Genomic DNA, 230686 nt, shown 5'->3' with positions numbered 1-230686 from the left:
CAAGGATACCGGAGCCACAAAACTGGCCGCTTTACTGATAACGATCAATAATAAACCCAATAACACAAGTTTTCTTCTGGGCCAAATTATAGTTTTAAATGCGGTTAGTATACTTACTTTTTTTTCTGCCATTGGGGTAATTAGTTTTGTTTTTAATGTCCGGTCAAGACCTACCGGTAATGAATCGCAAGTTACTTCAATTCTAAAGTTTAACCGAATCTAGAATAGATTTTGATATTGATGTAAGGAATCGATAAAGGTTTTTATATTTGAGTAACCAGACTACCGCTCAATGTTTAAAAAAACGATCTTCTTTTTTCTTCTAATTGGTTTGTGTGCCAATGCTCAAGAACAATATTATGAGCTGCGTGATTTTGTAACCGATAGTGCCTACATTTTTACGCCAGAACAAGAAATGGATTTAAATCAGCGTTTGGTAGATTTTGAAACCGCTACTACCAATCAATTGGTCATTGTAACTATAGAGCAACTAGGTTATGAAACCATTGAGACTTATGCCAATGGGCTGTTCAACCAAAACGGAATTGGTCAAGAAGGAAAGGATAACGGACTACTGATTCTATTTTCAGAATTGGACCGAGAAGTAAGAATAGAGGTAGGTTATGGGTTAGAGCCTTATATTACCGATGCCGTTGCATCAAGAATCATCAGAAATACCATGATTCCTAATTTTAAGGAAGAGGCATATTTTAATGGTATTGATCATGCGACGAATCAGCTTATTGAATTTCTTAATGACCCCAAAGCATTAGAAGAATTTAAACAAGAAATAGCTGATGAACATGATAAGGATAAACTTTACATGAACATCTTCCTTGGTGTTTTTCTTTCCATATTCATGGGTGTAGGTGGTTTTTTCTTCTTTAGGAGTTATCAAAACGTAATAGAGGTGTTTAGAGGAATGTTCATTGGTAAGTTAGGTGTACTGCCCGGTATTTTTATGTTATTAGGAGGCTCTATATCAACTTTGTTTGGTATGGTGTTCATGGTAATTCCTTTATTCATTGCGTATAGTATTTATACGTCTGACCAAGATATGGTCATGCAAATTTTTGATGAACCAAAGCTTTTATTATGGCTGTTGTTACCCTTTTTTGGTATAGCGGCTATCATTGCATTTATAAAACTAAAAATAACGGGCAAGGACAAACTAAGTATTTCATGGTTAAAAAATGACAAGACTTATTATAGAAAAACATTCTCCTCATCAGGAAGCCATTCATTTGGTTCGGGCAGTCGTTCTTCTGGTGGTAGTTCTAGTTCATTTTCTGGCGGGGGCGGCAGTTCTGGCGGTGGTGGTGCAAGTGGCAGCTGGTAAAAATAAAGTACATTTATAAGCCTTAATGATCTAAAAGTATAGTGGTTATGAATAAAATAGTTTATGTGTTGGTCTTCATCCTATTTTTATCTTGTAATACGGAGAAAGCCGGTAACCCCAAAGTGGATAAGTGGGAAGCACAAGCGGCAAATGTTGAGATTATAAGGGATGGTTATGGTGTGCCGCATATTTATGGTAAGACAGATGCAGATGCCGTTTTTGGATTGTTGTATGCACAGTGCGAGGATGATTTTAACCGTGTAGAGCAAAACTACATATGGGCAACGGGTAGATTGGCAGAAGTAGATGGCGAAGAAGCCTTGTACAGCGATTTGCGCGCAAAACTGTTTATGACCGAAGAAGAGGCTAAAGCGAATTATGAAAAGAGTCCTACTTGGTTAAAAGAATTATGTGATGCTTTTGCAGACGGAATAAATTACTACCTCTATACGCACCCAGAAGTAAAACCGAAATTGCTGACGCATTTTGAACCATGGATGCCCATGTATTTTAGTGAAGGCTCTATTGGTGGGGATATTGAGCGCATTTCTACTAGGAAGATCGCCGCTTTTTATGAGAGTGATATGGAGCTGCCCAAGATGGAAATGTTGCAATTAGATAAAGAGAAGGAAGTGGAGGAGCCTCAAGGTTCTAACGGAATTGCAATTTCTGGTAAGCTGACACGGTCCGGTAATCCTTTATTATTGATCAATCCGCATACCTCGTTTTATTTTAGGGGAGAAGTTCATGTAGTTTCTGAAGAGGGATTAAATGCCTATGGTGCGGTAACTTGGGGCCAGTTTTTCGTTTACCAAGGATTTAACGAAAAAACCGGATGGATGCATACATCAACCTATACTGATGTTATGGATGAATTCAAGGAAACGATTATAAAAAACGATGACGAATTGATGTATCAATACGGAGAAGAATTACGTCCTGTAGCATCGTCTGAAATAATATTAAAGTATCTGGATGGAGAAGTATTGAAAGAGAAAAAATTTCCTGCATACAGAACGCACCACGGACCCATAACCCATGTTGCCGATGGGCAATGGACGGCATCTGCCATGATGTGGGAACCTGTAAAAGCTTTGGAACAATCATTTATTCGTACAAAACAAAGTGGATACAAAGGTTTTAGGACTATGATGGATATCCGAACCAACTCAAGCAACAATACGGTTTATGCAGATGCGGAAGGCAACATTGCATACTTTCATGGAAATTTTGTTCCAAAAAGAGAAGTTCAGTTCAACTATTCTCAACCTGTAGATGGTAATGACCCTAAGACAGATTGGCAAGGATTGCATACGGTAGATGAAAATATTCTAATAAAGAATCCTGAAAATGGTTGGATCCAGAATTGTAATTCCACTCCGTATACTGCAGCGTTGGAATTTAGTCCTAGCAAAGAAGATTACCCCTATTATATGTCCAGGGATCAAGAGAATTTTAGGGGAGTACATGCTATTGACTTATTGAAAGATCGTAAAGGATATACCATAGATAGTTTAATTCAATTGGCACATGATCCATTTTTACCAGCCTTTAAGGCGCTCATTCCTGGATTGGTAAAGGCTTATAATTCGCATGACGATAAAAATCCAAAATTAAGGGAACCAATAAAAATTTTAGAAGATTGGGATTACACTACTGGAGAAGATCAAGTAGCTATGACCTTGGCCCACTTTTATGGAACGGCAATGGGCAGTAGGGCAGCGCATCCGGAAGGGTTGAGTGACATGGAACGTATGATTTATTTTGGTACACATACAGAAGAAGCATTAAAGATATTTGAAGAGGTGATTGATGAACTATCGGTAGATTTTGGTACGTGGAAAATGCCGTGGGGAGCGGTAAATAGATATCAGCGAACTACAGGAGATATCGTACAACATTTTGATGATGCACAACCAAGCATTCCTATAGGCTTTGCATCCGGTAGGTGGGGGGCATTGGCCGCTTATGGCGCTCGGTATACAACGGATGGTGCTAAAAAATTATATGGTACAAGGGGCAACAGTTTTGCCGCAGTTGTTGAATTTGGGGATACGGTAAAGGCTAAAAGTATTCTGGCAGGCGGACAAAGTGGTAATCCCGGTTCGCCACATTTTAACGATCAGATTGATAGTTACAGGAATGTAAATTGGAAAGAAGTACTTTATTATCGTAATGATGTTCTAAAAAACGCAAAACGCACGTATGTTCCTGGTAAGTAAAAGAACTAAGTAAAAATTAGGACTACATTGATTCTTTGGTAACGATCAAAGTAGCCTTGGAACCTGCGGATAATAACCATTTGTTAGAGTAGATCAGCTCTCCTTTATCATTGTACACATCTACCTGTGCGGTGTTAGGTGCAGAGGAACCGTGGTTCAAAGCTTCAAAGTCCAAACGGTTAAAGCCATCTTGTAGGTCTACATTAATTCCTTTAAAAGCTCCGGTCAGTAATAGATTTTGTTCAATGACCATATCGTTCATATAAATCTTAACACGGTCACCGTCTACATATTCATGATCTCTACAAACAATACCAATATATTTTCCGTTACTTTTAATATCTCCTAAATACTGGTCTGCAAAAAATTGTCCAGATCCATTTAGGCGCTCTCCAGGACCAACCCTTGGATCAATCTTCATGCCCGTGCCTGCCTGTACCAATTCTTCATCGGGCAACATTTTTACCGGATTTCTGGAATTCATATCAATATTGGGCTGTTCCTTGATCAGAGAAGGCATATTTAAAGCATTGCCCGTACTTGTCTTGCCTTGCGGCTCAATAGGTTTTGCCGCCTCAATTTTTAAGGGTTTTGGAGTAGGAAATTCGGACTGTGCGGAAACCTTGGTTAATGCACAACAAACCATAACTATTAAAAGAAAAAAAGAATTTCTCATTTATTACTCAATATGATGAAATAAAGATAACAAATACCCTGCCATGGGCACTTAAGGCTTCGTTAAAAATTAATTCATTGTCATATAATTCGTTGAAATGTAGCTGTTAGCAGTGTTAGTCGCTGTCTTTTTCTTGTTTTTGCTCCGAAAGCCCGAGTAATAATATGAGTGAGACTAAATATGCGTATAATTTTTTCAATACATTATTTTAAGTTTTCCCTTAAGAATGAAATGAAATTTCCGCTCATTATTTTCTCAATGTCTTGAGGTGCATACCCTCTGTTTTCTAATAAATGAACACATTTTTGCAAATCTGCAATAGTATCTACATCGGCAGGACCTTGTTCTTTTCCAAATCCGCCATCTAGGTCAGAACCAATGCCTACATGATTGGCATTACCGGCAAGTTGACAAATGTGATCGATATTATCGAGCATTTGCTGTAGACTTACCCCTGCAGATTGCGGTCTAGAAACCCCTCTTTCCCAATTTGGAGCCATCATCCAAGCATCAAGTACAACACCAGTAATACCTTTACGTGATATAATTTCCTTGATCTGTTCATCTGTAAATTGCCTATGGTGGTTAACCAAGGCCCTGCAATTGTTGTGGCTGGCCCAAAGAGGACCGTCATAGTTCACCATAGTTTCCCAAAAACTGATATCGCATAGATGGGTTACGTCTAAAATTATTCCTAAACGTTGAATTTCCTTTAATAGCGCTCTTCCTTTGGTACCGATACCACCAGATGAGTTGGTACCATGGGCATATGTGCCAGGACCATAATGTGCGGGGCCAATGGCGCGTAACCCTTGATCATATGAACGTTTTAAGTATGAGATGTCGATAATAGAATCTGCACCTTCTAAACTTAATATATAGCCAATAGGTTTCTTTTCATTATCGGTTTTCCAAAGTTCCAGGTGCGCATCAAGTTGAATTTTGTTGGTGATTTGAACCATTTCTTTAGCATCTTCCATGCTTCTGTACCATGCCAGTTGCCCTTGTGTCTGTGCCCAGGCCTGTTGGGGTGATTTCCACCCCGGTAGTGTATTGTCCTTATGGACATAACGGGCAATTTGCGTTGCCATACAGAGCCCTATATTACCTTTTCGCATAGCATCTAACGATACTGTATTGTTACCTCTATCCGGTTTATCGGTCATACCTTGCTCACCTTTTCTAATATCTTCAACAGACCAAGTAAGGTCGCGGTTCCACTCCATGGCATTCATGGATAGGTCTAAATGGGCATCGAATATAAACATGTTTAAATAGTAGATTTTTGGGTTCTTGCAGTTACCGGCCAATGATCGATAACCTCATTATCTTTAACAACGGTAAGGGTATCGTATTTAGCTACGGTAGGACAAATATGTTTAGGAACTGCGTAGTGCACATCACCTATCTCAGGTATGGTAAGGTCGTCATATTCAACTACCAAATGCTCTTCTGACTGACTAATTTGCTTACTGTGTTCAAGGTCTAAAAATTCTATTCGGGGAAAAGGCATTTCTGGTGCTATGGATTTATGACCTAGATCAAAACAAAGAATACCAGTAGTGGGTTTGCTGAGTATACGTGTTATTAAAACTGCCGCAGGTAAAAAATTCATCTCTGGAAAAAGATTTCCATAGCCGGAGTCCCAAAGTAATGTGGTACCTGGGCTGGCCTCCACATCTTTCCGCTTGCAGTGAAATGGAAATGTTGGTGAACCACCAGCCACTATTTTTGGACTTGGTATCCGTAGTTGCTCAATAGCGGCTTTTAATTTTAATACTGGTTCAAAAGCGGTATTGCAATCTGCTTGGCGTATAGTGGGATTCGTATTTCGTAAATGACCATCGTACACATGTAAACCTTCGGCAATTAAATGCTCATGTTCATTTAATGCTCTATATAGGGCCAATGCTTTTTGGTCAGGAGCTATACCTGTTCGGTTCATACCGTTATTGATATCTATCCACAGCGGAATTTTAATATTATTCGCTTTAGCTAGATCACCTAGCAGATTTACAGTTTTGGCGTTGTCTACTAGGGTAGAGAATTTGGTGTTGCCATATTTTTTTATGAGTTCAACAAAGCGTTTAGTATTTGGGCCAATAGGTTGCATGGCCAATAGGACATCATTAGCGTTGCAATCTCCAAGCAATTCCGCTTCGGGAATCGTAGCACATTTAAATTTGTGGATTCCAGATAACATTTGCATACCAATGATGTTGGCATTTTTGTAGGTTTTTACATGGGGCCTTAATCTATTTACATCACCTACCATAGAAATCATGGTATTGATATTATGCTGTATTCTATCTGGATAGACAAGCAGTGAGGGCGAAATAACCTCTTCAGGATAGTGTAAGGAATACCAGTGGTCGTCTTTCATGAGATTTAATGATGTAATTCAAAATGAGCCTCAATTTCAACAGGTATTCCGCCAGGTAGTATCATACCAACTGCACTACGAACACCAACACCGTTATCGGGACCAAAAATAGCTGCCATAAGTTCGCTGAAACCATTAATGACCAAAGGTTGCTGCCCAAAATCTGGAGTGGAATTTACCATTCCCAAGGTCTTTACAATATGTTTAATTTTATCGATATCGCCAAAATGGGTCTGTATAGTGGATAGCATGGTCAAGGCCACTTGCCTTGCGGCTAATTTTGCCTCTTCCATGGTCATATCATCGCCTGCTCTGCCAATAATCAAAGAACCGTCATTCTGCATGGGTCCTTGTCCGGATATATAAAGAAAATGGTCCACGACAAGAACCGGTTTGTACAATCCTGCAGGTGGCGGTGCGGGTGGAAGTACCAACCCTAATTCCTTAATTCTTTCAGAAGGTTTCTTTTGCATATTAATTTTTTTAAATGAACATATTTATTACCAGAACACCGATCAACCCCATAACCCCTACTGTTGTTTCCATAACGGTCCAACTTTTAAGGGTATCGTTTACGGATAAGTTGAAGTATTCTTTAAAGAGCCAAAAGCCGCTATCGTTTACGTGGGATAACATTAAACTTCCGGAACCAATGGCTAGCACCATTAATTCTGGACTAACTCCGGTGCCTTGTACCAATGGCAGTACAATACCCGCTGCCGTTAAACCGGCTACGGTTGCGGAACCTACGCACACACGGATGACCGTAGCGATCAGCCAAGCTAAAATTAAAGGAGATATTGAAGATTGTTCCAATATACCACCAATATACTCGCTTACTCCACTATCAATCAATACCTGTTTTAAAGCTCCGGATCCCGCAATGATTAGAAGTACCATGGTAATTCCGGTAATGGCACTACTTACCGAACCCATAACTTCCGCCATACTTTTGCCTCGGCCCAATCCCAAAGTATAAATAGCCACCAATACCGAAATCAACATGGCTATGGCAGGATTACCCATAAACACTAAAATTTTTGTTAGAAAGAAATCTGTAGGCATAAAGAGCTGGGCAAGAGCGGCAATTGCTATAAGAATTACGGGTAAAAGTGCACTGATGATACTATTGGCCATACTGGGCATTTCATCTTCCTTTAAAATTTCAGGATTTATAAATTCCTTTAAAGGGGTAGCATTTATATTCTTTAAAGTTCTTGAAAATAAGGGGCCTGCCACGATAATTGCTGGAATGGCCACTAAAATACCGTATATTAATGTCTTGCCAATATCGGCATTGAACATAGATGCCAATGCAGTAGGGGCTGGGTGTGGCGGCAGATATCCATGGGTTACCGAGAGGGAGGCCAACATTGGAAGTCCAACATATAATAAGGGCAGCCCGGTAGCTGCGGCAATGGTAAATACCAAGGGCACTAAAATTACGAACCCAACGGAATAGAACATGGGAATACCTACTATAAAACCTGTTAGGACAACGGCCCATTGAATATTATTTTTACCGAATTTTTCTACCAGTTTTGTAGTTATACGTTGGGCGGCGCCACTATCTGCCACCAATTTGCCCAACATGGCTCCCAAACCTAAAATAATGACGAGAAAACCTAATATATTGCCTATACCTTTCTGAATGGAGTCCACAACGCTTAAGGGGTCCATGCCTTCTGCGATACCAACGAACAAGGATACGATGATAAAGGTGATAAAAGCATTTAATTTAAAACGGGCAATAAGTACAAAGAGTAGAAGTATTCCTAAAATTACAATGAATAATGGCATGTTAAAGTTGAGTTGATTGGTTGATACTTTAAATATACCATAAAATAAAAGCGCATCATATTTTATATAAATATGATGCGCTTTCTTAATGTGAGAATAACTTAATCCGTAGTTTCAGGGGAGATAACTTTATATACAATTCCTGCTAGAATAGCACCGATAATTGGGGCCAACCAGAACAACCATAGTTGCCCTAGTGCCCAATCGTTTACAAAAAGTGCTTGACTGGTACTACGGGCAGGGTTTACAGAAGTATTAGTGACCGGTATGCTAATTAGGTGTATAAGTGTAAGGCAAAGTCCAATGGCCAAGCCGGCAAATCCTCTTGGGGCCTTTGTATATGTAGAACCTAAAATCACAAAAAGAAAAATAAAGGTCATAACTACTTCAATGAAGAATGCAGAAGTCATACTGTATCCTCCCGGGGAATGCTCTCCATAACCGTTGGCGGCAAAATTGCCCAATACAAAATCTGATTTACCCGATGCAATAAGAAAAAGTATGGCAGCACCCGCAATAGCCCCCATACATTGGGCAATGATATAAGGAAATAGATCTTTACCGTCAAAACGTCCCCCTACCCAGAGACCAATGGATACTGCCGGATTTAAATGACATCCGGAAATATGGCCTATGCCGTACGCCATGGTAACCACGGTGAGTCCAAAGGCCAAGGATACCCCAACAAAGCCAATACCCATTTCTGGAAATCCTGCTGCAAGGACGGCACTACCGCAACCACCTAAGACCAACCATAGCGTCCCGATAAATTCTGCAATAAATTTTTTCATTTTAATAAGGTTTAATTGATTCTATATATTTAGAAACCAAAACCTTAAGTAAGTCACATAATTGTTGAAGTTTTAGGGCGTATTTTTAAACTACTTTTTCATGATCAATGAGATGTTAAACCATTTTTTTCAATCCAAATAGGGGATGTAAAATTTTTATTTTTAAGATTATAAAATGATAGATTAACCAGCAAATTAGGAATGTACCTATTATAAGAACAAATAACTTGGTAAGCAGCCCCCAGTTTAAATCCTTTACATAATAGGCCAATGCAATTATGACTGTTTGGTGCAGGATGTAAAATGGGTACACTCCTCTATTGGCATAACTTAGGTATTTGCTTGGTTTGTTCTTATAGGTTGCTGCATAGCCCAATAGTACAAGAATCCATGACCAAAAATTAAAGACTTTTAAAAATGCTTCGGTAAAATGTACCACGTAACCATCTTCCAATTGCCAGATTAAGAGTAGACCTATAAATCCTAAAATACCAAATCTCAGTGCTTTTTGTCTGATTTTTGATAGAGCTATCCAGAAAACCTCTTCATTGGCAACAAGGACAAAGCCAAAGAAAAACAAGGTCATGGAAGAAGTGAAGTTAAACCAATCATTAAGGAGGTCATGGGTAATATCAAAAAAAGGTTCCATAAATGCTTCTAGCAAATACAATGGTATTATAAAAATGTAAAGTCCCAGTGGTTTTTGAAGTATTCCCTTGGTCCAACTGATCAGTTTATTTTTTCTATGTTTTAAAAAAATGAAAACGGGGGATAGAAGAATGGAAAATATTAATAGGTAAGGCAAAAACCATAAATGGTGCCAGCTAATGTTACCTTCTGGGTAAACACCCTTATATGCAATAGTACCAAGATATTCCAGGTAGGATCCGTGAAATTGATTTTCCGCCAAACGTTCAAAATAGATTTGAGGGGGTACAATGGCCAACATACCAAAGAGCAGGGGCACACCTAATCGTAGAAAACGTTCTTTGTTAAATTCCAACAGGGTGCGTTTAGAAAAAGCGTAGTAGGTTCCCATGCCAGAAATAAGGAATAGAATGGGCAATCTCCATTGGTTTAAAAAAAGCATAGGCCAGGTTAGCCATTCATAAATGATATTGTTTTTTAAATGCCACCCCCAAGGAACAAAGAACATTCCCACGTGATAGAATATTAATAGCGAAAAGACAAATACACGCAACCAATCCAAATCGTATCTTCTAAACCTTTTATCCATGACCGTTAAGTTTTGGTCAAATTTGAAGATTCTAGATGTCTTTGTGGTTTTAATGGACCGCCAATCTCTCCACAATTACAATTTTGGATAAATTGTTTTTTGAAATTTTGAAGGGGAAGACCCTATTTCTTTCTTAAAAGCATTGTAAAAGGCAGATTTGGATTTAAAACCAACAGATGCTCCTATAGCTTCAATGGTGAGATGGTTATATTGCGCATCTATCAGTCTATGTTTTGCAAGGGCTATTCGTTTAGAATTGATGTAGGAATTAAAGTTTGAGCCAAACCCTAGATTAATTGCCTTTGAAATTTGGTTGGGGTGCATCTGTAAGCGTCCGGCCAGATCATTTAAACTTGCATTTATGGATAGCACATACTCTTCTGTATCAACAAATGTTTCTATTTCCTTAAATGAAATTTGTTTGGTAGGTTTTCCTAAAGTTTCATATTTGTCCGCTACCCAAGATTTATCAAAAAAGCGTGATTCCGAAACTATAATATAGGTGGTTGCAAATGCCACTACGGTTTCAAAAATTGCAATATATTGATCACCCTTATCATCATCATATATATAAAATACGCAAAAGACAAGTAAGAAAAAGAAACACAGTATAAGCGCGGAGTTTCTTGTAAATATATATTTGGCATAGTTGCCGGTAGACGCATTTTGAGTAATTCTAGCATGTTCTTCCCTAACCAAGATCATTGATAGGATGGTATAGGTTAAAAGACTTATCAGAATAAGCCAATCAAAAATATCCTTGAAAAAATGATAGCTGTAATTAAAGTTTTCTGTTACGTTAGCAGTGGGAAAATCATTAAAATATGCGCCTAGATAAGCATTAAGTTTGACTGATAGTGGTGCAAGGTAAAAAGGAATTTGAGACATAAAATAGCCCACTGGAAGCACAAAATGCCACCAACCTTGTTTTAGGGATATGTGCCTCCGCTTTAAGAAACCATAAATGGAAAAATAAATCATGGGTCCTAATAAAAGGACCAAAGGTTCCGTAGAATCGTTTAAAAAAAGTACATGCTTCATTAGCCCGGTGTAACAGACATATACATCTAAAAATATTATGGCACCGAACAAAATTGCTAGGGCCAAATATTTTAAGGGCGGGTTTCCCTTACTTTTTAACAACATTATAAGACTTATAAAGATGTTTTGTACCACCCCCAACAACATAATGCCCGATGTTAGATTATGCCTAACAGGAATTTGGTCTATAAGTTCGTTTATTGTAACCATTACATTACTTTTCTCTATAGTCCTCTAGTTTTTGGGGACCTTCAAGTAAAATACGTACAACACGTAAAGTACCATCATCGGTTGTGTTGATCTGCCATTTGATCAATGAGATCTTTCCGTTTTCTATCTCAATTCCTGTTATACTCCTAGGGTGCACACAACTACCATCGTTAAAAAGGGGGATGTCACCAGGTTCTGGAAAACGGGGCCTGTGGGTATGCCCTATGACCGTAACCAAAAGGTTGTGCTTTAAAATCCATTTTTTTATACGCCGTTCTACTTTTATAAGTTCCGTGTAGTTCTTTGCGGGAGAGGTAGGATCGGCAATGCCCCATACCTGTAAAGGTTTCCAAAGGACCCTGACTAAAAATCGGCCCCATCTCCAGAAAGTATAGTTCCACCAATCTGCTTGGTGGCCATGGGTAAGAAAAATTTCTTGTTGGGTATCCTTATGCCTTAATATAATGGCCTCATGGTATTTTATGCCCTCAAAGAGCGATTTGTCCTTATCGTCAATAGGCTCAAAATAACTTGAAAGGTGTTTTTTAACATAAGCTTCATCCTTGTAGACCATATCATGATTGCCCCAGATCATGTGCAATCTATGTTCTAGATGAAACTGTTTTAATAATTTAAATACATTTTTATGTGCTTCAAAAATAGATTCAAAGTGAATATTTTCCCATAGTTCATCACCATCACCAAGCTCGCAATATTGAAATCCTTCTGAATAATAGAATTTTAGGGCGTGATAGTAAATGTTTCTATTATTGGCAAAATCATCGGCAAAACTATTGTCGCCTCTATGACAGTCACTAAACAGAATGAATTTGGAAGTATCGTCAAAGGAAAGGACTTTGGCATTTTTAAGGGCTTTATTAAGTCTGGTTTCCGATGACATAGTCTATTTTTCGTTAAATATCCGAAAATCCCGCCAACCATATGGGAGTAGTTCCCAAAAAACTTGTGGTGTTTTGTAACTTTACAGCATAAATGTAGACTAAGAATTACATGAACCATCCGTACAATAGTGTTATGCCTTTAAAGCATCTGGTCAGTTTTGACAAACTTCTGCGGAAGTATGAGGAACAATTGACCGGAGATGACCCTTTTTTGGCTGCAACGGCCAAACGCATTTTGGATGCCCAAAGCCAATATCCGGAACTGCGTGACGGATTTACGGATTTTGCTCTATTGGAAAAATACAAGGAGGTTATTGATAGAATTTTACAGGATACCTTTACCGAGGCATTGAGTACCAACGAAATTAAGGTTGCCACGCTGCCGTACAGGGATGTTATCATTAAGTCAACAAAACGCTTTCAAAAGATAATCAGTGAAGCTGGTAGGGAATATCAGCCAGAAATGAGAAGCCTTGGCGAAGATATGGACTATATCATGAGCTGTGTTGTAATCTTGAATTTCCACTATGGATTTGAATTTGATTTCAGCAGACCTTATTTTTATGATATACCAGATGCGCAGGGGGTTATGCGCCACTACAGAATTTTATACAATGCAGATTTTATAGAGATTATTGCTACTGAAAAAGCAAAAGACATTACCCAGGACGATGTAGATGAATTGTTGGAAAACCCATATGACGTAGCATTGTGGATGGAGAAGATTCCGCCAGAAAGTTTTATTAGCAAGGGTTTTGTTATAGCAAACTTGTTTGACGTTACGGCAGAGCAGGCCATATCCGATATAAAATCAAAATTGATTTCCAAGAATAATTTACGTCCCGTAAATTTTATGGAGGAATTGCAGGAGACCTTCAAATCCTTCTTTAAACTGCCCAATATAAAGGTGGGTTTTGCCTCATATGATGCCAAGAGCGATAGGTTTGAGGAGATTATAGGCATGAGCTTCAATAGTTTTCTTTTACATGGTCAAGATCATTTAAGCTGCAAGACCGCTTTGTGCATGGAGTCGTATGACAAGTTGATCAATGACAATGCTTATTTCATCATAACCGATATTGACCGTTTTGTGGAGACAAATGAGGGTGTGGAGCCTTATGCTGCATTAAAGGAGCAGCAAATAAAGAGTGCAATTTTTGCTCCCATTGCCTTTGAAGGAAAATTATTGGGCGTTCTAGAAGTAGTTTCTGAACGAAAAGGAGTGCTGAATGGTGTAAATGCGCAAAAGCTGGACGATGTAATGCCCTTTATCGTTTCTGCTGTGGTACGCGCCAAAAATGAGGAAAATAATAGGATAGATGCAATTATACAGAATGAGTGTACCTCTGTGCATTCCTCTGTATATTGGAAATTTCAGGAAGAGGCCAAAAGGTTTATGGGAGATGAGTTGGAAGGAAGACCAACTGCGTTCAGGGAAATTATCTTTAAGGATGTGTATCCATTATTTGGTCAAATTGATATTAAGGATTCTTCCAAGGCCAGAAACCTTGCCATTCAGCGAGATTTAATGATACAGCTTTCCGAAATAGCCAATGTTCTTACTTTGGCTATGGAAAAGTGGCACCTGCCCATTTATGAAGAATTGATATTCAGGGTGAACAATCACCTTGAAAGTATAAAGGAAATGTTGTACACCAATAGTGAGCAGGCCATATTTGATTTTGTACACGATGAAATTACACCGGTTTTTGAGCATTTAAAAAAATCCGATAGTACCATTGAAAAACATATTCTTGCCTATGAGGCAAAGATTGATATGGGTACGGGTTCATATTACGATCATAGAAAAAACTATGATGAAAGTGTAACCCTGATCAATAAAAAATTATCTGCCGTTATTGATAAGAAGCAAGAAAGTGCACAAAACATGTACCCACATTATTATGAGCGCTTTAAGACGGATGGAGTAGAACATAATATGTACATTGGTGAATCTATATCAGAAGATTTGGAATATAACCAGCTATATCTTAATAATCTTCGACTTTGGCAATTACAGGTAATGTGTGAAATGGAAAATGTGCACTATGCCCTAAAACCTGAGTTGCCCGTTCCGTTAGACGCCACCTCATTAATACTGGTGTACAATACCTCATTATCCATTCGATTTAGAATGGATGAAAAACAATTTGATGTTGATGGAACCTATAACGCCCGTTATGAGGTAATAAAGAAAAGGATAGACAAATCATATATTAAGGGAACCGAGGAAAGATTGACCAAGAAAGGCATGCTTTCAATCGTGTATTCACAGAAAAAAGATGAACTGGAGTATTTAAGATATATTAAGTTCTTAAAATCTAAAGGTTATTTTACCAACAAAATAGAGATTGTTGAGTTAGAGGGGTTGCAGGGCGTATCGGGTCTTAAGGCCATACGTGCGGAAATCCTATACAAAACGGAGAAAGCTCCGGATAAAACCTATACTTACAACGATTTGATCAATACCTTAAAGGAATAGTACTTGGCTCAATAATTCTAGTTTTCTGTCCGGGCCATAGAACTTGAACGAGATTGCAAATGCAATAACGGAGAGGATCATGCCTATCATAAATATAGTGTAGGTCCAACGCAACAAGGTGTATTTTCTATTGAGCACTATTCCTAAAAAATAAAGGTCTTTGGTCAAGGAAGAATATATGTAATCCTTATCCTTTAGCATTTCTTGTATGGCCCACTCGTATTCACCTAATTTCATTTTATGAAAATTACCAAAAAACAATAAATTCACATTTTTGTTGGCCACATCTTCTTTGGTAAAAGAACCACTGGTTACATTGGGTCTAGTTGCCAAAACCGCTAATATCATTGATACTATAGCAAAGAGAACAAAGATTACGGTTGGGTAAATGAGATAATCGTTGGACGGGTTGTCCAATTTTGGAATTAAATTGGATAATGCCAACGATATAATGATGGCATTCACAGAAAGAAGAATATTGGCCTTGGTATCCGCAATATCACTTAGGGTAATATGATTTTTAAGCGTAACCCTATATAAGGTCTGTATGCCCCGATCTGGACTTTCGCCCTTAAATTTGGCTTTGAGCCGTTCTTTTTTTGCAATTTTTTTCTCGGATTTTTTATCCTTGATCAGCTTTCTTAAATTCTTGTCTTTTTTTTCTGACCAATGTTCCTTGGCATAGTCCGTGTAATATTGGTGGTCTGTTCTAAATACTTGAATGTTGCCTTGCAACCATTCCTTTTGGCTAAAATTTTTAACACCCAGTAATTTTAGCTCCTCACGTAGTAATTCAGATGTTTCAATATAACTACTTTGGGCAAAATGTGAGGAATCCGCATCCCTAATGATTTCCTCCATTAAATTAGATGGCTTTGCATTCCATTTTGTGGCCAGTATACACGTTTTTATCTGTTCTATTTTATTGGGTTCATAACCTTCCTTTGTTAGGAAAGTCTCGGCTATGGCACAGCTGTTCTCCTCATGATCTTTTATCCCTTTGGTGTATCCTGTATCATGCAGCCAGGCAACAAGTAGTAATAATTCCCTTTCTTGATCGGATAGAGAACATGCGTCCAATAATTCTTTAGTACTTTTAACGACACGTTGAGTGTGCCTGAGGTTATGATATAGAAAATTCTTATCCAACTTGCTAGAAAGTAGATCGGTCACAAAATCTTGTGCCTTGGCTAAGATATTCGACATAGGAAATTTTGGTTAGAAATACCCAAATTACAAAAATTTAAAGAGGGTTACATTACTATGAGAAAATATTATGCTTACCTATTAATAGTATCCGTAATTGTCAGTTGCGCCACCATTGATACTAAATATGTAGATGAAAAATATGCGTTGGACGTTCAAGAGAACAAAGAAGTGGTCCATACGTTTTATCTTATAGGTGATGCGGGCCTGTCCCCAATGGGAGACATGAACGCTGCCTTGAAAATATTCAAGAAAAGACTGGACAAAGCGGATAAGAACAGTACTGCTATTTTTTTGGGAGACAATATATATCCTGCTGGTTTGCCAGACCCCAAGGATTCTACAGCCGCATATTTTAATGCCAAAAATGATCTTGATGCCCAGTTGAAGACCCTTGATAATTTTAAGGGTAGACCATTGTTCATACCAGGAAATCATGATTGGTACACAGAAGGTTTAATAGGTCTGGAGCGGGAAGAAAACTATATCAAGGATGCATTGAAAAAGAAAGAAAAAGACCCGTTTTTACCAGAAAATGGATGTCCCTTGGATGTTATAGAGGTATCGGATGATGTTGCTATTATTACGATAGATACGGAATGGTACTTGACGAATTGGGACAAGCGACCGGATATGAACGATAAATGCGATATAAAAAGCAGGGAGAAATTTTTTCTGGAATTGGAAGACGCTATAAAGGATTATAGGGATAGAACTACGATTATTGCCATGCATCACCCTACTACAAGCTATGGTCCCCATGGTGGTCAATTTTCATTACGTAAACAATTTTATCCCAAAGAACTTCCTGTGCCGGTACCCGTATTGGGAACATTTATTAATGTACTTAGAAATACTTCCGGTGCATCTGTTGAGGATCTGAACAACAAGCGATACAATGAATTGATGAAAAGGGTAACTACTTTGGCCCAATTTTCCGATCGTGTAATATTCGCTTCCGGTCACGAACATACTTTACAATACATTGTTGAAAACAATACACCGCAAATTGTAAGCGGATCTGGGGCCAAGGAAGGTACCACTAGATTATTGAACGGGTCGCAGTTCAATACCGGAAAAATGGGCTATGCCACACTAGAAGTATACAAAGACGGTTCTTCAAGGGTTAGGTTCTATGGTGTTGGGGCTAATGGCAATGAAGAGTTTTTGTTTACCAATACCGTATTGCCACCTACTCAAGAAGAGTATACGGGTGAGTATACGGATTCATTTCCTAAAACCATAAAAGCGTCGGTATATACGCAAGAGGATATTGATAAGAGTAAATTTTTTAGGACTATTTGGGGAGAACGTTACCGCAAGTATTATGGCACCAAAATTACAGCACCAACCGTTAATTTGGATACATTAATGGGAGGTCTTATACCCGTAAAGAAAGGGGGCGGTCATCAATCCAAATCATTGCGGTTACAACGAAAGGATGGTAGGGAATATGTAATGAGGGCATTGAAAAAAAGTGCTGAACTTTACCTGCAGTCCATGGCATTTCAAGACCAGTATGTATTGGAAGACTTAAAGGAAACCTATACTCAAGAGCTATTACAGGATTTTTACACAGGGTCGCATCCTTATGGGCCTTTTACCATTGCGGCACTTTCTGATGCTGTGGGACTTTACCATACCAATCCCGTATTGTATTATGTTCCCAAACAACCTGCTCTAAAGGAATACAACGATACTTTTGGTGACGAACTTTATATGATAGAGGAACATGCCGGTGATGGCCATGGAAATTTGGCAAGTTTTGGATATTCCAATGAGCTTAAGAGTACAGATAGTATGTTGGAAGATTTACGGGATGATGAAAAATATGAGGTGGACAAAGATTTATACCTACGGGCAAGATTGTTTGATATGGCTTTGGGAGACTGGGATAGACATGTAGACCAATGGAGGTGGGCAGAATTTAAGGACAAGGAGAGAGATAAAATAATCTATAGACCTGTACCCAGAGACCGTGATCAGGTGTTTTCCAAAATGGGCGATGGTGCCTTAATGAACATTGCTACCCGTATTATACCGGGGTTACGTTTAATGGAAGGTTTTACGGAAGAGATAAGAAGTGTCAAAGGCTTTAATTCATCTCCAAAAACTTATGTATTGGACTTGGCTTTATTGGGCGAAACGGAAAAAGACCAATGGTTGGCGCAAGCGGATTATTTGCAAAAAAATTTAACTCCGGAAGTAATAGATAACGCGTTTACCGCTTTTCCGGAAGAGGTTAGGGATGAAACCATAGATGAAATAAAGAAAGTTTTGTTGGCACGGCTGAGTCATATACGGGAAACGGCCCAAGAATATTATGGTGTCCTTAATAAGTATGCAGTGGTTGCAGGTACTGATAAAGACGATTGGTTTGAAATTCATAGGCTAAACGAAAGGCAAACGGAAATAAAGGTGTATAGGAATATAGATGATAAAAAGGAAAAACTTTTTTATCATAAAATATTTACAAAAACGGATACCAAAGAAATTTGGGTATATGGTTTAGATGACGATGATATTTTTGAGATTGAGAATCCTTCAAATTTTGAGGGAATAAAAGTTAGGGTCATTGGTGGTCAAAATAATGATATATATAAAGTTGGCAATGGTAGAAATGTGGCACTCTATGATTTTAAGAGCAAGAAAAATACATTTGAAGAAACGTCCGGGGCAAAAGTAAAGCGCTCAGATGATTATGAGTTAAATACTTACCAGCCTTTAAATGTTAGAAATAGCTTTAACCAAATTATACCTACCATAGGTTTTAATCCGGATGATGGGGTGCGTATCGGATTTTTAAATACATATACTTATAATGGTTTTAGACAAAATCCATTTACTCAACAACATACGTTTGCAGCATCTTATTATTTTGCTACAAGTGGTTTTGATTTTAAATATCAGGGAGAATTTGCACATATTTTAGAGAATTGGAACGCTGAATTACATGCAAGATTTACCAGTCCTAATTTTGCCGTCAACTTTTTTGGTTTCGGTAACAACACCGTAAACCTTGATGATGATTTGGAATTGGATTACAATAGGGTCAAATTAAGACAAATAGAATTTTCCCCATCCTTGGTGTGGCGCGGGCAATTGGGGGCAAAAGTTAAATTTGGGGTTTCCTATCAAAATATTAGTGTAGAAGAAACGGCGGATAGGTTTATAAATACGTTCTATCAACAAAATGGAGAAGAAACAAACAGTGATTTTTTAGGGGTTCATGCAGGTTATTCCTATGAAAATAAGGACAATGAAGCTTTTCCTACCATGGGCATGTCTACCAGTTTAAATGTTGGGTTTAAGGACAATATTTCCAATGGTGGTGGAGATTTTGGGTATATTATTCCTTCATTAGGCTTCGATTATAGGCTGGTGCCAAATGGAAGATTGGTGTTGGCCACCAAATGGAAGGCACATTTTAATGTAGGTAACGGTTATGAATTTTATCAAGCGGCAAGTATTGGGGGTACGGACGGACTTCGTGGTTTTAGAAACCAGCGGTTCACCGGGAAAACCAGCTTTTACCAAAATACGGATATACGCTTTAGCCTAAAAAAGAAACGTACTTCTCTTTTGCCAATGGCCATGGGTATTTTTGGTGGTTTTGATTATGGTAGGGTGTGGTATCCGGAAATAAGTTCCAAGCGTTGGCATACTTCTTATGGAGGTGGTTTTTTCTTGAATGCCTCAGACGTTATTTCTATTAATACGGCATTGTTTGCAAGTGATGATGGGGCAAGGTTTAGTTTTGGTCTGGGATTTGGATTTTAAGGTTTAAGGAAGTGTGTAGGTGTACAGATTGCCACCCGTACCATGGCTTCTTTCATCAGCAAGTAAAATGGTTTTATTATCTATAAAACAAATGGATTCTAATTGGGTTCTTGCACCTAAATCTATTTCTTCCATTTTTCCATTGGAAAAATCATCCCAGGTAAAATTTGTAAAAACAAATAGTTTACCATAGCTGAGAGCTACAATTTTCTCCCCGTTTGGAGAGATATCTATTGCGGTAATCTGGCATAATTTCCAATCTTTACAAGGGGTAAAAGTCCCAATTAGCGATGCTTCATAAGTTCCTTTGCTATCTGGTACGGTATAAATGAATGCCTCACCTGTAAATGGGTTAGATCTATTTTTCGTTACAATAAATAATTTGTTGTTCTTGTGGAATATAGCTTCTGCATCATAAAATAGGGCGTTTCTATTTGGGGGGAATTTTTTTTGTTCGGGATAGTAAAATGCAATTTGTTCGGCATCTATTTTTTCTCCTGGTTCTTGGGAGGGGTTGGGAACTTTATAGATAACTAGATTTTTTCTTGTATTGGCGTTATTCCCAATGTCGGCAATATAAAGATTGCCGTCTTTGTCCTTGGTCAGGTCTTCCCAATCCGTATTGTCCCCATTTTTAACCTTCAGGCTTTTTAGAATTTTACCTTTTTGGTCCACTTGATAGATTTCATCTTTATTGCCGTTATCCTCAATGGCCCAAATTGTAGAATCATTATAGGTGACCATTCCAGAAATTTCTTCTAGGCTAGAGGGTAGGTCCGTAACCACTTTCAGTTGACCATAATTGGTACATGAAATTAGTACAGATGCCGCTATGATTAAAACAGGAAGAAATTTATTCATCGGTCTCTTTTATGGGCAAGAATATTTCGGCCTTCCATCGCAACGCATCTCCGCCCATATTAGGGTTGTTGAAAAAATATTCTATTGGGGTTTGTTCTACGGAAATATTTTCTGCTTTGGCATAATCCAACAAAGAATACCAAGCCCTGTCAGAGGTCATATAGTTACCGTTATATGTAGCTTTCAATGATTTTTTGCCTATGAATTCCTTAAAAACAACATCCTTTATCGTAGGTAAGGAATCTGTTCGGATAATTGGATAACAAAAATTGAACGAAATACTGTCCGTTTGCATATTCCATTCAGTGGTTTCTATGAATGGAATACCGTTCATTTGTATTTCATTATTGATAATGACCGAGTTTAAAAACGGATAACTTTTCATCATGGCAAATGCCTTATTACTTTGTATGGTGGTGTGTTCAACACAAGCGCAATAGGTAGACGGCAATTCTTCTATACCTTCAAATGTAATTTTGATTTCCTTTAAATGTTGGTTTAGGCTCTCCATAAATTCGGTTACCGTTTTACGTGATCTTTTTTCAAAATCGGTATCGGTGAACGGAACATAAAGTTTATTGAAAAAACTATGGTCCACATCTTTAATATCAACCTTTAATTTGGAGGTTGAATCCGTTATTGGTGTAATTTCCCAGTTATAGATACTGGTAGAATCTCCAAAAGTTATTTTTTGCTCAAGATGGTTTAGGTCGTTTAGTTGCTGAATGGTAGCGTTTGGCAAAGTGTTGTTCCATGCCTTCAATGATTGGTTAATGGTTCCTGGAAATGATTTTGCCAATACCCTTACTTGGTAATCTTGTGGTTTTATAAAAAAGTACCAAAGTAAGCCAATGACAATAATGGTAGTTGCAATGGTAATTCCTTTTTTCATGTTTAGTTCTGGGCTATTGAATATGTGTTTTTCATTTTAATTTTTGAGTTCAATAATGCACCGATCTTTCTTCCTTGTCCTACGCCAACCTCTACGGCGGCACGGTAGTGAATACCTCCATACATTCTACTAATGGCCGCTTCATCTGCAGCTTCATTAAAGGAATTGAATGAACGGACCGGAAGTCCATAAGGTATTTCAGTATCGTCCTCAAAAGAAAAATCCTCTCCAAAAATACTGGTCAGGGCAGTAGCGGCCGCACCAGAAACCACACTATGCCCGCTGGTGTATTCAGGAAACGGAGGGGTCTGTAAAATGGGTTTCCAGTTTTCATCAATGTGCTGGTTGATCAAGGTTTCCGGTCTTATCAGATTACTTCTGTATTTTTCATCCCAACAACTTATGAATCCATCTGCAATGGCCAAGGAGGTTTTGGTATAGGCATATACCGTATCATTAAAATTAGATTCTGTAGTTCTACAGGCAATTTTGGTTATTCCTATCCAATGTGCACCGGGTGTAATTTTTTTGGTAGCGAACATTAAATGCCCCCTGGTAACGGAGACATAAGGGTTACAGTCCCAAAATTTGGCTATGGCCACTTCTTCGGACTCATCACCATTTTTGGTGATTTCATTACTTATATCATATACTTCCTTTAGCTCTTTATAAAAATGGGAGTCTTTATCCAATGAAAATTCCGGTGGCGGAATGGGTTTGAACTGGGCTGCGGAATCCAATACAAAAGGACGTATTTTGTTCCAATGGGGTTCAATACCATCCATATAGGCCGGTGGGGTAGGTTGCCACCTTGCCGCTTCGTCTGTATTAACGGTAAATTTTGGCATGGTACGGGTTTGGCTATATTGATCTTTTCCCATCCAGTCCTTGATATGCTCGGCGACCTTTAGTCCATAGGCTTTGGAAACCTCAAATTCTGTCACATTTTGATTTTTCCATTGGGTAAACAAACTATCCTGAAGAACATCAAATTTATCCTCTGAAAATATTAATTGCCTACTTATGTTCATGTGGGCGATCAATGCTGCCAGTTGAGGATTTATGCCTTGTACAGTGTCTATTTCAGGTATTGGTTTTAAATCTGTTACCTGTCCTGCCAATGAATTGTATTCAGGGTTTACCTGGGCAATAATTTCATATGCTGCAATATTTGGGTAGGCAAAAATTCTACTTGCGACCGGGGGAGAAAAAATATCATGGATCATGATATCCACCACTAAATCTATAGAATTGTGTAGTTCTTCTGGGGTAATTTGTATTGGCTCTTCCTTCTTTTTACAATTTAAAAAGAGAAAACCAAAACATAGTAAAGCAAGATACTTTTTCATGTTCTATTGTTTAAGTATTTGATATACCTGTGCCGCTTCATTGTTGAATGTTAGCAGTAGGTACGTATGTCCTTTAAATGTGATAGTTTGCATGTTCCTAATTGATTTTCCCGTAAGATCAAGGCCCAGACCACTTGTTAGCGATACCGCTGGGCCTTGGGCAATCATTGCACCGGGAAACGAGTCAAAACGCCCATGGTAGGGTTTAACCCCAAAATAATTTCCGGCGGCCAAAACTTCGGTCTTGGTATCACCATCAAAATCATATTCCAAAAAGTCCATGATCGGAGCTGTTTGTAATTCAAAATTAAAAGGAATAAACGAGAATTTACCGTTATCATTTCTTAAAAATCCTGAGTTTAATGTATGAACTTCCAAAATCTCGGTATTTTTAATGGCTTCTTTGCCCAGAACTTCTTCTATTGATTTTCCGGCAAATGAAATATAATTGGTGAATTTTTTACGTAAGAATACCAATTGGCTGGACAATTCCTTAAGTCCGTCAATGGGATAATTTTTGCCACTTTTATATGTGCTGATGACTGTTTCTGTAGACCCGTTTAGGTCCAAATCTCCATAATACATACGCATTGGGTGCTCTTGCGTAGCCGAAAATTTGGTGTTTGTGCCCCAATTCCCTAAAAGAAAATCTAAATCTCCGTCTGCATCGATATCAAAACTTGTAATTGCTTGCCATAATCCGTTTATTTTGTCATTGTCCAATACATTGACCTCGGTATAAATGCCATTATTGTTCTGAAAAAATTTAGGGGACATCCATTCACCTATAACAATGATGTCTTCCCAGCCGTCATTATTGAAATCGGCAATAAGGGCATCTGTAACAAGTCCTAAATTCTTAAAGACGTTTTGGTTGGAAATTGAAAATGACCCATTAGTGTTCTCCAATAAATAACTGTTGGGTTTGTTTCCATAATCTGCGGTAATGGACTGGTTTCCTACCCACACATCTATATCATTATCATGGTCAAAATCTAATTTTAACAGAACTGCCGTGTTTTCATAAAGTTGGGGTAATTCTGCTTCCACCATAGTTTGTCCGCTATTGGTGTAGTAAGAATTTGTCAATGGTTTCATTTGTCCAAAGAAATCCGCTCCACCGGTACCTATCATGAGGTCATTGTTGCCATCCGCATTGAAATCGGCAATCAAGGAAGAAATATCTTCCTTGATACTATCATTTTTAACTTTTGGAAACTGCTTTTGTTGAAATAACGTATCTCCTTGAATGTATATTTGTGATGCAACGTATTTAGCCCCGCCAAAAAATATATCATCCTTTCCATCACCATTCAGATCTCCAATGCTAACGGCAGGGCCTCTATCAGAAATCTGATATGGAATCAGTTTCTGGCGTAAATAGTCACTATATGAGTCTTCTATATGTACAAAATCAATCCCTAGATTATTGGTTGTTTTTTTAAAGAGCAAGGATGCACCGTTTTTAGCCTTAACCGGAACAGTTTTGGTATTTTCTGGATGAATATATAATGTTTGGTTGACAGGAATATTCTTGAGTGTCTGATATTTTTTGTTTGGCCATACAATTTTAATGGAATCTATTTTTTCTGCGGTATTGAAACCAAAATGTACCACGGGTTCTGATGATGCTTGAAACCCCCTTACAGTATAAAGCTCTTTAAATTGCTGTACACCATTGGTATATGCATATATTTTTGTCCCTATGCCAAAATTGTTACCTTTTTGATAGGACAACTTAATTTTGAGCCAATTACGCTGTGCATTGGTAGTGTTTTCCAAAATTAATGAAGGATGGTTGAGATTGTTCGTCACAAGGTCAAGGTCCCCGTCGTTATCCAAGTCCCCATAGGCCGTGGCACCGGAAATAATGGAATCTTTTTCTAACCAATTTTGTGATTCATCAATAAATTTAAGGTTTGCTGCTCCTTTGAACACCATATTGCCCACATAGCCAGAAGGCATTAGTGTCAATGCCTTTTGATCAACAAGGTTGGTATTATTGATTTTTTGTTTAATGTTTTCGTTGGAAATGTAATTGATGTAGTCCAGATTATTGGGCCTTTTTGGGATACCGTTACTAATGTACAGATCTTGCTCACCATCTTGGTCATAATCTCCAAACAACGCGCTCCAGCTCCAATCCGTTGCTGCAACACCGCTCAACAATGCGGTTTCCAAGAATGTACCATTTGGTTGGTTGATGAACAGCATGTTTCTTGTGTATTGGTTATAGTACCCAAATTTGCCGGTCTTAAGTTTATGGATTTGAATATCATCATCCCCATCTGATGATTTTAGGACTTTCTCATCTCCCGCTAACATATCTAATGAAATAAGATCAGTAAGCCCGTCATGGTTAATGTCCGCTACATCACTTCCCATAGAAAACCTAGTGGTATGTCCAAAATACTCCCTTAAGCTTTCCTTAAAAGTGCCATCGCCATTATTAAGGTAATAATAATCATCTTCATGAAAATCATTTCCTATATAAAGGTCCGGGTAGCCATCTTGATTAAAATCAGAAACCGCAATACCCAATCCATATCCATTGATGCCACCGTAAATACCTGCCTCTTCACTAACATCCGTAAACTTGCCATTGTCATTGCGCAATAGCTTATCACCGGTTTCGTATGTACGCTTTGTTCGTAAGGAAGCTGTGCCATAAGAATCTTGTGAATGCACGGCATGGTTCAATAGGTAGATGTCCAAATCGCCATCAAGGTCATAATCTAAAAAAGCGGCCGAAGAGCTATAGGATTCAAAGTCCAACCCATATTGGGCAGCGCTCTCCATAAATGTGTTGTTGCCTTGGTTGATATATAGTTCATTGTAACCATTAAATCCGTTAAGGCCAACCACGGCACATACATAAATATCCAACAAACCGTCTCCGTTGATATCTCCCATTACGGCACCTGTATTCCATGAACTGTTGCCTTCAACTCCGGCACTTTTGGAGATATCCTCAAATTCTAAATTACCTTTATTAAGGTACAGCTTGTTCTTGACCTGATTGCCGGAAAAAAAAATATCGGGCAGGCTGTCGTTGTTGATGTCCCCAATGGCCACACCGCCGCCATTGTAATAATAAAGATAATCCAGTATGCTCAGGTCTTTTGAATCTGTAAGCGTGTTTTCAAACGTAATACCAGAATCTTTAGGTGTACGTTTGGTAAAGACTTCGCCACCTTTGTTGGTGCAGCTTGCAATGACCAAGAGCAAGAAAAGTATTGATAATCTATTTTTCATTTAAGCTGTACAGTTTGGGCAGTTCATTGTTAATGGCCGCTATTATGAATTCATTGCCCTTATTGTCCTTAACTATTTTCAATTGTTTGACCTCGTCTCTAATAAAAAATCCACTGTCCAAGTAATTTTGCCATGTAAAGTTAAGTGCTCCATCCCCTAAAAGGACATTGCCATAATTGGCATCTAATCTAGAGTATTGAGGTTTAAATTCAAAGTTGTTGCCCGACATGACCAAGTCTAGATTACCATCCTTATCCACATCCAGGCATTGAATTCCACAAATACAGGAAAACTGTACTTGGGAAGGTAAAATTTGTATTGTGAAATTACCGTTACCATTATTGATTGCTATAATGGATTCTGAGATACGTGCTTCTTTTATAATAGTATTATCGAGTATATCCTTATCAAAAAGCTGATGAATGGTTTTGTTCGCATATTCAGAAGCTTTGATGTTTTTCTTTTTTAGGGCTAGAATCTGTGAGGTCAATTCCTTTTTTTGATGTAACGGGTAATCTCCATTATCATAGTGTTGTGTAGTAATCTGTTCAATGGTACCGTCATTGTCAAAATCATTGACCCACATTCTCATAGGTTGCCCGGTGGTAGGTTTATAATGTAGATTGCTGCCCATGTTCCCTAAGATCAAATCTTGGTCACCATCATTGTCAAGGTCGTATCCTTCAACAGCGCCCCACCATCCACTTAAACTATCTAAAGAACTTTTAAAGTTGCTTAATCTTCTGCCGGAATTTTTATAAATTTTTGGACTGCCCCAATCAGAGACCGTGACCAAATCTTTTTTGCCGTCACCGTCCATATCCAGCCATTTGGCATCGGTGATCATGCCGGCATCCTTTAGGTCATATGCCCTGCGTTCCGAGACATCCGTGAAAGTGCCATCGCCATTATTCAATAATAATAAATGGTCCGGATCTATACCATAGGTACCTACTACACTTCTTGAACCAACAAAAATGTCCATGTCCCCGTCATCGTCAAAATCCGAAGGGGCAATGACAGCAACATTTTTATTGGTAGAGGGTAATTTTTCCGTGCTTAAGGTAAAGTTACCTTTACCATCATTAAGATATAGGCGTATGCCATATGTGGCCTGCATTCTCAGTTCATTGCCACCAGACCCTACAAGTAAATCTAAATCACCATCTGCATCTGCATCAAGAAAAGCGGCAGAAGTGTCCTCGTAAGAAGCCTCATCTTTAAAATGGTTTAAAATGGGCTTGGATAGCTTTCCGTTACCTTTATGCAAGTACAATGCGCCAGATTGGTTTTTGCCACCACCAATAAATATATCTTCATTGCCATCATTGTCCACATCGCCAATGGCCATTCCAGGTCCTTCTTCAGATAATGATCTTGATATTAATCCTTCATTGTCAAAATCTACATAATTGTTTTCTTCATGCTGTAAAAGCGTACTATTTTGTATTTCGCTCAACAAGGTTGCCTTGGGTTTTTTTGCGACTTTAAATATTTCCTTTGCATTGTCTTGAACGAATGTAAGGTTCTGGTTGGCTTTTACGTTCACCAATTTTTCTGTAGCATCGTTTGGCCAAATAATTCTAATAGAGTCTAATGTTGAGGTAGTGCCCAAACCTATGGTCATAGCGTATTCTACAGAAGATTGAAATCCTCTTGAGGGCATTAATGTTTGGTCAATTATATTATCTGGGTAATATAAACGTGCAATAGTTCCTATACCAAATTTATTGCCATCCGCACCTTTAAAATTCAATTTAATATAATTGTTGTCGGTTTTAGATTCTGCATTGTTTCTATATACAAAGGTTTCCATATTAACATTATTGACGATCAGATCTAAATCACCGTCATTGTCCAGGTCTCCATAGGCGGTCCCATTGGAACGACTTGGAATTTCAAAACCCCATTCCTTGTTGTATTTACTGAAGGTTAAATCGCCATTGTTACGGTAGGCATAATTAGGAAGTGGTGTAACCGGCATTTTCTGGATAATGGAATCAATGGATTCTTTCTTTCCGGTCAATGCCATTTTTTGAATGATTTCATTGGCAAAGAAATCTACAAAATCCAAATCTGTCAAGTCATGGTTAATACCATTGGTAATATATATATCCTTTAACCCGTCATTATCCATGTCGAACAATAAACCGGCCCAACTCCAATCAGTTGCTTCAATACCGCTGTAATAGGCAATTTCAGAAAAAGAGCCGTTCCCGTTATTTAGTTGCAAGGTATTTTGAATATACTGCTGATGGAAATCTTTACTTTGTTTGAGCTTAAAGACATTATATCCTTCAAACTCCATTACAGATTTTACACGTTGGTCCGGTTCCGGAAGCATATCTGTAATAAAAATATCTGTCAGCCCATCGTTATTTATATCTGCCATATCAATACCCATTGCCGACAGGCTTAAATGGTTTGTCCATTCCTGAATTTCCTCACTGAATGTTCCATCTTGGTTGTTGATATATAGATAGTCCCGTTCATAAAAATCATTGGAAATGTAAATGTCCGGGTATAGATCATTGTTAATGTCGGTAACCATTACTCCCAGTCCAAAACCAATAAGACTGCCATAAATACCCGCTTGTTCACTAACATCAACAAATTTTCCGTTGTCGTTTCTCAGAAGCATATCGCCAACACCCCTAAAAATTTTAGGAACGCCTTCCCAATCCTGAGCCCTTACATCTCGTTGTTCGGCATAACCTAAACTACTTACGGGAATATTACTGTTGTTCAGGATATAGGCATCAAGATCACCATCCTTGTCATAATCAAAAAAAGAGGCATGGGTGGAAAAGCCCGTTTCTGCCAAATTATATTCATGCGCTTTTTCTGTAAATGTACCGTCCCCGTTATTTATGTAGAGGTCGTTATCATGGTTGTTACCTTCCATATTGCCCGCATTACTTACATATATATCTAGTAAGCCGTCATTATTAATGTCTGCCATTACTACCCCGGTAGACCATGGTTTGCTACCTTGAATTCCTGCTTTTTCCGATATATCCTCAAATTTTAACCCGCCTTTGTTCAAATACAATTTGTTGGGTTCCATGTTTCCGGTAAGAAAAACATCTGATAATCCGTCATTATTAATATCACCTATTGCAACTCCTCCGCCATTGTAAAAGTTCCTGTACTTGAATATGTTGAATTCTTTGGAGTTTTCCACTTTGTTTACAAATTCAATACCTGATTCTTTTGGGTCTAAAAGGGTAAATAAAGTAGATTCTGGAGCATTGGTATCGATAGCATCTTTTTGTTCTTTTGGGTCGCAAGAAATACATAAAAGTGTGAGCAAACTTAAGCAGAGGAGTTTAAGCGACTGCGGACCCATTTTAACGAATGTTTGAAATATCAATTTGTATTGGGGTATGGACAAGGAAAATGTCATATTGTTAAATGAACTTTATAAGTAAATAATCAGCGTTGCAAGATGCCTTTTTTTTGCAGATGGTCAACTCTAATTTCATCTCGTTAAATATGATGTTGTAAAACTATTAAAATCGGTTTCAAACTCCATATTCATTATACGGAAAATTAAATTGCAAGATAGCCAAATACCTACTATTTGTTGCGTTTTATTGAAAAAACTGTATGTTAATATTTGTCGAAATCGTTATAGATTAGGCGTTTAATTGTGATAAAAATGTTTTTCATGGTCCTATTTTAGAAGTAATGAAAATAATCCAATATATTTAGCATTGACTTAATAACAAACAACATACCAAATGATAGGGATTTTATCTTTTTTAGGCTTTACTTTATTGGTGGCCATAGTATCATATTTTGCGACAAGAAGTACAGATGAACAATCCTCTGACGGCTATTTTTTAGGAGGCAGAAGTTTAACGGCTGGGGTAATTGCAGGATCATTGTTGCTGACCAATCTTTCTACGGAACAAATTGTTGGACTTAACGGTAGTGCCTATACGGACGGATTGTCCGTAATGGCATGGGAAACCTTGGCTGCCATTGCCATCGTAGTTGCCGCTATATTCTTATTGCCCAGATATTTAAAGGGCGGTTTGACCACAGTGCCTCAATTTTTGGCCAAACGGTTTGATGTTGCTACAAAAACATTGACCTCTGGTCTTTTCCTTACCGGTTATGTAGTGGTTTTGCTTCCGGTAATTTTATATTCAGGGTCAGTGGCCATTAGCGGTATGTTCAATGTACCGCAATTGTTGAACGTAACGGATAGTACGGCCTTGGTAATATGTATATGGGGAATAGGTATCATCGGTTCCGTTTATGCGGTGTTTGGGGGTTTAAAGGCGGTTGCCGTTTCTGACTCCATTAACGCCATAGGGCTATTGGTGGGGGGGCTTTTAATACCCATTTTTGGATTGATGGCTATTGGTGACGGTAGTGTGTTTGGTGGTTTGGATACGCTAATGAGCACAAACCCAGAACGATTTGATTCTACCGGTAATACAGGTCAAGAAGTACCTTTTAGCACCATATTTACCGGAATGATGTTAGTGCAATTGTTTTATTGGGGTACCAACCAACAAATTATACAAAGAGCCTTAGGCGCCAAAAACCTTGCAGAAGGGCAAAAGGGCTTATTATTGGCATCGTTCTTAAAGATATTGGGGCCATTAATTTTGGTTTTGCCGGGAATGATCGCCTATCATTATTTTGACGGTAATTTAGATTCAAGTGACCTGGCCTATCCAGAACTTGTAAGGGCCGTATTGCCCAAACCTTTGGTTGGTTTTTTTGCCGCGGTACTTTTTGGTGCAATATTGAGTTCATTTAATAGTGTGTTAAATAGTTCCGTAACCCTTTTTGGTATCGATATCTATAAACAACATATCAATAAGAATGCTTCTGAAACTACTGTAGTTAAATATGGTAAGATATTTGGAATATGTTTGGCGCTCGCATCAATGTTCATAGCTCCGTTAATTGCCAATGCAGGTAGTTTGTTCAATTATTTGCAAGAAATAAACGGAATCTACAGTATCCCAATTTTCACTATAATAGTTGTAGGCTATTTAACAAAGAGAGTTCCTGCTTTGGCTGCAAAAATTGGAATACTTTCTGGTTCCGCATTATATATCATTAGCCAATTTTGGCTTAAAAATAAATTTGTTGATGATGCCTTGGCGCAGGCCAATGCAAATGGAATTACGGATGCCGGTGCACTAAAGCTAATTGAGGCTGAAGCATATCCCCATTATTTGCATATAATGGCAATTCTGTTTATCACCAACATAGTAATCATGCTGATTATTGGAGCATTAAAGCCTAGGAAGGAACCTTTTGTGTTAGAGTATACCAATCAGGTATCCATTACACCCTACAAATATGTAAATCAAGTTGGTATTGCAATCTGCTGTATTGTAGTGGGTATCTATATATACTTTGCCAAATAATATCTATTTATATTCATTGTAAAATTAATTTGTATTAATCACCTTAGGTAACTTTTAAAAGTTGCTTAAGGTGTTTTTTTTATGCATGGATAGCATGGTATTTGTATTGAATGGATATCATATTGGCATTGCAGGTTTATTTTTTGTTTAAATGGTTTGTAGATGTACCTTGTAGGGCAGAATGTAATTAAATACATGTATTGTGAAACTTAAGTACTATTAGATATCAGGAATTTCTGAATAGATTTGGCTGTAAGGAATGACAAATCCTTTCTATAATTGAAGATTGGTAAATGGATTTAGAATAACAGCTGACATGTAATAAAAGTGGTTTTATCCTTAAACCCAATGACATAAGTACAAAAAAAAGACCTCCAAAAATGGAGGTCCTTTTTACTTACACTTAACTTAACTTATTAATAACCTGGGTTCTGTACCAAGTTTGGATTTGCCAATAATTGTGCAGGTGGAATAGGGAAAACGTTGTAATCATCGTTATCAACTGTTCCAGGTGCTTTGAACAACCAATCTCTACCAAACTGACCAAAACGAATTAAATCATTTCGTCTCCAAGCCTCTTGATACAATTCTCTTCCTCTTTCATCTAAGATATCCTGTGCGGTAACTGTACCTAGCAACTCCTCCGTATTACGAATTGTTCTTAGGTCGTTGATCATAGATGTTGGGTCACCACCACTTCTAAATATAGCTTCAGCTTTCATTAAATGGGCATCTGCATATCTAAATACAATTTGATGACTTATAGAAGCTTCGCCATTCCTAGCGGCATACTTTTGGATTCTTATACCTGTAGTTTCATCATTGTTAATGAAATTAACGGCACCTGTACCATCTTTAAATTCTCTTTTGAAAGTTAAGGGGGCACCTTGCCTGTCTTTTAAAGGAGTACCATCCAAAGCATATTGTTGGTTGATTAGGAAACCATATCCAACATTGGAACCATTTACATATCCATCCAATTCTGATGCATAAGGTTGGTTGTCAAAAGGAACACCAATTGTTGGTACACCACCTCTACGCTCTTCCTGTCCGTTTGCAGGTTCTTGGTTAGCATCCAGTTCGTTGAATTCGGCATCACCTTCAAAAAGATCATAGAATTCAGCAAGGGTACTAAACCCGTTCCAACCACCACCTTGAATACTAGTGTTGTTATAGTGAAGTCCCATTACCACTTTGTTAATGGTATTGGCTTCTAAAGCCCAAATAGTTTCAGTATCTGCATCTGGTAAGAATAAATCAAAATAACCTTCTTGCAATGCATAACCATCTGCGGCAATGGCATCAACCAAAGAAATAACTTCGGCCATATCTGCACCATTTGGTTCACCACCAACATAGATATGCTTATTTAAAAGAACCTTAGCTTTTAAATATCTAGCCGCTGCCTTACTGGCTCTTAAGTTAGCATCACCACTAGCTGCTTGTGTTGCAGGAGCATTGGCAATGGCAGTCTCAATATCCGCTAGGATAAAATCTACTGCAGCTTGCCCTGTCAATACTTCAGGAACTGAAGTGGAAGGTAATGAAGTATCCCTAAAAGGTACTTGTCCATAATTGTCCAAAATAACCCACATACTATATGCCCTTATAAAGCTTGCATCCCCTATGTTTGTTGCGGAAGGGTTACTTCTTGAGTCTAAAACCTGAGAAGCTTGCAATTGATTACCGTTCCACAACTGAAATACATTTGTGATAAATGCATGTTGTCCGTTCCAGTCATGGGTATGCAAAACTCTCCATAAACCATTATCACCCCAGTCACCACCACGGGTAGGAATTAAATGTTCATCTGAAGTTACTTCCTGTAAGGCGAAGTAATTGTCCTGCCCTGCATATTGTCCGGCAAGAGAACCGTATAAATTGGTTACGGTAGATGAAGGGTCGGCCAAGCCTTGAAACCCATCAGATATAATTGAATCTGTTTCTTCTATTTCTAGGTCGGTACAAGAGGAGACCCCTACCAACGATAGAATAGAAAGTGTTAAGATTTTAAAATGATTATTTTTCATGATATACAATTTTTTTTAATTAAAATGATGCGTTAATACCAAAAGTGATTGTTCTAGGTCTTGGGTATGATCCATAATCCAATCCTCTTGATGGTACACCTGAACCTAAATCACCGGTATTTGCGGTTACTTCAGGATCTAAACCACTATAGTCAGTAATTAAGAATAGGTTTTGACCAGTAATTGACAGTCGTAATGAGTTTAAGGCACCTTCTCCGGATAAAGGAACATTGTAGCCAATACTAGCATTTTGGAAACGTACGAAATCTCCTTTTTCCAAGAATCTTGTAGATGCATCTGCAGAAGCTCCAGGGTCTTCTCCACTAGTCAATACATTTTGTGTAACGTTTCTAGAGTTAGAAAGTGCACCGGCTGTAAAGTAAGCGTTTTCTGTATTATTGTATACAGAGAATCCAAACTGTCCTTGGAAGAATACGGACGCATCAAAATCCTTCACTTTTAAATTTAAGCTTAGACCCGTAGTAACATCAGGTAAGGCATCCTCTCCAACAAAAGTCTTGTCTTGGAACGGGTCACCCGTCCCATTTCCATCAACATCTTGATAAGTTGGTGAACCATTACTGTCAAAACCAGTAAATATTGGTAGGTAGTAAGAATATAAGGATTGGCCAGAAGCAAATCGTTGTGCGAAGGCACCGGTTAAACCAGGACCATTAACTTCACCCGTATCTATTAAACCGGCAAAATTCTGTACTTCGTTGTTGTTGTATGCAATATTGAAATCAGCGGAGAATGTAGCATCCTCAGATTGAATAAAATCATACGCCAATGCAAGTTCAATACCTTGGTTGATAATGCTGGCATCCACATTTTGGAATTGGAACGGGTCAACTGCAGGAGCTGCAGGAGGTGTTTGTAACAATACATCTGTCGTTTCTGTTCTATAGACATCAAGACTACCGCTAAAGCGATCGTTGTTAAAACCAAAATCGATACCTGCATTTAAGTTGAAAGAAGATTCCCATTTAAGGTCAGGTCTATCGGTAGCAACAATTTCAGTACCGTTGTTGTTAATTTCAAGGTTTTGCTGTATAACTAAATCGGAAAAACGCTGTCTTGCCACAAAGTTACCATAACCTAAACCATCTTGGTTACCAGTAATACCCGCACTTAAACGTAATTTAAGGGTAGATACATTTTCTCCTACGAAATCTTCTTCGTTCATTTTCCATGCAAATGCACCTGAAGGGAAGTATCCGTATTGGTTTTCAGGTCCAAATCTTGAAGAACCATCCGCTCTCATTGTACCTGTAAATAAATATTTGTTATTTAGGGTATAGTTAACCCTGGCAAAGAATGACTGTAACTCGTCAGTATTGTCAAAAGCATTTGTAAATACTGAAGTTACGGCACTGTTTAGGCTTCTGCCCAATGCTTCCTGAGGAGCAACAGTTGGAAGAAGTCTGTTCACCAATACACCACCTGTATTGGGTGCATAGTAAGCTTGTTGATATGAGCCTGTTACTGCATTCTGTAAATCTGATACAGCACTTCTTAGGTCAGCACCCATTTGGTTTAGGTCGCCAGTAGTATATCCTCTACCACCTCCATTAAAACCAAACGTTCTGAAATCTTGGTATCCAAAACCTACTAAGGCCTCAAGGTTAGAATTTTCAAACTCCTTGTTATAGTTGACCGTAGCTTCTATCGTTTTGTTATTTCTTTCCAAAACGCCATAGTTTCCACGACCTACACCAGATACACCGTTAATATTGTTGATATCCCTAGAGATTACGGAAGTATTAGATGCTTCTGCAATATCAAGGCCTGCATTTAATTTTGCGGAAATTTCTGAGGTAAAGTTATACTGAACAGAACCATTCAATAAATATCTGTTTGTATTTGTAATGTTCTGGGTTTCGTCCAAAGCATTTTGTGGGTTAACGTTAAGTCCGCCTGCATTAAAACTAGAACTGGCTGGCCATGTTGGGTTGGCGGCATAAGCACCACCTAATACATCACCGGCTGCACCTGCCTGTGCACTAATGGGTGCTTGGGAATCGTTTATTCTAGCGATGGATGTCTGAAGTCCAAGTACCAATTTATCATCCAAAAATCTATGGTTCAAATTAATTCTACCTGTAATTCTTTCAAGATCGGAATTTTCAACGATACCAAATTGCTTTCCATAGCCAAAAGTAGCTCTAACATTTCCGTTTCCATAATTTTTGGAATAGGATAAGTTTTGGTTTTGAGAAGCAGTAGAACGTAATACTACTTGTTGCCAATCTGTATTGGATCCAAAATTTACGGCGCTGGCATCTCCACCAACAGAAGTAACCCCGGAAAGAAACTCAGAGGCATCCAATAAATCAAAAGTATTTGCTGCTGTAGCTATACTTAAAGAACTAGAAAAGTCAAAAACGCCTTGGCTGCTACCTTTACCACTTTTTGTTGTAATGATAACAACACCGTTTGCACCACGAGAACCGTAGATAGCGGTTGCGGAAGCATCTTTTAATATACTAATGCTTTCAATATCGTTAGGGTTGATAAAGTTCAACGGGTTTTTAACGGCACTTTGACCAAAACCGGTTTCACCTTGTGGAGAAGTGTCTCCACCACCTAATGGAACACCGTCAACAACAAACAATGGGTTGTTATTGGCACGAACCGAGTTAGAACCTCTAATGTTGATTTGGATACCTGCTCCTGGTTCACCACTGGTTTCCTGAATATTGACACCTGCAGTTTTACCTTGGATCAATTGTTCTGGAGAAGCAATGTTACCTCCGTTAAAGTCCTCTGCAGTAACCGCGGTTACCGAGCCTGTTGCATCTTTAACCGTCGTTGTACCATAACCAATGATAACAACTTCTTCAAGAGCTTCGGCATCTTCTTCAAGAGAAAAGTTTATAGTGCTTCTACCATTTACGGCAACTTCCTGTGTTTTGTATCCGATATAACTAACAATAAGTACTGCTCCATCTTCAACAGTTAAGGTATAGTTACCATCAAAATCGGTCTGTGTACCGTTCGTAGTGCCTTTTTCAAGAACACTAGCTCCGGGTAAAGGTCCACTGGCGTCCGATACGGTACCAGATACTTCTTGAGCTTGCGTTAAACTAAAGCACAAAAATGTACTTAGTACCAACAAGCTTTTAACTAATGTAATCTTCATAAATTGTTAATTTAAGTTGAGTTAATATAATTTCAAGTGTTAAAAATATGTAAAATGTAGACTTCGGTATATATGTAGGCTAAGATAAAATACTACGAAAACGGTTTCGTGTTGATAACTTTAAATAATTATGAGGTTAATGGTTCAAACCCCTTTAATTTATACAATTGATAATTTAGATAAATGGTAATTGAGAATATAGGATAATAATTTATGATATAAAAATACTTATTTTATTTAAAATGGCAATTTTTGACCAAAAATGTCCTTTTAATTTTTAGAAAGACTTTAAGTTCTTATCTTAAAAATTATTTAATTTAAACTACCTGTTTTGAAGCCAAAAATTACACTTAAGGATATTGCCAAAGAACTTGATGTTTCTATTTCTACCGTGTCCAAGGCATTGAAAAATAGTCCTGAAATTAGTAAGGATACCAAGGATAAGATCAAGGCATTCGCCAAATTTTATAATTACCGGCCCAATAATATTGCCCTTAGCCTAAAAAATAAAAGAACCAAGAATATAGGTGTCGTCATACCGGATATTGTTCACCATTTTTTTACAACGGTATTTAGGGGTATTGAAAAATATGCCAATCAAAAAGGATATAATGTTATAGTATGTATATCCGACGAATCGTTTGATAAGGAGGTAATCAATATGGAAATGCTTGCCAACGGCAGTATAGATGGGTTTATTCTCTCGTTAAGTGCGGAGACCCAGCTTAAAAATGATTTCACTCATTTGCGGGAGCTTATAGATCAAGGTATACCTGTGGTGCTTTTTGATCGGGTAACATCAGAGATCGATTGTGATAAAGTTATATTGAACGACAAGGAAATTGCGTTTGAGGCAACACAACACTTTATTAATAGTGGTGCTAGCAAAATAGCCCTGGTAACCACCGAGAACTATTTTAATGTAAGTGAATATAGAAGGGACGGATATTTATCGGCTTTGTCCAAGAACAATATTGAGGTTGACGATAATTTGATACTGACCCTACCTTACAATATGGAGAACGACAGCTTGATCAGGGATTTTTTCAAAACGCGTAAAATAGATGCTGTTTTGTGCGTAAACGAAATTTTTGCCGTGCAATGTATGAATATTATCAAGGAGCTGGGATTTGAGGTTCCGGATGATATTTCAATAATAGGTTTCACAAACGGCATGCTGTCCAGATATTCCCATCCTAGCCTGAGCACCGTGGCCCAACATGGGGACATCATGGGAGAAAGGGCGGCCCAAATGCTGATAAGTAGAATGGAATCTACGGAAGAAGAGGGGCCGTTTAAGACCGAAATCATAAATGCTACATTAATTAAACGCGGATCCACCATCAATTGATACTTTTGCAGTTATGAAAAAAGTAGGATTTATTTTTGATTTGGACGGAGTTATCGTAGACACCGCCAAGTATCATTATTTGGCTTGGAAGAAATTGGCCAATGAACTGGGATTTGAATTTACGGTTGAGCAAAATGAACTTTTTAAGGGAGTAAGTAGAAAAAGATGTTTGGAAATATTGCTGGATATTGGTCAAATCAAAGCAACCCAAGAACAGTTTGATACTTGGATGGTTGAAAAGAACCTAGATTATCTAGCTTATATTGAAAACATGGACTCCAGTGAAATTCTACCGGATGTACCGCGTGTATTAGATTATTTAAAGGAAAAGAACATTCCAATTGCATTGGGCTCTGCAAGTAAAAATGCCAGGCCTATATTAAAGAAGGTAGGCCTTTTGTCGTATTTTGACAGTATTGTGGACGGGAACCAGGTAACGAAGGCCAAGCCTGATCCAGAAGTATTTTTAATTGCGGCGCGTAATTTACGGGTTGATCCAAAAGGCTGTGTAGTTTTTGAGGATGCGGTTGCGGGTATTGAAGCGGCAAATCGTGCCAATATGACCAGTATAGGTATAGGAGAGGAAAATGTGCTCAGCGAAGCACACTATAATTTTAAGGATTTCACGGAGATGGGTACGGATTTCATTGCATCTCTGGTGCAAAAAAATCTTGCAAAGTAGATAGGGATATCTGCATAAAGTTCACTTAATTTTACGGACTAATCAATTTAAATGTATGAATCAGAATTATATAAAGGCAGATAAATGGTGCATTGTTGAAGAGGGTTTTGATAAGGAAAATGTCAAATCTTCAGAAAGCATTTTCAGTATAGGAAATGGGGCAATGGGTCAAAGGGCCAATTTTGAGGAAAGCTATTCCGGTGCTACATTCCAAGGTAGTTATATCGCCGGGGTGTATTATCCTGATAAAACACGTGTAGGCTGGTGGAAAAACGGATATCCGGAATATTTTGCAAAAGTGCTCAATGCACCAAATTGGATAGGAATCAGGGTCTACATTAATGAACAGGAGCTAGATCTCTCTACCTGTAAAAAGATTTCGGCTTTTAGAAGGGAGCTGAACATGAAAGAGGGTTGTTATACCAGAAGCTTTGAAGCTGTTACTTCAAATAATATTGAGATTGAAGTAACTGTAACGCGCTTTTTAAGTTTGGATATAGACGAAGTAGGTGCAATTTCATATTCAATAAAGGTTCTAAAGGCCAATGCGGAAGTTGTTTTTGAACCTTATTTGGATAGTGGTATAACCAATGAGGATAGTAACTGGGACGATAAATTTTGGAATACCACCAACACTTCCATTATAGGTGACCGGGCCTTTATAGAGGCGCATACCATGAAAACTAATTTTCAGACCTGTACATTTATGCAGGCTACTTTGCAATATGACGGTAAGCAGATCACCGGAGAGGTCGCTAAGCGCAACGAAACCTATGCCTCCTTGGAGTTTAAGCAAAAGGTACTTGCGGGCACAACCATTACATTAACAAAATTTGGCGGGTATACCGTCTCCAGAAATCATAAGGCAAACGAGCTTGTGACCGCTGCCAATACAGTTCTTGATAAAGCCATCTCTTTAGGATTTGAAGGTTTGTTGGAGCTACAGAAAAAAGCATGGGCATCTATTTGGGAAATGAGCGATATCGTCATAGAAGGAGATGTAAAGGCGCAGCAGGGTATTCGTTTCAATATTTTTCAACTTAACCAAACCTATTTAGGAACAGATTCTAGATTGAATATTGGTCCAAAAGGGTTTACGGGAGAAAAATATGGAGGTAGTACTTACTGGGATACAGAAGCATATTGCATTCCGTTTTACATGGCTACAAAAGATGATAAGGTAGCCAAAAAACTGTTGAAATATAGATATAACCATTTGGAGAAGGCAATAGAGAATGCTACAAAATTAGGGTTTAGCAATGGTGCGGCTCTTTATCCTATGGTGACCATGAATGGTGAAGAATGCCATAATGAGTGGGAAATAACCTTTGAGGAAATCCATAGAAATGGGGCAATAGCCTTTGCTATATACAATTATTACAGGTATACCGGTGATTATAGCTACATTCCGGAAATGGGTCTGGAGGTCTTGATAGGTATAGCCAGGTTCTGGCATCAGCGGGTCAATTTTTCCGAGGATAAAAATAAGTATGTCATGCTGGGTGTTACCGGCCCTAATGAATACGAGAATAATGTGAACAACAATTGGTATACAAATTACTTGGCCAAATGGTGTATTGATTATACGTTGGAACAATTGGATAAAGTAAAGAATGGATATCCGGATGATTACCATCGTATTATTGGAAAGACCAAACTCACGGATAGGGAATGCGAGTCTTGGAAAAAGGTAGCTGACAACATGTACTTTCCATACGATAAAAAATATGGAGTATTCTTACAGCAGGATGGTTTTTTGGACAAACACCTGGTAAAAGTGAACGATTTGCCCAAAACCGATAGGCCCATAAACCAGAAATGGAGCTGGGACAGAATTTTAAGGTCGCCCTATATTAAACAGGCAGATGTCCTACAGGGATTTTATTTTTTTGAAGAAGATTTCTCCTTGGAACAATTACAAAAGCATTTTGATTTTTATGAGCCGTTTACCGTACATGAATCTTCCTTGTCTCCTTGCGTGCATAGTATACAAGCTGCAAAGTTGGGTAGAATGGAACAGGCTTATAATTTTTACTTGAGAACTTCTAGGTTAGATTTGGACGATTATAATAAGGAAGTCGAGGAAGGGTTACATATAACATCAATGGCAGGTACCTGGATGAGCATTGTTGAAGGTTTTGGCGGTATGCGGGTAATCAATGATAAATTATCCTTTCAGCCACAAATACCGGAACAATGGAATGCATATTCCTTTAAGGTGAACTTTAGAAACAGGATTATTAAGGTTCATGTTAGTGCCAAGGCCGTAACCTTTCAATTGTCAGGTTCTAAGGAAGTTTCAATAAGGGTCAATGGTGAAAAGGTGGTGCTTTATCCAGATGAGATTATTACTGTTTAAAAAAGGTAGGTCTATACTTTATAATTAGAAAGGACAAGAAATATGATATTGTGTCAATGAATAGGAAGATCGTTATTTACCATGTTTTTACAAGACTTTTTGGAAACACTGAAACCGCTAATAAGCCTTGGGGTACCATTGAGGAAAATGGCGTTGGTAAATTTGCGGATTTTACCAAAAAGGCATTGAAAGAGATTAAAAATTTGGGTGTAACACATATTTGGTATACTGGGGTTCCACATCACGCAGTAATTAATGATTATACCGAATATGGTATTTCTAATGATGATCCCAATGTGGTAAAGGGGAGAGCTGGTTCACCATATGCAGTAAAGGATTATTATAATGTTAACCCAGATTTGGCAATTGACCCATCCAATAGGTTAAAAGAGTTCAAGTCTTTGATTGAGCGTACCCATAATGCGGGCATGAAGGTGATTATTGATATTGTGCCCAATCATGTTGCAAGAAGGTATGAAGGTATAACGAACCCAAATGGTGTAACCGATTTTGGTTTTGGTGACGATACATCTGTTCAATACCAGAAGGATAACAATTTCTATTATATACCGGGTTCAACCTTTCAACATCCCGTATGGAGGGATGGGTATAGACCTTTGGGCGGCGATACCCTAAACATATCTAATGCCACTTTGGTTGAGGTACCCGCAAAATGGACAGGGAACGGATCAAGAAGTCCACAACCGGACATGAACGATTGGTATGAAACTGTACGTATAAATTACGGGGTAAGTCCAGATGGAGCTTTGGATTTTGATATGTTGCCCAATGATTATGGGGAAAAGGATTATAAAGAGCATTTTAATTACTGGAAAAAGAAAACCGTACCCAGTTCATGGAGGAAATTTAGGGATATAGCACTCTACTGGTTAAAAATGGGTGTAGATGGTTTTAGGTATGATATGGCAGAAATGGTACCTGTTGAATTTTGGAGTTTTATGAATTCATCCATTAAAATGAAAAATCCAGATGCATTTTTAATGGCAGAAGTCTATAATCCGGATTTGTACAGGACATACATCCATAAGGGTAATATGGATTATTTGTATGACAAGGTGGACTTTTACGATGGCTTAAAGCATATTATGAAAGGTTACGGGTGGTCCGATCACCTGCCGGTGGTTCAAAACGGCCTTCAGGATATAGAACACCATATGCTTCATTTTTTGGAAAATCACGATGAACAACGAATAGCAAGTCCGGAATTCGTAGGCAATGCCGAAATTGGGAAACCTGCAATGGTCGTATCTGCAACAATAGGGACATCGCCAACAATGATCTATTTTGGACAGGAAGTTGGGGAACCTGCGGCCGAACATGCTGGTTTTGGTAGTCCGTCACGAACATCTATTTTTGATTATATTGGTGTTCCTCACCATCAAAGGTGGGTAAACAATAAAAAATTTGACGGTGGACAGCTCAATAAAAATGAAGCGGATTTGCGCGATTTTTATAAGAGGTTGTTAAACTTCACCATACAGAGTGATGCCTTAATGGGGTATTACCGTGAAATTCATTTTTATAATAAGGAACTTACTGAAAATTATAACCATAGAGTTCTTTCCTATGTGCGCTGGTCTTCCAATCAAAAACTTATTGTGGTCGTTAATTTTGATGTTAACGAACATTTTTCCTTTGATTTAAAACTTCCCGTAGATGTTGTAAACCAGTGGCAGTTGACGGGAGAATCCTATGATTTGATAGATACATTATATGGAAGTAAGCATCAATTGGAGATTAGAAGCGGCGAGGGTCATATAGCTGTCAATTTAAATCCGTTGGAATCCTTTATTTTTGAATTAAAATAAGACGTTATGTTAAATAAGATTTTAATCTTTTTGTTGATTTGCACATCATTAATATCCTGTAATATGAAAGAACCGCTGGTCATAGGGCATAGAGGAGCCATGGGGCATGAAACTGAAAACACACTGCCATCCATACAAAAAGCATTGGATCTTGGGGTAGATATGATAGAAATAGACGTCTTTAAGATAAAAAGTGGAGAAATTGTAGTATTTCATGATGATACGGTAGATAGATTGACCAATGGCCCTGGCAATATTGAGGAATATAACATTATACAGCTTCATCAATTGATCGTGGATGGTGGACATAAGATTCCTACGCTGCAAGATGTATTAAAACTTATAGATAACAAAGTTGCGTTGAACATAGAATTAAAAGGGGCCGGCACTGCGGATAAGGTTAACTTCATTACTAATTTTTATATTGAACAACGAAACTGGTCACCGGATAATTTTTTGATTTCAAGTTTTAATTGGGATGAATTAAGGGAAATGAGAAAACACAATCCAACAATAGACATTGCTGTTCTTACAGAGGATAATCCAGAGGATGCCATAGAGGTTGCAAAAGAATTGAATGCAGTGGCCATAAATCCCTTTTTTGAAAAACTAGATCAAGAAATGGCCAATAAAATTCATGATGCGGGACTAAAGATCTATACCTGGACCGTAAACGAACCTGAAGATATTTCTGCTATGAAAAAAATTGGTGTTGATGGTATTATCACCAATTTTCCTGAAAGGGTTCGCTAATGTACGATGTACTGATCGTAGGGGGAGGCGCGGCCGGTTTTTACACGGCCATTCATATTGCAGAGGCCTTGCCAGCAGCGAAAATAGCAATTTTGGAACGAGGCAAGGAAGTGTTGACCAAAGTGCGGATATCCGGTGGGGGTAGATGCAATGTAACCCATGCGGAGTTTAACCCTAGCGAGCTAAGTAAGAATTATCCCAGAGGGGAAAAAGAATTGTTAGGTCCGTTTCATCAATATGCCAGTGGTGATACCGTAGGTTTTTTTGAATCACGAGGGGTGGCCTTAAAGATTGAGGAAGATGGTAGAATGTTTCCGCAGTCAGATAGTTCCCAAACCATAATAAATTGTTTTCTTTCCGAAGCTGAACGCCTGGGGATTGAAGTCAAGACACTATGCTCGGTTACTGGGCTGGTACAAGAAGAAAGTGATGAAGGTGCATATTGGAAAGTATTGGTAACTAGCGGAAATTTGAAAGCCAAGCAGCTGGTATTGGCTACGGGTAGCAACCCTAAAATTTGGAAGCTGATCAAAGATTTAGGGCATACCATAATACCACCGGTGCCGTCCCTGTTTACTTTCAATATAAAGGATGAACGGATTGCCAATATACCAGGTGTTTCTACCTATGCTGAGGTAGAGGTTTTGCCCAAAAGAAAACAGGGGAAAATTGTAGCCAAGGATAAATTGAATACGTTACTTTCTACGGATGGTCCTTTGCTGATTACCCATTGGGGGATGAGTGGCCCCGCTATTTTAAAATTGTCCGCATGGGGAGCCAGGGTTCTTGAGCAATATGGATATCAATTCAAGATACAGGTAAATTGGGTTCCGGAATATCATCAAAATGGACTTTTGGAATTGTTTATGCAAGTAAAACAAGTAGAGAAGAAAACTGTTGTAAGGACCAAAGTATTGGAAATACCCAAACGGTTATGGGTGAATTTAGTGAGAGCTGCGCATATTGCAGATGAGATTACTTGGCCAGAAGTTTCTAAACAACAATTGATGGCCCTTGCCGAGCAATTGACAAAAGGGGTATACCAGGTTAATGGTAAAAGTACCTTCAAGGAAGAATTTGTGACCGCAGGTGGTTTGGATTTAAAAGAGGTCAATTTTAAAAATTTTCAAAGTAAGCTATTACCTAATTTATTTTTTGCTGGAGAAATCATTAATGTGGATGCCATTACGGGTGGATTTAATTTTCAAAATGCTTGGACCGGGGGTTATCTGGCCGCAAAAGGGGTAGTGAACAATATGGGACATAAAAAATAGGAATGAATACTTATTTAGCTTTTTTAAGGGGCATTAATGTAAGTGGCACAAAGAAAGTGGCTATGCAATCATTAAGGGAGTTATGTTCAGGTTTGGAATTCCAGGATGTAAGGACATATATTCAAAGCGGTAATATGGTCTTTAAATGTCAAGAAACCAATATTAATTTTTTAAATATTCAGTTAGCAAAGGCCATTGCGGACAAATTTGGTTTTGATGTGCCTGTTTTAGTAAAAACGGTAAACGAAGTAACGGAAATACTACAGCAAAATCCATATGTAGATGAAAAGGAGATTTTGGGGAATAAGGTATATTTTGTTTTGCCATTTCAAAAACCCGCTATTGAGAGGGTAAATGAGCTCAAATTAGAATCATTTCAAAATGAAACATTTCAAGTAGAGGAAAACTGTATCTATCTTAAGTGTAACCAAGGTTATGGAAAGGCTAAATTGAACAACAATTTAATTGAAAAACGGTTGAACATTACGGCGACCACAAGAAATTATAAGACTATGCATAAATTATTGGCAATGGCCAAAGAACAATAGGTAGTGGGTGCAGTCAATCTAATTTAATATCCAAATACTATAGTTTAAATAGGTGGCAAAACAAACCCATAGCACATAAGGCACCAACAATATAGCGGCAAGTTTACTTACCAATTTAAACCATTTAATAGTCAATAGTAATACTATTAAAAGTGTTATGATGATCAAAAGACCTAAAAATGGTTGTCTTAGACCAAAGAAGATAATGCTCCATAAGGCATTCAATAATAATTGAAAGCCAAAATGATAGAGGCCGGTTTTCACCCATTTGTGGTAAAATCCTTTGGCCCAAACCCAACCAGCTGAAATACCCATAAATATATAAAGAACGGTCCATACAGGGGCAAATACCCAGTTTGGAGGGTTCAATGCGGGTTTGTTCAATGTAGTGTACCACGTATTTACAGAACTTTGGGTGGCTACACTAGCAAGAAAGCCAATGGTTAAGCATACTAATATGCCAATGGTTACATAGGTAAGTTTGCTTTTCAATCTGTAGGTGTTTAGCTCTAAAATAAGGATTTATTTTAATTGACGGTCCTAAAAACTATCTTTGCGCAAAGAGAATATTCAATGATTGAAACAGATTTTATTCCCGATACGTTTAATTTAGATAAAGATCATGGTATTGTTCAGTATACTTCACCTAGCAATATTGCCTTGATCAAATATTGGGGCAAGCTGGAAAATCAAATTCCGGCAAATCCATCAATCAGTTTTACGCTCAATGCTTGCTCTACCACAACAAAAATTGAATATGTAAAGTTAGGGAAAAGGGCTTCGGATTTTTCTTTCGATCTTTATTTTGAAGGGTTGCCCAAAGAGGAATTTAAGCCGAAGATAACTACCTTTTTTAAGCGGATAATTACCTATATGCCCTTTTTGTTGGAGTATAGGCTTTCAATACATACCAGCAACACTTTTCCGCATAGTAGCGGTATTGCGTCCTCTGCAAGTGGAATGTCTGCCTTGGCCTTGTGCGTCATGGAGATGGAACGAAGTTTTACTAAAAATATGACAGATGATTATTTTGACAGAAAAGCATCTTTTTTATCCAGATTGGGTTCTGGTAGTGCATGTAGAAGCATAAACGGACCTTTGGTGCAATGGGGTAAAAGTAATTTTATAGAAAGTAGTTCCGATCTTTATGGAATTCCTTTTCCCTATGACGTACACCCCATTTTTAATAATTTTCACGATACCATATTATTGGTTGATAAAGGTGAAAAACAGGTTAGCAGTACAGTGGGTCATGATTTAATGCACGGTCATCCTTTTGCTGCAAATAGATTTAAGCAGGCAGATGATAATTTAGGAAAAATTATAGGAGTGTTGGAAAGTGGTAATATAAAGGAATTTATAAACATTGTAGAAAGTGAGGCGCTTACCCTACATGCCATGATGATGACCAGTAACCCGTATTTTATATTAATGAAACCCAATACACTTTCTATTATTAATGCAATTTGGGAATTTAGGGAAACCTCCAAGACACATGTTTGTTTTACATTGGATGCAGGAGCTAATGTGCATGTATTATACCCTGAAAATGAAAAAGATAAGGTGTTTTCTTTCATTAAGGAGAAATTAGTTCCTTTTTGTCAAAACGGACAGTATATTTGCGACCAAATAGGTCAAGGAGCAAAAAAAAAGTAATATACGTTTAAGGTTGTACAGACGTTATGTATAATATATCATATATATTTTGTTTAACCTTTTTAAGTAAAAGGTTAAACTTTAACTGAATCTTTGATCATATTTGGTTAGTTTTTTAGATATTTGCCAAGACTTTACATATGAAAGGACCATTATTTTATTCAAAAATTCTTCTTTTTGGGGAGTATGGAATCATTAAAGACTCCAAAGGATTATCTATACCTTATAATTTTTATAATGGCGCTTTAAAATCTGATTCCGTTCTATCACCAGAAGCAGAGAAATCAAATAAAAGTTTAGCTGCCTTTGCAGATTATTTGGAAGAACTATCAGAAAATGATGATGATTTTGTGACATTTGATTTGCAACTGCTTAAAAACGACATTTCATCCGGAATGTATTTTGATAGTTCTATACCACAAGGGTATGGGGTAGGTAGTAGCGGTGCTTTGGTGGCCGCAATCTATGATAAATATGCCAAGGATAAGATTACGGTGCTGGAAAATCTTACCAGGGAAAAGCTTTTAAAACTAAAATCTATTTTTGGGGCTATGGAGTCGTTTTTCCATGGAAAATCATCTGGACTAGACCCATTGAATAGTTATTTAAGTTTACCTATACTTATAAATTCCAAGGATAATATAGAATCTACCAGTATACCTTCCCAAAACAGTGAAGGTAAGGGTGCCGTATTCTTACTGGATAGCGGTACTGTTGGTGAAACTGCACCTATGGTACAGATATTCATGGAGCAAATGAAGAATGATGGTTTCCGTAATATGCTCAAAAATCAATTTATTAAGCATACAGATGCCTGTGTAGAGGATTTTGTGAGTGGCAACATTAAGTCATTGTTCGGTAATTTAAAACAATTGTCCCATGTTGTTTTGGATAACTTTAAACCTATGATTCCAGTAAAATTTCATGAACTGTGGAAAAAAGGGATAGAGACCAATGAATATTATCTAAAATTATGCGGATCTGGAGGCGGAGGATATATTTTAGGCTTTACGGAAGATTTTGAAAAAGCACAAACTGCACTTAAGGACTACAAACTAGAGGTCGTTTATAATTTTTAGGACGTACCAAAATGCTCAATAGAAAAAACAAACTCTTACTTTTAAAGGTACTGAGTCTTTTTTCGGTAGTAAGGGGCTATAATATTTTGGTGATTGCCTTGGCGCAATATCTAGCCTCTATTTATATTTTGGCGCCAGATTTACCTTTAAGACAAGTGGTTTTTGATGTAAATTTATTGGTTATAGTCATGGCATCTGCCATGGTCATTGCGGCAGGTTATATCATTAATAATTTTTATGACGCAGAAAAAGACCTCATCAACAAACCAAGAAAAAGTATGTTGGATCGTTTGGTGAGCCAACGCTTTAAATTGACTACTTATTTCGTATTGAACTTTTTGGCGGTTATTGCGGCAAGTTATGTTTCGTTCAGGGCCGTATTCTTTTTTTCATCCTATATTTTTGGAATCTGGTTATACTCCCATAAACTTAAGAGAGTTCCCCTATTGGGAAATTTTATTTCCGCTACGTTGGCCATAACACCGTTCTTCGTGGTATTTGTATATTATAAAAATTTTGAGAATGTAATTTTTGTCCATGCCATATTTCTTTTTTTACTGATTTTGGCACGTGAAATGGTAAAAGATCTAGAAAATATTTCTGGAGATGTTGCGCAAAATTATAGTACTATACCCATAATTTATGGGGCTAACATTTCTAAAACGCTCATTACATGTTTAATTTTATTTACCCTATTGCCATCATTATTATTGATATTTAAGTTTGATATTGGTTATATGAACTTTTACTTTATCGGGTGTATAGGATTACTTCTTTTGTTCATTTTTTTGTTGTTGAAATCAAAGAACAAGAAAGATTATGTATGGTTGCATAATATTCTAAAACTTATCATTGTAGCGGGGGTCTTTAGTATATTGTTAATAGATATTGACTTGGTACTCAATAGAATTTTGTAGTTCCTAGGATTATGTTGAAGATAAAAATTTGAACGGCAGTGCAATTTGCTACCTTTGCATAAAATTGGTACAGTTATGAGTAGGGATGATTCAAGTAGGGGAAAAAAGGCTTCAGGTAGACAGGGTGGTAATTTCAAGAAAAAAAGCTACGCCCGTGGCAATGCGCCAATTAAAAAGAATGTTACACCAAACAAGCCCTCCGATCCAAATTCTATACGTCTAAATAAATATGTGGCCAACTCTGGTGTTTGTTCACGTAGAGACGCGGACATATACATTGCTGCAGGTAATGTAACGGTCAATGGTAAGCCAATTACCGAAATGGGCTATAAAGTAAAACTGACAGATGAGGTAAAGTTTGATGGTCAATTACTGAACCCTGTAAAAAAGGAATATGTGCTGCTTAACAAACCAAAGGACTTTGTTACTACAATTAGGGATGAAAAGGGCAAAAGGCATGTTTCTGGATTAATTTCAAGTGCTTCGAAATCAAAATTGTTACCGGTAGATAAATTGGAAAAGGAAGATACCGGCTTATTACTGTTTACCAATGATGGTAGTATGACCAAAATTTTGAAAAGTCCAATAAACGGAATGCGCAAAATTTATCATGTAGTGCTGGATGTTGAACTACGTATGGCAGATTTAAAGAAGATACAGGAAGGTGTTGTAGTCGATGAAAAACCCGTACGCGTGCAGGACATTAGTTATATCGCAGATGCGCCCAAGAGAGAGGTAGGTATTGAAATCTATAGTTCTAGGAATAAAATTGTAAAGCGTCTATTTGAGACCTTGGGTTACAATATTCAAAGATTGGATCGGGTCGTTTATGGCGGGTTGACCAAAAAGGATTTACCTAGAGGGCATTGGAGGTATTTGACCCAACAAGAAATCATTAATCTAAAAATGATAAAATAACCCTATATTTTCTTAATTAATCTGTAGGGAACCCTTCGCCAAATCTATAAGTAGCAATTATTCCGTGGGAATTGCCCAGAGGAGAATTGTTCGTGGCAATATTGTAACTGTAAATGGCCCTTATATTTTTAAACAGATAAATTCCTGCCAATAAATTTATTGAGGAGTTTGTCCTATACCCTGTGCCAAGTTCAAATTTATTTTTAAAACTTACGGCTACATTCATATCCACTTGAAATGGAGATCCTTTTTCATATTTTAAAAGTAAGTTGGGCTTGACCATCAGTTCCTCAAATTTATTGGAGAAAAACCGGTATCCCAAATATCCATAATAAGGGACGTTGATTTCAACATTATCATCAGAAACCAATAAATCACCAATTACATTGGGTGTGGACAAGCCAACATAAACGTCCGCTAGATTTAAAAGAAAACCAAGGCCCACCGTAGGTATGGTCGCATTAATGTTCATAGCAAAATTAGGATCGTTCATTATGCCCAATTCCAATAGATTGTCCTGGTATTGTTGTACACCAGGAGAGATGGAAAAAGATAGTGAGTTAGGCGTATATATTTGCCAATAGGGCCTATTTTTTTTCGTATCAAAGAAAATCTTATAGGAATAGGTTGCAAAAGCACTCGTTGACGTGGTTACCCCGATCTCATCCCTTATGAGTCCGGCACCAAGTCCTATCTTGCCTCTGTTGAACGGACTATGAAAACTAAGTGCAAAACTTGTGGGACTTCCTTCTATTTGATTAAAAAAACCTGTATTGCTTATCCCTATTTCCGCGCTTGGGGCCAATCCGGCAAAAGCAGAATTTACCAGATACGGATTATAATTGTATTCAGGAAAACTAGGTGACTGCTGCGCTAAAATGCTATGTATGGCAAATATGAAAAGTAGTGCCGCAAAAGCGATGTTTTTATATAAATGTTTCATGTGACTATCGCTTTAATACAAGGAAACCTTGAGTTTTGTTTAAAATAGTTTCACCCTCTATTTGTATATTGAAGAAGTAAGTACCAGATGGAAGTATATCCGCTCCCATTTTGGTTTTCATATTGGCGGTTCCCGAGAAAATGTGGGATGCATTATCATAATTTTCAATTTGAAAAACCATATCGCCCCAACGGTTATAAATGGTGACAATATTTTGCGGATAATATTCTATATGTTCAATATGCCAATAGTCATTTATACCATCTCCATTTGGTGAGAATCCGTATTTTGTATCATCTTCCGGTACTAAAGTGGTAAAGGTAAATTGATTACAATCCATTGCGTCTCCAACAGTATTATAGGCCGTTATGGTTACATGGATTTCAGTGCCAAAAGGGAATTCTTCAGGGTGGGTATAGCTTGTTTCCGTACCCATATCCAAATTGTCCACCAAGTCATTATTTTGTGGTGAAGTACCAATAGATATACGATAACCATCTGTTTTTTCTACTTCGTTCCATGTTATAACACTTTCCAACGGAACATCGCGTTCCCCATTTGCAGGGGATACTATTGTGGCACAATCCGGAGCTATCCTGCCGGTTTCAAAGCTATCATACGAGCAATTTTGAGCATCTCCCGATGTATTGTATGGAATTATACTTACATAGATCATTGTTTCCGATGGAAGATTTTCTGCGAACGTGTAGCTCGTCAAAGATGCAACATCTTCGTTTTCAACAATATCCGTACCGTTGGGTGTTGTACCTACGGATATTCTATAACCATCGGCATCAAGCACATTGTTCCATTCTATATCTGTAGTAACGGGGATATTTATTCCATTTTGCAATGGTGCAATTAGATCGGTACATACAGGTAAAGGGCGTATGGTAAAACTTTCGGGAGAGCATCCCGCTGCAATTCCAAGTTCATTGTAGGGAACTATGGTAACCGTTACAGTTTCTCCCTCATTAAAATTCTGAGGAAATGTGTACGACGTATCTGTAATGTCCAAATTGTCAACATTGTTGATCGTGCTAGAATCTGCCGTTACTGTTAGCCTATAACCGTTTGCATAGGGGTCCGCATTCCAGGATATTTCATTTACCTGTGCCAACACTTGGCCATTTTCCGGAGAATTAAGATTGGTACAGTTAGGAATTGGTTTTATCGTGAAGCTTTCTGCTGGGCAGTTTATAGCTTCACCGGCATCGTTGTAGGGAGTAATGGAAACGGTAACCGTTTCCTCTTGCTCAAATTCGTTAGGGAACGTATAGGTGTTGCCAGAAGTTATGTCAAGATCTATAACATTGTTTACTGTACTACTGCTCGCCGTTACTGAAAGTCTATACCCCACAGCTGTATCAATGGGCATCCATTCCAAGGTTGGGTCAACAGGTAGGTCAATTGCACCATTTACAGGTGATATTAAGTTGGTACATACCGGTACGGACTCTATGGTAAAACGTTCCGTAGCACAGCCAATGGCGTTTCCTGATTCATTATAAGGAACAATTTGTACGGATACCGTTTCACCTTGGTCAAAACTGGAATTAAAAGTATACGAGGTATCCGTAGTTTTAAGTTGGGTTATATTATTTGCAGTACTGGCACCTGCGGTTACTGATACAAAATATCCGATCGCATCGCTCACTGCATTCCATGAAATTGAAGTATTCAAATCTACATTTGTAGCTTCATTTAGCGGTGCGCTTAAGGTTGTACAACTAGGTACAGGTTTAATGGTAAAAGATTCTGAATTACACCCTATGGCATCACCTGAAGTATTATAAGGTATTACGGTTACCGTTACGTTTTCCCCTTGTTCAAAATCATTGAGGAAATTATAGGAATTACCTGTGGTAACATTGGTATCCGTTAAATTATTTGCCGTACTGTTACTGGCCGTTACTGTTAATTTGTAACCTTCGGCACCTATAACGGGTGCCCATTCTATATTGGTGTCCGTGTTAACATCTACCGCATTGGAAAGAGGTTCTGTTAACGTTGTACAATTTGGTCTAGGTGGTGGAACAATGGTAAAGCTTTCTGGGGTACAAGGGCCTACCGCATCACCAAAACTATTGTAAGGAACAATGGTCACGGTAACCGTTTCCCCTTGTTCAAAGTTATTGGGAAAGTTATAGGTAGTTCCTGAAGATATGTCTAGCCCCATAACATTGTTTGCTGTAGTAATACTAGCGTTTACCGTTAACTTATAACCAACTGCACCGGCAGTAGCATTCCATTCAATACCTGTATCTACGGGTACATTGACCGCTAAATTTGCAGGGCTTGATAGGCTTGTGCACTGGGGAGGACCGTTGGTGGTAAAACGTTCTTCGCTACATGTTGGATTGCCGTTGTCGTTATAAGGAGTTATAGTAACAAAAATTGTAGTATTCTCTGGCAAGTCTGTTGCTAGGTCATAGGTAATGACGTTACCTACGTCTCCGGAAAAAATATCCGAACCACCCGATGAAGTTCCTACGGTCAGTAAATACCCTGTAGCCGAGGTCTGTTCTACCCAGGTTAGATTGGTGCTTGGATCAACACCGATAGCATTGTTACTTGGTGAGGTCAACATGGTACATGGAGGGGGAATACTGGAATCTCCCGTAGTAAAAGTCTCTTCCGTACAGTTAGCGGCATCACCTTCCAAATTATACGGTGTAATCGTTACATAATGTAATCTTCCTTCCTGCAGGTCTACAGGAATATCATAGGTAGTAACATTGCCTACATCTATATTGTTCACAACTTCATTTCCTCCGGCAGTGGTACCAACTTTGACCAAATATCCTGTAGCATTATTTATGGCGTTCCAAGTCAAATGAGTGTCTTTAGCAACATCAACGGCACCATTAAGGGGCAGTGTTAGATTGGTACAGGTAGGAGGTACGGGAATTATTTCTGTGTGGAATACTTCTTCTGTACAAGTGGCGTTGCCCTCATCATTATATGGGGTAATAGTAACATAAATATCACTGTCCTCCGGTAGATCTGTGGTAAATTCGTAATGTATGGTATTGCCCACATCCAATCCGTTCAAGATATCAGTAGCTCCGGACGATGTACCCACATTTAATAGGTAGCCATCTGCATTGGAAATAGGGTTCCAACTTAAATCTGTGCCTACGGAAATGTCATTGGCTCCGTTTAAGGGAGCTGTCATGGAAGTACATTCAGGTATAGTTGCGGGATCATTGGATATGGTAAAGCTTTCTTCTGTACACGGACCAACGGCTTCCCCTTCATCGTTAAAAGGAATTAAAGTTACAAATATGATATCCCCTGTATTGAAATTGGTTGCAAATTCATAGGATGTTTCGTTGATAATAGTTTCATTGTCCACGATATCATTACCTCCTGCAGAGGTGCCTACGGTTAATCGATATCCTTGGGCAAACAAAGTGGGTTCCCAGGTAATGTTCGTATTTACCGGTACATCTGTATCGCCATTTAATGGGGACGCCAGTAATGTACACTCGGGTATAGGGCAATCGCGAACATCCAAATCAAATGTCCAACCAAAGTTGGTCATGATGGACAATCTTTCTTCTTGGGCATCACAATAGGGTAATCCTTGCGCACCTAACGTAATTCCATTGGTAAGGGTTTGATCAGACCAAGCAATTAAAGTGTTGTCGTAATTTTCCCTGGTTAGCGCCGTATTGTCCAACATATCGGTCATGTTGTTGACTCCACTAATATCCCAATCTCCCAGATATTGGTTAAAAGTAGTTGCATTATAAAAAGCGGAGCGCATACTTACATCACCTAAATTCCATAAATCCATAGCTTGATTATAAGCGGTAGCGTCCCTAAACATATAATCCATGTTACTCACACCGGAAACACGCCAATTATTGAGATTTTGGTTAAAAGAGCTAGCTCCATTGAACATATTTTGCATGGTAGTGACCCCACGAACGTTCCAACCCGCTATATTTTCATTAAAACTTGTTGCGTTTTGGAACATGCTGCTCATTGTATTTACAGATGCCACGTTCCAACTGTTCAAGGACCTGTTGAACGCATATGCCTCCCTAAACATATTTGCCATGGTGGTTACATAAGTTACGTTCCAGGAATCAATATCTTGGTCGAAAGTATTTGCCCCATAAAACATAGAGGCCATATTTTTGGCTTTTTCGGTATTCCAATTATTTAAGGGTTGGTTGAACACTGCAGCATTTTGGAACATTGATTCAAAATTGGTAACCACAAAAACATTCCAATTGTTCATAGGTTGATTATATGCCTCGGCATCTTCAAACATGGACTCCATTAATGTTACGGAACTTACGTTCCAGTTGTCAAGAGGTTGGTTAAAAATAATAGCATCTTCAAACATAGCGCTCATATTGGCCACTGCACTTACATCCCAATTGTTTAAGGGCTGGTTAAAACTTTGGGTGCCCCTGAACATGCCACTCATATTCACTACTGAATTTACATCCCAATTATTTAGTGCTTGGTTGTATGAGGTGGCGTAATTGAACATATAGGACATGCTGATAACATTGGTTACGTTCCAGCTTTCAATATTTTGATTAAAGGAAGTTGCAGAGCTGAACATTGAGGACATATTGGTAACATTGTCTACGGTCCAATCGTTAAGCGGTTGGTCAAATACACTGGCACCATAAAACATAGATGACATATTGGTTACTTTAGAAACATCCCATGAGTTTAAAGGTTGGTTAAATGCTTTAGCACTATAGAACATACCACTGGTAAGGGTAACATTGCCTACGTCCCAATTATCAATATTTTGATTAAATAGTTCTGCATCATAGAACATTTCATGCATATTGGTTACCGATGAAACATCCCAATTATCCAAAGGTTGGTTAAAGACATCTGCTCTTTGGAACATTTGGCGCATAGAGGTTACGGAGGATACATTCCAATTGTTCAATGGTTGGTTATAATTGTCCGTATTGGAGAACATGTTATACATACTGGTAACGTTTGATACATCCCAACCATTAATATTTTGATTGAATTCATTTGCGGTATCAAACATATTGTCCATTCTGGTAACATTACTTACATTCCAGGTATCCATGGGCTGGTTGTAAATGTATGCTTGGTAAAACATAGCGCTCATGTCCGTAACATTGCTTACATCCCAATTATTGATGTTGGTATTGAACAAAGTTGCTCTTCTGAACATACTTCGCATGTCTGTTACCATAGACAAGTTAGGGGTATCCGTAGCATTATACTCCATATTCTCACAGAAGTAAAATGTTTGTCGCATACTTTCCCATACCTGCGATCCCCATTGGTCCATTGAAATTAATTTAAGGTTGTCCCTGTTGGAGGAGGCATGGTAAAATGATGGAAAATCTCCTATAATAGATATGGTATATATATCTGGGGCCAAATAGGTATGGGTAATATCACTACTTACATTATTGTTATATTGTCCATCTCCCCAATCTATATTAAAATCATAATCCAAGCTGCTTAACAATTGTAATCTATATTGATTAGTGGCCGTAGACTGGGTATCTAAATTTCTGGTATCGATCGTGAATTTAAACGCATTGGGATTATTGACCCAACTTTCAACAACGGTAAAACTAATCTCCTGGCATCCTGTGGCAGGGCCTTCGCTGTTATACGGAACTACGGTTACAAATACCGTATCCCCAGCCAAAAACTCATTGGTGAAACTTACGCCCACTACATTTCCAATATCATAATTGTTTGCAGGGTTGCCGTTAATACTTACATAACTTCTTGTACCACCTCTTTCAACTTCTATGGTAACCCTATAACCATTTGCATTTGGGGCAGGGTCCCAACGTATATCACTATTAGCAGGAGTAGCGGTATCACTGGCATGTGGCATGGTAATATCCGTACAAAGTACGTAAGAGCAGTTTACGGCATCTCCTAAAATGTTCCATCCATCATCATCGATCAAACTCTGCCGTTGTGGTAAGGCATCACAATATTGTAGATTGGTTGCGCCTAAGGTTAATCCTGAACGTACCGTTTGGTTGGACCAAGCGGTAAGGATGGCATCATAATTTTCTTGGGAGATACCACTGTTAGATAGCATATTACCCAAATTGGTAACGGAACTTATATCCCAAACCCCAAGGTTTTGATTAAACGCGGAAGCATTGTTAAATGCGCTTCCCATGTTGGTTACCTTACTTACGTCCCAGTTGTTGAGAGGGTGGTTATATATAGAATTACCGGAAAAAATAAATGAAATATTGGTAAGGCTGCTCGTTGTCCAATCATTTAAGGGTTGGTCAAAACCATCATTTTGTTGAAACATGTATTGCATGTTGCTTACATTGCTAACGTCCCAATTGTTCAAGGGTTGGTTAAAGGCGTCTGCATTGCGGAACATTTGTGACATGTTGGTCACTGATGAAACGTTCCAGTTATTGATATTTTGGTTGAACGTAGTGCTATTGTAGAACATAGAGCTCATATCCGTTACGTTGCTAACGTCCCAATTGTTCAAAGGCTGGTTAAATGACGTAGAGGTAGGGGATGAAGTTCCTGCAAACATAGATTGCATGGTCGTTACTGCAGATACGTCCCAATCATTCAACGGTTGGTCAAAAAGTCTTGCATTACGGAACATTTGGGCCATGTTGGTAACATTGCTTACATCCCAATTGCTCAAAGGTTGATTAAAATTTGGGGTATCGGCAAACATTTGCTGCATAGAGGTTACCTTGGCAACATCCCAGTCGTTCATAGGATAACTAATGGCAGATTCGTGAAACATACGGGTCATATCTGTAACATTGCCTACCTGCCATGAGCTAAGGTCCTGGTTAAAGTCGTTGGTCCTGAAGAACATTAAGTTCATATCTGTAACTTGGCTTACGTCCCAATTGCCCAAAGGTTGATTGAATTTTCTACAGGCAACGAACATACCGGCCATGTCCGTAACTTGACTAACGTTCCAGTTACTGATGTTTTGGTTAAAGTTCACACAGGAATAGAACATATCTTTCATGGTGGAAACTGCAGATGTATTCCAATTGTCCAATGGTTCGTTGAACGATGAACAGTTTTTAAATGTTTCAGACATATCGGTAACCAAGTTCGTCGTCCAGTTGTCCAATGGCCTATTAAATACGGAGCAACTTGCAAACATTCCTGATATATCCGTTACGTTGTTCACATCCCAAGAATTAACAATTCCGTTAAATGAATAACATTCCCTAAACATATTTTTTAAACTGCTTACTTGGGATAGGTCGGGAGCGGCTATAGCATCAAAATTTAGGTTTTCACATCCAAAAAAGGCGTTTTCCATACTTTGCCATTGAATATTTCCCCAATCTAAAATTTCTATGATTTTATTTCTATCTCCGGTATCATTAAAATATATAGCGGGAAAACTACCGCTGATTTTTATGGTATAGGTTCCAGAGGTGGCATACGTGTGTAATATATTGCCGGTTACATTGGCATCTGAAGTACCATCTCCCCAATCTACATTATAATTATATGTGGTATATGCAGGGTTGGTAGGAATGCTGACTTCATTGTTCCCCGAAGAGCCCGAACTACTATTAGTGGTAGTCCAAATGGTCGTAAATTCTTGGGAGGATAGGTTTATGCTTATGAATAAAAGTAAGAGGGATATAACTTTCGTTAAGTTAGGCATGTTGTTGGTTTTGTACGATGTATTATCATCAAATATGATAATGAACGCTAAGTGTTAAAATTATTTGTTGTGTAAGGGCAAATAATAAGTGTGAACCTTAACAATACTGTTGAACTTGGTCAAAATCAAAATATTATATGAGGTTCGTTATTGCTTAAGGGATAGAATTTTACGCAATAGAATCAGTATGGGTTTTGAACATGGTATATTTTAGGGTCAGCTAAAATAATTTTAATGTCTAATACCCAAGATTTAAATACACCTACATTTAATTTTAGACATCTACCAAGGTTAATGGTAGATACCTTTAAGGCATGGATGGCTAAAGAACCATTTCAAATAAGTGCCGTAATCGCTTATTACGCTATACTTTCATTACCGGGTCTTTTAATATTGATTTTGGAACTGGTAGGAGGTATATGGGGAAAAGAAATTGTGCGAGGAGAATTATTCGCCGAGATTTCATCTGCTATGGGGCCGGAAACCGCACAATCTATCCAAGAAATGATTGCAGATAGAGGTAGCGAAAATACCTCCGTAATTGCCACGATTTTAGGGGTTGGGGTTCTCATTTATGGTGCGACCGGAGTATTTTATCAATTACAAAATGCGTTGAACGATATTTGGAATGCAAAACCAAAATATACCAATGAAGTACTTTCTACACTTTTCATGCGGTTGAAAGGATTTGGTTTCATACTTATATTTGGTTTTTTATTGCTTATAAGTTTTGTACTTACTTCATTTTTATCCGCTTTTTCAGCTCATTTGTCCAGATTGTTGCCAGAAGGCATGTTAGCTTTGGGTTTTGTTTTGGATATTCTATTGTCACTCACATTTATCTACTTGTTGTTTGGCGCAATGTTCAAGTATTTGCCCAGTACCCATGTACGTTGGAAGGCGGTTAAAGTAGGGGCCGCATTGACCACTTTTTCATTTTTAATTGGAAAATATGCTTTGGCTTTCTATTTTGGAAAGGCAGAGCCTGGGTCAACCTATGGAGCCGCCGGAAGCATAATTTTGGTCATGCTCTGGGTTTCGTACTCTAGCTTGATCGTTACATTTGGTGCACAATTCACCAAAATATATTCGGACAAATATGTGAAAAGGGACTAGACCTTTTTCATCTTTTCCGCAATTTCTTTTAGGCACAAGTTACCTAAACTTCCTTCATGGGTATGATGTATATCCCTTTTTGGTGAAAATGTACCTTCCTGAATTTCCATACCCATTTTTTTATAGGCATCCCTAAACGGCATACCATTTTGCACATGCTCGTTAAGGGTGTCCACACTAAATAGATAGTCATATTTAGGGTCTTCCAAAATAGCAGTGTTAACTTGTATTTCCTTAAGGCTGAAAGTAAGTATTTCAATACAGGCTTTCATATCTTGAATGGCAGGTACAATAATTTCCTTTACCAATTGTAGGTCCCTATGATAACCGCTGGGAAGATTGTTGATGACTAATGTCAATTGATTGGGAATGGATTGGAGTTTGTTGCATTTACCCCTTATCAATTCAAATACATCCGGATTTTTTTTGTGCGGCATTATACTTGAGCCTGTGGTCAACTCGTCCGGAAAAGAAATAAAATTAAAGTTCTGACTCATGTAAAGACATATGTCCATAGCCATTTTAGAGAGGGTTGCGGCAATATTTGCCAAACCAAAGGCTGCAGCTTTTTCTGCTTTTCCACGGCTCATTTGAGCTGCTACAACATTATATTTCATTGTTTCAAAGCCCATTTCCTTAGTGGTGAAACTACGGTCTATATCAAAAGAGCTGCCATATCCTGCGGCACTTCCCAACGGGTTTTGGTCCGCTACTTTAAAAGCGGCCTCTATAAAATATAGGTCGTCTATTAAACTTTCAGCATAGGCAGAGAACCAAAGCCCAAAAGAGGATGGCATGGCTATTTGTAGGTGGGTATAACCAGGCAATAGTACCTCCTTGTGTTCTTCCGCCTTTACTATCAAAAGGTTGAACAAGGACTTTGTCATTGACTTAATTTCTTTCAGTTCATCTTTTAAATAAAGATGCATGGCCACTAAAACCTGATCGTTTCTTGATCGTGCGGTATGTATTTTTTTACCGGTATCCCCTAGGCTCAAAGTAAGCATGTATTCAATTTTTGAATGCATGTCCTCAAAGGATTTTTCTATGGAAAACGTACCTTTTTCAATTCTGGCAGCAATTAAATCTAGCTCATCTACCAATTCCTTGGTTTCTTTAGTGGTCAACAAACCAATTTTGCCTAGCATTTTAGCATGGGCTTTTGAGGCTATGACATCATATTTTGCCAAGTGAAGGTCTAACTCCCTATCATTGCCCACTGTAAAATGGTCTATTTTTTTATCCGTGCTAAATCCTTTATCCCAAAGTTTCATAATTCAATTTCAATTAGTAGTTCAAATATCATATTTAAATATGCTATCCGTACAGTATGGTATGTTAATTCTAAGAGAACTGCCTATTGCAAAAATCCTTTTAATAATTTAATATACAAATCTATGCCTTCCTCAATTTCATGAACATAAATAAATTCATTGGCAGAATGGGAACGTGTACTATCACCTGGTCCTAATTTTAAGGATTGACAACTTAATGCCGCCTGATCGGACAGGGTGGGAGAGCCGTAAGTGGACCTTCCCAACGCAATACCGGATTGTACCAAAGGATGGTCCTTGTCTATTTTAGAAGAGTTTAAACGTAAAGACCGTTCCTTGATAGAACAAGGGGCCTCTTTCTTCAAAATATCTGCTATTTCCTTATTGGAATATGCATCGTTAACCCGTACGTCTATGACTAAATCTACATGTGCAGGCACCACGTTGTGCTGGGTACCGGCATTAATTTGGGTAACGGTCAATTTTACATCTCCAAGTGCCTCTGACGTTTTTTTGAATTTATAATTCTTGAACCAATTGAGTGCATCAATTGTATTATAGATTGCATTGTCCGTATTAGGATGTGCGGCATGTGATGGGGTACCTTTTACCACAGCATCAAAAACTACCAAACCTTTTTCCGCTATGGCTAACTGCATAAGGGTAGGTTCTCCAACAATGGCCACGTCAATTGGTGGAAGTTTGGGCAATAGCCCCCTAAGACTATTTTCCCCGGCATTTTCCTCTTCTGCGGAAGCCACCATTAAAATGTTATGGTTGAGGTTTTCGGCCTCGTAAAAATTAATGAATGTAGCCAAAAGTGATACCAATGGTCCGCCGGCATCATTACTTCCAAGTCCAAATAACTTACCATCCTCTATATGAGGGTCAAACGGATTTTTGGTATAGGCCGTATTTGGTTTTACCGTATCATGGTGAGAGTTTAGGAGCAGTGTTGGTTTACTATCATCCCAATATTTATTTTTGGCAATAACGTTGTTTATATCTCTCTCGGTTGGGATATTATAACTGGCCAACCAAGCCTGTATGGCAGCTGCGGTCTTATCCTCTTCTTTGGAGAAAGATTCTATTGCAATTAAATTTTTAAGTAATTCAAGTGCGCTTTTCGTAAGTTGTTCTTGATTCATTTTAAAGCGTTATGGTAGTGAACAGTTCTGCGTTTTTTTGGAGCATGCCCACATCTCCCAAGCATACCTTTGCAACATTGTGTTCTAATGCATGAAAGCAGTTATGTAGCTTGGGCAACATGCCATCGGCAATGATACCTTTGTCCAAAAGTTCCTTATAGGTTGTTGTGTTTATATGTTCTATGACCGAATTTTCGTCCTCTATATGCATTAAAACCCCTTTTTTCTCAAAACAATAATATAGTATAACTTCATAATAAGATGCCATTGCAATGGAAATTTCAGCGGCTATGGTATCTGCGTTGGTATTTAGTAACTGACCTTTTCCATCATGGGAAATAGCACAGAAAACAGGTGTGATTCCTGTACCCAATAAATTAGCGATCATTTTGGAATTTATCCCGTCAATATCGCCAACAAAACCATAATCTATCTCTTTGACAGGTCTTTTATGAGCTTGAATGCTATTGCCGTCCGCGCCGCTCATACCTAAGGCATTAATACCTTTGGACTGAAGTTGGGCTACAATTTTTTTATTGGCTAAACCAGCATACACCATGGTAATGACATCTACGGTTTCTTTGTCCGTAATACGTCTGCCATCTACCATATTAGATGGTATGCCCAATCTAGTGGCCAATTTGGTGGCTAATTTTCCACCTCCATGAATCAATACTTTTGGTCCTTTTAATTTAGAAAAGGAATTCAAAAATTGGTCTAGGGCATGGTCATCCTCAATAACGTTACCACCAATTTTAACTATGGAAACTACTTCTTTCATGTTATGTGTTTATTTTACCTCCATCAATGGTCATTGCAGAACCTGTAATCCAAGACGCATCTTCAGAAACCAGGAACAACGCTAGGTTGGCAACATCACTAGCTTTTCCAAGCCTATTTAAAAGTGTACTCTTGCCGGCATTTTCCACGGCCTTGGAAGGATCGTTGAACGCTTTGGCGGAATCATGTAGCAATGGGGTGTCTACAGGTCCTGGACACATGGCATTTACCCTTATGGTTGGGGCGTACTCTACCGCCATTTGGCGCATTAAGGCAAGAGAACCTGCCTTTGAGGCACAATATGCCGGATGTTGCGGAAAACTTTTATAGGCGGCTATAGAGGCATTGATAAGTATTGAACTTACCGGTTGCTTTTGCAATTCTGGAATAGCATATTTTGAAAGGAGAAATATAGAGGAAAGGTTGGTATGTAACGTGGTATTCCATACGTGTTCCTCTAAATCTGTGACACTACCTATACCTAAAATTCCGGCATTCAAGGAAAGGATATCCAATCTTCCAAATCGTTCCACGGCCAACCGCACAAGTTGTTCGTTATAGGCACCAATGCTTACATCACCACTTAAAAACAGGGCCCGATTTCCTAGTTCCTTTGCCAACTTTTTACCACGTTCAATATTCCTGCCGGATAATACAACGCTGGCGCCATTGGCAACAAAGGATCTTGCAATGGCTTTGCCCATGCCGCTGGTTGCCCCTGTTACTATCGCTACCTTATGTTCAAGTTTATGGCCCACGTTAGTCTTTTAAATTCTCCAGTATTTTTTTTAGTACCAACTGCGCCGCATAGGTCCTATTGTTTGCCTGCTCAATGACCAAAGATTGGTCACTGTCCAAAACTTCATCTGCTACCACTACATTTCTACGTACGGGTAGGCAATGCATAAATTTTGCCTTGCCTAATTTCTTAAGCGTCATTTGCCAGTTTGGGTCTTGCGATTTTATTTGACCATAATCGTTATAGCTGCTCCAGTTTTTTACATAAACAAAATCGGCGTTTTCTAAAGCTTTTTCTTGGTCGTGCTCAATAGTACAATCTTTTGTGATGTTTGGGTCTAGTTCATATCCTTTTGGGTGGGTGATTACAAATTCCGCATGTTGTTTCTGCATCATTTGCACAAAGGAATTGGCTACGGCGTGCGGTAAGGATCTAGGGTGGGGAGCCCAAGATAAGACCACTTTAGGATTGTTTTTAAAATTATGTTCTTCCATGGTAATGGCATCGGTAAGGGCCTGTAACGGATGCCCAACGGAACTTTCCATGTTAACGATGGGAACATTGGCATATTTTTTAAATCCGTTCAATACTTCTTCCGCTTCATCTAGTTTCTTATCTACCAAACCGGCAAATGCACGTATGGCAATGATATCACAATATTGGGAAATTACTTGCGCCGCCTCTTTTATATGTTCAGATGTGCCTTGGTCCATAATAGTGCCATCGGCATATTCCAACGCCCACCCTTCGCTTCCAAAATTCATTACAATCACGTCCATACCCAAATTCATTGCGGCCTTTTGTGTGCTTAATCGTGTACGTAGAGAATTGTTGAAAAATAGGAGTCCGATCGTCTTATCGCTACCAAGTTTCTTAAATTTTTTAGGGTCTTTTTTTAATGATATGGCTTCTTTTACCCAATTGGACAAAACATCTATATCATTTATGGAAAGGTAATTCTTCATGCTTTTATTTTTGTAAATACACTTTTGTTTTCAATAGCATCTATTATGAAATTATCCGTAAGGCCATTGGTGATCCAAGTTTCTATGCCTGCGTTTCTGGCAATTGTTGCGGCATCTATCTTAGACTGCATACCCCCGGTACCGTGTGTGGATTTAGAGTCGCCAATTTCTTGGCTCAACTCATCAAGATCGGATACACTCGTAATGGTTTTGGGAGTATTGCTGGCCAACGAGACCTTAGTGTAAATACCATCCGTATTGGTCGCGATTATTAAAATATCTGCTGCAAGAAGGGCAGCGGTTAGACCGGCCAATTTATCATTGTCCCCAAACTTGATTTCATCTGTGGCAACGGTATCGTTCTCGTTGATTATGGGGATAAAGTTATTGGCGACCAAAACGTTAATAGTGTTCTTAATATTTATTTTTGAACCTTCTTTTTCAAAGTCAGAATAGGATAAAAGGCATTGGGAGGTAAATAAGCCCAATTCACGGAAATTTTCCTGGAAAATCCTCATAAGATGTGGTTGTCCTATGGATGCAAGAGCTTGCTTGACATTAATTTCCTCGCCATTATGTTCTAGTTTTACAAATTGCTTTGCTGCGGCTATAGCTCCGGAACTCACAATGATGAATTCATATTGGTCCTTTAATGCCGCAATTTGCCTTCCTATATCCTCAATTTTACCACGAGAAATATGGTCAGTATCCTTGGTTAGGGTATTGGAACCAATTTTTAATAAAATTCTCTTTTTCAACATGCTTCTTTGCTTTTAGTCTTAACTATTAGCCCTTTTTTAGGTTTCGATTGCGCATAACCCGATACTATTATTATTTATTTTACGAACAACGAACAACGAACAACGAACAACGAACAACGAACAACGAACAACGAACAACGAACAACGAACAACGAACAACGAACAACGAATCACTTATCTAACCTGTCCGTTTCCTTTTACATACCATTTATTAGTCACCAAATGCTGCAAGCCTATAGGGCCGCGTTGGTGTAACTTATCCGTACTGATAGCAAGCTCACCACCTAGTCCAAATTGCCCACCGTCCGTAAATCTGGTAGATGCATTGTGGTATACTGCGGCACTATCCACAGATTGCATAAAAACCGATGCTTCTTCTTCATTTACGGTTATTATGGCAGCCGAATGGCCACCTCCATACGTATTGATGTGTTGTATGGCCTCATCTACATCAGGTACTTGTCCTATTACAATTTTGTAATCTAAAAATTCCTCATGCCAAATTGATTCATTGTCCATTTTGGTCGTTCCTTCCAAGCCTGCCAATTTTGCGTCGGTAATGATATCCACGTTATATTTTCTTAGGGTCTGTACCAAATGATTTAAGAATTCCATTTTTCGAGGTAAATCTCTGGAAATAATCACTTTATCCACGGCGTTGCAAGCGGAAATTTTAGTGGTCTTGGCATTTACAATGACATCGAGTGCCATTTGCAGGTCTGCCTCATGTGAGACATAGACAAAATTATTGCCCCGTCCGCTCACAATAACTGGACATTGTGCATGTGTCTTAACAAAAGCAATGAGTTTTTCACCACCCCTTGGTACGATCAAATCTAGTTTTTGGGAAGGGTTTTCCAAAAACCGCTGTGTTTCTTCCCTAGAATAATTTAAATATGTTACCCATTCCTTGGAACAGTCACAGGCCTCTAAGGCCTTATGCCAAAGGTTGACCAGTACCAAATTGGAATTCAACGATTCCTTACCTCCTTTTAATAGTATTTTATTTCCTGATTTGAACGCAATTCCTGCAGCCTCAATAGTAACATCTGGCCGAGATTCGTAAATAATCATTATGGTTCCAAAAGGAGCCGTTCTATTGCTTATCTCCAATCCGTTATCATGGGTAAACTGAAAACGCTCTACATGTAGCGGATCATCCTGTGCGGCCAATTGCTTTAGGGAAAGTATCATTTCCCCCACCTTTTTTTTATTGACCTTTAAACGGTCTGTCATTGCAATGTCCCCAGATTCAAAAGAAGTTAAATCTTTGTCGTTGGCGGATAATAAAATGGATTCTTCTTGCCTTACCAATTCTGCCATGCGCAACAATACCGCATTTCGTTTTTCAAGGCTTAGGATCTTACTCATGATAATGCGGTTTTGAGGGCCACAAAGAATGCATCTAGATGTTGCTCCGTGATATTCAGGGCCGGTAATATTCTTAAAACGGTTTTGTCCTTGGCACCACCAGTAAAGAGATGATGTTCATGTATCAATTTCTTGCGTAATTCCGCTACTTGAAAATCGAACTCCAAACCAAGCATTAAACCTCTTCCTTTTACTCGTTTTACATGTGGTATTTCTGTTGCCTTTTGCCTAAAATAATGTCCAAGCTTTTCTGCATTGGCAATTATATTTTCCTTTTCAATGACTTCCAATACGGCCAAGGTTGCGGTACATGCCAAATGGTTACCTCCAAACGTTGTACCTAACATACCGTATTTAGCTTTAATGCTCTCATGAATTAAAATTCCGCCAACGGGGAAACCGTTGCCCATACCTTTTGCAATGCTGATAATATCCGGCTTAATGTTATGATGTTGAAAACCAAAGAATTTACCGCTTCTGCCAAATCCACATTGTACTTCATCTGCAATTAACATGACATTGTTCTCTTTGCACAAAACGGCCACGTTTTGGTAAAATTCCGTAGTAGGTTCGTCCAGACCGCCAACACCTTGTATAGATTCAATTATAACTGCACAGATATTTTTTTTGACAATTTCATTCTCAAAACTTTTAATATCGTTGAGTGTTAAAAAAGTAACTTTTTGTTGTTGGTTAATAGGAGCGTTGATTGAGGGGTTATCCGTTGCGGCCACCGCGGCCGAGGTACGTCCATGAAAACCATTGTTAAAAGCAATGACCTTGGATTTACCGGTAACAAATGATGCCATTTTTAGGGCATTCTCATTTGCCTCTGCCCCAGAATTGCACATAAATAAGTTATAATCCTCGCAATTGGATACCGCACCCAATTTTTCCGCTAACTCTTCTTGTAATGGATTTTGAACGGCGTTACTGTAAAATCCTATTTTATCCAACTGATCTTTTAGCCGTTTTACATAGTGTGGGTGCGTGTGGCCAATGGAGATTACGGCATGACCGCCATAAAAATCCAAATATTCCTGTCCTTTTTCATCCGTCACTACAATACCTTGAGCAGAGACCGGGGTTACATTATATAAAGGGTAAACGTCAAATAATTTCATATGTTATCACTTTTCGCTAATAGCGCATATTTAATTTTAAGCAGGCATGTTTGTTACGCTCAGCTATTCTTAAACTCGGTAATTTTGTCAAAAGATGCCACTATTCCCCTTATTAGGGATGAGCTTAGTCCTTGGTGCTCCATTTCGTTCAGGCCTTTTATGGTACATCCCATGGGCGTGGTAACCCTATCGATTTCCTCTTCCGGATGATTGCCTGATTCAATAAGAAGGCTTGCAGCTCCGTTACAGGTGTGCATAGCTAATTCCTGTGCTTCATGGGCATCAAACCCTAATTGTATGGCCCCTTGGGTAGTGGCACGTATCAAGCGCATCCAAAAAGCGATCCCACTTGCACAGATAACGGTTGCCGCCTGCATTTGATTTTCAGGAATTTCCATGGAATGTCCCATTCTATTGAAAATTGCCTTTGCAAGCTCTACCCTTTTCTTACCTTTTTCATTACTACAGATGCAGGTCATGGATTTGCCGACCGAAATAGCCGTGTTGGGCATACTCCTAATAATATAATGGTCCTTTCCTATGACGGCCTCGATTTTTGCAATTCCAAAACCGGTAATGGTAGAAATCAACACATGGTTGTCCGTCAATAGATCCTTTACGCTTTCCAAAATTTCAGCAAAATGTACGGGTTGTACGGCAAATATTAAGATATCAGATCGTTGTACGGCCAGTTTATTGTCATCCGTTACGGTAACCTTATCGTATTTTTCAAAATCGGCAATGGACTTTATATCCCGTTTGGTCAAATACATACTGGTGGCGCCATTGCTGTTCAAAATACCCGTGGCTATTGAAAGTCCTAAGTTTCCAGCTCCTATAATTGCTATTTTCATGTTAGTGTCGTTGTTTTATCAAGGGCAGATTAATCGGTACAAAACGGTTACAATATGATGTATTTGGCTTTGTACAAAATGCCCAATGCTTAATTATGTTAAAATACGCCCGCTTTTAAATTAAGGCCCAAGTTCTCTTCCAATCCAAAAATTAAGTTCAAGTTCTGTATCGCTTGCCCAGATGCACCTTTTAATAAGTTATCTATGGCAGAAGTAATCAATAGCACATCATCATGTTTATGTAAATGGATGTGACACTGATTCGTATTAACTACTTGTTTTAAATTGATGGGCTCATCTGATATTTGGGTGAACACCGCATTCTTATAAAATTCCTGATAGATTTTTTTAGCATCCTCTAAACTGCCCTCATATTTGGTATAAGAAGTTGCCAAAATACCACGGGTAAAATTCCCTCTATTGGGCATAAAATACAAATTGCCAGTATCTTTTTGAAATGAATGTAAGCTCTCGTTGATTTCCCCTAAATGCTGATGTGTAAAAGGCTTGTACCAGCTTACATTATTGTTTCTCCATGAAAAGTGCGAAGTGGCAGACGGACTAACACCCGCACCGGTACTACCGGTTACAGCATTTATATGTACTTCGTTGTCCAATAACTTAGCTTTTGCCAATGGAAGCAATGCCAATTGGATAGCAGTTGCAAAACAACCTGGATTAGCAATATATTTTGCATTTTCAATTTCGGATTTGAATAATTCCGGTAAACCATAAACAAACTCCTTACCATTGAAATTGGCATCGGCGTGTAATCTAAAATCATTGCTCAAATCTATGATAACGGTATCTTTTGAAAAATGATGCTCGTTTAAAAATGCGGTAGAATTACCATGGCCTAAACATAGAAAAACAACGTTTACATTTAGATTTACATTACCCGTAAACGCTATATCAGTAACTCCCAATAGATCTGGATGAGCCGTTGTCACCTTTTTGCCAGCTCTAGTAGTACTGAATACAAAATCGATTTCCGTTGCCGGATGATTTAATAAGATGCGAATAAGCTCACCTCCCGTATAACCAGAACCACCAATAATACCTGCTTTAATCATAATTTTATTTTCTGAATAAGTATTAAGTAAAAAGTATCAAGTAATAAGTATTAAGTACGAAGTACTTTATCCAATATTTTAAATTTTCACTTAATACTTTGTACTCATTACTTAATACTATTTTTTCCTAACTCCTAACTCCTAACTCCTAACTCCTAACTCCTAACTCCTAACTCCTAACTCCTAACTCCTAACTCCTAACTCCTAACTCCTAGCTATTTATTCCCATTTACATGGTTGTAGATTTTACCGGAATTTGAAAGAATCTTAATAAATCCTTTAGCGTCATCTGCTGTCCATCCTTTATTGACCTCGCCATATTTGCCAAAAGCATCGGTCATTAAATCATGTTTAGATGAAATACCGTGTAACCTAAATTGAAATGGATATAAGCCTACAAAAACATCTCCAGAAACCGTTTTTTGGGTGTCTGTCAAGAAGGTTTCTATGTTGCGCATTACAGCATCTAGGTAATTACCTTCATGCAATAACATACCATAAAAATTCCCTTGTTGTTCCTTTTGATATTGTTGCCATTTTGTAAGCGTATGTTTCTCTAATAAGTGGTGTGCTTTTATGATAATTAAGGAAGCAGGAGCCTCAAAACCAACCCTACCTTTAGTGCCTATAATAGTATCACCAACGTGAATATCCCTGCCAATGGCATATTTAGATGCCAAAGCCTCTAGTTTTTCAATATTTGCAACGGGGTTGTCTTTTGCGCCATCTAGAGCAACCAATTCACCATTTTCAAAAGTAAGTTTCACCTCTGTAGGGTTCTTTTCCTGTAATTGGCTTGGGTAGGCACTATCTGGTAAAGGTTTTTCTGAAGTTAATGTCTCTTCACCACCAACAGAAGTACCCCAAAGTCCTCTATTGATAGAGTATTTTGCTTTTTCCCAAGGATAATCTACACCGTTTTCTTTTAGGTATGCTATCTCTTCTTCCCTAGCTAGTTTATTATCTCTGATTGGAGTGATGATTTCAATTTCTGGGGCAATGATCTGGAAAATCATATCAAAACGTACTTGGTCATTACCGGCGCCTGTACTACCGTGGGCAATATAACCTGCGCCTATTTTTTTAGCGTAGTTAACAATTTCTATGGCCTGTACAATTCGTTCTGCACTTACAGATAGGGGGTAGGTATTGTTTTTAAGTACATTCCCAAAAATAAGATACTTCACCACTTTATCATAAAAGGTCTGTACGGCATCGATGGAGGTGTAAGAAGAAGCGCCCAGTTCAATAGCTTTCTTCTCAATTTCCTTTATTTCCTCTACAGAAAAACCTCCTGTGTTCACGCTTACTGCATGAACTTCAAATCCTTTGTCTTTTGATAAATGCTTGGCGCAATAAGAAGTATCCAATCCGCCGCTGTATGCTAGTACTAATTTTTTCATTGTATGATGTTCAATTCCGGCAAGCCGGATAATTATTTATTTTGGTTCTATAGGTTTAGCGTTGAAAGGTTAGAAGAAAGAAACTAGACTTTAATCATTAAATCTGTAATGGTAAAAGTCATTTTAAGCTCCATAACTTCTATTCTCTTATTTCTTTTTCAAGAACAGACTTTCCTTTATACTCTTTAACCTGGTAAATGCCTTTCCGTTCATTTGCTTTCCTTCTTCCGGTTTTTTCTTATGTGCAGGATCGTAAAGCATACCGGTGCATAGGCACATTTTTTGTTCCGTACGTGTAAGAATATCAAAATTCTTGCATGTTTGACAGCCTTTCCAGAATTCTGGATCATCAGTAAGTTCAGAAAAGGTTACCGGTTTATAGCCAAGCTCATAGTTGATTTTCATAACGGCCAAACCTGTGGTAATGCCAAAGATTTTGGCATCTGGGAATTTCTTTCTGCTAAGTTCAAATACCTTGGCCTTTATTTTTTTGGCAAGTCCTTGACCACGATAGTCCGGGTGTACTATAAGGCCGGAATTTGCTACAAATTTTTCGTGTCCCCAGACTTCTATATAGCAGAAACCTGCAAATTTTTCTCCGTCCAAGGCTAATATAGCATTGCCGTTGGAAAGTTTTTTTTGAATATATTCCGGGGTACGTTTAGCAATTCCGGTACCACGGATCTTTGCAGATTCTGCAATGGTATCGCAAATGTCTTGTGCGTATTTAAAATGTGATTCGTTAGCAACAATTAAGTTCATTGCCAATTGGATTTAAAGTGTAAAAAAAAGTTTTGATGTTCTGTGCGGAAATGGACTCACCTAATTCCATAAATATATCTTACCCTTACGGGCGACGACGGCGAGATGTGAACGGACGCGCAAGAGCAACTGGGCTCATGGTACTGTATAAAAAGTAGATTTCTTCGTTCATTACGGGGTAAATGTACAAATTATATTTAATTGACATCAACGATGGTTATTTTTTTACAAAAACTTTACTTTTTGTTACGTTGTGCAACAATTTCATAGCTTAAAAAGCCAAATACTGAAATATATTCAATGGCCAACAACCATAAATTTTCCTTGTAATCTAATTGGGAATAGGCAAAATAGCTCAGGACTATGGCCGCAGACCAAACCAAGGCGTATCTAAAGGAAGTAAACAGTGCTAGCAGCACCAAAAAGATTATGTACCACGGGTGTACCGTAGTGGACATAAAATAATAAAGGGTCAATACCCACATCATTGATGCTAGTACTGCATTTAAATTGCGTTTTTTCTGTATAAAAGTAAATAGGAGTACTATCGTAATTGTAGCCCAAGGTGTTATTTTTCCATATTCTTTTATGAATTCCCATGGTTTGGCATCAAAATGCATGGCAGTATATTTTACTATATTATATAAGCTGGCATTGAACTCAAAATTGGAGAACCAAAGCCTAAGGGTACTCATATAATGGTCTATAAATAACGGGGTATAAAAAGGTAAAAACAGGAGCAGACATGTAAGTCCCGTTATGGCATAGAATAATAAACTTTTCTTCCAGCCCAAATAGGTGAAAAATAGGGGGAGAAACAATAATGGCACCAGTTTTATTGAGATGGAACATGCCATGACTACGGCTGCCAAATGCCACTTTTTCATTGATAATAAGTACATGGCAGTTATAAAGAAGAATAGCATGACTCCTTCAAAATGAAGATTACCCGTTAATTCAATAATAACCAGTGGATTAAGGAAATACCAAAAAATCAACTGAGGTGATCTATTCAGGTTTTTCAGCAACTTTCTTCCAAAATAAAGGATGCCAATATCAGCCATGATTATGTTACCGCGCATTATAACAAGTGAGCCTAAAATGCTGTTTCCGCCAATTAAAGAGGAAAGTGCAAATATAAACTGGTTCAAAGGTGGATAATTACTATAGTGCTTTGCGCTAAGGCTGCCCATACCATTAAAAAGTTGCTGTGCATTGGGGATGCTATTATTGGGTGCCAAAATCAGTTCTTGGGGTACGTGTAAATACGGATTAATAGCGTTGGCCACTAAATGCCCATCCCAAATAAAGCGATAAAAATCTTGTGATAGATTGGGTTCTGCAATGGTAAATAATAGCCTAAAGAAAATACCAATTGCCAAAAGAAATTTAAAATTCCATTTTTCAAACTGTATTAATTTGTAACACAGAAAAAACAGGGCTACAAATAAAGTCAACAATTTTATAAAATCCGTACGGGGAAGATAATAGGCAAAAGTGATATAAAACACTGAACCCATCACTGCCAAAAGTATTGAAACCTTATGTAGCTTCAAAAATGTACTTAGGGAATTGGGCATTATTGGTCAGGTTTTGTATTAAGGCAATATAAGGTTTTAACATATATTTTGTTTAGGGCTGTAGCATTTTACCTAAAAGTTCCTTCATCATTTTGGCGGCTAGGTAAGCGGTCATATCTTGAAAATCCCTATCTGGATTGTATTCCACAATATCTGCCCCTACAATTTTTGTATTAATACTATGAATTAAATCTATGACTTGCCTAGACGTAAGTCCTCCTGGTTCATGGTGTGAAACCCCTGGGGCAAAGGCAGGGTCAAATCCGTCCATATCCAAGGAAATATATACCGGGTTTTCAAATTTGGATATTGAATTGATGTCCAAATTGCGCATCTCGTGCAATTCTACATTAAATTTTTTTGCCTGTTCTGCCTGATGTGGGTTTAAGGTTCGGATACCTACCTGTACTAGTTTTACCGCATAACCGTTTTCCATAATCCGGGCAAACGGACATGCATGGGAGTAAGGGTCTCCGTCATATGCATGGTACAGATCGGCATGTGCATCAATATGTAGTATGTCCAATTTAGGATAAAAACCGTGAAACGCTTTTATAATTGGAAAGGTGACCGAGTGGTCGCCACCTAGAGTAAGTATTTTGGGCAGGTTTTTTGAAAGGTTATTTTTTGTGATGGATTCTATGTCAAAATAGTCGGTTATTGCATAGTCTCCAGCATCAATAATTGTTTGGTGTTCTATGGATGTGCCCAATTCTGAATATAGATTCATGGAGTCACTGTATAAAGCCTTTCTTATTTGTTTTGGGGCTTTTGCAGGACCTTTTTGAAAAGAGGATTTTGAGTCCCAATTTATACCTTGAATAATAATATTTTGCATAAGTTAAAAGGGCATTTACAATTCAATATTTATAATGCTAAAAACGTTGTTCACAAAGAAATATGTTCAACTAAACTTTTCTATTTATTGGCCCTTCTTCTTTAAAAGTTCAATTTTTTCCTGAACATTTTTACGCAAGGTAGTGTCAATAGTTGTGCTAAAACTTTCAGTACCTACAATAATAGGATTGGTGTCATTAGGATTTCTAGTTCTTAGTGCCGTCATTTTGTCAAGAAGATCGTTGGAAAAAGGGTGGTTTGAAATTTGTGCATCTACGTTTTGCGTAACCGCTTGAGAGGCAAAATAGTTCAATGAATTTAAATATGTTTTATTTTCTTCCAACGTATCCGGTAGACCTGTTCCGCCCCAAATTGCCACCACATGGGGTTCGCCATGGTCAGTTGTTGGGATAATCATGGAAATGGCGCCCTGTGTATGCCCAGGGGTCAATAAAATTTGGATCGACGTATTGCCCAAGGTCACTAGTTGTTTATCCATTAATTCCATGTAATTTTTTGGCACAGATAAATCACTGGATTTATTCCCAAAAGGATCTACGAGTACTCTGGCATTGGGGTCGTGCAATCCCTCCCAAGCAACTTTACTCATCATTACCTTGGCATTATAGTTTTTTTCCAGATAACGAGCACCTCCATAATGGTCTGCATGTTCATGGGTGACAATAAGTTTTTTTATGGAATTGGGGTCCAAACCAAGTTCTTTAATACTGGGAACGATGACGGTTTCTGCATCATTTGAGGTCCACATTGCATCTATAAGGATAATGCCTTCCGAAGTGGTGACCACAAAAGATCCAACCCCTTTATATCCTACATAATAAATATTATCAAATAATTGGGTTGGCGTTACCACAGTGGTATCGAATAAGGGGGAATTGCGCATACCTTCAGGTATTTCGTCTTTGTTGCCCTTAAGTTTACTTGAAGTATTAGGGGGATTATCTGCTTGCTGTTTTTTTGAATTACAACCAAATATGAATACAATACTTAATAGGAATATAATTTGTTTCATTTTATGTGATTTATTTTTACAATAAGATTCATGCAACCACTATAATTAGAGGTCCGTTTTAAAATAATCAATTTTAAAAAAGTTGTAAAACGATACCGTTAATCAAGCAAGAAATAGATTGGTATAAAGTTAAAAAAAGGGTTGGGTGGCAAGGTTACTCACCTAATTCCGTTATTTTTTTTTCATATAACTTTTTACTTTCAACTACGGCTACATTAAGTTCTTGCATAATACCGTCTACCCTACCTTCAATACTTTTCATTTGGTCGTTGATATTATCAAAAGAATTCAGTGCCGCTGCAACTTCCAAAGCCTTGACCACTTCTACGGCGTCTCCATGAAGTAATTTTAATTTATCTATTGCTTTGGAGGTATTGGCCAAAGTGCCATTATATTTGTCACGGGCCTTTTCTATAGCGCCTAATAGAGTTTTTTTACTGGTCTCGTCACTAAGGCTGTTTGTTTGCTTTTCCATGGCAGCAAAAAGATTGGATGCCTTTTCCTTTAAATCTTCATATTCCTTGTTTAGGTTTTGAACACGACGATCTACTTTTTCCCAATCCCCATAAACCTTGGCGAATTCCTTGTCCTCGTTTTTAGTTTCTTCCAAAGCACTTTTTAAAGCGTTCAAAGATGCCAAGCCCTTATTTACATTTTTATTAGCGGTCTCTTTTTTGTTTTCAAATGCATTGACCTGTGATTTAAATTTATCTTTTAAGCGTATAAGGTCTTCTGGACTTTTATCTTTCCAGCAGGAGGTAAGTAATAGAGTAGTCAATACTACGAATAGCGTTTTTTTGTACATGAAATTAAGCTTTAGTTAATGGTGCGCTAAAGATACATATTCTTAAAATCTAATTTTCATCAAGAGCTATGGTATAGGAATCTATGCAACGGAATAAAATGTTTATTGGCGCAATAGTATTTCTTAGGCATAGCTAACATTGAAGGACTTGAATTTTGATAAAAGAACAATGTCATGGTTGGCGTGAGTGAATGCACGGATCAATATATAAGTAGTTTGAAACAAAAAAACCTTCTACCTATACGGTAGAAGGTTTGCCTAGTTGTTTTTAAGGGCTATACGCCTACATTATCCTTGGACCATGCAAACTTTTGAAAAGGGGCATCTACCGGTGTGTTGGCAATATGGTTGGTGTAATTGCTGATCACTTTTTGAGATACACCCAAAATAATGTCCAATACGTGTTGTTCACCATAACCTGCGGCGTAGAACGCCTCTAAATCCTCAGAGGTTACATGGCCTCTATTTCTTACAACGGTCAAGGTCATTTTACGTAAAGCCTCAAGCTTGGTATTTTCCAATGGTGTTTCATTGCGTAGGGCATTGGTTATGCTATCATCAACCTTCATCATTTTTGCAATTCCAGTATGCGCGGGCACGCAATAATGACAGGCGTGCTCTACATTGATCGTTTGCCAAACTACGGTCAACTCATCATTGTTGAACGATGAGTTTGAAAATAGTTCATGTAATGATTTGTATGCCTGTAACAATTGGGGTGATCCGGCAAGAACACCATGTAGCCCGGGAAGCATTCCAAAGCTTTTTACGGATTCCTCTAATTGCGTTTTACTTCCTTCAGGAGCAGATGCAATGTTATGTACTTTTAATGTTGTCATAATATAAAATTTAAATAAATTAATAACTAAACAGTCGTTTAGTTTTAGGTTAAAAAAAAGGGTTAAATGTTATTGAATGTCATTTCAATATAATCTTCAATTTCTTTGTTGGAATTTACTTTTGTTGCCGCCGCCAAGCCATGTTTGGCAAGTAATAAATAATTGGCCTGTTGCTCTATAATATCAAGGTCCTTTTCAGTGTTTATTTTAAGTTTTTCTATAAAAAGTTGTTTAAGATTCTTCATAAAACTTTCCATTTCCTCTTTCACCAATTGATCATCACTATGGGCAAATTCATAGTATGTATTAGTGACTAGGCAACCTTTTTGATTTCCGTTCATATTTCCTATTGCAACGGAGTCGTAAAAAAATGCCTTGATATCCTCAACGCCATTTTTGGCCTTTTTAAATTTTTCAAAAATGGCATGAACACGTTTTTTGTAAGATTTTAAGCATTCCAAAAAAACACCATGCTTATTGCCAAAACTGGAATAAATTGAAAATTTATTAATGCCCATTTCACGCTCCAACATATGCATAGAAGTACTTTCATATCCGTTACGCCAGAACAATTGCATTGCCCTGTCAATAACCTCACTTTCTATATATTGTTTTTTACGCGCCATATGCTATAAATCCATTACAAAACTAACCATTCGTTTAGTTATATAAAAACCTTTTAACAAATGTTTGTATAAAGCATGTTTAAATTTTGGTGTCAATCCGTTTTCATGACCGGTGTAAAGGGTTGTTTTAATTTAGATTCAATGAAGGTTGAAATCTGATTATGTGGGCCTTTAGGGTAGAATCCAAAAACACATATGGCCTCGTTACCTGTATAAGCGCGCTTGTCCTCATCCCTTCCAAAACTGAAGATTACCATATTATCGCCTTGGCGCCAACCTTCATCTCCCGCAGCAGTTGGACCTGTGTCTTTTACTCCAACATAAAAAACCTGGGTATCCTTAGGGTCACTATCGGCCAAATAGAAGTACGGGGAAGGAAATTTGTTGCCGAACTCAGGATTTAAATAACCTAAACCGCCTTCTACAAATGTTCTATGTACGCCATCCTTCAATACATAATAATCTTTTTCTATCGGTGCTTCTTGTTCGCCACCCACAGGACCTTCATATAAAAATGCGTAGTTGTCTTTCGCCTTTATTATTTTAATAATGGCATGTGTGGGGTAAAAGTGATATTCCAGATCATACGTTTCGTTTGAAGTTCGCATGATTAAATGATCGCCCTCTAGGACGTGATTAAATGCTATTGGATTTCCTTTTGCATCCGTCCAATAAGATATAGCATTGCTTTTGCGCTGTGGATGGTTGAAATTACCTTCTCCAAAGTTTGGCCAGCCCCGGTATTCATGTTTACCTCCATTGGATGATGAGGTATTATAGCCTTTATCCGCATCGTTCCCGATCCAATCATTGCCAGCTTGATCAAAGGCGCTGCTAAAGCCAGTTTTACCATCTGTTTCCCCATTTTCAAAATACCAGGTACCACCAGCGGCGGCAATTTTCCAACACATATTATCAAAATGTTTTACCTTGGTTACCCTTACGTTTTTAGGAAATGGGTGATATCCTATACCTGCTGTGGGTTCACTGTTATTATGTTGATAAAAGTGTGCAGATGCTTGCCATGCTTGGTACATTTGGTCAACGAACGCATTGGCATTGCCGTTAAATTGGATTACGCAACTATTGCCTACCTCAAAATTGCCCATGGTAGGTGCGTTATAAGTAGATAGGTAATAGCCAAGACCTTGCTTGTGAGTTATGGTCGGAAATTTATTCCATTCTTCAACAGAATTTTTTTCTATAAAAAATGATTTGTCTTCACGTACCCCATAAAGGTCTTTAATGACCATTTGCTGTTTGTCCATTGTTCCCCAAGTGACCGTTAGGTCCAGTTCCGGTATTACAGATTGGTACCATGCACCGTGATATGCTACTTTTTGTGAGGGGTAGATGTTGTTTATGTAATCTTTGACCCAATACATAAAATCATGCTCGGAAACCGAAGATGTCCGGGAAAAGGCTTTAACCAACTCATCTATGAAATTTTTAGAATCTCCATCAAACTGTAGTATGGTCAAAGGCCTAACTTTAAAACTGCCCATGGTGGCCTCTTTATATTGGGTAATATAATAGCCCATTTCAGGGTAGTATTCAATACCTGGCAGATCCGTCCAATTTTCCTCTTTTTGTCTACCTATAAAAAGTGACTCGTTTTCTGTTAACCCTTCAACTTCCCTAAGTTCAGATTGTGTAGAGGTTACTTTTCCCCAACTAATGGTAAGCTTATGTTCTGGCAAATTAACCTGAAACCAATCGTTATGATGGTCAAAAGTGGCATTTTTATAGTTTTCCGGAATATATTTTTTTAACCAGTAGGCAAATGCCGTGTTGTTTTCTGGTAAGGCATTCTGCTGGTGTTGTGAAAAAGATATATGACCATTCAAAAAAATGAGCACTACAATAGTGAGTATACAGGTTTTCATAATAGCATCGGTATATTTCGTTTATTTTCGATAATTGAAGATAATATTTAAATAACGAAAATAATCGAAAATATAAAAAAATCGGTTTTGCACTATAATTGCACATAATAGGCTAATTGATAGGTGATTGAATTGTTATTGGAGGTAATAGATTAAACTTTCAATCCCTATTGATCGGTCAAGAATTTTAATTCATTACCAAGAAACCCTTCTTCAGAATTTGGTCCCTTATCTTTTATGACCATAATATTTCCAGTTTGTTCGTCGTAAGACTTCCAAGTGGGTAGACCGTCGTTATTTGGGTTTCCGGTTTTTGCAAAGTTCACCCAGTAAGAAGAAAGTGCGTCTTCTATCATCTTGTCATTTGGTTGCCAATTCCGTTTCCATGTATGCAAGGTGTGCAATGTATAGGGAACGTCACTTGTATGAAAAGCTCCATAATTGGGAAAACCCTGTTTATCCGGTGGTACGTGACCAAACTGGTATAGGTAGGTGGGTTGTGTATTATATGTTGCCAAGAGATGTGATGGCACGCCCGCAAAGTGCAGCATACCCAATTTGCTTTTTACTTTTTTGACATCCTCTTTTGTTTCGGCAGGAAAAATAGTTAGAAAATCCGATGCTTTAGCGCCGTATTCTTCTTGGGCCTCGTTATAATAAGCCTCAACGGTCATTTCATTATCTCCTGAAAAATTTCCGTCCCCGGTTACCCAGCCGCTAATTATAGGTATTTGATGCTGTCTGCCATTTTTAAAATGGTCCTTTATATCCTTTGGAACTACGTAGCCTTCTGTTGTAATGCCAAACCGCCCTACATTGGTGTCATTACTGATAAGATGCACATCTTTCGCAGGTAAATTTCGTAATTCGTTGATAGTGGTTGCCTTGACCTTTTCCATAAAGCGTATTCCGGTAGCTTCGGCATCGGCTAGGGATTGTGTCCTTGTGCTTCCCAATAGACCTCCGCTTTGTAATATGGCTTTATGGAACAACTCATCGGAAAGGGGAGAGGCAATTAGGGTATTCACGCTAAACGCCCCTGCCGACTGTCCGGCGATGGTTACATTGTTAGGATCGCCACCAAATGCGGCAATATTATTCTTTACCCATTTTAAGGCGGCTATTTGGTCCATTAGTCCATAATTTCCCGATGCATTTTTCCCGGATTCAGCAGTCAACTCTGGGTGAGCCATAAAACCAAGTATACCTACGCGATAGTTAAAACTTACGAATACAACGCCTTTCTTGGCCAATTCCTCACCATCATAAATAGCACAATTGGCAGAACCACTTGAGAGTCCGCCACCATAAATCCATACAAAAACCGGTTGTTTTTCTGTTTTGGTCTTTGCAGTCGTCCATACGTTCAAGTATAGGCAATCCTCATTTAAAGGTTCGGGTAAGGCAATAAACTCTTCTGTCCAACAATAGAAAGGTTCCGGGGTATTTTGAATGGGGCTTGGCCCAAATTCGGTACATTGTAGAGTTCCATTCCATGATAAAACCGGTTGCGGAGCTTTCCATCTTAAATTACCTACTGGAGGTGAGGCAAAGGGAATACCTTTAAATATACGCACCGTTTTATCCGTGTTATAACTCCCTTCTATTTTACCCTTGTCCGTATCAACAATGGTTTCACTGGGGAAATTACAGCCAAAGGTTAGGCAACAAAGTAGCAGATGCAAATATTTCATGGATTTGTTTTATAGGTCATTTACTTTTGGTTGTTAGTCTTGATTTTTATGGAGGACATCTCAAGGTACTAAATATCTCTTTGTTATTTTCTTTTTGATAGGTACTGATGAAGCTGGTATAAACAATTTACTATATCTTTAAATTACCTCCGTAATCATATCTTATGAGCATTTAACTAACTAAATATAAACTGATCAAACATGAAACAAATACTAACCCAAGTAACTCAAGGCGTGTTCTTAACGGCATTACTAATGGTATCCTCCTGTAAGGAAGAAGAAAAGCCCATTATTGACCAAACAGCGGAATTGAACCAATGGTTTGATGACAAATATGAAGAACGGTTGCAAATGAGTCCGTTGGCACTTACCGCCCAAGGAAGAAAGGACCAATATGATAAAATCGATGACCTTAGCAAAGCGGCAGAGGAAAACGAATTGGCGTGGATGGCGGCAAGTACAAAGGAGCTGCATGAAAAGTTTGATTATGATATTTTAAGCGATGCGGACCGCACATCCTATGATCTATGGACGTACCAATATGAAATCATGAAAGAAGGTGAGACCTATAGCCATATGGATTATGTGTTTGACCAAATGCGTGGCATGCATACACGGTTGCCCAGTTACTTGATCAACTTTCATAAAGTGGACAGTATTGCGGATATGAATGCCTATATCTCCAGAATCAAGGAAACAGGTAGGGCAATGGATCAACTGGTAGTGCGTGCAAAGGAGCAGGCTGCAGCGGGTATATTGCCGCCAAGGTTTGCCTTTGAAACCGTAATTGTCCAAACAAAGGCATTAAAGGACGGTACACCTGTTTTTAATGATATGAAAAGTAAGATAAACGCGCTTTTGACCGGGGATAAGATTACGGAAGAAGAGGCGACGGAACTAATCGGGAAATCGGAAAAAGCGATCAATGACTATTTTAAGCCGGCATATGCCGATCTGTTGAGTTGGTTGGAGAGCGAAGTGGATAATGCAGAAGAAAAGCCCACTGGGGTTAGTAGGCATGAAAATGGCAAAGATTTTTATAACTATCGTTTAAAGGTATTTACGACCACCGGTATGACCGCGGATGAGGTTCATGAAATAGGCTTAAAGGAGGTAGCTAGAATAAAGAGTGAAATGTTGGCGATAAAGGAGAACGTAGGATTTGAGGGCGATTTAAACGCATTTTTTAAGTTCGTAAATTCTGATGAGCAGTTTTTCTTTCCAAATACGGATGAAGGAAGACAAGGATACTTGGATGAATCCACAAAATATTTGGACGATTTGACCAAGAAGCTACCGGACTATTTTGGCATTTTGCCCAAAGCGGAATTACAGGTAAAACGAGTGGAAGCATTTCGTGAGCAGGACGGTGCGCCACAACATTACTCTGCAGGTACCCCGGATGGTTCCAGAAAAGGGACCTACTATGTGCATTTATCGGATATGAACGCTATGCCAAAATCAACAATGGAAGGCGTAGCCTATCATGAAGGTAATCCTGGGCACCACATGCAAATCTCCATTGCACAGGAATTGGAATCCGTACCTAAGTTTAGAACGCAGGCCGGTTTTAGTGTGTACAGTGAAGGCTGGGGCTTATATTCAGAAGCATTGGCCAAGGAAATGGGCGGATATCAAAATCCATACTATGATTTTGGACGTTTGGTGAACGAAATTTGGCGGGCCATTAGATTAGTGGTCGATACGGGCTTACATGCCAAGGGATGGACGGAAGCTGACGGTATAAAGTACTTTACTGAAAATTCATCTATTGCCCAGGGCGCCATGAAAGCGGAAGTACAGCGGTATATGGTGATGCCAGGGCAGGCAACATCTTATAAAATAGGGATGCTCAAGATTCAAGAATTACGTAAAATGGCAGAAACTGAATTGGGCGATAGCTTTGATATCAAAGGATTTCATGATACCATACTTGGTGGCGGAGCCTTACCATTAGAATTATTAGAACGTAGGGTAAGAACATGGATAGCCACACAAAAGTAAATGCTTTACTATATTGTAAAATGCTGTAAGGGTGAATACCTTCTGGCATTTCTATATCAGTAAGGACAATAGTTGTACGGCATCGTGAAAGGGAATACATCTAAAAAAGTAAAAAGACCATGGCCCACCAAGGCGGCTATGGAACAGGTTTATGCCATGCAACTTTGGGGAGAAAACGGAACAGCATTTTATTCCGGAGAAGGGTCTCACTTACCAAATATCGTAACCCCTTATATAGAGGTAGTCTCCTCGTTCCTAGGTTCTTTTGAACGCCCTTTACGAGTGTGCGATCTTGGTTGTGGTGATTTTAATATAGGTAGTACCTTAGTAGCCTACACAGTACATTATATAGCTATTGATATAGTTGAAAGCCTTATAGTTCACAATCAAAAAACATTTCTCCAGGAAAATTTGGAATTTCATTGTTTGGATATTGCCGTAGACCCCTTGCCCAAAGCGGATTGTGCAGTGGTACGGCAAGTTTTACAACATCTTAGCAATCAGGAAATACAACAGATCGTGGAAAAATTGGCCCAATATAGATATGTGCTGCTTACCGAACATTTACCTGATCAAGAATTTGAACCCAACAAGGATATCATATCGGGGCAGGGCATACGTTTAAAAAACCATAGCGGGGTAGATTTGTTGGCCCCACCGTTCAATTTCAAGGTAAAAAAGGAGACTCAATTATTGAGTCTGCCGGTTGCCAAGGGGAAAATCGTAACCAAATTATACCAAGTTTTTTAAGGATTGGTTGGTTTTTGGAGTTAAAGTAAATGCTTAAGCTTTACCTTTTTTATGTTTAGGTAATCTTGGTTGTGTACGTTAGTTTTGGTGATGAGCGGAACTCTTTTTGTAATAATGATTCCGGCATTTTCCAATACTTCAATCTTTTCCGGGTTGTTGGATAACAGTTCTATAGATTTTACTTTTAAATGTTCAAGAACCTTGGCCGCAATGGTAAAATCCCTCAAATCCGTATCAAACCCCAAGGAATGGTTGGCTTGTATGGTATCTTGTCCCTCATCCTGTAATGCATAGGCGTTAATTTTGTTGAAAAGTCCTATACCTCTACCTTCCTGTCTTAAGTACAGCACAATACCGCTACCTTTTTCGGCAATGGCCCGTAAGCTTTCCTCAAGCTGTTCTCCGCAATCGCACTTTTTTGAAGCGAACACATCTCCGGTAAGACACTCTGAATGCAACCTTGTCAACACATTTTCCTTAGCCTCTAGTTCCCCTTTGTAAAGTACACAATGCTCAAAATCAACACCCTCTTCCTTAAAGGAAATGATGTTAAATTTTCCATATGCCGTTGGTAATTGTGCGGTATTCGAATATTGAATGTTCATGATAAAATCTACTAATTTCAAATAAAATGGAACAAAACGGTTCTTTTCCATCTACTTTGTCGTACAGAACAAAACTAATTACATTTCAACTGATAAATATTAAAGTAGTATAAGAAATTTCAAATTTCATGGAAAACATCGTTGAACAACCAAAACGGAGACCTATCTTATTTTTTGCACCAAAAAACTTAAGCATTAATAGTAATTTTCATTTTTTTGGAAGCGATGCCTTTTCCGCCCGCCATTACACTTTTAATACTGTGCTGTTGTAATTTTAAGTGCACAATGATCAAACTGGGAGAAGGTTTTGACATATATTTTCCTTGTTGAATATGAAACGCTTCCTTTGTTATACCTAGCTTGTCATACAAATAACATGCTAAGGGTCCTGCTGCCATACCAGTTCCCGATTCTTCCAGTATGCCATAACTAGGGGCAAACATTCTGGCCGTGGCATCATACTGGGTGCTGGGAGCAAATACATAATAGCCAATTAGATTTAGCGCGTTACTGAGTTCGGTAATCAATTGAAATTGTGGGATTAGTTTTGCAAGTACATTTTCATCCTTTACGGGTATCATTAAAAAAGAATTGCCCGTATGTACTACAACAATAGGGGCATTGGGTAATAAGTCCGTTTGTTGAATTCCCAATGACTTCAAAATGACATGGGTTTGGTCATTTACTTGGGTATAGGTCGGCGCCAGTTGTTCCATAAAAGCTAAATCTCCTTTAAGTTCTATGGATCTCTTACCATCTATGGTTTCCTTGGAAGATATATTTTTTTTCAGTTTACCTAGTTGTTTAAGGTAGGAGAAGGTTGCTACGGTAGCATGGCCACAATGGGCAATTTGTCTGGTAGGCGTAAAAAAATCCAATTTAAAATCTTCGGTCTTTGATGTTGAAACAAAAGCGGTCTCTGACAACCCCACCTGTTTTGAAATTTGAAGCTTGTCCTGAACCGATAAGTCATCTGCATCTAATACCACTCCGGCAGGGTTGCCACCCTGGCCATTTTCTGCAAATGCGTTCAAAATCTGTACGGTAACTGTTTTTTTAGACTTGTCCATAGGATACAATTTTTATGTTATATAATAGGGACGTAGAGGAGAGGAAAAAGACGGAGTTAAAAATCATTTTTTTTAAAATCCAATATTTTACCGGTTTTGTCAGATGTTACATTAGGGCAATCCAAAATCGTTTCCTTTAAAATTTTCTTGGCTGTTTGCACTCTGGATTTTGTACCGGAATAGGAGATTTTTAAATGGGCGGCCAATTCTATTTGGGAGTAATTTTGAAAAGTAGTCAGCACAATGGCTTCTTTATGCTTTTGGGATAGGGCATTGATTTTTTGGTTGATACAGTGACTGAGTCTTGAATAGTCAAAATTGTTGGACTCTAAAACGGGCAATTCAATTTCGGCTACTGAAATGTCCTGCTTTTTCTGAATACCTCTAAAATGATCAATGATACTATTTCTGGTAATTTGATAAATCCATGAAGTAAGTCTGGAAAGTTGCTTTAATTGATGGATGTTGGTCATTACTTTAATAAAAACCTCCTGGTGTATATCCTTTGCGGATTGCTCATCTTTAACTTTGTTTAAAATAAACATAAAGAGTTCTTCGCTAAGGTCTTTCCAAATAATCGTTATTTCCTTTTCCATACCTTAAATCTACAAACTTTTGTACACCACTGTCAGTTATGAACAGTGAGTTTATCAATATAGTCCTAAATTAAGCATGTTCGTTTTCCTGACAAGATGCCAAATCATAGTTTTTCTGGAAACAGGAAATTAATTATGCATTAAATAACATGATAATAATTGGCTTGGCAGATAGTAACGTTCAGCTTTTTACAGGTGTTTATTTATTTGTCAGTAACTACCACAGAGTTTGCAATATAGTCGTGTACGGCCTTTTTCTTTTTATTTCCGGTTACCGTTAAAAGAGATACCCAGCCTAAGCTGAATTTGAAAATAAACCGCGCAAGGGCGGAGGGAAAGCCAATATAATTTTCCCTTTCAGTATCTTTTCTTACCGCAATATTACTAAAGGAGTGGCCAATTGTACCGCCAAATTGACTCGTAAAAAGAGGGTCGTATAAAATAAACAATAGTACGGCTATGACAATACGAACATAATTGGGGACATTGTCAAATAAATTCAATAGTTCTGAGGCTGCGTACATTGCAGCTATTAAAAGCAATGCATCAATAATTGCTGCTTTTATACGATCTGGCAATATTGCGTAATCGGTTTTTGTAAGGGCTTGCATAGTGTTATTTTTAGTATGATTGGCGCAATGGCCTTGGTAAAATTCAGTACTTTTTTAAACTGATTTAGAATAAGTTAACTAAAGCTTTGCTTACCGCGTTCCTAGTTTGATTTTTGTTGAAATGGCATTGAAATGGCATGTGGTTTGTGTATTACTGACGCTTTAATAGGTGTTAGGTTGTTACCTGAATCATTTAAGGTGTTTTTGTTTTGTTCTTGACCTTTTCCCCCTTAATAGGAGAGTATTCTTTTTTAAGTTCCCCGTTCACAAGAATATTGGTAAAATAGCTTTTTGCTCCTGTGGCTTTGTTCATATCCTCTATATTTTGCAAATGAAAATGCAAATGGGCCTCTGATGAATTACCTGAATTTCCGCAAAGTCCTAATAAATCTCCTTGTTTTACGTGCTGACCTTGCTTTACTACAATAGAATTTTGTTTAAAGTGGGCAAAAAATAGAAATTCATTCAGGTCTGTTTTTAAGATGACCGTATTGCCAGGAACATAGATAGGATTCATCTCTCCGGGAATATTGTCCTTTATACCGTCCACGACCAGAACAACTTCCGCATTGCAGGGGGCAATAAGTTCTTTGCCAAAGGCGTAATAGTCTTCGTTTGTTTTCCCGTCGGTTTTATAGGATTTTCCAGTATGGTCCGTAATGACGATATCAAATGCATTTTTTTGGGCCTCGTTAATTACATGATAGTTTAATTCCTTGGTGTCTCCTCCCCAAAAAATGGTCCATTCGTCATTAAAGGGTAGTATAAAATTTGTAGTGTTCCTTACAAGCTTAGGCAGATTGGGGTCTTTGAATGGCTTAACGAACAACCCGTTTATTTTTCCTGTTTTATCAAGCGAAATGTTTACGGCCAAAAGTGCCCGCTCAAAATTTGTTCTGTACGAAGCGTAAGTGCCATTTTCATAAGTAATGAATGTTCTGTTCACCATTTTACCAGCTTGGCTCTTAAGACCTTTTAGAAAATCAGTGGTTTGTTCCAAGGGTAGGGCTGTCTTCATATCCGGGGCAAAAAGCTCAAATATGTCCTTGTACTGCTCTGCATTATATAATTCCTGAAATACGTTGGCTACTTTTTTTATGGTTTCTTTTTCTTCTTGACCAAAGAATAATAATGGCATTAGAAGTAGCATTGGTATTATTGATTTCATCATGTGTTAGGTTGTTTAAAATATAAAATACTGCGTTGTGTATACAGGCTGTACGTATAAGGTTTTTTTAGACTCATTAGGAAAATATATTCATCAATATGCCCTTAACAAGTTATGTACTTTGCCTAGCCATTATTTTTTCACTGCCAAATCCTCCCTAGTGACTAGTTTGCCTCCAATTATTACATGTTCAATAGCGTTGTAAGCTTCAATATCCAACAATGGATTTTTGGTTAAAATGAGCATATTGGCCTTTTTACCTGTTTTTATGGAACCTATATTAGCATCTAAATGAAATGCTTTGGCATTATTGATCGTAGCTGAAGATAAAATTTTATCCAATGGTACACCGGCCTCTTTCATCAATTGCAGTTCCCAATACCCATTATGGCCCGGTTGGTTGCCATATGTTGGAGCAGAGGGGGTATCCGTACCAAATAACAGTAATGCATTGCGATCGGAAAGGTATTTTAGCGCAAGCATGGCATGTGCCTGGATGTTGCCATATATCTTATGAACCTCACCGGTTTCAAGCTCGCTGAAAAGTTCTTTGGCAAACCACTGTCCTTCTTCGGTTTTATACCAATCTAACAATTTTTTGGGTACTACCTTTTGTAATTCGGGTTGGTCAAGAAAGGCTAGGTCCGCTAGTGCCTCTTCACCGGAAAGGACGGTTAGAGTGGGGGTGTAGCCTATTTGTTTTTCTATTATTTTATCCAAGGTTTGTTTTACTTCTAAGGGTAGTGAATCTAATGGTACATCCCTATAGGTTTCCCAATTCCATAACCCATGTGCAATGACATCTACCCCTACATCTGCCAAAAAGGAATGAGCTTCTAGGGAATTGCCATGCACGGTCAATACCAAATCGTTGGCGTGCGATTCTGATATTAATTCGTTCATGATTTCCTTTGTGGGCACGGGTAATTTTGGCATGCCCCTAAATCCTGATTCGTAATAGGATTTTACGGCAATGGCTCCTGTATTTTTTATACGTTGCACTACCGCTTTAGGTGTGTGGTCCGCAGGATCGTATGTATCAGGGATATGTGCTGCCTGGCTTTCCATGTAAATAAAATTGGGGGTAGTTTCAAACCGGTATTGTTCCGGTGCAAAATTCATTGGATAACCATTTGCAACGGATGCCCCAGAGCGACCTGTATGGTAAATATCCGGATGAATAGTCCGGGTATTGATAGCGGTTAATTGCTCATTGGATATGCCACCAAGATTAATGAGTGAGGTAAAGCCATAATACAGATAACTGTTGGGCATTTGCGAAGTAAATTGTTTGGCGAGTTCTGGGTTGGCTTCCATATGATGGGGCAACATTCCTTGAACTTCCGTAATATGAACGTGACTGTCTATTAGGCCGGGAATAATATATTTACCCGTGCCGTCTATTTGTTCAAAAGTACCACTAAGGGTAGGTTTTTTTTTATCGACATAAACAATAGAATCGTTATTGATTACCAAATGGCCATTATACGGATGGTAGTTGCCGTCTTCTGAGGTAATGATGGTAATATTTGAAATATATACCCCGTGTGTCAGGTTTAGTGGCTCTTGGGTTTCTTGGCATGATAATGCCATTATTGTGATAAATAGTACTATGGCCTTTTTCATAAAGCTTTGTTTTAATGTTTGCCATGGGGTAGTACAAGTATAAGAAATGTAATTGATTTTGAAGTGTTTACTGTTGCCAAGGTACATGTGGTATGGTAGGCAATTCTAAATTATTTAGGGTTATAGCAACCGCGATTATCAAATTGTAATTCAAATTTTCACAAGTTTCGTTTGAAGGATAAGTGCTTGTTTTGCCCTTATTCTTTTAAAGTGTATGAATAAATGATATCGTTGTTTTTAATATCCCAAATGGACTACATATTTATTATAAGACCCTTAAACCGGTTGATTAGTTTTTTTTCTTCGGCCCTAAAAAAAATTAAGAGCATTACATAAACTAAAGGAAAAACAAAACAAAAGGCTAACGGAATTCCCAAGTCTAGCGTTAGTTCCAAAGCCAACATAATAATAGGAATTAACAGTATAAACAATAGACCATATTTAAACGTTGTATATAGTTTAATTTGTGATCTTGTTTTAGACAAAGTTGGAAAAGGTTGCATATACAATGATTGCGCTTTTTGCATCATTGTTTAAATCAAGGGCATAGTTTGTGCCAATTGAAAAAGGTAGGCTTAGGATACAATCCGTTTGCGAAATCCATTTGACAAAAATGTGCTTTTCATGGAGGATCGATTTTTTTAGTTCCTCGATACCCTTATCTACCACCAAAATTTCCTGGTAGTTAGTTAGAATGGACATTGATCGGTATCTGTATTAACATACTACAACAAATTAGGTTTTTGATTTCAGTTGAAAAATTGAATTGTATAGTTCTTTTTAGTTTAGATTGAATTTTTTGAAATCCTATGCTTTTCATGTATCCTAAACTTGACATTCTCATGTCCTGTTTCTTATTTCAGGCTCAAGTTTTTAAGTTTGGATAGTAGTAGGCAGTAATCTAATATTCTAAAAATTGGTATAGATAGGAGTAGTTACTATTCTTGGGAAATTTAGTAAAAAACTTAATGTGCCGGGACAGTGTTGAAAATGATTTTTTTCCTGCTCTAGAATGTAAAACAGCGGTTATTGTTGACCAGTTGTACATGTTTGCACTTAAGGATTATGGCCATTTTGAGCAAGTGCTGTTTTTTTCTTGTCGACATTTTTCAAAATAAAACTGGTGTCGTTAAGTTTTAGTATTTTAAAATTATGACCCTGAAGGTTAATAGGAACTGTACTTGATATGTACTTTGAATTTTTGGCAATATTCCAAGTACCTTCAGAGTAGAATTTTGATTTGCCCGTTCCAAATAAACAATTCATGACGTACGAATCAATGATGGTGCTGTCCTCTGCTATTTTTAAGATAGATCCATTATGTTCTTTGGTCTCATCAATTTTTACATATTTTAAATTCTTTTCATTATCCGTAAGCAACCATGATCCTTCAAGATGGTTTAGGGCTACCCTATTACTCTTGCAGGAAAGAAAACCTAAGACTAAAACTAAACCGATAATAAATTTGAAATTTGTGTTCATCATTTATTGTTTCCTTTAAAAAATGAGTATTAGGATAAAATTTGGACCAAAAATTTCTTGTTCTTTAAATTTAACAAATCTGTGTGAATTTTCCCATAGAAATGTTTATAACTTATTGATATGTAGCTATAACGAATAAAGTTCGTTTAGGGTTTTTCCAGGTGTTTAACCGTACTTGATCGAAGATAAGTATACCCATGATATATAAAATATTTGTAACGGAATTCTGAACCATAAATAGTACAATCCATGTCCGTTAAACGTGGCTTTTTGATACTCTATATGTTCAATTGCAGCTTTTATGTTTGCTGGTATTATCAAAATAAAAAACAAAATTAGAAGATAGGTTGTCAACGTTCTATATTGTGGAATATGTAACCCAATTGCACCAAAAACTTCAATTACCGCGGTAATGTAGACTATTTCTTTTTTGTACGGTATGAAATTGGGAATCATCATGGCCATTCCTTCGGTGAACATAAAATGACCTAGTGCGGTGAAGAGTAGCATTACGGACATGCCAATTCTAGCGTATAAGGAAATCTCGTACGTTCCATGTATGGATTTAAAGGCTATTCCTGTAATTAATGTGGCAACTAGTAAAACAATTAAGGGTTTCATTTTTTATTGTAAAGTTGAAGACTATTGGCGCTTCAAACAATGAACCCAGGTTAAGAAATTCGCTTTCTAATTCTACTTAAAGCTTGTGGGGTTATGCCAATATAGGAAGCAATATATTTCAATGGTATGTCCTTGAAAAGATTTGGTCTATTTTTAAAGAGCGACAAATAACGTTCTTGCGCAGTTTGGTTTAAAAGTGATTGTTCCCTTTCTGATTTTATTAAATATAGGTTTTCAGCGGTCAATCTACCAATGGTATTGCCTATTGCTGTCCGTGCATATATTTCTTGTAAATCTGTATGGGAGATACGCCATAAGATCGTCTTGGACAATGTTTCTAGCTGATACGTACTAGGAGATTGCCTTATGAACGAATCGTATGCACAAACAAATTGGTTTTCAAAGCAGAAACCAAATGTAAGATCGTTTTCCAAATATGGAATATAAAGCCTCACCGCTCCTTTTTCAATGAACGAAAGATACGTTTCTGTCTGTCCCGTTTTTAGTAGTATGGTTTTTTTGGAATATTCGGTTTTTTCAAGTTTAGAGGAGAACAGTTTCCAATCTTCATCGTTAATTGTCACAATTTCCTCAAAAAAAGCTCTAATCCTATACATTGACCGTTGTTTAGTTCTTCTTGTTGCTGGCCGTTTAAATTCAGGACACTACCTGAACCGCTAATTCCTATTATAAGATAGGTTTTATTTTTTGATGTAGTTTTTTAAATCTACCAATTTCAATGCTGTATGGTAGGCTTCAATTCTTGAATATGCCGTTCCGTCAACCAATATGATAACGGTCAACATCGCAATTGTTGTAATGCTTATGGCTCTCCACGTGGGAGTTTGAATAAAGAGGATTAGCAATGCAGCAATAATGATTAAGATAGGAATGACCTTAAACACAACGGTGTACTCTTTTAAGGTACTTTCGGTACGTTCTATTTCTGATTGATAAAAGGCAGGTGCATCTGCATTGAACGCTTTTTCAAATTGTTTGATTCTAGATTTGTTGGTATAAAAAAGACTTTAGTTTTTGGTATTTTGATCGTTAAATTCATCCAATTTGTCAATCGATTTTTTAAGCCTTGCGGTCAAATTATCCAAGTCAGCTAGTTTCCCGGTAAATTCCATTTCAAAATTATCAATTCTAACTTTTGATTTATCAACTTCAGACGTATTTTCATATGTAATGGCAAGGGTAATTTCTTGATCGGTATTGTTTTCTTGAAAAATTTCCTTGACCATGTTCCAATCAAAATTCTTTAATTCATCAAAATTTTCCGTTTTCAATTTCAGTTCGGTTACGGCAGTTGCTAATTCCATATGGTCACTTTTTTCATGCTGTGCAAATGCAGTAAACGTGATAAGAGAAAAAACACCTATTAAAATATTGTTGATTTTCATGGTTTTGAAATTTTGGATTATAGAAGCAAACTACCCGTAAACCGGGTGTAAGCCATTAAGGTAATAATTTTTTTTGATACGGCATGTGCCTTTGCAAATTCTAAGGAATAGAATAGTATTATGTTTTAGCGTATTCGCATTTACGGTTCCTTTTTATGGTAATAGGGTAAGAATGGGGATAGACTTGACCAGAAAAATAGCTGATTAACACACCTTTTAAATTTCAACCATAAGGCCAACATCCTGGTTAAGATTGTTTATTTTTTTATTCCGGCCGTAATGTGATGAATGGGTTCTAACTATGTCTACCTATTTTCTTGGTAATCATTATAATTTTTATATCTGTTTTTCATTTTAAGTTCCTTTCCTTCAATATAGCTTCTAAGGCTTTGTCCTTTTCGGATTTTTTGCTTATTCGATAAATAAAGTAAATTGGAAAAAGCATGGGAAGGAGTAATGCTATTGGATTTTTTTTAGAACCTAATATCCAAGAGATTAATGCTACTGTAACTATTGCTGCTAAAAAACCAATTAGCAAGGCATTGGTAACTTTTCTTTTTTCTAGTTTCTTTTTCTCAATTTTAAGCTCCGCTTCGGTAAGTTCAGAAAAATTGACTTTATTCATTTCAAATACTATTAAAACTAAAATAGTGCATTACTAATTAATTTATCCGTCAATCAAGTTACAATGATTTATTTATAATTAGCCTAACCTAAAGATAGAGTTTTGAACTGAATGTTATTTATGGAAAAAACTGAAAATTTATCTTCAGGTTTGTAATAATTATAGTTTTATCTTTTTAGCGTAAAATGTGCAGAAAAAATGGTGCCATTTTGTAAATTGATTTTAAACCAATAATCATTGGTTGGCATCTCTTTTCCATTGAACAAACCATCCCAACCTAAATCATTTGGAGTTAGTTGGGCCAGTAGTTTTCCATATTGGTCATAAATATGTACATAAGCATCCGGATATTGATCAATTCCAAAAATCTGCCAGTAATCATTATTGCCATCATTGTTCGGTGTAAAAAACTTTGGATAATCTATTAGTGTTACATCTGCACTATCCTGGCCGCAACCCTCCTTATCCCTTACCATTACGGTATAGGTGCCACCGATAACATTGGAAAAGTAATTACTATCTTGAAAATTCACTCCATCCAAAGAATATTCAAAATCACCATCTCCGGAAGCTAATATTTCAATAAAATCATTATCGGACAGATCTTTGTACCTCACCTCTGTTATTGTGGGTGGCGTAGAACGTATCAATTCAAATTCAAAGCTGTTTTCACAATATTCATCATTGGTTCTCTTGCCAATGGTGAGGGTGTAATTACCGGCATGCACCAAGTCTACTTCATGGGTGTTAGAAATGGCGCCTTCATTTTCATGGCTCCAACTGTAATAATCAAAACCACTTTCTACTTCAATAGATAGCGATGGCTCTAAATGACATAAATAATAACTTTTTTCAAGAGTCGTTGTAGGTAGTTCGTTTACTATTAAATTAAAACTAGTTTCCGCATAACACGAAGCATTCAATACGTTTTCGGCACGTACAGTTATCGTTTCATTCCATGGTATACTGTTTTTATAAGAAGCAGTTAGCGGACTACCTAATTCTACTCCATTGGCATCAAAATAAAAAAGGTTCAATCCTGTTTGGGATGCTATAATTTCCTCCTCTATATGAGAAAGGTCAAAATTGGCGAAACCGTTCCCCAAATCACAGGCATATACCGTAGACGGCATGTTCAATTGTGGCCGGGTAGATGTTCTTAAGACCAAAGGAGTCTCGTCATAACAACTGGTCTGCGTATTGGTAACCCTCACGGTTATGGTTTCTTCACCGGCAATAGTATTTGTATACGGATTGTTCAATGGGCTTGGCAACGAATTACCATTGGCATCAAAATAAGAAACTGTTAGGTTCATTTGGTTATTCAACACTTGTGATTCTACCATTGATGTGTCAAAATACTCCGAGATACCATCATCATTGTCATCACAACCAATTAGAATATCCAAATCGTGTGCTATGGGTAACGGATTGACCATTAGTTTAAACGTTGTTTCATTATAACAGTTGTTCACATTTTCATATGCTCTAACTTTTATTACCTCCTCGTTTATGGTCTGGTTTTCAACCAAGTCTAAAGGAGCCTGTATTTGATTTCCATTTTCGCGATAAAAAGCAACTGAATTTATATTGTTGACACCTAGAATAGCTTGCTGCACTTGTTCCAAATCAAAAGTGGCGAAACCATCTGTTTCATTACTACAAACAATAAGGTCTGTAACGGAGGAAAGGTCTGGAATAGGGTTTACGATCAAATCGAAACTGGTTTCAGAATAGCAACATGGGGCATTGTTATGTGCCACCCTTACAGTAATTGTTTCCTTGTTACTAACGGAATTTGTAAACGGATTGGGTAGTGAGGTATAGGTATTGCCACTGCCATCAATAAAAGTGACCGTCATATTATTTTGTCCGCCGAGAACTTGTTGGGTTACTTGCCCAACATTAAACGATGATGAAACACCGGTATTATAACTATCTTCACAAGCGTGGATATCATCAATACCATACGCATTTGGAGGTTCTTTTACCTTAATGGTTTCCGTTAGTATTTCAATACTGCCATCAGTTGCGGTGACCGTTGCGGTAATGCTATACGTTCCATCAACAGAAAAATCATGGAATGGCGAAATATCCGTTGAACTATTCTCAACACCCGAGGCCAGATCACCAAAATCCCAGGCTATGGAGGCTATATTATCCGTAGGAGTCACACTAAACTCCTTTAAAAATTCTGAACAGATATTTGAAATGTTCATGGAGAAGTCATTGGTAACATGATTTACATTTCCGGTTACATTAATGTAAAATTTTGCATCAGGATACCCCCCAGGTTTTCTAAAAGCAGGATCCACCATACTTACATAATCCTCCATACTATAACCAGGTGACCCAGAACCACAACCCCTATACCAGGAATCACCAACGTCTTGTTCTGTTCCAGCAACAAAAAACACTCCACTTCCCCAAGAAATGACATTCGTAACTTCTACTAAAATTCTAGTCACATTATTTGGAACGGTTATGGGGGTTTCAAAGTTGACGGTTATTATCTGTGGGTAATAATCAGAAACATAAGGGAGTCTTTGTACTTGACTACTACCTATCAAATTCGTTTCTGAAAATGAGTCAGGAAAGTTTTCATCCACTTCGTAAATATTGAACTGGATACCAGTACCACCATCCGAGCTGGTAATTCCTATTTGACCTAAATTAATGGTCAATTCTTCATTTGTTGAAATTCCAAAATCTTCAAGATTGAATAATCTTGCCCAAAAGAGTTTACTATAAGAACAAGAGAACATAGAAGTTTTTATTGGGTCTCCACATGGATTATTCGTTAAGGTTGTTATGGAACCTAAGTTGGACGGCGTAATCTTATAACCTGTTACATTTATAAAAAAGTTGGCATCGGGAACTGCGGGAGTCAAATTTTCGGTAGCTATATGGGTGTAATATAGCCTACACCCTCTATACCAAGAGGTGTCATTATCAAACTCTGTCCCTGCAATTAAAACTTTTTTATACGCATCATTGTAAATATCATCCATTTGAGTTACCTCTACTAAAATTCTTTCCACCCCTGCAGGAATTGTTATAGGGCTAGCAAAGTCTATCTGAACAATTTCTGGGGTATCCCCAATTTCAGGAGCAAGCACTAAATTTCCGTAACTAATACGTTGGGGGTTATATTCAGGTGCTTCGGAATTTAGGCTATAAAAATTAAAAATCAATCTTGCACCTTCATAAGAATTACTAATGGCAACCTGTCCGGAGGTAATGATAAATTGATCTGCAGTAGAAATGCCAAAATCAGAAAGCGTAAAAGCCCTAGACCATGATTCTTCATATTGGCAAGAAGTCATGTTGGTTTTAATAGGGGTGTTTCCAATGTTATGCGTTAAGGTAATTTGTGCTGAAATGACATTGTAAAATAAGATAAATACAATGATAGGGAAGCTTTTAAGCATAAGTAACGTATGTTGTACTAGGAGATAACATCCTAATGCCAATATTTATTGGACAAGTACTTTTATTTTTTTATTCCGGCCGTAATGTGGATGTCTAAATCATTCTCTTTTGGCGGAATGGGGCAGGAATAATTGGAACTATAGGCGCAATAAGGGTTGTATGCCTTATTGAAATCAATAACAATTGTTTCTTCTTCGGGAATTTCCAAGTCAATAAACCGACCACCACCGTAGGTCTGATCGCCATTGGTTAAATCCGTAAACGGAAGAAATAAATAATTTTTATATTCTTCAGTTTCCCTAAGTTTATGATTTTGATAAACGTTAAGTTGATATTCTTTACCATCTAACTCAAAATTAGCGACCCCGTAGACCTCGTACATAGAAAGTCTGCTTGTTGTGGTTTTCATTAAAAATGGGGTAGGGTTCATAATCTTAGTAAATTTTGCAACTACCCTATATTTCTCATTGATCGGAAAGAAATCATGACCTTTAAACCATTTTAAATCTTTTTTATCAAGAGGTGATTCATCTGGGTTTTTGTATTCCTCGTTTAAATGTTGTTGAAAATCCAAGACCGATTGGTTGTAAGATTGGGCATTTGCTATACATAATTGCAAAATGATAAGCAGGGTTAACGTTTTTGTCATGGTAATAAGATTGTTGTAATACTAACTCTAAACTATCCATTTTAAGTATATCACACTTAATTTAGTTTAAATTTTCTGCCAAAATGAAGGCTGGAGGGTAATTTAAACTGTTAACAAAACAGACTTAACAATAAGCCCTTAAGGTTTTTGTTCATGGATTTAATTTGTGGCGACCTTAATGGTTTTACCTACGGTAACTTTTTTATTTGTATGATAACTATAAAGGGCAATTCACGATTTTACTTCCTGTATATTTAGGTGCTAATTTACACGGTTTAGTTCCCCAAAAAAGCCTTAATATAAGCGCTCGTTTCATTTGGATATTGAAAGTGTGGGGCATGACCGGATTCTGGTAAAACAATGAGCCTTAATGTGGGTGCTTTACCCAGCATTGGATACCAGTTTTCTAGTGCAAAAGAAATGTCATGATCTCCGGATATTACCAAAATAGGAATAGTTGTGGTTTGATATGCTGTTCTAAAATTATCCTTGTCTTCTGCAATTGCGGTTTTTGAAGCAAAGTACCTATTGAATATCTCTTGAGTTGAGGGTACTTTATTAAGATTAAATCTTTTTGCTATTCTATTTGTAGAAGATTCTGCCGCAGCTTTGCTGTTTTCTGAACCAGGTTCAAAAAATAGAACTTGGATATCGTCCTTATCGTTTATTGGTTTTAAAGCTCTTTCAAAGAATTCTTTTTTAAAGGGTAATTCGTTTTTACCAATAGGATTACTGCCAATAATAACGGTATTCAATATTCTTGAAGAATATAGAAAAGTAGCATATTGTGCTACCCAACCTCCGTAAGACCAGCCTAAAAGAATAAATTTTTCAATATCTAAATGATTGGCAAATTTTATAACATTAGACGCTACGTCCTTAATATCTAGCGGTAATTCTCCTGTAGAATAGCCTATGCCGCAGTAATCAATTGTAATTACCGTATTGTGCCTAGCCATTTCATCTAAAAATAACGGGTCCCAAGTATCTAATGTGCCTCTAAACCTATTTAATAAAATTATTGGTATTCCGGTACCGTACTTGCGATAGGCAATTGCATTTCCCTCAATGTTTGCAATTTTTGTTTGTACGTTAAGAGCGCTTTCTTTCATAGCTTTTCTTTTATATTTGTATTTTACTTGCATTTTGCAAGTGTAAATATAAATTAATTTACTTGCAAAATGCAAGTGATTTTACAATAGATTTTATGAAAGCACTAAAAAGAAGGTCTCAATGTCCAATAAGTTCATCACTTGAAATTTGGGGCGACAAGTGGTCTTTATTGATAATTAGGGATTTAATGTTCAATAAAAAGCTAACTTATGGGGATTTGTTAAAGACAGAGGAAAAAATTTCAACAAATATTTTGGCAAATAGATTGGTAATGTTAGAAAATCATGGATTGATCCAAAAATTAGTCCATCCAGAAAGTAAAGCAAAAGTTTTATACCAGCTTACTCCCAAGGGTATTGATTTAATTCCTGTAATTGTAGAGATTAATTTATGGGCAGAAAAATATTTTACCCTTACGGAGGAAAAGAAATCTCTTATAAAGGAAATTAAAATGGATAAGGAGAAATTTATTTTAGATTCAATGAACAGCTTGCTACAACCCTAAATTACTATATTTCAATTATTTAAATAAAGCAGCCATAGACGAAAACAAATTCATCAATGACTTATGTACACCCTTGGAGTAGTAATTTAACGAATTGCTTCGTCTACGGATTTACTGTCTACAAACTGCTCAAAACTAATAATCTTACCATCGTTTAATTTCCAAATATGCGCAACGCGTGCTTCAAAATATGTGTTCGTTTTTTTATAGGTGCCGGAATATGTACCATAAGCAACTACTTTGTCTTCATTTGCAATATAATCTTCGGGAGTAAACTTATAATCGGTCCACTCGCTACCTAAGCGCTTAAAAACATTTTCGGTAATACTTTTTAAACCAATATAAGTTCCTCCGTAAGGAAAACCTTTGGCTTCTGTCCAACTAATATTTTCAGCTACATGTTTGGCCAAGTTTTTACCGTTTTCTTCTGAAGTTTTACCTTCATACGTACTTTTTATGATTTCTAAATTTGTCATTGCTCCTTGTTTAAATGAACAACCTGACATTACTAAAAGCAATGCCAGGTTGATGATTATTAAAAATCTTACCATTTCATTTCTCCTGTGTTCACTTTTGCTCCTAGCACTAAAGCTGTTTCAAAAGTTAATTTTGGATATTTTGATTTTATCGTTGCTATCAATGCTTCAGAAGTGGTATTGCTATTTAAAGCTTCTTCATAAAATTGAATGTAATTTTTGGTATGATTTACAGCATCAATTGTGAAATCTGAATTTGTATTTGCATGTGCCGGAATTACTATTTCAGGTTTTAAATCACTTATGCTATTTAAGATTGATAACCAGTTTTGGCGTGCTTCTGTTGTTTGTGCATCTGCCATCCATACATTAAATGTTGTGCCAAAAACATTAATACCACCTAAAGCTGTTTTAATTGATGGAATCCAGACAAAAGTTCTTTTTGGGAAATTGTCTAATCCAATGATTTCCAATTTTTCACCTTCTAACTCAATAGTGTTTCCTTTTAGAACTTGCGGTAAAATAACATTGGATGTAATTTTATCACCTAATCTTTCGCCCCAAACTTCCAATTTCTTTTGGGCTGTTGCTTTTATATGTTCTACTGTTGCATGCGTTGCATAAGCCGTTACCTCAGGGAAATATTTTTTAAACACTTCTAATCCGAAATAATAATCCGGGTCACCGTGAGACACATAAATAGTTGTTAAGGTTTTACCTGAGTTTTTAATTTCTTGGGCTACTTGTTCGGCCTCTGCCAATGTAAATTGTGTATCTATTAATACGGCATCGTTTTTCCCTGAGATAATTACAGATGCCACACCAAAACTATTTTCTGATGCGTTGTAAATTTGAAGTTTAAATTTGCTTGTTTCTATTGTTTTAAAACTTTGTTCTTGTGCATTCATTTTGAATAAAATTAAAATTGTAAATAATGTTGTTGAAATAATCGATTTCATTTTTTTGTCCTGTTTTTAATGATGGTACAAAGGTGCAACGCTTACCCACCTCAAAACATTGAACAAGTTCAATAAATGATTGGGCAACGATTATTTACTAGCTATTTTTCGTCTAATTTTACTCAAAAACTCATGGCTTATGCCCAAATAAGCGGCAATCTGCAGGTTGGTTAGTCGTTGAAAAAGATTGGGGTATTTTCCAATAAAGTCCAAATAACGCTGGTCGGCTGTTTTACTCAAATTGTCTATCATTCTTTGTTGTAAAGCGATATGCGTTTTTTGAGTCATGATTCTAAAGAGTTTTTCTATTTTAGGAATATTGTTATAAGCAAACTCTTTATCTTTCTTTGAGATTAATAATACTTCACTGTCCTCTAAGGCTTGTATGTAAAGTTGTGAGGGCGTTTCATTGGTAAAACTGTCAATATCTGTAATCCACCAATTTTCCTGTGCAAAATAGAGTACTTGTTCAAAGCCATTACTGTCTATGTGATAAACTCTAAAAAGGCCTTTGGTAACAAAACCTTCAAACTTGCAAACCTCTCCTTCACGCATAAGGAAATACTTTTTTTTAACGTCTTTTTGGTTGAATAAGTTGCAAAAGTCCTCTAGCTCTTCTTTTGAGAGTGTTATATGTTTTAAGATATAATTGATCAGTGACGTTTTCATATTTGTGCGTAAGATTATTCTAGAGAACTATTGAGTTACTAATATCGGTAATTTAAGGTACGGATAGAAGTTATGGGTAAAGACTATTCTGTATAGTTTTGATTGTTAATCAATTACTTGAAGTTTAGGAAGGTTTATCTTGGATAGGTATATTAATTTGGGTTTATTGTTTAGATTTTGGAAAACGATAAAGAGGTCAATAATTTTAGTAGTTTTCTTGTGCTGAATTATTTGTTAAGTGAATAGTGCTTTTACTTTTTTTACATTTAATTAAGTACATGGGTTGATTTTCCTCTACTTCTAATATTTCTAAAAGGCCGTACTTTTCAAACTCTTCTTTAACGGATTCTTGGTCGTAGTAGAATATTTTTGCGCCTTTATGAATTTCGTAGCGGTCTTTACTGATCCTTGTTCCTTTTCCAAATTGAGAAGCATTTTTGTTTACAGCGGTAAAAACCATATATCCGTTTTCGGCCAGTTGATGGTAACAGTCTTTTATCAGCTTTGTTCTTTCCTCGTTATCCAACAAATGAATTAGGGCAAAGCAAAAAATTCCGTCATAGTTTTGGTCGTCAAAAGGCATTTCGGTTACGGAGCCGTGAAAGATATTCAGATCAGCACCGAAATGCTTGTTGGCAAGTTTAATTGCAGTTTCTGAAATCTCAATTCCTGTAACTGCAATTTCATGTTCAATAAATGGTTGTGCATTTCGTCCATATCCAATTCCTGGTATTAGCACGTTCTTTATTTCATTTTCCACAAAAAAATCTTTTGTTAGCTCAGCGGATTTTGCAGGGTTCATTCCCCACAACTCTTTCTTGTTTTTAAAAGCAGTTTCCCAAAATGCAGTCATACTACACACAGATTTTATCATCTAATAAATCACATTCAATTCCTTTGCTTCTAAGTTGCCGTATTATGGCAACAGTATCTAAACATCCTCCTTCTATCCTTAAAATAGAATGTCCACAAGGATATGGTCTGTTGAAATCCTCCAAATCAAAATTTATTTTTAATGTTGGATAGCCGTTTTTCAGGAAATGTAGAATTTCTTCTGAGTGACCTTCTAATTTTACGTTTGTTATAAGTACTTCAACCATATTAAAAATGCTCTTGTGTGAGTTCATTATTGATAACAGCACCTGAAATGTTACCACTGGAAACTGCCATTGCAACGGAACGCATTAATGTACTATTATCGCCACAGGCAAAAATTCCATCTTCTGTGGTTTTTTGCATTGCAGTGACCTGTATATGTCCATGTTCGGTGAGTTTACAGCCTAATTCCTCAGGTATGGTAGAATTTTGTATAAACGGAACTGCAGCATAGGCACAGTCATAATTTTCTTTACTTCCATCCTTGAAAACAATAAGTTCTAACTGGCCATTTTTATGTTCAATCGTTGCAATTTCTTTTTCTACAATATGAATAGCGTTCCTTTGTAATTTTATGAGCTGATCTTCTTCAAGGTCTTTTATATTGGAGGTAATGATGGTTATTTCCTTGGTTAGGTTGTGCACTAAGGATGCTAGGTGAAATGCTCTTTCCCCATTGGCAATTATAGCGGTTTTTTTATTGCGTATTTCATACCCGTGGCAATAGGGGCAATGTACTACAGATATTCCCCAACATTGTTCAAAGCCATTTATGTCAGGCATTATGTCTTTGATTCCTGTGGCAAAAACCAGTTTTTTTGCAGTAAAAATAGTTTCATCTGATGTGGTGATCTCAAAGCCTTTATGAATTCTTTTTCCACTTACGGCAAATCCTTTATAGAAATTAATATGGTCATATTTAGATAATTGATTCTTGGCAATTTCAGCCATTTTTTGAGGCGTGCTCCCATCTTGGGTCAGAAAATTATGGGAATGCGGTGTTTGGCGGTTACACGGTTTACCAGCATCTATAATCAATGTATTTATCAATGAACGGCCTAAACTCATTGCTGTGGAAAGTCCAGCATAACTGCCGCCAATAATGATGACTTCAAACTCTTTTTTTTTCATTTTGTTGGTGTAATGTGAAAAGAGCGATAAAGGTTTTGACAGTATAGTTACTATACCAGTTACTCCAAAAAGTCTTATAACCTCTCTTCTTATCATAAATGATCTTTAACGCGAAATTGTCGCAATAGTAATTGTTGTCAAATATACAGTTTTTCCGTATTATTGCAACTTATTCGCAATAAAACATGAATAGAAGAAATACGCCAACAAAAGAAGCCGTGTTGAACTTACTTTTAAGTTCCAGAAAAGCATTAAGTCAAGATGCTATTGAGAGGCAGTTGGATATTGAAATCAATAGGGCAACAATTTATAGGGTCTTAAATAGATTTTGTGAGGATGATATAGTCCATAAAATTGTAGCGGAAGATGGCAAACAATATTTTGCCATTTGCAAAAAATGTGAGGATCAACCAGAAGTTGTTCAACATCACTTTCATTTTAGATGTTTGTCGTGTGATTCAATAGAATGTCTGCAAGTACCTGTAGAATATTCGGTTCCTAATGGGTATGAAGTTCAAAACGCAAATTGTGTTCTTACGGGGACCTGTAATGACTGTTCGTAAGTTTTTTAACTGCTCTAAAAAGGCTATTTATCCATATACTTAACCCCAAATATCGTTCGATTCTGTTAAGATAGCAGGATATTTATCAGTTACTAGTATGGTTTGTTCGTGCTGGGTAACATATCCACCTTTGTTTCCGACTAAGGTCCAACCGTCGTTCAATTCTACGGCAATAGTTGACCTTGTTGAAATAAAAGTTTCTATTGCTACCGTTGTATTTTTCTTAAATCGTTCCCTGTTACTTTTAACCCTGTAGTTTAGTATATTTTCAGGCTCTTCATGTAAACTTCTACCCACGCCGTGACCAGCCAAGTTTTTAATGACTTTAAATCCAGATTTTTTTGCTTCGGTTTCTATTATATATCCAATTTCTGAAATTTTCACTCCACCTTTTATATTGTTTATTGCTTTGCGTAAAATATTCTTAGAAGCATCTACAAGAGGTTGGTGATTATGAATGTCTTTTCCAAGAACAAAAGAACCACCATTGTCAGACCAAAAACCATTTAGTTCTGCTGATACATCAATATTAATTAAATCTCCTTCTTTTAATATTTTTTTCTTTGATGGTATTCCGTGTGCTGCTTCTTTATTTACACTTATACATGTGTAAACAGGGAATCCATAGGTTTCGTATGGTGCAGATTTAGCTCCGTAACCCTTTAAAATTTCACCTCCATATTCATCAAGCTCTTTAGTTGACATCCCAACTTTAGCATATTCTCTCATTAATTTTAGTGTAGTTCCAACAACATCACTAATTTTTTGCATTCCTATTAATTCAGATTCTTTCGTTATTGACATATCATTTTTTTAATGGGGTAACGGTTTTGTAATGAACAATTCGGCAGTAAATTACCTTTTGGTTTCTGCCATACACTTGGCAAAATCTTTTGGTTTTGTATGATTACTATAAAGAGTACTATAAAAACCTTGGTATCACGATTAAAGCTATAATAATTATAGGGGTTGTTCTTGTATTGATTTGTCCGTTAAATATATTTAACAATATCGGAATTTTCTAAATATCGTTATCTGTATCAGTACGTCAAAGTATTGTACCCATTTGCTTGTAATTGAAGCATCCGTACAGAAGCAGTTGGGGTGATAGTAAGACCGTCAAAAAGCGTATCTTCCGCTACGCCTAATTTTTCCATGGCAACACTGCAGACGCTTACCTTGACCTTTCCCTTATATTTTTGAAAAAGCTTTTCCAGTTCAGAATTTTTCACCAATTGGGTAACCACTTTACCTTTAACAACAATCTCGTAATTTTCTATTGAAACACCGTTTTCAATGAGCAAATCATACATGCTTAGTACCCCTTTAAAATGCCTTTCCGTAGTTAGTATAAAGCCATATTTAGGTGTTTTTTGTAAATCTGTAACGGTTTGCTGGTCTAATTTTTTTTGACCATGAACTACTGTCACGGTAGTAGCCATTACTATAACTATTAATACGATTTTGAAAATATTGCTCATGAATTCTATATTTAAGTACATATTGGTTTATTTAAAAATACAGAATAAATAGCCATTCCTCGGCAATTGGAAAACCAAACAATGTATTTACTTTTATTGGACCGGAGTTGTACTTTTGGTTTGGTACAATTAACTGAAATTAATTCTTGTGTAAGGGGATAATGTTTAAACACTCTAGTATCGGCACCAAAACCACTAATGCTATATGTTTTCATTCCGTTCTAAAGTGGATAGTACTTGCACTACCATGACTCGGCTATATTAAATGTGTGGTTAGCAGCTTTTATACATATAAACAGACCTTAGCTTTACACCCTAAAGTTACTATTTGCGATTTTACATAATGGATGTTCTATAACAACTTGAATAATCTATTTGTTCATTTTTTTTATGAAATAGGGTGAATGTTGCCGTGTGCAGCTTTAATGATTCTGTAAAGTTTCAAATACTATTTTCCAAGAATCATCTGGTTGTCTCTTCCAATTAACAATATAGGTTCCTACATTTTTAATGGTGTCCGTACTTTCCTTATTGATGAATATTTCATTAAAAGTGTTGTATGAAATAGCCATATCTTCAGACGGAATGATAGTTGGTCTTCCACGATGAATAAGCTGTACATCATATTTAGCGTAAATTTTTTGCCATTGTGCTATTAAGGAATCTTTGGTTAAATGTTGAATTGGTGAATCTGGGTAAATAGCAGTGTAGTTGTCAGCGTAAAATTCAATCCAATCATAGTCAAATCGTTCATAAACGGAATAAAGACTGTCTACCTGCTCAGTTATAAGGGCTGTTAATTCAGCATCTGTTGGTTTTGTTGCACTATCTTTTATCTTCTCATTTTTACATCCAATGAAAAACCCTGCCATAAGTATCATTAGATAAAATTTTAATCTTTTCATATTAGTTCGTTTTTTAGTTTACAACTTACTAGTATATAATTAGTTGCGCCGTTCGTGCATTTAAATTAGGAAATATATTCCTAATAGATAAACGTTAGAATTTTCCTGAAATAGGTAAGGACTTTTAGTCAACTGTCATTGTCCAATATTTCTGAAGAATATTACTATTGGTAAATAGTTGGTTTTAATGTAGTGTAATGGCAATGGTATTTTCTAGTAATCATAAACTGCGATAAAACAGGATATAATTATCAGTAGCGAAACAGCACATAAAATTTTATATTATATTGAAGCTGGGGTAATATTTTTAGTTCAAAATATATTAAGTGGTGCCTATTTTTGGTTACTCTTCTTTCAAATTTTTATACATGATGTAAGTGTCAACCAGTCCTAATTCAGAATGTCTAAAACCTTTAGGAGTGGTACCAATAATTTCAAATCCGTATTTTTTCCATAATGCTACTGCTCCTTTATTTGTGCTAACCACAATGTTAAACTGGATAGCTTCGAAATTATGGTGCTTTGCCATTTTAAGTGAGTGTTCACAAAGTTTTTTTCCAACGCCTTTTCCTTGCATATCAGGATTTACCATATAACTACAGTTTGCAATATGATTTCCTAAATCAATTTGGTTGGGTTTAAGAATGTATGTTCCTAGTATTCGTTCGTTCTCTTCCATTACATAAGTTTCCATATATTCAGCGAACCAATGCTTTTTCAAGTCTTTTTTAGGAGTATTTGGATTAAATACATAGGTGTCCCCGGTTTTAATGACTTCAGAGAATATTTGCCAAACCTGGTCAAAATCGGATTCTTTTGCTTTTCTAATAATCATTTTTATAGGTTCTTGATTACCTATGACAATTTAGCTTTAACCAAGTTGGGAACTAACAACTTTTTGCCTTATGCCATTTAAATAGTGAAATTCTAAAGATTTTACGGACATCATACAACAAAAAGAGATTAATTATCCCAAAATGCCGCAATGCTTATAAGTGGTATTAATTGGCACCGGTTTTACTTTTTTTCAACACGTAATATTTTTTCCATTTTACGACCTCTTGCGAGTTCATCATACAACTTATCCAAATATCTACAGTTTCTATACAATTCAAATTCATCTGGTATTTCCTCAATTCTATAGCCACAAACCACGCCTTTAATAAGGTGTGCATTAGGATTTAATTTAGCTTTCTGAAAGAATGTTTTAAAAGTGGCTTTTTCATCTATCAATTCCTGAATCGTTTTATCATCAAATCCAGTTAGCCATGTTATTACTTTATGGAATTCAGCTTTAGTTCTTCCGTTTTTTTCTAACCTGTTTAAGTAATGAGGATAAACAGATGCAAAGGTCATTGCACCTATTTTTTCGTTTTTTTCAGCTGTAACTTTCATTATAGTTAGATTTTAAGTTTAACGTTACCAACGTTTAGGTATAGTTCTGTATGAAGTTTTGTGCTATTTTATTTCAAATTTATAAAAAATCGTATCATATCATCAGCCAACAATTTAGGCTGTTCCAGAGCCGCAAAATGTCCTCCTTTAGGCATTTTAGTCCAATGAACAATATTAAACCCTTTTTCAATATAATCTCTGGGCGGTACGGGAATCTCTTTTGGAAACATTGCGAAACCAACTGGAGTTTTTACAAAATCATCTTTTCCAAATTTTAGTGGATTATTACTGATTTCGTGATACATTCTAATTGATGAATGTATAGTTTGAGTTAACCAATACAATGTAACGTTTGCCAATAATTCTTTTTTTGTGAAACTATTTTCAATATTCCCATCGTTATCGCTCCAAGCCTTAAATTTTTCTATTATCCACCCACAAAGTCCAATAGGGGAGTCATTTAATCCATATGCCAATGACAAAGGTTTTGTGCTATGGACCAAAGCATAAGCACCTTCCCGTTCGTTCCACAACCGGGTAGATTTTTGGTACTTTAAGATGTGGGGATCCATAGGTTCATTTTCTCTAAAATATGGCACATAAGAACCTGATATGTAGTTCAAATGTAACCCGATAATGCTTTCAGGATATTTTTGTGCAATTTTTATGCTAATACCCGCACCAATATCTCCCCCTTGAAGGCCATATTTATGATACCCAAGTTTAAGCATTAATTTATGCCATAAATCTGCGTTAAACCCGTAATCACTACCATTCTCGGTAAGCTTTTCTGAAAATCCGAAACCTATAATTGAAGGTATCACCAAATGAAATGGTATATTTTCTGATTCTGATAGATACGGTATTATTTTGAGCATTTCAAGAAATGAACCTGGCCAACCATGGGTTATAATTATTGGTATGGCATTTTTACTTTTGCTCTTTATGTGAAGAAAATGGATTTTAATACCGTCAAAGGTTGCAATAAAATTGGGAAAGGAATTGATTTCTTTTTCTATTGTTCTCCAGTTAAAATCGTTTAGCCAGTAATCTGCAAGTTCTTTGATATAGGAAAGACTTGTACCATACTTCCAATCTGAGTTTTTAATTTCATCTGGCCACCTAACATTTTTGATTCTATGTTTTAAATCATCAAGATCGGATGGTGGTATGTTCACTTTAAATTTTTCTATCATCTAAACTGGTCATTATGCAAACCATTTATACGGTATGGTAATACTTTTATATATTGTAAAGCATAGTTTTGGTGTAAAATCGGATAAGATTTCGACCGATGGACTAAACCTACCTAATATGCATTGTATTCTCCGAAAGAAGATCTTTCCGTAATAAATTTATACTGTTATTAAACTTAATAATTTAGTGAGCCAGATTGCAAGCTTCTTCATACCCTTTGTCAAAATTTGCATAAAGAGCCTCTAACAGTTTGGCATTATTTGCATAATAATTTGAATGATTGTTTTTCAATAATATGCAATATTTTAAAAGCTCATTACGGTTTCTTTCAAAAAAGGCCAAAGTACCTTTATGGTACCACCAAAATTGTTCATCTAAACTTTGGGCATTTTCCTCAATAGACTTTTTCCAATAAAAACTCGCCTTTTCATAGTCATTTAAGTAACCATAAGCTCTAGCTATATGCAAGTACTCGGCGTGTTTATTTCGTGTGGAATCCGATTGTACTTTATAGAGTAAATAACTTGCCACTTCTAGATGATTTCCTTTTCTATCCATTTCCCACCAGACAGGCTCATTACTCCCTTGTGAAAAGGTTTTGATAGAAAAAATAAAAAAAGTTACCCAAATTATCTTATTCATAATTAAATATAACGATTTGGATAAGCATAGAGTAGTTGCAGAATACCTTTTCTTTTTCATCTGCGCACAAAACTTAAGCTTTTTTTCATGTCTGCCGGCTACTCAGGTTTAGGTTTTTTTAGTCAGAGCAAAATCCTTAAGATTTTAAAAAGACTTATAAAAATAAGTAAACAATACGGTAAACCCCAAAGCCTAGTATCTTCTAAAAGCTTTGTTGTCTTTAGTGAATATCTATTGAGTTTGCAATCACCCTAAAAGGTTCCTTAGGAAATCCGAAAAGAACTGCTTTCTCCTTGTCAATTTCCTTAATACCAATAAGCGTTCTTCTTTCTCCTTGATTGTATATTGATGCAAAATATGTTCCTTGCAGATTTTCCAGCAATAGTTTTTGGCCTTCTATTTTTAGTTTTTTATTGATTTTCTGAATAAATGGACTGTCTAAATCGGTATTGAAAACTATTGGAATTATCTCTCCATTCCAATCCGCTTTAAATTCCAATTTTTGAATTTCAATATTCGTCAAATTTGTTTTGGTAGGTTCTATTCTTTCGTAATCCGTTGCAAATTCTGTTTCTTCAGAAATGGATTCTTCTTCACTAAAAATTTTTAGGGTATTTCCCATTCTAAATATTCTTATGCGGTTGTCATTTACGAATTCATATTTTGATTCGAAAAGTTTCTCGCTCCATTCAGTTCGGACTTTAGATAATTCAGTTCCACTTTTCAATTCAAGTTCAAAATGGATGATTTGGTCGTCATTAAATTCTATAAACTCAGGTGGGGAATTATCAATCCCTGTTTTAATCATCATCCAAGTTCCATTAAGATTTTGCATAGACGTGCCGTAATTTTATATAACGTTTTAGCTAAGCGCCGTGCTTGTGGTACGAAATCTGCAAAAGCAGTGGTCCAGTTGGCGCGTTGGCCGGTTTCTGTCTGCGCACGAAGCTAAAGCTTATTGCCTGCCTACCGACAGGCAGGTTTAGTTTTATTTATATTTGTCCAAATCTAAATCTATTCCCGATACCTATCGGGATTAGCAATATCATAAAAATACACAAACCTTGACATTTAAATTTTAACCAATATTATTTATAGGTGTTGTTGTTGTACCATATTTTTTCAGTATTACTTGCTTATTTGATGCTTACATGAGTTTCTTTTAGGCCTTTTTCTTTTAAGTAATCACTTAATTCTTTAGCATCTCCAATATTGGCATGATGAAGTAACGTAAAACCATGTGGACCTTTAGCAAATAATAATTCAGGGTATACCTCCAATGTAGCTTTTACTAACTCAATTTTCCCTAACATGGTAAGTGTAAATAAATTGACTCTAGCTCCTTTAGAAATAAGGTAATTGGCAATTTCCTTATTTCCTAGATGCGCGGCTCCTTCAATTGCCTCTTCATAATCTGAATTACCCCAGTCATAACTAGCATATATTAAGTTTGGATATTCATCTAGCATTTCCTTAACCAAAGGCAAATTTTTATGTCCGGCAACTACAAATTCTTTAACCAATTTTATATCTAAAGGTTCGGGTTCTTGAGCGTCTTGAGCAAATGTAAAGGTTGGCGCAACGCCTGCTAAAACAATTCCTCCTAATGAATTCTTAATAAATGTTTTTCTATTCATGATTTTGATTTTAATTATATATGCTAAAATCAGTACTTTAAGCTTAAAACGCTTTAAGAAACATGTTTCTTAAGATGAAAAGCTAAATTTAAAACATGTTATCCTCTATATGCAGATGGAGTTATTCCGGTAATTTTCTTAAAAGCTACATTAAATGCAGTAACAGTTCCGAATCCGGAATCATAAGCAACAACAGCCATTTTTCTTTCTTTGTTTTCTAAATTATTTAAAAGTGATTTGGCTTTCTCGATTCTGTAGTGATTTATAAATTCCCTGAAATTTTGTTGAGCATTTTCGTTTATAGATTGAGAAACCTCTCTGGAGTTTTTTGATAATTTATCTGAAACGGTTTTTAAGCTAATTGTTGGTTGTAAAAAAAGATTTTCCTTTTCAATAAGATTCTTAATTTTTTCAAATAAAATTTCAGAATTATTTCTATCTAGGGTTGAACTATCATACTTCTCTAAACCAAAATTATTACGGTTCAAAATAAGATAGGTAAAGGCATAAATTAGGAACGAATAAAATATAGGTCCCCAGATATAATGAAGCTCATAATTTAGAAAATTACCTAGGTAGTATACCCATACCGATGTTACGCCAATTAATATACTTCTATACCATTTCGACTTTTTTAAAGTAATTTTTGAACCGTTTTTTAATAAAGTAACCCAAGAGATAACTAGGTAAATAGCTAGATGTAAAACTACCAACCCGTAGTTCCAAAATGTATCGAAATCACCTTTACTAGGTATAATTGTTACAAATGAAATAAAAAGTATGAATGGCAATAAATGAAGATAAAAACTATGTCTTAAAGTTTTATTTTCTTTTAATAACGTAATGCCGTATAACCACAGAAAAGGTCCTACAATAAAAATACCTGAAATACCAATGTTCATCTGCCAAGCTTCCAATGGCATATAATAGCTAAGTATTGTTTTCCCAATTCTTATGGTTAAACCTAATAAAATAAGGCTCAAATATACATTCAGTTTTTTATTCCCGGTTTTATGTGTAAAAAGATAAATAGAAAGAAAAATACCTTGAAACAAACCTAATGAAGCAAGAATAAGTATGATATTATTTGTAAGCATTAATCTTAGGAATAAAAGCTAATTATTAAATATGTTACAACGGTTTGTGTATGATGTCGTTATATGTTTCAGCAACCAATTTAATAAACAATTACCTGCGAAAGCAATTAATTATTCCCGGTGTTGGCATTCCGTTATGTTTTAGGGACCAAATACTTTTATCCATTTCGTTTTATTTTTTCTAAAAAGAATTGCCCCAACAAGTAATATTAATACAGTAGCTAGACCTACCATTCCAAAAAAAGAAGCTTTAGGAATTCTTGTTAAAATTTCAGCACCAAATGCTGAATAAAGCCCAATTACAGACCAATACATAAATGAAAAATGCCGAAATTTCCATGTGTTTGTTGGCTTTTTGGTCCAAATAGGAATCATACCAAGTAATATTGTCAATAAACTGAAAAGAGTCGCATAATGAAAAATCCCCCATGCATTGAATAATCTATAAATCATGAGGGCGGTTAAAATCAGAACCCCATACTAATTAAATATAGGTACCCCATTTTCACGTGCAGTTTTGTTCCTTTTTTTAGCATTAAAACAAGAGTTCCGAATAAAAGAGCACTGCAAGATGAAATTAAATGAATTAATCCTGTAGAATCGCCAACTAAATTTTCCATCTATTGGTTACGTTAACTATTTTAAATTCAAAAGTCCAATTATTTTTAAGAATCAAATATTTTTTAAAACTGAAATGTAGTTTATTAAGGATGAACGGTTTTTTTAATGAATGCCAAAGGTTGGTGTTAGAATAGTACCGGATTAAAATGCATGCCTTTTGGTGTATGAACGATTGTGAATATAAAAAGCACATTGTTTAAGCACCATAGCCGCTGTTATTTTTTATACATTGTTACCTGCTGCCATTTTTTTGAAAGTTTCTTTATTTTATTTTATAAATGTGGTTTTTGTCAGTTCGAGGCTACCATTCCACAGGCTTTTTTGAAAAACTTTGTTGTAAGAATCAACTGAAGTTTTAACCACTTTTCCATCCGAGAAATAAATTCCTTTTAAGTCTCCGTATTTTTCAGAATATGCAAGATTTGCCAAGTTTTTTCCAGCTTGTGCTGGTGTATGTATGTTGCTTTTTAATAGGGTCAAAACAGGGAATACGTTTTTCCATAAAAATCGCATAACAGGTGAATAAGTTTTGGCAAGTCCTGTTCCTGGTGTCATTCCTGGGTCATAGGCATTTACCCTAATGTTTGTTTTTTTTAGTCGCTCTTGTAATTCATAAGTGGTCATTATGTTACACAATTTTGATGTAGAATACCTTCTTTGTCCAACTATGTTAGGTTTTTCTGAAGTTTTTTTTGGGAAAGCAAGCTCTTGAACACTTGTGTAAATAGGTGGTTCTATTGGTGTTTTGAGTGCTGGGTCGTGAGTTTCGCTAGATGTGAATGTTATGTGTCCGTTATTTTTCACAAAGGGTAGCAATTGCATAGTCAAGGCAAACGAACCAAGATGATTTACACCAAACGTTTGTTCAAATCCATCTGCCGTAAATTGTGTTTCGCCAATATTCTGTACTCCTGCATTATTTATCAAGATAGAAATGGAATTATTTTTTTCTTTGGCAAATGATTCAGAAAACTTTCCTATAGATTCTAAAGAAGCTAAATCTAATTCCAAGCATTTTAGGTTTTTGTGACCCGTTTTGGTTTTTATTTTTTCTATTACTTCTTCTCCTGCTTTAATATTTCTGGCAGGAATAATAATTTGTTCATTCTTGGCAATTTGAGCCATTTGTAAGGCACACTCAAAACCAATTCCACTGGTTGCTCCGGTTACTATTATTGAATCCATATTTTTTTGCTTTTTATTTAAATGATGAAGCAAAGTTCAGCACTTCAATAGCAAAAAATTTTGCCATTTGGCAAATAATGAATTCAGATGCTTTTTCGAATTCTGCTTAATGATGATTGCGTGATTCCTAAATAAGAAGCGAGATAGGAAAGGGGAATTCTGTTGGCTAAATTCGGAAACTTTTCTAAAAAATTTAGATACCTTGTAGTGGCATTTTCGGCTAACATTGGACTTAGTTTATTTACCTTTTCAACCAATGCTTTTTCTGTTATTTTATTGATAATGCCGTCCCACTGAATGATTGTGGCTGACAAATCGTTGAGTGATTCTGTAGAAAATACAAGCAGGGTACATTCTGTAACAGCCTGTACATATTCCGAAGAGGGGATTTTTTGATTGAAGCTGTTTATGTCCACAGCAAAATTGTTTTCATCAACAAAGTATTTGGTGATTTCATCACCTTCGCTGTTATAGTAACATACCCGTAAAACACCTTCTTCAATAAAAGCTACTTGTTTTGGTATTTTTCCTGCTTCGGAAAAGTAATCGCATTTTTTCAACTCCAATACCTGTGCTTTTCTCTTTATCAAGTCAATTTGCTGTTGATTTAGCTGCCCAAATTCCAACAGATAGTTTATTAATTTGTCCATAGTCACAAAGATTGTCATTGCATATTATTCGGAATTTGTCAAATGGCAAAAAGGGTTAATTGATTTTGGTGTTGCTCCATTTGGACGGGGTTTCTGGTTGCAGGTAACGGTGAGTATAACCGTCAGTTACGGGTTTATATGCGTTAATTTTCGGTTTGGCACAGACCTTAGCAATTCCGAGTGGATTCGGACGTAGTCGAATCCGCCGTAATTGCGGTTATACATTGTTGTAACACGTTTTTATTTCGTTTAGTACTATTTCCGCTTTCTTACTCAATTCAGTTGCTCCATTTAACCTTAAAACTTTACAATCCAGCATTTCCATCCAATTGTTATGAATTTTTAAAGAACGACCTTTAAAATTTGGATTTTCATATTGGTTTGCCCATTCCAAAAATTCATTTGAGTTTTTTCGGATTTTTTTGTCGTTCAGAAGTTTTTCTCCATAACGTTGATTTTCACGTTTTTTCAATCGTTCCATTCTTTCAGTATTTTCCAATCGTATGAAAATAGCCAAATCAAATGCTGTTTCCCATTCTTTTCCCCAACTTACCATTGAACCGCTTACAACAACATTCTCAAATTTTTTAAAGTCAATTTTGAGATTTTCATTTCGTTTATTTAAAGGTATTTTTATTTGGTAAGGTGGATTGGTTTTTTTCCAGTAATAATCATCAACGTCCAAGTGCTTAAAATCAGTTCTTTTTTTAATTTCATTTGCTAAAGTCGTGGTTCCAGAACCAGAAGCGCCAAATATTAAAATCTTCATTGTTAATTACTGTTTTCTCGGGTTGGTTAAAATGTGTTACAACGGTTTAGCTATGAACATTACGGGAGCAAACTAGCGTTTGCTTTTCGCCACACACAAAGCGAAATCTTTTGGTTTTATTTTTTCTTTTTTTTGTCAAAGCGAAATCCCAAAGATTTTGCGACCTCATAAAAATACGCAAACCTTTCGTTTAAAACCTAAGCCCGTATTGTTTATAGGTTTTGTTAGCTGCTGTGGTTTCGTCCGAGTAATTACGAAGCATTGAGTTTTTTTGCGAGCTAATTCCGTAACAAGTCCATTTACGAAACGATTGCGCGAGAGTTAAATCCATTTATGCAAACAAGTAAAAAATCTATCTGTTCAAAGTTATCGCTTGGTTTAGTTATACCAAACCAAAGTAAAAACTCAATATACCTAGTGTGTTAAAAAAGCCATGTATCATAATCATAAACCACAAATCGTATTTGCGTATGTAGAAAATTATAGATAAGAGTGCTCCGATAATTACTACAACAAGTTGCCCTGTGATTCCTTGCTGCATGTGCATATATCCGAAAAAACCACAAATTATTAGAATATTAATAGCAAGGCTGATTTTACTGTCTCCAAAGAATTTGACGAACTGTCGCATAAGATAACCTCGAAAAATGATTTCTTCTCCAAATCCCGCAGTAGCCCAAACTATCAATAACCAGACGAGGGTGGTCTCAAGGTTTCCTTCCAATTGACTCATGCTTGAATAGTCAATAGGAACTCCTGTTAACATCTGGATTCCAGGTACCACAACAAAGACATAAAAAATAAAGAATCCCAGAGCGACTAACGGAGCATGTACAAGGAGATTTTTCGCATTGAATTTTGCTCGTTTAAACCCAAGAGCTGAAAATGGTTTCCCTTTGAATTCTATATAATTAGCAATAATGATAATAATAGAGATAATTATATTTTCAAAAGGTGTTCTTGTGATTGGCCCAAAGTACATGAAACAGATAATGGCAAGGGTCACTAATGGAATTACTATTTGTCGTAAGGTCATTTTTTTCATCTTTTTTGATTTTAAATTCTGAGACGAAGAAATGAACTGAATGCCCAAAAACCCCTTTAAATATTAAAGTTTTTACTGAATGGTAGTAAATTGATAACTGGATGGTCGATAGCTTTTAATTTATTGAAACCAATTCATAAATTCTTTTCGCTTATATCGACTGATGTTGATTTCGGTAATCGCATCATTTTCAATAGAAGTTTTTAACGTAATCCGCAACTTGCCATTTTCAATCTTTTCAATTTGATCTACCGCATCTTTATGAATGATAATTTTACGATTAACTCTAAAAAACAATTGGTCGTTTATTTTTTCTTCGAGTTCATTCAATGTAAAATCGGTGGTGATTGAGGCGCCATTATTTTGAACGGTATAGACAATTTTGTTTTCGCTATAGAAACACGCAATATTTTCGTAAGTAAGCTTAGTTATTTTCGCACCGCTTTCAATAGTAATTTCATTATCTTTTATAGATAGCTTGTATAAATTATAGATATCTAGGGAATATGCTAACCCTATGAGAATGAAACTTAACAACAAGGTAACAAGCAGTCCAATTAATAAGTAGTAGAATTCAGTTTCTCCACCCGCAATTTTATTTAAGACAATACCTAATGGAATATACATGATGGTAATATAGCCAAGAGTAGAGACCATATACCATGAGATAGAAGTGATTTCTACTTTTTTAGAGAAATACTTTTTCTTGTAATATTTAAAATTAAGCTCTGCTATGATTCCAATAAGAATACACAAAACAATGGTGGATAGAAAACCTTCTACAGGGAATCTATACGATTTACCATCTGGGAAACTCTCCGGAGTTGATAAATGATTTACGACTAAAGAGAAAATTATAAAGACAATTAATTTCTGAAACCAACTCCATAGAGAACTATGGTCAAACTTTAGCGATACTATTTTTAACGCAGTTTTGGTTGGTTTTGTAGCACTCATTAATTAGAAGATTTTTTTGAGTTAATCTAGAAGAACGATGGTTTTTTACCATTGCAGCTAACGGTTGGGCTATGATCTCGTTGCGGACATTTCCAACGGAAATCGTCCGCCTAGATCCAAGCCATTGTATAAAATTAAGGATTTTCCATATGGAAAATCCACCGCAATGGATTATAGGTATTGTTATGTGCTGGTTTTTTTCTTTTTTGGTGTTTTATTTATTATCTCCTTAACTATTCCTTTTCCGACAACAATGTGGCCTTCTCTGAAATCAAATTCCATTCCGATTTCAAGTCGATTTTCGAAAAACTCTGGAGAAATGACAGTTATTTCTGCTAATGCAGTTTCACCCGGATAAACTTTTTCGGTACCAATGAAGTTTTGATGTCCAGAGGTTTGTCTTTTTTCAAAGCCAAATTTTACTTGAGGACGATATCCTGACACCACGGGTGAATTCCGACCACCTTGCTCTTTGGTCAAATAGGTTAATTCAGCAATGAAGTCAATCTTTTTTTTCATTCCGTGAGTATCTGTTAATTGTCCAAAAATTGAAAAGAAGAAAAATTGAACAATATATAGCTCCTCCTACGATACCATTAAATAAACTGTAAAGAAGAAACCCGCATCCTGCGACAAATGTAATTTTCCATCCGATAATAATAAAGTAGGGAAGGGAGTATTTCTTTCTTTTTGTCATTTTTTAGCTTGCACATAACGTCTCGGCTAAGCGTAGTGCGGTAGTAAGGAAACTTTTCGTTTCCGTCTGCGCACGAAGCTAAAGCTTTTGGTTTAGTTTTATTTTTTCTTGTTCAAAGCTAAATCCATAAGATTTAGCGACTATATAAATATACACAGACCTTGTGGTTTTGCCTTAAAGTCCGCATTACGTTTAGGTTTTGTTGTAATCAGTAGCGACACTTTTGAGTAAGCACGAATCTTTGCGTTCTGGTTTTTATTCCATCCGAGTGAAGTCCATCTGCGCAACGGTTACGTCAGAGTAAGGTCCATCTAGAGTATTTATTTTTATTCCAATTCTCTATCTAGAAAATTAAATTTCAATTCATCTGGTACACCAAGATTTTTTCTACCTTCTTTAAAGTCCGATTCAGTGGTGTATTTATATACTCTCTCTTTACTATTCCACGTGTTTTTTTTACTATCGCTAATATCGATAATATAATAGTTTGTTTTTTTCTTATATGGGAACAAACTGTCTGGTGGATTCCAGCCGTTACTTATGTGGTACCAATGTCCATTTTTTCTAAAAATACTATCGCCACTCCAAATGTACACGGTGTCTGCGGGATTACTCAAACGATAATATCCAGTACTATCTCTATTAAAAAGTCGAGCCGAAATTTCTTCTTGCTTATTTGGATGTTGTTTTGCAATAATTATATTGTCATTAAAACCTACGGCAAAAACCGTTTCAGGTATTAGAACAGCACCTCCATATTTAGTACTATCCGGATTTTTAAAAAGAGCTCTATATCTGGGCTCTGACCACCAACCTAAATTGAAATCCTTAGTCAAGTGTTTGGTTTGTGTTTCTTCGTCCCATAAACAACTTGACAAAAGAAACACGGTAAAAATGCCGACTACTATTTTCTTCATTTAGATGTTTGTCTTTTTTTTTGAGCTATTGATTACAACGTTCAGGCTATGATTAGTACGGGAATTTAAATTACTGAATTTCCGATTAAGCACTTAGCCAAAACTTTTTATTTTGTTTTATCTTTTTCTCTGTAAAGCCAAATCAAAAGATTTGGTGGACTTTATAAATATGCCCAAAATTTGGGTTAAGCACCAAAACCCGTATTAATTATAGCCCTTGTTAGCTGTTGTTTTTTATTTTTCAAATGCAAATAAAATTCCTTTTGTTATAAAACTTGGATAAACAGTAAGGTGGTCTTCATCTGGGATTATTGATGATTTTATTTTTAAATCTGAGTAGTTCCTTGATAGTAACCTTTGTTCAAAAGTCAACATTTCAGACACCATATCTGAATTGTTATTTTTCTCTTTTCCTCCAATGCTAAAAAAAACATTTGCTCTCAAGTTAGTATTGGCTTTTGAATACTTTTCTTCAAAGTTATTTATACAGTAATTATCATACCAAAATGAAGGGCTTCCGATTAAGTAATACTCAAATAAGTTAGGGGTTGTTACCAAAATATAACTTGCAAGTAACCCGCCAAAAGAATGTCCAGAAAACACTTTTTTCGACATATTTGTCCTGTACGTATTTTCTAAAAATGAGAATACATCTTTCTTGATAAATGCAATAAAATCATCTGCTTTTCCTGAAGCTAATCTAGATTCTTTAGAATGACCTCTCTCTTCATTAGGGGAATTTGTTGGCATATAATCTCTAGTCCTACTAACTCCAGGCGAATCTCCTTTGGAATAGGATATTCCAACTATTATGAATTCTTCTGTTTTAACCCGTCTGCTTATACTAGTAACTAATGGAAAAGCGTAATCTGAATCTGTAAGTACCAATATTGGATATTTTTTATCTGAACTTGATACATACGATTTAGGTAGCTTAACGTATAATTCATAATGTTTTTGATTTATTGTTGATTGAATTTGATGAACTTCTGTACCTTTTATTTCAAATGATGTTAATTTCTTTATTTCGTTATCAGAAATCACTTCATTATTACTATTTATTTTATCACCTATTGCCTTATTTTTTTGGTTTCCGTTACTACAAGACATTGCTATTATAACAATGATGAGTATTGATGAAAATTTATTCATTATTTATGATTAGTTTATTTTAGTAATTACAGCTAACGCAGCGCTATGTGTAGTCCGGGTTATTTTATGGAAATATAATGAAAACCTTTTTCGGTTTTCGATTGTATTGGGAATAAAATGACCCGGTCCAGATTACATATAGTGACTTGATATGTTGGGTTGTTTTCTTCCGTTAAGCGTCGTATTTTATAAATAACCTCTTATCCTACGGATTTATGTAATCTGTCATAGCGCTGCGATGATGTTGCATTTCCCTTTGTGCGGGAATCGAGGTACGAGATGTAGCACATAGGGTCGACGTAGGAGAATGCAACATCATCGTCTAGGCTATGGCAAGTAGGGCAGGCAAGGAAACTTTTCGTTTCGGTTTGGTCTACGAGCCAGAGCTTTTTGTTTTGTAATTATCTTTCTTCTTTTAATTGCCAAATCCAAAAGATTTGGCGGACTTAGTAAATAAACCCAAGCCATTAAATTTAACACTTTATGCCCTATTTGCTATAGGTATTGTTGGCAAATCGTTTTTATTTTTCCTTTACGATTTCTCTTTTATTCAGCCACTTTATTTTTACTTCCGGAAATAATTCTTTTAAATTTTCCGTAATCTCTTTTTCCAATGTGCTTTCATCTTTGACATAAGTCGCACTATAAAAAGAACGACTAGTGGTCTTTTTTGGGTCGACAAACGGTTTTAGAACTTCAAGAGATTGATGTATAATCCATGGGTAAGGTCTTAAATGTCTATGCATATGATGATTTAGCCAAATATTAACCCATTCTATTTCAGTCCAATCTGTGTCACTAGAGTACCTAACCGTTTTAAGATTTTTCGAAATTTTTATCAAAGTAGACAATCCGATATTTCCCCTTTTACTTGTTGCATAATCTATACCCAAAAGTCCACGTACCCTGCTTTCTAGTGACAGCCTTATTGCATACAGAGTTAATAAATCTGTAGAGTAATTATTTTTATTTTGTTCTCTAATTTGGTGAGTGTAAAATAATCGACTTGCACTGTCAAATTGTATAGCCGAAGGTTGTGTATTTGTACTTAATATAATAAATGAAGTGTCTTCTTTTGAGTCCAAGAATTGAACATAGTCTGCTATATCAGCGACAACTATTCTTAATTGAGATTTCGTAATATTATTCCGAATACATGATAAATATTCCGCAGCATTTTGAACATGACACCTTGCCAATAGTTTATTTTCTTTATCTGTCCATGATACTTTAAATGCATTTTGTCTTTTGCATTTTGAAGTCAAAGATTTACCTCCAACTTCTTTTAAATAGTTAATTATAGAATCGATACTTTCATTAGTAAATTCGGTGTAAGCAGATTTTAAGAAATAAGTTTTTTCCAATTTTACTGATGATTTTTTAAATGTTTGCCAACGGTTTGTGTATGAAAAGTAGCGTGTAAAAAGACACTAACTTTTCGGATTAACACATAGCCGAATTTTTATGTTTTGTTTTAAATTTTATATTCTAAAAGCCAAATTTAAAAATTTGGCGGTCTTTGTAAATAAGCATAAATCTTTCGGTTTAGCACTTTTTAGCTATGTTTTATACACCGTGTTAGCGTTTGTTGTTTCCGTCCGATGATGCCAATTTCTGGCTTATTTTTTAAATTCATTAGAGTTCTAACTCCATAAGTAGTCTAGCTCAAAAGTCCGATTTCCAGTCCTCGCTAGCCAGAACTATTGAAGTCTCGACTTGCCTTTCAGGGATTGACCAATAAATCTTCAGTAACTTATTTTTTTCATCATCTGATAACTGTCGGAACCCGTGTTTTTTATAAAAGCTTATCGCCCACGAAGCATCTCGCCAAGTTCCAATTAAAATGGGTGTTTCCGCCATATCAGTTAATTGTGCTAATAGTTTTCCTCCAATACCTTTCTGCCTAGCAGCAGTTCTAACATAAGCATGTCTGATTAACGTTGCATCGTTTTTGAATTGAATTCCCATTACGCCTAGAATTTTGTTATTTTCTTCGTAGTTCCAAAATTCAACTCCTTCGTTTATTTGAGTAGTCAATTCTTCTATTGGCATGTATGGTTCTTTCCATCTATCGGCTGGTATAATTCCCTTATAGGCAATTGAGGCATCATTAATTATCTCATAAATAGAGTTTAAATCTTTTTTTACATCACTTTTGGTAATCATGTTCTATACTTTATACTTAATATTCAAAATGCTTTTTGTACAATAAACGCTAACGGTTTGTGTATGAAAAGTAGCGTGTAAAAAGACACTAACTTTTCGGATTAACACATAGCCGAATTTTTATAATTTGTTTTTAATTTTTCTATTCTAAAAGCCAAATTTAAAAATTTGGCGGTCTTTGTAAATAAGCACAAGCCTTTCGATTTAGCACGTATTAGCTATGTTTTATACACGTTGTTAGCAAAAGTTTATGTTAAAATTTTGAATAAGATTTTTTCTTATCCATAAATAGCAACCATAGCTAATGATATATAAATAATTGACATGACTATTGGTAAAGCAAAGAGTACCGTCCTCATATTAACATAATTATTTCCAGATTTTAATTTTTCATGCCATTCATGAGAAAAAGGCTTTAAAGGCAAATAAGTTTCCATTTCTTCCAGTGTTTCATGTTTTGCAGTTGTTAGCTTATAATGAGATTTTGAAATCAGTAGCCAAATAGCACAAATAAATATTCCAGACACCATGAGCATTATAATTCCAAATATTCCAATTTCAACTTCTTTTTTTATAATAATTAAAAAGCCAGAGAGAAATATAAATTGGATTGAAATAAAAAATTTAATGGTATTCATAAACCTGTTATGATGTTCATCTAGTATCTCTGCGTATAGTTTGTATTGTTCCATGATTGAAGAATGATATGACTCACTACTATAATCACTTTTCAGATTAGATTCTAGTTTATTTCTATTATCAATATCATCATTTTTTGGCATAGTTTATTTAATTTTTGCTAACGTCTAGGCTATGAGTAGTTGCGTGGTTTAGCACTTAACTTTGCAAGTACACACCAATCTGAAAATCCGCTAGGATTTTCAGAAGTAGGCGAGAACAAGCAATTACTTATAGCCATCCTAAGTTTGTCTTTGAATAATTTATATTAGTTATAACCAAAGAACAAAAGAGCAGAGTAAGGTTACTATAGCCGTAGGAACTTCCGATTCCGTCAACAATGAAAATCCCTGCTCTTTTACCAATACAATACGTTCAGTTCGTTAGGTCTTTTGAACCTGTTTTTAGGATGCTGTATGTATTTGGTATTGTTCTTTATAAACTCAAGATATGGATAAAATTACAATTTTTGTAGGGATCGACATCTCTAAGGATACCATAGATGTCTATGATTCCGATGCGGGTCATTTTCAATTTGAAAATAACCCAAAGGGTTTTTCCTTGTTAAGGAAAAGACTTTCTGCGGACCATTGGTGTGCCATGGAAGCTACGGGCTGTTACCATCAGCGATTGGCCATTTACCTGTACGAACATGGAATACGTTTAAGTGTTCTGAACCCGTTGGTTGTCAAGCGTTTTATACAGATGAAGTTGAACCACGTTAAGACGGATAAGAGCGATGCCAGGATGATATTCAGATATGCGTCGGAACAACCCTTGTCTTTATGGGTTCCTGAGGCCGGGTATGTCGTAGAATGTAAAAGATATCAAAGTGCGATCAGACTATACTTCAAACAGCGAACGGCTCTTAAGAACATGTTACATTCGTTATTGGCAGGTGGTCAAGCAAGGGATAAACTTGTAAGATCTATAAAGAGACAGATAAAAAACTTGGACAAGGAAATAGGTCTGCTCGAAATTGAAATGGAACAGTTGATAAAATCGAACGAACAAGGCTTGTATTCAAGGTTGAACACCATACCGGGAATAGGAAGGAAGACGGCAATGATCTTGATAGTTTCTACCAATGGCTTTCGTGACTTCGAGAGTGCATCCCAGGTAACTTCCTTTTTTGGACTTGCTCCCAATGAAAGGAGTTCGGGCAGCAGCGTGAAAGGCAGAACCAGAATCAGTAAGATTGGAGATCCATTGCTACGAAATCATCTTTTTCTATGCAGTTTTACGGCAAGTGTACATAACCCACAATGTAAGGCATTATTTGACCGAATAGTTGGAAAGGGTAAAAGCAAAAAACTTGCGCTAATAGCTGTGTGTAATAAACTTATAAAACAGGCCTACGGAATATCAAAATCAGGTTTGGATTATGATAGGAATTTTGTGGGTAGATTGAGCTAAATTTTATTTGTTTTTTAGCTCAGTTCTTTGTTACCAGCTGGCTTATAATTTAGTTTCATATTCTTCTAATTTTTTCCATATGTCTATAAATTCCTTTATTCCTTCTTTTTCAAGGTCGGTATTGACAATCAAAAGTTTTCCGATTTTAGTTTCAGTGTTGAAAAACATATGGGTTGCGACTCCTGGGTCTCCACCAGTATGACCTATTTGTCCTTGCGCTGAAATACCCATAAAAACACCCATATTATATTCGTCATTATAAGCACTTTCATTTCTTTCATTATAATTTTTATCAGTCAGTTGTGGTCTAAATAGTTCCTCATAACTTTGCTTATTTAAGATGCTACCATTACCATTATTACCTGCAATTAGTTCGGTTAAGTATTTCCCTAAATCAGTAGGAGAAGTAATTAAACCACCATCAGGATAATTAACCAATTGATAAAAAGCTAATTCGGTTTCTTTGTCTTTGTATAATTTAGAATGTTTTGAAAAATCTACTTCAGTAAATGACCAACCAGAATTGGACATTCCTAAAGGTGTAAGAATATGCTCGTTGGTAAATTCGTTAAATGATTGATTGGTTGCCTTTTCTATTACCAAGGCGGCTAATCCTGCGGCAACATTTGAATACTCAAATATTGCTCCCGGCTTTGACTTTAAAAAATTATTTTTCTTATGCCATTTTCCATCTTCACTTAAAATATTCTTTAAAAATTCATCTAGGACCATTTTTTCATTAGGTAAACGAAAATTGCTATTTACTTTAGCTTCCTTATTCTCTGCTTCTTTTAAAATATATCCATTCTTCTCATATCTAGAAGGGTCTTTAATACTAGATGTGTGAGTTGCCAATTGTCGTATTGTAATTTGTTCATTAGGGAAATGTGGATTACTTACTTCGAATGGCAAGTGTTTGTTAATAGGGTCGTCTAAGTTAAGTTTTCCAAGCTCTTGAGCTTTAAGTAATGCAATGCCAATAAAAGTTTTGGAAATAGAAGCAATGTTTTGAACTGTATTATTAGTGTATTTCTTGTTTGTTTTAATGTTAGAATATCCAAACCCTTTTTCATATAGAATGCCATCTTGATTTACAATAGCCACAGAGAATCCATTAATATATTCTCTTGCGTATATTTTTTCAAGTTCTTCAGTCAATTTTATTGAGGTAGAATCATTAGTCTGACAATAAATTGTATTAACAAAAATATTTAAGATTAACGTTATAATTATTTTTATCATTTCTATATACGGATTGTCTTGCTTGCTGGTAACGGTTTAGCTATGCTTAGTAAGGGAAAAATAAGCGATAACATTCCGCCACGCAATAAGCAAAAACTTTTTGTTTTGAATTAAATTTTAACAATGCAAAATTCTAAAGATTTTGCGACAATATAAATATACAATTACTATGAATAAATTACTGAAACCCTTATTAAGTATAGGTTTTGTTACCAAATGTTTTATTTACCGTTCTGCTGATTCAATCGTGCGTTTTCTTGTTCCAAAATCTGCACTTGGTTTTGAAGGTCGAGTAAATTCAATGACATACGTGATACTGATTCAGATTGTTTTGATTGCGTGTCAACTATTTTGGTTAGGCTACTCTGTATGGAGTTCGATTCAGAATTAGTCCACACAGCGTAACCAATTTGAAAAATCATTATTAATATGGTAGCTAAAATTAAATTCCTAGAAGTTTTAAACTGTCTTTCTGCAATATTGCTTTGGTCAGTCAGAAAACTTAAAACTTCATTTACGGCACTTACTTGTTGGTCGTTTAATTCTTTTAACGCTTCCAATTTTCCGTCCATTACATTGAATTTAGGTTCAACACCTTTGAAACTTGGAATATTTGGTATTCCACTTATATTTTTGAAATCCATTTTTTTAATATTTGCTAACGCAGCGCTATGTGTAGTCCGGGTTATTTTATGGAAATATAATGAAAACCTTTTTCGGTTTTCGATTGTATTGGGAATAAAATGACCCGGTCCAGATTACATATAGTGACTTGATATGTTGGGTTGTTTTCTTCCGTTAAGCGTCGTATTTTATAAATAACCTCTTATCCTACGGATTTATGTAATCTGTCATAGCGCTGCGATGATGTTGCATTTCCCTTTGTGCGGGAATCGAGGTACGAGATGTAGCACATAGGGTCGACGTAGGAGAATGCAACATCATCGGTTCATGTATGAGTAGTAGCGGATTTCTATTCACCAACCTTTCTGCTTTGCACTAACCTTTGTTTTGTATTTTGTCGTTCGTTTTATCACTTAGACCGCTATTACTTATACATATTGTTAGTTGCTGTTTATATTTTCAAGGATTTCTTTTTTTAACTTAATAAAATCCACCCAATAGGTCTTTGATACCCAATAAGTGCTCCCATCTTCCCTTACTTTTTCTTCACCTCTGGAGAAAAATAGATATTTCCCATCAGGTGAGACAGTGGCAGTACCTTCACTTATCTTAGTGTTTATTTTGGGGCCTAAACTATAAGATTCCGTCCAAGAACCATTCTGATTAAAACTGATGAATAAATCGCCATTATTAGGTTCTGTAGCCTTTTCAGAATCGTAAATAAGATAGCTTTCGTCAGGAGCAATGTAGGGATGAGCAATCGATTTGCCGTTTGTATTGATTACATCGCCCATTCTTTCAATAGAAGCATACTGACCATTCTGATTGATGGCATAATAAATGCCCTCATCTTCAGCTCCAGGTCCCTTGCCCGAAGCAAAAAAATATAAATTACCTTTTTCCGAAGGTACCGCACCCATGATATAGTTATCTATAAACGGTTGCCCCATCAAAATAGGCTCACTCCAAAAACCATTTTCATTTTTTTCAATATACCATTGATGCAATCTTCTGCGAGTATTTGATGTCATAAGAGAATCGGTGACTGGTCTTGTGCTTCCAAAGTAAAGGCGGTTGCCTTTTGGGGTAAATCGGGAATGAAAATCCAGATTCTTTTTATTGGTTGAAAAGGATGCTGGTTTCGGTTTGGTCCATTTGCCATCAGTCAATTTCATGGTATAAAGATTATGACTCTCATCTGGTTTTCTACGGTTGAAAAACAGTTCGGTCATATCAGGACTAAATGTTATCGAACCGGAAACGTGATTGTCAATTGAAATAATGTCTGGCGCAAAAACCAATGGAATATCTGTTGGAATTTGACTGCTAAGTAAAGCCAGATTTGATTTTTTACTATTCTGACAAGCGACAATGAAAAGAAGTAGGAAACTCGAAATAGTTAAGGTTTTTATGAACCTAATGTTTTTAAAATAGTATGGTGTTGTTTTCATGTTTGGTAAAATTGCAACTAACGCCTGAGCTAAGCGTAGTGCGGAGGCAAGGAAACTTTTCGTTTCCGTCTGCGCACGAAGCTAAAGCTTATTGTTTAGATTTATTTTTCTTGTCCAAAGCTAAATCCATAAGATTTAGCGACTTTATAAATATACACAGACCTTTCGGTTTAGCCCTACAGTCCGCATTACGTTTAGGTATTGTTACCTGCCGTATTTTTTCCGTACTGTTTTGAATCGTTTTTCTGATGTAATTAAAAGAATAACACCATTAATAGCCCTTGAGCCATAAATACTTAAGGACTGTTCTTTTGTCAAATATTTGATTGCTGAAGTTTCAACAAGTAAAAGCTTTTTTAAAATATCTCTATTTTCTATCGGGTAGCCATTCACAACAATTAGTGGCTCTGGATTTTTATCGATAAAATCTCTGACTATAATTTTTACATTTGGATTTGAGTCAGCGATGGTAATTCCAGAATTTCCATTGTGGTCAATCTCTGGTTTGGATTTAAGAACTTTAAAAATAAGCGAGTCCACATATTTATATAGTTTTTCGTCCTTAAGCTCGTCGAAGCGCATTAAGTCCAACTGTTTAATATCGTAGGGGTATTTTTCGATTCTTTTTTCTTTATAAGAGATAACTCGAAACTTGTCAATCGATTCTTTATCCCTAAAAATTTCTAATGTTTTTCCAAAATCTGTTTTCTTTAATTTAAGTTTTTCTCTGGCATTATATTCTTTAACTCGGCCAGGTTCAGTACAATTATTTACTTCACTTATTTTAAAACTGCTCTTAGCCAAAGTCCATTTAATTTGGTGACAGCTTTTTTCATTCTGATAGAAATGATTTATGTTTTGATGATGTTGCATTTCCCTTTGTGCGGGCGACATCAGCGAAAGCTGTGGGCGAGTAGTAGCGTTGGCAAAACGAGATGTAGCACATAGGGTCGACGAAGGAGAATGCAACATCATCGGCTAGGCTAAGCGTAGTGCGGAGGCAAGGAAACTTTTCGTTTCCGTCTGCGCACCAAGCTAAAGCTTTTGGTTTAGTTTTATTTTTTCTTGTATTAAGCTAAATCCCAAAGATTTAGCGACATTATAAATATACACAGACCTTTCGATTTTGCCCTGAAGTCCGCATTACGTTTAGCCATTGTTAGCATACGTACTTTTTTCACGCCACTATTTCTTTCCATTTGTCCGTCTCCGCAAAGTCCTTAACGATTCTATTCCGCTCAGTTAATAAGTCCATCATGTATTTTTTCAAGAATAGCTTGTCCGCTATCTTACCGAAGATACCTAGCGGAGATTTATACTCAAAATAGTCCGTCATTAAAGTCCCGCCATTAGATTCCGTAAAGTGGTGTTCGTGTCTGAAGCTTTTAAATGCACCTTTTACCATTTCATCCACAAACATATTTGGACGCTCAAATTCCGTAATCCTTGAAGTGAGCTTTTGGTAAATTCCGAAGTGTTTTGCTCTCCACGTGACAGATTCGTCCATTCCAATCAATCCGCTCGTTTTTCCGGCGATTGCAGTTTCGTTTGTGTGTTCAGTTGAGATTTTATGCAAGTCAATACTCCGTGATAAGTCGAATACGATTTCTCTACTAGCTTTAATTTCAGTTCGTAATTCGATTCTTGGCATTTGTTTTTCAGTATGTATGCTAACGGTCTCGGCTATGGCAAGTAGGGCAGGCAAGGAAACTTTTCGTTTCCGTCTGGTCTGCTAGCCAGAGCTTTTTGTTTTGTAATTATTTTATTTTTTTAATTGCCAAATCCAAAAGATTTGGCGGACTCAGTAAACAAGCCCAAGCCTTTAAATATAGTACTTTTCACCCTATTTGTTATAGCCATTGTTCTACGCAGTTTTTCTTTTTTTAACTAGCTCAGTTAATTTGTCCAGTTTAGAATCTTCAATTTTTTTCCAGTCGGAAGGACCATATTCCAATGTTGTCCATTTTTTTAGTCCACGATAGATTGGCATTATCAAGTCCTCAAATCCACCATTTTCGCGAAATATTTCAGTCCTATTTTGTCCATGTCTATCGGTCTCGTCAATTGTGAAACAGTAAGTTTTTTCCGTTTGTATAAACTTGAAAAAATAACAAATCGGTTGTTCTGTCCAGCACATTTCCGACTCCACTCCGCTCGCTATTAGAATAAGTGCTTCACAAAGTTTATCCGTCGGATTTTCAGGTATTTTTGAAGAAGTGAATTCGAGTATGAAGTCCCTCGATTTAAAGTATACAGGCACCCAACCTGAAATAGGTTGTCCCAAATTAAATTCGATTTTCTCTTCTTTTTTCAAATTGCGTAGAACGGTTTGTATAAGATTAGTTGCGTGGTTTAAGCACCGAATTTAGCAGATACAAACCGAATAGAAAATCCGTAAGGATTTTCGTAAGTAGGCTTGCACTAACAATTAATTTTATACGGTGTTGTACAACGTTTTTTATCATTTTAGAAAATCAATAAATAAACAAAATAGCCAAAAACACTTGATGTAGAGATGATTGCAAGTGAAGAAAATAAGGTTGGTCTTGTTTCTTTGTTTTCAGCGAATTTTATAAATTCATCTAGTCCAAGCTCATCAACAGAAGCTTCTTTTCGGCTTTTTTCCATCATTAGGTATTCCAAAAATATGAGGAAAATAAGATTAATTAATGGAATCATAATTATCTTTATGTTTATGTCATCATAGATTCTGGAAATCGCAAAATATCCACCTATTAGAATATTATTAAAAGTGAATAATTTGTCATTTATTCTATTGAAGTGACTCAAAATATTTTTGACAGCATCTTCCTTTATTTTGTCGATTTTCTTTTCAAATTCTTCTACTTCCATAATTTTAAGTAAGATTTAGTTATCCAATCCAAATTCGTAGTTGTTCACTCGGAATTTCTTTTTCGAATATTCTTGTTATTAATAAATTCGAAGGTCTTACTTTTAAATCCTTTTGGTTTTTGAATTCAATAAAATAAACTCCTCGTTTTGGTATGTCAAGTGACATTATCTTTTTAGCCCTTTCTCCAAATTCATAAGATTGAATTCTCCAATTCGTGACTTTCGGTGTAATTACTTTCCCGTTTTCTTTATTCTTTAATTCAATTGAAAACTCACCTACAGAAACACTCCAACCTCCAAGAACTTTTATACTGTAAATTCCGACTGGTAATTCAATTGCGTTGTTAGTATCATAAATGCCAATTGGGAATCTCATTTCTGCATACCTCAAATCATTTTTTATTATTTCGATTTCTTTCGGGACTTCACTTCTACGAAGAAAACCTAAAATCTTTTTGTCAGGTGTTAGTTGGTCATAACTACTTTTGATATATGGTCTTGCTCCATCAGACGGTTCAAATTCAGTTTGCAAATAATCGATTTCTTCTTTATCTAATTCACGTACTGTTCCGTCATTCTCAACATAAACAAATTCAAATTTTTCTTTTTCTGACTTCAATTTTCGGTGGTGAGTTAAATGTTGTACAACGTTCAGGCTATGATTAGTACGGGAATTTAAATTACTGAATTTCCGATTAAGCACTTAGCCAAAACTTTTTATTTTGTTTTATCTTTTTCTCTGTAAAGCCAAATCAAAAGATTTGGCGGACTTTATAAATATGCCCAAAATTTGGGTTAAGCACCAAAACCCGTATTAATTATAGCCCTTGTTAGCTGTTGTTTTTTATTTTTCAAATGCAAATAAAATTCCTTTTGTTATAAAACTTGGATAAACAGTAAGGTGGTCTTCATCTGGGATTATTGATGATTTTATTTTTAAATCTGAGTAGTTCCTTGATAGTAACCTTTGTTCAAAAGTCAACATTTCAGACACCATATCTGAATTGTTATTTTTCTCTTTTTCTCCGATGCTTAAAAAAACATTTGCTCTCAAGTTAGTATTGGCTTTTGAATACTTTTCTTCAAAGTTATTTATACAGTAATTATCATACCAAAATGAAGGGCTTCCGATTAAGTAATACTCAAATAAGTTAGGGGTTGTTACCAAAATATAACTTGCAAGTAACCCGCCAAAAGAATGTCCAGAAAACACTTTTTTCGACATATTTGTCCTGTACGTATTTTCTAAAAATGAGAATACATCTTTCTTGATAAATGCAATAAAATCATCTGCTTTTCCTGAAGCTAATCTAGATTCTTTAGAATGACCTCTCTCTTCATTAGGGGAATTTGTTGGCATATAATCTCTAGTCCTACTAACTCCAGGCGAATCTCCTTTGGAATAGGATATTCCAACTATTATGAATTCTTCTGTTTTAACCCGTCTGCTTATACTAGTAACTAATGGAAAAGCGTAATCTGAATCTGTAAGTACCAATATTGGATATTTTTTATCTGAACTTGATACATACGATTTAGGTAGCTTAACGTATAATTCATAATGTTTTTGATTTATTGTTGATTGAATTTGATGAACTTCTGTACCTTTTATTTCAAATGATGTTAATTTCTTTGTTTCGTTATCAGAAATCACTTCATTATTACTATTTATTTTATCACCTATTGCCTTATTTTTTTGGTTTCCGTTACTACAAGACATTGCTATTATAACAATGATGAGTATTGATGAAAATTTATTCATTATTTATGATTAGTTTATTTTAGTAATTACAGCTAACGCAGCGCTATGTGTAGTCCGGGTTATTTTATGGAAATATAATGAAAACCTTTTTCGGTTTTCGATTGTATTGGGAATAAAATGACCCGGTCCAGATTACATATAGTGACTTGATATGTTGGGTTGTTTTCTTCCGTTAAGCGTCGTATTTTATAAATAACCTCTTATCCTACGGATTTATGTAATCTGTCATAGCGCTGCGATGATGTTGCATTTCCCTTTGTGCGGGAATCGAGGTACGAGATGTAGCACATAGGGTCGACGTAGGAGAATGCAACATCATCGTTTATGTATAAGATTAGTGGCGTTGTTAAGCTACTAATTTAGTAAACAAAAACTTGCCAGCGGAAAATTCCGCAGGAATTTTCCAAGTAGGCTAAAACCAGCCATTAATTTTATACTTTGTTCTACGCAGTTTTTAATTCCGTGTTATAAATTTCAATTCCGATTTCTCAATTTTTTTTAATAATTCAGAGTATTTAATTCCAACTAATTCAGTTTCGCTTTTTGGTCGATAAACTTCAGATTTAGTTTCAACTCCGTTTTTATAAATCCAAAAATATAAATCGGTCGAGTCTTTCTCTTTTGTTCTAATATTCGTTCTTTTCCACGTTTTTTCAATAATTCCAAATTCAGATGTTGATTTGTTTATTATTAAATCTCCAGTTTTTGATTCAAAGTGTATGTTTTGAAAATCGCCATATTGGTCTTCAATTTCCATTAAATACATTCCGTAACCTAAAAAACCGACGATAAAAATAAGTCCGATTGTTAAAGTCAGAAATATGATTTTTATTTTACTTTTCATTTGGTTTGGTTTTAAAAATTCCGAACCATTTTAGATTTAGAAAAATCATTATCACTAATATTATTCCAATAATCACATATTGATTCATTGGTAAGTTTTTGAAAGTCGGTCGCTGAATTTTGTCAGTTAATGCAGGAATGTATAAAAAAACTAAAAATATTGTAAACAATAGAAAAATCCATTTTCCAATAGATTTAATTGTATTCAAAATTTGAAGTTTATTCATTCGTTTGTTGGTTTGGTCAAATTGCGTAGAACGTGTTTGTGTATGATTTCGTTGCGTGTTTCAGCAACTAAATTAGTAAATACAAACCGAATAGAAAATCCGCGAGGATTTTCGTAAGTAGGCGAGTACTAGCAATGAATTATACACGGTGTTGTACCACGTTATTTTTTTGATACTAAATCTTCGGCTTCTTTGCTATAATTCCAAAATTCGACACCTTTTTTTCTTAAATTTTCTCTCTGCTCGTTATTAACTCGAAGCCATATACTTGTGGACTTTATCGTTTTGGATTCCATAACAATTTGATACGCTTGTTCAGTTAATTTTTTTCTTACTGAAGCCTTAAAGTTTTCGGGGAAAAACAATAAAAATTCTTCAAGATTTGGAATTTGGGAAATTGAAGAAATATCGTTAAGCCTGCTGTTGTTATCAACTTGGATTCTTTTTAATGATTTTAGTCCACTTAAATCTGGTAAAATGGGCATTTCGGACATACCCTCAAAGCAAAGTTTCTCAAGATTCACAAGATTTCTCAAAAATTGGTAGTCAGGAATTTGTCTTACTCGGCTTATTTCTAATTCTTTTAAACCATTTAGTTTTGAAACTGCATTTAGGTCTTTGTAACTACCATAAAGCAAGTTTAATTCTTGAAGTTTTGTCAATTCTGTCAAAAAGTTAAGGTTATCCATTTTCACGCCACGAAACGTCAAAGTTTGTAGATTCGACAAATGTTTAACGTTCTCCAATCCTTTTTTCATTCCGTCAACATACAATGATTCTAAATCCGTAAACTCTTTTATGAATGATAAATCGACAGCTTTGGATTTAGTTTCCTCTATTCCAAAGTGTTTAAGTTTTGTATTCGTTTTCAGTATGGAATAGTCTTTTATATTGTAAGTGGCGATTGTAAATTTTCTAATATTCGGAATAAGTTTATAAAAGGATAAATCTTGACATTCATACCAAAGAACTCTTAATCCAATATCTGGATACTTGCTGAAGAATTCATTAAGTGTTTCCCACGTTTGCCTTTTCGGATTTGGAAATTGGAATAGTTGTAAAGAGTGAATATTCTTTTCCGCTATGATTTTTGGGATATCAGATTTTTTAATGTCAGAATGGATATTTATGTTTCCACTATAATTTCCCCATTTCTTTTTTCTGTTAAATATTCCCATTAATTATCTCGGTTCTTTAATGTGGTACAACGGTCTCGGCTATGAGTAGTTGCGTGGTTTAGCGATTAACTTTGCAAGTACACACCAAGTTGGAAATTCCGAAGGAATTTCCAAAGTAGGCGAGAACAAGCAATTACTTATAGCCATTGTTGTACACTGTTTTTTTATTCTTTTGATATTATTATAACTTGTTCATCAATCTTGTCTTCATAAATATATTTAGCTTGATGGTTCCAAGATTCATTTTCAAGTTTTAAATCAACACCTTTGATTTCTCCATTCCTAAAAAAAAGTGATTGTCCGTTTATGACAACTTTCTTCCCGTTATTCGTTTCAAGAACGGTTGGGTAAAATCCCATTCGTCTTTCTTCCGCATTTTTTGCTTTCTCTCTTATTTCTTTAGATAAACCAAATTCACTTTTTTCTATCGACTCTACCTTGTCAATAAATATCACTTTTTTAAAATGGTCAAAATAATAGCCGATTGGTGGATTTTTAGAAATTCGAATTGTCGCAAAATCATAGGTCTCTCCATTTTTAAGTTGAACTTTCGCTGGTGCTATTTTATTCATATTCCAATCATCTGTTAACCCAATCGAGTTTAATTCAGCTTTTAGGTTATCACTCAATTCTAGATTAAGAGAGTTGAATTCTTTTAATGTTTTTATTTGTCCACTTGCAAACTTTTGAAACATTTCTCCTTCTTTGTAAAAGTCAGATTTACAAACAGAACACTTGTAGGTTTGAATGTTGCCTATTTTTTCCTCTAATTCAATCCGTGAATCAAATTTGGATTCTAAATAGTCAGTTCCGAATCCAACTGTATTTTTTTCGTGACAGACTGGACATCCAATTTTCTTCTTTTTTCTAAATAGTTTAAACATTCTGTCAAATAGTGTACAACGCAGCGCTATGTGTAGTCCGGGTTATTTTATGGAAATATAATGAAAACCTTTTTCGGTTTTCGATTGTATTGGGAATAAAATGACCCGGTCCAGATTACATATAGTGACTTGATATGTTGGGTTGTTTTCTTCCGTTAAGCGTCGTATTTTATAAATAACCTCTTATCCTACGGATTTATGTAATCTGTCATAGCGCTGCGATGATGTTGCATTTCCCTTTGTGCGGGAATCGAGGTACGAGATGTAGCACATAGGGTCGACGTAGGAGAATGCAACATCATCGTCTAGGCTATGATTAGTGTGGGGCGGTGATTTACAATTCCCATTGCGCCACAGCTCGTAGCCAAATCTTTTTGTTTTGTTTTAATTTTTCTTGTCTAAACCAAAATCCCAAAGATTTTGCGACCTCATAAATATACACAGACCTTGGCGTAAAAACCCAAACCCCACATTAATTATAGCCATCCTAAGTTTGTCTTTGAATAATTTATATTAGTTATAACCAAAGAACAAAAGAGCAGAGTAAGGTTACTATAGCCGTAGGAACTTCCGATTCCGTCAACAATGAAAATCCCTGCTCTTTTACCAATACAATACGTTCAGTTCGTTAGGTCTTTTGAACCTGTTTTTAGGATGCTGTATGTATTTGGTATTGTTCTTTATAAACTCAAGATATGGATAAAATTACAATTTTTGTAGGGATCGACATCTCTAAGGATACCATAGATGTCTATGATTCCGATGCGGGTCATTTTCAATTTGAAAATAACCCAAAGGGTTTTTCCTTGTTAAGGAAAAGACTTTCTGCGGACCATTGGTGTGCCATGGAAGCTACGGGCTGTTACCATCAGCGATTGGCCATTTACCTGTACGAACATGGAATACGTTTAAGTGTTCTGAACCCGTTGGTTGTCAAGCGTTTTATACAGATGAAGTTGAACCACGTTAAGACGGATAAGAGCGATGCCAGGATGATATTCAGATATGCGTCGGAACAACCCTTGTCTTTATGGGTTCCTGAGGCCGGGTATGTCGTAGAATGTAAAAGATATCAAAGTGCGATCAGACTATACTTCAAACAGCGAACGGCTCTTAAGAACATGTTACATTCGTTATTGGCAGGTGGTCAAGCAAGGGATAAACTTGTAAGATCTATAAAGAGACAGATAAAAAACTTGGACAAGGAAATAGGTCTGCTCGAAATTGAAATGGAACAGTTGATAAAATCGAACGAACAAGGCTTGTATTCAAGGTTGAACACCATACCGGGAATAGGAAGGAAGACGGCAATGATCTTGATAGTTTCTACCAATGGCTTTCGTGACTTCGAGAGTGCATCCCAGGTAACTTCCTTTTTTGGACTTGCTCCCAATGAAAGGAGTTCGGGCAGCAGCGTGAAAGGCAGAACCAGAATCAGTAAGATTGGAGATCCATTGCTACGAAATCATCTTTTTCTATGCAGTTTTACGGCAAGTGTACATAACCCACAATGTAAGGCATTATTTGACCGAATAGTTGGAAAGGGTAAAAGCAAAAAACTTGCGCTAATAGCTGTGTGTAATAAACTTATAAAACAGGCCTACGGAATATCAAAATCAGGTTTGGATTATGATAGGAATTTTGTGGGTAGATTGAGCTAAATTTTATTTGTTTTTTAGCTCAGTTCTTTGTTGGCAAATCGTTTTTTATTTTCAGACTACTTTCATTCCAATTAATAGAGCTACAACAACTATTATTAAAAGTCCGAACGAAAATAGTTTGTCGGATTCTTTTACGTGTGGATTTTTAGCTCCAAATCCATCATTAATTTCGTCTGAATATCTCATGAAAAGTATAAAATCTCTATTATGTATATTTTCACTTATTCGTTTAAAAAGGCGGTCAAAAATCCAGTAAATTATTGGGACACAAAATCCGAAATACATAATTCGGTCATTTCTAAATTCAATTTTAGAATCTAACAATCCGAAAATTCCAATAGCTAAAAGTCCGGCACAAGTCAACCATATTATTCTCGAATTCATCCAGGTCTTTTTCCTTGTGTAAAGAATAAAGATGCTAACTCCGAGCGCAATTCCAATTCCGATTATACTATTATCCAATTCTGTTGATTTCCCTTTAAGTTAACTTGCTTTCAAAATGTTTGCCAACGGTGAGTATAACCGTCAGTTACGGGTTTATATGCGTTAATTTTCGGTTTGGCACAGACCTTAGCAATTCCGAGTGGATTCGGACGTAGTCGAATCCGCCGTAATTGCGGTTATACATTGTTGTAACACGTTTTTATTTCGTTTAGTACTATTTCCGCTTTCTTACTCAATTCAGTTGCTCCATTTAACCTTAAAACTTTACAATCCAGCATTTCCATCCAATTGTTATGAATTTTTAAAGAACGACCTTTAAAATTTGGATTTTCATATTGGTTTGCCCATTCCAAAAATTCATTTGAGTTTTTTCGGATTTTTTTGTCGTTCAGAAGTTTTTCTCCATAACGTTGATTTTCACGTTTTTTCAATCGTTCCATTCTTTCAGTATTTTCCAATCGTATGAAAATAGCCAAATCAAATGCTGTTTCCCATTCTTTTCCCCAACTTACCATTGAACCGCTTACAACAACATTCTCAAATTTTTTAAAGTCAATTTTGAGATTTTCATTTCGTTTATTTAAAGGTATTTTTATTTGGTAAGGTGGATTGGTTTTTTTCCAGTAATAATCATCAACGTCCAAGTGCTTAAAATCAGTTCTTTTTTTAATTTCATTTGCTAAAGTCGTGGTTCCAGAACCAGAAGCGCCAAATATTAAAATCTTCATTGTTAATTACTGTTTTCTCGGGTTGGTTAAAATGTGTTACAACGCAGCGCTATGTGTAGTCCGGGTTATTTTATGGAAATATAATGAAAACCTTTTTCGGTTTTCGATTGTATTGGGAATAAAATGACCCGGTCCAGATTACATATAGTGACTTGATATGTTGGGTTGTTTTCTTCCGTTAAGCGTCGTATTTTATAAATAACCTCTTATCCTACGGATTTATGTAATCTGTCATAGCGCTGCGATGATGTTGCATTTCCCTTTGTGCGGGAATCGAGGTACGAGATGTAGCACATAGGGTCGACGTAGGAGAATGCAACATCATCGTCTCGGCTAAGCGTAGTGCGGTAGTAAGGAAACTTTTCGTTTCCGTCTGCGCACGAAGCTAAAGCTTTTGGTTTAGTTTTATTTTTTCTTGTTCAAAGCTAAATCCATAAGATTTAGCGACTATATAAATATACACAGACCTTGTGGTTTTGCCTTAAAGTCCGCATTACGTTTAGGTTTTGTTGTAATCAGTAGCGACACTTTTGAGTAAGCACGAATCTTTGCGTTCTGGTTTTTATTCCATCCGAGTGAAGTCCATCTGCGCAACGGTTACGTCAGAGTAAGGTCCATCTAGAGTATTTATTTTTATTCCAATTCTCTATCTAGAAAATTAAATTTCAATTCATCTGGTACACCAAGATTTTTTCTACCTTCTTTAAAGTCCGATTCAGTGGTGTATTTATATACTCTCTCTTTACTATTCCACGTGTTTTTTTTACTATCGCTAATATCGATAATATAATAGTTTGTTTTTTTCTTATATGGGAACAAACTGTCTGGTGGATTCCAGCCGTTACTTATGTGGTACCAATGTCCATTTTTTCTAAAAATACTATCGCCACTCCAAATGTACACGGTGTCTGCGGGATTACTCAAACGATAATATCCAGTACTATCTCTATTAAAAAGTCGAGCCGAAATTTCTTCTTGCTTATTTGGATGTTGTTTTGCAATAATTATATTGTCATTAAAACCTACGGCAAAAACCGTTTCAGGTATTAGAACAGCACCTCCATATTTAGTACTATCCGGATTTTTAAAAAGAGCTCTATATCTGGGCTCTGACCACCAACCTAAATTGAAATCCTTAGTCAAGTGTTTGGTTTGTGTTTCTTCGTCCCATAAACAACTTGACAAAAGAAACACGGTAAAAATGCCGACTACTATTTTCTTCATTTAGATGTTTGTCTTTTTTTTTGAGCTATTGATTACAACGTTTTAGCTATGAACAGTACGGGAGCAAACTAGCGTTTACTTTCCGCCATGCACATAGCAAAATCTTTTTGTTTTGTTTTTTTTTCCTTGTTTAAAGCAAAATCCCAAAGATTTTGCGGACATCATAAAAATACGCAAACCTTTCGTTTGAGCCCGAAGCCCGTATTGTTTATAGGTTTTGTTGTGCAACGTTAATTTTTTGCTCAATCGTGTCCGTTTCTGATTTTACTAACGGTTTTAAATCTATTTTTCTTACTTCTTTAATGTATTCAGTCGCTTTGTCATAGTTCTTCTTTTCAAACTCAACATTAGCCAAATTCAATAGAACTATTGATTTATCATTTTCTGTTCTCAATCCGATTTTTAACGCTTTTAACAATTCAGATAAGCTATAGTCCCATTCTTCTTTTTCTGAAGCAATGATTCCGTTAGTAAAATGGAAATAACCTTTTTGACTTTTACTAAGCTGTTCTGGATTTTTGATTTTAGAAATTAATTTTTCTGCTTTATCGTAATTTTCTTTTTTTAATTGTTGAAAAGCAGCGTAAACGGTTCCATACTTAAAATATCCATACACAAAAAGTACTGCTCCGAATAAACTGAGAGCCATATTCCAAAAGTCATTTCTTCCATAAAAGACAATCGCTAACCCAATACTTGTAATTACTAAGATTATTCTAACAACAGGGGTAAACATGAATCACATAGGTTTTTAATGTTGCACAACACATAAATATGTGTGATCATGGTTAATGATAAGAAAGATACAATATTCTAATAAATGTAATAACCATGGTAGCGTAAAATGGTTAAGCCAATTGCGCAAAAAATATATCATTGTTGTATTTTTAGATTTGATATATTTTTTGCGCAACTATAATCTTATACCGTTTTCTATGAATAATGAAATTTACACGTTCTCGACAGATACCCACAGGGGTAAAAATGTTATCTTGATTTCATTTAAATACACTCAAAAAAATAAAGAGGCATTGCGTAAAAGGTTTCCATCCGTTAGGTGGAGCCAGACTAAAAAATCATGGTATTTACCTGACCTTCCGGTAGTACGCCAACAATTGGGTATGGAACCTAAATCCATGATTCAAGGGAAAATGATGTCGCTTTCCGCTACCAATCAAAAAGCATATGCCCAAATGTATGACCAGTTGCAACTAAAAGGCTATAGTGACAATACCAAGAGAATTTACATGGCAGAATTCTATCACCTTTTAAAGCTTTTGAAGTCATACCCTGTAGATCGTTTGGATTCCGCTAGGCTTAAGGACTATTTTTTGCATTGTGTAAAGAAAGAGGGTATGGGAGAGAGAAAGCTTAACGGTAAAATCAATGCGGTAAAATTTTACTTTGAGCAGGTATTGCATAGGCCAAAGATGTTCTTTGACATTCCCAGGCCAAAAAAACCATTGGTCTTGCCTAAGTTGCTCAGCAAAGAACAAGTGGCCAAGGTGTTTAATGCTACGGATAATTTAAAGCACCTAGTAGCACTTAAATTGTGTTATGGCGCAGGTTTACGAGTGTCAGAAGTGGTCAATATTAAACTTAATGATGTGGATAGCGCCAGAATGGTAATTCATGTAGTAGGTGCCAAGGGTAAAAAAGACCGGTATGTACCCTTACCAGAAAAATTGTTGCCATTACTAAGGGAATATTTTAAGAAATATAGGCCAAAGGAATATTTGTTTGAAGGAAAATATGGTGGCGCTTACTCCAAAAGTTCTGTACAGCAGGTGTTCAAAAAAGCAATGAAAATTGCAGGTATCAGGAAAAAAATTGGAATTCACGGGCTGCGCCATAGCTATGCCACCCATTTATTGGAATCCGGTGCGGATATGCGTTTCATTCAGGAACTATTGGGGCATAACTCCATTACGACCACCCAGGTGTATACCAAGGTTACGCCACAACGGTTGTCCATGGTAAAAAGCCCGTTGGATAGTATGTAGAACCATGCGGTGCAAATGCCGTACTGGGCGTTCAGATATTATGCTCTTGAGGTCAATGATTTGAAGAAAACAAAGCCAAACCCAAGGAACAACATAAAGTGAAAAGGGAACAGTCCAAAATCGTTTAAAGGTATGGCGCTGTACATGCCAAACATAAAATAGACCATAAGGGCAAATTCCAGAATCATATTGGGAGATAATTTTTTGGCAAGGTATTTATTGCCCTTCCAACTTTGTTTCAACGTGCTGATGTTGAATTTTGGGGTACGCACAAATTCGCTCCTCTTCCCCATATGTCCCTCAAGAACTGCAATGGTATTATGAAGGGAAAAACCTAGGGCAACGGAGAAAAAGGTAAAGAAAATACGTATGTAGTCCACAAAGTTATCAAAACCACTGCCCTGAATACTTTTATAGGTAAACCAATAGCAAATAAACAGAATAATGGTACTAATGGTAAACAGGCTCAATAGCGAAAACACCCAGTCTAAATGGCCATAAGTATTTTTGATGTATAAGGATGGAATACTCAGTAGGGCCACCAGGAACACACAAAGGAACATGGAACTGTTCAGTAAATGCATTACACCGTGAAATTTGGTTTTAAAGGGAATGTTCTTGGCACTGATAACGCTCCATACGGTCTTTCTAAAATTTTCAGCCCCGCCTTTGTTCCATCTAAACTGTTGCGATCGTGCGGCACTGATGACCACCGGAAGCTCTGCAGGGGTTTCCACATCTTCCAGGTATTTAAACTTCCAGTTCTTTAATTGCGCACGGTAGCTTAGATCCAAATCTTCGGTCAAGGTATCGCCCTCCCAGTTACCGGCATCAATAATACATTCCTTGCGCCATATACCAGCGGTACCGTTAAAGTTGATAAAATGTCCTTTGCTGTTACGACCAACCTGTTCTAACGTAAAATGGGCATCTAGGGCAAAGGCCTGTATTTTGGTAAGGGTAGAGTAATCACGGTTCAAATGTCCCCAACGGGTCTGTACCACCCCAATTTCCTCATCTTTAAAATAGATGACGGTTTTCTTCAACCAATCCGGCGCAGGTAAAAAGTCCGCATCAAAAATAGCAATGAACTCTCCCTTGGCTATTTTAAGGCCTTCCTTGAGGGCTCCTGCCTTGAAACCAGATCTGTCCGTTCTGCGTATATGTTGAATATCCAGTCCGGTTTCCTGTAGTTTGGCAATACTTGCAGCAGTACTGATGACGGTATCATCGGTAGAATCGTCCAACACCTGTATTTCCAGCTTGCTCTTTGGGTATTCTATCTTCGCGATATTTTCCAAAAGACGGTCCATTACATATTCCTCGTTGAAAACGGGTAGTTGTATGGTTACGAACGGAATTTCCTTTGGGTCCAGTAAATTGAACTTTGGAGCTGTTTGATGCTGTCTCTTTTGGGATAGGTAATTAAATAAAAGGTTAAGCTGCGCCAGGCTATAGAAAAATATCAATAGCAATGAAATACTATAAACGATTATTATAAGGTACGCTAGTGCTAATGCCATATTATTTAATACTGTATTTGAAGATCCACCCCAATATTTTTATGCCAGCAAATATACTACCTTTTACGGTTCCTGAAACTTTTGAGATACCAATTCTTCGTTTGTAACGTACTGGTACTTCGGTATATGTCATTTTTTTCTTCAAAATTTTCAATTGCATTTCCACGGTCCATCCATAGGTTTTGTCCTCCATGTGCAATTCTTTGAGTTTTTCGTATTTAATGGCCCTAAAAGGACCTAAATCCGTAAACTTTGCGCCAAAAAACAAGCGCATTAAAAATGTGGCCAACCAGTTGCCAAAAACCTGTTGCGGGGTCATGGAACCTTCTTCGCGCAGGCTTTTTTTTCGCGCGCCCACAACAAAATCTATGTCCTTTTGTAAAATTGGGGCCACTAGCTTGTCCAGTTCCTCAGGATAATCGGAATAGTCTCCGTCTATGAATACAATGATTTCAGGCGAACGGTCAAGTGCGGCCACATAGTCCAGACCCTTTAAACAGGCATAGCCATAGCCTTTTCTAGGTTCTGTCAACACGGTGGCCCCGGCGGCCTTGGCATTTTTAACCGTATGGTCAGATGAATTGTTGTTCACCACAATAACCTCGGATACGGTCTTGGGGAGCTCCCTTATAACATGGGCTATGGAATCTGCTTCGTTAAAAGCCGGTATGATAACTTTTATGTCTGGCATTACTTTAGATCGGATAAACTGTTGGTGTCGGTAAAGGCATCAAAACTTTGCCATTCCCTAATTTTGTTTCCCTTATTGTATTGTTCCGCGGATATCATTTGGGCATCTTCATACTTAAGGCAGTAGCCATTTTTTAGCCCTTGCGAAAGTTGGCACTTATGGGCTACCCTCCCTTTTTTATCATAGTACAGCCACCATCCTTCCTGTTGGTCGTTGTGGTAACGGCCTTCCTTGCTTCTAACACGGTGCTCGTCATAATAGTACCAATACTGTTCCTTTTTACCGTACGCATAATATCCTTTCATGGAGATTTTTCCGTTGGGATGGTAAAATATCCAATAATCGGTCTTTACATTATATCGTTTCCAGCCTTCACTGGCCAAAGTGCCATCCTCATAATAGGTGCGTTCATAACGCTTGTCCTCTCCTTTGGTAAAGGCAATGGTTAGCAGGCTGCAAACCGCAAGAAGTATAACAATAGGCATATATGTTTTCAAGTGCGTTACCATGTGCTTTTTCCTTTTGGACATAATGCCAAAGATCGGTTAAAAAATATTGACAGTACAAGCATACCGTTAAAACAGATAGGGCTATAGGGGCGCATTATTGGTTTTTTGGTTTTAAGGTATACGTATGTGCCCCGTGCTTTAAATCAATAACGGTGCCTTGCCAAATAAGGTTGCCGGTTATGTTTTTTGGCAAGGTTATTTGTGCTGTGAGTTGGCTGTCTTTTTTGCTCAAACTAAATGCAATGGCCCCTTTTGGCGTTGGTAAAAGTCCGTCTATAGTGTTAAGTACCCCAAAAACAGGGGCAATACGCACTTCTTCAAAATTATTTTTTACGGATTTAATACCCCCCAAATAATTGAAATAAAAGTATGCCGGAGACGCACTCCAGGGGTGTACCTCTGACCGCGTAGGTTTTTCGGCACTTTCAAAACGTTCCAAGGTTGTGGTCATATGATCGTAGACCATTTGTTCCCAAGGACGTTGTGCAAGGTGAAACAGTTCTGGTGCATTAATCTTTTCAATGGCTTTGAACAGGTAAAACCGGTAGTAATAGGTAGCCTGTAATAGGTCTTTGTCGTTCAGGATTCGTACAAGTAATGCTTGCTGTTTATCTGGGGCAATGGCATCGGTAAGGATGGCCATGATATTGGTGTGTTGGTCATAAACGGTTTTGTCCGGCCGTTCCGCAAAAAGCTTTCTTTCCGTATCGTAGCACAGGTCGTAAACCGCTTTTTTAATGGTAGTGGCTCTTTGGGTATAGGTTGTAGCGGTTTGGGTATCCCCAATTTCGCTGAACAATTGTGCTGCAAGCTGTAGGGCATGAACATAGTGCAAGCTTACCACGGCAGAATTTTCCCCATCATTGTTCGTGGCCGTACCACTGCCATTGTTGGGCCCCGTATACCAGTCTATAAAATAGCGGTAAGGAGTCTTTTTTACCAGGTGCTTTGGGTTCATGTTCCTTTCAAAACCGGCAAGGGTGTGGACAATACCGTCTTTATAGGTGTGTATAAAATTCTTGTCACCGGTTGTTTTGTAATGATCCGCGATCATACTTATCCAGACCAAGGAATAGGTGGGGTAGATAAAGGTGGACCGTAGGGGGTAGGCCCCCAGAATATTTCCGTCCGCATCCCTAGAATGATGAAATTGCCTAATGGCGTTCCTGGTATGGTCGGCATTACCGCTCATGGCCTCCCAGATTAGGGCGTGTATTTTGGTATCGCCTACGTATTGCATGGTTTCATAGTAGGCATCGCTCAAAAAATAATCTTGTGTGCAGATATCCACGGTACGTTTACAGATTTCAAAAATTTCGTTGTAAAGTTCATTGTCAGATATAAATTGCGCGTAGGATGGCAGTGTAGTTCGCGATCTGTGGTTAATGAACCTGTTCAGGGTAAGGGCTTCTTCCTTGGTGGTAATTTCAAGTTCAATGAACCTGTAGGTACGCATCCAATTGGGAATGAATTTTTGTTGTTCTTTTCCGTTGGATGTGATAAGGTCGTAGTAGCCTAAAAGTGTTTTGCCCTCAATATCGTTGCGGTCTGCTTTTTCCTGGTTTGGGCCAAAAAGGTTTTCGGCATAGTTAATACGGATAGATGCCCACCTGCCTTTACTGAACACCAACTCCGGAAAACCGTTGGTAACATATTTCTGGTCTATTAATAGGGTAGATGTTGAATGTGGTTCAATGGTCAACGTACCACTTACGGGAAAATTGGTGGTGCCCTTTTCTGTTGATCTAACAATAGAGCCCATGGCCTCGGTATCCCAGGACAATAAGGGCAGATTTCTGGGCTCCAACAGATAGGCGATGGAGCCGCCCATGCTACTGGCATTTTCAAAAAATTCCGTGTGTTGCCATTCGGCATCGTCATATCCGGGCATTTCCCACCCTGTAGGATAGGCATTAAAATCGACTATATCGGTGGGGTTATTGGCATAGAATCCGCCAACTATGGCCTTTTCGCCCGTGCCCCTCCATACCACTTCGTTGGCGGTATAACTGTCATCCAACATGCAGCGCCATGAATCTTCCGCCCCAGTGGTGTTTAGCGCTTTGGCATTTTCCGTAACGCCGTTCACCATAACGCTCGTAAAGATAGATTGCATACCTAAAAAGCGTCTTTTGCCAAAGTTCACCACTTTAAGGGCCAGTACATTGCTGCCGTTCCGTATAAAGTCTTTTAGGTTTAGGGTTTCATATTTGTAATGTTGAATATCGCTCAATTGTGGGCCATGGGTAATGAACCTACCGTTAACATATAAAAAGTAATGGTTGTCCGCACTTATGTTGATGATCAGGTCTTGGGTACTGTCCTTTACCATAAATGTGTTTCTGAACAAAACGGCCCGGTCCTCACCACCCGCTATATCCGGATGGCTTACCCAACTGGCAGTAATCGTTTCAGGCCCGTAGCGCACCACCGGGTAATTGAGTTCCTCTTGTGCCAAACCCACCATGGGGAGGAGCAGTAAACAGCTTAGGATGATTACATGAATGCTAGGGGTCCTTAAGGCAAATGAATGGTTCCGCACAATTAATATCTGGTTATTTAGTGAATTAGGCTTTAGGTTGTTTTTTGTTTACCAATTCCATCAGGTCAACATCATTGCCCAATAAAACTTCGGTGGGGTTAATGCGCCCTTCTTCTGGCCCGTTTTCCAATTTTAGTACGCCACGTGGGCAGACCGCGGAGCAAATACCACAGCCCACACAACTGGACCGCACTATGTTCTCACCTTTTTGGGCATAGGCCCGCACATCAATACCTTGCTCACAGTAAGTGGAACAGTTGCCACATGAAATGCACTGTCCGCCATTGGTGGTAATTCTAAAGCGAGATTTAAAACGTTGTACAAAACCAAGGTAAGCGGCCAGAGGGCAACCAAAACGGCACCACACCCTATTTCCAAAAATGGGGTAGAACCCCGTACCTATGACGCCGGCAAAAATAGAACCTATGGCCAAACTGTAAACATTTTGTACGCTTTGGGTCTTGATACCCAGGACTGTGCCCGTTTCGCTAAAAAAACTGTATAGCGTCATACCGGTCATTACCAATGCAAAAAGTAAAACCCCATGGATCAACCATCGTTCTACCTTCCAGGCAAACAAAGACTTATCGGAGTGTTGCCTATAAGGGTCCCCAAGGGTTTCGGCCAAACCGCCACACCCGCACACCCACGAACAATACCATCTTTTTCCAAAAAAATAGACCATTACGGGCACAATGACCAAAGTGAGGATAATTCCCCAGAAAAGGATAAAAATACCAATGCCGCCACTGTTCAATAACGATTTCAGGTTCCACTGGAAAAAGAAATCATAGTCCAACGGAAAAGCATTTTTAAAATCATAGTAGGGCATTTGAAGGCGCACCATAATTTCAGGAATCAAAAAGGCAAAGACAATTTGGAAGAACAGCACAGAGGTGGTGCGCACTGTTTGGTATACGTTATGCCGGTATTTAATATACATGCGCACGGCCATAACGGTCATGACAACGCAATACATAAACCCATATACAAACCAATGTCCGGCAGGGTTTCCACTTAAAGATTCACTGATGGGGTCTACCAAATACGTCCAATTGGTGGCATACTCAGGTCTAAAATAAAGGACAAGATAGAAAGAGACCAAAAACAGGAATACCAGCCATGCGATCCAGCCCCTATTGGTAGAACTTTGATGATAGATACCATCGTTCTTAATACCTTTGGGACCTAACAGGACCACTTGGGGAACAATAAAAAGCAATGCGCCTATAATACCCAGGCCAAAGGTTAGAAACCACATTAGAACTTTATTCCCGGCAATAAATCCCGAACCTGATTTTTTGGCGATGGTAGCTGCCAGGTCCCTGCCCTTTACGTAAACAATTTTCTTATACTCCTTATTTTTTCTATGTGTGGCATTTGCGTTTTCCAAGGAGGTAACCACAATGCCGGATAGGTGGTGTACCCCATTAAACTCATTGCCGGCCACTTGCGTCTGTAGATAATTGATAAGCAAATCGCTTTTTATGGAACTATCGGCAATTACTTGGTTTAAAATGGTTTGGTCCGCCTTGAACGTACCTATGAACGGTAGTACGGTAAAAATACCTAGGCCTATTAAAAATAAAGTGATTCCTATATTTTGTAGTGTTTTCATTCTTTATTGATTAAGCCTTGCTAAAAATACGTTTCCAACTCTTTTTCTTGGGGTCAATATTTTTTTGGTGTTCCGCATTGTATTTAGCAACAATGGCATCTTCATATTGGGTATAGAACTCTGGGTCAAAATTGGCATCTTTCAAATAGGTCAAGACATGGTCAACCTCCTTATTTTGGTTTAGCCATCTGTCAAAAATTTCGTGCCTCATACGAATACCAAACGTATTAATCCCTAAAAACCTATTGGTTTCCTTATGGTAGGCAATGGTAATGCAGATATTTTCCTTGGGATGTCTCCAATGAAAATGCTGCTCATGGTCCTCTTTGTTCCGCTCACTGAACACCCATCCATAGGTTTGATATTCAATATCCAAGAATTTTGCGGAATTGAACCAATGTCCGGGGTTGTACGCACGACGCTTTCCGCAAAGGGTTTGGGCAAGGGTTTCCCCCATCATTCTACCGGTGTACCACACAGCCTCTACAGGTCTTCTTTGGTCAAGGGCCTCATGCTGTTCTGCACAATCGCCAATGGCATAAACATCTGGCACACTGGTCTCCAAAAAACGATTGACTTTAACGCCTTTGCCCAATGTTATACCGCTACCTTTCAGAAAATCTATATTGGGGGTGACCCCGGCGGTGAGTCCAACAACGTTACATGGTATGGTTTCTCCTTTGTCCGTAATCACTGCCTTGACCCTTCCTTGTTCATCTGGGATAATCTCCTTTAAATTAGTGTCTAGCCGTAAATCAATATGGTGTGCTAAAATATGTTGGTTGATCATGGCAGATTCCCCATTTGGCAATACCCCGTTCCAGAAGCTTTTTTCGCGGACCAAAAAGGTAACGGGAATTTTTCGGGAACGTAACATTTCTGCCATTTCTATTCCTATAAGTCCGCCGCCGACAATTACGGCCCGTTGGCATACCGTATTATTGGGGGCGTTTTTTTCAAGTGTTTCCAAATCTTGTTTGGAATAGAGGCCTTGTACCCCCGGTAAATCTTGTCCCGGCCATCCAAATCTGTTTGGTTTTGAACCCGTGGCGATCACCAGTTTGTCATAGGATAGGGTAGTGTTATTGGCCAAGTGAATTATTTTGGATGCCGGATCTACTTTTTCCACATAGCCCTTCACCAGTTCAATACGGTTCTTCTTCCAAAACCAATCTTCATAAGGTTGGGTATGCTTAAATTTCATATGGCCCATATATACGTACATTAATGCGGTACGGGAAAAAAAATAGTCGGACTCTGCAGAAATGATCGTAATTTTTTTATCGGAAAGCTTACGTACATGCCTGGCCAAGGTAACACCAGATATTCCATTTCCAATAATGATGATATGCTCCATATGGCAGTAAATTTAAAAGTTAGTCGCAAGAAAAGTCAGATGCTTTACAGGCGTATATTGAAACCGGGTTATTTAGAATTAATCTAAGGCTACCGGTGCAATTAAAACCAAGGTAACATTAATTGCGTAGATAGGTAAACGCACCCTTGCAAGAATAGTAATGTGTTGGTTTCTATGTTAAGTTGCGACAAAAGGGTTACAGTGAATATTTAATTGGTATGAAATACTCTTGGGTAATTTTGGTTTTTTTCTTTGGGATAAATGGTGGAAAGGCCCAGTATACCGAGTTTTTTAGTGCTGCGGATACATTTTTGAAAACCCATGTAGAGAACGGAAAGGTAGATTATGCCTCCATTGTCAAACAACCTTTGGCATTGAATAACGTGCTTAAATTGGCGGAAAAAGCGGCCATTGATCTTCAAGATCCTAATGTGTATCAGGCCTTTTGGATAAATACCTATAATCTGTTGGTAATTAAGGGTGTTGTGGATAATTATCCCCTACGGTCCCCTTTGGACGTGGACGGTTTTTTTGATAAGCTGAGGTATAATGTGGGGGGGAGGTATATAACGTTGAACGCCATAGAAAATGAGTTACTTAGAGCAAGGTTTCCAAATGAACCCCGTTTTCATTTTGTATTGGTCTGTGCAGGCCTAGGGTGTCCGCCAATTATTGGGGAGGCCTACATGCCAAACAGGTTGAACCAACAGCTTCATCAACAAACAGCCAAAGCATTGAACGACCCTATGTTCATTAGGAATAAGGGTGATAAGGTCTTTGTTTCGCAATTGTTTGATTGGTATAAGGTAGATTTTGATAGGGCCGGTGGTATATTAGCATTTATCAATAGGTATAGAACTACTAAGTTTTCCAAGGATATTCTTTTGGATTACTATCCGTATGATTGGCGCTTAAATGTGAAATAGCCACATACGCAATACATTACTTGTTACCGTTTACCTTTAGTTCATTTCTTAACAAATTGTTGGGTATATCTGCTATTGGGAACATGCCGTAAATAGTATAATTTTGAACCTAAGATTGGGGAAATGAAAAAATTGGCAATTCTATTTCTGTGCAGTATGCAACTAGCATGCATTGGAAAGGGCAACGGAAAAATAAATGGGGTAAGTTTTGTGGCCTCCAGGCAAGCCGTGGTGCAGGGTCAAGTAGATGAAATCTTAAATATCTATGCCAACAGCGCCGCCGTAATGCCTTTTGGTTTTATAAGGGAGGTAAATAATCCACAGATCACGTTTAATACAGATCGTCAGTGGTTTGGTGAAACTAAGAAGGGTGCAGCGCAATACATTCATATGTTGCATGAAAATGGGGTGTCTGTTATGATGAAGCCGCAAATATGGATATCCAAGGGAATATTCACGGGAAAGCTGAAGATGGACAATGAGCAACACTGGCAACAATTAGAGGAATCATATCGTCATTTTATGATGACCTATGCCCGTTTAGCGGCAGAGCGTAAGGTAGATATCTTGTGTATTGGTACGGAATTGGAACAGTTTGTACAGGCGCGGCCAGAATTTTGGAACATGCTTATTGCTGAAATTAGGGAAACTTATAAAGGTAAGCTTACCTATGCGGCAAATTGGGATGAATTTGAGCGTGTACCTTTTTGGGAACAGTTAGATTATATTGGGGTAGATGCCTATTTTCCGTTATCGGAAGCAAAAACACCTACGGTTAATGAGCTTATAGCTGGTTGGCAGCCTTGGAAAAGTAAATTGGCCGCGCTAAGTACTGAAAAGCAAAAGCCTATACTGTTTACGGAATATGGGTATAGAAGTATGGACTATACCGCAAAAAAGCCGTGGTTGGTAGACCGTACGGAAGAAAAACCGAATATGGTATCACAAGTAAACTGTAAGAAGGCCATATATGCCGAATTTTGGAACGAAAAATGGTTTGCGGGCGGTTATGTATGGAAATGGTTCACCGACCATAAAAATGCAGGTGGTGAGAATGATAACAGGTTTACCCCACAAAACAAACCCTCGTTAAAAGTAGTAAGTGAAAATTATAAAAAGTATAGTGAGTATTAGTAAGGTAGGACATGAACGGGTAGAACATGTATGGCATAACCTTTGTTTTCCATATGTTATGGTAAAATATATGGTTGTATGCATATGTGCGGTGCAATTTGTTGTGGCGCAGGATTCATTGAATACCGTAACGGCAGAACCTGGTGACGGCATTCTTTCGCTGTTGCGCAAACAGGGAGTTGACCCGTACGAGGTTATGGATGAATTTATCTATATAAATAGTGAGCGCTTAAAGGATAGCGTACATTTGGTAGCAGGGCGAACGTATGTTATGCCCAGAACGGTTTTGGATACCGTAGCCATTGTAGACTCTATACAGAAACAGTCCACGGATATAAAAAAATTGGAAAGTTCTAAATATGACCTGTTTGGGGAGAAACATAAAAATGTAATAGCAAAAAGCAAACGGTTAAAAGGAACTATTTACTATTTGGTATCCGGTCATGGGGGGCCCGATCCCGGGGCAATGGGTACCTATGCGGGGAAAGCTATTGCAGAGGATGAATATGCCTATGATATTACCCTACGCTTGGCAAGGGAATTAATGGCGCACGGGGCAACGGTCTACATTATTATACAGGATGGGAATGATGGTATACGTGATGATTGCATATTGGAGATTGATCATGATGAGGTAGCCTATCCAGATAAGGAAATACCTTTAAACCAAGTGGCACGGTTAAAGCAACGGGTACAGATCGTGAACGATTTATATAAGGATAACAAGGGTAAATACCAGCGTTTAATCGTTACCCATGTAGATAGTAGAAGTGAAGGTCAGAATATAGATGTATTCTTTTATCACCACGAAAAAAGTAAAAATGGCAAAAAATTGGCGGAAAGTATCCATAAAACTTTTGAGGCCAAGTATAAGAGATTTCAGCCCAATAGAACCTACGCAGGTACTTTTGAGGACAGGACTTCGTTGTACTTGGTAAAAAAAACACACCCCGCCATGACCTTTATTGAAATTGGAAATATTAGAAATGCCAAGGATCAGGTGCGCATTTTAGATCCGGATAATCGCCAAGCTTTGGCAAAATGGATCAGTGAAGGCATATTATTGGACTACGAGGATAAATAAATCGTTTATACCGCAATATATTTTTGATAATATGCATACAGTTCATTGGGTCGTGCTCCTAAATAGTATTTAAGGTGTATGACACCAAAATGCCATTGTAGGCTTATCATTCCTTTTTCTTCATATCTGCGGGCAGAGGTCGTTACCGTAGAAGGTAGAATGGTAAAAGGTACACGCTTGTACAAACGTTGTATAAATTCATTGTCCTCATAGATTGTGTACTGTTCATTAAATCCCTTGCAGTCAAAAAAAAGATTTTTGTCCACGAACAATGATTGGTCGCCTCCGCGACAAATTTGATGGTTGATTTGGGTACACCAAGCAAAAAATTTTAAAAACCTGCTGTTGCTGTTAAAACGCATTTGAAAACAGCCTGCCATTTTACCTTCTTTAACCGCATTTGCAATGGAGCGGTCAAAATCTTTAGGGGGCAACGAGTCTACATGGAGAAAGTATAATATTGCGCCGCTTGCTTCTTTTGCACCAAGGTTCATTTGTGCCGCCCGTCCTTTTTTGCCATAGAGCAATTTGGCACCATGGGCCTTGGCTATTGAAGGGGTAGCATCTGTACTACCACCATCAACGACCAAAATTTCCTTGATGTGGTTAGCGCAGGCATTCTGTTTTATGCACAGGAGTACTTTGGCTATGTAGTCCGCTTCGTTCAAAACGGGGATAATAATACTGATGTTGGGCTCAAAAGCACTCATGTGCATTAATTTCACTAAACTTGGTAGGAAAACAGGGTATGGCCTTACAGCTGTTTTATAAGTTCTTGAAAAAGTTTTACCATTTTGGGTTCAGTACGTTCCGCGATGGCGATAATTTCTCCAATATCCACAGGTTTAAGATTATCCGGGTCGCATTCATCGGTCAATACCGAAACGGCAACAATGGGTAGGGAAAGGTGGTTGGCTACAATAACCTCTGGCACGGTACTCATACCCACGGCATCTGCACCAATTAATTTGATCATTCTATATTCTGCCTTGGTTTCCAATTGTGGTCCAACCACAGAAGCATAGACTCCGGTCTTTAAAGAAATATCGTTTTCCTTGGCAATTGCCATAAGTTTGTTGCGCATGGATACATCGTAGGGTTCTGACATATCTACAAAACGTTCTCCAAATTCCCCAACATTTTTAAATGCCAAAGGAGAACCGCCCTGTAAATTTATATGGTCTTCTATTAACATCATGTCCCCTTTTTTGAAATTCAGGTTTACCGCACCTGCTGCATTGGAAATAAACAATTTGGTAATGCCCAGCATGTGCATGACGCGTATGGGGTAGGTTATATCCAAAAAGTCATATCCCTCATATAAATGAAAACGCCCCTGCATGACCACCACTTTTTTTCCGGATATGGTACCATATACCAACTTGCCCGTATGGAACTCTACGGTAGCCAACGGAAAAAATGGAATATGGTTGTAATGGGCATCTATGGGGTCCTCTATATGGTCCACCAATTTGCCAAGGCCGGTGCCAAGTACAATTCCTATTTCTGGCTTGTCAAAACCTTTGTTCTTTAAATAGGCTACAGATTCCAATAATTGTTCCTTTGTCATAATTTTATATGTTTTAAAAAAGGTTGAAAGGCTTCAATATCCTTTATATCCTCAAAATAATCTACATCGTTTCTTTCTTCCAATAAGCATACGCTATCGGCTTTTAAATCGGCAAGGGTTTGTTTCAATACCGTTTCCGTTCCCCAAGCCTTATTCTGGAACAGTTCAGGTTTATAAGTTTTCATTCCCAGCAGGTAATACCCTCCATCCTGTGCGGGACCTATCACAAAATCATTCTTCTCCAAAGCTTTAAACGCGCTTTCCAAGTCCTCTTGGGAAAGGTCGTACATATCGCTTCCAATAACAATTATTTTCTGGAAATCACTTTCAAATCCTTCCCTAAAAGCATTGGCCATGCGGTCTCCCAAATCATTGCCCTGTTGTAATCTTTTGCCATACTTGTCTGCATCCCAAATATCATTCTCCCATATTTCTTCTGAGTAATATACCCGCTTTTCTGCATAGAGGTTTTGTGTGATGCTTACCGTATGTTGCAAAAGAAATGTGTAAATGTCCAAAGCGGCCTGATCACCTACGGTAGCGGCCAATCGTCTTTTACCCTTGCCTAATTCTGGGTTTCTGGTAAAAATAAGTAATAGGTTCTTGGAGTTTGCCAAGGTAAAATCAATGATTTTTTCATCGCGCTCCACATTATTATTCTGTAATATTCCCAACGTATTATTTTAAATTATACTAACCACTAACTAATATACCTTTATTCCCTTCTTTAATAATTTGCCCCAATGTTTGCTAAATGCATGTATGCTATCGGTTGGGGTGTCATTATTGTTATATACGATACGATCTTGATTTTTCCATTCAAAAATTCCGCCATATAGGTTCAATATTCTGGTATATCCAAGTCGCTTTAAGCGTTCTCCAATATTTTCGGACCGTACGCCAATGGAGCAATAAACAATAATGGGTTGAGACTTGTTGGGTATAAGATTTAGAACCTTGGCTTCGTCAAAATTGGAATACCCTACCCATAGGGCATTTCTAAGATGGCTTACGTTAAACTCTTCTTTCTCCCTGGTATCTACATACACTATAGAATCTTTCATGGGTAAATTTTCAAGGTAGATATAAGGTATACTTTCTTTGTTCCAATTTTTTAGAACACGTTCCATATTTGCTTGCCCTACTATAACGTTTGAAACGGTAATGAGGGAAACTAAACTAAATAATCGTGCATATTTGATTAATTTCATTGCAGTAAAGGTACTATTTTTAGCGTCCAAGATTTATAGTTTAAAAGACAGTGTTATGGTTAAAGTTTTGCAAAAAGTAGGTTCAAAAATTGTATTGATGTCCATTGTGGCAGCTGTATTTGGTTGTAAACAAGAGGTCAAGACCATAGAGGACCAAATGAAAATAGATGCTCCCGAGTACTACACGGAATCCTACAGGCCGCAATTTCATTTTACGCCAGAAGAAAAATGGATGAACGACCCCAATGGGTTGGTCTACAATAATGGAAATTATCATTTATTCTATCAATATTACCCGGATAGTACCGTTTGGGGGCCTATGCACTGGGGCCATGCTATAAGTAAGGATTTAGTAAAATGGGAGCATAAACCTATAGCCCTTTATCCAGATAAACATGGGTTGATATTTTCGGGAAGTGCCGTAATGGATACTAAAAATACTTCCGGTTTCGGTACCGAGGAGAACCCGGCTATGGTGGCAATTTTCACCTACCATGATATGGAAGGGGAGCAAGCAGGTAAAATGGATTTTCAGACCCAAGGAATTGCCTACAGTTTGGACGATGGTAATACATGGACAAAATATGAGGGCAACCCAGTAATAGGAAATGATGGTATTAAGGATTTTAGGGACCCCAAAGTATTTTGGAACGAAAAAGAACAAAATTGGACCATGCTTTTGGTAGCGGGAGACCATTTGCAAATCTGGAGTTCGCCCAATTTAAAGGAGTGGGATAAAGTCAGTGAGTTCGGAAAGGATAAAGGAGCCCATGGCGGTGTATGGGAATGTCCTGATCTTTTTCCGTTGACCATAGAAGGTACAGATGAGGAAAAATGGGTCTTGTTGATCAGTATTAATCCCGGTGCACCTAATGGAGGTAGTGGAACGCAGTATTTTATTGGGGATTTTGACGGTACCACCTTTACCACCGATCAGACCGAAAATAAATGGATTGATCTTGGAAGGGACAATTACGCCGGTGTCACCTATAACCATACCCCCAATAACGATCGTATTTTTATTGGATGGATGAGTAATTGGGACTATGCTAGGGATACCCCTACAGAAAAATGGCGAAGTGCCATGACCGTACCTAGAAAGTTAAGTTTACGTAAGATTGAAGATGAGGTGTTTCTTATAAATTATCCCATAGAAAAGTTTAGTGAAATTACGGATAAGGCCTACACGGAAGGTGAAATGGAACTAAAACAGGAACAGAAGAAAATAATTGCACTTAAATATGGTAATCAGTCGGAGATTAAATTTTTTGTGAAAAATCCAATGCTTAAAATGTATTTGAGCAATGAGGTCGGTGATAGCCTAGCTATTGATATAGATGCCAACAATGATTTGGTTACGATTGACAGGGACAAGTCCGGTAAAACGGATTTTAGCGAAAAATTTAAAGGCGGGGCGCAACGTATGGATATTTCCAAATTGCCCAAGGAAAATGTGGAAGTTAGAATTTTGTTGGATCATTCATCTATGGAGTTGTTTTTGAACAAAGGACAATACGTAATGACAAATCAAATTTTTCCCAATGAGTTCTATACTAGTCTAACCATAGAAAACACGGCTAATGAAGTAGTTCAAATCGTTAATTTTAAAGAGCGTAAGGTAGAACGTATTTGGGATTGATGCCTTTGGGCCGCTTTTCAAAAGTACTTATTATGGGTATTGTGGTTTGTTCAATTGGTTTTAAACAACAATACCCCAATAACCAAGAAAACCGCAGTATCTACTGATAATACGGTTTTTCTATGTGGTGCCTCCAGGAATCGAACCAGGGACACATGGATTTTCAGTCCATTGCTCTACCAACTGAGCTAAGGCACCATGTCGCTGTAAGCGGCTGCAAATATAATTTCAATTTTATGATAAACAAACTAAATCATAAAAAAAGAAGATTGTTTTTTTATTTTTTAATCTTTGTAGTATGAATTTGATAATAGATGCTGGCAATACAAGTGTAAAATTAGCCATATTTAATAAGTCGGAAATTGTTCATATAGAGACCGTTGCGCAAGAGAATTTTGTAACGGCGGTCAAAAAATTGTTTCAGCAATTTCCAAAAGTGAACGCGGCAATAATTTCTAACGTTGGTTCCCTTTCTGAGGATAAAATAAAGGTTGTAGCCGTTTTTTGTGACCTTCACGAACTTTCTCATGCTTCAAAAGTGCCATTTAAGAACTCGTATGCAACACCTCAAAGTCTAGGTGTGGACCGTTTGGCGTTGGTCACTGCGGCATACTATCGTAAACCACATAGCAATACCCTAATTATTGATGCGGGTACATGTATTACCTATGATATGCTGAATGATTTTGATGAATATTTGGGAGGGGCCATTTCCCCAGGTATACAAATGCGCTATAAGGCAATGCATGAACAAACGGCCAAACTGCCGTTATTGGAAAAAACAGAACTATTGGATTATATAGGAAACTCAACTGAATACTGTATGCACAGTGGTGTATTGTATGGTGTAGAGCTTGAATTGAACGGAATAATTGAACTATATAATAGCCGTTTTAAAGATTTAACAGTTATTTTAACAGGGGGTGATACACTATTTTTGTCTAAACGAGTAAAAAATACCATATTTGCGGATTCTAAATTTCTCCTGAAAGGGCTTAATTATTTGCTAGAATACAACAAGCACTAAATGATCAGAAAAATTGTAATTGCAATAGTATACATGACCACCGTTGGTATGTATGCTCAAGATGGTACTGTATCTCCCTATTCTTTTTTTGGAATTGGTGATTTAAAGAATGCGGGAACGGTAGAAAATCAAATGATGGGGGGTATTGGTGTGTATGCGGACAGTATCCATCTTAATTTAAAGAATCCTGCGGCTTTGGGAGAATTAGGGCTTAAGGTAATGAACAAGACGGGTCTTGTAACCTATACCGCCGGTGTATCCAACAAACAATATCGATTAAAGACCAATCTGGGAGAGGAAAGTACCTCTATAACCAGCTTGGATTATTTGGCATTGGGTTTCAGTCTGGGCAAAGGTTTGGGTATGAGCTTTGGTATAATGCCGTACACTTCCGTAGGCTATAATTTGATAGATGAACAGGACAATGTAAATGGTTCCCTGGTAAATGTCTATACTGGTGAGGGCGGTTTAAACCGTGTGTTTTACTCCGTAGGGTATGAAGTATTAAAAAATGTAAGTATTGGCGCTACCGTTAATTTTAATTTTGGTACGTTAGATAGTCAGCGCCTGCAGCAGATAGAGAGTATCCAATTTGGAACTTTTGATCGTAGAAGTTCTAAGGTAAATGGTTTTGATTTTAATTATGCCTTGAACTATACGCCGTTGATTAATGATAAATATAGGTTTCATTCTTCTGTACGGGTAAATACCCAAGGTAATCTGGTGTCTGAGAATACAAGGCAAATTGGTTCTTTTTCCGTGGCCACAGGTGGTAATATTGAAGAGATAGACGTAAATCTGGCCGCCCAGAACTTAAGGGATACAGAGCTAAAGGTTCCTACAACGACTACAATTGGTTTGGGCTTTGGACAAGATTTAAAATGGTTTGTTGGGGGTGAATATAGCTTTCAGGGAATGGGTTCTTTCGAAAATGATTTCCTTGGTGCCAATAGTGTTTCTTATGTAGATGCAAGTTCTTATGCCTTAGGACTGTTTATTACCCCTGACCATGATTCCTTTACAAGTTATTTAAAAAGAGTGACTTACCGTGCAGGTTTGCGTTTAGATAAAACCGGTATGGTCGTAAATGATGTTGATATAAATAACTTTGGCATAACTTTTGGATTAGGTCTACCACTTGGAAGAAGTTTCTCTAATCTTAATTTAGGATTTGAATTGGGAAGAAGGGGAACAACAAGGGCGAATTTAGTAGAAGAAAGCTATTTTAAACTTAATGTAGGGCTGTCATTGAACGATCGTTGGTTCCAGAAAAGAAAGATCAATTAATAAAAATTTAGTACATTAACCACCTTAAAAAAGAGAAAAGATGAAAACGAAACTTTACTTCACGGCAATTATGTTCCTTGGGATGATGGGGGTAAGTAATGCTCAGGCTCAAAATCCTGAATGTATGACTAATCTGTCTATATTTTCCGAACATGCAAAAGTTAAAAATTATGATGCGGCTTATGAACCATGGAAAATGGTATATGAAACCTGTCCGCAATTGAACAATGCTATATATGTATATGGTGAGCGTATCCTAAAGGATAAATTAAAAAAGGCTTCAGATGCAGATAAGGAAAAATTTGCCAATGAACTAATGGGTCTTTATGACAATAAGTTAAAGCATTTTGCATCAAAGACCACGCAAGGTGAAACTGACGTTGACAAGGCGATGGTAATGTATGATAACAAAATGGCCGATGATGCTAAGATGTATAGTATGTTAAGCGAAGCTTTTACAAAGGATCAAGAAAACTTTACAAATCCAAAGGCGTTATATATTTATTTCTCAAGTTTAGTTGACGAGCATAAAGCTGGTAGAAAAGACTTGCAAGAAGTATTTGACGTTTATGATGCGGTTACTGAAAAGATTGAAGTAGAAAACGAAAAGATTACAGGAAAAATAGCCAAGCTTTTACCAAAGGAAGAAGCGGGTACGTTGACTTCTAAAGAGAAATCTCGCTTAAAATCCTATAACTCATATTCTGAGGTATATGGTAAAATTGCAGGTAGTATCGATTCTAAGTTAGGTCCTTTAGCGGATTGTAGTAACTTGATTCCATTGTACGAGAAGAGTTTTGAGGAGAAAAAGGGAGATGTTGTTTGGGTAAAAAGAGCAGTAGGTCTTATGTTCAACAAAGAATGTACGGATGATCCTATGTTCCAAAAACTTTTTGAGGCACAATTGGCTTTAGATCCTTCTGCTGATGCTTATGTATATGGAGGAACTTTAAAAATGAAAAATGGCGATACCAAAGGTGCTCTTGCGGATTTTGACAAAGCATTGTCTTTAGAGACCAATAATGATAAAAAGTCTAAGATTGCCTACAAAGTTGCAGTAATCAACAAAAGAAAGGGGAGCAAGTCTACTGCACGTAGCTATGCACAAAAAGCAATAGATGCCAACCCTTCCAATGGTCGTGCATATTTATTGATCGCCAGTTTATATGCTACAAGTGCCAATGATTGTGGTAGTACTACTTTTGAGAAAAGGGCAATATACTGGAAAGCGGCAGACATGGCCAGACAGGCCGGTAGAGTAGATCCTTCTTTAAGTGGTTCTGCAAGTCAGGCTGCTACAAGTTACCAGGCTAAGGCTCCAACTAGGGAAATGATCTTTAGTTCCAATATGGCAGGTAAGACTGTTACTTTCTCTTGCTGGGTAGGTGGTAGTGTTAAGGTTCCATCGTTATAGTACAAATGACACAAATATTCAATTATAGAAGCATTGCCGTGGTGTATACCATGGCAATGCTTTTTTTGTCCTGTGGAGATAATTATAAAAGGGTTGGTGATGAAGCGGTAAAGAATGTGTTTCCAAGAGGCGTAGTTGAAGATTTTGTATTGACATATACAGAGGCACCGGTTAAATTGGGGTCAGAAGATACCGGGACCTCTAAGGTACTGGCTATATTGTCCGGACCAATAAGGGAAAATTATGAACAGCTATCTTTTCCTTACCAAACATTTCCTGAAGGGCTTTTGGTGGAAATCTTTAATGAAAAAAATGAAAGGACCACTATAGAGGCAGATTATGGTATTCTATATTCGGCAACGTCTATTGTAGATTTAAGGGGCAATGTGTTGATAAAGGGAGACGATGGTAAAAAATTGGAAACTTCCCAATTATATTACGATCGTGGAAATGAGTGGGCCTTTACTCAAGAAAAGTTTAAGTTTACCAACCCAGATGATGGTACCGTAATGGATGGGGAAGGTATGGATATTCAAAAAGACCTTAAGTATTTAAATGCACATAAGACCTACGGACTTATGTTGATAAAGGAAGAAAAAGAACAAGAAAATGATTAATATTTTAAGATATACGGAATACTTATATATCATAGTAGCTGGATTTTCTATGTATAGAATTTTTACCGATTGGAATACAGATAGGAACATGGCCTATTTTTTTATATTTTTTGCCATAGTTTCCATAGGTATGTTCCTGTTCAGAAGAAACTACAGGAAAAAATTTGAACAGCGTAAGCGAGACAATAATAATAACGTATAGTGGGTACAGCCGGTATCATTATTCTACTTTCCTTGGTTTTTTCCGCTTTTTTTTCAGGAATGGAAATCGCGTTTATTTCGGCGAATAAAATTCATATAGAGATTGAAAAAAAGCAAGAGGGTTTTTTGGCCATGGTACTTACCAGGTTAACTAAAAAACCATCAAAATTTATTGCTACCATGCTTATTGGCAACAATATAGCCTTGGTAATCTATGGTCTTTTCATGGGAGAGATCCTCATGAACTGGTTTACGGGAATGGCACCTGAGAATGCATTCTTAAAAATCCTTATTACCGAGTTCAGCTTGCTTACCCAAACCTTGATCTCTACATTCATTATTTTAATTACGGCAGAATTTTTGCCAAAGGTGTTGTTTCAGATATATGCTAATAGCCTCTTGAAATTATTGGCCATTCCGGCATTTTTGTTCTATGTGCTGTTTTCGTTTATTTCAGATTTTATCATTTGGATTTCTGACCTCATATTAAAATATATTTTCCGTACTTCCGGAGATGAGGTACAATTGGCATTTAGTAAATTGGAACTGGGTGATTATATAACCGAACAAATGGAAACCGTTGAGGAAGAGGACGAAGTGGATACGGAAATACAGATATTTCAGAACGCCTTGGAATTTGCAGCGGTAAAGGCTAGGGAGGTCATGGTTCCAAGAACAGAGATCGTAGCGGTAGAAATGCACGAAACGCCCAAAAACCTTGCAAAATTATTTACGGAAACAGGCTATTCCAAAATATTGGTGTTCAATGATACGGTAGATAATGTTATTGGCTACGTGCATTCTTATGAACTGTTCAAAAAGCCCAAGACCATTAAAAGTATATTGTTACCGGTGGAGTTTGTTCCGGAAACTATGTTGATACAGGATATTTTAAATGTTTTGATTAAGAAACGAAAGAGTATCGCAGTGGTGCTAGATGAATACGGTGGTACTTCTGGTCTGGTAACCGTAGAGGATATCGTAGAAGAACTTTTTGGGGAAATTGAGGACGAGCATGATACTACGGACCTAAGGGAAGAAAGGGTAGACGAGCGTCACTTTCTGTTCTCAGCACGTTTAGAGGTGGATTATATCAATGAGAATTATAAGTTGGAGCTTCCCGTTTCGGATGAATATGAGACATTGGGCGGACTTTTGGTCCATACTTTGGGAGAAATACCGGATAAGGAGGTAGAACTTAAAATTGCACCCTATATGTTTACGGTGTTAGAGGTCTCCAATACAAAAATAGATTTGGTTTCCATAGAACTTCTAGAAGAAGAATAACAGTGCATCTATCAATAAATTAGGTGGCTTTTTAGTTTTTATTATTTCAATTAAAAATGGTAGTTTTGCCTCCCGATAACCACAAAGGATTATTTTAAACATTAATTAGAATGGCAGTATTAGAGAATATTAGAAAACGGACCACGGTGTTGATCTTGATCATAGGTTTGGCATTGTTTGCATTTGTGATTTCTGGTGTGTTTACCAGTAGCAATTTTGGAGGTGAAAAAGTAGGTTCGTCAGTGGCCGAGATTAATGGGGAGGAAATTTCAATAGATGAGTTTAGACAAGAGGTCGAAACCGCAGCAAGAAGAGTAGGTCCTAATGCATCTTCAATGCAGGTAGTAAACCAAGTTTGGGAAAGCAAGATAAGAAAGGCCATTTTAGGGGAGCAGTTCGAGGATTTGGGAATAGGTATTGAGCAAGATCAAATTGTTGATTTCCTTCGTACTACTGGGTATGCCCAAAATCCGGAGTTCCAAAATGAGAACGGTCAGTTTGATCCCAATATTTTTAGGCAAACTGTAGCGGATTGGAAAGTTAATAGTCCGGCACAATATGAGGCCTGGTTGCAAACCGAAAATGAAATTGTGCAACTGGCCAAGGAGCAGACCTATTTTAATTTGGTAAAAGCAGGTGTTGGTGCTACGTTAAAGGAAGGTGAGCTGGATTATAGGCTGGCCAATGATAAAATGGACATAAAGTATGTAAGGGTTCCTTATTCTTCAATTCCAGATAGCACTATTACGGTAACCAAAAGTGAAATAGCGGATTATGTAAACGATCATAAAGAAGAATACAAGCAAGAGCCTGCAAGAGACCTTCAATATGTATTTTTTAGTGAAAAACCTTCTGAGGCAGATGATCTTGCCATAAAGGAGGCCATAACCAAACTTCTTGATGATACCGTTGAATATAATTCACAGACCGATCGTAATGACACCATATTGGGCTTTAGAAATACTAAGGATATGGTTGCGTTCCTGGATAGGAATTCAGACACTAAATTCGATACGATTTTTAAGGCTAAGAAAGATTTACCTTCTACGGTAGCAGATACCTTGTTCAGTCTTGGCGTAGGGGAAATTTATGGTCCATATAAAGATGGGGGTTCTTACAAGATTTCCAAGATGATGGCCAGAAAGCCAAATGGTTCCGTAAAGGCAAGCCATATCTTATTAGCTTATACCGGGGCCACAAGGGCAAATCCGGATGTAACCAGAACAAAAGAAGAGGCAGAGGAAAAGGCAAAGGAATTATTGCGTGAGGCTAAAAAATCTGGAGTTGTTTTTTCTGAACTGGCAAGAGATAATTCTGATGGACCTTCTGCACCAAATGGTGGAGATTTGGGTTATTTCCAAGAAGGCGTTATGGTACCAAAGTTCAATGATTTTGCCTTTAGCAATAAAGTTGGAGCTATTGGTTTGGTAGAAACGGACTTTGGGTTTCACGTTATCAAAATAGACGATAAGCAAGATATTGTACAGATAGCTACGGCATCTAGGGAAATTGAAGCTTCTGAGGAAACGATCAACACATTGTTTACTAACGCTACGACTTTTGAAATGGAAACAGTGGAAGATGAAAGTGCCTTTTCTGAGGTTGCCAAGAAAAATGAATATGTTGTACGTCCTGTAAACAAGATCAAGGCTTTGGATGAAAATTTACCGGGCTTGTCAAATCAAAGAAATATTGTTCAATGGGCTTTTAGCGATGACACCAAAGTAGGTGATGTCAAGAGGTTCAGTATCAATAATGGTTATGCAGTGGTTCAATTGACAGGTACGTATGAAGAAGGGGTTATGAGTACGGAAGATGCATCTGTCCTTGTTTTACCAATAATTAGAAAAGAGCGTAAGGCTGCCCAAATCATTGCTGCCAATAAGGGCAAGGATATGGCTACCATAGCTTCGGATAACGGTACTGCTATTTCCAATGCTTCTGCTTTGACCGTTAAATCCCCAACAATTCCAGGTGCCGGTAGTGAGCCTGTAGTTGTAGGTACGGCATGTGGTATGGAAGAAGGTGCTGTTTCTGGTTTAATACAAGGTAATACAGGTGTCTTTAAAATTGAAATTGTAAAGAAAACCGACGCTCCAAAATTGGATAATTACAGTGTTTATGCCAATTCCTTAAAAACTGGTGCTACGGGTCGTGTGAATACTGCGGTATATAATGCGTTGAGAGAAGCGGCCAATGTTGAGGATAAGAGAGCAACGTTCTACTAATCGTCAATTGTTATAGAATTTATAAGGGTGTCCTATTACAATAGGATGCCCTTTTTTTATAAAATCATTTTGGTGTAGGGTAGAATGGTGTAGTAGCCTTTGTTCCTAAAGTAGTCCATAGCTGTCTTTTTACCTGTTGCTAGAATAAAATCCCCGCCCCAAGCCCCAAGGCTTTTAATTGTATTTGTATAATCGGGAAATAGTGAATTTTTAATGGTTGGCAGGCCCAATGTATCTGCCAATAAGGCTTCGTGTTTATTTAAGAGCATTTCAAACTCTCCTAAATTTTCACAATTTAAAATTGCATCCGTAAGGTCATTGATTTTAGTAATTAATTGTTCTTTGTCTATAGTTAGCGTTCGGTATCGCTTAATGGCATCTCTACTATTTTGCTTTTGGTTCAAATACACAAAAAAAAGTTGGTCGGCAAAATCAGGATTAAAATCTACTTCCTGTACATGGGGCTTATGCCCATTTCTAATATAGGTGATGGCCGTATTATGAGTGGCACAGGCAATATCGTAGCCACTGCCTCCAAAACTAGCTTCAAGTAATTTGTAGGGGTTAATATTGGCCCAAGCTGCAATATTTGCGATTAAGGTAGAGGAGGTGCCCAATCCCCAATTTCTTGGGAATGTTATTCTCGCTTCTATAGTAAGATTTCGTTCATTTTGGGCGAGAAAATCAGAATTCAATTTTTGAGCCTCTTTCAGGATGTTCAACAATGGTTCCGCTATTTCAGTATCAGAGGTACTGATCAATTGAAGGTTTGTACTGTCAATTTCAGCATCAAACCAAACCTTTCCATGTTCATCTATACTTTTCCAACACATATGGTTTTGGGTTCCCTGCTGCACTTTCAAATATTGCCCAAATGCGGTTGGTAATGCCAGTCCTTTTGCTCCGTCAAGGATTGCATATTCTCCTGTTAGCAGTAATTTTCCGTTACCGTAAAATTCTTTGGACATAGGGTCGTTTATTTTCTGATCTCCTTTAATTGAAGCTCAACACCATGGTGCGTAACCGGGTTGGTTTTAAAATATTGGACCAAAATAGTTTTTTCGTTCTCGTCCGCCCCTAATTGGTTCAGAATATTCAAAAGGTGCATTTTCATATGTCCTTTTTGAATTCCTGTAGTAACCAAGGAACTAACGGCCGCAAAATTTTGAGCAAGGCCGGCAACCGCAATTATCTGCATTAATTCTTCTGAAGATGGGTGTTGAAGTATTTCAAGGTTCAATTTTACGAGCGGGTGCAAGTTGGTTAGTCCGCCTACGGTACCTAGTGCCAAAGGCACTTCTATCCAGAATTTAAAAATACCATCATCAATAGTCGCGTGAGTTAGGCTGCGGTATTGCCCATCTTTACATGCATACGCATGTACGCCCGCTTCAACGGCCCTAAAGTCATTTCCTGTGGCCAATACCACGGCATCAATACCGTTCATGATGCCCTTGTTGTGCGTTACGGCACGGTAGGGTTCCACTCTTGCAATTTCTATGGCCTGAATAATTTTTTCTGCCGTTTGCTGTGGTGTTAGTTGATCGGTAAGTTGTATCTGTTCCACAGGGCAGCTTACCATGGCACGTACCGTACAATTTGGCACATAATTGGATAAGATGCTCATCACTATTTCCACATTTTTCCCTTGTGCGGAAAAGGCCGTATAATTGGCTGCTTCTTTTTTCAATGTGGACGCAAACTGCTCAAGACAGCTATTAATGAAATTGGCACCCATGGCATCCTTGGTTTGGAAGGTGGCATGTAGTTGATAGTAATGTGCAATATCATGGGTTTTGTCCCTTAGGGCGATATCGGTAATACCACCGCCCCTTTTTTGCATACTGGTGGTCAATGAAGCGCTTTCCGCAAGTAAAATGGGTTTAAGATAGGTAAAGAAGGAGTTGAGTTTTGCGGGATCGCCCTTAAATAAAAAATGTACCTGTCCCACTTTTTCCGTGCCCAAAATCTCTGTTTTGAATCCGCCCCTTTTTAACCAAAATTTAGCCGCTTTGCTCGCTGCGGCTATTACGGAACTTTCTTCAATGGCCATAGGCATGGCATATAACCTATCGTTGATCAAAAAATTAGGGGCAATACCTTGGGGAACATACAAGTTGGTTATGGTATTCTCTATAAACTCGTCATGCAACTGCTGTATACGGCCGTTTTGGTTCCAATACGTTTGTAAAATTTTCTTGGATTGCTCTTTATTATGGGTGTAGTTGGTAGTGATCCAATCTATCTTTTCTTCTTTTGTAAGCTTGGAAAAACCACTTATTGGCTTGGTCATTTAGGTATAACTTTCTTCTGTATATAGATGTTAGGTAATGGTGCGTATTAAGCTAAATTGAACACAAAATTACAACAGTAAAGATAAGGATATTGTAAAGAATCTCATTTAGGTGAACAAAGCGTTAAAACCGATGTCTTTTTCAGGCTAAAGCGTGTTTTTTTGAGGAAATAGTGGTAAACTTGAGAGATTTAACAAAATTTAAAAATTTATGCGAAAAACACACTTACTAACATTGATTTTAATGGCTTTCTGTGTCATTTTGGGGGCTCAAGAAAGGCAAATACAAGTTTCTGAAATTTATCAAGGTGCCTTTAGAACAGAAGGTTTGGATGCCTTAAGATCAATGAAAAATGGTACACAATATACGGTGCTGAATGTGGATCGGTCAAACCAGACGGTAACGGTAGATAAATATGATTATAAAACATTGCAAAAGGTGGCCACTTTGGTCTCATCGGCAGAATTGCCCGGGGTTTCCTCGTTTTCTTCCTATGCTTTCAGTGATGATGAAAATAGAATATTGCTTTCCACTCAGGTAGAAGCCATTTTTAGACGGTCTACGTTAGGCATTTATTATGTGTATGATATTAAGTCCAAGAATTTGGTTCAGGTAAGTGAAGATAAGATTCAAGAACCTTTATTGTCCCCAAAAGGTGATCAGGTAGCGTATGTAATGGACAATAACCTGCATATTTTTAACCTTGCCAGTGGTAAAACCACCCAAGTAACCACGGATGGTGTAAAAAATAAAATCATTAATGGGGTAACGGATTGGGTGTATGAAGAGGAATTTGCCTTTGTCCGTGCATTTGAATGGAACGCCGATGGAAGTAAGATAGCCTTCCTTCGTTTTGATGAAACGAATGTTCCGGAATTTTCAATGGATGTTTATGGTACCGGTCTATATCAACAACCTTACGTATTTAAATATCCTAAGGCTGGAGAGAACAATTCTGTGGTAACATTACATATTTTGGATGTGGCCAGTGGTAAATCTTCCCAGATCAATCTAGATAATGCCTATTATATTCCGCGGATCAAATGGAAAAACCATAAAGATATGTTGAGTGTACAAACTTTGAATAGGCATCAGAATCATTTGACAATGTATACTGTTGATGCCAAAAGTGGAGAGGTTTCCGTATTGTTGGAGGAAAAGGATGATGCCTATGTGGATATTACGGATAATCTAACATTTTTGGAGGACGATAGTTTTATTTGGTCTAGTGAAAAGGATGGATGGAACCATATTTACCTCTATGGGGAAGACGGCTCGTTGATGAACCAAATTACCAAAGGCCAATGGGAGGTAACCAATTATTATGGGTATGACCAGAACGAGGATAAAATTTATTATCAATCTACTGAAAACGGTTCCATAAATAGAGGAGTGTACAATATAGGTAGTGGTGGGGACGATAAGACAGAATTAGCGGTGACCCCTGGGACCAATAAGGCTTCCTTCAGTGCAGATTTCACCTATTTTATCAATACGTTCTCCAGTGCGCAAACTCCACCGGTTTATACCTTGCATAATGCCATAAACGGTAAGAAGATAAAGGATATCAAGGATAATGATAAGTTGTTACAAAAATTGGAGGCCTATGCAGTAAGTCCAAAGGAATTTTCCACGATTTCAATTAATGGTAATGAACTTAATATGTACATGATCAAACCAAAGGATTTTGATGCTACAAAGAAGTATCCGTTGTTAATGTACCAGTATAGTGGTCCCGGATCTCAGAATGTTTCCAATAGCTGGATGGGGGCAAATGATTATTGGCACCAAATGCTCGTATCAGAAGGGTATATTGTGGCATGCGTAGATGGTCGTGGTACTGGTTTTAAGGGACGGGACTTTAAAAAGGTTACTTATATGAATTTGGTTAAATATGAAACTGAAGATCAGATTGCGGTGGCAAGGAAATTAAGTGAGCTGACCTATATCGATGAAGAGAGGACAGGTATTTGGGGTTGGAGTTTTGGAGGTCATATGTCTACCAATTGTCTGTTACGCGGTAATGATGTTTTTGAAACCGCCATAGCGGTGGCACCGGTAACTTCATGGCGTTTTTACGATACAATCTATACGGAACGTTTTATGCGTACGCCTGCAGAGAATCCTAGTGGTTACGATGATAACTCGCCGTTTAATTATCCGGAATTATTGAAAGGGAATTATTTGCTGATTCACGGATCAGGAGATGATAACGTCCATGTGCAAAATTCCATGCGTATGATAGAGGCACTGATTCAAGCGAACAAGCAATTTGATTGGGGTATCTATCCGGATAAGAACCATGGAATATATGGAGGTAATACAAGAATTCATTTGTTTAATAAAATGACTAATTTTTTAAAGGAAAACTTATAACCAAACCAATTGAACTATGACTGAAAGTACTGAAATTTCAGAGCAAAAGCAGATTTTTGGACACCCTCAGGGGTTGTTTTATCTATTTTTTGCGGAATTATGGGAGCGATTTAGCTTCTATGGTATGCGTGCCCTGCTCACGCTTTACATGATCGATGTAATTTTTCAAGCTTTAGCAGAAAGAGATTATGCAACTGCAGCGGTTTACTCATCATACGGATCTTTGGTATATGCTTCAACGGTAATCGGAGGCAAGGTTTCCGATAAGATATTGGGAATGCGAAATTCAATTTTTCTAGGGGGTATACTTATGTCCATAGGTCATTTTGTTTTGGCAATAGAAAATAATATGGCCTTTTTTCTGGCCCTTTCCCTCATTATAGTGGGTAACGGTTTTTTTAAACCTAATATTTCCACCTTCGTAGGTACCTTATATGAAAAAGGAGACCCTAAAAAAGATTCCGGATTCACCATTTTTTACATGGGTATAAATATTGGTGGGTGGGTAGCTCCCTTACTATGTGGCTGGCTGGCTGCAACCTATGGATGGCATTACGGTTTTGGTCTGGCAGGGATAGGTATGCTTACAGGATTGATTGTTTTTTGGAGCGGTATCAGGAAAAATGTGTTTGGCGATAGGGGTCTGCCCCCAACAGAAGAAGTGTTGGATAAAAAGGTACTAGGAATTAAACAAGGGGTATTGGTGCCCATACTTGCTGTACTTGCAGCACCTTTAATTGCGTTGTTGCTTTCATCATATCAAGCCATTGCTACGGAAGGTATGTTTGCCGATCAGAATATTGTGAACGTTATTTTTACAGGAATAGGTATTGCCGTATTGGCTTATTTGGCTTATGAAATGTTCAAGGCAAATGTAAAGGAAAGAAAGGAACTGTTCGTTGCGGTATTGCTAACATTCTTTATGACTATATTTTGGGGTTTTCACGAACTCTCAGGTAGTGTCATTACACTTTTCGCCGCAAGAAACATAGATTTGGAAGGTATTATGTCCGCTGCACAGACCAATTCCTTGAATTCAATGTTCATTATTATTTTGGCCATTCCCATTTCGTTGATGTGGACTTGGCTAAGCAAGAAGAACTGGAATCCCAGAACACCGTATAAATTTGGATTGGGTCTACTATTTGCAGGTATAAGTTTTTACGTGCTGGCCATTAGTGGGGGTAGTGCAAATGAAAACGGTTTGGTACCATTTGCCTATTTATTGTTAATGTATTTTTTGTTGTCCGTAGGGGAGTTGTTCATGTCACCTGTTGGACTGTCTAAAATGACAGATTTGGCACCATTGCGGCTTATAGCTTTTATTATGGGGGTGTGGTTCCTGTCGTCTGCATTTGCATTTCAAATAGTAGGCTTTATCGGTAAGCAATTGGCAATAGAAAGTACCGATAAAAATGTGGGCGGTTTTGAAACGTTATCGGTCTATACGGATGGCTTCATGTTGATTGCCAAATATGCGTTGGGTGCCGGTATATTGGTACTATTGGCATCGCCTATAATTAAACGATTAATGGGTAAGGTACACTAGTAGATACTTACTTTAAATAATAAGCTCCCTTTTCACCAGTATAGTGAAAAGGGATTTTATATTGTATGCAGGTCGTTTTCCAGCGGTCAACATAACTCTTGTAATTGCTGCCATCCGCAATTATTTCTAGCGGTTGTAGGGTAAGCGCCAATCGCTCTATATTTATTTTTGGGGAATTGGTCAATAAAATTATGGGTGATGGGGTCTTTTGGTAAACGCCTGAGCTGTCAATGACCACTACTGCTGTGGCATTTATGGAGTAACTATTTTTTAGCGAATCTTTATTGATTGTTTTAATACGTTCTGCAATAGTATAATTGGATAGAAGATAATTTAGGTTGTTCTTTTGGTTGCTGAGAACGGATAATCGTTGGCCGTTTCTATTAAGGATAATACTATTCTTAGTTTGGTGCAATACCAATACCTCATTTTTATTGTGGGCAAGATTGGTTTCATATAAGGTGTACCCTTGAAAAATGATGATACTGATCAGAAAGAATACCGTTCGTTTAAAGGTGGTACTTTGATAAAGTTCAATCCCTAAAATCAAAATTAAAAAGGATAGGATAAGCTGTATACTGTCAAAAGGAATAGCGCTAAAAATAAATTGTTCTTGTTGGGCGATCCAGCCAATTAATCCATTCATTTGCGCAATTACCGTATTATAAAACCATGCAAGTTGTAATGGTAATGCGTTCAAAAGGGATAGGAGAATTACAATTATTCCAGTTCCCAATATAAGGCCCAAAGCAGGGACAATTATTAAATTTGATATAAAAAATAGTCCGGGAAATTGATGGAAGTAAAATAAACTTATGGGAAGTACGCCCAATTGGGCGGCAATACTTACGCATAGCAATTGCCAAAAATACCTTATTGCCCTGTTCTTTGGAAACCATACGTCCCTTAGCATTGGAAAAATCCACAAAATTGAAAATACGGCGGCATAGCTCATTTGAAAACCTACTTGAAATATAAGGTTAGGGTCAATGAACAGTAGAATGAACAATATGGAAAGTGCAAGAATATTAAAGGTATTACTAGGCCTATTTAGGTAAAGGGCATAGGCAACAAAGCTGAACATTGTTGTGGCGCGGACAATACTGGCTGATAAACCCGCTATGAAGGCAAATATCCAAAGGAAAACAACCGATGATATTAAAATTACGGTTCTGCCGTGTGGTAAATTGCGCAACGGCCGAAATATAAATTGTATCAGGAGCAATAAAATGCCAATATGCAGGCCAGATACTGCTAAAATATGAACCGCACCTGCTTTTTGGTAATTGCTGTATGTTTCTTCTGATATATTATCACGCTGTCCTAGGAGTAAGGCTTGGATTACCCCAAGTTCATCCGCGCCAAAATGTTCTTTCTGTAGTTGCGAAATTATATGGCTTCGTATTCTTGAGGCAATACCGGTTAAGGTTTTTTTAGGATTCGTTATACGTATAAACTGATTATTCTTAATACTCAATTGGTCATATACGCCCAGAGTTTTTAAATAGTTCTTATAGTCAAATTGATGTGGATTCAATGACGGGGAGATTGGGTATGGTTTTGAAAACACTTGGATTTCGTCGTCTACATTCAGGATTAAGGAATCTTGTGGTAAGGTTAATAAAATGGTACCACTGGCCGGTTGTTGGTCAATCTTTGTTACCAGGGCAAAATAGCGTGTAGAATACAGGTTGGGTTTTAGGGATTCCTTGATCTTTAAGGTCCAAATTGCCCTTTCCTCATTGATAATGTTGCTATAATGATCTTGATGGTTTATTGGTTGTGCTGCCGAAAAACAGAACATTCCCAAGTTAATTACAGTTACGGAAGCAATGACACCAAAAAGAACCGAATGGCTTCGTTTTTGAAAAACAAAGATGAGCGTAAGGAAAAGAAAAAATAGTAGGGTGGATAGTAAAAGATACCATGTATCCACTGGGAGAACAGAGCCGATTAAAATTCCAAGAATCAGCAGTAGCGTTAATCTTATGGGAATAAACGCTAAAAGTTTCATCCTATAAGATTCTGGTGGCTTTTACAAAGGCTTGGTTCCAAAAACCGTCACGTAGAGATGATACGGTAACCCCTCTAGAGGTAGAGGCGTGTATAAATGTAATTTCATCATTATCGGTACCAACAACCATGCCTACGTGGTTGATCCGTTTAGATCCGCGGGTAGTCTTAAAAAACAGTAGATCACCTTTTTCTATATTTTTCACGGGCACTCTATGCCCCTCTTCCGCCATATGATAGGAAGTCCTGGGTAATTGGACATCATGTTCCCCAAAGGAAACATATAAAAGACCGGAACAATCCATTCCTTTTTTTGTAGTACCGCCAAATTTATAACGTACCCCGGAAAATGAAAGCGCCGTATTGATTATTTTGTCCGCCTTGGAATGGGTCGTAGATGGTCTGTCGTTATGTACTTTCGTTTCTGCAACTTCTGGAGTATTGCCCGTTCTTTCATTATGGGCGGCAGCTACGGAAATTTTGCGCTCTTTGTCAGAACTACTGGATTTTTTTACCCCACAACTGACGGCAAGGCAAATAATTAGAAAACACGTTAATTTACGCATACAAACAAGAAGTTCCCTTTAATAGATGTAACTTCAAAATTATAGAATTATTATTAAATGGTGGGGCTTCTAATTATTTTTGGTATGTTCTATAATCAATGCAGCAGCTTTAGCGCTCGCCCCGGCACCTCCTAATTTTAAAATCAGCTCATTATATTCCTGCAATTGTTTGGTTCTTGTGCTCCCTTTTAAAATGGCTGCAAGTTCTTTTTTTAATCGTTGTTTGGTAAAGTCATCCTGAATTAATTCGGTAACCACTTCCTTTTGCATTATTAAATTCACCAAGGAAATATAGTCCAATGTTATGATACGTTTTGCAATTTGATATGAAATCCAATTTGCTTTATAACAAACCACTTGTGGTACTTTAAGTAGTGCGGTTTCCAAGGTAGCCGTGCCACTTGTTACCAAAGCAGCGGTTGAAATGGATAAAAGATCGTAGGTTTTGTTTTGTACAAATTTTACATTGACATTGTTTAGGAATGGGGCATAAAAATCCTCATCTAAACTTGGCGCACCTGCAATGACAAATTCATGGTCCAAAAAATCTTCTGTTAAGGAAAGCATCAGTGCCAGCATTTTTTGCACTTCTTGCTTACGGCTGCCCGGTAAAAGGGCAATTATAGGTTTGGCGGGATTCAGGCCGTAAGTGTTTCTAAAGCTGCGTGGGTCAACTTCTGGTCTGTTAGCAATAGCATCCAGAAGAGGGTGGCCTACAAAATGAACCGGGTATTGATGTTTTCCTTCATAAAAAGCTTTTTCAAAAGGTAAAATTACATACATATGGTCCACAAACGCCTTGATTTTGGCTATTCTACCTTCCCTAGACGCCCATATTTGTGGTGAAATGTAATAATTCGTTAAAAAACCATGTGCTTTTGCCCATTTGGCAATACGAAGGTTAAAGCCGGAATAGTCAATGAAAATAAGTGCGTCAGGTTGATAATCGGCAATATCCTGTTTACAGTATTTTATATTTTTAAAAATGGCATTAAGGTTTAATATCACCTCCAAAAAACCCATAAAGGCAAGTTCTTTGTAATGTTTTACCAGGGTGCCGCCAGCCTGTTGCATTAAATCACCTCCCCAACACCTTATTTGGGCGTTTTCATCTTGGTCTATTAAGGCCTTAATAAGATTAGACCCATGAAGATCGCCAGACGCTTCCCCTGCAATGATATAATACTTCATTTTAAAAGACTTTGTAATACAGGATAAGAATAGCGGTAAACAGAGTGGCCATTAATACACCTTTTGCCCTATTATCTCTTTTTATTCTTAAAAATCCAAAAAAAGCGATCAGGTTTAAAATAGCACCTAATGCCAAAAGGCTACCTACATGATCCTGTGCTACTGCAGCGGCGTAGGTTTCCGCAATACTTAATTTGGAAAATAACAGAATATACAATAACGTGCCGATCGTATTGGCAATTAAACCTACAACAAGGCCAATAAGAATTTCTTTTTTAGTGTTCATGATAATGTATAAAACAAAAAAATATTCAACTTTTGAATATGGATGTTCGGGTTAAAAGTTCCAGGAATTTAATTCTTGTACCGCATGATGTGCGGTAAGGTCAAATTGTGTAGGTACAACAGAGATATAACCGTTGGCCAGTGCCCACTCATCGGTATCTTCACCCTGGTCCAATAACTCAAATTCACCGGTTAGCCAGTAATAGTCCTTTCCCATAGGATTTTTTCTTTTATCGAATTTTTCTTTCCAATTGGCCCTTGCCTGTCGGCATACTTTAATCCCCTTTAACTCATCTTTTGTTAATTTGGGAATATTGACGTTTAAAACGGTTCCTTTGGGTATACCGTGCTGCAAGGCTTGTTCTACTATGGTTTGCATAAATTGTTTGGCTTGGGAAAAATCTGCCTCCCATTTATAATCGCACAAGGAAAAACCAATGGCAGGGATACCTTCTATACCGGCCTCGATAGCGGCACTCATAGTGCCGGAATATATTACGTTAATAGAGGAGTTAGAGCCATGGTTAATGCCGCTCACACAAATATCGGGTTTACGTTCCATAAGTTCTTGCAGGGCCAATTTTACACAATCTGCAGGTGTACCGCTACAACTATATTCTACAATTCCTTCACTTTCTTCATCAATCGTTAGTTTTTCCGCATAAAGCGTACTGTCCAATGTAATGGCGTGGCCCATTCCAGATTGGGGACTATCTGGTGCCACCACGATTACATCACCAATTTTCTTCATAATATGTATTAACGTTCTAACACCAGGCGCTGTTATTCCGTCATCATTGGTAACTAATATTAAGGGTTTTGCCATTGTATATACTTTCTAAAGTAAAAATACGTTTTTCTATAGGATAAGCCTCTTGTGGCGTTTAACAAAAAATTAATTCCTTGTACATTAATTGGCATGGTTTTTTCTTTACCTTAGGGACTTAAGTGGCTATTAGTGCCATAAGTAACCTAAAAAAAGAGATATTGAAAAGGAAGGTAAAAGATAATTTTATGAAAAGAAATTTAGCTTACGTACTGTTATTGATGCTCGTGGCGGTAGCCTCATGTAGTTTTACGAATAAAACATTTGAAAACGATGATAAGGATAAATTATTATTAGATCTGATATCCTATGTACTGGAAAAAGGACATTATGAGCCAAAAGATTTAAACGATGATTTTTCGGTCAACGTTTTTGAGGACTTCATTGATGTGATCGATCCAACAAAACGGTACTTCATTGCTTCTGATATTAAGGAGTTTGAAAAGTATAAATATCAAATAGATGATGAAATAAAAAATACGGACATCACATTTTTTAATCTTGTTTATGAAAGATTGATGGAGCGTATGGGCGATGCCAAGGAAATATATAAAGAAGTCCTTCAAGAACCTTTTGATTATGATGTAAATGAAAGCATCAGTATTAAATATGAGGACGAGCCTTTTGCTGCAACTCGTCAAGAATTAAAGGAACGTTGGAGAAAACAGTTGAAATATGCCACATTGGGTACCTATGATTCCAAAATTACGCATATGGAAAAAGAAGTGGTCGTAAACAAAACACATGAAAATGGCCAAACGGTTTCCGAATTAAGTAATGTTAAGTTAGATGATGATCACGATCATAGCGCCCATACTCCAGAGGAAGCGGAACGTGAAGCAAGAAAATCTACCGAGACTACGTTAGACGAATTTTTTGATTTTGTTGACGACCTGGAACGTAAGGATTGGTTTGTTCAATATATCAATACCATTGTAGATGAGTTTGACCCCCATACTTTTTATTTTGCTCCAGAGGAAAAAGAAAAATTTGATACCAGCATGTCCGGTAAGTTTGAAGGAATTGGGGCAAGGCTTCAGAAAAAATCTGAAGGCGCTAAAATCGTTGAAATTATCTCTGGTGGACCGGTATGGCGAGACCAACGTTTAGAGGTGGGTGATGAAATTATTAAGGTTGGACAAAATGGAGAAGAACCTATTGATATTGTTGGTATGAGATTGGACGATGCCATTAAATTGATCAAAGGTGCCCAAGGTACGGTCGTTGATTTGACCGTTAGAAAAGTAGACGGTTCCTTGGAAGTGGTTTCCTTAACAAGGGATGTAGTAGAGCTGGAAGAATCCTATGCCAAATCTGCTAATATTATTAAGGGTGATGAAAAATTTGGAATCATTAATCTTCCTAAATTTTATGTGGATTTTAATGATTATAGTGAAAGAAATGCTGCAACTGATGTAGCAAAGGAAGTGGAACGGTTAAAGGAAGAAGGCATGGAAGGTCTAATTCTAGACTTGCGTGACAATGGTGGCGGTTCTTTGAAGACCGTAGTTGAAATGGCCGGTCTTTTCATTAAGGACGGACCAATTGTTCAAGTACGTTCTAAGGATAAGGGCAAAGATGTGTATGATGATAAGGATGAAAGAATACAATGGGACGGTCCTTTGGTAATATTGGTCAATGAGCTATCCGCCTCCGCTTCGGAAATATTGGCGGCCGCTATGCAGGATTATAAGCGTGCCATAGTAATTGGAAGCAAACAAACGTTCGGTAAGGGTACCGTACAGAATGTTATTCCTTTAAATAACATGTTGCGTAGTAACGAACATGGCGATTTGGGAGCAATTAAAATTACGACCCAGAAGTTTTATAGAATAAACGGTGGTTCTACCCAATTGGAAGGTGTTAAGAGTGATATTGTTGTGCCGGACAGGTATAGCTATATTGACCTAGGGGAAAGAGATCAGTCCAACCCGTTAGGGTGGGATAAGATTACCGCAGCGGATTATAAAGTTTGGGATGGTTATATTGATTATGATAAGGCCATTGCCGAAAGTAAAAAACGTATGGAGGCCAGTGAGCAAATTAGACTCATAGAGGAAAATGCAAAATGGCTTAAGGCAGAGCAGGATGAAACCGAAATTTCCTTGAATTACGATACGTACAAAGAAGAAAAGATCAAGGATAAGGAGCAGTCAGATTATTTCAAGAAATTGACCGACTATGACTCCAAGCTTACTTTTAAATCTTTGGGTTATGAAGAGCAGTTGTTTACAAAAGACTCCGTTTTACGTGAAAAGAGAGATAGATGGCATAAAAACCTGGCCAAGGATGTCTATGTAGAAGAGGCTGTAAATGTATTGGAGGATTTAAAAATCAACAACATTAAGAACGGTAAACTTGCCAGTGTAAAGAATTAAGAACAAATCATAAAAAAAGCCGCTGTACCAAATACAGCGGCTTTTTTTTGGACTATTTTAATAGGGTGTATAAAATGATTTGTGAACAGCCATTTCATTTTCATCATTACGTACCCTTTTTCCTAAGATATAGGTAATAAAAAGTAGAACGGTACAAATGACTGCAGATGCCCCATTACCGTCCTTAATAGCCAAATGTGCTACCGCACCAAGAATCAAGTTCATGAAAAAACCGGCATAGACCCATTCCAATATCCAATGTGTTTTATTAAATATGATCATTAGCAGTCCTATGGTCTGAAATACCCCTAAAAGATGTATAAGGTAAATTGGATAACCAAGTTTTATAAAGATATGGGCTACCTCTTCATAATTGATAATAGAATTGATTATAGCGCCTATAATTGCAATTGAAAAAAGACTTAAAGCAACAAGGTAAACGGTTTTTTGGGTCTTCATAATAAGTAGGTTTATATGTTAATAGCACCCAAAATATAATTCGCCTTTAAAATTTTGAGGATTCTATAGGCGAATCAAAAAATGCTGTAGACCAGTTGAAATTATTAAAAGACGAACGTTGTGCTATATTATTATAAAAGTTTATCGGCGTGAAGCTTACGTAATTTGGCCAATTTAGGGTTGATTACAACTTGACAATAACCTTGCTCGGAATTGTTCTTGTAATAATCTTGGTGATACTCCTCGGCTTCGTAAAAAGTGCCCAATGGGCTAATTTCCGTTACAATAGGTTTGTCATAGACATTTTGTAGTTCGTTTATGATTGCACGTGCCTTTTTTTCTTGTACCTCATTATGGTAATAGATAACGGAACGGTATTGTGTTCCTGCATCGGCACCTTGCCTGTTCAATGTTGTAGGGTCGTGCGTAGTCATAAAAATAAGAAGGATATCATCATATGAAATTACGCTAGGGTCAAAAATTACCTGTACCACTTCTGCATGGCCGGTAAGTCCGGAACAAATTTCCCTATAGGTAGGTTTGCCCGGGGCTGTACCTCCTGTATATCCTGATACGACCTCCTTTATTCCTTTTACTTCTTGAAAAACGGCTTCTGTGCACCAAAAGCATCCACCACCAACCGTTGCGGTTTCCATAGATTTGTTATTCATTAACTTCTTCTTTTTGTAACTGCATAGACTCGGAATTTATACAATAGCGTAAACCGCTAGGCTCAGGACCGTCAGGAAATACATGGCCTAAATGGGCATCGCAAGTATTGCACAATACTTCTACGCGTACCATACCAAATGAACTGTCCTTATGGTATTTAATGGCATTTTTCTTAATGGGTTGCGTAAAACTTGGCCATCCTGTTCCTGATTCAAACTTTATAGTGGAATCGAACAATGGTGTACCACAGCAAACACATTCATATTTCCCCGCCTCATGAGCGCTACATAATGCGCCGGAATGTGGAGCTTCGGTGCCTTTGTTTCTTGTAATCCTAAACTGTTCGGGGGTCAATAGTTCTTTCCATTCAGATGCTGATTTTTCTACCCTTTGGTCGGGTTCAGGATTACCTTTTACGGTAAAATGGATAATATCTTTCCAGGTTAACATCATAATTTTCTTTTTCTTGATAGTCTTTATAGCTAGTTTAATTGGTCGATGATTTACTGCTATTCTTACAAAATTACGGTAATTTTGGCCCATGGCATATTATAAAGGAAACAGAACTATTTATAGTGTACTTATACTAATTTGTATAGTAGGATTTTGGCTTTTCGAAAATTTCTATACGCCTGCGCCATATTCCAATAAAGAGACTTCCGGTTTGGAAAATAATTTTCCAAAAGCGTTTCTCCCTAGTTCTACAACTGGGGATATAGTACACCATTCCTATTTTACTTTATCTTATAACGAACCTTTTGAGCAAGCTGAATGGGTGGCCTACGTATTGGAGAAAGGGCATTTAACCTATGACGATAGAAAGCGACCTTATTTTTTGGAAGATCCATTTGTTCCCTCAAAATCTGCCGATTGGCGTAATTATAAGGGTTCTGGTTATGACCGTGGACATTTAGTTCCGGCAGGAGATCGTAGATTTTCCAAACAAGCGTATGACGAAACGTTCTATACCAGTAATGTAAGTCCGCAAGATAGGGAGTTCAATGCCGGTATTTGGAACGATTTGGAACAGCAGATAAGACGTTGGGCAAAACAATATGGCTCATTATATATCTTTACCGGAGGAGTTTTGGAGAATGGATTGGAGGAAATAGGGGAAGAGGACGTAGATGTACCAAACGCTTTTTATAAAATTGTGGCCCGTAAGAAAAATAACAAGTTACATACCATTTCATTTTTAATACCCAACAAACCGCAATTTTTACCATTAAGAAATTTTTTGGTGGCTATAGATGATATTGAAGAAGAAACTGGAATAGATTTCTTTGCCGAATTGCCCCCTGATGAACAAAAGGCCTTTGAGGCAACTACAAATACAGTGGGGTGGAAGTTTTAAAAACTTTCCTTGAGTCTATTGGTGTCCAATCGTAAAAAAATGAACAATAGTACTGTAAAGAACAGTAATCCGGAGCCTCCATAACTGAAAAAGGGCAAGGGAATGCCTATGGTGGGCAATACGCCAATAACCATGCCTATATTAATGAAGTAATGAATCAACAATATGGAGATAACGCCATAGCCATACATTCTGGCAAAAGCATTTTTTTGCCTTTCCGCCAAGGAAATCAATCTAAGGAAGAGCGTCGTGAACAGCAAAATAACGGTAGCGGTTCCTACAAAGCCCCATTCCTCGCCAACTGTACTGAAAATATAATCGGTATGTTGTTCCGGTACAAAATCTCCTTTTGTCCTGGTGCCTTCTAAAAACCCTTTACCAAAAAAACCGCCAGACTCTATTGCTTTTTCAGATTGATGCGTGTTATACCCTATGGTTTTTCGTATTTGGTCCAGTTTTTCCGGATCTTTTTCTAGGCGAAGCCATAAGCTAAAACGATCTCTATGTCGCTGTTCAAATACATTATTGAACACAAAATTTACAGATAAGGAAAAAACGATTATCGCAATACTCACCAATGATAAAGGTATTACAGGTATTTTAAAACTTTTTCTTTTAAACCCAAATAGCAGGATAATCAAAAGGGCAAGTCCAATAATCAACCATACGGTCCCAAATTTTAGTGTAACTACAAAAATTAGGATTAGACTAACGATAATGGCCAAATAGAACAACGGTAGTCCTTCCCTAAAAATGACGAAGATAAGGGCGAAAAATACCAGGGCACTACCGGGGTCTGGCTGGGGTATAATGAGTAATGCCGGTATTAAGATGATCAACAGCGCATAGAGTTGGTCCTTGCGTCTTTTTATATCGGTCTGTATATCGCTTAAGTATTTGGCAAGAGCCAGAGCAGTTGCCACCTTTGCCAGTTCTGAAGGTTGTAGGTTAAAGAAGCCAAGGTCATACCATGATGTTGCTCCGGCTATGGTTTTACCGAACACGAACAACCCAAGGAGCGATATCATTGAGATTAGGTACAATACACTTGAGAACCTTTCATAGAAGTTGACCTCTAGTGCCAAGATAATTACAATGGTTATTAAACTAACGCCTATAAAAAAAAGTTGCTTGCCGTAGAGTGTGCCAAAGTCAAATATAGAGGCGTGCTCTTCGGAAAAAGTACTGGAGTAGATGTTGACCCATCCTATGAGAACGAGCGCTAAATAAATGAATACGCTTAACCAGTCTATACGTTTTAGGATACTTCTACCAGACACGTTCGTTAATTTTAAACTCCTCCCCGCTGTAGGGTTTCGCATATTCTGCTTCCAACGTTTTTTCCAGCATTCGTTTTTCTAAATCGGTTCTGGTAATTTCTCCCTTAAGATATTTCTCGATCATTAGGGAAGCAATGTGTCCGGCATACCTGGAACCAAAATACCCATTTTCAATATATACGGCAATGGCAATTTTAGGATCGTCCACAGGAGCAAAAGCAACAAATACGGAATGATCCGTTAACTGTGTGCGAACACCGTTAATTTTTGTAAAGTTTTCTGCCGTACCTGTTTTACCCGCTATTTCTATGTCCGGAATTTGAAGCCATCTTGCGGTTCCTTTTTTATACACATCTGCCATGCCTTCAATGACCGGTTCAAAATATTTAGGGTCAATAGTGGTATGCTTTGCTTCAGTAAACCGTGGTTCTGTAATTTCCTTGCCTTCAATCTTTTTTAAGATATGGGGGGTAAAATAATATCCCCTATTTGCTATGGCCGCGGTCATATTCGCTAATTGAACAGGAGTTGCCAATATTTCCCCTTGACCAATAGAGTTAGAAATGATATAGGACGCGCTCCACCTGTTGTCTCCATACCATTTATCGTAATATTCCTTGCTCGGTATTCTACCTTTCTGTCCAAATGGCAAGTCATACCCAAGATAATCTCCTAAACCAAAGCTACGCATGTGCTTTTCCCAGACATCCATACCTTCGTCCGTGGTATCAAATTTTTCATATATTTTTTTAAATGCGCCCGCAAAATAAGCATTACAAGATACATAAATACCACTATGTATATCACGTAGACCTCCACCACAATGACACCCTTTCTTTTTTCGGCCAACATAAAAACCGTTATAACATTGGATCTTGGTATTTTCATCAATAACTCCTTCCTGTAAGGCAATCAATGCATTTAAGGTTTTAAACGGTGATCCCGGGGGTTGTTGTGCATGAATAGACCGATCCCAAGTTGGGTTCGCAATGGTGTCATTATATAATTTTGTATAATTTTTTGACCGTTCCCTACCCACCAATAAAGCAGGGTCATATGTAGGACCGGAAATCATGGAAAGGATTTCCCCTGTTGCAGGTTCAATGGCTACAATACCGCCCCTTTTACCGTTCATAAGTGTTTCACCATATTCCTGTAAGGTCTTATCTATGGTTATGCTTATTTGTTTTCCTTGTTCCGGAAGGGTGTCCAAGGCACCATTTTTATATGGACCAATATCCCTATTAAATCGGTCTTTTTGAATGTATTGTACGCCTTTTCTTCCACGTAATAGATCTTCATAATAACGTTCTACCCCGGTACGACCTTTGAGTTCACCTTGAACATAATATTTGTTAACGGCCAAATCTCCTTCATTTACTTCACTAATATATCCCAATACATTGGCTGCACTTGGGGTATCATAATAACGCAAAGACCTCTTTTGGATATAAAATCCGGTGTATTTACGCATTTTCTCTTGAAGTTTGGCATAATCCTGCTTGGACAGCTGTGGTACCAAAACAGAAGGCAGCCTTGGCGAGTATACCCTGGCCTTTCTTAATTTTTCAATAAATTTCTCCTTATCAATTCCTAAAAGACCACAAAATTCCAAAGTGTCTAGTGGTTTTACCTCCCTTGGTATGACCATTACATCATAGGCTGGATCATTACCCACCAATAGTTTTCCGTTTCTATCATAGATATAACCCCTTTCAGGATAATCATAAATGGCCTTGATTGCCGGATCGTCCAACATATGATCGGTAGAAAAGCTGAATATTTGCAAATAGGAAAGCCTGCCCAGGAACGCAATGGCTATAAGGATGATCAAAGAGGATAAAAGAATTTTTCTCATTCTTTTTTACTGCTAAATAGTGTGCTGAACAAAATACTTAAAATCAATGTGGCAATACCCACCGTAACGGTTTTCTGCAAAATTAATAAGCTATTTGAAAAGCTAAAAATTTCCAAGGTGAAGTATACCAAGTGATGTATTATAGTTAATAACGCTAAAAACGTAAATTGTTGTGCCTTGGTACTGTTGTTTAACTTAAAACTTTGGAATTCATAATTGACCCCAAAAACAAATCTCATAATAGTAGGGCGTAAATAAGCAATGGTAACCGTTGCAGCTGCATTTATAGCCAATGTGTCAGAAAAAATATCTACCAACAATCCTAAAATAAAGCAGGTGACAATAAAGGTGGTCCTGTTCTGTTTTATAGGGTACCAGTAAAGAAAAAGGATATAAATCAGCGGATTAATGTAGCCAAAAAAGTTGAGGTTGTTAAATACCAATACCTGTACCAGTATCAGTAAAACAAATCTAGTTACGTTACGGAAGAAGCCGCTATTGATCATTGTTCTGTGTTTCTGCTTCTAATTCCAATACTTCTTTGCGGTTTAGATTTTTGATGATATAAATATTGCCAATATTGGTCATATCATTAAAAAGTTCCACATCAATAAAATAAAAACTTTTAGAATTATCTAGGTCAAAATTCTTTATGGTTCCAATAGGTATGTTCTCGGGAAATATACTGCTCATAGCCCCTGTAACTATAGTATCACCAATGGTAAGGGGAACAAGTCTAGGAATATCTATTAACTGTACAACATTGTAATCTTGTGTGTTTTCCCACACCAAAGAACCAAAATGATTGGAGTTTTTAATTTTTGCATTGATGGTAGATCGTTCGCTCAATATACTCTGTACCGTGGCAAAATTATTAGATGTGTTCTCTACTATTCCCAAGATACCTTTATCCGTTATGACGCCCATATCCTGTGCAACGCTATCGTTAAGGCCTTTGTCAATAGTGATATAGTTGCGCTGATCGGCATAACTGTTATTGATGACCCTACCTTTGATTACTTCATAGTCATTGGACGTTGAATCCAAGGAAGTAGTGGTCAAAAGTGTTGAGTTGAACAGTTTGTTACGAAGCCTTCTGTTTTCCTCTACCAACCGATTATTTTCCTCCCTTAGTCCAAAATAGGAGCTGATATTATCCGAGAAGGAATAGATACTGCCGGTAAGGTAATTGGATGAATTTAAAAATTTGGATTGATGGTATGAATGGGATTGAAACGTAAAGATCAAGGATATTACTAACAGGAAAAAGTATAGCAAAAAGGTTTTATACCTAATTATAAAATTTATGATCTGCTGCATTCACCCCTATATTTTTAATCGATTATAAAATTTCCCTTCAGGGAAATTTTAGAAATCGTTCGTTAATCATTGTGATATGGTCTTGGGCAATTTAAAAAGCTTTGCTGGCCTAAATACCAATTGCCCCTTTAAAAATAACCAAATATTACTTGATTAGAATACTTTTATAACGTTCTAGATTTTTTAATGCAATACCGGTTCCACGTACAACGGCACGTAACGGGTCTTCTGCAATATATACGGGTAAATCTGTTTTTTGGGATAACCTCCTATCAAGTCCTCTTAGCATGGAACCACCACCGGCAAGATATATACCGGTATTATAGATATCCGCAGCCAATTCTGGCGGAGTTTGGGATAAAGTTTCCATAACGGCATCCTCTACACGTAGGATGGATTTATCCAAGGCCTTTGCAATTTCCCTATAGGAAATCTGAACTTGTTTTGGTTTACCGGTCAACAGATCGCGCCCTTGCACCGATTTCTCATCTGGTGGGGACTGTAAATCTTCCGTCGCGGAACCTATTTCTATCTTAATGGCCTCCGCAGTACTTTCGCCTACATATAAATTGTGTTGCGTACGCATGTAGTAAATGATATCATTGGTAAAGACATCACCTGCAATTTTAACCGATTTATCACAAACGATACCTCCTAATGCTATAACTGCAATCTCAGTGGTACCACCACCTATATCTACAATCATATTACCTTTTGGTTGCATAATATCTAAACCAATACCTATTGCGGCAGCCATTGGTTCATGAATTAAGTATACCTCTTTACCGTTAACACGTTCAGCAGATTCTTTTACCGCACGCATTTCTACTTCGGTAATACCACTAGGAATACAAATTACCAAACGTAATGCTGGTGGAAACCATTTTTTCTTTAATGCAGGTATGTTCTTAATAAACATCATCAACATCTTTTCAGATGCATCAAAATCTGCAATTACACCATCTTTCAACGGTCTAATGGTCTTAATGTTTTCATGGGTTTTTCCTTGCATCATGTTGGCTTCCTTACCAACTGCAATAATTTTTCCGCTAATTCTATCTCTGGCAACGATGGATGGGCTATCGACAACAACTTTGTCATTATGGATGATAAGGGTGTTCGCTGTACCTAAATCTATAGCTATTTCCTCGGTCAAGAAATCAAAAAATCCCATATGTGATGTTTAAATTTTAGATAAAAGGGTGTATTTCATCGACAAAAGTAATGAAATTAATGCTTGAAATGACGCGTACCCGTCATCACCATTGAAATTTTATGTTCATTGCAATAATCAATGCTTAATTGGTCCTTGATAGAACCACCAGGCTGTATTACACTGGTAATACCGGCCTTGTCCGCAATTTCAACGCAATCTGGGAAAGGAAAAAATGCATCACTGGCCATAACAGCACCGTTGAGGTCAAAATTAAACGACTGTGCTTTATGAATGGCTTGGTTCAATGCATCAACTCTACTGGTCTGTCCGGTACCGCTTGCGCAAAGTTGTTTGTTCTTGGCCAGGACAATAGTATTGGATTTTGTGTGTTTGCAAAGTTTGGATGCAAAAATTAAATCTTCCAACTCTTGATCTGTTGGCTTTGTATCCGTAGCATTGGCTAAATCTTGGATTGAATCTGTTTTATGGTCTTTTTCCTGTAACAACATACCGTTTAAGCAAGTTCTTACCTGCATTTGTGGCATTTCAACATCGTTCTGTATTAGGATAATCCTGTTTTTCTTTCCTTTCAATATTTCCAAAGCCTCCGCGTTATAGCTTGGTGCTATGACCACTTCACAGAATAATTTGTGAATTTCTTCGGCAGTAGCTTTGTCAATTTCCTTGTTGCTGATTAAAACACCTCCGAAAGCGGAAACTGGGTCTCCGGCTAAAGCATCTACGTACGCTTGGTGCAAGGAATTGCGTTGTGCAAGTCCACAAGCATTGTTATGCTTTAGAATGGCAAAAGTTGGTTCGTCGTTTTTAAACTCAAGCATTAAGTTTACCGCAGCATCAACATCTAATAAATTGTTATAGGATAATTCCTTACCGTGTAGTTTGGAGAACATGGCATCAAAATCACCAAAAAAGAATCCTTTTTGATGCGGATTTTCTCCATAGCGCAATACCTTACCTTGAGTTTCACTGATTTTCAAGGCCGCTAGGTCATGGTTTTGGTTAAAGTAATTGAAGATAGCAGTGTCATAATGTGAGGAAACGTTGAATGCTTTTGCGGCAAAACGCTTTCTGTCCTCTAAGCTAATATTTCCGTTATCGGCAGAAACAACCTCTAAAAAGTCGGTATAGTCTTCCATGGAGGAGACACAGATTACATCCTTAAAGTTTTTGGCCGCCGCACGGATCAACGAAATACCGCCAATATCAATTTTTTCTATAATATCTTGTTCTGGAGCACCACTTGCAACCGTTTTTTCAAATGGGTAAAGATCTACGATGACAATATCTATTTGAGGAATTTCAAATTCCGCCAATTGTGCAGCGTCACTTTCGTTATCCTGTCTGTTCAAAATACCGCCAAAAACCTTTGGGTGCAAGGTTTTTACCCTTCCACCAAGTATTGACGGGTAGCTGGTGACATCTTCTACGGGAACAACATCTATTCCTAAATCTTTAATGAATTTTTCAGTACCTCCGGTAGAGTAAATAGTAATTCCCAATTCTTGGAATTTCTTAACAATTGGCTCTAAACCGTCTTTATGGAAAACTGAAATTAAGGCTGAAGATGCTTTTTTTACACTGCTCATTGTATGGTGCTTAAATGTTTTTAATAAGCAAGCAAAAGTAATTTTTTTACACGTATTAAATGAGCTAGTTTATCAACAAAAGGACTAAAGTTTTAAAGAATTTTGGCCACTTCAAAATTTACGAATTCCAAAAAAGCCTCATCTGCCTTGGTAAAGGGATCGGGGGTGTTAGAGTCAATATCTATTTGTCCAATGTTTTCTCCGTTGACGAACATGGGTATTACAATTTCGGATTTTACGGTAATACTGCAAGCAATGTAGTTGTCCTGGGCCTGTACGTCGGGTACAACAAAATTCTCGTTGCTTTCGGCTACTTGCCCACAAATGCCCTTTCCAAAAGGAATAATGGTGTGGTCCGTAGGTTCTCCCGCGTATGGTCCAAGTTTTAATTCTCTCTTATCGCCATTTTTAAAATAAAAACCTACCCAGTCATAATGAGGAACCTCTTCTTTTAAAAGTTCACAAATGGCCTGCATTTTGGCTTCTTTGGTGGTGTTGGAGTCTATAATGGAACTAACTTGAGGGCGTAGTGAGCTGAACATATTTTTTTTTTGGCAAAAATACATATTGTATGCAATAAGCCCTGTCTTTTTTAAAATAAAAGAGAGGATGCCTTACGCATCCTCTCTTTAAGACTTGTTTATATTTTGTTGGGTTATGGCTGTATCTTGACACTGAATTCAATAAAGTCATTATTGCCAAATCCTGGTTGGATCGCAGTAACCTTGATCAACCCTTTTTTACCATAGTTATCTACAAACTCTACCACATCGCCAACGCTAAGATTGGTAATTTTTTGGGTATCTGAACTAGCAATGAAATCAAGCTCCCCAGAAAGGGTTATTGCATCAAAGGCCGTTGCATCCAAATCAGAAGACGCAAAGAACATTTGGTTAAGAGTTTCTGTTTCCGCATTTTCCTCGTCTTCACCTGGTTGAAGTCCTTCTACCGGAAATCCAAAATTAGCATCATACTGTTCTGTAGAAGAAAAGGAAGCATTGTCATCTGCAGATACGCCAGAGGCACCATAATAATATCCAAAATCCCAGAACGCCCTAAATTCGCGACCTACATTAACCTTATAGACCGTTTCGTTTAAAAGGGAAAAGAAAGTTTCCGTATTTCCGTTCACATCCGGGGCAAACAATTTTACTTCGTTAAATTCCCTTACCTCTGCAGTAGGGTTGGTTCCTGTTCCGACCGTTACGGTAATGGTACCTGCACCTAAAGCCAATCTTTTGGTGGTATCCCTAAAATCTCCTTTTCCTGTTGTGGTCCAAAAAGTGTAGACGATCTCTCCGTTATCAATGTCCGGCACCGGTAGGGAAAATGTAAAATCAATTTCTTTTTTGGATGCGCCATCTAAATCTATAGATCCGTCAGGTTTTAAAACTTTACTTAAATCTTCACTGACAAGATCAAACGCGCTAAATGGCATTTCTCCTTGTCCGGAAATATTTTGTGTAATATACATTCTGCGCTGTGTAGTTGCATCTGATGTAAAAATAACCCTGCCCGGTACCGTAGTGCCTACTTCACCATTGGCAGATGCTGATATTTGATTGTTAGATGGGTCTGCCTCATTAAAGACCAAAGTGGCCACTTCCGGCTCTTCATTGTCGCCATCGTCCGCCCCATCGGTATTGTCAGGAATAGGTGTGTCAAAAACAGAGCCGTCATCAGAACTACAACTGCCTATAAATAAAGCAATGGTGCATATTAAAAAGGTATACTTTAATTGTTTTCTCATAATTTTTAATTTAAAATGATTAGTGTTTTTAAATGTTAATAATGGTTATTTAATCTTTGTGTTACTCTTTAAACTTAAAATCACTGCTAATCGTATACGCTTATGGGTTTTTTTAATGTGTAAAACGGGAAAATGGAAATAGGTTCTACAATGTTTCGTTAAAGAAATGGTATTAAGGATGTTAAATATTGATTATTTTGTAATTTTACCGCGATGAGGAATATGCTACATAAATTTTTTTCCGTTGCAATGGCATTGCTGTTGCTGCTGTCCACTATTTCATGGACGGTAGAAAAACATTTATGCATGGGCCGTGTTTTGGATATAGCCTTTTTTCATTCCGCCGAAGATTGCGGTATGGAAGCTGGTTTGGCTTTATTGGATGATGCATCGCAATATGAAAAGCATTGTTGTGATGATGAATCTTTTACCATGCAAGGTCAAGATGATTTAAACCATGATACGTTCAATTTAGATTTCTCTCAACAAGTATTCTTAATTTCCTTCACAACTTCTTATTTAAACTTGTTCCAAGAGTCTACGGATAAGGAAGTTGTTTTTGATTCTTATCCGCCGCCTATATTGGCAGAGGATTTGAACATACTGCACCAAGTTTTTTTGATTTGATTTAAAACGTGTTATACGTCGCTTTTTTGCGTTCACACATTTTTGAATCAAATCTAACATTCAATGAAAAATTTTACTTGGCTTTTAGCCATTATCCTATTTGGGATACAATATTGTGAGGCACAAGGTCCTCCTATTACTGCCGATAAACCCATTATGTTGGGTGGCGGTAGTTTTACTGCAAAAACCTTAACAGAGATACGGCATACGGAAAGAGGTGATTTCACCTATGTTCCGGTAATGCTACATTATTTGCCAACTTCTAATTCTTTGGTGGCAATACATTTACCGTATATAAATTATGATATCGAAAACGGACCGAGTGGTAGCAGTTTAGCGGATATTAAAATAATGGGTAAATATCAATTCTTTAGAAAAGATGGTACGGGCAAGACTTTTAGAATGGTAGCCAAAACTTTACAAACACTGCCTACTGGTAAAGAATTGGACGTAATGGATTTAAGTACGGGCAAATATGCGGGATATTATGGTATTGTTGCAGGTTACGAATCGCTCAAATATGGTATTTCTAACGAACTAGGCTATAATTGGGTGCCCGATGGTAGCTTGGATGCGTTGACCCATAAAATTGGTTTTGGTCTTCCATTGTTAAAGCCACAGTATCCTAATAAACAAATCAATCTGTATTTTGAATATACCAACTCTTGGCTGGTAGAGCGTGATTGGTATCAATTATTGTACGCACAAGGTATCCAGTATGCAAGAAAGAATGTTACGTTCGACTTAGCTGTGCAGGTGCCTTTGGTAAACGATATTGAAGCAGGTCGTAAATTAAACTATAGCCTGTTTTTAGGTTCTAGATATTCATTTTAATAAAAATTTTTAAAACATAAAATAATGAAAAAATCAATAATTATATCGGCGTTGTTAACGCTAATGGTTGTCTTTAGTGCGGTTGCACAAGATGGTAAGGATAAGTTTATGGTGCAGGTAGATGGTCTAGGCTGTCCGTTTTGTGCATATGGACTTGAGAAGAAATTCAAGGAGTTTAAAGGTATTAAGAATGTGAAGATAGATATTGAAACAGGAGACTTTAGTTTTTCTTATCCAGCGGAAAAAGCATTAACACTAGTTGATGTAGAGAAGCAAGTTGAAAAAGCGGGTTACACGCCAATTACCGCAAAAGTTGAACGTGCCAATGGTGAAATTGAAGAATCATCTGCGAGTGAAATGACTAAAAAGTCTGAAGGCACGGTAAGTAAAAATGTAATGGTAGCCGGTAATTGTGCTATGTGTGAGGCTAGAATAACCAAAGCTGCAGAATCTGTGCAAGGTGTTTCTGCCGTTTCTTGGGATAAGGATACCAAAATCATGAAGGTTTCATTTGATGCGGGATTAACTTCTCTTGAAAAAATTGAAAAGCAAGTTGCGGTTGCAGGTCATGATACCAAAAATCATCAAGCACATACCGATGATTATGGAAATTTACCAGCATGTTGTAAGTACGAACGTTTAAGCTATAAATAATGAGAAAAAGTATATGTTTACTCATCGTTTTAGTCTTTGCGTCTGCTTGTAAAGAAAAAGCACCTGTTCCTAAAGAGTGGGTGTTGTCTAGAACTCTTCTGTTAGATGGGGTGAATCCTATTGGGTTAACTCAGGTAAATGGAGCTATTTGGTTATCAGATGGCGATCATAACCGTTTGGTGAAAATTGATACAGAAGGCAAAATCACGGAAACTGTAGATTCATTAGACAGACCAATGCATATTGATGCTATAAAGGAGACAATTTTTATTCCTCAATATGGGAAAGATGTTATTGAAACGGTTGATAAAAAAGGGAGGTTCATAATGCAGGTTTCAGATTCATTGGATGCACCTGCGGGAGTTTCTGTTTATGAAAATGAACGGGCAATTGCAGATTTTTACAATAATCGAATTCTCTATTTTGATGGCAAAAGCTGGATTTCCTTTGGTAAAGAAGGAAAAGCAGAAGGGGAGTTTTATTATCCTACAGATGTACAGATTACCACGGATAAGATTTGGGTAGCAGATGCCTATAATAATCGAGTACAAGTGTTCGATAAAAAAGGCGGTTTTCTTCAAATGATGGGTCAAAATCAAAAGATGAATGCGGCAACAGGGATTTTTGTTTCGGTTGATGAAGTGTTTGTAACTGATTTTGAAAACAATCGGGTATTGGTTTTAAGTAAGACTGGTGAGTTGCTACAGGTGTTAAAAGACCAAATAGAAAAACCAACGGATATGATGATCAAAGACGATATGCTGTATGTAATTAATTATAGAAACGGCAAGCTTAATATTTTTGATAAACAGCCAGTTGTTGTGAAGAATTAAAAGGTCAAATAGGATATCTAAATAGGTATTCAGATTTATAAAATAATTATAATAAAAGGTATGAAACATACATATACTATAGTGGGCATGACCTGTAATGGATGTAGGTCTCATGTAGAAAAGACATTGGCGAATATTGATGGTGTAACCAGTGCTTCTGTAAATTTAGAAAAAGCTGAAGCTACTTTAGAAATGGATTCAGAATTGACTTTAGCTACTTTGCAAAATGCCATGAAAGAAGATGGTGGTCATTATTCAATTCATGAATTAGGAGGGCATCAACACAAAGAAGTGAAACCCAAGAAAATAGATAATGGAAATGGTGTTTTCTATTGCCCCATGCATTGCGAGGGAGATAAAACCTATACAGAGCCTGGCGATTGCCCGGTTTGTGGTATGGATTTGGTAGAAGAGGCAAGTGCCTCGATTCATAAAGGTCAAGAATATACGTGCCCAATGCATCCTGAGGTGGTTCGTGATGAACCGGGTGATTGCCCTATTTGTGGTATGGATTTAGTGCCAAAGCAAGCTGATGTTTCTGCTGAAGAGAAAAGTTATAATAAGCTTTTGAAAAAGTTTAAAATAGCGGTGGCTTTTACGTTGCCCATTTTTATTATAGCAATGTCAGAAATGATACCGAACAATCCGCTTCATAATATTTTGAGCCTAAGAAACTGGAATTGGGTGCAGTTTGCACTATCAATCCCTGTGGTGTTTTATGCAACTTGGATGTTTTTTGAACGTGCCTATCGTTCTGTAAAAACATGGAATTTGAACATGTTTACGTTGATTGGTATTGGAGCAGGTGTAGCGTGGTTATTTAGTGTATTTGCTATTTTGGTCCCAGATTTTTTTCCTCCACAGTTTAAGACAGATCAAGGTACGGTTCATGTATATTTTGAGGCAGCTACGGTTATATTGACTCTAGTCTTGTTCGGGCAGTTATTAGAGGCTCGTGCACATAGTAAAACTAATTCTGCGGTTAAAGAACTTTTAAAATTAGCGCCCAATAAGGCGATTAGAATCGTTGATGGAAAAGAGGAAACTATTGCAATAGATAACATAGTAAAAGGAGATTTGCTTAGGGTGAAACCTGGTGATAAAATACCTGTTGATGGAAGCGTGCATGAAGGGGAAAGTACGGTTGATGAATCTATGATAACGGGCGAACCTGTTCCGGTACAAAAAGTAGAGGGTGATACAGTAAATTCTGGGACAATTAATGGTAAGCGTTCTTTTGTGATGATAGCAGAGAAGGTTGGTTCAGATACGTTGCTCTCCCAAATTATTGATATGGTGAACAAGGCAAGTCGTAGCCAGGCGCCAATTCAAAAATTAGCGGATAAAATCTCAAGTTATTTTGTGCCTGCTGTGGTGTTCATTTCTGTAATCACCTTTATTGTTTGGGTCATTTTTGGTCCAGAACCTGCTTATGTATATGCTTTGGTAAATGCTATTGCTGTATTGATAATAGCATGTCCATGTGCCCTAGGTTTGGCTACCCCAATGTCCGTAATGGTGGGTGTGGGTAAAGGAGCTCAATCTGGCGTGCTGATAAAAAATGCAGAAGCTTTAGAGCGAATGGACAAAATTGACACGCTAATTGTAGATAAGACCGGTACAATTACGGAAGGAAAACCATCTGTAGAAAAGGTGGGTGTTATTTCTGAGATTAATCAGGAAAAGGTATTGCAATATATTGTTTCATTAAATCAGCAAAGTGAGCATCCCTTGGCAGATGCAACTGTAAAGTATGGAAAGGCGAATAATGTAAATGTTTTAAAAGTTGAAGATTTTAATTCGGTTACAGGTATGGGCGTCACTGGGAAAATAAATGGTGAATTTATTGCCTTGGGTAATGAGAAGATGATGAATGAGGTTCAAGTATCCATTTTAGATAGTTTAAAGGCAGATGTAGTTTCTCGTCAAAAACTTGGAAAAACAGTTTCTTACTTGGCAATTGGTGATAAGGCAGTTGGTTTTGTTGCAATCGGAGATAAAATTAAAGAGACGAGCAAAAAAGCTATTGAAGAGTTGCAGAAAGCTGGTATTGCAGTGATAATGCTTACCGGGGACAATCATGATACGGCAAAGGCAGTAGCGGAACAATTAAGTCTGGCAGATTTTAAGGCAGGTATGTTACCACAGGATAAATTGGCTGAGGTAGAGCGTTTACAATCTGAAGGAAGAAAGGTAGCTGTTGCAGGAGATGGTATTAATGATGCGCCTGCTCTGGCTAAAAGCGATGTAGGTATTGCAATGGGTACGGGAACGGATGTTGCCATTGAAAGTGCTGCAATTACTTTGGTAAAAGGAGATTTACATGGAATTGTAAAAGCATATAACCTTAGTAATGCGGTTATGAAGAATATAAAACAGAATTTATTTTTCGCCTTAATTTATAATACGGTAGGTATACCAATTGCGGCGGGAGTGCTATATCCATTTTTTGGATTATTGCTTTCTCCAATGATTGCGGCTTTAGCGATGAGTTTTAGTTCTGTTTCGGTAATTGCCAATGCATTGCGATTGCGAACGGTGAAAATTGATTAATCAAATTGAATTGAATATTAAATGAATAAATATATAGTAGTATTGCTTTTGTGCATGTTGCCTTATTTTAGTTTTTCTCAGGAAAAAGTAGAAGGTGTTGTTTTCGATTCTGACGCATCTAATGCATTAAGTCTTTCTGGGGCTAATGTCTATTGGCAAGATTCGCAAACTGGGGTGGTAACAGATTTCGATGGTAAATTCTCAATTCCATATCTGAAAGAGTTCAATAAATTGATTATAAGTTATGTTGGTTTTGAATCGGATACACTGACTATAAATGCTCCAAAAACAATACGAGTTACTCTTAAGCCATCTAATGAATTAGATGAGGTTGTTGTTCAGCAGGAAAGAGATGCTATACAGAAAACATATTTTAGTCCGCAGAATGTAATTACAGTAAACAGTGATGAGTTGTTAAAAGCCGCTTGCTGTAATCTGGCAGAGAGTTTCGAAACCAATCCGTCTATCGATGTAAACCTTTCTGATGGACTAACGGGAACCAAGCAAATTCAAATGTTAGGATTAACGAGTCCGTATTTGTTGATTACCCAAGAAAACATTCCTATGGTACGTGGTGCATCTCAAGCCTATGGATTAACATTTACGCCAGGTACGTGGATAGAAAGTATACAGATTACAAAAGGTGCTGGTAGTGTGGTGAATGGTTACGAAAGTATATCAGGTCAGATTAATACCGAGTTGGTAAAGCCGTTAACCGATAATGCAGTTTTTGTAAATGGATATGCCAATCAGAATGGGCGTTATGAATTGAATACACATTTTAATAAAAAGCTGACGGATAAATTGAGTACAGGATTATATATTCATGGAAATACGAGAACTCAAAAAGAAGATAATAATGAAGACGGATTTTTAGATGCGCCTTTGGGGGAGCAAATAAATGTGATGAACCGTTGGCAGTATCAGAATCCTGAAACAGGTTTTGTAAGTTTCTTAAATGTTCGTTTTTTGAATGATGAGAAACAAGTAGGGCAAGTAGATTTTAATCCTAATACAGATAGAGTTGATAATGGTGGTTCACTGAGCGGAGCCGAAGTTCCTGCGCTGAGCGGAGCCGAAGTGTGGGGTAGTGAGATAAATACCCGCAGGTTTGATACCTCGTTAAAATTGGGTTATGTTTTTCCTGAACTTCCGTTTCAAAGTTTTGGTTTTCAGACAGCCTATAGTCTGCATAAGCAAGATTCGTATTTTGGTTTTAGAACATATGATATTAGCCATGAAAGCATTTATTCCAGTCTTCTTTTTAATTCTATAATAGGGGATACAAGAAATAAGTTTAAAACCGGAATTTCTTTTGCATATGACGGTTATGATGAGGTGGTGACTACTGATGATTATTCTAGGGAAGATAGGTCGGTAGGAGCATTTTTTGAGTATAGTTACGAGAATTTGGACAAGGTAAGTTTAACTGCCGGATTACGCGTAGATAATCATAATCGATTGGGAACTTTTGTAACACCACGATTTCACATTAGATATACCCCATGGGATAGAGGAAGTCTACGAGGATCATTTGGTAGAGGAAAGAGAGCTGCAAATATTTTTGCCGAAAATCAGCAATTGTTCGCCTCTGCTAGACAAATTAATATTGCAGGTTCGGGTGGCGACGTGTATGGTTTAGAGTCAGAAGATGCATGGAATTATGGAGTTAGTTTTCTGCAGGGATTTAATTTTTTGAATAAAAAGGGAGATATTTCTTTAGATTATTACATCACGGATTTTGAAAACCAAGTGGTGGTGGATTGGGAAAATCCGCAAGAAGTTTCATTTTATAATTTGGAAGGAGAGAGTAGTGCTAAAAGTTTTCAAGTAGAATTAAATTATGAGCTTTTGACCCGTCTTAATTTTAGAACATCATATAAGTATTATGATGTATCTACAGATTATATAAGCGGAAATCTACAGAAACCATTACAAGCACAACATCGATTTTTTGTTAATTTAGGGTATGAGACCGAGGCTAAGGATAATGGTGCACAATGGAAATTTGATTATACCCTTCATAGTTTTGGAGAAGCGCGGTTGCCAGATACAAGTGCTAACCCGGTGGAATACCAATTACCTGCTTTTTCCCCAACATATAATCTAATGAATGCTCAAGTGACAAAAGTATTCTCTAATTCATTTGAAGTGTATGTGGGTGGTGAAAACCTTTCGGATGTGCAGCAAACTAATCCTGTATTGGGCGCTGATAATCCTTTTGGTCCAAATTTTGATACAACCATTGTATATGCGCCAATAATGGGTAGAATGTTTTATGGCGGCTTTAGATTTAAAATTTTTTAACACGTAAATTTATACTTATGAAAACAACTATTTTATCCATTGCAATGATATTAATTGCTGTGGTAACCTATGCACAGGACAAGAATAAGAAAATGACTTTTGATGTGAATGGTAAATGCGCCATGTGTAAAGAGCGTATTGAGGAAGCTGCGTTGAACGTGAAAGGGGTAAAGTATGCCAATTGGGATATACCCACGCATCAGTTAAATATAATTATGGACGAGCGAAAGACAGATGCCATGAAAATAAAGACCGCAATTGTTGCCGTTGGCCATGATACAAAGGAATTAAAGGCTACTGATGAGGCATACAATAGCGTACACCCTTGTTGCAAGTACCGGGAGGATAATTCTGATGATGGCGCACATCATTAAAAGTGATGGAAACCTTTATGTTTATTGAGGTTATGGCTATGCTTTGAAATTGCTAAAAAAGTTTTAGTTAATATTTTGCCAACGAAATTATCACGGATCAAATTGTGAAATACATTAGCATAGATTTATTTAAATTCTATACTAATGGCACAAGCAAAATCAGCAGGGAAACCAGCTGCAAAGCCTGCTCCGGCAAAAGCTGGAAAAAAGGCTGCTCCAAAAGCTGCTCCTAGAAAGAAGTAGTCGGTAACTAGCCTACAGGTAGGCTTACCATTTGGACATGAAAACCACCTTCTGTAAATAAAGAAGGTGGTTTTTTTGTTGATCATATTTAAAATCAAAAAAAACCGCTCTTGATATTTCAAGAGCGGTTTTAAAAAAAAATATAAACTGTTAGAACAAGCAAATAATTGCCTGTCGACGCTGTCGACCTACATCATGCCTGGCATACCGCCACCGCCGCCCATAGGAGGCATAGCAGGAGCATCTTCCTTAATATCGGTCAAGGCACATTCCGTAGTCAAGATCATACCGGCAACAGAAGCGGCATTTTCTAAGGCTACCCTTGTCACTTTCTTAGGATCTATGATACCGGCTTTCATCATCTCAACATATTTCTCAGATTTGGCGTCATAACCGTAATCACCTTTACCTTCAAGTATTTTTGCGATTACTACAGATCCTTCACCACCAGCATTAGAAACGATAGTTCTTAATGGAGCTTCTATGGCACGGGCTACGATCTGTAGACCAGTGGCCTCATCTTCATTGTCCGTAGAAACTTTGGAAAGAACTGATTTTGCTCTTACCAAAGCAACACCACCACCGGCAACAATACCTTCTTCCACTGCAGCTCTTGTAGCATGCAATGCATCGTCAACCCTATCTTTTTTCTCCTTCATTTCAACTTCAGAAGCTGCACCTACGTAAAGTACGGCAACACCACCGGCCAACTTGGCCAAACGCTCTTGAAGTTTTTCCTTATCGTAATCAGAAGTTGTTGTCTCAATTTGAGATTTTATCTGGTTAACCCTTGTTTTGATATCCTTTGCAACACCACCACCATTTACGATTGTAGTATTGTCCTTGTCAATCTGTACTTTTTCACAAGTACCTAACATATCTAGCGTAGTGTTGTCCAAAGAGAACCCTCTTTCCTCGGAGATAACGGTACCGCCTGTTAAGATGGCTATATCTTCTAACATTGCCTTTCTTCTGTCACCAAAACCTGGTGCCTTAACCGCGGCAATTTTTAAAGAACCTCTTAATTTGTTCACTACCAACGTAGCCAATGCTTCACCATCAACATCTTCGGCAATGATCAATAAAGGCTTACCAGATTGTGCAACTGGCTCCAATACCGGTAATAAGTCTTTCATTGAAGAAATTTTCTTGTCGAACAACAAGATGTAAGGGCTGTCCAGCTCAGAAACCATTTTTTCAGAATCGGTAACGAAATATGGAGAAAGGTAACCCCTATCAAACTGCATACCTTCTACAACGTCTACATATGTATCGGTACCTTTGGCTTCTTCAACGGTAATTACACCTTCTTTGCCAACTTTGCCAAAAGCTTGTGCGATCAAATCACCAATAGTTTCATCGTTATTAGCGGAAATAGAGGCTACTTGCTTAATTTTTTCAGAAGAATCACCTACTTTTTTGGCTTGTTTTGCCAAATCTGCAACGATAGCCTCAACAGCTTTGTCTATACCTCTTTTCAAGTCCATTGGGTTAGCACCAGCGGCAACGTTCTTTAATCCTTCTTTTACGATTGCTTGCGCCAATACGGTTGCGGTAGTAGTACCGTCACCGGCAAGGTCGTTGGTTTTGGAAGCAACTTCCTTAACCATTTGTGCACCCATATTCTCCAATGGGTTTTCTAATTCAATTTCTTTTGCAACGGTAACACCATCTTTTGTTACTTGGGGAGCGCCAAATGATTTGCTGATAATAACATTTCTACCTTTTGGTCCCAAGGTTACCTTTACTGCATTTGCCAAAGCATCAACGCCTCTTTTAAGGCCGTCTCTTGCATCTATGTCAAATTTTATGTCTTTTGCCATTTTTATGGATTTTAGTTTTTAGTTCTTACCTGTTAAAGCTAGGAATAACAAGTAAAGTAATGGTTTAAATTTTTTTTACTTTAAAACAATTTAATCGATTCCTGAAAAATACTAGATGATGGCAAGAATATCGCTTTCTCTCATCATCAAATAATCGGTTCCTTCCAATTTAAGTTCGGTCCCGGCATATTTTCCGTAAAGTACGGTATCACCAACCTTAACGGTAACTTTGTCATCTTTTGTTCCTGGTCCCACGGCAACAACTTTACCTTTTTGCGGTTTCTCTTTTGCAGTGTCAGGAATGTAAAGTCCAGACGCAGTTTTAGTCTCAGCGGCCATTGGCTCAATAAGTACTCTGTCTGCCAATGGTTTGATATTAACTTTAGCCATAATTATTAAATTTTAAATTGATTTTTAACTTGTGTACGTCTCTACAGGCAGAAATTATGCCATTGCCTATTTACTGACAAATTGTAAACAAAAAATGCCAGCTTGTCAGAAGCTGGCATTTTATTATAATTTATCTTTTGGATTATAAACTGTCCGTAGGCGTTACTTGTTCCGTTTCTACCGGTGTAACCTCTTCAGGCAAAGTTTCGGGAACAACAGTTTCAATATCATCGCCTTGCAATAATTTTGAATCCGAAGTGCCAAAATTGCCTTTAAGCGCAATGTTGGAAGCAAGTATAAGAACGATCAACAAACCAGCCAATGTCCAGGTACTTCTATCCAAGAAATCGCCTGTTTTTTTGACACCGCCTGCAATTTGCGTTCCACCACCACCAAAAGAAGAGGAAAGTCCGCCACCTTTTGGGTTCTGTACCATAATCACCAACACTAATAACAAGCAAACGACGATGATAAGGATTAAAAATATTGAAAATGTACTCATCCTATATTATTTATTATCTTTTTGAATTTTTTCTACTGCCTTAATTCGGTCTGCAAAGAAACTACTTTTTTCCGGATATTTCAAACTTAAAATTTTAAAGGCCTGTATGGCTTTTTTGTACTTCTTTTGTTCAAGATAAACCCTTGCCAGCGTTTCTGTCATCAGCTCGTTCTTGTCTATCTTTATAGAGTTGGAGATATCAAGTTTGGTTCCTTTTTGCTCCGTAGGGTCTATTTTTGGATTGCTGGCTATAAACTTGTCTATGCGCTCAAATTTTTTCTTTTTTATGGCGTCTAACTTTTGAACTGGTTTAGCTTTTTTCTCAGGCACCTTTTCAGCTTTTACGGTAGAACTGGTTTGTTCCGCTCCTGTGGTGCTTATTGGTTTTTTTGAAGCAAGGCTCAACCATTCAGAAAAGGAATATTTTTCCTTTTCATTAAATGTTAGCGGTTTACCTATTTCCAAGGTTTCTTCTTCTTTGGTAACCGTTGTAGGTTTGGATTGGAACAATTCCGGGTCTAGAATATGCTCGGCATCCGTGGCGTCCTGTGGTAAGGGTTTGTCCTCGGAGTTTTCAATTAAAGGGGCAGTTGGTTCCTTTGGGGGCTCTACTTTAGATTCCGGTTCAATAATTACAGTATTATCCGTATGGTCATACCGTAAAAAATCCTTTGAGGTGATGAACTCAAAAAGTACATCGCGATCAGTGGTAAAGGCTGCCGTTGTCTTTAATGCCTTATTGTATTTATAACTATTAAGATTTTTAAGTCCTTTTAAATGTAAGGCACGTGCCGCTTGAAAATAAGGGTATTCCGCAATAATATCCTCCAGATGTTTTGTGTGGATCGGTTCTACTACTTTGGTAGGATGTTCTAGAAAATATGTAAAATCCTTTACGTTCATATAGGTTACCAGTCTGCCAATGATGCGTTGAAAATATCCTGTGTAAGTCGTTCAAATATTACTTCGTGCGCTTCACTCTTTATGGATGCCAACTGCACATCGGCAGGATAGTCATAAAAGAACGAAAAACTTTGGTCAAAAGCTGCATCTTCTTTTAATCGGTTGTAAAATCTAACCTTCACGCGCATAGAAAGCCTGTTTTGTGCTGCGGTCTGCTGTGCAGTGGCGGACATGGGTGAAATTTTGTATTCGGTTATTTCCCCTTCATATAAAAGGTCTGGATTACCGGAAGTAATAAGGTCCAAACTGGTCTGGTTCATGATCCTATCCTGCAAGGCCAGCGTAAAATCCCTATCTACGCCCGGTTCAAAAGTAGAACCCGGACTCTGGGTTGCATAGTTCTGGAAATAATTTACTTGAAAGGTTTTGGCTTCCCCCACGTTACCGCCCGTAAAGTTATAGATACCACAACCTAATAGTAATACTAGGGGCGATGAGAAAATAAAAGCCTTTTTTATGTATTTAATTGTAAATATGTTCATAAGTTCTAAAGATCGTACTGTTTAATTTTTCGATAGAGCGTTCGTTCTGAAATGCCTAATTCTGCCGCTGCCGCCTTTCTTTTGCCACGGTTGCGTTCCAAGGATTTCTTAATCAGTTCTACTTCTTTCTCCTGTAGGGACAAGGTTTCCTCTTCCTCTATCTCTTCGGCAAAATGGTATTTGTCCTCGTATGCATCCGAAGTAAGGATGTGATCCTCCTTGGGTTCAGGTAGGTGCAATACATTTAAGTTGGTTTCTTCTTGGGAGTCTTGGTCCAGATCTATATCCTCCTCATCGTCGTTTCCATAAATTTTACGGATCAGGTTCTCATTGTCCTTTTGTACTTTTTGTGAATCGTTGTTTTTCAACAATTCCATGGTCAATTTTTTAAGATCGTTCAGGTCGCCCTTCATATCAAACAATACCTTATATAAAATCTCCCTCTCGTTGCTGAAATCGCTTTCTGCTTTGGTGTTGGAGACTACCGCAGGTAAATTGGTACTGGTGTTATTGGGCAGGTACCCGCTCAAGGTAGCTGCGGTAATGGACCTATTTTCTTCCAATACGGAAATTTGCTCGGCAATATTACGAAGCTGCCTAATATTTCCTGGCCATCTATATTTATTCAGTAAGGATACCGCTTGCTCATCTAGCCTAATGGTTGGCATCTTATATTTCTGGCTAAAGTCAGACGCAAATTTTCTGAACAATAAATGTACATCTCCCTGACGTTCGCGTAATGGGGGAATATTTATTTCAACGGTACTTAAACGATAGTACAGATCTTCTCTAAACCGTTCTTTTTTAATGGCCTCGAACATATTGACATTAGTGGCCGCAACAATACGAACATCGGTTTTTTGGACTTGGGAGGAACCTACTTTTAAGAATTCTCCATTTTCCAATACCCTTAATAACCTAACTTGGGTGGTCAAGGGCAGTTCGCCAACTTCATCTAAAAAAATAGTTCCGCCGTCCGCGACCTCAAAATAACCGCTTCTGGTTTGGGTCGCCCCGGTAAATGCCCCTTTTTCATGTCCAAAAAGTTCACTGTCTATAGTTCCTTCCGGTATGGCGCCACAGTTTACCGCTATATATTTGGCGTGCTTTCTATGGGACAAGGAATGAATGATCTTTGGAATAGCCTCTTTACCAACTCCACTTTCACCGGTAACCAGGACGGAAATATCCGTAATGGCAACCTGCATAGCCTTCTCCAATGCCCTATTGAGCTTAGGGTCTTGACCTATGATTTCAAAACGTTGTTTTATACTTTGTATGCTTTCCATAGAAAATGGCTCTGTACTAATTTAATTGTTTTCGGAATAATCTAACGCAGTACCTTTTAGTGTTGCAGAGGTACAATCGTGAATTTTGACATTGACAAAATCACCGATCGTATAATGCTCCTTAGGAAATACCACGACCGTACTTTGTGAGTTTCTGCCCATCCATTCATTTTCAGATTTCTTTGACGTTCCTTCAATAAGGACTTCCTGGATTTTACCCACATGCTTTTCCGTTCTAAATTGGCAATGTTCCCTTTGCAGCGCAATTATTTCAGATAGGCGTCTTTTTTTGGTAGGTTCGGGTACATCGTCCTCCATCTTTCTTCCTGCCAACGTTCCCGGTCTTTCGGAGTAGGCATACATATACCCAAAATCATACTTTACATATTCCAAGGCTTTTAACGTGGCGGCATGGTCTTCTTCCGTTTCCGTAGGGAAGCCGGAAATTATATCTTGGGAAATGGCGCAATCTGGCAAAAGCTCCCTTATATTATCGATCAGCTCAAAATATTCCTCAATGGTGTGTAACCTGTTCATTTCCTTTAAAATACGGTTACTTCCACTTTGAACCGGTAAATGAATATGGTTGCATATGTTTTTATATTTGGCCATGGTTTTGATCACGTCCAAAGTCATATCCTGCGGGTTTGATGTAGAAAATCTAATGCGCATTTTGGGTTGTGCCAAGGCTACCATTTCCAAAAGTTTGGAAAAGTTGATGGCTGTCGCTTTTTGCATTGGGGAAGCGTTCTCAAAATTCTTTTTTAGTCCACCACCGTACCATAGGTAGCTATCTACATTTTGTCCTAAAAGGGTGATTTCCTTAAATCCTTTTTTCCATAGTTCGTTGATTTCTGCCAAAACGGACTGCGGATCCCTACTACGTTCTCTTCCTCTGGTAAAGGGTACTACACAGAAGGTGCACATGTTATCGCATCCCCTAGTGATTGAAACAAAGGCGGTAACCCCATTGGTGTTCAGCCTTACTGGGGCAATATCTCCATAGGTTTCGTCCTTTGAAAGTATAACGTTTACAGCATCCCTGCCAGAGTCTACCTCTTTAATTAGATTGGGCAAGTCTTTGTAGGCATCTGGCCCCACAACCATATCTACAATCTTTTCCTCGTCCAAAAGTTTATCTTTTAGACGCTCTGCCATACAGCCAAGAACACCGACCTTTAGATGAGGTCTTGATTTTTTTACTTTATTATATTCCGTTAATCGTTTACGTATTGTTTGCTCTGCCTTGTCCCTAATAGAACAAGTATTTACAAGGACCAAATCTGCATCTTCCAATACTTGTGTAGTATTAAAACCTTCGTTGGCCAGGATAGATGCAACGATCTCGCTGTCAGCAAAGTTCATTGCACAACCGTAACTCTCTATGAACAAGTTGCGTTTGTTTTCTTTTCTAGCTGCTACGGCCAGTGTTGTGCCTTGCACCTTTTCATCTATGGTTTTCTCCATTCTACTTATTACTTCACAAAAATATTTGGTTGGCAAAGATACCATTATAATCAAAAATATGACAAGTTGACATACTTATTTAGGGTATTTTTAGGCTTTGGAACCGTTAATATTTTAAATTTGTTGGTAACACAACAACCAGCTATAACATGAATTTAGAGAAAAAAATTACTGAAATAAAGTCTAGACCAAATTTGGAATTTGGAAGTATATTCAATAGATCTATAGAATTGTTTAAAAAAATATGGGTTCAGGGTTTTATTGCCTTACTGCTCACGTTCTTGACAATACTTCCTTTTTATATAATACTTTATATTCCCATGATTGCCACAGGTATCACTGACCCATATGCTTTGGAGCATGATGAGCTACCACCTATGGTTACGGTTGCAATGGGTATTTTGTCACCTATAGTAATTATTGGGGTAAGCACCTTTAGTCTGGCAATTAATGCGGCTTTCTTAAGGATTTGTAGGCAAAAGGATGAAGAAAAAGATGGTATTGACGACTATTTTTATTTTTTTAGGGAAGGCAGAATTGGTAAAGTATTTATACTTGCCCTATATATTATGGGTGTTGCACTTTTAGGAATGCTGGCCTGCGGTGTAGGGTTGTTCTATGTCATTGTTCCGCTTTCACTATTGCCCGCCTTTTTGGCTTTTTCCAACGAATTATCTGCATTTGGTATGGTGAAAGCAAGTTTCATCTTGGGAAACAAGAATTGGCTAATCATATTTTTATTGGTATTGGTTGCGGGTATAGTAGCTGAATTGGGATTGTTGTTATGCTGTGTAGGGATTTTTTTTACTGCAATGTTCAGCAAGGTGCCCGCCTATTTTATGTACAAGGACGGTGTTGGTTTTGAGGAGGATACTTATTTAAATTAATGTTGCGCAACGCAACTAATATTGAATTTTAGCATCTTATGGTAAATGTTTAAATAACCAAGACCATGAATTCAAAAATCTTAGTAGTATTTCTAGTAGTATTGGCAGTATTCAGTTCATGTGACAATGATGGTCCATATGAAGATTATTTAGTGGCACGTCCTATTCTAAAGAATGCTGTTTCGTTCAAGGCAGAGGCCATAGATATTATGGAGCCGATACCTGTAGTGTCTTCAGGAAAAGTATATGCCTATAAGAACTATATTTTTGTCAATGATGTGGGCTTAGGTTTTCATGTAATAGATAATTCCTCACCTCAAAATCCAGAGCGTATCGCTTTTATAAAACTGAAAGGCAATAATGATATATCCATAAAGGATGATAAATTATATGCGGATAGTTATGGAGACTTGGTGGTGTTCAATATATCGGATATCAATGCAATTAGTTTGATCAGTAGAATGGAGAATGCCATTTATAATAATGGTGTTTGGATGACCAATGTAACTTTTCCCCAAGCGGATATTTATGAATATGGGGATATTGATTATGACAAGGATATTGTGGTTGGCTGGGAAGTTAACATGGAGAGAAGGTCCGTTGCCGATTATGAGAAACAATTTAACTGTGACAATTGTGATTTGGCCTTTGTGTCCGAAAATACGTTGAATTCCCAGCAAGGTACGGTGGGCCAGGGCGGTTCTTTGGCCCGTTTTAAAATTATTGGGAATTATTTATATGTGGTAGATTATAGCGATTTAAATATTTTCGACATTGCGGATTTGGAGCAACCTAAGGTCCTGGAAGACGTGCAGGTGGGCTGGGATATTGAAACCATATTTAACCAAGGTGAAATACTGTTTTTGGGTGGCAGGCAAGGAATGTATATTTATGATATCAAAGATCCGGAAAAACCTGAGTTTATTTCCGAATTTAGGCATGGCACCGCTTGTGATCCTGTAGTGGTAGATGGTACCTATGCATACGTAACCCTCAAAGGGGGTAACATGTGTGGCGGTACGGAAAGTGGTCTTTATATTATAGATGTCTCTAACTTAAAAAACCCCGAGCTTAAGGTTATTTATCCTATGGAAGGACCAAATGGTTTAGGGGTAAAAGGAGATCAATTGTTTATTTGTGATGGCGGGGCCGGTTTAAAAGTGTATGATAAAAGCAATGCTCCAAATATTACCATGGTCAGCCATTTTAAAGATATTGTAGCTTATGACGTAATTCCATTATCTTCTAGTTTGTTGATGATTGGGGACCAAACGTTATATCAATATGAATATTTGGACAATGATATTAAGTTGTTAAGTACTTTGGAGCTGTAGCCACTTTACCATAATATAGAAAGTAAAAGGAAGCCATTGACTTCCTTTTTTTATGCTTTTTGAGGTCGTGGAAGGTAGTGGCCAAGTTAATTTTTATGTTGTGGCAATAGTCCGTCCATTTTAAAAAATAGGAAATAATGAAAATGGCGGACTAATTTTTTTTAAATAGTAAAAAAATGATTTTATGGCCGTAGTTCTAATAAATAACAGGAAGAAATAAATGTTTGAAATTCCAAAGTTTAAATTTTAGTATACATTTGTAGGTATAAACAAGGTTGATGGCGAAAAATTTAGTAATTGTTGAGTCTCCTGCAAAGGCCAAGACTATTGAGAAGTTTTTAGGAAAGGATTTTAAGGTAGAATCAAGCTTTGGGCACATAGCGGATTTACCCTCTAAGGAATTGGGAGTGGATGTCGAAAATGATTTCACACCAAAATATATAGTGGACAAGGACAAAAAAGCCTTGGTTAAAAAACTTAAGGGACTTGCCGATAAAGCGGAAACCATATGGCTTGCAAGTGATGAGGACCGTGAAGGAGAAGCTATTTCCTGGCATTTGGCAGAAGAGCTTGGTCTTGATAAGAAGAAAACAAAAAGGATCGTTTTCAACTCGGTTACCAAGGCGGCTATACAAAAAGCCATAGAAAATCCGCGTGAGATTAATTTTAACCTTGTAAATGCGCAACAGGCAAGACGAGTTTTAGATCGTTTGGTAGGGTATCAATTATCGCCCGTTTTATGGAAAAAGATTAAACCGGGACTTTCTGCTGGGCGTGTACAGTCAGTAGCGGTGCGTTTGATTGTTGAGCGTGAGCGTGATATAGAGGGTTTTGAACCCCAGGCCTCTTTCAAGATAGCGGCCGAGTTTAAAACTGAGGCCGGTAGCGTTTTTTCCGCCAAACTTAACAAGACATTCTCTACCAAGGAAGAAGCGGAAGCATTTTTAAAGCAAAACAAAGCGGCCGATTTTTCCGTAAGTAAATTGGACAAGAAACCGGCAAAAAAGTCGCCTTCTGCACCATTTACAACATCTACCTTACAACAAGAAGCATCTAGAAAACTTTACTTTTCGGTTGGGAGAACCATGCAGGTGGCCCAACGTTTATATGAAGCAGGTTTAATTACCTATATGAGAACGGATAGTGTTAACCTATCTAACGAAGCGTTGGTTTCGGCAAAGGAGGCAATTGTAAAGAATTACGGTGAAAAATATAGTGAGACCAGAAATTTTGTAGGTAAGTCCAAAGGAGCCCAAGAGGCGCATGAGGCCATTAGGCCAACGGATATGGGAAATCAATCCCCATCTTTGGAAAGAGATCAATCCAAATTATATGACCTGATCTGGAAACGTACCGTAGCATCGCAAATGAGCGATGCACAGTTGGAACGCACCAATGTAAAAATCAAGGCAAATACACATACGGAAGAATTTACCGCGAATGGTGAGGTCATAAAATTTGATGGTTTTCTAAAAGTTTACATGGAAAGTGTAGATGATGAGGATTTGGCGGAAGAACAGGAAGGTATGCTTCCGGCCATGAAAGAAGGGGAGCGTCTGATCAATAATTTTATTAGCGCAACGGAGCGTTTTACCCGTCCGCCATACCGTTTTACGGAAGCCTCATTGGTAAAGAAATTAGAAGAATTGGGTATTGGTAGACCGTCTACCTATGCCCCTACGATTTCTACGATTCTAAATAGAGGGTATGTGGAAAAAGGCACTGTAGAAGGTACGGAAAGGAAGTACACACAATTGGTTTTGCAGGCCGATCAGATTAAAGAAAAGAATCTTACCGAAAATGTAGGGTCGGATAAAGGAAAAATGGTGCCAACGGACATTGGCATGATCGTTACCGATTTCTTGGTAAGTAATTTTGCAAATATTTTGGATTATAATTTTACCGCGCAGGTAGAAGAGGATTTTGATGAAATAGCTTCAGGTGAAGAGGATTGGAAAAAGATGATGAAAAACTTTTATAAGGATTTTCATCCCAATGTGCTTGATGTAGAAGAAAATGCGGATAGGGCCAGCGGAGAAAGAATTTTGGGCAAAGACCCTAAAAGCGGTAAGCAAGTATCGGTCCGGTTGGGAAGATTTGGACCTATGGTACAGATAGGAACCGTTGATGATGAGGAGAAACCAACTTTTGCCAGTCTGTTACCGGAACATTCTCTAAACACCATCACCTTTGAAGAGGCTATGGATCTGTTTAAATTACCAAGAAGGCTGGGTGTTTATGAGGGAGAAGAAGTTTTGGCCAATGTGGGCAGGTTTGGGCCTTATGTTAAATTTGGGGAGAAATTCATTTCCATGGATAAAGGTGAAAGTGCTTTTGATATAGAAATGGATAGGGCCATTGAGCTGATACAGGCAAAACAGAAAGCAGATGCACCTATTGCCATGTACGAGGAGAAAGAGGTCACCAAGGGCGTCGGTAGATTTGGACCATTTATAAAATGGAACGGCATGTTCATCAATGTCAATAAAAAGTATGATTTTGATCATCTTTCCAAGGACGATATTGTTGAGCTGATAGAGACCAAAAAGCAGAAAGAGATTGACAAGGTAGTCCATAATTGGGAAGAAGAAGGTATACGGGTAGAAAAGGCAAGATGGGGCCGTCATAACATAATCAAGGGAAAGATCAAGGTAGAATTGGCCAAAACGGTCGATGCTACAAAGATTACCCTGGAGGAGGCTCAAAAATTGATCGAGCAGAAAACCCCTAAAAAGAAGGCAAAGGCAAAAGCGAAACCTAAGGCAAAACCAAAAACAAAAAAATAATATTTTTGTTCATGGAAATAGTAGTATTTTCATGGAGATCAAAACAGTTAACCTAAGGTACAACCCAAAATAAAGATTACTACATGGCCTTTGATTTTTTAGTTCCGGTGCAGGACAAGGTTTTGGCCCACAATGAGTTGCTGCCCAACCAAGCCATTGGTAAAAACACCTATATACACACTGAAAATGACGGATTGCCCGTATTGGCGAATGCCACCGTTGCATTTTTAGGGGTTAGGGAATCCAGGAATGCTTATGAAAAAAAGCATGAAAAATTGGACGTTTCCAGTATACGGTTACAATTGTATAAACTTTTGGTGGGTAATTGGAACGCCACTCTGGTAGATTTGGGTGATATAGAGGAAGGTGCTACGGTTGAAGACACTTATTTTGTAGTAAAGGAAGTAGTAGCGGGCTTGTTGGAAGAGCAAATCATTCCCATTATCCTTGGCGCAACACAAGATATTACCTATCCGGCTTACAGGGCATTTGATGGTATTAAGGATATGATCAATTTGGTGGCCATTGACAGTCGTTTTGATTTTGGCATTGATGATGAATTGATCTCGTCACATTCCTATATGAGCAAGATTATTACGGATAAGCCAAATAATCTTTTTAATTTTTCAAATATTGGTTATCAAAGTTATTTCAATGCCCAAGAGGAAATTGATTTAATGGAACGCTTGTTTTTTGATGCCTACAGATTAGGGGAAGTGGCCAATGATCTTACCTTGGCGGAACCCGTATTAAGAAATGCGCATATGGTGAGTTTGGATTTGCGTGCCGTTAAGGCGAGTGAATTATCCCATTCTGCCAATTTTTCGCCAAATGGTTTTGATGGCCGTGAAATTTGTACCATTGCAAGATATGCCGGGCTTAGCGATAAGGTGTCGGTTTTTGGAATTTATGAAATGGACAACAATGTCCAGTCCCAGCAGCTAATTGCCCAGATTATATGGTACTTCATAGAAGGAATCAATTACAGGATTCAAGAGTCTCCTTACTCCAAATCAGACGATTTTGTCAAATACAACGTACCTAGCGAAGACGAAGAATTGGTCTTTTATAAAAGCTTGTTAACAGAAAGATGGTGGACAGAAGTACCATCTATTTACACTTCACATACTAAAGGTCATACACCTGCGTTATTACCATGCACCGAGAAGGATTATGTAGATGCATGTAATCAACAGATTCCTGAAAGGTGGTACAAGGCCTATAAGAAAGGCTTTAATTGAACGAGAATATTTTTAAAGCATTAAAAGACTTTAATACAATATTTTATTTAAAACATAGTTTTAGATGTTAGAATAAACCATTGTATTCTATAGTTAAACCATAATCGAAATTTAACCTAAAGTATGAAGAAGCTATTGTTATCCTCTATAGCGTTTGTTTTTTTACTCACAAGTTGTGGGTCTAAACAGAAAGGTGAGCTAACTGGAGTCCAGGGAAAAAAGTGGTATCCCGAAAAACCATATGGAATGGAACTTATCCCAAGAGGTTCTTTCATTATGGGTAAAAGTGAAGAAGACCAAGCAAAATTGTTGAACGCACCTACCAAAACGGTTACGGTACGTTCCTTCTATATGGATGATACCGAAATTACGAATAGCGAATACCGTCAATTCGTAGAGTGGGTAAAGGATTCTATCGTAAGAACCAAATTGGCCATTTTGGCCGATGAGTTGGGAATTGGTCCTGAAGAAGGCGGTATTGGTGATTATGCATTTAAGGATGCGGATACGACCAGGTCTTCAGTATATGACAAATATATGTTGGACAATTATTCAGGAATGGGCAAAACCGGTTATGAAGGTAGGGCCTTGAACAAGGATGAGGATTTAATTTGGGACACTTCGGAATATCCAGATGAATATTATACCGAGATTATGGACAGCATTTACTTGTCTGAGGAGGAGTCTTACAACGGACAGCGTACTATTGATGTAAAACAGTTGAAATACAAGTACAATTGGATGGATATAGAAGCCGCTGCACGTGCATCGATCAAAGGAAACAAAAGCAGAAAAGAATTTATACGTACGGAAGAGGTTGAGATATATCCGGATACCACGGTATGGATAAGGGATTTCTCCTATTCGTATAACGAGCCAATGCACAATGATTATTTTTGGCATGATGCCTATAGTGATTATCCTGTAGTAGGTATTACTTGGAAACAGGCCAAAGCATTTTGTAATTGGAGAACCAAGTTCAAGAATGATGATAATAAGAGTCGTGGAAGACAGTTCGTCAATCAATTTAGGTTACCTACAGAGGCAGAATGGGAATATGCTGCCAGAGGAGGCATTGAAGGTGGAACATATCCTTGGGGTGGACCATATGTAATTAGTGATACAGGTTGTTTCATGGCCAACTTTAAACCTCAGCGAGGTGATTATGCAGCAGATGCGGCATTGTATACCGTAGAGGCTAAATCCTATGAGCCAAACGATTTTAATATGTACAATATGGCCGGTAACGTTTCTGAGTGGACAAACTCTAGTTATGACCCAAGTGCATATGATTACGTATCCACAATGAACCCTAACGGAGGTGATCAGTCCAATACCAGAAAAGTAATTAGAGGTGGTTCTTGGAAAGATGTTGCATACTTCTTACAAGTAAGTACCAGGGATTACGAATATGCAGATTCTGCCCGTAGTTACATAGGTTTCAGGACCGTACAAGATTATATGGGTGAAGAGGACTCTACACAATAAATAGAAATATTAACAGTTTTATAATAAATTCAAATTAAATTTTTAACCAAATCTTTTTTATTAAACCTTAATTAAATTAAAATCATGGCACAGTCAAAATCCACAAAAAAATTATTTAACATGGCCTATGGCCTAGGAGCATCAGTAGTAATTATTGGAGCATTGTTTAAAATTCTACACTGGGAATTTGGTCCACTAACAGGTGGTCTATTATTAGCGGTAGGTCTTATTACTGAGGCCCTTATATTTGCGATCAGTGCATTTGAACCAGTTGATGACGATTTAGATTGGTCATTGGTATACCCAGAATTAGCTGGTGGTGAAAGCAAAGCACCTAAAAAAGGTCAAGCTGCAGAAGTAAAAGAAGCAGAAGCATCTTTATCTAAGAAATTAGATGATTTGTTAAAAGAAGCTGGCGTAGATGCAAGTCTTATGGAAAGCTTGGGAACTAGCATTAAGAATTTTGAAGGCGCTGCCAAAGGTATCGCTCCAACAGTAGATGCAATGGAGTCTACAAAGAAATATTCTAGTGAAATGGTTCAAGCTGCAGCTCAAATGGAGTCTTTGAACAGTCTTTATAAAGTACAGTTGGAAAGCGCTAGCAGACAAGCTTCCGTAAACGAGGAAGTAGTTCAGAATGCAAGTGCACTAAAAGATCAAATGGCATCTTTGTCTACCAACCTTTCTTCATTGAACGGTGTTTACGGTGGTATGTTATCTGCAATGAGTAAAAACTAATTGGATTTTTTACCAAACCCCAAATTAATTAATAATTAAAATCTAAAAATCCATGGCAGGAGGAAAAGCAACACCACGTCAGAAGATGATCAACTTAATGTATTTGATCTTCATCGCGATGTTGGCACTAAATATGAGTAAGGAAGTATTGGCCGCATTCGGTATAATGAATGAAAAGCTAGAGACTTCAAACGCAATGACAACCGCAAGTAACGAAGCGTTCTTGGGTAGTCTGGAAACCAAAGCATCTGAAGATGCGGCTAAATATGAAAAGCTGTACAAGAATGCTCAACAGATCAAAGCAATGTCTCAAGAGTATTATGATTACCTAGAGTCGCTTAAAACTGGAATGACGGAAGGTCTTGAGAATCCAAAGGATTATGCAAGAATGGACAATTCAGATTTCTTAGATCAAAAGTTCTTTCAAGGGGACAACCTTTCAGAAGGAGGAAAAGAGTTCATGAAAAGACTTACTGACTATAGGGATAATGTTGCGGCTATCGTACCAGCTTCATTAAAGAGCTCGGTTATAGATCGTTTCCAAACAGGAAATGCTGAAGGTAAGGTACAAGCTAAAGATGGTATGCAAGATTGGATCAACTATCATTATGAAGGTTATCCTTTAGTAGCTTCATTGGCTAAATTGACAGCTCTTCAAGCAGATGTAAAAGTTACTGAAGAAGCAGCTTTAAAATCTATGCTAGAAGGTGAGTTGACCAGTCAGGTATCTTTAAAGAACTTTGCTACATCCCTTGCGGCTACTAAATCTGCTTATTATGCAGGTGAAAAGTACGATGGTAAGATCATCATCAGCAAAACGGATAACTCTTCTACTCCGGTAAGAGCTGAGTTAACCTTGGACGGTAGAAAATTATCTGAAGGTACTGATTATAAATTAGAGGCAGGTGGTGTAAAAATGCTTATCAATTCTGGTTCTGCTGGTGATCATGAAGTAAAAGGTACGATCTACTTTAAGCAAGACGGTGAAGAAATTCCTGTAGAGGTGAACAATTCTTTTGCTACTATTTCCAAGCCAAATGCAGCATTGATCGCTGCTGACAAGATGAACGTGGTATATAGAGGTGTTGCCAACCCAATGTCTATTTCTATACCAGGTATACCAAACAATAAGGTAAGGGCTTCTGCTCCTGGTCTTAAAGCGGTTAGCGGTAGTAAATACGTAATGAACCCAGGAACGGGTAGAACGGTTACCATTACAGCTTCAGGTACATTGCCAGATGGTCAGCCTATAACTTCTAAATCTGAATTCAGGATCAAGGATATTCCAAGGCCAGAAGGTAGTATTAGTAAGCAGACTGGTAGCATTAAGCTTCCTAAAAGAAACGTAGAGATCGCTACTATAGGTGCGGGTCTAGAGGATTTTGATTTTGATTTGAACCTTGCGGTAAGCGGTTTTAAATTCAAGGTGCCGGGACAGCCAACTGTTTCTGTTAGAGGAAACAAAATGGACAGCAAAGCTAAAGCGGCTTTACAACGTGCAAAAAGAGGTGATATCGTGCAGATTTTCGATATTGAAGCATACATCACCAATAACAAAAGTTACAAGTTGAAGAAAGTATCTCCAGTTGTTGTGGAGATTACAAACTAAATAAATGGAATGATACCGGGTAAGTTGATCTTGCCCGGTTAATTTTAAAGTGAAACAAACATGAATTGGAAAAATGTTTTTGTAATCGGGGCGGTAACAATGTTGCCCATATCTATGATGGCCCAGGCAAATGTTTTGAATGCCAAAAAACCTGAAGAGGTTGGTATTCGTACAGAAGCGCAGAAAGCCGTAGATAACGATGCACCCTTGGAATATGGTTATGTAGATGATAGGGATATACTTTGGTCCAAAACTTTATGGGAGACCGTAGATTTGGATGAGCGTGTAAACTTCCCACTATATTATCCTACGGATACCATGGATATTGGACCGGATAGAAGGTCTTTATATCATGTTCTGATTAAAAATTTAAAGAGTGGAAAATTAGAAACGTATACAGATTCTTATTTCACTAAAAAAAGATCGTATGACGATTTAAAGGATGCCTTGCAAATGGTTGATACCTTGGATTATGGATACGAACAAATGAATGCCGGAGAAACGGTTTCTGAAGAGTACATTACTCGTAGAAGTATTTCCGCGGCAGACATTGAAGAGTACCATATTAAAGGAATTTGGTATTTTGACAAAAGGCAGGGAGAATTAAAGTATCGTCTTTTGGGGATTGCACCGGTAGCACCGGATGTCAACTTCATGGATGACGATAACCCAGATATGGTAGAATTGTTTTGGGTATGGTACCCAGATGCCCGTGAGATTTTACATGAGGCAAAGGTGTTCAACCAACAAAACTCTGCACAACCCATATCTTTTGATATGTTGCTGAATGCACGTAGGTTCAACGCGGTTATCTATAAAGAGGATAACGTACAGGGAGATAGGGAAATTGATTCCTATATTTCTGACAATGCATTGTTCCAATTGCTTGAGGCAAAACGTATCAAGGAAACGATCAGAGATAAAGAACAAGATATGTGGGCTTATTAAGCTCCATATAAAAATCCAATTCATTTTTTAAAAACCCAATCCTAAGATTGGGTTTTTTGTTTTTATAAAACATTTTATGGTTTTGTGATTACATTTGCCCAATGGTAGATTATATAGTGGTAGGGTTAGGGTTGGCCGGAACTTCTTTTTGTGAAACTTTACGGCGAAACAACAAGACGTTTGTAGTGTTCAATGATCGATCGCAAACATCCTCCAGGGTGGCCGGAGGCCTTTACAATCCTATAATCCTAAAGCGGTTTACACTTTCTTGGAAAGCAGATGAACAATTGTTTTATGCCACGGAATTTTATACCCAACTAGAGCAGTTCTTAGGAGTTCATTTTAACAGGAGATTAAGCGTATTACGAAAGTTTGCTTCAATAGAGGAACAGAATTTATGGTATGAGGCTGCGGATAAGGAACGGCTAAAGCTATTTTTGGATACCCAATTGGTCACTAATGATAATCCCCATCTTAACGTGCCCAACAAATTGGGAAAAGTACTGCATACCGGAAAATTAAATACTTCATTATTGCTAGATACCTATGAACAGTGGTTGGTAGAACAAGGAATAATGCACTATGAGACCTTTGATTACAATAAATTAAAAATTGGTAGCAATGAAGTGGTCTATGGTGCGGTCACGGCCAGGCATATCATTTTTTGTGAAGGCTTTGGACTTACTACAAATCCATATTTTAAGTATTTGCCCTTACAGGGTTCAAAAGGGGAGTATCTCATTATAGAATCCAAGGAATTAAAGGAAGAATGTCTTGTAAAATTTTCCCTGTTCCTTATTCCATTAGGAAATGATCGGTATAAGGTTGGGGCTACTTATAACAGGGGTGATAGGGATAACGACATTACCCTGTGGGCAGAAAAGGAAATCATCAATAAATTGAATACCCTTTTAAAATGCAAATATACGATCGTAGGCCAAGAAGCGGGGGTTAGGCCAACGGTAAAGGATAGAAGGCCCTTGGTAGGTAAACATCCGCAATACCCTAATATGTGGGTGTTGAACGGTTTTGGTTCTCACGGGATTATGATAGGTCCATGGGCATCCAAGGCACTTTTTGAACATATAGAAATGCAAAGGCCTTTGGATAAGGAAATGGACATTAATAGATTTTTACCCAATTAAGGTGTGTTGGCCTTGGTACTAGCTTCATACTTCACAAAAATGTTGATCCATATATTTCTGGATAGCCGCATGATAACCGGCATAAAGGCAATCATGGTTAAAACAATGGCGATAAAAGTCTGTATAAGGTCTGCACCAATAAAAAGCCTTGCAATTACAAAGGCGGCAACCGCAAAAGCAATTCCTACCGCATAACTAACATACATGGCTCCATAAAAAAAAGAGGGTTCTATCTTATATTTAAAACCACAATGACCGCACTTTTCATGCATTTTAAAAATTTTGCTTAAATGATAGGGGTTTTTATCCAAATACATACTTTCTTGATGACATCGGGGACAACTTCCTGTTAAAATGCTGTAGAGTTTGTTTCCTTTTTTTAACATTTGCAAAACTTTATGTAAAGATACAAAAAGGCGGCTCTTTTTATCCTTTTGATAACCGTCCAAAAAATTAAAAGTATACAGTTTGCCCTATCATTTGTTATGGGTAAAAATTAAAACAGAAGAATTATATTTTATGTTAAACGTTCATAACCTATCAGTCTCCTTTGGCGGAGAATATTTGTTCGAGGAAATTTCTTTTCGTCTAAATGCAGGGAATAGAGTAGGCTTAGTAGGTAAAAACGGTGCGGGAAAATCTACACTGCTAAAATTGTTGAATAGGGACATGGCTCTGGATACCGGGGTTATAGCGGTAGAAAAGGATATTAAAATCGGTTTTCTTAGGCAAGATATAGATTTTGTACAGGGAAGAACCGTTTTGGAAGAAGCCTATCAGGCATTTGAGGAAATCAAAAAATTGGAGCTTAGGTTAGATGAGATCAATCATCAACTGGCAGAACGTACGGATTATGAAACGGATTCGTATAGTCAGCTTATCATAGACCTTAACGATGTCTCCCAGCATTATGAGATTTTGGGAGGTTATAATTATCAAGGCGAAACAGAAAAGATATTACAGGGCTTAGGATTTAAGCGGGAAGATTTTGATAAAAAGACCGAAACTTTTTCAGGTGGATGGCGAATGAGAATTGAATTGGCAAAACTATTGTTGCAGAGTAACGATGTGCTTTTGCTGGATGAGCCAACCAACCATTTGGATATTGAATCGATCATTTGGTTCGAGCAATTTTTAAATAATTATACGGGAGCCGTGGTCATCGTATCTCACGATAAAATGTTCTTGGACAATGTTACCAATAGGACCATAGAAATATCCTTGGGACGAATCTACGATTATAACAAACCATATACCCAATACTTGGTCTTGCGCAACGAGATTAAACAACAACAGTTAAACGCCCAAAAGAACCAGGAAAAGGAGATTCAACAGGCAGAACGTTTAATTGAAAAATTTAGGGCCAAATCTACAAAGGCATCAATGGCCCAGTCCCTTATTAAAAAGCTCGATAAAATTGAGCGTATAGAGGTAGATGAAGATGATAATAGCGTAATGAACCTTCGTTTTCCAGTGTCCATTACACCCGGTAAGGTAGTGGTAGAAATAGAAGGGTTGTCAAAATCATACGGAAGTAATTTGGTCCTTGATGATATTAACCTGCTTATAGAGCGCGATAGCAAAACGGCCTTTGTTGGTCAGAACGGACAGGGAAAATCTACTTTGGCAAAAATTATTGTTGGTGAGCTGGAGCATGAGGGCCGATTAAAATTGGGCCATAATGTGCAAATAGGGTACTTTGCCCAAAACCAAGCGGAATATCTAGATGGTAACAAAACCATATTGGACACTATGATAGACGCGGCCAATGAAAGTAACCGAAGTAAGGTAAGGGATATTTTAGGTTCTTTTTTGTTTAGGGGAGATGAGGTGGAAAAGTATGTTAAGGTATTGTCAGGAGGTGAACGTAACCGTCTTGCCCTGGCCAAAATGCTGTTACAGCCTTTTAATGTATTGGTGATGGATGAACCTACCAACCACTTGGACATCAAATCCAAGAATGTACTAAAACAGGCTTGTTTAAATTTTGAGGGTACGTTGATATTGGTATCCCACGATAGGGATTTCCTTCAAGGATTAACCAATAAGGTCTATGAATTCAAGGATTCTAGGATAAATGAATATCTGGGCGATGTGGATTTCTATTTGGAACAACGAAAAGTGGAAAATTTCAGGGCCATAGAAAAAAAACAAACAGTTGCCGTAGAAAAGGTCAAGCCCAAGGAAAATTCATTTCAGGATCAAAAGAAGCTTAAAAGCTTAAAAAATCAACTTAGTTCCGTAGAAAATAAGGTGGGCAGTCTAGAGAAGGAAATCAAGGAAATTGACCATAATCTATTGGTAGATTATGATACTACCATTCAAAAACCTAATTTTTTTGATTCCTATCAGGCTAAAAAGGATAAACTGGAAAAGCTCATGCAGCAGTGGGAAAATCTTACAATGGATATAGAGTCTTTAAGTTAAAGTATTTTTATAGACACCTGTTTTAACACGTTTTATAACAGAAAAGCTAACTTTCACAACAAACGGTGGTTGCACAACGATAAAATTTTAGTTTTCAGCGTTAATAGTTCAAATTTGTAGGACAATTCCTAAGTATTGGATACTAAAAACCACCAACATATGAAAAAAATATACTCTTTAAGTTTCAGTTTGTTTTTACTGACTACCGTATGTTTTGCAGAAATTTCCAAAAAGGAGAAAAAGGCCTTAATGGATTTTTATACAAGTACAAATGGTCAGCATTGGGTTAAAAAGTGGGATTTGAAAAAGCCGGTTTCACAATGGTACGGTGTAAAGGTGGTAGATGACAAAGTTGTGGAGATCAATTTATTTCACAATAATCTAATGGGGCCAATCTCTTCTGAAATAGGAAAGTTGGAACATTTAGAGGTACTAAATTTGGCCTTTAACTCATTGACAGGGAATTTTCCCCAAGAAATAGCCAGCTTAAATAACCTAAAGGTGTTGAAGCTGGAGATGAACAGGTTAAAAGGAGAGCTACCAATGGAAATAGGTAATCTGTACCAACTAGAGGAGCTTTCCGCATTCAATAATTTCTTAACCGGTAAGATACCTGCCACGGTAGGCAATTTAAAGGGACTTAAGATATTGAACTTGTCCAGCAATAATTTCTATGGTGATATACCTAGTTCATTAGGACAATTGACCCAATTGGAAACTTTGGGATTGTTTGAAAATAAATTGGAAGGTGCCATACCCAATGATATGGGCAATTTGTCTAACCTAAAGGAATTGGTTTTGGCCAATAATAATTTAAATGGCGAAATACCCAGTGAATTTGCCCAACTGGCAAGTTTGGAAGTATTTCAGATACAGAATAACAATTTTAGTTCTTTTAAGGCTTTAGAGTTTTTGGAGACCAAGGAGTATTTGGTTTTTGATTATGACAAGGACGATAGAAAACTTGAATTTAAGGATATCAACTTTAGTAAGACCAAAATGGCGGATACTAAATTTGAAGATGATATTGAAGAGTAAGAGTAGTTTACACTTTTAGTTAGTTTGGTGATAGAAAGAGATGTACAACTACATCTCTTTCTTGGTTGTGTATTTTTATACAATAATCTATCATAAAATCAATTTTTATACGTTATAGAATAACTGCTTTTTTATGGCAGCCCTGTTTTTTAACAGAGTTGACAGAAGATGAGCATAATTTAATTCCCCAAAACCAACAAAAATTTTTCATTATGAAAAATACCTTCAGAAGCTTAACCGTCCTTTTTGTGCTGGCCTGTAATTTTACGGCCATAGCCCAAATTCCAAAAAGTGAAAAACAATATTTAATTAAGTTCCATAAAAGTACGCTTGGTGAAAACTGGCAGAACCCATGGAATTTAAACGAGGATCCCACTACATGGTACGGCGTACAAATAGAAAACAATCATGTTGTAGGCCTTAAACTGTATAGAAACAATCTTAAAGGTAAAATTCCCGCAGGTATAACTGCGCTTACCAATTTAGAGACCCTAAACCTGGCGTTCAACGCTCTTGAGGGTAATTTGCCCCAAGAAATATTTAAAGTCGGTACATTGAAGGCCATACGTTTAGAAATGAACAAATTTAGTGGTAGTCTTCCTGTGGATTATACCAAAATGCATAATCTGGAGGAACTGTCCATGTTCAATAACCTATTGGAAGGAGAAATACCTGATGGAATAGGGAGTTTGCAAAACTTAAAAATATTGAATCTTTCCAGTAATTATCTAGAAGGCCATTTGCCAAAATCTATTGAAAAATTGTCCAAATTGGAGCAATTAGAGTTGTTTGGCAATAAATTGGCCGGAACAATAGATGTTGAACTTGGCAAGTTGATGAATTTAAAGGAATTGATCCTATCCTATAATAAGTTTGAAGGAGATCTGCCAAGTAGTGTAGCAAGTTTAAATAACCTGGAATTTATACAGTTACAAGGAAACGATTTCAGGTCCTTGAATTCATTAATGCAGTTACAGTCGCAAAAGTTGGCTGTTTTTGATAGTGATGATGAGTTTTTGAACATGAAGTTCAGTAAAGTAGGTGTTAGCGAAACAAGGTTGGTAGATACCAAGTTTGAGGATGTAAAACACTAATTAGAATAAAATATAGATAAAAAAGGGATGCTTGGCATCCCTTTTTTTATGCAGTATATAGTAGACGATACCTATACTTTATGATTTCTTTAACCATGCTCAAAACAAATGCCATATGTCTTTTTTTGTAGTTTCGCTTTTTGTTTTTAAATCTGTTCATAATCAAACAAATAGCAGGTTTAAAAGCGGTTACGTTCATGTTTTGACAATGTTTTTTAAGAATTTAGGGAATAGTGTTCAAAATGTTCTAAAAGCCTTATTAAATAGCTTTTATGATCGTCAATATAGTAATTGGGTTAATGGGACTAGTATGAGGAAAATGAAGTTTCTGGACTATAACTCAATTTAGGATAATGTCGTTTCACTTTGCTTTTTGGCCGTTTCAAGGTAAAACTACGGTCCAGTAGGTTGGTGGGGGGTATATTTGACTTTGTATTTTTTAGATACGTTTTATAAATAACAACAAAATGCGCAAAATTATTTTTACCGGTTTAGGCATATTATTAATTGTCATATCCATCTTTTTTTCCAAGGTTATCATTGATAGCAAGAAAACATTTAAGCCAAGATCAGAGAAGGTGGTCAAGACCGTATTTACGGAAGTTGTTGAAAACGGTACCGTTCCTATTGTGGTAACGGCCAATGGTAACCTATCGGCCAAACAGCGTGTAGAACTTTATGCAGAAGTACAGGGCGTATTTAAAAAGGGCAGTAAGTTGTTCAAGGAAGGGCAATCCTTTAGGCAAGGGGAAACTATTATCAATATAGATGCCGATGAATATGCGGCAAGTGTCCAATCTGCCAAGAGCAATCTATTTAACCAGTTAACTTCGGTAATGCCGGATTTGCGGTTAGATTATCCGGATATTTATCCAAAGTGGCAAAAATATCTGGAGAATTTTGATATGTCCAAAAGCACCCCGGCACTGCCTGAGATGACTACGGAGAAGGAAAAGTTCTTTATATCCGGTAGGGGTATATTGACCAGTTATTACAATGTTAAGAATTTGGAACAGCGCTTGTCAAAATATCGTATTGCTGCGCCATTTACCGGTGTGTTGACAGAGGCTTTGGTAACAGAAGGTACTTTGGTGCGATCGGGACAAAAGTTAGGGGAGTTCATTAATCCGGAAGTATATGAATTGGAGGTATCCATCAGTAAGTCCTACACGGACCTTTTAAAAGTAGGAGAGTCCGTAGAACTTACCAGTCTAGATGATAATGTAATCTACAAAGGAAAGGTTTCACGAATAAACGGAAATATAGACCAGGCATCGCAAACGGTAAAGGCCTATATAGAGGTCGTAGATAAGAATTTGCGAGAAGGCATGTATTTAGAAGCGAATTTGGATGCCAAAAAAGAGGAAAACGCTATAGAAATAGATAGAAATTTATTGTTGGAAGGAAACCAGATTTTTGTGGTCAGGGATTCCGTTCTGGATATCATAGATGTTGATCCGGTCTATTTTTCGGATAAACGTGTGGTCCTTAAAAATGTTCCCAACGGGGTTACGATTATGAGCAAGCCATTGATCGGGGCCTATACCGGTATGGCCGTTAAAATTTACGCTGAACAACCAGATAATACCAAAGGATAATGCGCAAACTGATAGAATACTTTATACGGTACCACGTTGCCGTAAATGTAGTGGTAATATCCTTTGCACTATTTGGTATTGTAGGTGCAAAGTCCTTAAAGTCATCGTACTTTCCATTAACGGATTCCAAGAATATATCAATAACCATTACCTACCCAGGTGCATCTCCACAGGAAGTGGAAGAAGGTATCGTCCTTAAAATAGAGGATAATTTAAAAGGATTACAAGGTGTAGACCGTGTTACCTCAACATCAAGGGAGAACAGTGGTACCATCAATGTGGAAATTGAAAAAGGGGAGGATATAGATTTTATGCTCCTGGAGGTTAAAAATGCAGTAGATCGGGTACCCACCTTTCCTACGGGTATGGAACCGTTGATCGTATCAAAACTAGAGGCCGTTCGCCAAACCATTGCCTTTGCCATTAGTGGTGATAATATTCCCTTGGCCACACTAAAGAGCGTGGGCAGGGAAATTGAGAATGATTTACGGGCCATGCAGGGCATATCACAAATTTCCATATCCGGTTTTCCGGAAGAGGAAATAGAGATTGCCGTCAATGAAAACAACCTATTGGCCTATAATATAACATTTACCGAAGTGGCCAATGCGGTCAGTAATGCCAATATTTTGGTAACGGGAGGTAATATAAAGACCGATGCCGAAGAATATTTGATCAGGGCAAACAATCGTTCTTATTTTGGCGATGAGCTTTCCAATTTGGTGGTCAAGGCCGATCCGTCCGGGGCTATCATCCGCTTAAAGGATGTCGCAACCGTAAAGGATCGTTTTGCGGAATCGCCCAATGCAACCTATTTCAACGGTAATCTTTCCGTAAGTACAACAATTACCAGTACCAATAGCGAGGATTTAATTGCCTCTGCGGAACTGGTGAAGGAATACGTAGAGGAATTCAACCAAAAATATAACAACGTAAAGCTGGATATTGTATCAGACCAATCTACCACGCTCGTGCAACGTACCCAATTGTTGACAGAGAACGCTATTATGGGGATGATATTGGTATTGATATTCCTATCGTTGTTCCTTAATACCAGATTGGCCTTTTGGGTTGCATTTGGACTACCGGTAGCATTTTTGGGAATGTTCGTATTTGCAGGATTTTTTAATGTAACCATTAATGTGCTCTCGTTGTTCGGTATGATCATCGTTATCGGTATTTTGGTAGATGACGGTATTGTGATCGCAGAGAATATCTATCAGCATTACGAAAAAGGAAAATCTCCGGTACAAGCTGCTGTAGATGGTACTATGGAGGTATTGCCTCCTATTATATCGGCCATTATTACCACCATATTGGCATTTTCTATCTTCTTGTTTTTGGATAGTAGGATCGGGGAATTTTTTGGCGAGGTATCGGTAATCGTAATATTGACTTTAGTGGTTTCTCTGGTAGAGGCTTTGATTATACTACCGGCCCACTTGGCACACTCCAAGGCATTACAGCCCATAGATGATAAACCAAAAACAGGATTTGCAAATGCGTTTGCCAAATTAAGGGTCATCAATGAATTTGGGGACCGACTTATGACATGGATGCGTGATACCCTGTATACGCCCGTTCTACATTTTTCCATGAAGTACAAGGTATTTATGTTCAGTATTTTTGCCGCTGCCTTTATCTTGACCATTGGCTCTGTTGGCGGGGGAATCATCAGAACCGCATTTTTTCCAAGGGTTGCCAGTGATAGGGTAGGTATTGAACTGGAAATGCCAAACGGTACCAATGAAAAGATCACGGATTCTATTATTTCCATGATCGAGGAAAAAGCGGAAATCGTAAATCAGGAATTGACCGAAAAGTATTTAAAGGGTACGGACAAGGTGTTGTTCGAAAATATAATCAGGCAATTGGGTCCGGGGTCATCTACCGCCCAATTAACGCTTAACCTATTACCTGGTGAGGAAAGACCGGACGTCATTTCTGCGGATATGGTTACCAGTAGGTTAGAGGAACTTGTGGGTCCCGTAATTGGTGTAGAGAGTTTAATTTATGGTTCTGGAGGTAACTTTGGTGGTTCTCCGGTCTCCGTATCCCTTTTGGGCAATAATATTGAAGAGCTTAAGGCCGCAAAGACCGAACTAAAGAATACCTTGGTGACCAATCCTAGGTTAAAGGATATATCGGATAACGATCCGGCGGGAATCAAGGAAATACGCTTAACGTTAAAGGAGAATGCCTATTTGTTGGGCTTGGACCTACGTGCTATCATGGCACAGGTGAGATCTGGGTTCTTTGGTGTACAGGCGCAACGTTTTCAAAGGTCTCAGGATGAGATAAGGGTGTGGGTAAGGTATGAACGTGATGAACGTTCCTCGATCACCAATTTGGACGATATGAGAATCGTAACCCCTACCGGTGAGCGTGTACCGCTTAAGGAAATTGCGGAATACACCATTGAGCGTGGTGATGTTGCGATCAATAGGTTAGAGGGCAGACGAGAAATTCAGGTATCTGCGGATATGAAGGATGTTAAGGACAGTCCTACGGAGATCATGACAGAGATACAGAATGTCATTATGCCGGAAATACAATCAAAATATCCTACGGTTAGTGCCTCTTATGAGGGCCAGAACAGGGAGTTGGGTAAACTTACTGGTTCATTGAAACTGGTTGGGTTCACCGTGCTTTTATTGATTTATATTACCATAGCGTTTACGTTCAGGAGCTTTAGTCAGCCCCTAATGTTACTATTGTTGGTACCGTTCAGTTTTACGGCCGTGGCTTGGGGTCACTGGATCCATGATTTTCCGATCAATGTAATTTCATTGCTGGGAATCATTGCCCTTGTAGGTATTATGGTAAATGATGGCTTAGTGTTAATCGGTAAGTTCAATTCCAATTTACGCGAAGGTATGACCTTTGATAATGCCATATTTGAAGCCGGTAAATCTAGGTTTAGGGCTATTTTTCTAACGTCCATTACTACAATTGCCGGTCTTGCACCGCTCATGTTGGAGACCAGTAGACAGGCCCAATTTTTAAAACCTATGGCCATATCCATTGCATATGGTATAGGTATTGCAACGGTACTGACTTTGTTAATGCTCCCCTTGTTCCTGTCGTTCAGCAATAATTTAAAATCCAAGAACAGAATGTTGGCTTCTGGCCATAAGATTACCAAGGAAGAGGTAGAGCGTGCCATTGTGGAGAAAAAAGAAGCGGCACATTTGGAAAACCATATGCAGCATTCCCATGATAGTGAATAGGATGAAAATTGAATCAGCAATAAGAAGGTATAGCACAATGAGGAGATTACGATTGATATTTGTATGGGTATTGTTTCCGGTTTTTGGGGCAATTGCCCAAGAGAAGAAGCTTTCAAAGGAAGAGGCCGTGGTCAAGGCCTTGGAGAATAATTTTGGCATTGAAATAGCAAAGAACCAGATAGATATTGCGGAGAATAACGCAAGTGTCCTAAATTCTGGCTATCTACCAACCTTAACGGGTACTGCGGGCGCAACATATAATAACAATGATACCAGAACGGAATTTCCCGGTCAGTTGAACGATGATGGTAGCCCAAGGGGAGATATTGAGGTAAATGATGCCGAAAGCCAGCGGTATAACGCGGCCATAAATTTAAACTATACCCTTTTTGATGGGTTGGGAAGGTTCTATACATTTAAACGGTTAAAGGAGCAGTACCAGTTAAGCACTTTGCAGGCACGGGAGACCATTGAGAATACCATGTTGCAAATGTTCAGTGTATATTTTGAGATCGCCAGATTAACGGAAAACAAGAACGTACAGATGCAGGCGCTGAATATTTCTAAAGACCGTATACAGCGAGCGGAATATTCCTTTGAATACGGACAAAATACTAAGCTGGATATATTGAATGCCCAGGTAGATGTTACCAATGACAGTATTAATCTGTTGAATACGGAACAGCAACTGGCCAATGCCAAACGTGATCTTAACGTAGTATTGAACCAAAACCTGAACGAGGAATATGAAGTGGATACCACCATTGTTTTTATCCCTAAGTTTCAGATTATGGAATATATAGAGAATTCCATTTCCAATAACGTGGCCATTCTACAGACAGAGACCAATTTAACTATTAATGCGTATGATATTAAGGTCAACAAATCCGGTTATCTACCAACGATAGAACTTACCGGTTCATATGGGTGGAATAGAAACCAGAACGCACCGTCCGCTTTCTTGACGGGAGCCGTTTTTCCGGGCACAAACTCCAATGTAGGCAGTATGAGCTTGGGTGCAAGCCTTACTTGGAACCTATTTGACGGCGGTGGTACTACGGTACGTGTCAAGAATGCAAAAATTACCTATGCCAATCAAGAGTTGCTTCGTATGCAGGTAGAATTGGAGGTGAACAGGGATATTCAAAATGCATTGGCCATTTATGAGAATAGGTTAAAGATTTATCAGATTCAAGAGCAGAACGTACTTACCAACCAGAACAATTTTGAACGTTCTCGGGAACAATTTCAATTGGGAAGTATTACATCTATTGAATTTAGGCAGGCGCAGATCAATTTGTTGAATGCGCAGACCAATAAGAATCTTGCAAAATATGACGCCAAATTGGCCGAACTACAATTACTGCAGCTTACCGGCCAGTTATTGAACGTAGAACTGTAACGGGTATTAATTAGGAGGTATGAATATGTATAGCGATAAAACGGATAGCGAACTTGTTGTAATATTACAGCAGGAATCGTTGTTGACTTTTGAATCACAGCTGAAACTAAGGGACGAGTTGAATACCCGTGCTATTGCCACGGATACCACTGCCTTGGAAAATTCCATTGCCCGTAAACTGTCAGAGATTAACAATCTGGATTATTTAAAGGATTTTGGTTTTACGGCGGAAAGAAATGCGGACGAATTGACCATAACGCGCACCAATAAGGCCTTGTTTACGGATATTATAGGAATTGTAATTGGGATATTGGTCTTTCTTTTGGGAATATATGGTTGTATAAACCTGGTTATGACCTTTATCAATGGCGATGAGTTGGATGTGTTCACCTTGGCCTATAAATTTACCATGGCATCTTTGGTATTTATTGGTTTTACCTTTTTTAGCGGACTAAAACGACTGTTTGATTATACCGGTTTTGAACTGACCAAACAAGGGGAGCGCATCACCTTAAAAAAACGTTTTGACGTAAAATTGGAAGAAATTAATGCTACCGCCTCAGATGTTTATTTGGATACCGAGGAAGACACCCTTTATCTAAAATTGGGCCAGCATACCATTTTTACTTCCAATGCGGATAACTTAATACAGTCCATGACCTTAAAGAAATTGACCAACGAGCTAAAGGGAATTTAACAGCGTATGTACGAGCATTTTTTTCAATGTCCCTATTGTTGGGAAGAGGTTTCCATGCTTCTTGACCCGTCCGTGGGGCAACAAACCTATGTGGAGGATTGTGAGGTTTGCTGCAACCCCATTGAGGTCACGCCCCAATTTCAGGAAAATGAGCTGGTGGGTTTCCATGCCCAGAGCATAGAGCAATAATTACTGCAGTATAGTAATTACGCCTCCAAAGGTATCGTCCCGGTCCACAATTTTTGGATTACCATGAATAATGATGTTTCCGCCCGCCTTTACCTTGGCCGTCACCTTTTCAGTGGCAAATATTTCGGCGCGTCCTCCGGCCAGTACGGTAACCTCTGTATTTTCACTTTTTAGTTTTTTGGTATCTACCTTGCCCCCGGTATTAATATGGATATCCTGTGTTTGGGTAGTTCCGGAAAGTTTGATCTCGCTGCCGGTCGTACTTTTTATATGTACCGTGGTCGCTTCTAGGTTGAGTATAATTAGACCCGCTTCCTGAGCCTTTATATCCAATGTTCCGGCACGTACGTTATTTTCAGAAATGATGCGCGCATTTTCATTGGCGTCGATAACG

Annotated in this window: 202 protein-coding genes and 1 tRNA gene (2 of these 203 cut by a window edge); 63 read left to right on the top strand and 140 right to left on the bottom strand. The window is 37.5% G+C overall.

Annotation, left to right across the window (positions count from 1 at the left end; all coding sequences use genetic code 11):
• Window positions 1–132: the beginning of an ABC transporter ATP-binding protein gene (locus JM81_RS09635; RefSeq protein ID WP_089260823.1), read on the bottom strand. 1608 nt of this gene lie to the left of the window's left edge; only the first 132 of its 1740 coding nucleotides appear in the window; its start codon is at window positions 130–132; the stop codon falls past the left edge of the window.
• 160 nt (window positions 133–292) lie between these two features.
• Here JM81_RS09635 and JM81_RS09630 point away from each other — a divergent pair, with 160 nt between their 5' ends.
• Both JM81_RS09630 and JM81_RS09625 read left to right on the top strand, forming a co-directional pair.
• Entirely contained in the window at window positions 293–1339 is a 1047-nt protein-coding gene (locus tag JM81_RS09630) for a TPM domain-containing protein (protein ID WP_144802789.1), read from the top strand.
• A 47-nt stretch (window positions 1340–1386) separates the two neighbouring features.
• A complete protein-coding gene (locus JM81_RS09625) occupies window positions 1387–3561 on the top strand; it encodes an acylase (RefSeq protein ID WP_144802786.1) in 2175 nt (724 codons plus the stop codon).
• Between the two features lie 22 nt (window positions 3562–3583).
• On the opposite strand, the gene JM81_RS09620 is transcribed toward JM81_RS09625, so the two are convergent.
• From JM81_RS09620 to JM81_RS09580, 9 genes are all read right to left on the bottom strand, one after another.
• A complete protein-coding gene (locus JM81_RS09620) occupies window positions 3584–4237 on the bottom strand; it encodes a hypothetical protein (RefSeq protein WP_144802783.1) in 654 nt (217 codons plus the stop codon).
• A gap of 203 nt (window positions 4238–4440) precedes the next feature.
• A complete protein-coding gene (locus JM81_RS09615) occupies window positions 4441–5505 on the bottom strand; it encodes a dipeptidase (protein WP_144802780.1) in 1065 nt (354 codons plus the stop codon).
• 2 nt (window positions 5506–5507) lie between these two features.
• Complete coding sequence (locus tag JM81_RS09610; protein ID WP_144802777.1) at window positions 5508–6620, bottom strand: D-TA family PLP-dependent enzyme; 1113 nt, start codon at window positions 6618–6620, stop codon at window positions 5508–5510.
• A gap of 5 nt (window positions 6621–6625) precedes the next feature.
• Window positions 6626–7093, bottom strand: coding sequence for a RidA family protein (locus JM81_RS09605; RefSeq protein WP_144802774.1), 468 nt, complete (start codon window positions 7091–7093; stop codon window positions 6626–6628).
• A 10-nt stretch (window positions 7094–7103) separates the two neighbouring features.
• Window positions 7104–8420, bottom strand: coding sequence for a gluconate:H+ symporter (locus tag JM81_RS09600; RefSeq protein WP_144802771.1), 1317 nt, complete (start codon window positions 8418–8420; stop codon window positions 7104–7106).
• 101 nt (window positions 8421–8521) lie between these two features.
• Window positions 8522–9211 (bottom strand): aquaporin Z, encoded by a 690-nt coding sequence (gene aqpZ / locus JM81_RS09595; RefSeq protein WP_144802768.1) that lies wholly within the window; start codon window positions 9209–9211, stop codon window positions 8522–8524.
• Window positions 9212–9326: 115 nt separating this feature from the next.
• Window positions 9327–10448 (bottom strand): acyltransferase family protein, encoded by a 1122-nt coding sequence (locus JM81_RS09590; protein ID WP_144802765.1) that lies wholly within the window; start codon window positions 10446–10448, stop codon window positions 9327–9329.
• A gap of 75 nt (window positions 10449–10523) precedes the next feature.
• The gene (locus JM81_RS09585) at window positions 10524–11699 is read right to left on the bottom strand and encodes a helix-turn-helix domain-containing protein (RefSeq protein ID WP_144802761.1); all 1176 of its coding nucleotides are present in this window, start codon (window positions 11697–11699) and stop codon (window positions 10524–10526) included.
• Between the two features lie 4 nt (window positions 11700–11703).
• A complete protein-coding gene (locus JM81_RS09580; RefSeq protein WP_144802758.1) occupies window positions 11704–12600 on the bottom strand; it encodes a serine/threonine protein phosphatase in 897 nt (298 codons plus the stop codon).
• A 110-nt stretch (window positions 12601–12710) separates the two neighbouring features.
• Between JM81_RS09580 and JM81_RS09575 the strand changes: the two genes are divergently transcribed.
• The gene (locus JM81_RS09575; protein WP_144802755.1) at window positions 12711–15083 is read left to right on the top strand and encodes a GAF domain-containing protein; all 2373 of its coding nucleotides are present in this window, start codon (window positions 12711–12713) and stop codon (window positions 15081–15083) included.
• On the opposite strand, the gene JM81_RS09570 is transcribed toward JM81_RS09575, so the two are convergent.
• A complete protein-coding gene (locus JM81_RS09570) occupies window positions 15072–16289 on the bottom strand; it encodes a Pycsar system effector family protein (protein WP_144802752.1) in 1218 nt (405 codons plus the stop codon). The two genes, JM81_RS09575 and JM81_RS09570, sit on opposite strands and share 12 nt — an antisense overlap.
• 57 nt (window positions 16290–16346) lie before the next feature.
• Between JM81_RS09570 and JM81_RS09565 the strand changes: the two genes are divergently transcribed.
• Entirely contained in the window at window positions 16347–20069 is a 3723-nt protein-coding gene (locus JM81_RS09565) for a metallophosphoesterase (RefSeq protein ID WP_144802749.1), read from the top strand.
• Window positions 20070–20072: 3 nt separating this feature from the next.
• Here JM81_RS09565 and JM81_RS09560 read toward each other — a convergent pair whose 3' ends face one another.
• From JM81_RS09560 to JM81_RS09540, 5 genes are read right to left on the bottom strand one after another with little or no spacing between them, the layout of a single operon-like run.
• The gene (locus JM81_RS09560; protein ID WP_144802746.1) at window positions 20073–20930 is read right to left on the bottom strand and encodes a hypothetical protein; all 858 of its coding nucleotides are present in this window, start codon (window positions 20928–20930) and stop codon (window positions 20073–20075) included.
• The gene (locus JM81_RS09555) at window positions 20923–21822 is read right to left on the bottom strand and encodes a GyrI-like domain-containing protein (protein ID WP_144802743.1); all 900 of its coding nucleotides are present in this window, start codon (window positions 21820–21822) and stop codon (window positions 20923–20925) included. The genes JM81_RS09560 and JM81_RS09555 overlap by 8 nt, the downstream gene beginning before the upstream one ends.
• A gap of 2 nt (window positions 21823–21824) precedes the next feature.
• Entirely contained in the window at window positions 21825–23171 is a 1347-nt protein-coding gene (locus tag JM81_RS09550) for a vanadium-dependent haloperoxidase (RefSeq protein ID WP_144802740.1), read from the bottom strand.
• 3 nt (window positions 23172–23174) lie between these two features.
• Window positions 23175–26426: a VCBS repeat-containing protein gene (locus tag JM81_RS09545; protein ID WP_144802737.1), complete on the bottom strand. Its 3252-nt coding sequence runs from the start codon at window positions 26424–26426 to the stop codon at window positions 23175–23177.
• Complete coding sequence (locus JM81_RS09540) at window positions 26416–29775, bottom strand: VCBS repeat-containing protein (protein WP_144805617.1); 3360 nt, start codon at window positions 29773–29775, stop codon at window positions 26416–26418. Before JM81_RS09540 ends, JM81_RS09545 begins: the two co-directional genes overlap by 11 nt.
• 394 nt (window positions 29776–30169) lie before the next feature.
• On the opposite strand from JM81_RS09540, the gene JM81_RS09535 reads away from it, so the two are divergent.
• Window positions 30170–31822 carry a solute:sodium symporter family transporter gene (locus tag JM81_RS09535; protein WP_144802734.1) on the top strand — a complete coding sequence of 551 codons (1653 nt, stop codon included), beginning with the start codon at window positions 30170–30172 and terminating at the stop codon, window positions 31820–31822.
• Window positions 31823–32238: 416 nt separating this feature from the next.
• Here the strand turns inward: JM81_RS09535 and JM81_RS09530 are convergent, their stop codons facing one another.
• The gene (locus tag JM81_RS09530; RefSeq protein ID WP_144802731.1) at window positions 32239–33852 is read right to left on the bottom strand and encodes a RagB/SusD family nutrient uptake outer membrane protein; all 1614 of its coding nucleotides are present in this window, start codon (window positions 33850–33852) and stop codon (window positions 32239–32241) included.
• A 19-nt stretch (window positions 33853–33871) separates the two neighbouring features.
• Window positions 33872–36994, bottom strand: a complete 3123-nt coding sequence (locus tag JM81_RS09525; RefSeq protein ID WP_144802727.1) for a SusC/RagA family TonB-linked outer membrane protein — start codon at window positions 36992–36994, stop codon at window positions 33872–33874.
• Between the two features lie 331 nt (window positions 36995–37325).
• On the opposite strand from JM81_RS09525, the gene JM81_RS09520 reads away from it, so the two are divergent.
• The 7 genes from JM81_RS09520 (at window position 37326) to JM81_RS09490 (ending at window position 45790) form a co-directional block, all read left to right on the top strand.
• Complete coding sequence (locus JM81_RS09520; RefSeq protein WP_144802724.1) at window positions 37326–38345, top strand: LacI family DNA-binding transcriptional regulator; 1020 nt, start codon at window positions 37326–37328, stop codon at window positions 38343–38345.
• 13 nt (window positions 38346–38358) lie between these two features.
• Window positions 38359–39027, top strand: coding sequence for a beta-phosphoglucomutase (pgmB, locus tag JM81_RS09515; RefSeq protein ID WP_144802721.1), 669 nt, complete (start codon window positions 38359–38361; stop codon window positions 39025–39027).
• 55 nt (window positions 39028–39082) lie between these two features.
• On the top strand, window positions 39083–41386 hold the full coding sequence (locus JM81_RS09510) for a glycoside hydrolase family 65 protein (RefSeq protein ID WP_144802718.1): 2304 nt from the start codon (window positions 39083–39085) through the stop codon (window positions 41384–41386).
• A 56-nt stretch (window positions 41387–41442) separates the two neighbouring features.
• On the top strand, window positions 41443–43215 hold the full coding sequence (locus JM81_RS09505) for an alpha-amylase family glycosyl hydrolase (protein ID WP_144802715.1): 1773 nt from the start codon (window positions 41443–41445) through the stop codon (window positions 43213–43215).
• A 63-nt stretch (window positions 43216–43278) separates the two neighbouring features.
• Complete coding sequence (locus tag JM81_RS09500) at window positions 43279–43968, top strand: glycerophosphodiester phosphodiesterase (protein ID WP_261375009.1); 690 nt, start codon at window positions 43279–43281, stop codon at window positions 43966–43968.
• A complete protein-coding gene (locus tag JM81_RS09495) occupies window positions 43968–45242 on the top strand; it encodes an NAD(P)/FAD-dependent oxidoreductase (protein ID WP_144802710.1) in 1275 nt (424 codons plus the stop codon). Before JM81_RS09500 ends, JM81_RS09495 begins: the two co-directional genes overlap by 1 nt.
• Window positions 45243–45244: 2 nt before the next feature.
• A complete protein-coding gene (locus tag JM81_RS09490) occupies window positions 45245–45790 on the top strand; it encodes a DUF1697 domain-containing protein (RefSeq protein ID WP_144802707.1) in 546 nt (181 codons plus the stop codon).
• Window positions 45791–45808: 18 nt separating this feature from the next.
• Here the strand turns inward: JM81_RS09490 and JM81_RS09485 are convergent, their stop codons facing one another.
• Window positions 45809–46282, bottom strand: coding sequence for a TspO/MBR family protein (locus tag JM81_RS09485; protein WP_089260795.1), 474 nt, complete (start codon window positions 46280–46282; stop codon window positions 45809–45811).
• Window positions 46283–46363: 81 nt separating this feature from the next.
• On the opposite strand from JM81_RS09485, the gene JM81_RS09480 reads away from it, so the two are divergent.
• The 4 genes from JM81_RS09480 (at window position 46364) to JM81_RS09465 (ending at window position 50360) form a co-directional block, all read left to right on the top strand.
• The gene (locus JM81_RS09480) at window positions 46364–47446 is read left to right on the top strand and encodes a diphosphomevalonate/mevalonate 3,5-bisphosphate decarboxylase family protein (protein WP_144802704.1); all 1083 of its coding nucleotides are present in this window, start codon (window positions 46364–46366) and stop codon (window positions 47444–47446) included.
• A 140-nt stretch (window positions 47447–47586) separates the two neighbouring features.
• Window positions 47587–48525 carry a mevalonate kinase gene (locus JM81_RS09475; protein ID WP_144802701.1) on the top strand — a complete coding sequence of 313 codons (939 nt, stop codon included), beginning with the start codon at window positions 47587–47589 and terminating at the stop codon, window positions 48523–48525.
• A gap of 11 nt (window positions 48526–48536) precedes the next feature.
• Window positions 48537–49442 (top strand): geranylgeranylglycerol-phosphate geranylgeranyltransferase, encoded by a 906-nt coding sequence (locus JM81_RS09470; RefSeq protein ID WP_144802699.1) that lies wholly within the window; start codon window positions 48537–48539, stop codon window positions 49440–49442.
• A gap of 75 nt (window positions 49443–49517) precedes the next feature.
• Entirely contained in the window at window positions 49518–50360 is an 843-nt protein-coding gene (locus tag JM81_RS09465) for a pseudouridine synthase (RefSeq protein ID WP_144802696.1), read from the top strand.
• A 16-nt stretch (window positions 50361–50376) separates the two neighbouring features.
• Here JM81_RS09465 and JM81_RS09460 read toward each other — a convergent pair whose 3' ends face one another.
• Window positions 50377–51303 (bottom strand): PorP/SprF family type IX secretion system membrane protein, encoded by a 927-nt coding sequence (locus JM81_RS09460; RefSeq protein ID WP_144802693.1) that lies wholly within the window; start codon window positions 51301–51303, stop codon window positions 50377–50379.
• A gap of 4 nt (window positions 51304–51307) precedes the next feature.
• On the bottom strand, window positions 51308–58963 hold the full coding sequence (locus JM81_RS09455; protein WP_144802690.1) for a BspA family leucine-rich repeat surface protein: 7656 nt from the start codon (window positions 58961–58963) through the stop codon (window positions 51308–51310).
• Between the two features lie 234 nt (window positions 58964–59197).
• Here JM81_RS09455 and JM81_RS09450 point away from each other — a divergent pair, with 234 nt between their 5' ends.
• Entirely contained in the window at window positions 59198–60079 is an 882-nt protein-coding gene (locus tag JM81_RS09450) for a YihY/virulence factor BrkB family protein (RefSeq protein WP_089260788.1), read from the top strand.
• Here JM81_RS09450 and argH read toward each other — a convergent pair.
• The 20 genes from argH to JM81_RS09350 form a co-directional block, all read right to left on the bottom strand.
• A complete protein-coding gene (argH, locus tag JM81_RS09445; protein ID WP_144802688.1) occupies window positions 60076–61353 on the bottom strand; it encodes an argininosuccinate lyase in 1278 nt (425 codons plus the stop codon). The genes JM81_RS09450 and argH overlap by 4 nt on opposite strands.
• A gap of 83 nt (window positions 61354–61436) precedes the next feature.
• Entirely contained in the window at window positions 61437–62501 is a 1065-nt protein-coding gene (locus JM81_RS09440; RefSeq protein ID WP_144802685.1) for a M20 family metallo-hydrolase, read from the bottom strand.
• Between the two features lies 1 nt (window position 62502).
• Window positions 62503–63282 (bottom strand): acetylglutamate kinase, encoded by a 780-nt coding sequence (argB, locus tag JM81_RS09435; RefSeq protein ID WP_144802682.1) that lies wholly within the window; start codon window positions 63280–63282, stop codon window positions 62503–62505.
• A gap of 1 nt (window position 63283) precedes the next feature.
• Window positions 63284–64039 carry an SDR family NAD(P)-dependent oxidoreductase gene (locus JM81_RS09430; RefSeq protein WP_261375008.1) on the bottom strand — a complete coding sequence of 252 codons (756 nt, stop codon included), beginning with the start codon at window positions 64037–64039 and terminating at the stop codon, window positions 63284–63286.
• Between the two features lies 1 nt (window position 64040).
• The gene (locus tag JM81_RS09425) at window positions 64041–64985 is read right to left on the bottom strand and encodes an acetylornithine carbamoyltransferase (RefSeq protein ID WP_144802679.1); all 945 of its coding nucleotides are present in this window, start codon (window positions 64983–64985) and stop codon (window positions 64041–64043) included.
• Window positions 64982–65746, bottom strand: a complete 765-nt coding sequence (proB, locus tag JM81_RS09420; protein WP_144802676.1) for a glutamate 5-kinase — start codon at window positions 65744–65746, stop codon at window positions 64982–64984. The genes JM81_RS09425 and proB overlap by 4 nt, the downstream gene beginning before the upstream one ends.
• Before the next feature lie 174 nt (window positions 65747–65920).
• The gene (locus JM81_RS09415; protein ID WP_144802672.1) at window positions 65921–67117 is read right to left on the bottom strand and encodes a glutamate-5-semialdehyde dehydrogenase; all 1197 of its coding nucleotides are present in this window, start codon (window positions 67115–67117) and stop codon (window positions 65921–65923) included.
• Window positions 67114–68241: an aspartate aminotransferase family protein gene (locus JM81_RS09410; protein WP_144802670.1), complete on the bottom strand. Its 1128-nt coding sequence runs from the start codon at window positions 68239–68241 to the stop codon at window positions 67114–67116. Before JM81_RS09410 ends, JM81_RS09415 begins: the two co-directional genes overlap by 4 nt.
• A gap of 59 nt (window positions 68242–68300) precedes the next feature.
• Window positions 68301–69095 carry a pyrroline-5-carboxylate reductase gene (proC, locus tag JM81_RS09405; protein WP_144802668.1) on the bottom strand — a complete coding sequence of 265 codons (795 nt, stop codon included), beginning with the start codon at window positions 69093–69095 and terminating at the stop codon, window positions 68301–68303.
• 98 nt (window positions 69096–69193) lie between these two features.
• Window positions 69194–70168, bottom strand: coding sequence for an N-acetyl-gamma-glutamyl-phosphate reductase (gene argC / locus JM81_RS09400; RefSeq protein ID WP_144802666.1), 975 nt, complete (start codon window positions 70166–70168; stop codon window positions 69194–69196).
• Window positions 70169–70383: 215 nt separating this feature from the next.
• On the bottom strand, window positions 70384–71571 hold the full coding sequence (locus JM81_RS09395; RefSeq protein WP_144802663.1) for an argininosuccinate synthase: 1188 nt from the start codon (window positions 71569–71571) through the stop codon (window positions 70384–70386).
• Window positions 71572–71718: 147 nt separating this feature from the next.
• Window positions 71719–72333 carry a GNAT family N-acetyltransferase gene (locus JM81_RS09390; RefSeq protein WP_089260777.1) on the bottom strand — a complete coding sequence of 205 codons (615 nt, stop codon included), beginning with the start codon at window positions 72331–72333 and terminating at the stop codon, window positions 71719–71721.
• A 236-nt stretch (window positions 72334–72569) separates the two neighbouring features.
• The gene (locus tag JM81_RS09385) at window positions 72570–73913 is read right to left on the bottom strand and encodes a mannosyltransferase (protein WP_144802660.1); all 1344 of its coding nucleotides are present in this window, start codon (window positions 73911–73913) and stop codon (window positions 72570–72572) included.
• 52 nt (window positions 73914–73965) lie between these two features.
• Window positions 73966–74751 carry an agmatinase gene (gene speB, locus JM81_RS09380; protein WP_144802657.1) on the bottom strand — a complete coding sequence of 262 codons (786 nt, stop codon included), beginning with the start codon at window positions 74749–74751 and terminating at the stop codon, window positions 73966–73968.
• 84 nt (window positions 74752–74835) lie between these two features.
• Entirely contained in the window at window positions 74836–75783 is a 948-nt protein-coding gene (locus tag JM81_RS09375; RefSeq protein ID WP_144802654.1) for an MBL fold metallo-hydrolase, read from the bottom strand.
• Between the two features lie 154 nt (window positions 75784–75937).
• Entirely contained in the window at window positions 75938–76588 is a 651-nt protein-coding gene (locus JM81_RS09370) for a hypothetical protein (protein WP_144802651.1), read from the bottom strand.
• Window positions 76589–76863: 275 nt separating this feature from the next.
• Window positions 76864–77427: a carboxymuconolactone decarboxylase family protein gene (locus tag JM81_RS09365; protein WP_144802648.1), complete on the bottom strand. Its 564-nt coding sequence runs from the start codon at window positions 77425–77427 to the stop codon at window positions 76864–76866.
• Between the two features lie 62 nt (window positions 77428–77489).
• Complete coding sequence (locus tag JM81_RS09360) at window positions 77490–78053, bottom strand: TetR/AcrR family transcriptional regulator (protein WP_144802645.1); 564 nt, start codon at window positions 78051–78053, stop codon at window positions 77490–77492.
• A gap of 92 nt (window positions 78054–78145) precedes the next feature.
• Complete coding sequence (locus tag JM81_RS09355; protein ID WP_144802642.1) at window positions 78146–79939, bottom strand: hypothetical protein; 1794 nt, start codon at window positions 79937–79939, stop codon at window positions 78146–78148.
• A gap of 167 nt (window positions 79940–80106) precedes the next feature.
• Window positions 80107–81633, bottom strand: a complete 1527-nt coding sequence (locus tag JM81_RS09350; RefSeq protein ID WP_144802639.1) for a carboxylesterase/lipase family protein — start codon at window positions 81631–81633, stop codon at window positions 80107–80109.
• 201 nt (window positions 81634–81834) lie between these two features.
• On the opposite strand from JM81_RS09350, the gene JM81_RS09345 reads away from it, so the two are divergent.
• Together JM81_RS09345 and JM81_RS09340 are read left to right on the top strand one after the other, a co-directional pair.
• A complete protein-coding gene (locus JM81_RS09345) occupies window positions 81835–83637 on the top strand; it encodes a DUF885 domain-containing protein (protein ID WP_144802637.1) in 1803 nt (600 codons plus the stop codon).
• A gap of 138 nt (window positions 83638–83775) precedes the next feature.
• Window positions 83776–84387, top strand: a complete 612-nt coding sequence (locus JM81_RS09340) for a methyltransferase (RefSeq protein WP_144805615.1) — start codon at window positions 83776–83778, stop codon at window positions 84385–84387.
• 20 nt (window positions 84388–84407) lie between these two features.
• Here the strand turns inward: JM81_RS09340 and ribA are convergent, their stop codons facing one another.
• From ribA to JM81_RS09260, 16 genes are all read right to left on the bottom strand, one after another.
• Window positions 84408–84992 (bottom strand): GTP cyclohydrolase II, encoded by a 585-nt coding sequence (gene ribA / locus JM81_RS09335; RefSeq protein ID WP_089261247.1) that lies wholly within the window; start codon window positions 84990–84992, stop codon window positions 84408–84410.
• Window positions 84993–85180: 188 nt separating this feature from the next.
• Entirely contained in the window at window positions 85181–86062 is an 882-nt protein-coding gene (locus tag JM81_RS09330) for a PhzF family phenazine biosynthesis protein (protein ID WP_144802634.1), read from the bottom strand.
• A gap of 56 nt (window positions 86063–86118) precedes the next feature.
• Window positions 86119–86658: a sigma-70 family RNA polymerase sigma factor gene (locus JM81_RS09325; protein WP_144802631.1), complete on the bottom strand. Its 540-nt coding sequence runs from the start codon at window positions 86656–86658 to the stop codon at window positions 86119–86121.
• A gap of 203 nt (window positions 86659–86861) precedes the next feature.
• A complete protein-coding gene (locus JM81_RS09320) occupies window positions 86862–87269 on the bottom strand; it encodes an RDD family protein (protein ID WP_144802628.1) in 408 nt (135 codons plus the stop codon).
• Window positions 87270–87462: 193 nt separating this feature from the next.
• Window positions 87463–88440, bottom strand: a complete 978-nt coding sequence (locus JM81_RS09315) for a M23 family metallopeptidase (RefSeq protein ID WP_144802626.1) — start codon at window positions 88438–88440, stop codon at window positions 87463–87465.
• 129 nt (window positions 88441–88569) lie between these two features.
• Complete coding sequence (locus tag JM81_RS09310; RefSeq protein ID WP_186435558.1) at window positions 88570–90063, bottom strand: amidohydrolase family protein; 1494 nt, start codon at window positions 90061–90063, stop codon at window positions 88570–88572.
• Between the two features lie 477 nt (window positions 90064–90540).
• Window positions 90541–90765: a hypothetical protein gene (locus tag JM81_RS09305; RefSeq protein ID WP_144802621.1), complete on the bottom strand. Its 225-nt coding sequence runs from the start codon at window positions 90763–90765 to the stop codon at window positions 90541–90543.
• A 354-nt stretch (window positions 90766–91119) separates the two neighbouring features.
• Complete coding sequence (locus JM81_RS09300; RefSeq protein WP_144802617.1) at window positions 91120–91548, bottom strand: hypothetical protein; 429 nt, start codon at window positions 91546–91548, stop codon at window positions 91120–91122.
• Between the two features lie 162 nt (window positions 91549–91710).
• Complete coding sequence (locus tag JM81_RS09295; protein ID WP_144802614.1) at window positions 91711–92166, bottom strand: hypothetical protein; 456 nt, start codon at window positions 92164–92166, stop codon at window positions 91711–91713.
• Window positions 92167–92216: 50 nt separating this feature from the next.
• Window positions 92217–92783: a Crp/Fnr family transcriptional regulator gene (locus JM81_RS09290; RefSeq protein ID WP_144802611.1), complete on the bottom strand. Its 567-nt coding sequence runs from the start codon at window positions 92781–92783 to the stop codon at window positions 92217–92219.
• 84 nt (window positions 92784–92867) lie between these two features.
• Window positions 92868–93071 (bottom strand): hypothetical protein, encoded by a 204-nt coding sequence (locus JM81_RS18610; protein ID WP_261375007.1) that lies wholly within the window; start codon window positions 93069–93071, stop codon window positions 92868–92870.
• A gap of 123 nt (window positions 93072–93194) precedes the next feature.
• Complete coding sequence (locus tag JM81_RS09280) at window positions 93195–93572, bottom strand: hypothetical protein (RefSeq protein ID WP_144802608.1); 378 nt, start codon at window positions 93570–93572, stop codon at window positions 93195–93197.
• Window positions 93573–93921: 349 nt separating this feature from the next.
• On the bottom strand, window positions 93922–94197 hold the full coding sequence (locus tag JM81_RS09275) for a hypothetical protein (protein WP_144802605.1): 276 nt from the start codon (window positions 94195–94197) through the stop codon (window positions 93922–93924).
• A 167-nt stretch (window positions 94198–94364) separates the two neighbouring features.
• Window positions 94365–97628 (bottom strand): T9SS type B sorting domain-containing protein, encoded by a 3264-nt coding sequence (locus tag JM81_RS09270; RefSeq protein WP_261375006.1) that lies wholly within the window; start codon window positions 97626–97628, stop codon window positions 94365–94367.
• A 62-nt stretch (window positions 97629–97690) separates the two neighbouring features.
• On the bottom strand, window positions 97691–98278 hold the full coding sequence (locus JM81_RS09265; RefSeq protein ID WP_144802602.1) for a DUF1684 domain-containing protein: 588 nt from the start codon (window positions 98276–98278) through the stop codon (window positions 97691–97693).
• Window positions 98279–98553: 275 nt separating this feature from the next.
• Entirely contained in the window at window positions 98554–99390 is an 837-nt protein-coding gene (locus tag JM81_RS09260; RefSeq protein ID WP_144802599.1) for an alpha/beta fold hydrolase, read from the bottom strand.
• 95 nt (window positions 99391–99485) lie between these two features.
• Here JM81_RS09260 and JM81_RS09255 point away from each other — a divergent pair, with 95 nt between their 5' ends.
• Window positions 99486–99896 carry a winged helix-turn-helix transcriptional regulator gene (locus JM81_RS09255; protein WP_144802596.1) on the top strand — a complete coding sequence of 137 codons (411 nt, stop codon included), beginning with the start codon at window positions 99486–99488 and terminating at the stop codon, window positions 99894–99896.
• Between the two features lie 86 nt (window positions 99897–99982).
• On the opposite strand, the gene JM81_RS09250 is transcribed toward JM81_RS09255, so the two are convergent.
• The 6 genes from JM81_RS09250 to JM81_RS09225 all read right to left on the bottom strand — a co-directional run bounded on the left by JM81_RS09250 (window position 99983) and on the right by JM81_RS09225 (window position 104007).
• Window positions 99983–100372: a nuclear transport factor 2 family protein gene (locus JM81_RS09250; RefSeq protein ID WP_089261244.1), complete on the bottom strand. Its 390-nt coding sequence runs from the start codon at window positions 100370–100372 to the stop codon at window positions 99983–99985.
• 68 nt (window positions 100373–100440) lie between these two features.
• On the bottom strand, window positions 100441–101331 hold the full coding sequence (locus JM81_RS09245; protein ID WP_144802593.1) for an MBL fold metallo-hydrolase: 891 nt from the start codon (window positions 101329–101331) through the stop codon (window positions 100441–100443).
• A 90-nt stretch (window positions 101332–101421) separates the two neighbouring features.
• Window positions 101422–102000 carry a Crp/Fnr family transcriptional regulator gene (locus JM81_RS09240; RefSeq protein WP_144802590.1) on the bottom strand — a complete coding sequence of 193 codons (579 nt, stop codon included), beginning with the start codon at window positions 101998–102000 and terminating at the stop codon, window positions 101422–101424.
• Between the two features lie 205 nt (window positions 102001–102205).
• The gene (locus JM81_RS09235; RefSeq protein ID WP_144802587.1) at window positions 102206–102853 is read right to left on the bottom strand and encodes a class I SAM-dependent methyltransferase; all 648 of its coding nucleotides are present in this window, start codon (window positions 102851–102853) and stop codon (window positions 102206–102208) included.
• A gap of 1 nt (window position 102854) precedes the next feature.
• The gene (locus JM81_RS09230) at window positions 102855–103100 is read right to left on the bottom strand and encodes a hypothetical protein (RefSeq protein ID WP_186435557.1); all 246 of its coding nucleotides are present in this window, start codon (window positions 103098–103100) and stop codon (window positions 102855–102857) included.
• A gap of 1 nt (window position 103101) precedes the next feature.
• Window positions 103102–104007: an NAD(P)/FAD-dependent oxidoreductase gene (locus JM81_RS09225; RefSeq protein WP_261375005.1), complete on the bottom strand. Its 906-nt coding sequence runs from the start codon at window positions 104005–104007 to the stop codon at window positions 103102–103104.
• Window positions 104008–104192: 185 nt separating this feature from the next.
• On the opposite strand from JM81_RS09225, the gene JM81_RS09220 reads away from it, so the two are divergent.
• Window positions 104193–104570: a Fur family transcriptional regulator gene (locus JM81_RS09220; RefSeq protein ID WP_089260748.1), complete on the top strand. Its 378-nt coding sequence runs from the start codon at window positions 104193–104195 to the stop codon at window positions 104568–104570.
• A 39-nt stretch (window positions 104571–104609) separates the two neighbouring features.
• Here the strand turns inward: JM81_RS09220 and map are convergent, their stop codons facing one another.
• From map to JM81_RS09110, 22 genes are all read right to left on the bottom strand, one after another.
• Window positions 104610–105374 (bottom strand): type I methionyl aminopeptidase, encoded by a 765-nt coding sequence (gene map, locus JM81_RS09215; RefSeq protein ID WP_144802580.1) that lies wholly within the window; start codon window positions 105372–105374, stop codon window positions 104610–104612.
• A gap of 236 nt (window positions 105375–105610) precedes the next feature.
• Window positions 105611–106051, bottom strand: coding sequence for a DsrE family protein (locus JM81_RS09210; protein ID WP_186435556.1), 441 nt, complete (start codon window positions 106049–106051; stop codon window positions 105611–105613).
• Between the two features lie 422 nt (window positions 106052–106473).
• Complete coding sequence (locus tag JM81_RS09205) at window positions 106474–106932, bottom strand: YybH family protein (protein ID WP_144802575.1); 459 nt, start codon at window positions 106930–106932, stop codon at window positions 106474–106476.
• Window positions 106933–107299: 367 nt separating this feature from the next.
• Window positions 107300–107791 carry a GNAT family N-acetyltransferase gene (locus JM81_RS09200; RefSeq protein WP_144802572.1) on the bottom strand — a complete coding sequence of 164 codons (492 nt, stop codon included), beginning with the start codon at window positions 107789–107791 and terminating at the stop codon, window positions 107300–107302.
• A gap of 182 nt (window positions 107792–107973) precedes the next feature.
• Entirely contained in the window at window positions 107974–108351 is a 378-nt protein-coding gene (locus JM81_RS09195) for a DUF2200 domain-containing protein (RefSeq protein WP_144802569.1), read from the bottom strand.
• A 68-nt stretch (window positions 108352–108419) separates the two neighbouring features.
• Entirely contained in the window at window positions 108420–109547 is a 1128-nt protein-coding gene (locus JM81_RS09190; protein ID WP_144802566.1) for an epoxide hydrolase family protein, read from the bottom strand.
• Between the two features lie 184 nt (window positions 109548–109731).
• Window positions 109732–110190, bottom strand: coding sequence for a hypothetical protein (locus JM81_RS09185; protein WP_144802563.1), 459 nt, complete (start codon window positions 110188–110190; stop codon window positions 109732–109734).
• Window positions 110191–110410: 220 nt separating this feature from the next.
• Complete coding sequence (locus tag JM81_RS09180) at window positions 110411–111025, bottom strand: hypothetical protein (protein ID WP_144802560.1); 615 nt, start codon at window positions 111023–111025, stop codon at window positions 110411–110413.
• Window positions 111026–111326: 301 nt separating this feature from the next.
• Window positions 111327–111827, bottom strand: coding sequence for a hypothetical protein (locus JM81_RS09175; RefSeq protein ID WP_222430299.1), 501 nt, complete (start codon window positions 111825–111827; stop codon window positions 111327–111329).
• Window positions 111828–111925: 98 nt separating this feature from the next.
• Window positions 111926–112924: an AraC family transcriptional regulator gene (locus JM81_RS09170; RefSeq protein WP_144802558.1), complete on the bottom strand. Its 999-nt coding sequence runs from the start codon at window positions 112922–112924 to the stop codon at window positions 111926–111928.
• Window positions 112925–113065: 141 nt separating this feature from the next.
• Window positions 113066–113377 (bottom strand): hypothetical protein, encoded by a 312-nt coding sequence (locus JM81_RS09165; protein ID WP_144802555.1) that lies wholly within the window; start codon window positions 113375–113377, stop codon window positions 113066–113068.
• A gap of 435 nt (window positions 113378–113812) precedes the next feature.
• Window positions 113813–114730, bottom strand: a complete 918-nt coding sequence (locus JM81_RS09160; RefSeq protein ID WP_144802552.1) for an SDR family NAD(P)-dependent oxidoreductase — start codon at window positions 114728–114730, stop codon at window positions 113813–113815.
• 83 nt (window positions 114731–114813) lie between these two features.
• On the bottom strand, window positions 114814–115380 hold the full coding sequence (locus JM81_RS09155; protein WP_186435555.1) for a Crp/Fnr family transcriptional regulator: 567 nt from the start codon (window positions 115378–115380) through the stop codon (window positions 114814–114816).
• Window positions 115381–115597: 217 nt separating this feature from the next.
• Complete coding sequence (locus JM81_RS09150) at window positions 115598–116149, bottom strand: AAA family ATPase (protein ID WP_144802491.1); 552 nt, start codon at window positions 116147–116149, stop codon at window positions 115598–115600.
• Between the two features lie 382 nt (window positions 116150–116531).
• Complete coding sequence (locus tag JM81_RS09145; RefSeq protein WP_186435554.1) at window positions 116532–117194, bottom strand: CPBP family intramembrane glutamic endopeptidase; 663 nt, start codon at window positions 117192–117194, stop codon at window positions 116532–116534.
• A 120-nt stretch (window positions 117195–117314) separates the two neighbouring features.
• Window positions 117315–118151, bottom strand: coding sequence for a LytR/AlgR family response regulator transcription factor (locus JM81_RS09140; RefSeq protein ID WP_144802547.1), 837 nt, complete (start codon window positions 118149–118151; stop codon window positions 117315–117317).
• A gap of 183 nt (window positions 118152–118334) precedes the next feature.
• A complete protein-coding gene (locus JM81_RS09135; protein ID WP_144802544.1) occupies window positions 118335–118670 on the bottom strand; it encodes an elongation factor Tu in 336 nt (111 codons plus the stop codon).
• Window positions 118671–119174: 504 nt separating this feature from the next.
• The gene (locus JM81_RS09130) at window positions 119175–119765 is read right to left on the bottom strand and encodes a hypothetical protein (RefSeq protein WP_144802488.1); all 591 of its coding nucleotides are present in this window, start codon (window positions 119763–119765) and stop codon (window positions 119175–119177) included.
• Between the two features lie 234 nt (window positions 119766–119999).
• Window positions 120000–120917, bottom strand: a complete 918-nt coding sequence (locus JM81_RS09125) for an alpha/beta hydrolase (RefSeq protein WP_144802541.1) — start codon at window positions 120915–120917, stop codon at window positions 120000–120002.
• 521 nt (window positions 120918–121438) lie between these two features.
• Complete coding sequence (locus tag JM81_RS09120; protein ID WP_144802538.1) at window positions 121439–122281, bottom strand: hypothetical protein; 843 nt, start codon at window positions 122279–122281, stop codon at window positions 121439–121441.
• Window positions 122282–122582: 301 nt separating this feature from the next.
• Window positions 122583–123083 carry a GNAT family N-acetyltransferase gene (locus JM81_RS09115; protein WP_144802536.1) on the bottom strand — a complete coding sequence of 167 codons (501 nt, stop codon included), beginning with the start codon at window positions 123081–123083 and terminating at the stop codon, window positions 122583–122585.
• Between the two features lie 278 nt (window positions 123084–123361).
• A complete protein-coding gene (locus tag JM81_RS09110; protein WP_144802533.1) occupies window positions 123362–123865 on the bottom strand; it encodes a hypothetical protein in 504 nt (167 codons plus the stop codon).
• Window positions 123866–124211: 346 nt separating this feature from the next.
• Between JM81_RS09110 and JM81_RS09105 the strand changes: the two genes are divergently transcribed.
• Window positions 124212–125177 (top strand): IS110 family transposase, encoded by a 966-nt coding sequence (locus JM81_RS09105; protein ID WP_144802497.1) that lies wholly within the window; start codon window positions 124212–124214, stop codon window positions 125175–125177.
• A 42-nt stretch (window positions 125178–125219) separates the two neighbouring features.
• On the opposite strand, the gene JM81_RS09100 is transcribed toward JM81_RS09105, so the two are convergent.
• From JM81_RS09100 to JM81_RS09045, 12 genes are all read right to left on the bottom strand, one after another.
• Window positions 125220–126419, bottom strand: coding sequence for a serine hydrolase domain-containing protein (locus tag JM81_RS09100; protein ID WP_144802531.1), 1200 nt, complete (start codon window positions 126417–126419; stop codon window positions 125220–125222).
• Between the two features lie 221 nt (window positions 126420–126640).
• Entirely contained in the window at window positions 126641–127063 is a 423-nt protein-coding gene (locus JM81_RS09095; protein ID WP_144802527.1) for a hypothetical protein, read from the bottom strand.
• Window positions 127064–127483: 420 nt separating this feature from the next.
• Window positions 127484–128494, bottom strand: coding sequence for a PD40 domain-containing protein (locus tag JM81_RS09090; RefSeq protein WP_144802524.1), 1011 nt, complete (start codon window positions 128492–128494; stop codon window positions 127484–127486).
• Between the two features lie 204 nt (window positions 128495–128698).
• Window positions 128699–129388: a hypothetical protein gene (locus JM81_RS09085; protein ID WP_144802521.1), complete on the bottom strand. Its 690-nt coding sequence runs from the start codon at window positions 129386–129388 to the stop codon at window positions 128699–128701.
• Between the two features lie 283 nt (window positions 129389–129671).
• Window positions 129672–130145: an SRPBCC family protein gene (locus JM81_RS09080; RefSeq protein WP_144802519.1), complete on the bottom strand. Its 474-nt coding sequence runs from the start codon at window positions 130143–130145 to the stop codon at window positions 129672–129674.
• A gap of 213 nt (window positions 130146–130358) precedes the next feature.
• Window positions 130359–130808, bottom strand: coding sequence for a hypothetical protein (locus JM81_RS09075; RefSeq protein ID WP_144802517.1), 450 nt, complete (start codon window positions 130806–130808; stop codon window positions 130359–130361).
• 152 nt (window positions 130809–130960) lie between these two features.
• Window positions 130961–131347 carry a hypothetical protein gene (locus JM81_RS09070; RefSeq protein ID WP_144802514.1) on the bottom strand — a complete coding sequence of 129 codons (387 nt, stop codon included), beginning with the start codon at window positions 131345–131347 and terminating at the stop codon, window positions 130961–130963.
• Between the two features lie 19 nt (window positions 131348–131366).
• Entirely contained in the window at window positions 131367–131966 is a 600-nt protein-coding gene (locus tag JM81_RS09065) for a hypothetical protein (RefSeq protein WP_144802511.1), read from the bottom strand.
• Window positions 131967–132191: 225 nt separating this feature from the next.
• Complete coding sequence (locus JM81_RS09060) at window positions 132192–133109, bottom strand: alpha/beta hydrolase (RefSeq protein ID WP_144802508.1); 918 nt, start codon at window positions 133107–133109, stop codon at window positions 132192–132194.
• Between the two features lie 454 nt (window positions 133110–133563).
• Window positions 133564–133953, bottom strand: coding sequence for a hypothetical protein (locus JM81_RS09055; protein WP_144802505.1), 390 nt, complete (start codon window positions 133951–133953; stop codon window positions 133564–133566).
• Between the two features lie 387 nt (window positions 133954–134340).
• Entirely contained in the window at window positions 134341–135357 is a 1017-nt protein-coding gene (locus JM81_RS09050) for a leucine-rich repeat domain-containing protein (protein ID WP_144802502.1), read from the bottom strand.
• A 164-nt stretch (window positions 135358–135521) separates the two neighbouring features.
• Window positions 135522–136241 carry a hypothetical protein gene (locus JM81_RS09045; protein WP_144802499.1) on the bottom strand — a complete coding sequence of 240 codons (720 nt, stop codon included), beginning with the start codon at window positions 136239–136241 and terminating at the stop codon, window positions 135522–135524.
• Between the two features lie 695 nt (window positions 136242–136936).
• On the opposite strand from JM81_RS09045, the gene JM81_RS09040 reads away from it, so the two are divergent.
• Window positions 136937–137902 (top strand): IS110 family transposase, encoded by a 966-nt coding sequence (locus tag JM81_RS09040; RefSeq protein ID WP_144802497.1) that lies wholly within the window; start codon window positions 136937–136939, stop codon window positions 137900–137902.
• A gap of 51 nt (window positions 137903–137953) precedes the next feature.
• Here JM81_RS09040 and JM81_RS09035 read toward each other — a convergent pair whose 3' ends face one another.
• The 4 genes from JM81_RS09035 to JM81_RS09020 all read right to left on the bottom strand — a co-directional run bounded on the left by JM81_RS09035 (window position 137954) and on the right by JM81_RS09020 (window position 141034).
• Window positions 137954–138364, bottom strand: coding sequence for a hypothetical protein (locus JM81_RS09035; protein ID WP_144802494.1), 411 nt, complete (start codon window positions 138362–138364; stop codon window positions 137954–137956).
• Between the two features lie 158 nt (window positions 138365–138522).
• Window positions 138523–139074 carry an AAA family ATPase gene (locus JM81_RS09030; RefSeq protein ID WP_144802491.1) on the bottom strand — a complete coding sequence of 184 codons (552 nt, stop codon included), beginning with the start codon at window positions 139072–139074 and terminating at the stop codon, window positions 138523–138525.
• 633 nt (window positions 139075–139707) lie between these two features.
• Window positions 139708–140298: a hypothetical protein gene (locus JM81_RS09025; protein WP_144802488.1), complete on the bottom strand. Its 591-nt coding sequence runs from the start codon at window positions 140296–140298 to the stop codon at window positions 139708–139710.
• A 208-nt stretch (window positions 140299–140506) separates the two neighbouring features.
• The gene (locus tag JM81_RS09020; RefSeq protein WP_144802486.1) at window positions 140507–141034 is read right to left on the bottom strand and encodes a tetratricopeptide repeat protein; all 528 of its coding nucleotides are present in this window, start codon (window positions 141032–141034) and stop codon (window positions 140507–140509) included.
• A gap of 199 nt (window positions 141035–141233) precedes the next feature.
• Here JM81_RS09020 and JM81_RS09015 point away from each other — a divergent pair, with 199 nt between their 5' ends.
• Complete coding sequence (locus JM81_RS09015; protein ID WP_144802483.1) at window positions 141234–142301, top strand: tyrosine-type recombinase/integrase; 1068 nt, start codon at window positions 141234–141236, stop codon at window positions 142299–142301.
• A 38-nt stretch (window positions 142302–142339) separates the two neighbouring features.
• Here the strand turns inward: JM81_RS09015 and JM81_RS09010 are convergent, their stop codons facing one another.
• From JM81_RS09010 to JM81_RS08985, 6 genes are all read right to left on the bottom strand, one after another.
• The gene (locus JM81_RS09010) at window positions 142340–143824 is read right to left on the bottom strand and encodes a cellulose synthase family protein (protein ID WP_144802480.1); all 1485 of its coding nucleotides are present in this window, start codon (window positions 143822–143824) and stop codon (window positions 142340–142342) included.
• Between the two features lies 1 nt (window position 143825).
• Window positions 143826–144515 carry a glycosyltransferase family 2 protein gene (locus tag JM81_RS09005; RefSeq protein WP_089260706.1) on the bottom strand — a complete coding sequence of 230 codons (690 nt, stop codon included), beginning with the start codon at window positions 144513–144515 and terminating at the stop codon, window positions 143826–143828.
• Window positions 144515–145045, bottom strand: a complete 531-nt coding sequence (locus JM81_RS09000) for a toxin-antitoxin system YwqK family antitoxin (protein ID WP_144802478.1) — start codon at window positions 145043–145045, stop codon at window positions 144515–144517. The genes JM81_RS09005 and JM81_RS09000 overlap by 1 nt, the downstream gene beginning before the upstream one ends.
• Before the next feature lie 73 nt (window positions 145046–145118).
• Entirely contained in the window at window positions 145119–147566 is a 2448-nt protein-coding gene (locus JM81_RS08995; RefSeq protein ID WP_144802475.1) for an alpha-L-rhamnosidase C-terminal domain-containing protein, read from the bottom strand.
• A gap of 25 nt (window positions 147567–147591) precedes the next feature.
• Window positions 147592–149184, bottom strand: coding sequence for a 4Fe-4S binding protein (locus JM81_RS08990; RefSeq protein ID WP_144802472.1), 1593 nt, complete (start codon window positions 149182–149184; stop codon window positions 147592–147594).
• A 10-nt stretch (window positions 149185–149194) separates the two neighbouring features.
• On the bottom strand, window positions 149195–150541 hold the full coding sequence (locus JM81_RS08985; RefSeq protein WP_144802469.1) for an NAD(P)/FAD-dependent oxidoreductase: 1347 nt from the start codon (window positions 150539–150541) through the stop codon (window positions 149195–149197).
• A gap of 218 nt (window positions 150542–150759) precedes the next feature.
• Between JM81_RS08985 and JM81_RS08980 the strand changes: the two genes are divergently transcribed.
• From JM81_RS08980 to JM81_RS08970, 3 genes are all read left to right on the top strand, one after another.
• Window positions 150760–151467 carry a DUF547 domain-containing protein gene (locus JM81_RS08980; RefSeq protein WP_144802466.1) on the top strand — a complete coding sequence of 236 codons (708 nt, stop codon included), beginning with the start codon at window positions 150760–150762 and terminating at the stop codon, window positions 151465–151467.
• Between the two features lie 123 nt (window positions 151468–151590).
• Window positions 151591–152601 carry a glycoside hydrolase family 113 gene (locus JM81_RS08975; RefSeq protein ID WP_144802463.1) on the top strand — a complete coding sequence of 337 codons (1011 nt, stop codon included), beginning with the start codon at window positions 151591–151593 and terminating at the stop codon, window positions 152599–152601.
• A complete protein-coding gene (locus JM81_RS08970; protein WP_315897746.1) occupies window positions 152570–153685 on the top strand; it encodes an N-acetylmuramoyl-L-alanine amidase in 1116 nt (371 codons plus the stop codon). The genes JM81_RS08975 and JM81_RS08970 overlap by 32 nt, the downstream gene beginning before the upstream one ends.
• 5 nt (window positions 153686–153690) lie before the next feature.
• Here the strand turns inward: JM81_RS08970 and JM81_RS08965 are convergent, their stop codons facing one another.
• Genes JM81_RS08965 through JM81_RS08950 form a run of 4 tightly spaced genes read right to left on the bottom strand, consistent with a single transcriptional unit; the run spans window position 153691 to window position 156496 of the window.
• A complete protein-coding gene (locus tag JM81_RS08965) occupies window positions 153691–154395 on the bottom strand; it encodes a TIGR04283 family arsenosugar biosynthesis glycosyltransferase (RefSeq protein WP_089260699.1) in 705 nt (234 codons plus the stop codon).
• 44 nt (window positions 154396–154439) lie between these two features.
• Window positions 154440–155255: a purine-nucleoside phosphorylase gene (locus tag JM81_RS08960; protein WP_089260698.1), complete on the bottom strand. Its 816-nt coding sequence runs from the start codon at window positions 155253–155255 to the stop codon at window positions 154440–154442.
• Window positions 155252–155929 (bottom strand): TIGR04282 family arsenosugar biosynthesis glycosyltransferase, encoded by a 678-nt coding sequence (locus tag JM81_RS08955; RefSeq protein WP_179213178.1) that lies wholly within the window; start codon window positions 155927–155929, stop codon window positions 155252–155254. Before JM81_RS08955 ends, JM81_RS08960 begins: the two co-directional genes overlap by 4 nt.
• 30 nt (window positions 155930–155959) lie before the next feature.
• On the bottom strand, window positions 155960–156496 hold the full coding sequence (locus tag JM81_RS08950) for a rhodanese-like domain-containing protein (RefSeq protein ID WP_261375004.1): 537 nt from the start codon (window positions 156494–156496) through the stop codon (window positions 155960–155962).
• A gap of 25 nt (window positions 156497–156521) precedes the next feature.
• Between JM81_RS08950 and JM81_RS08945 the strand changes: the two genes are divergently transcribed.
• A complete protein-coding gene (locus JM81_RS08945; RefSeq protein WP_261375003.1) occupies window positions 156522–158105 on the top strand; it encodes a glycoside hydrolase family 32 protein in 1584 nt (527 codons plus the stop codon).
• A gap of 125 nt (window positions 158106–158230) precedes the next feature.
• Here JM81_RS08945 and JM81_RS08940 read toward each other — a convergent pair.
• A tRNA-Phe gene (locus JM81_RS08940) sits at window positions 158231–158303 on the bottom strand.
• Window positions 158304–158403: 100 nt separating this feature from the next.
• Between JM81_RS08940 and JM81_RS08935 the strand changes: the two genes are divergently transcribed.
• The 7 genes from JM81_RS08935 (at window position 158404) to JM81_RS08905 (ending at window position 166166) form a co-directional block, all read left to right on the top strand.
• On the top strand, window positions 158404–159132 hold the full coding sequence (locus tag JM81_RS08935) for a type III pantothenate kinase (protein ID WP_144802456.1): 729 nt from the start codon (window positions 158404–158406) through the stop codon (window positions 159130–159132).
• Window positions 159133–160419, top strand: coding sequence for a hypothetical protein (locus JM81_RS08930; protein WP_144802454.1), 1287 nt, complete (start codon window positions 159133–159135; stop codon window positions 160417–160419).
• A gap of 40 nt (window positions 160420–160459) precedes the next feature.
• Entirely contained in the window at window positions 160460–161833 is a 1374-nt protein-coding gene (locus tag JM81_RS08925; RefSeq protein WP_186435553.1) for a hypothetical protein, read from the top strand.
• 5 nt (window positions 161834–161838) lie between these two features.
• Complete coding sequence (gene lptC, locus JM81_RS08920) at window positions 161839–162450, top strand: LPS export ABC transporter periplasmic protein LptC (RefSeq protein WP_144802451.1); 612 nt, start codon at window positions 161839–161841, stop codon at window positions 162448–162450.
• Window positions 162443–162652, top strand: a complete 210-nt coding sequence (locus JM81_RS08915) for a hypothetical protein (RefSeq protein ID WP_089260692.1) — start codon at window positions 162443–162445, stop codon at window positions 162650–162652. The genes lptC and JM81_RS08915 overlap by 8 nt, the downstream gene beginning before the upstream one ends.
• Window positions 162653–162711: 59 nt before the next feature.
• Window positions 162712–163938 carry a hemolysin family protein gene (locus tag JM81_RS08910; protein ID WP_245838904.1) on the top strand — a complete coding sequence of 409 codons (1227 nt, stop codon included), beginning with the start codon at window positions 162712–162714 and terminating at the stop codon, window positions 163936–163938.
• Between the two features lie 110 nt (window positions 163939–164048).
• The gene (locus JM81_RS08905) at window positions 164049–166166 is read left to right on the top strand and encodes a peptidylprolyl isomerase (protein ID WP_144802448.1); all 2118 of its coding nucleotides are present in this window, start codon (window positions 164049–164051) and stop codon (window positions 166164–166166) included.
• A gap of 56 nt (window positions 166167–166222) precedes the next feature.
• On the opposite strand, the gene JM81_RS08900 is transcribed toward JM81_RS08905, so the two are convergent.
• Window positions 166223–167134, bottom strand: coding sequence for a GYDIA family GHMP kinase (locus JM81_RS08900; protein WP_144802446.1), 912 nt, complete (start codon window positions 167132–167134; stop codon window positions 166223–166225).
• 8 nt (window positions 167135–167142) lie between these two features.
• A complete protein-coding gene (locus JM81_RS08895) occupies window positions 167143–168459 on the bottom strand; it encodes a hydroxymethylglutaryl-CoA reductase, degradative (RefSeq protein ID WP_144802444.1) in 1317 nt (438 codons plus the stop codon).
• Window positions 168460–168670: 211 nt separating this feature from the next.
• Here JM81_RS08895 and JM81_RS08890 point away from each other — a divergent pair, with 211 nt between their 5' ends.
• Both JM81_RS08890 and JM81_RS08885 read left to right on the top strand, forming a co-directional pair.
• The gene (locus JM81_RS08890) at window positions 168671–170836 is read left to right on the top strand and encodes a S9 family peptidase (RefSeq protein ID WP_144802443.1); all 2166 of its coding nucleotides are present in this window, start codon (window positions 168671–168673) and stop codon (window positions 170834–170836) included.
• 16 nt (window positions 170837–170852) lie between these two features.
• Window positions 170853–172385, top strand: a complete 1533-nt coding sequence (locus JM81_RS08885; protein WP_144802442.1) for a peptide MFS transporter — start codon at window positions 170853–170855, stop codon at window positions 172383–172385.
• Window positions 172386–172392: 7 nt separating this feature from the next.
• Here the strand turns inward: JM81_RS08885 and JM81_RS08880 are convergent, their stop codons facing one another.
• The 5 genes from JM81_RS08880 to surE all read right to left on the bottom strand — a co-directional run bounded on the left by JM81_RS08880 (window position 172393) and on the right by surE (window position 177266).
• A complete protein-coding gene (locus tag JM81_RS08880; RefSeq protein WP_144802441.1) occupies window positions 172393–174399 on the bottom strand; it encodes a ComEC/Rec2 family competence protein in 2007 nt (668 codons plus the stop codon).
• Window position 174400: 1 nt separating this feature from the next.
• On the bottom strand, window positions 174401–174964 hold the full coding sequence (locus JM81_RS08875) for a C40 family peptidase (RefSeq protein WP_144802440.1): 564 nt from the start codon (window positions 174962–174964) through the stop codon (window positions 174401–174403).
• A gap of 69 nt (window positions 174965–175033) precedes the next feature.
• The gene (gene lpxB / locus JM81_RS08870; protein WP_144802439.1) at window positions 175034–176155 is read right to left on the bottom strand and encodes a lipid-A-disaccharide synthase; all 1122 of its coding nucleotides are present in this window, start codon (window positions 176153–176155) and stop codon (window positions 175034–175036) included.
• A gap of 1 nt (window position 176156) precedes the next feature.
• A complete protein-coding gene (locus tag JM81_RS08865; RefSeq protein WP_089260683.1) occupies window positions 176157–176441 on the bottom strand; it encodes a hypothetical protein in 285 nt (94 codons plus the stop codon).
• Between the two features lie 51 nt (window positions 176442–176492).
• Entirely contained in the window at window positions 176493–177266 is a 774-nt protein-coding gene (gene surE, locus JM81_RS08860; protein WP_144802437.1) for a 5'/3'-nucleotidase SurE, read from the bottom strand.
• A gap of 188 nt (window positions 177267–177454) precedes the next feature.
• Between surE and JM81_RS08855 the strand changes: the two genes are divergently transcribed.
• Window positions 177455–179644 (top strand): carboxy terminal-processing peptidase, encoded by a 2190-nt coding sequence (locus JM81_RS08855; RefSeq protein ID WP_144802436.1) that lies wholly within the window; start codon window positions 177455–177457, stop codon window positions 179642–179644.
• A 57-nt stretch (window positions 179645–179701) separates the two neighbouring features.
• Here JM81_RS08855 and JM81_RS08850 read toward each other — a convergent pair whose 3' ends face one another.
• The 3 genes from JM81_RS08850 to msrB all read right to left on the bottom strand — a co-directional run bounded on the left by JM81_RS08850 (window position 179702) and on the right by msrB (window position 181225).
• Entirely contained in the window at window positions 179702–180103 is a 402-nt protein-coding gene (locus JM81_RS08850) for a DoxX family protein (RefSeq protein WP_144802434.1), read from the bottom strand.
• Window positions 180104–180234: 131 nt separating this feature from the next.
• Complete coding sequence (gene msrA / locus JM81_RS08845; protein WP_144802432.1) at window positions 180235–180774, bottom strand: peptide-methionine (S)-S-oxide reductase MsrA; 540 nt, start codon at window positions 180772–180774, stop codon at window positions 180235–180237.
• Complete coding sequence (msrB, locus tag JM81_RS08840) at window positions 180767–181225, bottom strand: peptide-methionine (R)-S-oxide reductase MsrB (protein ID WP_089261238.1); 459 nt, start codon at window positions 181223–181225, stop codon at window positions 180767–180769. The genes msrA and msrB overlap by 8 nt, the downstream gene beginning before the upstream one ends.
• 91 nt (window positions 181226–181316) lie before the next feature.
• On the opposite strand from msrB, the gene JM81_RS08835 reads away from it, so the two are divergent.
• A complete protein-coding gene (locus JM81_RS08835) occupies window positions 181317–182129 on the top strand; it encodes a DNA/RNA non-specific endonuclease (RefSeq protein WP_144802431.1) in 813 nt (270 codons plus the stop codon).
• Here JM81_RS08835 and rodA read toward each other — a convergent pair.
• The 8 genes from rodA to JM81_RS08795 all read right to left on the bottom strand — a co-directional run bounded on the left by rodA (window position 182126) and on the right by JM81_RS08795 (window position 191100).
• Window positions 182126–183409 carry a rod shape-determining protein RodA gene (rodA, locus tag JM81_RS08830; protein ID WP_089260678.1) on the bottom strand — a complete coding sequence of 428 codons (1284 nt, stop codon included), beginning with the start codon at window positions 183407–183409 and terminating at the stop codon, window positions 182126–182128. The two genes, JM81_RS08835 and rodA, sit on opposite strands and share 4 nt — an antisense overlap.
• On the bottom strand, window positions 183399–185267 hold the full coding sequence (mrdA, locus tag JM81_RS08825) for a penicillin-binding protein 2 (RefSeq protein WP_089260677.1): 1869 nt from the start codon (window positions 185265–185267) through the stop codon (window positions 183399–183401). The genes rodA and mrdA overlap by 11 nt, the downstream gene beginning before the upstream one ends.
• Entirely contained in the window at window positions 185264–185773 is a 510-nt protein-coding gene (gene mreD, locus JM81_RS08820) for a rod shape-determining protein MreD (RefSeq protein ID WP_144802429.1), read from the bottom strand. The genes mrdA and mreD overlap by 4 nt, the downstream gene beginning before the upstream one ends.
• Window positions 185763–186587, bottom strand: a complete 825-nt coding sequence (gene mreC / locus JM81_RS08815) for a rod shape-determining protein MreC (protein ID WP_089260675.1) — start codon at window positions 186585–186587, stop codon at window positions 185763–185765. The genes mreD and mreC overlap by 11 nt, the downstream gene beginning before the upstream one ends.
• A 145-nt stretch (window positions 186588–186732) precedes the next feature.
• Window positions 186733–187761 (bottom strand): rod shape-determining protein, encoded by a 1029-nt coding sequence (locus JM81_RS08810; protein WP_027066022.1) that lies wholly within the window; start codon window positions 187759–187761, stop codon window positions 186733–186735.
• Window positions 187762–187817: 56 nt separating this feature from the next.
• Window positions 187818–189350, bottom strand: coding sequence for a bifunctional phosphoribosylaminoimidazolecarboxamide formyltransferase/IMP cyclohydrolase (gene purH / locus JM81_RS08805; RefSeq protein WP_144802426.1), 1533 nt, complete (start codon window positions 189348–189350; stop codon window positions 187818–187820).
• Window positions 189351–189442: 92 nt separating this feature from the next.
• Entirely contained in the window at window positions 189443–189892 is a 450-nt protein-coding gene (locus JM81_RS08800) for a GAF domain-containing protein (protein WP_089260673.1), read from the bottom strand.
• 113 nt (window positions 189893–190005) lie between these two features.
• Window positions 190006–191100: a hypothetical protein gene (locus tag JM81_RS08795; protein WP_144802423.1), complete on the bottom strand. Its 1095-nt coding sequence runs from the start codon at window positions 191098–191100 to the stop codon at window positions 190006–190008.
• Window positions 191101–191322: 222 nt separating this feature from the next.
• On the opposite strand from JM81_RS08795, the gene JM81_RS08790 reads away from it, so the two are divergent.
• From JM81_RS08790 to JM81_RS08760, 7 genes are all read left to right on the top strand, one after another.
• A complete protein-coding gene (locus JM81_RS08790) occupies window positions 191323–191727 on the top strand; it encodes an HYC_CC_PP family protein (RefSeq protein WP_261375002.1) in 405 nt (134 codons plus the stop codon).
• 63 nt (window positions 191728–191790) lie between these two features.
• Complete coding sequence (locus JM81_RS08785; RefSeq protein WP_144802420.1) at window positions 191791–192561, top strand: hypothetical protein; 771 nt, start codon at window positions 191791–191793, stop codon at window positions 192559–192561.
• A 24-nt stretch (window positions 192562–192585) separates the two neighbouring features.
• A complete protein-coding gene (locus JM81_RS08780) occupies window positions 192586–193215 on the top strand; it encodes a heavy-metal-associated domain-containing protein (protein WP_144802418.1) in 630 nt (209 codons plus the stop codon).
• Complete coding sequence (locus tag JM81_RS08775; RefSeq protein WP_144802415.1) at window positions 193215–194048, top strand: NHL repeat-containing protein; 834 nt, start codon at window positions 193215–193217, stop codon at window positions 194046–194048. The genes JM81_RS08780 and JM81_RS08775 overlap by 1 nt, the downstream gene beginning before the upstream one ends.
• 60 nt (window positions 194049–194108) lie before the next feature.
• Window positions 194109–196601 (top strand): heavy metal translocating P-type ATPase, encoded by a 2493-nt coding sequence (locus JM81_RS08770; RefSeq protein ID WP_144802413.1) that lies wholly within the window; start codon window positions 194109–194111, stop codon window positions 196599–196601.
• A gap of 21 nt (window positions 196602–196622) precedes the next feature.
• Window positions 196623–198908 carry a TonB-dependent receptor gene (locus tag JM81_RS08765; RefSeq protein WP_144802410.1) on the top strand — a complete coding sequence of 762 codons (2286 nt, stop codon included), beginning with the start codon at window positions 196623–196625 and terminating at the stop codon, window positions 198906–198908.
• 17 nt (window positions 198909–198925) lie between these two features.
• Window positions 198926–199282, top strand: coding sequence for a heavy-metal-associated domain-containing protein (locus tag JM81_RS08760; protein WP_144802408.1), 357 nt, complete (start codon window positions 198926–198928; stop codon window positions 199280–199282).
• A gap of 125 nt (window positions 199283–199407) precedes the next feature.
• Here JM81_RS08760 and JM81_RS18420 read toward each other — a convergent pair whose 3' ends face one another.
• From JM81_RS18420 to miaB, 8 genes are all read right to left on the bottom strand, one after another.
• On the bottom strand, window positions 199408–199611 hold the full coding sequence (locus JM81_RS18420; RefSeq protein ID WP_186435552.1) for a hypothetical protein: 204 nt from the start codon (window positions 199609–199611) through the stop codon (window positions 199408–199410).
• Between the two features lie 102 nt (window positions 199612–199713).
• Window positions 199714–201348 (bottom strand): chaperonin GroEL, encoded by a 1635-nt coding sequence (gene groL / locus JM81_RS08750; protein ID WP_089260666.1) that lies wholly within the window; start codon window positions 201346–201348, stop codon window positions 199714–199716.
• A 111-nt stretch (window positions 201349–201459) separates the two neighbouring features.
• Complete coding sequence (gene groES / locus JM81_RS08745) at window positions 201460–201738, bottom strand: co-chaperone GroES (RefSeq protein ID WP_089260665.1); 279 nt, start codon at window positions 201736–201738, stop codon at window positions 201460–201462.
• Between the two features lie 142 nt (window positions 201739–201880).
• Window positions 201881–202240 carry a preprotein translocase subunit SecG gene (secG, locus tag JM81_RS08740; protein ID WP_089260664.1) on the bottom strand — a complete coding sequence of 120 codons (360 nt, stop codon included), beginning with the start codon at window positions 202238–202240 and terminating at the stop codon, window positions 201881–201883.
• Between the two features lie 6 nt (window positions 202241–202246).
• Window positions 202247–203143 (bottom strand): hypothetical protein, encoded by an 897-nt coding sequence (locus JM81_RS08735; RefSeq protein ID WP_144802405.1) that lies wholly within the window; start codon window positions 203141–203143, stop codon window positions 202247–202249.
• Between the two features lie 5 nt (window positions 203144–203148).
• Entirely contained in the window at window positions 203149–203685 is a 537-nt protein-coding gene (locus JM81_RS08730; protein WP_144802402.1) for an LptE family protein, read from the bottom strand.
• A 5-nt stretch (window positions 203686–203690) separates the two neighbouring features.
• The gene (locus JM81_RS08725; RefSeq protein WP_144802400.1) at window positions 203691–204974 is read right to left on the bottom strand and encodes a sigma-54 interaction domain-containing protein; all 1284 of its coding nucleotides are present in this window, start codon (window positions 204972–204974) and stop codon (window positions 203691–203693) included.
• Window positions 204975–204995: 21 nt separating this feature from the next.
• Window positions 204996–206441 (bottom strand): tRNA (N6-isopentenyl adenosine(37)-C2)-methylthiotransferase MiaB, encoded by a 1446-nt coding sequence (miaB, locus tag JM81_RS08720; RefSeq protein WP_144802398.1) that lies wholly within the window; start codon window positions 206439–206441, stop codon window positions 204996–204998.
• A gap of 149 nt (window positions 206442–206590) precedes the next feature.
• Here miaB and JM81_RS08715 point away from each other — a divergent pair, with 149 nt between their 5' ends.
• The 9 genes from JM81_RS08715 (at window position 206591) to JM81_RS08675 (ending at window position 218617) form a co-directional block, all read left to right on the top strand.
• Window positions 206591–207328, top strand: a complete 738-nt coding sequence (locus tag JM81_RS08715) for a hypothetical protein (protein WP_144802396.1) — start codon at window positions 206591–206593, stop codon at window positions 207326–207328.
• A gap of 65 nt (window positions 207329–207393) precedes the next feature.
• Window positions 207394–208662 carry an LVIVD repeat-containing protein gene (locus JM81_RS08710; RefSeq protein WP_144802393.1) on the top strand — a complete coding sequence of 423 codons (1269 nt, stop codon included), beginning with the start codon at window positions 207394–207396 and terminating at the stop codon, window positions 208660–208662.
• A 278-nt stretch (window positions 208663–208940) separates the two neighbouring features.
• A complete protein-coding gene (topA, locus tag JM81_RS08705) occupies window positions 208941–211448 on the top strand; it encodes a type I DNA topoisomerase (RefSeq protein ID WP_144802391.1) in 2508 nt (835 codons plus the stop codon).
• An 83-nt stretch (window positions 211449–211531) separates the two neighbouring features.
• Window positions 211532–212689 (top strand): formimidoylglutamase, encoded by a 1158-nt coding sequence (locus JM81_RS08700; RefSeq protein ID WP_144802388.1) that lies wholly within the window; start codon window positions 211532–211534, stop codon window positions 212687–212689.
• Window positions 212690–212812: 123 nt separating this feature from the next.
• Complete coding sequence (gldK, locus tag JM81_RS08695) at window positions 212813–214177, top strand: gliding motility lipoprotein GldK (protein ID WP_089260656.1); 1365 nt, start codon at window positions 212813–212815, stop codon at window positions 214175–214177.
• 84 nt (window positions 214178–214261) lie between these two features.
• Window positions 214262–214915, top strand: a complete 654-nt coding sequence (gene gldL, locus JM81_RS08690; protein ID WP_089260655.1) for a gliding motility protein GldL — start codon at window positions 214262–214264, stop codon at window positions 214913–214915.
• Window positions 214916–214967: 52 nt separating this feature from the next.
• The gene (gene gldM / locus JM81_RS08685) at window positions 214968–216524 is read left to right on the top strand and encodes a gliding motility protein GldM (protein ID WP_144802385.1); all 1557 of its coding nucleotides are present in this window, start codon (window positions 214968–214970) and stop codon (window positions 216522–216524) included.
• 60 nt (window positions 216525–216584) lie between these two features.
• Window positions 216585–217472, top strand: a complete 888-nt coding sequence (gene gldN / locus JM81_RS08680) for a gliding motility protein GldN (protein ID WP_144802383.1) — start codon at window positions 216585–216587, stop codon at window positions 217470–217472.
• A gap of 101 nt (window positions 217473–217573) precedes the next feature.
• Window positions 217574–218617, top strand: coding sequence for an NAD(P)/FAD-dependent oxidoreductase (locus tag JM81_RS08675; RefSeq protein ID WP_144802380.1), 1044 nt, complete (start codon window positions 217574–217576; stop codon window positions 218615–218617).
• Here JM81_RS08675 and JM81_RS08670 read toward each other — a convergent pair.
• The gene (locus tag JM81_RS08670) at window positions 218614–219003 is read right to left on the bottom strand and encodes a DUF983 domain-containing protein (RefSeq protein ID WP_089261234.1); all 390 of its coding nucleotides are present in this window, start codon (window positions 219001–219003) and stop codon (window positions 218614–218616) included. The genes JM81_RS08675 and JM81_RS08670 overlap by 4 nt on opposite strands.
• Window positions 219004–219136: 133 nt before the next feature.
• Here JM81_RS08670 and abc-f point away from each other — a divergent pair, with 133 nt between their 5' ends.
• The 8 genes from abc-f to JM81_RS08630 all read left to right on the top strand — a co-directional run bounded on the left by abc-f (window position 219137) and on the right by JM81_RS08630 (window position 230292).
• Window positions 219137–221044 (top strand): ribosomal protection-like ABC-F family protein, encoded by a 1908-nt coding sequence (abc-f, locus tag JM81_RS08665; RefSeq protein WP_144802377.1) that lies wholly within the window; start codon window positions 219137–219139, stop codon window positions 221042–221044.
• A gap of 159 nt (window positions 221045–221203) precedes the next feature.
• The gene (locus JM81_RS08660; RefSeq protein ID WP_144802373.1) at window positions 221204–222082 is read left to right on the top strand and encodes a leucine-rich repeat domain-containing protein; all 879 of its coding nucleotides are present in this window, start codon (window positions 221204–221206) and stop codon (window positions 222080–222082) included.
• 212 nt (window positions 222083–222294) lie between these two features.
• A complete protein-coding gene (locus JM81_RS08655) occupies window positions 222295–223176 on the top strand; it encodes a hypothetical protein (protein ID WP_144802370.1) in 882 nt (293 codons plus the stop codon).
• Window positions 223177–223643: 467 nt separating this feature from the next.
• Complete coding sequence (locus JM81_RS08650; RefSeq protein WP_089260648.1) at window positions 223644–224774, top strand: efflux RND transporter periplasmic adaptor subunit; 1131 nt, start codon at window positions 223644–223646, stop codon at window positions 224772–224774.
• Entirely contained in the window at window positions 224774–228004 is a 3231-nt protein-coding gene (locus JM81_RS08645) for an efflux RND transporter permease subunit (protein ID WP_144802367.1), read from the top strand. Before JM81_RS08650 ends, JM81_RS08645 begins: the two co-directional genes overlap by 1 nt.
• 37 nt (window positions 228005–228041) lie before the next feature.
• The gene (locus JM81_RS08640) at window positions 228042–229406 is read left to right on the top strand and encodes a TolC family protein (RefSeq protein WP_144802364.1); all 1365 of its coding nucleotides are present in this window, start codon (window positions 228042–228044) and stop codon (window positions 229404–229406) included.
• A gap of 19 nt (window positions 229407–229425) precedes the next feature.
• Window positions 229426–230103, top strand: coding sequence for a hypothetical protein (locus JM81_RS08635; RefSeq protein WP_144802361.1), 678 nt, complete (start codon window positions 229426–229428; stop codon window positions 230101–230103).
• A 6-nt stretch (window positions 230104–230109) separates the two neighbouring features.
• A complete protein-coding gene (locus JM81_RS08630) occupies window positions 230110–230292 on the top strand; it encodes a CPXCG motif-containing cysteine-rich protein (RefSeq protein WP_089260645.1) in 183 nt (60 codons plus the stop codon).
• Here the strand turns inward: JM81_RS08630 and JM81_RS08625 are convergent, their stop codons facing one another.
• Window positions 230293–230686: the 3' portion of a head GIN domain-containing protein gene (locus JM81_RS08625; RefSeq protein ID WP_144802359.1), read on the bottom strand. Its footprint extends 287 nt past the window's final position; the window shows 394 of its 681 coding nt (coding positions 288–681); its start codon lies beyond the right edge, outside the window — the gene reads right to left on this strand; its stop codon occupies window positions 230293–230295.

Origin of the sequence: Maribacter sp. MAR_2009_72, assembly GCF_007827235.1 — a bacterium.
GTDB classification, from domain to species: domain Bacteria; phylum Bacteroidota; class Bacteroidia; order Flavobacteriales; family Flavobacteriaceae; genus Maribacter; species Maribacter sedimenticola.
The sequence above is the reverse complement of the archived record's forward strand: the minus strand, read 5'-3'. Positions and strand labels throughout refer to the sequence as shown.

Bases quoted from the DNA above. Each gene is read 5' to 3' on its own strand.
- mreD (WP_144802429.1), bottom strand. From the start codon at position 185,773: ATGATCAATAGCGGCTTCTTCCGTAACGTAACTAGATTTGTTTTACTG.
- JM81_RS09575 (WP_144802755.1), top strand. From the start codon at position 12,711: ATGAACCATCCGTACAATAGTGTTATGCCTTTAAAGCATCTGGTCAGT.
- JM81_RS08775 (WP_144802415.1), top strand. From the start codon at position 193,215: ATGAGAAAAAGTATATGTTTACTCATCGTTTTAGTCTTTGCGTCTGCT.
- JM81_RS08770 (WP_144802413.1), top strand. From the start codon at position 194,109: ATGAAACATACATATACTATAGTGGGCATGACCTGTAATGGATGTAGG.
- JM81_RS09185 (WP_144802563.1), bottom strand. From the start codon at position 110,190: ATGAATAAGATAATTTGGGTAACTTTTTTTATTTTTTCTATCAAAACC.
- JM81_RS09040 (WP_144802497.1), top strand. From the start codon at position 136,937: ATGGATAAAATTACAATTTTTGTAGGGATCGACATCTCTAAGGATACC.
- JM81_RS09570 (WP_144802752.1), bottom strand. From the start codon at position 16,289: ATGTCGAATATCTTAGCCAAGGCACAAGATTTTGTGACCGATCTACTT.
- groES (WP_089260665.1), bottom strand. From the start codon at position 201,738: ATGGCTAAAGTTAATATCAAACCATTGGCAGACAGAGTACTTATTGAG.
- JM81_RS09470 (WP_144802699.1), top strand. From the start codon at position 48,537: ATGCTCAATAGAAAAAACAAACTCTTACTTTTAAAGGTACTGAGTCTT.
- JM81_RS09190 (WP_144802566.1), bottom strand. From the start codon at position 109,547: ATGATAGAAAAATTTAAAGTGAACATACCACCATCCGATCTTGATGAT.
- JM81_RS09630 (WP_144802789.1), top strand. From the start codon at position 293: ATGTTTAAAAAAACGATCTTCTTTTTTCTTCTAATTGGTTTGTGTGCC.
- JM81_RS09130 (WP_144802488.1), bottom strand. From the start codon at position 119,765: ATGAAGAAAATAGTAGTCGGCATTTTTACCGTGTTTCTTTTGTCAAGT.
- JM81_RS09390 (WP_089260777.1), bottom strand. From the start codon at position 72,333: ATGAACTTAATTGTTGCTAACGAATCACATTTTAAATACGCACAAGAC.
- JM81_RS08855 (WP_144802436.1), top strand. From the start codon at position 177,455: ATGAAAAGAAATTTAGCTTACGTACTGTTATTGATGCTCGTGGCGGTA.
- JM81_RS08895 (WP_144802444.1), bottom strand. From the start codon at position 168,459: ATGACCAAGCCAATAAGTGGTTTTTCCAAGCTTACAAAAGAAGAAAAG.
- JM81_RS09505 (WP_144802715.1), top strand. From the start codon at position 41,443: ATGAATAGGAAGATCGTTATTTACCATGTTTTTACAAGACTTTTTGGA.
- pgmB (WP_144802721.1), top strand. From the start codon at position 38,359: ATGAAAAAAGTAGGATTTATTTTTGATTTGGACGGAGTTATCGTAGAC.
- JM81_RS09615 (WP_144802780.1), bottom strand. From the start codon at position 5,505: ATGTTTATATTCGATGCCCATTTAGACCTATCCATGAATGCCATGGAG.
- JM81_RS09345 (WP_144802637.1), top strand. From the start codon at position 81,835: ATGAAACAAATACTAACCCAAGTAACTCAAGGCGTGTTCTTAACGGCA.
- JM81_RS09385 (WP_144802660.1), bottom strand. From the start codon at position 73,913: ATGCCCAATTCCCTAAGTACATTTTTGAAGCTACATAAGGTTTCAATA.
- JM81_RS09625 (WP_144802786.1), top strand. From the start codon at position 1,387: ATGAATAAAATAGTTTATGTGTTGGTCTTCATCCTATTTTTATCTTGT.
- JM81_RS09135 (WP_144802544.1), bottom strand. From the start codon at position 118,670: ATGAAAAAAAAGATTGACTTCATTGCTGAATTAACCTATTTGACCAAA.
- JM81_RS08700 (WP_144802388.1), top strand. From the start codon at position 211,532: ATGGCCTTTGATTTTTTAGTTCCGGTGCAGGACAAGGTTTTGGCCCAC.
- JM81_RS09000 (WP_144802478.1), bottom strand. From the start codon at position 145,045: ATGTCCAAAAGGAAAAAGCACATGGTAACGCACTTGAAAACATATATG.
- JM81_RS08890 (WP_144802443.1), top strand. From the start codon at position 168,671: ATGCGAAAAACACACTTACTAACATTGATTTTAATGGCTTTCTGTGTC.
- JM81_RS09140 (WP_144802547.1), bottom strand. From the start codon at position 118,151: ATGAGTGCTACAAAACCAACCAAAACTGCGTTAAAAATAGTATCGCTA.
- JM81_RS09365 (WP_144802648.1), bottom strand. From the start codon at position 77,427: ATGACAACATTAAAAGTACATAACATTGCATCTGCTCCTGAAGGAAGT.
- JM81_RS09375 (WP_144802654.1), bottom strand. From the start codon at position 75,783: ATGAAACAAATTATATTCCTATTAAGTATTGTATTCATATTTGGTTGT.
- JM81_RS09510 (WP_144802718.1), top strand. From the start codon at position 39,083: ATGAATCAGAATTATATAAAGGCAGATAAATGGTGCATTGTTGAAGAG.
- JM81_RS08710 (WP_144802393.1), top strand. From the start codon at position 207,394: ATGAATTCAAAAATCTTAGTAGTATTTCTAGTAGTATTGGCAGTATTC.
- argC (WP_144802666.1), bottom strand. From the start codon at position 70,168: ATGATTAAAGCAGGTATTATTGGTGGTTCTGGTTATACGGGAGGTGAG.
- JM81_RS08925 (WP_186435553.1), top strand. From the start codon at position 160,460: ATGAAAACGAAACTTTACTTCACGGCAATTATGTTCCTTGGGATGATG.
- JM81_RS09300 (WP_144802617.1), bottom strand. From the start codon at position 91,548: ATGATGAACACAAATTTCAAATTTATTATCGGTTTAGTTTTAGTCTTA.
- JM81_RS08670 (WP_089261234.1), bottom strand. From the start codon at position 219,003: ATGTTAAAAAAAGGAAACAAACTCTACAGCATTTTAACAGGAAGTTGT.
- JM81_RS09155 (WP_186435555.1), bottom strand. From the start codon at position 115,380: ATGGACAAATTAATAAACTATCTGTTGGAATTTGGGCAGCTAAATCAA.
- JM81_RS09350 (WP_144802639.1), bottom strand. From the start codon at position 81,633: ATGAAATATTTGCATCTGCTACTTTGTTGCCTAACCTTTGGCTGTAAT.
- surE (WP_144802437.1), bottom strand. From the start codon at position 177,266: ATGGCAAAACCCTTAATATTAGTTACCAATGATGACGGAATAACAGCG.
- JM81_RS09175 (WP_222430299.1), bottom strand. From the start codon at position 111,827: ATGAATAGAAAAACATTTATTAAGAATTCATTAGGAGGAATTGTTTTA.
- JM81_RS09325 (WP_144802631.1), bottom strand. From the start codon at position 86,658: ATGGAAAAGGAAATAACGATTATTTGGAAAGACCTTAGCGAAGAACTC.
- JM81_RS09045 (WP_144802499.1), bottom strand. From the start codon at position 136,241: ATGTTTAAACTATTTAGAAAAAAGAAGAAAATTGGATGTCCAGTCTGT.
- JM81_RS08865 (WP_089260683.1), bottom strand. From the start codon at position 176,441: ATGAACACTAAAAAAGAAATTCTTATTGGCCTTGTTGTAGGTTTAATT.
- proC (WP_144802668.1), bottom strand. From the start codon at position 69,095: ATGAAAATAGCAATTATAGGAGCTGGAAACTTAGGACTTTCAATAGCC.
- JM81_RS08780 (WP_144802418.1), top strand. From the start codon at position 192,586: ATGAAAAAATCAATAATTATATCGGCGTTGTTAACGCTAATGGTTGTC.
- JM81_RS09465 (WP_144802696.1), top strand. From the start codon at position 49,518: ATGAGTAGGGATGATTCAAGTAGGGGAAAAAAGGCTTCAGGTAGACAG.
- topA (WP_144802391.1), top strand. From the start codon at position 208,941: ATGGCGAAAAATTTAGTAATTGTTGAGTCTCCTGCAAAGGCCAAGACT.
- JM81_RS09110 (WP_144802533.1), bottom strand. From the start codon at position 123,865: ATGCCAAAAAATGATGATATTGATAATAGAAATAAACTAGAATCTAAT.
- JM81_RS09500 (WP_261375009.1), top strand. From the start codon at position 43,279: ATGAAAGAACCGCTGGTCATAGGGCATAGAGGAGCCATGGGGCATGAA.
- JM81_RS08650 (WP_089260648.1), top strand. From the start codon at position 223,644: ATGCGCAAAATTATTTTTACCGGTTTAGGCATATTATTAATTGTCATA.
- JM81_RS08965 (WP_089260699.1), bottom strand. From the start codon at position 154,395: ATGAGTGCTTTTGAGCCCAACATCAGTATTATTATCCCCGTTTTGAAC.
- JM81_RS09355 (WP_144802642.1), bottom strand. From the start codon at position 79,939: ATGAAAACCTGTATACTCACTATTGTAGTGCTCATTTTTTTGAATGGT.
- JM81_RS08945 (WP_261375003.1), top strand. From the start codon at position 156,522: ATGGTTAAAGTTTTGCAAAAAGTAGGTTCAAAAATTGTATTGATGTCC.
- JM81_RS09200 (WP_144802572.1), bottom strand. From the start codon at position 107,791: ATGATTATTAGAAAAGCAAAAGAATCCGATTTTGACCAGGTTTGGCAA.
- JM81_RS09115 (WP_144802536.1), bottom strand. From the start codon at position 123,083: ATGATTACCAAAAGTGATGTAAAAAAAGATTTAAACTCTATTTATGAG.
- JM81_RS09415 (WP_144802672.1), bottom strand. From the start codon at position 67,117: ATGAGTAAGATCCTAAGCCTTGAAAAACGAAATGCGGTATTGTTGCGC.
- JM81_RS09315 (WP_144802626.1), bottom strand. From the start codon at position 88,440: ATGATGAAATCAATAATACCAATGCTACTTCTAATGCCATTATTATTC.
- JM81_RS09525 (WP_144802727.1), bottom strand. From the start codon at position 36,994: ATGAAGATTACATTAGTTAAAAGCTTGTTGGTACTAAGTACATTTTTG.
- JM81_RS09230 (WP_186435557.1), bottom strand. From the start codon at position 103,100: ATGGTTGAAGTACTTATAACAAACGTAAAATTAGAAGGTCACTCAGAA.
- JM81_RS09340 (WP_144805615.1), top strand. From the start codon at position 83,776: ATGGAACAGGTTTATGCCATGCAACTTTGGGGAGAAAACGGAACAGCA.
- JM81_RS08655 (WP_144802370.1), top strand. From the start codon at position 222,295: ATGAAAAATACCTTCAGAAGCTTAACCGTCCTTTTTGTGCTGGCCTGT.
- JM81_RS09455 (WP_144802690.1), bottom strand. From the start codon at position 58,963: ATGCCTAACTTAACGAAAGTTATATCCCTCTTACTTTTATTCATAAGC.
- argB (WP_144802682.1), bottom strand. From the start codon at position 63,282: ATGAAAGAAGTAGTTTCCATAGTTAAAATTGGTGGTAACGTTATTGAG.
- JM81_RS09460 (WP_144802693.1), bottom strand. From the start codon at position 51,303: ATGAAACATTTATATAAAAACATCGCTTTTGCGGCACTACTTTTCATA.
- speB (WP_144802657.1), bottom strand. From the start codon at position 74,751: ATGCAAAATATTATTATTCAAGGTATAAATTGGGACTCAAAATCCTCT.
- JM81_RS09265 (WP_144802602.1), bottom strand. From the start codon at position 98,278: ATGACAAAAACGTTAACCCTGCTTATCATTTTGCAATTATGTATAGCA.
- JM81_RS09490 (WP_144802707.1), top strand. From the start codon at position 45,245: ATGAATACTTATTTAGCTTTTTTAAGGGGCATTAATGTAAGTGGCACA.
- ribA (WP_089261247.1), bottom strand. From the start codon at position 84,992: ATGAACATTCAATATTCGAATACCGCACAATTACCAACGGCATATGGA.
- JM81_RS08915 (WP_089260692.1), top strand. From the start codon at position 162,443: ATGATTAATATTTTAAGATATACGGAATACTTATATATCATAGTAGCT.
- JM81_RS08810 (WP_027066022.1), bottom strand. From the start codon at position 187,761: ATGGGATTTTTTGATTTCTTGACCGAGGAAATAGCTATAGATTTAGGT.
- JM81_RS09600 (WP_144802771.1), bottom strand. From the start codon at position 8,420: ATGCCATTATTCATTGTAATTTTAGGAATACTTCTACTCTTTGTACTT.
- JM81_RS08835 (WP_144802431.1), top strand. From the start codon at position 181,317: ATGGCATATTATAAAGGAAACAGAACTATTTATAGTGTACTTATACTA.
- JM81_RS09320 (WP_144802628.1), bottom strand. From the start codon at position 87,269: ATGCAAGCCCTTACAAAAACCGATTACGCAATATTGCCAGATCGTATA.
- lptC (WP_144802451.1), top strand. From the start codon at position 161,839: ATGACACAAATATTCAATTATAGAAGCATTGCCGTGGTGTATACCATG.
- secG (WP_089260664.1), bottom strand. From the start codon at position 202,240: ATGAGTACATTTTCAATATTTTTAATCCTTATCATCGTCGTTTGCTTG.
- JM81_RS09450 (WP_089260788.1), top strand. From the start codon at position 59,198: ATGTCTAATACCCAAGATTTAAATACACCTACATTTAATTTTAGACAT.
- JM81_RS09580 (WP_144802758.1), bottom strand. From the start codon at position 12,600: ATGTCATCGGAAACCAGACTTAATAAAGCCCTTAAAAATGCCAAAGTC.
- JM81_RS09395 (WP_144802663.1), bottom strand. From the start codon at position 71,571: ATGAAAAAATTAGTACTAGCATACAGCGGCGGATTGGATACTTCTTAT.
- JM81_RS09550 (WP_144802740.1), bottom strand. From the start codon at position 23,171: ATGAAAAAGTATCTTGCTTTACTATGTTTTGGTTTTCTCTTTTTAAAT.
- JM81_RS09240 (WP_144802590.1), bottom strand. From the start codon at position 102,000: ATGAAAACGTCACTGATCAATTATATCTTAAAACATATAACACTCTCA.
- JM81_RS08630 (WP_089260645.1), top strand. From the start codon at position 230,110: ATGTACGAGCATTTTTTTCAATGTCCCTATTGTTGGGAAGAGGTTTCC.
- JM81_RS08975 (WP_144802463.1), top strand. From the start codon at position 151,591: ATGAAAAAATTGGCAATTCTATTTCTGTGCAGTATGCAACTAGCATGC.
- abc-f (WP_144802377.1), top strand. From the start codon at position 219,137: ATGTTAAACGTTCATAACCTATCAGTCTCCTTTGGCGGAGAATATTTG.
- JM81_RS09545 (WP_144802737.1), bottom strand. From the start codon at position 26,426: ATGAAAAATAGATTATCAATACTTTTCTTGCTCTTGGTCATTGCAAGC.
- JM81_RS09060 (WP_144802508.1), bottom strand. From the start codon at position 133,109: ATGAATAAATTTTCATCAATACTCATCATTGTTATAATAGCAATGTCT.
- JM81_RS08930 (WP_144802454.1), top strand. From the start codon at position 159,133: ATGATCAGAAAAATTGTAATTGCAATAGTATACATGACCACCGTTGGT.
- lpxB (WP_144802439.1), bottom strand. From the start codon at position 176,155: ATGAAGTATTATATCATTGCAGGGGAAGCGTCTGGCGATCTTCATGGG.
- JM81_RS09205 (WP_144802575.1), bottom strand. From the start codon at position 106,932: ATGATACTTATGGCAGGGTTTTTCATTGGATGTAAAAATGAGAAGATA.
- JM81_RS08635 (WP_144802361.1), top strand. From the start codon at position 229,426: ATGAATATGTATAGCGATAAAACGGATAGCGAACTTGTTGTAATATTA.
- JM81_RS09440 (WP_144802685.1), bottom strand. From the start codon at position 62,501: ATGAATCAAGAACAACTTACGAAAAGCGCACTTGAATTACTTAAAAAT.
- JM81_RS09330 (WP_144802634.1), bottom strand. From the start codon at position 86,062: ATGGACAAGTCTAAAAAAACAGTTACCGTACAGATTTTGAACGCATTT.
- JM81_RS08960 (WP_089260698.1), bottom strand. From the start codon at position 155,255: ATGACAAAGGAACAATTATTGGAATCTGTAGCCTATTTAAAGAACAAA.
- gldM (WP_144802385.1), top strand. From the start codon at position 214,968: ATGGCAGGAGGAAAAGCAACACCACGTCAGAAGATGATCAACTTAATG.
- JM81_RS08765 (WP_144802410.1), top strand. From the start codon at position 196,623: ATGAATAAATATATAGTAGTATTGCTTTTGTGCATGTTGCCTTATTTT.
- mrdA (WP_089260677.1), bottom strand. From the start codon at position 185,267: ATGAGAAAAATTCTTTTATCCTCTTTGATCATCCTTATAGCCATTGCG.
- msrB (WP_089261238.1), bottom strand. From the start codon at position 181,225: ATGTTAACCTGGAAAGATATTATCCATTTTACCGTAAAAGGTAATCCT.
- JM81_RS09145 (WP_186435554.1), bottom strand. From the start codon at position 117,194: ATGAAAAAAATGACCTTACGACAAATAGTAATTCCATTAGTGACCCTT.
- JM81_RS09080 (WP_144802519.1), bottom strand. From the start codon at position 130,145: ATGCCAAGAATCGAATTACGAACTGAAATTAAAGCTAGTAGAGAAATC.
- purH (WP_144802426.1), bottom strand. From the start codon at position 189,350: ATGAGCAGTGTAAAAAAAGCATCTTCAGCCTTAATTTCAGTTTTCCAT.
- proB (WP_144802676.1), bottom strand. From the start codon at position 65,746: ATGTTGAAAAAGAGAATTTTATTAAAAATTGGTTCCAATACCCTAACC.
- JM81_RS09530 (WP_144802731.1), bottom strand. From the start codon at position 33,852: ATGAAAAATAATCATTTTAAAATCTTAACACTTTCTATTCTATCGTTG.
- JM81_RS09250 (WP_089261244.1), bottom strand. From the start codon at position 100,372: ATGACAAATTTAGAAATCATAAAAAGTACGTATGAAGGTAAAACTTCA.
- JM81_RS09260 (WP_144802599.1), bottom strand. From the start codon at position 99,390: ATGAAAGAAAGCGCTCTTAACGTACAAACAAAAATTGCAAACATTGAG.
- JM81_RS09090 (WP_144802524.1), bottom strand. From the start codon at position 128,494: ATGAAAACAACACCATACTATTTTAAAAACATTAGGTTCATAAAAACC.
- JM81_RS09425 (WP_144802679.1), bottom strand. From the start codon at position 64,985: ATGAAGAATTACCTTTCCATAAATGATATAGATGTTTTGTCCAATTGG.
- gldK (WP_089260656.1), top strand. From the start codon at position 212,813: ATGAAGAAGCTATTGTTATCCTCTATAGCGTTTGTTTTTTTACTCACA.
- aqpZ (WP_144802768.1), bottom strand. From the start codon at position 9,211: ATGAAAAAATTTATTGCAGAATTTATCGGGACGCTATGGTTGGTCTTA.
- argH (WP_144802688.1), bottom strand. From the start codon at position 61,353: ATGAAACTTTGGGATAAAGGATTTAGCACGGATAAAAAAATAGACCAT.
- JM81_RS09290 (WP_144802611.1), bottom strand. From the start codon at position 92,783: ATGTATAGGATTAGAGCTTTTTTTGAGGAAATTGTGACAATTAACGAT.
- JM81_RS08885 (WP_144802442.1), top strand. From the start codon at position 170,853: ATGACTGAAAGTACTGAAATTTCAGAGCAAAAGCAGATTTTTGGACAC.
- JM81_RS09540 (WP_144805617.1), bottom strand. From the start codon at position 29,775: ATGGGTCCGCAGTCGCTTAAACTCCTCTGCTTAAGTTTGCTCACACTT.
- JM81_RS09195 (WP_144802569.1), bottom strand. From the start codon at position 108,351: ATGAAAGTTACAGCTGAAAAAAACGAAAAAATAGGTGCAATGACCTTT.
- JM81_RS09310 (WP_186435558.1), bottom strand. From the start codon at position 90,063: ATGAAAAAGGCCATAGTACTATTTATCACAATAATGGCATTATCATGC.
- JM81_RS09495 (WP_144802710.1), top strand. From the start codon at position 43,968: ATGTACGATGTACTGATCGTAGGGGGAGGCGCGGCCGGTTTTTACACG.
- JM81_RS09070 (WP_144802514.1), bottom strand. From the start codon at position 131,347: ATGGAAGTAGAAGAATTTGAAAAGAAAATCGACAAAATAAAGGAAGAT.
- JM81_RS08800 (WP_089260673.1), bottom strand. From the start codon at position 189,892: ATGTTCAGCTCACTACGCCCTCAAGTTAGTTCCATTATAGACTCCAAC.
- JM81_RS09180 (WP_144802560.1), bottom strand. From the start codon at position 111,025: ATGCAAAATCTTAATGGAACTTGGATGATGATTAAAACAGGGATTGAT.
- JM81_RS08790 (WP_261375002.1), top strand. From the start codon at position 191,323: ATGCTACATAAATTTTTTTCCGTTGCAATGGCATTGCTGTTGCTGCTG.
- msrA (WP_144802432.1), bottom strand. From the start codon at position 180,774: ATGAATAACAAATCTATGGAAACCGCAACGGTTGGTGGTGGATGCTTT.
- JM81_RS09210 (WP_186435556.1), bottom strand. From the start codon at position 106,051: ATGAGCAATATTTTCAAAATCGTATTAATAGTTATAGTAATGGCTACT.
- JM81_RS09565 (WP_144802749.1), top strand. From the start codon at position 16,347: ATGAGAAAATATTATGCTTACCTATTAATAGTATCCGTAATTGTCAGT.
- JM81_RS09555 (WP_144802743.1), bottom strand. From the start codon at position 21,822: ATGAAAAAAGGAATTACCATTGCAACTACCATTATTGTCATTGGCTTA.
- mreC (WP_089260675.1), bottom strand. From the start codon at position 186,587: ATGCAGCAGATCATAAATTTTATAATTAGGTATAAAACCTTTTTGCTA.
- JM81_RS08910 (WP_245838904.1), top strand. From the start codon at position 162,712: ATGGAAATCGCGTTTATTTCGGCGAATAAAATTCATATAGAGATTGAA.
- JM81_RS09255 (WP_144802596.1), top strand. From the start codon at position 99,486: ATGAAAGCACTAAAAAGAAGGTCTCAATGTCCAATAAGTTCATCACTT.
- JM81_RS09235 (WP_144802587.1), bottom strand. From the start codon at position 102,853: ATGACTGCATTTTGGGAAACTGCTTTTAAAAACAAGAAAGAGTTGTGG.
- JM81_RS08645 (WP_144802367.1), top strand. From the start codon at position 224,774: ATGCGCAAACTGATAGAATACTTTATACGGTACCACGTTGCCGTAAAT.
- JM81_RS09015 (WP_144802483.1), top strand. From the start codon at position 141,234: ATGAATAATGAAATTTACACGTTCTCGACAGATACCCACAGGGGTAAA.
- JM81_RS09025 (WP_144802488.1), bottom strand. From the start codon at position 140,298: ATGAAGAAAATAGTAGTCGGCATTTTTACCGTGTTTCTTTTGTCAAGT.
- JM81_RS09010 (WP_144802480.1), bottom strand. From the start codon at position 143,824: ATGGCATTAGCACTAGCGTACCTTATAATAATCGTTTATAGTATTTCA.
- JM81_RS08725 (WP_144802400.1), bottom strand. From the start codon at position 204,974: ATGGAAAGCATACAAAGTATAAAACAACGTTTTGAAATCATAGGTCAA.
- JM81_RS09085 (WP_144802521.1), bottom strand. From the start codon at position 129,388: ATGTCGCCCGCACAAAGGGAAATGCAACATCATCAAAACATAAATCAT.
- JM81_RS09305 (WP_144802621.1), bottom strand. From the start codon at position 90,765: ATGTCCATTCTAACTAACTACCAGGAAATTTTGGTGGTAGATAAGGGT.
- JM81_RS08735 (WP_144802405.1), bottom strand. From the start codon at position 203,143: ATGAACGTAAAGGATTTTACATATTTTCTAGAACATCCTACCAAAGTA.
- JM81_RS09370 (WP_144802651.1), bottom strand. From the start codon at position 76,588: ATGTACAAAAAAACGCTATTCGTAGTATTGACTACTCTATTACTTACC.
- JM81_RS09100 (WP_144802531.1), bottom strand. From the start codon at position 126,419: ATGATAAAAATAATTATAACGTTAATCTTAAATATTTTTGTTAATACA.
- JM81_RS09220 (WP_089260748.1), top strand. From the start codon at position 104,193: ATGAATAGAAGAAATACGCCAACAAAAGAAGCCGTGTTGAACTTACTT.
- JM81_RS09295 (WP_144802614.1), bottom strand. From the start codon at position 92,166: ATGAAACCCTTAATTGTTTTACTAGTTGCCACATTAATTACAGGAATA.
- JM81_RS09605 (WP_144802774.1), bottom strand. From the start codon at position 7,093: ATGCAAAAGAAACCTTCTGAAAGAATTAAGGAATTAGGGTTGGTACTT.
- JM81_RS09050 (WP_144802502.1), bottom strand. From the start codon at position 135,357: ATGGGAATATTTAACAGAAAAAAGAAATGGGGAAATTATAGTGGAAAC.
- JM81_RS09280 (WP_144802608.1), bottom strand. From the start codon at position 93,572: ATGAAAATCAACAATATTTTAATAGGTGTTTTTTCTCTTATCACGTTT.
- JM81_RS09620 (WP_144802783.1), bottom strand. From the start codon at position 4,237: ATGAGAAATTCTTTTTTTCTTTTAATAGTTATGGTTTGTTGTGCATTA.
- JM81_RS09125 (WP_144802541.1), bottom strand. From the start codon at position 120,917: ATGAATAAATTTTCATCAATACTCATCATTGTTATAATAGCAATGTCT.
- JM81_RS08640 (WP_144802364.1), top strand. From the start codon at position 228,042: ATGAGGAGATTACGATTGATATTTGTATGGGTATTGTTTCCGGTTTTT.
- JM81_RS09170 (WP_144802558.1), bottom strand. From the start codon at position 112,924: ATGCTTACAAATAATATCATACTTATTCTTGCTTCATTAGGTTTGTTT.
- JM81_RS09105 (WP_144802497.1), top strand. From the start codon at position 124,212: ATGGATAAAATTACAATTTTTGTAGGGATCGACATCTCTAAGGATACC.
- gldL (WP_089260655.1), top strand. From the start codon at position 214,262: ATGGCACAGTCAAAATCCACAAAAAAATTATTTAACATGGCCTATGGC.
- JM81_RS09095 (WP_144802527.1), bottom strand. From the start codon at position 127,063: ATGGATTTCAAAAATATAAGTGGAATACCAAATATTCCAAGTTTCAAA.
- JM81_RS08715 (WP_144802396.1), top strand. From the start codon at position 206,591: ATGAATTTAGAGAAAAAAATTACTGAAATAAAGTCTAGACCAAATTTG.
- JM81_RS09245 (WP_144802593.1), bottom strand. From the start codon at position 101,331: ATGAAATCGATTATTTCAACAACATTATTTACAATTTTAATTTTATTC.
- JM81_RS08880 (WP_144802441.1), bottom strand. From the start codon at position 174,399: ATGAAACTTTTAGCGTTTATTCCCATAAGATTAACGCTACTGCTGATT.
- JM81_RS09160 (WP_144802552.1), bottom strand. From the start codon at position 114,730: ATGGATTCAATAATAGTAACCGGAGCAACCAGTGGAATTGGTTTTGAG.
- JM81_RS08875 (WP_144802440.1), bottom strand. From the start codon at position 174,964: ATGCGTAAATTAACGTGTTTTCTAATTATTTGCCTTGCCGTCAGTTGT.
- JM81_RS08795 (WP_144802423.1), bottom strand. From the start codon at position 191,100: ATGAGAAAACAATTAAAGTATACCTTTTTAATATGCACCATTGCTTTA.
- JM81_RS08980 (WP_144802466.1), top strand. From the start codon at position 150,760: ATGAAATACTCTTGGGTAATTTTGGTTTTTTTCTTTGGGATAAATGGT.
- JM81_RS08730 (WP_144802402.1), bottom strand. From the start codon at position 203,685: ATGAACATATTTACAATTAAATACATAAAAAAGGCTTTTATTTTCTCA.
- gldN (WP_144802383.1), top strand. From the start codon at position 216,585: ATGAATTGGAAAAATGTTTTTGTAATCGGGGCGGTAACAATGTTGCCC.
- miaB (WP_144802398.1), bottom strand. From the start codon at position 206,441: ATGGAGAAAACCATAGATGAAAAGGTGCAAGGCACAACACTGGCCGTA.
- JM81_RS08985 (WP_144802469.1), bottom strand. From the start codon at position 150,541: ATGGAGCATATCATCATTATTGGAAATGGAATATCTGGTGTTACCTTG.
- JM81_RS08785 (WP_144802420.1), top strand. From the start codon at position 191,791: ATGAAAAATTTTACTTGGCTTTTAGCCATTATCCTATTTGGGATACAA.
- groL (WP_089260666.1), bottom strand. From the start codon at position 201,348: ATGGCAAAAGACATAAAATTTGACATAGATGCAAGAGACGGCCTTAAA.
- JM81_RS09590 (WP_144802765.1), bottom strand. From the start codon at position 10,448: ATGGATAAAAGGTTTAGAAGATACGATTTGGATTGGTTGCGTGTATTT.
- JM81_RS08905 (WP_144802448.1), top strand. From the start codon at position 164,049: ATGGCAGTATTAGAGAATATTAGAAAACGGACCACGGTGTTGATCTTG.
- JM81_RS09535 (WP_144802734.1), top strand. From the start codon at position 30,170: ATGATAGGGATTTTATCTTTTTTAGGCTTTACTTTATTGGTGGCCATA.
- JM81_RS09275 (WP_144802605.1), bottom strand. From the start codon at position 94,197: ATGAATAAAGTCAATTTTTCTGAACTTACCGAAGCGGAGCTTAAAATT.
- JM81_RS09055 (WP_144802505.1), bottom strand. From the start codon at position 133,953: ATGAAAAGTAAAATAAAAATCATATTTCTGACTTTAACAATCGGACTT.
- JM81_RS08900 (WP_144802446.1), bottom strand. From the start codon at position 167,134: ATGTCCAAAGAATTTTACGGTAACGGAAAATTACTGCTAACAGGAGAA.
- JM81_RS09270 (WP_261375006.1), bottom strand. From the start codon at position 97,628: ATGCTTAAAAGCTTCCCTATCATTGTATTTATCTTATTTTACAATGTC.
- JM81_RS09005 (WP_089260706.1), bottom strand. From the start codon at position 144,515: ATGCCAGACATAAAAGTTATCATACCGGCTTTTAACGAAGCAGATTCC.
- JM81_RS09225 (WP_261375005.1), bottom strand. From the start codon at position 104,007: ATGAAAAAAAAAGAGTTTGAAGTCATCATTATTGGCGGCAGTTATGCT.
- JM81_RS08990 (WP_144802472.1), bottom strand. From the start codon at position 149,184: ATGAAAACACTACAAAATATAGGAATCACTTTATTTTTAATAGGCCTA.
- map (WP_144802580.1), bottom strand. From the start codon at position 105,374: ATGTCAATAACGAAAGAATCTGAATTAATAGGAATGCAAAAAATTAGT.
- JM81_RS08675 (WP_144802380.1), top strand. From the start codon at position 217,574: ATGGTAGATTATATAGTGGTAGGGTTAGGGTTGGCCGGAACTTCTTTT.
- JM81_RS08850 (WP_144802434.1), bottom strand. From the start codon at position 180,103: ATGAAGACCCAAAAAACCGTTTACCTTGTTGCTTTAAGTCTTTTTTCA.
- JM81_RS08660 (WP_144802373.1), top strand. From the start codon at position 221,204: ATGAAAAAAATATACTCTTTAAGTTTCAGTTTGTTTTTACTGACTACC.
- JM81_RS09585 (WP_144802761.1), bottom strand. From the start codon at position 11,699: ATGGTTACAATAAACGAACTTATAGACCAAATTCCTGTTAGGCATAAT.
- JM81_RS09150 (WP_144802491.1), bottom strand. From the start codon at position 116,149: ATGAAGATTTTAATATTTGGCGCTTCTGGTTCTGGAACCACGACTTTA.
- JM81_RS09165 (WP_144802555.1), bottom strand. From the start codon at position 113,377: ATGATTTATAGATTATTCAATGCATGGGGGATTTTTCATTATGCGACT.
- JM81_RS09475 (WP_144802701.1), top strand. From the start codon at position 47,587: ATGAAAGGACCATTATTTTATTCAAAAATTCTTCTTTTTGGGGAGTAT.
- JM81_RS08760 (WP_144802408.1), top strand. From the start codon at position 198,926: ATGAAAACAACTATTTTATCCATTGCAATGATATTAATTGCTGTGGTA.
- JM81_RS09410 (WP_144802670.1), bottom strand. From the start codon at position 68,241: ATGAAATTATTTGACGTTTACCCTTTATATAATGTAACCCCGGTCTCT.
- JM81_RS09560 (WP_144802746.1), bottom strand. From the start codon at position 20,930: ATGAATAAATTTCTTCCTGTTTTAATCATAGCGGCATCTGTACTAATT.
- JM81_RS09480 (WP_144802704.1), top strand. From the start codon at position 46,364: ATGATTGAAACAGATTTTATTCCCGATACGTTTAATTTAGATAAAGAT.
- JM81_RS09020 (WP_144802486.1), bottom strand. From the start codon at position 141,034: ATGTTTACCCCTGTTGTTAGAATAATCTTAGTAATTACAAGTATTGGG.
- JM81_RS08935 (WP_144802456.1), top strand. From the start codon at position 158,404: ATGAATTTGATAATAGATGCTGGCAATACAAGTGTAAAATTAGCCATA.
- JM81_RS09360 (WP_144802645.1), bottom strand. From the start codon at position 78,053: ATGGCGCGTAAAAAACAATATATAGAAAGTGAGGTTATTGACAGGGCA.
- JM81_RS18420 (WP_186435552.1), bottom strand. From the start codon at position 199,611: ATGATCAACAAAAAAACCACCTTCTTTATTTACAGAAGGTGGTTTTCA.
- JM81_RS09030 (WP_144802491.1), bottom strand. From the start codon at position 139,074: ATGAAGATTTTAATATTTGGCGCTTCTGGTTCTGGAACCACGACTTTA.
- JM81_RS09610 (WP_144802777.1), bottom strand. From the start codon at position 6,620: ATGAAAGACGACCACTGGTATTCCTTACACTATCCTGAAGAGGTTATT.